The sequence below is a fragment of the Clostridium hominis genome, from assembly GCF_014287825.1.
Lineage (GTDB): Bacteria > Bacillota > Clostridia > Clostridiales > Clostridiaceae > Clostridium > Clostridium hominis.
Map to the genome: position 1 here is coordinate 173,014 of NZ_JACOOO010000016.1, position 230,686 is coordinate 403,699.

Genomic DNA, 230,686 nt, shown 5'->3' on the forward strand with positions numbered 1-230,686 from the left:
TACTATGCCTGGTGCACCTGTTGACGGAAACCTTGGAGCTACTCAAACTACTCCATAAACTTATAACTCTAAAAGATAATAAAAAAAATGACTTCGACATAACAAATGCCGAAGTCATTTTTTTATTCTTCCCCATCATAAACATCTAGGAATGAATACTTTTCTCCATCTTTTTCCCATCCTAAGATAGAATTCATATTTACATTAGCCGCTGCCTTAAATATAGATTTATCTACATCATTAAAGTTTTCTTTTAATTTAGCAATAAGATCCTTTATTTCATGTCTCTTATTCCCTACCTTTTTAGCTGCAACCATACATGCACAGTTTAATGGCCAAAGCCCTGTATATCTTATAAATCTCTTTATATATTCTTCCTCTACATAGTAAAGAGGTCTTATAAGTTCCATATCTGGGAAATTATCTGCCTTTAACTTAGGAAGCATTGTTTTAAAGTTTCCTGCATAAAGTACATTTAACATAGTAGTTTCAATTACATCATTGTAGTGATGCCCTAAAGCTAATTTATTACATCCTAATTCTCTAGCTTTTGCATATAATGAACCTCTTCTCATTCTTGCACAAAGATAACATGGATATTCCTTAGCTTTTTCATCTATTATGTCAAATATCTTAGTTTCATAAATATGAACAGGAATATTTAAATGCTTACAGTTCTCTTCTAAAAGTTCTCTAATTTGTGGATGGTATCCTGGGTCCATAGCTATAAATTCTAATTCAAAATCAACCTGTCTATGCTTATGAAGCTCCTGAAATAACTTTGCCATAAGTAATGAGTCCTTACCCCCTGATATAGCAACAGCTATTTTATCTCCCTCTTCTACAAGATTGTAATCTTTTATAGCCTTTATGAACTTAGACCAAATTCCTTTTCTATATCTCTTAATAAGACTTCTCTCTATTTCTTCAAGAGTTTTTCTTTCTTCTTCTGGTATTATTCTTTCGCAACCAGTACCAGCAATACCGCTCATATAATCACCTCATAAGTATATTTTTTATATTAAAATAACGTAACTTCTATTAAACATAACAATTTTACTCTAAATTAAGTATAAAATCAAATTTTAAGATTACCATTATTTTAGTGATTAATTTCCATTTTATAATCTCACTACTTACCTAATGATATTATTATGAGCAATAATACTATTTAGGTATTATTATTTCAAATATAGTGGCATATTCTTTATCATTGCTTACCTTTAGCCTTATGTTTCCTTTATGCATTTCAACTATCTTTTTAACAATAGCAAGACCTAATCCTGAACCTTCTTTATTTGTCCTAGATTCATCCCCTACAGTAAATGCATCAAAAATATTTTTAGCAATCTCCTCTGAGATCCCTACACCATTATCAGCTAGTATGATTTTATAATTATACTTTTCTCTAATTAATTTAAAATATATTGTTGTTCCTTTTGGATTATGTTTGATCGCATTTCCTAAAAGATTATCTAATACTCTCAGGAATTGAACCTTATCTATATTACATAACAATACTTCATCTGGAATATCAACATCTAAATCAAATCCTGTATCTAGTATATCTTCATATTTAATTGCAAGGTATGATCTAAAATATTCGCTTAAATCTACCTCGTTAAGTATAAGTTGAAAATCTGGATGTTCTACTTTACTATATTCATAAAACATATTAATAAGCTCATTTAATCTAGTTGACTTGGTATAAATTATTTTTAAATATTTATTTAAATCCTCTTCTGATATAACTCCATCCACTAAAGCCTTAGAATACCCTTGTATAGTAGTTATTGGAGTCTTTAAGTCATGGGATATATCTGAAAGTATTCTTTGTTTATCATTAGTCAATCTATCTTTTTCTACTTCGCTATCTTCTAGCTTATTAACCATAATATTAAAAGCATCACATATTTGAACAAATTCTTTAGGCCCACTATAATCAATAATAGATCTGCTTTTACCTTCTGCAAGAGAATACATTGCCCCTTCTAACTTTTCCAATGGTCTTTTTACTTTTTTTCTTAATGCCATTACAAATATTATTGTACATATTATATATACTATCCCAACTGTAACTATTGAGCTTACTGACCAAAAATCTAATCTTTCTTGAAATCTCTCTTCATTTATCCTTTCTTCTTTTATAATCATTGTTCTTTTTTCATTTAACTTATTAGTAAAACTAAACTTCAAAACCTCATATTTCTCTGGATAAGTTCCTAATAAATACCCCAACTCTTCTTTTGTATAAGAGGAATATGAAGTATCTTCTACATCTCCAGCCCTATAAATAACATTTAAATCTTTATCAATAACCTCAACTAAGCTAACATCATATTCCATATCATTAGAATACTCATTATTAAATAAATTTTTATTCTTTAGAAGTAGTATTAATTCTTCTCCATTATTTCTAAATTTATAAGCATACGTGTATACACCACTACCATCATATTCCCTTATATAATTCAGTTCTCTTTCAGAATATCTATTAATTACAGAGCCGTCACCAAGATGATATATTACATTATTATTTTCGTCTAAAATATCTATTTGTCCATTTACTCCTGCAATCTTTTTTAGCTTTAATTCATCATATTTCTCTTCTGATAATAACTCTTGTTCTTTTTCTGTTAACCCTACTGGAATATTTAATTGTTTTGTAAATAATAACATTCCTAAATAAGTAATTAGCATTACTGTAAGAACAATAGCTACAGTAAATGCAATATAATTACTTATTAGCAAAGAAAAAATACTTCCTCTTTTCTTCTTCTTATACCTTTTCAAACTTATAACCTAACCCCCTTACATTCTTTATATAAATAGGATTTTTGGGGTCATCCTCTAGCTTTTCTCTTATTTTATACATATGAACCATTATAGTATTATCGTCATTTTCAAAATATTCACCATTTACATTTTCATATATTTGAATTTTAGTAAAGACTCTTCCTGGCGATTTCATAAGTAATGCTAAAATTTTAAATTCAGTAGGTGTTAATTTAATTTCTTGGCTATCTTTATATACCATAAATGTATCTGAATTTATGGTTACGTTTCCTACCCTAACTATTTCATCTTCTTTTATTACCTCTTCATTCTTATAGTCATAAGTACGTCTAATTAAAGATCTTACCCTAGCCACAACTTCTAAAGGATTAAAAGGTTTAGTCAAATAATCATCAGCCCCTAAGTCTAATCCTAAAATCTTATCGCTATCTAAATTTCTAGCTGAAAGTATTAAAATTGGTAAAGTTCCTATTTCCCTAATTTTTTTAGTAAGCTCATACCCATTTAACTTAGGCATCATTATATCTAGTATTGTAACAGAAATATCATTACTTTGAATCAACTTTAAAGCTTCTTCACCATTAGTTGCAGAAATAACCTCATAATTTTCTTTTTCTAAATATAGCTTTAATAATCCAATTATATCTTCATCATCTTCAGCAATTAATATCTTATTTCTCATAACTTCCCTCCAATTTTGATTTCAAAGTATTTAATGCTTATCCTATAAATATAATATCACTTTGCATACTACTTTTATATAGCTTAACTATTCATATCTTAACGCATCTATAGGATTCATCTTTGCAGCTTTACTTGCTGGATAATATCCAAAAAATACTCCTATTGCCATAGAGAACGTAACTGCATAGAATATAGCTTGTACATTAGGCTTGACTGCCTTTCCTAAAATAGTGGTTATTATTGTACCTAATCCCATACCTGTTAATATTCCTATAATTCCACCTATAAGACAGATTATTACTGCTTCTATTATAAATTGTAGTAATATCACTTTTCCCCTTGCACCTAATGCTTTTCTAATACCTATCTCCTTAGTTCTTTCCGTAATAGAAACCATCATTATGTTCATAACTCCTATACCACCTACAAGAAGCGAAATTGCTGCTACTCCACTTATGGCAAGTTTTACACTATCTAGCATCTTATTAACTGATTTCATCATTGATTCCATACTATAAGCCATAGCTGTTACCTTTGAATTACGATTATAGAAGCTTCCAAAAAACTGATTTGTATTTAAAAGTAAACTATCTATATCAGCTTCTGTAGATGGTAATATTGTTGCATTCATATATCCTTCTGGCTTTTTTAATATCTTTTTAGCTGTTGATATTGTTATAAATAAATTAGTTAATTCTTCTCCATTACTATTAAATGATACTTCACCATCATTTTTTACATATTCATATACTCCACTTATATATATACGTATTATATTATTTTCTAAAGTAATTTCAAAACTTTGTCCTAAAACTTCTTCATATGTAAATTTACCACCAAAGTATTTATCTACAAATTTATCACTTACCACTGCGACATATCTAGTATTCACTATATCATCATCATTAATAAATCTACCTTGTAAAATATTAATTTTTTCTACATTAAAATAATCTTTATTAATTCCCTTTATTGAAACTTCAGCTTTATTTTTTCCGTTAGTAAGCTTATTACTTCCTACATCCTCTACAAGAGATATTGCTGAAATATCCTTTTTAAACATTTCTTTATAATTATCTATCATATCATTTGTTATATAATCTTTTTCTTGAATTTCATAATATTCATATACAACTTCTTCATCTTCAGTTCCAAAATCCTTTTGCTCTAACCCAAGATGTATATTTCTAGCTCCAACTCCAGACATTTCGCTAGTTATGGAACTAGCTAAAGAATCTCCAACTGTCACAATTGCAATTACAGATCCTATACCTATAATTATTCCTAACATAGTAAGCACTGAACGCATCTTGTTTGCAAATAAACTATTAATAGCCAGTTTTATATTTTCAATTATCCCCATTATAAGCTCTCCCTTCTCTGTCACCTATTACATGTCCATCTTTAATAGTAACAACCCTTGGGCATTCTTCTGCTAATTCTTTGCTGTGTGTTATTAGAACTATAGTCTTACCTTGTTTTCTATTTAATTCATGAAAAATATCCATCACAGTTCTACTTGTCTCACTATCTAAAGCTCCTGTAGGTTCATCTGCCAATATAATTGCAGGATTATTAGCTAAACTCCTAGCAATAGCAACTCTTTGCTTTTGTCCTCCTGATAATTCATTAGGTTGATGATTGCCTCTTTCCTTCATCCCAACCATATCTAATAACTTACCTGCTCTTTCTGTTCTTTTCTTAGGTGGCATTCCAGCATAAAACATTGGTAATTCAACATTCTTGATTGCACTAGTACGTCCTATAAGATTGAAGTTTTGAAATACAAATCCTATCTTCTCATTTCGTATTTTACTCATCTCTTCATCTGGACACTTTTTAAGATCTACACCTTCTAAAAAATACTCACCTTCCGTAGCTTTATCAAGTGCTCCTATAATATTCATAAGTGTAGATTTACCTGAACCTGATTCCCCTACTATAGCTACAAATTCTCCTGGATAAACCTTTAAATCTATTCCATGTAAAATTTCTAGCTCATTAGGTTGTCCAATATAATATTTCTTAACTATTTTACTCATATCTATTAGAGGCTCTATATTATTTACATTCTTCATATTATTTAAAAACCTCCATTTATCACAGGTTCCATATTATTGATATCCATCTCTTCTAAGTTTATGTTAGCTTTTACTTCTACACCCTCCTTAAGCTGATCTCCACTTACTTCAATATAATAATCATTTTTCATTCCAGTAGTAACTTTAACTTCTTTAAATTCCCCTGTTTCATTTTTAATAGAAATTTTACTTTCTTCTCCTTCACCACTTACAGCATCTAGAGGAACAACAAAAACATTTTCTTTACTTGATATAATTATCTCCGCTTTTGCTTTTGCTCCTATAAATAATCCCTTAGAATTACTTACTGCTATATCAGCTGAAAAACCACTATTGTTCTCTGCTTGGCTTGCTGTTGGAGAAATTCTTACTAACTCACCTTCTATTTTATCTGCCAATGAGTCACTAGATATTTTAGCCTTCATTCCTACAGTAACTTTTGTAATATCATATTCTGGTATGTTAACTGTTATTATTAGCTTGTCCATAGATTGAATTGTAGCTATTACTCCTTCCGTCATACTTCCTACTGTAGCTTTTAACTCAGTAATCTTCCCATCGGATTCAGCCTTTAATACTGTTTTAGTTAGCTTCTCCTCTAACGCTTTTAATTCATCGTTTTTATCTAACTTTTGTATTTGAGTATCTATTTCTTTAATATTTTCATTTAATGTTGCAATTTCTGAATCATCACTATTTATAGTTTTAGCTCTGGTTGATACAGCTGAGTCATATTCATTTTGAGCATTTTGTTTACTAGTAAGTTTTCCATTATACTTTTCAAATGCACTATTATAACTTTCTGTAATTCTATCATAATCATATAAACCCTTAGCCTGTTCTAATTCAGCTTCTTTTAAAGTTAGATCCTCTTGAGACTTTTTATATTCTTCATACTCCTTTGAATCTGTTTTTCCGCCTGCATTTATCCATATATTATATAAATTGTCCCTAGTTGAAACAGACTTATCATAAGCTTCTTTCTTTTCTCTTATTGCACCAAGCATAGTGTTGTATTTAGATTCCTCACTTTGAAAGCTTTCTTTATAAGTTTCTAATTCATTGTTTGCTGAATCTAAGTTTTGCTTCGCTATTCCTACTAGTTTATCTTGCTCTGCTAAACTTATAGCTTTGTTGGATTTAGCCGTATTTAAACTATTAACAGCTTTATCATAACTGGACTTTAATCTTTGCCTTTCAGATGATATTTCTTGTTTCTTATTTTCTATTTCCTTTTTTATAGATGTATCATCTAATACTGCAATAATATCACCTTTTTTCACCAAATCCCCAACCTTAACATTAACAGTTTTTATTTTTTCTGCTAAGGCACTAGTTACACTAGTTACTTCAGCACTTTCAATTTTTCCATTTACAGCAATAGAATCATAAATGCTACTTTTCTCTAAGCTAACTGTACGAACATAATCTCCTATACTATTTAATTCACTAGTAGAATTCCCATTTAACTTAATAAGAATTATTCCACCACCAATAGCTATAATAAGTCCTATTGCGATAATCCCTTTTTTATATTTTTTAACAAGACTTTTCACTTTATTTTTATTCATATTTAATCATCAACCCTTCTTTCTAAAGATAAACATATTTTATTAGAGTTGAATTAACTATTAATTTATTTAATCTTAAGTTTACCTTAATATTCAAATCTTCATTCTTTGAAATAAAATAAAAAGGTAGCTCTATACTTAGCTACCTTCTCTTAATATTCTTTTATATTTATTTTTAATCTTTATAAGTAAATATGAAAATATAGTGGATGATATAGCTATAAATATAAATCTAATCCACTCACTAGTTATAAAGTTATATTCTTCTAAAAAAGAAATAATAAATAAAGAAATCCCATTGAACATAAACTGTATAAGAAAAACTGTAACACTCATATTTCTTAACATTGGATAAATTGTATTATCTTTAAGCTGTATTTCTTTTACTAAATTAAACAAAAAAAATGTAGTAGGAATTATGGATATATACATATTATAATCTAACATCAAATTATTATTTTTCATAAAATATATTTCTATTATCATACAAAACAAGCTAATTATTAAGCAAACTAAACTTATAGATTTTTTTATTACTACTCTTTTTATATTAATAAAATATCCTAAGCTTATAAAAAATAAACCAAAAAACAAACCATTTCTTGTAGTTTCTAATAACGACAAATACAAATCATATATTCTCTTAATTAAAGGTGTATTTACTAAAACGTTATAATATCCATCTCCTAACACCCCTAATATATATAAGCTAAAACCTATAACAATTATTTTATCAATAGAAAATTTTTTAAGTAGAGCTTCTATTATTATCACTGCAATTATAACAGATAATAAGTACCATAAATGAATAAATGAACCTATTAAAAAGAATTTTTTTATATAAATCAATATGTCTAGCATAATATTTTCACTATTTAATTTCCACATATATATTTCATAAGGAAAATATAGCACTGACCAGAGAATGTATATCCTAATAATTTTAAATAAATAGTTCTGAATTTTTATAGTGTCACCACTTTTATTAGCTAAAAAATATCCAGATGTTATGAAAAAGAAAGGAACTGCAACCCTACCTATACCTTGTGATAAAATGAAATTAATATTGTTATATCCATAATCACTTATAAAGTGGACCCCTAGTACAAGAATTGCTCAAATAAATCTAGTTAAATCTATACAATTATTATTCCTAATAGCTTTAGCCTCCATCTAACTTAATATCTATATTTTATCCTATCAAGGCCTTCTATATGTTGAAAATACTTGTTTTCTTCTCCATTATATAAAAATCTTACTCCATCAATCCATTCTCCATCATAATCTGGTTGTAACATAGTGGTTTGAAGTGTATAACAAGTCCATCCTCCACCTGCTGACCCCTGAAAAAAATTATTTGCCCAACTTGGCTCTGAGTATTCACTCCAATCTGGTTTATTTAAATTTTCTTCATTCTCCTTCAAATTAAATGTAGCTACCTTTTTCCCGTCTATCTCCTCAATTCCAATAAGTTCTATAGGTAAATTTTTAAATTGACTATCCGATAAATTACTAGCGATTATATTTAATCTCTTCTCTACCGTATCTACATCTTTATAAAACCCAAACTCTTCAACAATTATTTCTTTATCAGTATTAATATCTTTAGAGTAAATTTTAAACTTTCCTACAGTCTCTGAATCTATCTTATTCTTATCTAATGATGATATCCCTGCGATCCCTAAAAACAAAACAATAATTACTATAGTAATACCTATAAATTCTTGCATACTCTTTTTCATTCACATTCCCCCTTAATAAATTTATTTATATTAATTTTACCATATATTGCTTTAATGGTAGTATTTATTTCGAAATATATCTCAATATAATCATATAAATTTGTAACAAAACTTTCTCTTATTAATATAATAATTGTGGATAAATATATTAGGAGTATGTAATGAAAGAAGATAGAGAATATTATGAATCTAAAGATAAAAACAAAGATACTGACAGTGTAAATTTTGAATTTACGCTCCTACCATACGAAGAGCTTAATAGACAAGGTCCTCCTTTTTTCCCTAATCCGAACATACCATTTTTCCCGGGAAATACTCCGCCACCACCACCTGGTGCTCCTGGAAACTTTGGTGGCCCCCAAGGTGGTCCTCCAAATTATATACCTAGTAAAGAGGATAAAGGTGTTCAAAAGCTTTCCGGTTCAGAAAAAGGTAAAGATGGTAAAAGTCCATCTACCAAGGCTGTAAGTCCTGGATCTATAAGTTTTTGTCTTTATAAGTTCACATACATTTGGGAAACTAGTGGTAGAAGCTATTGGTCTTATTTATTAAATCTTGATAGCCGCTCTGTATCAGGTTTTAGATGGATGGGTAGAACATGGGCTTATTTTGGTGTAGATTTAAGAAGAATTGATTCTTTTGTTTGTTATAGAGCTAATGATAATTGTGATTGCGAAAATCCTGCTTTTACTAGAAGTGCTGAAGTTGAGTATGAATCAACTAAGCAAGAATTTTCTTTATCCGATGTAAGGGAAATTTATAGTAAAACCCTAGCTTATATAGATATTCCTGAAACTAAAAATGATTATTTAGTTGAAACTATTGGAGTAGTCGAAGGTAATAATGTTCAAAGTAAAATTCCTTGTAAAAAAACAAGAGTAACTTCCTATAGAATAGTTCTTGAAGTTTCTTACCCTGCTGATTTTGATGAATCAATAAAAGAAAGTATAAATGATATAGTAGACGAATGTTCCGAAGCAGCTATAGATACATTAAATATGATGAGAGATAAAGATAAATATCTAAATCCATTGGAACTATTCAATAAAGCTATCAAACTAATACCTACTGCTTTAAAATCCTTCTCCTCTAAATTTTCAGTATGTATAAAGAAAATTCCAGGATACTCAGAAATATCTAACTACATTACTTATACTATAAGAAGAGAAAAAAACTCTGATAGATGGAGGACCCTTTAACAATTAGAAATTTATAATTCAAAATGCATAATTTATTAAAAAGTTATCAACCTAACCTTTTAATAAAAAGAAACCGCCATAAAAGCGGTTTCTTCCTTGATTCATAATTATTAATTTTGAATTATTCATTGAATTAAGCGTTTAGTCTATTTTCATGTACTTCTTTTGCTGTTGCTATGTTATTTGCATGGTCACCTATTCTTTCTAGGTTAGATAAAAGGTCAAATAACATTACACCAGCATCTGCCATACATCTCTTACTATTTAGTCTCTTAATATTGTTACTTCTAAACTTTCTCTCTAGAGCGTCTATTCTATCTTCAACTTTATCAATTATTGAATTATGCTCTGTAGATTCATTCTCATAACTACTTATTGCAATTTCTAATGAATCTAATGTTGCATTATAAATCTCTTCTAACTCACTTAAAGCATCTTCAGTTATTTCTATATTCTTCTTTCTTCTAGATGTTGCAAGCTCAACAATATTTTCACAGTGATCACCTATTCTCTCTATATCATTTATAGAGTGAAAAGCTTCACTTACTAATTTAGCATTTTCTTCTGGAAGATTATGTTGAGATAATTCAACTAGATATTCAGTAATTTCTTTTTCTAGTACATTAATTAAATTCTCATTTTCATAAACCTTGTTTATATCTTCCTCATCACCTTCAAAGAAAGCTTTCATAGATAACTTAAAATTATCTCTCGCTATATTTGCCATTCTTACAGTTTCTTTGACAACTTGTCCACTAGCAACCACTGGAGTTTCTAATAGCTTTTTGTCTAAATAAATAGCACCTTCTTTTTTTTCATCCTCTTTGTCTGGTAATATGCGATTAATGAACTTAACAACATATCCAGCAATAGGTAACATTATAATTGTTATAGATAAATTAAATATAGTATGTGCATTAGCTACTTGTCTACCAACGTTGTCTGGTGTCATATAACCAACTAATTTTACAACTTGTGCTGCAAAAGGTAGGAATATTATAGTTCCTAAAATTTTAAATGTTAAGTGTAATAAGGCAGCCTTTTTAGCTGTTCTATTAGCTGTTATTGCAGCTAGCATAGATGTTACACAAGTTCCTATATTACAACCTAATACAACTGGGAAAGCTAATTTCATATCAATAGTTCCAGCAGCTGCTAACGCAACTAATATACCTGTTGTAGCAGATGAACTTTGTAATATAGCTGTCATTACTACCCCAACAAGTACTCCTAATAACGGATTACTTCCCATTATAACTATGAACTCTTCAAATATAGGTAACTTAGATACAGGTTTCATAGCTCCTGACATCATTCCCATACCCATAAATAATATACCAAATCCTAATAATATGTACGCTAAATCTTTAGTTTTCTTCTTTTTAGCTGCAAGCATTATAACAGCTCCGATACCAATAAATATCGGTGCAATTGCGTCTAATTTGAAACTTACCATTTGAGCTGTAATAGTTGTCCCAACATTTGCTCCTAATATTACTCCTGTAGCTTGCATTAATGACATTAATCCTGCATTAACAAAGCTTACAACCATAACTGTAGTAGCACTTGAACTTTGAATTATAGCTGTAACAATAGTTCCTACAAAAACACCCATTATTCTATTACTTGTTATTTTTTCTAGGATGCTTTTTAGCTTGTCACCAGCCATGTTTTCAAGCCCATCTCCCATTAGCTTCATTCCATATAAGAATAAACCTAAACCACCAAAAATTCCTGTAAAAATTTCAAAATTACTCATATTTAATTATTATTCCTCTCGATAATTAATAATTTTTTACTCTTACATAATACCATTATATATACTAATTAAACAATATTTTTTATGTAAACTTTCTATTTTACATCTTATTTTGCATCTCTATCTATCATATAGTGTTAAAAGTATATTAAATAAATTTAACAATAAAAAAAAGTGCGCACTAAGTGCGCAAGTGAAAAGTCTACTTAGTCGAGATGAAAAGGCTGCTAAGGCAGCGGGGAAAAGTTAACTAAAGTTAAGGGGAAAAGGCTACTATCGTAGCAGTAAAAAGTGCAATACTCAGATACTCTTCACTATTGCCAAAGGCAATATTTTCCCTGTTACGAAGTGAACTTTTCCCCTCAGCGTCAGCTGACTTTTCCCCTTTGACGAAGTCAAACTTTTCACCAAAGTTCTCCGAACTTTATTTATTTCTCTCTGCTATTTTTTTGTATTGCAAAGAACAGTACTAAGCAAGAAACTACTCCAAACAATATAAATGATTGTATAAAAGGTCCAAAGTTATATGATCCACCATTCCAAAAGTTAATAAAATCTTGACTTATATAAGTTGTTGGCAATAAATAAGCTATATATTTCAAAGCTTGTGGAAAGTCATTAGGAGTTGCTCCAAATAATCCACTTAAAATCATTATTCCAAAGTAAAGAATCATAGTTAATGCATTTGTTGGTGCAAACTTTTTAAATATTAATGATATTCCATGAGCAAATATAAACAAGAATATAGTTAATAAATATATTGAAACTATTAATATAATCGCTGAAGTGAAATTAGGTTTTTGTAAGTCTAATATTAAATAATTTACACCTACATACAATATAATAGACAAAGTTATAAATATTAAATTTGCAATTAGTTTTGATGCTACCAATGTACTTTCTTTATATCCAAATAACTTAAGTCTCATAGGAATCTTATATTCTACCTCTTGTGAAAATACTGCTGAATACCCTATAAATACACTAGCTAACGGTATAATTGTACTTGCTCCTATAAAAAAAGCTGTAAAGGCTGTACTTTTAAGATTATCTGGAACACTTTTCATAAATATAGGAGACAATCCCGCCGTCATCATTATCGGAAAAAACACCCCAAAAATTATAGTAAATATATTTCCTGTTATATTTCTAAGTTCATATTTTATTAGTGATATATTAAATAGCTTTACATTCATTTCGAACTCCCCCTTCTAATCCCCTCTTAAAACTTGCCTTCGCATTTATAGACATTATTTCTATATCATTATTACTTCTCTTAAAATTAACATCATTAATTACTAATAGCTTCATTATATCCATTTCTTCATCGTCATCATCGCATGAAATTGCTATTAAATGTTCTGGTGCTTCTATCTTCTTAAATTCCTTTATTATCGCCATATTACTTTCTGTATTAGCTATTATTATAATTGAATTTCCACAATACTTTCTAAATAGATCATCTTTATAACCAAAATCAACAACATTACCTTTTTCTAATATAAGAATTTTTTCTGCTATATTATCAAGTTCTTCATAATAATGAGATACTATACATATAGTAGTGTCTTTCTCTTCATACCACTGAGTAATTTTACTCATAAGCTGCTGCCTAGTTTCAAAATCCAATCCAGAGGTAACTTCATCGAAAAATACTAAAGGAGAATCTTGCATTAAAACCATTATTATAGTAAATCTTTGCTTTTGTCCTCCTGAAAGATTTGAGAACTTCTTATTTAAACACCTCTCAAAATTAAAGAACTCTATTAACTCCTGTAATTTTCTATTCTTTTTTATTTTAGTGTTTAATATAGCTTCCATTACATATTTTATCTTCATAGTTTCAACATAATTATTTTCTTGCATATGAGCAGCTATCTGCTCCGGTTTTATTTCTATATGAATTTTTCCTTGATAGTTGATTAAACCTAAGATTGCTTTTACTAAAGTACTTTTTCCTGCTCCATTAGATCCAATTATTCCAATTCTATCTCCCTTTTTAAAAGTAATAGATGATTTTATATTAAGCGCAACCTGCTCCCCATACTTTACAGTCAAATTATTTATCGTTATCATCATTAATCCCCTTTCAAATTTACTTTTCATATCCTATAAGTAAATTATAGTAAATTGTTATGAATATCTGATGAAGATTTAATGCATAAGATATATATATTTAATGAAATAAAGTGCGAGCTAACGCTCGCAAATGAAAAATCGACTTCGTCGAGATGAAAAGGCTACTATCGTAGCGGGGAAAAATTAACTTAAGCTAAAGTGAAAGGTACTAGCGTAGATACTTTTCACTATTGCCGAAGGCAATGTTTTCACCGTCACTTCAGTGACCTTTTCCCCTTTGACGGAGTCAAACCTTTCACCAAAGTGCTTAGCACTTTATTTAAATGGCTCTACATGAATTATTGTTTCAACAACTCTATTATCTTTTTTCTTAATAGCTTTATCTATATCATGAACAAGCGAATGTACTTCAGTTACTTTCAAGTTTGGATTAACCTTTATATGCATATCTACAAATATATAATCTTTTCCACCCCTAGATCTTATTTTATGCACATCTTTAACATTATTAAATGTCTTCATAACTACATCTTTAATATTTTTTTCATCTAAGATTCTGCTATCTATAAGTACATTATAAGCATCTTTAAATATCTCGTAGGCAGCATATAAAATAAATCCCGCAACGACAATTGATACAAAAACATCTATAGTTGAAGGTAGGCCTAGCTTTATACATACTAATGTAGTTAATACCCCGATAGACACAAAGATATCGCTTTTAGTGTGAATTGAATCTGCTATTAGAAATGAGCTGTTATATTTTTTACCTTGTTTATTTTCGTAATATGCTACAAAAATATTAATAAACAAAGTAGATAATAGTATCATAATACTTTCCAAACTAACTATAATCTCTGTCTGATTAAAAAACTTCTGTATAGATTGCACTACTATATTATAAGTAAGAAATACTAACATACCTCCAATTATTAAGCTAGCCATTGTTTCTATTTTTTTATGCCCATATGGATGTTCCTCATCTATAGGTTTTGAAGCTAAAGTTATACTTATTAACCCAATAATATTTGATGCACCATCAGAAAAAGAATGAAACCCATCTGCTGATAAGCTTAAGCTCTTAGTTAAGTAACCTATAATTATCTTTGCTGCTGATACTGCAAAATTTGCTATTAATATTATTATTAATACTCTTTTTATCATATGATACTTATTTTCTTTTTCTTCCGCCATTGTGATATCCCCTTTTTTAATACTTCTTTAATATTATATTGATATATTGGAACAAAGTTCTCCTTTTTACTGTGATAATAATTATCATTAAGTCTAACTATAAAAAATAAAAAAAGAAACTACATATGTAGCTTCTTTCACTCCTAATTTAAGTATAATTTTGCCTCTACAGCATTTTTTATATTATTTATCTCAATCTTTAAACCTAATAACTTACAATAAAAAGTAACTATATAAAGACCTAAACCACGCCCCCTATTTTCAGTGCTACTTGATACAAATGGTTCAAATATATGTGGCAATAAGCCATTAGATATTCTTCCTCCATAATTAATTATACTTAATGAATCTTGATCTAATATAACTTTTATGACTCCACCACATTTAGTGTAATTTACAGCATTACTAATTAAATTATCTATAACTTTATAAATAAGACTCCTATCAGTATTGATTGTTACATCCTGTAAATTTATATCTATACTTATTTCTTTTTCTTTAATATTTATGTCGTGATATTCTAATGCATTTTTAAGCAATTCACCTACGCTTACTTTATCTATATTTATCCCATTAGTATCTTCATTAAGATTTAAAATACTATCTACTATATCTTTAATTGATAGAAGCTGCTCTTTAACCTTTGGTAAATACTCCTTAGTATCTTTATATTTACCTATTTCATTTATCATGCTTTCCAAAAGCAATAATGATGCTGCAATTGGAGTTTTTAATTGGTGTGATGATGCTCTTAAAAACACTTCCTGCCTTACATTTTGCTCCTTCAGGAATTTATTCTTTTCTTCTAGCTCCTTAAAGTTTTTATTAAGTTCCTCATAAAGTTCATTTAATACTTCACCTAATTTAGCAATCTCATCTTTTCCATCTATCTCTATTGGTGATATTTCAAGATTAGAATTTCCCTTTATAAACATAGCATGATTAGCTAGCTTTTCAATAGGGTTTATTATTTTCCTTGAGAAAAATATAGTTGATATTAAAATTATTAATATAGCTGTAGCCGTTATCATAGGTAAGCTCTGAAATATAATTGGTTTTATTTCATTTAATTGTGGTGTCATAACAGGAAGTAAGGTTACAACTATATTTCCTTTATAATTGCTAAAGGCTATATAATTGGTATAATAATTAACATTATCAGTTACATCTTGTTGAAAAATTATAGTATTATCATCTACAACGTCTACATCATAAGATACTTCCTCAAAATCTAAATAGTTATCATTACTAGATGCTTTTATACTAATTGGTAAACCTTCTATCTTAACCAGTTCCTTTATATAATTAAAAACATCTTTAAAATATTCTTCCTCTGACTCATCTATATTCTCTAGTTCTTCATAATTATCTGCATAGTACCTTATCTTATCGATAGCTTCCTGTAAAATTGGATCGTCTATTGTTATCTCTATATTTCCAAATCCATTAAAAAGAAGTAACCTATTTTCATTATTAGGTATTTTCAAGGTAAATGTTGCTGTAGGATTTCTTGAAGAAATCTCTTTATAAGTGCCCTCTTCTAAAAACTTTTCTTGTACTTGCTTTATGGAATTATAATTAATTTCTTCCATGTATGCTACATAAAGTGATGGAAGCATAAGTACAAAATACCCAATCATAAGCACAACTATTATAGTAGTTATAATTGCACTATATAAAAAGGTCTTCTTTGATAGATTCATTAATTAGCCTCCTTATTAAACTGATATCCAACACCAGTCACAGTTTTTATATAATTTTTAGGAAGCTTTTTTCTTAAATTTTTAACATGAGCATCTATAATCCTGTCATTTCCAAAGTAACTATCATCAAAAATTTTTAATATAAGCTGCTCTCTTGTAAATGCTCTCTTACTTTCTTTAAACAATGTTTGTAATAACAAAAATTCACTTAATGTTAAATTAAGTGGTGAATTATCATAATAAGCTTCATAAGTATCATCATTTATATACAAACCATTTAAGTTTTCATCATTTGACTTGTCCACTTGCATTCTTCTTAAAACTGATTCTATTCTCTTTAATAATAAAAGTGGCGAAAATGGTTTTATTACATAATCATCAGCATAAAGATTAAAAGCTTTTAGCTGAGTTTGCTCATCTCCCAGTGCTGATAGCATTATGGTTCCCATCCTTATCTTAGATTTATTTATATACTCTAAAATATCTAATCCACTTCCCTTTGGTACCATAATATCTAATATAGCTATATCAAATTTATAATTTTTTATAAGATTCATAGCTTCTTCTGCATCTTTTGCACAAAAAACCTCGTAATTCTTCATCCTCATATATTCTGTAGTAACCTCTAGTATCGTTGGCTCATCTTCTAAAAATAATATTTTTATCATCTTTATCCCCTTTTGAATATATTTCCTATTCTATATTATATCTTATTACTTTTATCGTAAAAAGTTTTTCCTATTATCTCTCAACAAAAAATATTCAAAGCCAATCTAAGAAGCTCTTGATTTTTTAGAAAAAAAGTTAGAGTTCATTTTTTAATGAACTCTAATCTTTATTAATACGTAATTTTTCTCTCGAAACTTATAAATCTTGTTCCCTGAAAAGATAAAACACCTTTATCTCCTTCGGCCATTAAACCATATTGCTCTCCTGGCACCCTTAACTCAAGCCTTTCCCCGTTATCAAACTGAAAAGTCACATAATAAGTAGTACTTGATGATGTTGTATGTGTATCTCCATGGTGATGGTGAGATACATTTGTCCTCTTTGATATAATAGTTGAATCAACAGGTATAATTGGCTGTTTATTATTATGAGCCCACTCTTTTACATTTCTAATTATTATAAAAATAAACATTCCAAAGAATAATATAAAAAATACAGGAAATATAAAAGACATAAAATTAAACATCCCCATCTCAAAACCCATATTGCTCTCCCCTAACTTATTATTTTATTATACTAAAAAAAGTGCTATTATATTTTAGTATATCTTTATTATAACATCCAATAATAACCTCTTGGCAATATAATTAAGTATTTTTTAATAAGGAGAAATTTATATAATGAAACAATTATTAGATTTATTTTTTACCTTCGCTAGGATTGGTGGCCTTACCTTTGGCGGAGGGTACGCTATGCTCCCAATACTACAACGTGAAGTAGTTGAAAAAAGAAAATGGGTAACTAATGAAGAAATAATGGACTACTACGCAATTGGTCAATGTACTCCTGGAATAATTGCTGTAAATACAGCTACCTTTATCGGCCAAAAATGCGCTGGCAATATTGGAGGCATTGTAGCAACACTTGGGGTTGTATTTCCTTCATTAATAATAATAACTTTAATTGCAGCATTTCTTCAAAACTTTGCAGATCTAGCTATAGTAAAAAATGCCTTTGCTGGTATCCGTATCTGTGTAAGTGTTCTAATTATTAATGCAGTTATAAAGCTTTGGAAAAGCTCTGTTATAGATATAGCTACAACAATAATTTTCTTTGTTATATTTATTGCAGCTATCTTTACAGATTTATCCCCTATAGTCTTTGTTCTTTTTGCCGGAATAGCTGGTGTAATACTTAAATGGAGGAAAAAATAAATGATTTATTTAATGCTTTTTTATGAATTCTTTAAAACAGGCCTTTTCGCTGTTGGCGGTGGTATGGCAACTCTTCCATTTTTAGATGCTATGGCTTTAAAAACAGGATGGTTTACACAAGCTCAGCTTATAGATATGATAGCTATCTCTGAGTCAACTCCAGGACCAATAGGTGTAAATATGGCAACATATGTTGGCTTTACTACTGCTGGGCCTCTAGGATCTATAATAGCTACTTTAGGACTTATAGCTCCATCTATAATAGTAATTCTTATTATAGCTAAATTCTTATCAAAATTTAAAGATAGTCCTATAGTTAAATCAGTATTCTATTCATTAAGACCAACTTCTACCGCTTTAATAGCAACTGCTGGTGTTCCTGTAATAATGCTATCATTAACAAATTCAGATAAGTTTAAATCTAGTGGTTCAATATTAGATTTCTTTAACTTTGGTGCAATAGTTTTAGCAATAATATTATTTGTACTTACCAATAAAGTAAAAGCTACAAAAAAACTACACCCTGTAGTATTTATTGCAGCTTCAGCTATACTTGGAATTATCTTTTCAATGGCAAAATAAGTAAAGTGCTAAGCACTTTGGTGAAAAGTTTGGCTTCGCCAAAGGGGAAAAGTCAGCTGAAGCTGAGTGGAAAATATCCCTAAGGTGATAGGGAAAATATTGCCCTTGGCAATAGTACATTATATCTATTTTAATACTTTTCCCTTTAACTTTGGTTAATCTTTCCCTGCTACGCTAGTAGCATTTTCCCTTCGACGAAGCCGACTTTTCACCTGCGAGCCTTAGCTCGCACTTTTATTCTAATTTACATAAACATATTTACATTCTTCTAAATTAAAGCAATTTCTAAATTCAAATTTACATGTACGATTAAATTCTTCTTCATTCCAGAAGTTATTCCATATAATATTGCTCGTATCTATGAGCTCGCTCACTCTTAGGTAATCTATTTCATTATTATTTTCATTAATGCAATGTTTAAGGCATTTTAATATTTCAGAATCTTCATTAGTTACTTCTAAACTTTCCGGATCTACGTTAAATTTTAAATCTCTTACTGTAAAAGCATTATCGCCACATATACCTTCCGCTATGCTCTTATCCTTATCTATTAATAGTGATTTAATTTTTATTTTCATTTTGACCCCTCCAACTCCTAATGTATACCTTTACAATAATATATATTCGATATTTAGCCCTATATTACCTTTTAATTTAATATCTATTAAATCTATTGATACATATTTCTTATTTTAAAACAAATAAAAATATTTTTTTATTATTTAGCATATTATCGTAATTTATGTATATACTATAATATAAATACTTAAACAACTATATAACATCGCGGGGTGGAGCAGTTGGCAGCTCGTCGGGCTCATAACCCGAAGGTCGGAGGTTCAAGTCCTTCTCCCGCAACCATAAACCTTACATTATTATGTGAGGTTTATTTTGTTTACTTTTATATAATATATTTATAGAATTATATTATAATAAATTATTTTAGGAGATTTCTATTATGCATAAAGTAAATTATCATACTCACACATATAGGTGCGGACATGCCGTTGGAACTGAATTAGATTACTTAAAGTCTGCCTTAGAAAGTAAATTAACTATATTAGGATTTAGTGACCATGCTCCATATCCTGACGGTAGACTAAATTCCTCTAAAGATACTAGAATGGATTATTCAGAGCTTCAAGACTATATCGATACTGTTAGATACTTGCAAATAAAATACAAAGATAAAATAAAAATTTTAATAGGTTTAGAAATAGAATATGATGAATCAGTATCTAGCTATTATAATTACCTCTTAAATTATTTAAGCATTGATTACTTAATCTTAGGTCAACATGCATTCTTATCAAAAGGTGAATTAGTACATACTTTTTCATTAAGTTCTACCGATGCTTACATAGATTATGCATTATCAATTTCTAAAGCTTTAGAAACTGACTTTTTCAAATTCTTAGCTCATCCTGATCTTATATTTGTAAATAATCTTCCTTGGGATGAAAACTGTGATAAAGCTTGTGAAATAATAATAGAAAGTGCACTAAAGAATGATACTATACTTGAGCTTAATGCAAATGGCTTTAGAAAAGGAATAACATCATTTCCTGATGTATATAGATATCCTTATCCTCATGATAAGTTTTGGGAAAGAGTAGCTAAAACTAATTTGAAGGTTATAATAAATTCCGATTGTCATGAACCTAAATTCATGTGGGATTCATCTATGGATCAAGCATATGAATACGCTAAGAAATTAGGACTTAATATTATATACGAAATATAGTTAAGTTGTTCGCTTCGCTCACAAAGAGAAATGTTGCCTATGGCAAGAGAAATGTATGACTTCGTCATAGAGAAATGTTCAGCAGGCTGAAGAGAAATATGTGGTTAAAGCTACAGAAAAAAATATGCCTACAGCATAGATATTATATCTGCCATAAGCATATTTCTCTGACGAAGTCATATTTGTCTTTGCCCCTAAGGCAAGTATTTCTCCACCGCAGGCACATTTCTCTTTGCCCTAGGGCAAATATTTCTCCTACAAGCTTTGCTTGTACTAATTTATTCTTTCTTCAGTTTCTGCATCGAAGAAGTGTAATGCATCTAAATCAAATCCGAATGTATGCTTTTCTCCAACTTCATATGCATAGTAACCTGGAACTGTTATAACTATATCTTTTCCGCTCTTTAATTTAACGAATAATGTTTTTTCTTTTCCTAATACTTCAATTACATCTACTGTTCCTTCAAAGCATTCCTCTGCTTCTCCACTTACAAATCTTTCAGAACGAATTCCTAAGTAAACATCTTTACCAACATGATTTGCTAATGCTTTTAAATCTTTCTCTGATGGTGTAACAGAAATCATTCCATCTTCTGAAACAAACTTCTTTCCTTCCATCTTACCTTTTATCGTATTGATAGTTGGTGACCCTATAAACTTAGCTACGAACATGTTTTGTGGTCTTTCATAAAATTCATATGGCTTACCAACTTGTTGAATCTTACCATCGTTCATAAGAACAATTTTAGTTGCCATTGTCATAGCTTCGACTTGATCATGAGTAACATATATACTTGTAGTTCCAAGTGCCTTATGAATTCTTACAAGCTCAATTCTCATATGCTCTCTAAGTTTTGCATCTAAGTTAGAAAGAGGTTCGTCCATTAAGAATACGCTTGGTTTTCTTACTATAGCTCTTCCTAAGGCAACTCTTTGTCTTTGCCCTCCTGATATATCTGAAGGCTTAGAGTATAAGTAATTTTCTATTTGTAATAGCTTAGCTGCTTCCATTACACGTTCATTAATTACGTTCTTTCTTTCTTTTCTCATTGATAAAGAGAATGCCATATTATCATAAACTGTCATGTGTGGATATAATGCATAGCTTTGGAAAACCATCGCTATGTCTCTATCCTTTGAAGCTAATTTATTAACTCTCTTTTCTCCAAATAAAAGGTCCCCTTCTGTAATTGAGTTAAGTCCTGCAATCATTCTTAACAATGTAGTTTTACCACATCCTGATGGTCCTAATATTACACAGAAATCTTTATCTTCTATTTCTAAATTTATATTTCTTAGAGTAAAATCTTCTCTACTTTCATATTTCTTACCTATATTATTTAATGTTACCTTCATATCTACTCGCTCCTATCCTATCCTTTTGTAGCACCATTTGAAAGACCTGATACTAATTGTTTTTGTAATGCAATAAACAATATTACTATTGGTACAGCCGCTAAAAGAGCTCCTGCTGCAAAGGCTGGTTGGTTAATTGTACGTTCATCATTTACTAAAGTATATAACCCTACTGCTAATGTGTAATCAGCAGGTGTAGTTAATAAAACTTTTGATAATAGAACATCCATGAATGGTCCTATAAATGACCATAATGCTATAATTGCTAGCATTGGTCTTGCTATAGGCATTATTATAAGTCTATATATTTTCATACTAGAACATCCATCAATTTTTGCAGCATCATCTAATTCTGTTGAGATGGAATCTAAATATCCTTTTAATATAATTGTATTTCCTGCAATACCTGTACCTGCATAGATAAGTATAAGCATCATCTGTCTAGTAAAAGCTGGAACCATATCAGATGCAATTGAGTACATAGTAAAGTATGCTGTTATACCAACGAATTGTGGTATTGTTTGTATAAGCATTATTGTCATAAGAGATACTTTCTTACCTTTAAATCTATATCTTGAATAAGCATATCCTGTAAATGATACAATTAATACTACTAATATAGCAGTCACAACACTTATAAATATTGTATTACCCATCCATTTTAAATACATTGTATTTTCAAATAAATGTTGGAAATGTTTTAATGAAAAACTAAATCCTGAATTAAGATTTAACCTTTTTCCTTGTTCACCATTAAATGAAGATATTATAATTTGTAATATTGGCCATATTACAGCTAATGCCCAACCTATTAAGAATACGTAAGATATTCCTAGGACAATTTTCCCTCCTAAAGTAAGAGGTTGTTTATCTGAAAGATAAAGATTACTTTTCTTTTTCTTCTTTAATGAACTTTTCTGTTTAACATTGTTTGTTTCTAACATACCGTTACCCCCTTACTCCTTTTTAAATACTTCTGTATTTCTATATCCAATATAAGCTATTATTATAAGAGCTATAGAAACTATCATAGTTATGGCAGCACCTAAAGCTTGATATTGATTTTCTAAAGTAAGCTTATAGATGTATGAAATTAGAAGGTCTGTTGAACCTGCTAGATTCCCATATACTGATGGGTTAAATGGCCCCCCATTGTTAAATAACCATATGATTGAGAAATTATTAAAATTAAAGGTATATTGCCCAACTAAAAGTGGAGCTGTTTGGAATAATACTAATGGTATAGTGATCTTTGATAATTTCTTAAAGCTTGTAGCTCCATCTATATCAGCAGCCTCATAAAGTTCTTTATTTATAGATTGAAGAACTCCTGTTGATAATAAGAATACATAAGCACTTCCAAGCCATGCTTGTATACAAATAAGTACTGATCTAGCTACAAATGTGTTATTTTTTATTGATAATCCTTCTCCAAAAATGCCTTGTAGAGCCTGTGTTAATGCTCCATTTGGAGATGATAATATACTAAAGAATGTTATTGTTATAAATGCTGGTACAGCCCAAGGTAGTAAATATATTGTTCTAAATAATGTTTTACCTTTTATTCTATCATTGTTAAGAACTATAGCTAAAACAAATCCTAAGGCTATTGCTAATGTTGTAGCAACTAAAGTCCAGATTATTGTCCATCCAAGAATCTTCCAGAATACTGATCCAGCTAATCCTTGTCCTAAAGCAATCATCTTATAGTTACTTAGACCTTCCCATCCAAATTTAGCTTGATGCTTTGGATCCATTCCTGTAAATGATAAAAGTATTGTTGTTGCAACTGGTATAAACACCATAAATATTGTCACCACTAATGCTGGTGCTGATACCATATACGGGAATCCATCTTCAAGTAAACTTTGCTTAGTTTCTATCCAAGTCCTTGTTCTTATTCCCTTTATCTCTTCTTTTTCAACTTTATTAACATCTTTAAAAGATAATAATAGTAATACTAGAGCTAATACGATTAAAGTTATTGCAAGTATACCTTCAATCATAAATATTATTGATCTGTCAAGCTTTCCTGCACCTTCTGCTAAGCTAATAAGACCTGCAATCCCTTCTCCCTTATAGTTACCATAGCCTAATGCATATGGAATAGCCATTGCGTATATATAAATGCTACCTAAGAACATTATTATCGATTTTATATACTGCTTATTAAGTAATTGCCCTAATCCTGGGAATAAAATAGTCACATATGATTTCCATAGAGTCTTCTTTTCTACTTCTATTGGATAAACTCTTCTAAGATCAGAAACATTTACATTTACAGTATTAATTTTTTGTTTAAGTGTTTTATTAAGTTCATACTTTTTATTTTTTATAACTTCTTCATTATAAGTTTTTTCACACTCAAAAGATTTTACTAAAACTAATTCTCTATATTTTCTTTTAAGTTCCTTTATAGTATTTTCTCTTGCTTGTTTTGATATTAAACCTTCTTTTTGTTTTACTTTTACATCTTTAATTCTTTGTTGTAAGTTTCTCTTTTCTTCAATTTTAAAGTTCTTAAACTCCTCTTGGAATTTAGAGTTTTTTTCTGAGTTTATATTATTTTTCTTTGATTTAGCTTCTACTAATTCTTTATAAGTTTCTTTAGCAAAGTCTAATATAGGAGGTATTTGAGCTATCTCCATTTTATTTTGCTCAAATAACAATTCTGCATCGTATGTTAAATCTACATACTTTTCATAAAAACTAACTAATTGTTTAGCTTTAAATAATCTTACCTCTAAATTTTGAACTCTTTTTGGTAGCTCAGTGTCTACCTTTCCTCTATATTCAGCAACTTTCTTATTAACTTCTTCTAAGAAAGATTTTTCTCTACTTTTATATTCATTCAATTTCTTTATATATGGATGATCAGCTTTTCCTTTTACTAATTGGTCTAATTTCTTTTTTAATTCTGCTTTCTCATTTCCTTGTGCACCTTCTATTTCATATTGAAGAGATGCAACTTCATACAAGTATAAGTTCTTTCTATCATATTCACGGTCTAAATGATCATATAAATACATATCAAATTTTTTCAAGCCTTTTCCCTCCTTTAATGATTTCTCAATTACCTCTAATTTTAGAGTCCTCTTACGTTATAAATACATTTGCCTAAATAAATCATCATTAAAATTAAAGCAATATAACCTATGCTACTTACTATAAAAAATATTGAATACAAAGATTCACCTATAATTGAGAATCCAAAGGATCCTATTAATAATACGGTCCATATTACTACATATAACTTATTTACTCTTAATTTTGTTAGTGTAATGTAACTATGTATAGCTAATCCTACTGGAGTTATTATCTTTACAAAAAATGAAGACATACACATAGTCAAATATGTTTGATATAACTCTTCACTAGTTTCTCCTATCATAGCTGTATTTAAATTTGGATTTGATAACCACATCTCAAAAAATACTGTGTCTTTTACTTTAAATATTGCTTCTAATGAGGTTGAAAATATAATTACTGCACATATCCCCACTAATGTATAAAATACACCCCTCGTCATCTCTATTTGATCTCTCATGTGGCCTCCTTTTTACAAGAAAAGGGGACTATGTCCCCTAATTTTCTAGTTATGATTTATTATTATAAAATTTAGTGTCTTAAGTTCAGCTAGCTAAATCTAAGATTTAGAACTTCACTTAGAAGCTTGACATCATTGCTTCGAATGAAGCTTTAACTTCGTTATATGCTGCTTCAGCATCTTTTGGTTGAGTTGATGACCATGATAATAATGCATTTTGCCAAGAATCCCATACGCTACCCCATTCAGTGAATAGAGGTCTGTTTTCAGCTTGTTCATATCCAGCATAAGTTGCATCTATAACTTTCTTTTCTAACTCATCAATTCCTTCGTAAGCTGAAGGTTCAACATTTTCTAATATCTTACCAGTATATTTAAATAATTCTTGAGCATTTGCAGGGTTAACTATTTCTTCTATAAACGCTTGAGCTACTGCCATCTTATCAGCATCTTCTTCAACTCTTGCATTTACACCAAGTCCCCATCCACCTTTCCAGTGAGTTAATGGTTTTCCGTTAACAGTTACATTTGTTAGTGGAATAATTTCTAAGTTTGAAGCATCTCCAACTAAATCTTTAACACCTGTAGTTGCCCAAGGTCCATCGATTTTTACAACGTCAGTTCCACCAGTTTTAAATTGTTCTTCAATATATCCACCAGCTGCTTCTTTATCCCAAAGGTCAGTTTTGTTTGTATCATGTAATTTCCAATAATCATATAAAGCTGTGAATAATTTTTGTTGATCTTCAGTTAATTCAGACCATTCTTTAGTAGCATCTGAATATAACTCACCAGCATCGTTATGTCCTAATAATTCTAAATTAGCTGAGTTAGCAAAAGCTACTCCAAACCAACAGTCATGTACAGTTGTTAATATTTGATCTGCTTTTACAGAAGTTATTTCTATCGGTTTAGAGAAATCAATTCCAGCTGCTTCTGCATTAGCAACATTAACATATCCTATTAATGTTTCTATGTTATAAGGGAAAGCTAAATATTCGCCATCGACATTGAAGTTTCCACCTAATCCACCTTTGAAGTCTTTAAATCCGCCTACATTTGCTGCCATAGTTTCAGCATCAATTGAAGCTAAAGCATTATTATTAGCTAGTCCATATAATCTATCTGCTGGTAAAGCAAATACATCAGCAACGTCTGGATTTGTTGGGTCTGATGCATCTAATACATCTAAGTGATCAAAAGATCCTGTTGTTATAAATTTAATATCAGCATTTGGATATTTTCCTACAACTGTTTCTTTAACTTGTTCATAATAAGGTACCCATCCTTCTTCTACTTGAACAGTTAATTCAACTTTGGCATCGTTACCAGTAGTTTCGTTAGTTCCACCTTCTGATGTTTCTCCACCTTTATTACTTGAACCACATGCTACTAAATTAAGAGTAGTTGCTGCTACAAGTAAAGTAACTAATAATTTCTTCATAATTAATTCTCCTCCACTTTTAATTACTAATTTATTTAAAGTTGTAAAACTTAAATACTTATTTAACATAACTAAATCGTTTCCAGAAATTCCAGCAAACAATTTGTCCATTTTTTCTTTTTATTTAATACCGTTAAAATTCACCTTAAAAATTTTACGGTACCGTTTCCATTTTTGTCGAAAAAATAAGTTGTAACCACAATGTAAACTTTATCATTAATCTTGGCTACACTTTTATTATATCAGTGTGGCAATTTTAGTCAATAGCTTGTACAAATAATAATAGTGTAAAATCTCAATTGTTTTTTAACTTTTAAGTAAACTTTTTCAATGTTAAATTTCACACATTTATTGAAAATACATATATTTTTTACATTTCTAATCTATCCCTTTACTTTATTTTTTTTCCATAATAATTTATAATTATTATATTACCACATAAACAAAGGAGTTTTTGGATGGACTTTTACAAATATAAAGATAATAAAAAAATTATCGGTTCCATAATTAAGTTTAATAGAATAAATCAAAATATGAGTCAAAAGGCCTTATCTAAAGGAATTTGTGTTGCTTCATACTTAAGTCGTATAGAAAGCGGTGACTTAATTCCAAGTGAAGAAGTTATATCTATTATATTTACTAGGCTTGGCTTAAGCTTTAATGATTCTGAAGAATTCTTAGAAAAAGGCATCGCTAGTTTAAAACTCTTTTTTGATAAACTTCATTTTAATGAGTTTGATTTAACAAATAAGCTTTTCAATGAATTAGAATCCCAAGAAAACGATTATATCACTTCCCCCCTTGTAATTGACTACTTTTTAGCCAAACTTGCAAGATATTGTTCTACCCCAAATAGAGAAAAATTTGAGAGTTCTAAAAGCTTACTTCATTCATCCTTTGAACTATTATCTCCACAACAAAAGTTTTTATATAATTTTTATGTAGGTGTGGATGAATTAAATCTTTCTCAAGATAAATCTATAGGTAAAAATCTTATTGAGCAAGCACTAAATTACAAAGATAATGGACACTGTTATTTCTGGTTATCTTATGCTTATCGAATAGAGAATAATCCCATAAAATCTTATGATTGTATAAAAAAAGCTTTAGATTTATATGTATCAGAAGGTAATATTATAAGCATTATGTCCTGCTATGAAAAAATTGCAGAAGTCCATTTTATGCTAGATAACTATAGTGATGCTATTGAATATTTAAAAATCTCTTTAAGCATTGCTGAAAAACTTAATAATAAATACTTCATTGAACATCTAAACTCTATAATTTCATGGGCATATTATAGATTAAAAGATTGTTCAACTTCATTAACTTATCTTAAAAATAATACAGGCCTTGTTGACCACAGAATGCTAGTGCCTGATAGTATAACTGAATCTTTAATATACTTTTCATTAAATAATAAAGCTTTACTGAAAAACTCTATTCAGAAGCTAAAAAATGCTCAATCATTAGAGCATATAAACGAAGATTTAGCTAATAGGATATATAAGTTATTTAATCTATATATCGAGGATGACGATTACTTAAAAAATCCTAATTGGGAAAACTTATTGATTTATATAATTGATAATATGCATAAATTAGTAGAATTAAAAAAAGTCTTTATTACTTTGCTTAAAGAATACTATATATATAACAGAAAATATAAAGATGCTTTATTTTTATAATTTAGAAAGCAAGTAATGTAAGAGTTCTTATATTACTTGCTTTTATTTACATAATTATCATACCATTTCAGCATTGCTATCATATAATATATTATCTTAATAAAAAAGGAGCAATCTAGGTATGGATATTTGTAATTATAAAGAGCTTACAACAAAAGAAATTAGTACAATTTTAAACGAAGAAAAAATGTGCTATTTAGCTACAACTGATACAACAAATATTGAATCTGTGCCTATGTGGTATGTTTTTGACTATTCCGATGAAGATTTACTATTTTACTTCATAAGCAATACTATTAGCCAAAAAATGGATAATATATATTATACGCGTATTGCAGGAATTACATTATCACAACACTATTACTATAGAAGACTAGAAATTTATAAAACTATAATAGCAAACGGAAGTGCAACTATTATTAATAATATTAAAGAAAAACTATCTGTAATCGAAAGTTTTAAAAATAAATATGGTTCCCTAACAAATATTTCATGTGATGATATCTCTAATATAGAGGTTATAAAAGTTACTATTTCTAAAATAACTGGTAGAAAATATTCTTAATATTAATATAAAAATATTATTTAAAACAAAAAAACAGAGCCTATATTGATATAGGCTCCATCTAAAAGTACATTTATGTTAAATTGGTATCTAGAACGCTTAATTAATTTAAAATATTATCTATAAAACTCTTGAGTTGCATAGACCTTATTTCCGATTTGATATACTCCTACTCCAATGCTTGTAAAATCTGTAGATAGTATATTTTTTCTATGACCTGATGAATTCATCCAGTTAGTCATAAATTGGTTTGCTAATACTGTTGGATCAGTACCGTAACCCCCTAGGTATGCTATATTTTCACCCCATGAGTTATATGATACTCCATCAGCCTTCATTTTAGCTGTTATATAATTACCACTTAAATCTGTATGACTGAAGTAATTGTTATCTCCCATGTCTTGTGATTTAATTCTTGCATATTTCTCCATTGTAGTATTATAACTTAATGGTGCTACCCCAGCTTTTACTCTCTCTTCATTAACCTTATTGAAGATAGCTTGTTCAACTTGTGCCATAAACTTATCAGATGCATTTATATTATTATCTGTTACTGTGTCACCTTCTGTTGGTGGCGTTACAACTGTACTGTCATCTGATGCTGGTGGTGTTACTGTTGTATCATCTCCTGTAGTTGGTGGAGTTACTTCTGTATTTTCTCCTCCCGTCGGTGGTGTTACAACTGTATTATCATCTGATACTGGTGGTTTTACTACATTATCCTCTCCAGTTGATGGTTTTTCACCTTGATTTGGATTACAAGGTTTATTAAAATGCTTAGTCCAATGGTGTCTATATCCACCATTATTCACATTATAGTATCTTGTACCAGCACTTGCTGATACTGTTCCTAACATTGTAGTCCCTGCTATTACTAGCGCAATTATTTTAGATTTCATTTCCATTCCTCCTATAATTTGAGCTGTCATTTTATACAACTCATTTTTAGTGCTAATGTACTTTTACGTCTTTACCAACTTGTCCCGTTTATAGTAACACATAAATTCATAAATTATTATAGTAGACTATTAGTAATTCAGATTAAATTAACCTTGTAAATAAATCATTATCATATATGGCTAAATTATCAAAAAAGTTATCTTATAATTCTTTATCAACCATTGTACTATATCATAGTATATAGAACTCTAAGCTATCTCTTATACTCTTATGCCTTAATATAACATAATACATCTTTGACTTTAATTATTTACTACGTTATACTTAGGTCACAAGTTGAGCAAGTAAATGTGCACAACATAATATCGCGGGGTGGAGCAGTTGGCAGCTCGTTGGGCTCATAACCCAAAGGTCGTAGGTTCAAGTCCTGCCCCCGCAACCAAAAAACAACCCTTATTCTTACTATAAGGGTTGTTTTCTTTTAAGTTAATTGGCAAAAATGCTCTTAAGAATTTTAAAAGCACAAGATTAACTTGCACTTTTAAATACTTTATCATATATAATGTTTATAACTTCTTCACCGTCTAAATCTTTCCTATTGATATATAAACTAATAAATGTATTATCTGATACTAAAATAAATTTATCTTCATTTATACTTTTATACACTTTAATATTGTCAGGTATATTACTTTCCATAATTATAACTTCTTCATTATCATATCTATTTATCTTTTCAAATTCTTTATTAAGCACATAATCAATTATAAAATTATATCTGCTTCTGTATAAATAATATGAAATATACGAATTTTCATCATCTTCAATATAATGCTCACAATATACTAAAACACTCTCTTTCTTCTCCCCATATGATTCTGCGCTTATCATATCAAAATCTTTTAAAGCTAAGCTATAGCTTCCATAATCATTGTTATCTCCAAGTATTCCATTTATACCTATAGTGATTGTCATTCTTGAATATATTATAAGATTAATTATTACTATAAGAATAACTATTGAAATATTAATTAATTTTCTTGTCTCATCTTTATTAGTTATCTTTTTTATAACCTTAAATAATATTATTCCTGCTAATATACTTAACGTAAGTACAATTAAAAATTCAAGTAAATGCTTTCCTAAAAGTCCTGATAAAATAATAATACACAACATTGCCACTAATAAAATGAACATTATCTTATTTAAAACAAGCTTTATACCTGTTATTGCTTTAAAATCATATGATATTGGTTCATTCCTTTTTAATCTTAATCGCCCTGTAATTGACCATATTATAAAATGGATAAATTGTACAGAATCTTGAATAAACCACAAGCTTAAAAGTAATAGTAATAAAAGCTTGGAATTATCCGCTAAAAACTCAGGAAATACATTCCCAAAAGAAGTAAGATATTGAGAGTATAAAAGCATCGATACACATAAAATATTTAAAATGCTATATTTTAATGAAGCCTTAAATATAGATTTATATTTTTCCTCTTCATCAGTTTGAATCGGTATATTGTAAACTTCATTCTCCTTACAGTAAATTTGAATTTTTTCCATCTGGCAAATAAACTTCCAACCTGCAGCTTCACAATACTCCCTGCACTCTACTGCTGATTTGCTGTCACCTCCTAGAATCATTGGAATTTTATCCATAACATCAACTGAATATTTTAACGCCTTAGGTTCTATCTTAATAAATTTTAGAAAAAAACCTACCATACCTTCAAGCATCCAACCTTTTAAAGCCATTTTCTCTAAATACTTTTCCAATACTTTATATTCATATGGTACAAATTTAAACAGAACCCACTTTTTACTTCCTATTCTCATTAACCATCCCTCCTAAAAATCTTTTCCCATCTCTAAGGAGTATCATTATTCTCTCATATTCTTCCTTTAAAATATTTAAGCCTTTTTCAGTAATGATATAACTTCTTCTTCTACCATCTACCCCAGTTTCCACTATCATTTTTTCCTTTTCAAATTTCCCAAGCAAAGCATATAAAGTCCCCGGTCCTACCTTTACTCTTCCATTTGATATTTCATCTACAGCCGACATAATATCTACTCCGCATCTCTCATCTATCAACGCCATTAAAATATAATACATCGGCTCTGTTAAATTCTGAAACTGCTCTCTTGCCAATTAGCATCACCTCTAATATCGTATATCGATATTTTTTACAGTCTAATATCGACTATCGTTATTTATATCTATAGTTTAATATCGACTATCGTTATTGTCAATATTTTACTGTTATTTTTTTGAAAATAAAATGCGAAATAATTTAGTAATAATATTACTAAAAACTATTTCGCATTTTAAATACTTCTTTTAAATTTTTCAGCTAAACCTGTCCTTCAATTAGTCTTGTTTTTTAACTTTCTTGTTATGCTTACACCCACAATTATTAGATTTCTTTTCTTTTTGTTGTTGGCTTGCACATGAACAATCATGTTTTTCACTCATACTATTTTTCCTCCTAAAACTTGATGCCTTCTTGGTACATTACTATTATCTACAAAGAAAAAATATTAATCCCATGAAAATAAATCCTCTTTTATCATTTTATTGTGATAATTTAATTAAACCAACTTAAACACTAAGTTTCTTCTCATATTTATATTAAAATACAATATGTAATAATTGTTTCAATAAAATACAAGGTATCATTTTTCCTTTTTAACACAAAACAATAATAGATATTTTATATAAATACTATGTTTTAGGAGGTTTGTATGAAAAAACATAAGAGTGAAAAGATAGAAGAAGTAGTCCAACAACATGATAGAAAACTTAATTTACATGAAATAAAAGCTCAAACTGGTGCTGGTAATGGTTATAAACACCCTGATGATACTAACGAAGCTTTACCTATAAATGATACTTTTGTTAATACTAATAAGTTCCATAAAATTCATCAAGTAGTAAATAGTATTGAAGGTAAAGTAAACTTACATAAAATAAAAGCTCAAACTGGTGCTGGTGATGGCTTTATAGATCAAAAAGACTTAAAGGATAATGTAAATACACCACCTTGCGATTGTAGTGACCCTCAATGTCATTGTGGTGATACTCATAAGAGTCATAAAATTCATGCAGTTTTTCATGCAAGTGATAGAAGGTTAAACCTTCATGAAATCAAGCAAAAAACTGGTGCAGGAAGCGGTTATAAGCATTAATTATATTTTAAGGAGTGATTTATATGACTAAGCATAAAAGCGAAAAAATTCATGAAGTAGTTCTTAAACATGATAGAAAATTAAACCTTCACGAAATCAAAGAAAAAACTGGCGCAGGTAATGGTCATAAAAAATAATTTGTTAAATTGAACAAGGGAGACAAAAATTGTCTCCCCTTTTTACCTACTTTAAACACTTTTAGACTACACATCACTTTCAAAGTTTCATCATAATTTCATCCCAGAACATCTCTGTGCCCTTGGCATCTTTATCATAAAAACTAACTTATTTACTTTTGCCAAAAATAGGGTCTATATATCTTCTTTAACTTTTTAACTACTTCATTAGAGTCATTTTTATTTATAGAATTATTTAAAACTTCATCATCATTTTCAAAGACTATAGTGCTCTTTACATCTGTTAAGCCTTGAACATATTTAATCATGTTTTCTTTAATAGCCTTTTTGTTATAAATCTTAATATAAGTATATCCTGGATAATTGTCAGAATCGTACTTTAAAACCTTAAAGTCTTTTGTATATCCTAACTCTTCTAATTCTTCATATAAAGATTCTATTTTTTCCTTCTCATCAATTAGCATTAAATATACTGCTCCATATCTTTCTGGTAACTCTTCTTTTATATAATTTCTATAAGGTGATTTTCTTAAATTATTATATATATCACTTTCAACAGTATTTTTAAAATCATCATAGTAAATCATTACTGAATCTTCTACAACAGAATTTATAAAGCAATGCATATCTCTACTATGAATTAAATCCACTAATTTTTTAGTTTCATCATGAGTCATCTCATAAACTTTTAAATACTTATTTTCTTTCATATCAAATAATATAGCTCCATCCATAGCTATAACAGGTAAGTTCAATCTTATGTCCTGTAAAGATGTAATTAACGCTCCTGGTGTTTTCATAGTTGCTATCGTAAACTTAATACCATCATCAAGCATTTTATTTAATTCAATCTTACTATAAGAAGTTAATGTTTCTTTCATATTTAATAATACCTTGTCTAATTCAGCTACAAAAAGCAAGTCATTTCTTTTTTTTCTAGGAAGTTCAAAGGTATTTATCATAAGAGCTAGACCGATACCTATCATTGTATCCATCATTCTATTAAATACGAATAAATATGGATTTTTATCTTTAAGATGATTAACTACAATACTTAAAAATACTACGCAAGAAAAATAAGATGCATTTTTCTTATTAAATATCACTGTTGTATATATAATAGGAATTATTAATAGAGATATCGTTATATATCTGAAGAACTCGTTATCGAAAGGCATAAAATATAACTCAACCAATATCATAATTAGTCCATATACAGCTCCTATAAATGTACCTATTGTTCTTTGAAGTGCATTAGCCTTTGCATTACTACTATATGGTTGCATACACCATAATACTGATAAGGCAGTATAGAAAGGTTTTCCTTGTTTGCCCCTTAAAAAGTAAATAATAAATCCTAGCAATACACCTATCGAAGATTTTATAATTCTCATCCCTATGGGTGGAAGTGTTAGATATTTTTTCTTCATTTAAATATCCCCCACATCATTATTGGTCTTAACTTTAGCTTAAAATATGTTATTAAAAACTAATTTTTAAAAACCTGTAATTATTATACGTATAAAGTAAAAAAATGACCATCCCCTTTTTAAATAAAAAAGTACAGATATTTCTATCTGTACTTTTAAATCTAGTTATTACCTACCTCATTCAATACATTTACCTCATTTTTATATCCACGTATTAATGGATTTTTATAAAATGAATATGATAATTGTACTAACATAAAGCACCAAATAATCGGTTCACACACTATAACACCAATATATTTTAAACTTGGTATAAATAATGCTACAAATATACATTTACCCAAAAACTCAATTATACTTGATGCTAATGGAATAACCTTCTTTCCTAATCCTTGAAGGGAGTTCCTTAAATTTAAAAGCATACCTAGTACTGCATAAAATGGTGCATTAATTATTAAATATAAAGCTCCATTATCGATAACAGTTGGCTCACTTGATCCTGATAATATTTTTACTAAAGTAGATGCACTAAATAGTAAAACTACAGTTATTATTACTCCCCAGCAAATAGACATTATATTTGCTATTTTTACGCCTTTACGTATCCTTTCATATTTTTCTGCCCCCTTATTTTGAGAGACAAATGTAGATAAAGCTAAGCTCATAGTTGCTACAGGCATAGTACAAAAACTATTAAGTTTTCTAGCTGCTGTATGTCCAGCTATAGTTAAATATCCTAATCCATTTATAGCAGTTTGTAGAATAACTGTTCCTGTTGATACAATACATAACATTAATCCCATTGATAACCCTTGGCCAGCTAATTCTTTATATAATTCTTTCTCAACCTTAAAGCATTCTTTATCTGGAATAAGTATTGGACATTTCTTAATTATATAAATAACACATAGAATTGCTGATATACCTTGAGCGATAACTGTCGCTACTGCAGCTCCAGCAATCCCCATATTAAATTGAGTAATAAATATTAAATCTAAAACTACATTTATTACTGATGAAATAATTAAAAATATTAGAGGCATCACGCTATTACCTATAGCTCTTAATAAACCAGCAAATAAATTATAAGCAAACATTACCCCTACAAATAAAGTAATAACTGAAATATACGAATATGATTCTTTAATAATGTTGGCCGGTGTATTTAATAGCTCTAATAATGGATATAAAAATAGTGCTGATATAATCATAATAACTACTGTTACAATTGCTCCGATAACTAATGAACCTGTAACTGACTTTTTAAGTAACTTTTCATCTTTAGAGCCATAAGCTCTAGCAACTACTATACTTAATCCATTTCCAATTCCTAAAGCAAACCCTATAAGCAACTCATAAACAGCTCCACAAGCGCCTATAGCTGCTAATGATTTATCTCCTAACACATTACCTATTATCATTGTATCCATTGTGTTATACATCTGTTGGAATACGTTTGAAATAAATATTGGAATTGCAAATAATATTAAAGCTTTTAATATATTTTTGTCTTTAATCAAATCAACTTTAAATTTAAACATTAACCTCTCATCCCCCTCGTCATATATTCTCAAGCACTAATGATTTAAATTTTTCCATCCTTATCCATATTACTACTTTGCCTATACTCTAAGTCAATAGATTTTTAATTTTTGAAAATAATATATATTTAATTTATATTTCTCAAACAAAAAAGAACCTATTAAGGTTCTTTTTTATCGTTATACTTCCAAGTTGTAATATGGTTAACTAAATTTACTAACCTAAAAAACAAATCTTTTTAATCTATTATTTATACCTTCCAATATATTAGGAAGTATATTTAATATAGAAGGTAAAAATAAAGCAACTATAAATCCTATAGCACATAAAATAAATATCTTATATTGAATAGCATGTCCAATATAAACTTGATATCCATGAATAGATGCTCCAGCTATTGAAGCTATCATTATAACCTTAGATGCAATCCAAGACATTAAGCTTAATATCTTGCATAAAAATAAAATTATGGATAAAACAATTATTACTGGAAATACTACTATTTTAAATGGCAATTTAATTATTGTACCTATAGAAGAGCTTTCCTTTTTCTTCTTAATCACTACCTTCTTATTAGATTCATTTTTACTTTTTTCTTTTGATCTATCTTTATCCTTATTTTCAGATGCCTTCTTACTATTTTTTTTATTCTTTGATGATGACTTTTTAGAATATGATTTTCTTTTTTCTTTAGTAATTATAAAATTTCCTTCCTCTTCATCAATCTCATCTCTTCTAAAAACATAATTACGCTCTTCTACTTTATCAAAATCATTCTTTTGATAATTCTTTAAAGCTGTATCATTAATATTCATAATCATAGTTTGTTGATTCTGAGTATTTTCTCTTTCTAATTTTATTTCTTCATAAGCTTTATCAAATACTTCTATAAATTTCTTTGCTCTTCTTTCATCTTTGATTTCTTCTCTAAATTGTTTCACCTTATTCTCATAAGCTTCTTTGATTTCTTCCATAGTTGCATTTTCATCAACGTCTAAAACCTTATAACATTCCATATTTTCATCTCCATACTATAATTTGAAATATATTTCCCCAAATATAAACAACTTATATCTTTTCTCTTGTTTAGACATTATTATAACAACTTTTATAAATCATGTTAAAGGTAATTATATCCTTCTTAAATGAACTTTGTTTCTAAAGTTCTACAAAAATATAGCTATAAATTTATGTATTTATTATTATGTTTTCTTGTATTTACTCATCTCACAATGTAAAAATAGCCTAAACAAAATCGTTTAGGCTATCCTCGTATTATTCTACTATCTTCTTATGACATTAATTTTATTTAAGAACCTTCTCCCTTGCCCTAGCAATATTATTAGCATGATCTCCTATTCTTTCTAAGTTAGATAATAGGTCAAAGAAAATTATACCAGAATCTGCCGTGCATTGCTTAGCATTTAATCTCTTAATATTATTAACTCTAAAGTTTCTTTCTAAAGAGTCAATTTCATCCTCAATAAATTCTATATCATTTAAATCAATTAAATTATTATTAGAATAATTTCTTATTGATAAATTTACTGATTCTAATGTTTTATTATATATTTCTTTTATTTCATTTAATGCCTCGTTAGATAACTCAAGTTTATTTTCTATTCTACCACTTGCAAGTTCTACTATATTTGTTGCATGGTCTCCTATTCTTTCTATATCATTAATTGTGTGATAAGTTTCACTTATCACCCTTGAATCTTCTTCTGGTAAGTTATGTTGAGAAAGTTCAATTAAATAATCTGTGATTTCTTTTTCTACATTATTAATTATCTCTTCATTATTATAAACTTTATCAATATATTCTTGACTGCCTTCTAAAAATGCCGTCATAGAAAGAACAAAATTATCTCTTGCAAACTCTGCCATTCTAACTGTCTCTTTTGCAACTTGTCCACTAGCTATCATAGGTGTATCTAAAAATTGTTTATCAAGATAAATTGCACCTTTTTTCTCTACTGCTAAGCCCCCTGGAAGAATAAAATTAACTAACTTTACCAAGTACCCTGCCAGTGGGAACATTACTATTGTTACAACAACATTAAATATTGTATGTGCATTAGCTACTTGCCTAGCTACGTTGCCAGGACTAATAGCTTCAACTAAATTCGTAACCTTGTATATAAAAGGTAAAAATATAATTGCACCGAATATATTGAAAAATAAATGCATAAGGGCTGCCTTTTTAGCAATTCTATTTGCTCCCACTGAAGCTAATAGTGCTGTAACGCATGTTCCAATATTACATCCAAGAATTACTGGAAAAGCTAATCTCATATCAATTGCTCCTGTAGCTGCTAAAGCTACTAGTATACCTGTTGTAGCTGATGAACTTTGTACTATTGCAGTCATTATTAACCCTGTAAGTAAGCCTAGTATTGCATTGTTTCCAACAACTACAATAAACTCACTAAAAGCAGGCATTTCAGCCACTGGCTTCATTGCTGCCGACATAGTCCCCATACCTAAAAACAATATTCCAAACCCAAGCGCTATACATGCAATATCTTTAACTCTCTTCTTCTTTGCAGCAATAATTAAAATTGCCCCTATTCCTATAAATATTGGAGCAATGCTATCTAGGTCAAGAGAAACCATTTGTGCTGTTATTGTCGTTCCAATATTTGCTCCCATTATAACCCCAACAGCTTGTACCAAAGACATCAATCCAGCATTAACAAAACTAACTACCATTACAGTTGTAGCACTGGAACTTTGAATTATAGATGTAACAATTGCCCCAACTAAAACACCAACAAACCTATTAGAAGTAACCTTTTCTAAAATCCCTTTAAGCTTTTCTCCTGCTGCATTTTCTAGTCCATCACTCATTAACTTCATTCCGTATAAGAACAGACCTAAGCCTCCAAAAATTCCAGTAAAAATTTCAAAACTACTCATATGTCAACTCCACTTTCTTAACTTTTTGTTTTTTTATTTCTATATTTTACCTTGTTATTATTTGCATTAAATATATGATATATCCACATATTTTTTTTGTAAATACTTAACTTATATTAAAAATTGTTAAATATTTTTAACAATTAAATAATTTATTATATTTAAGCATATTTACTCATAAACATAAGTATAAATATATAAAGTAAATGTTAATTGTAAAGGAGATTTTTCAAATGAGTATATATATCTTAGGAGATTTTATAAAAGCATGTAAAGTATTAGGGGTAGAGCCAACATGGGAAAGACTACATAGTTGGAAAAAAGAAATGTACAGATTCAATGATTATCCTGTATATAAATAATAGCTAGCAAAATTGCTAGCTATACCTTTAATAAATATTATTTTTTACTTATAAATCACCACTATGTTCTTATTAATTTACTGTCTATTATAGTAATCTATACCTTCACTTGGCCTAAAATATGTTCTTATATATCCATCCCCTGATACAAACACTATTTCATTACTGTTCTTATCATAATAGATATCGTCTCTATCTTCTCCTTCTTGCTTATGCAATGATGATGACGAACTAATTACCTTATTTGCTCCTGCTAAATACTCTTCTTTAGTACTATATCCAAACTCATTTCCATGCTTAACAAAATGATCCTCTAAAAACTTTTCATTTCTAAATTGAAGAGAAGATACACTCTGCTCCTTGGTATAATTAGTATCTTGCCATAAACTTGATATATCAACATTAAATACTTTACCTATAAATAAAGCTAAAATTACTAATAATCCAGCTATAACACTTGTAAATATATTTTTCTTATTTTTATTATGTTTACTTCTATCTTCACTTTTTCCTATATTACTATTAATCTCTTTAGTTGAACTATTATTATTTTTCTTTCTACAATCACTACATCTTTTCGGCAATTCTAAATCCTTACTTTTATAAAACTGAATTTCTGAATCAGTAATCGTAAATTTTTTGCCACATTGTTTACAAGTCCTATTTATCACATTATCCCTCTCTTATCCTTATATTTTTTATAATTATATCAAAAAGAAGATATATTTAATAGTAACCTATTTATATTTTTCATTTCAAAAACATGAAATTATCAGAAAATTTAAAAGAATATAGAAAATTCACATATCTTTTATTACTAAATGTGGTATAATATATCACATATAATCAATATAAATTATTAGCAAATAATTATTTAATTTTAGGGGAGGAACCAAACTATGAGTAGATGTAAAATTAATGATTCAAACTGTAAGGAAGTATGCCTATCATGTGAAAATTATGATAAGGATACTTCTATCGAAATAAGGTTATATGATCATAAAACAGATAAGTTTATGTATAAGATTATCACAGAAACAGAACTTGAAATGATTGATAAAACCCTTGGTAATAGCTGGAGACTAAAGAAACAATAAAAATATAGCAATATCTTTAATTTAATACCCTATATACTATAAATACTCCTATTTTATTTGGTTAAAATTGTATATATAATTAATATGTACTGCAAATTTAATTAAATTTATGAGATGTTATCGGGGGGTATAAAATGTATTATTTAGGTATTGATGGGGGAGGAACAAAGACACGTTATCTTCTTGTTAATAACAAATTAGAAAAAGTATATGATGCTGAAAGCTCAACTATTCATATTCATCAAGTTGGTATTGATGGTTTAAAAAATGAAATAACTACTAATATAACTACGGCCTGTAAAAAAGCTAATATAAATGTAAAAGATATCGCTTTTATATTTGCAGGGGTTCCAGGTTATGGCGAAAGCCAAGAAGATAAGATAAAAATAGATGAAACTATTAAAGAAATAATAGAAGTTCCATATATGATAGATAACGATGCAGTCAACGGGTGGGCTGCAGGTACGGCTTGCAAACCTGGAATAAATATAGTTGCAGGAACAGGAAGTATAGCCTATGGTAGAAATAAATATGGAAAGTTAGCTAGATGTGGTGGCTGGGGCCCTGGAATCGGTGATGAAGCCAGTGCTTATTGGATAGGTATTAAAACAATAAATGAATATACAAAACAAAAAGATGGAAGAAATGAAAAAACTGTTTTAGTAGATATTTTAGAAAGAGAATATAATATTGACTATGATTTTGAAATTGTAGATATAGTATTTAATAAATTAAAGCAGGATAGAACTAAGCTTGCAGCCCTATCTAAGGTATGCTTTTTAGCAGCAGAAGCAGGATGCCCAGCTTCAAAGAAAATATTTGAAGAAGCTGCTGAAAATCTATTTAAACACATAAAATCATTATCAAAATCACTAGAATTTACTGATGAATTTATAGTTTCATATACTGGTGGAGTATTTAAGGCAGGAAAACATATATTAGCTCCATTATCAAGGATGATTGAAGAAGCAGGGCTTAAATGCAAGCTACAAGAACCGGAACTTGAACCATGGCATGGTGCTGCACTTTTAGCTTATAAACTAGCAGGAAATGAAATTCCATTAAACTATAAGAAAATTTTAGAATCATAAAAAAGAGCCGCTAATTTAGCGGCTTTTTTATTATATATGAAATTAAAGTGCTATATCATTTTTATAAAACCTAGTTTCATAATACGGATCTGCTGTTATATGTAAAATTGTTTTATTGACTCTGTTCTCCCTTTTAGTTGTCCTTATAATTTTAATTAATCCAACATTTATTAAAGCCTTATTTATTTCTCTTAGCTTAGCAAGATTATCAGAATTATATTGTAATCCAATTTCCTGTAATATCTTCTTTTGATCTAAGGTACATTTCCCATAATGTTTACTATATTTATAATAAACTATATATATCTTTATTAAATGCTTATGCTTAAGTTGTAATAGCTTTTTTAAGAAGTCACCACTAAATAATAAATATTTATCATACCAATCCTTTAATATATAAATATTTCTCTCATCTAAATTTGCAAATTGTATTATCTCATTACTTTCAAATTCATCTAATATCTTTTTAAATGTACTTCTTGACATATTTATTTTTTTCGCCAAAGTTGAAACAATAAGATCATCTTCATATATGTATCTGTAATTATCCTCCCCATGAGAGTTCCATCGACTTATACTGTCCAATAAAATATACACATCCATATTAAACTTCTTATTTCTTAATATCCCATCACCAACTGGTATTAATCTTGAATTTTCTCTCACCTTCTCTTCCCTCATACCTCACCCCTATTATTATCTTAATTTTATTTTTTATTTTCTATATAATATTATAAAACTATTATTAAGCAGTATCCAATTAGCTACTACTTAACGTAATATATTATATATATTATTATAGTTTATTATTATTTTGTTATCTTGTTTTTTTACACTCAAATAACTAGTTTTTCATCACTGAAATAGCTGTTATTTTATCAACTAGTAATTAAAGTGATACTAGTATCATTTTCATGCTTATTTAAATTGCTAATATTATTAATTACCAGATTTATATTTAGGACAAATATACTTATAACACTGTAATACATATCCACAATTCCAACGAAACTTCATATATATTCTCCCTTAGTACCTTTTAAAATAAAATTAGAGAGCTTTTATTTTAAATAATAAAAGCTTCAAAAAAATAATAGAGTTAGCATTTTGCTAACTCTATTGCTTTCAAGTAACTATAAAACCTTTGTGGTTTCCCTAATATTACATATTCCATAATATAATTAGTTATTTTTTATAATTATTTAATAGTCTTATATAATGATTAGCTTCTCTTAATACATGGTCAGCAAGAAGTGGTAATATTATAGATTTTATTTTACAATCAAGTATTCCTCCTGCACCTGCTTCCTTAAACTCCTTTAACTTAGTTGTCTCTATTAATGTATCATTGGTAATACTAGACATTGTCATATCAGTCATATCACTTGCTTTTTTAATCAACTCACTATAATCATCCGCAAAATTCTCTGAAGTATCTATTAATTCATTTTCGCTAGGATCAAGTAATCCTCGAATAAATAATGTATGCTCCATCATAATTTGATCCCAAAATAATTCACTCTTTTTAATCTCTGAATTATTAGGATCCTCAATATCCTCACCATTCTCAAGTAGTTTTATATATGAACAATATAATTTAGCCTCACGAATTATATGTTCAATTAATAAGGGATAATTCACCGTAAATAATTCACAGCATAACATCCCATCTAAAATTCTCCTCTTTAAGTCTATAAGTCCATCTATTAATTTTATTCCTCTATTATTAAGCTGTTTCACGCACTTAACTGTTTTATTATCAGTATCATTCTTATCTTTACACTTCAGCTCTTGTTCCATTAAGGTTAGCTTAGAATTTATATTTATTCCTGTATAATACTGTGTCTTTTTTTCCGCATTTAAAGTGTATTTAGTAAATACTTCTCCTGAATTTAATACAGCTTCTATATTTCTCCCTTCACTTATCTTAATTGTATCTAGTAATAACTTCTCGAACTGTATTTTGTACTCATCAGCTTCTTTAGAAAGTTTACTATTCTTAGGTGTAAATCCTGCCTCTAAGAAAATAGAATGTTCCTTCATTATTCGTGCAAAAAACAAATGTAATTCTAAGGATAATGTAATATATCTTTGCCTACTTAACATATTTTTCTCCAATAAAAAATTTTACTATATTATACTCCAAATTGTTGATTTTTGTTCATAATAATGCGACTAAAAAACATCAATATATTCCATAAATTTTCACACTAAAAAAAGAGCCAATTAATTGACTCTTTTTTAGTACTACTATACAACTTTTGTAGTCCACTCCTCACAGTTCCATATATCTGTTACTACATCTCTATAGAATTCTGGTTCGTGGCATACTAGTAATATACTTCCTTTGTATTCTCTTAAAGCTTTCTTTAATTCTTCCTTAGCTTCTACATCTAAATGATTAGTAGGCTCGTCAAGGATTAGTATATTTGTTTCTTCATTTATAAGCTTACAAAGTCTAACCTTAGCTTGCTCTCCTCCACTTAACACACATACTTTACTTTCGATATGCTTAGTAGTTAATCCACACTTAGCAAGTGCTGATCTTATTTCGTATTGAGTTTTTGAAGGGAATTGTTCCCATACCTCTTCAATACATGTATTATAATTAGCTTCTTTAATTTCTTGTTCAAAGTAACCTATTTGTTGGTAATCTCCTAAATGAACATCACCGCTTAATGCTGGTATTTTACCCATTAAGCTCTTAAGTAATGTTGTCTTACCAAGACCATTAGCTCCAACAAGGGCAATCTTTTGTCCTCTCTCCATATAAAGATTTAATGGTTTAGTTAATGGCTCATTATATCCAATAACTAAATCTTTAGTTTCAAAGATAACCTTTCCTGAAGTTCTTCCTTGCTTAAAGTTAAACTCTGGCTTTGGTTTTTCTGCTGCAAGTTCAATCATTTCCATCTTATCAAGCTTCTTTTGTCTAGCCTTAGCCATACCACTTGTTGCAACTCTTGCTTTATTTCTAGCAACGAAATCCTTAAGTTGAGCAACTTCTGCTTGTTGTCTTTCATATGCAGCTTCTAATTGAGCCTTATTTGCTTCATAGATTCTTTGGAATTCATAGTAATCTCCAACGTATCTAGTAAGCTTTCTGTTTTCCACATGATAAATTAAGTTAATTACTGAATTTAAGAATGGGATATCATGTGATATAAGAATAAATGCATTTTCATAGTTTTGTAAGAATCTCTTTAACCATTCAATATGAGCTTCATCTAAATAGTTAGTAGGCTCATCTAGAAGTAATATATCTGGAGTTTCAAGTAATAACTTTCCTAATAATACTTTAGTTCTTTGTCCTCCACTTAGTTCAGTTACATCTCTATCTAAACCAACATCTAAAAGACCTAACCCCTTAGCAACTTCTTCAGCTTTAGCATCTATTACATAAAATCCATTATTATCTAACATATCTTGAATAACAGCTGTTCTTTCAAGAGCTTTATTCATTTCGTCTTCTTCCATTTCTCCCATTCTTCCATAAAGCTCGTTCATTTCAGCTTCCATATCAAATAGGTATTGGAATGCACTTCTTAATACATCTCTTATTGTAAGTCCCTTTTCAAGTTCAGCATGTTGGTCCATATAACCAACTCTAACTCTATTACTCCAGATAACTTGACCTTCATCTGGCATTAACTTACTTGTTATTATATTCATAAATGTAGATTTACCTTCTCCGTTAGCACCTATAAGTCCTACGTGCTCACCTTTAAGTAATCTAAATGATACATCTTCAAAAATAGCTCTATCACCAAATCCATGGCTTATATTTTTAACTGTTAAAACGCTCATCTTTCATCCCCCAGTATATTCAGCTTATTCATCTTTAATTAAAATAAGATGTGATATTAAAATCACACCTTATTTATTATACCTTAATTTTTTTTAAAATAAATAGAAAGTTGTTGTAAGTTTTAGTAGTCATATTCCTTTATATTTTCGCAAATGGAAATTTTTAAACTTCTTTCATCTACAACCTTTTTATATGAACATAAAAATTCATTTAGCTCAACATCAGTTAAGTCAATTTTACCTTCACTTCTTATAATTACATCTACATCTTCAAGCCAAATATTTATATTATTTTTTTCATTTTTAATATAATATTCACTAGCAGCTCTAACTTTTATTCTTGATTTATACTTCTCTTGGAAGCTCATCATTCTTCTGCCTTTTTCATAATCATTAGGTACAATATTATTTAATCCTAAAGCTTTCATTTGCTCTTCTAATGCAGCAGAGTCAAAACCATATCTCTCCATAAGCTTTGATTGGATCTTCATGAATTTATCTTGAGATATACTGTTTTTCTCCATGTAAGCAGAAATTTCTCTGTTAAAATCAGCCATATTTATTTTACCTTCAGCCATCTTATAGTATAGGTCATAAATATAAGCTTCAAATTTATCAATATCTTTATCGTTAACTTTATTCTTTAATTCATTAAAATCAATTACCCTATCCATAATAACCTCCTAAGTAAACCAATTTTAATACATATTATATACTAAAATATTGATTTCTACTATATATATAATACTTTATTCATATTTAATTCTTAACTTCCATCCAAACATCTTGATATAGTTTTAATTCATCTTGGTTTAAGTATTTATACCCTTCACACTTGTCTAATATTTCTTTAGGCATATATGCATTTGGATTATTTTTAACTTCATCTGCTTGCTCTTCAATAGCTTGCTTTTGTGGAGATGTGTATCCAATTTCATCAGCAGTTCTAAACGCTACATCTTTATCACACATAAAGTTTATAAACTTTTCTGCGCCTTCAACATTCTTAGCATCTTTTGGTATAGCCCAAGAATCTAACCAATAGTCTGCACCTTCAACTGGAATAACATATTTAAACTTACCATCTTCAGCTTCTAAGTTTAATCCCTCACCAGACCATATCATAGCTATTTTCTTTTCACCGCTTCTCATTAAGTCTAGAACTTCATCTGCTCCATAAATAGGATTTACTTCTTTCTTTTGCTTAATTAATAACTCCTTAGCTTCTTCTAACTCTGATGGTACTGTTGAGTTTAATGAATATCCTAAAGTTTTTAATGCAACTCCTATAGTATCTCTAATATTATCAAACATAAATACTTCATCTTTATATTTAGGATCAAATAGAGCTTTCCAGCTAGTTATATCTTCATCAATTGTTTCAGTGTTATATATTAAGCCTATTGTTCCATTCATATATGGTACTGTGTAACCATTATTAGGATCATATGGTTTACCCATATCCCCTTCATTCATGTTTACTATGTTTGGAATATTATCCTTATTAATTGTTTGAAGCATCTCTTCTTTTATCATTTTTTCAGCCATATCGTCTGAAACTAATATTACGTCATAGTTTACTTTCCCACTAGAAACTTCTTGATACATATATTGCATATCATCAAAGGTAGTTTCATTAACCTTTATTCCAGTTTGTTTTTCAAACTCTTCAAATACGCCTTCTGCTGCATTTGCTCCATAGTTTAAAACATTTATTTCTTGCTTAGTTCCTGATGAACTACATCCAGCAAATAGTCCTACTGAAAGTATTGCAGTAGCACAAATCGATAATAATTTGACTTTTCTTTTTTTCATTTTTCTTTCCTTCCATTGTATCTTATTTTTTAAAACTTACTAATATAATATTATACAACTTTATAATTTACTATATTTTTTTCAAAAATAAAAAAGCCTATACGGCTTTTTTACCATTCTTCGTTATTTTTATCATGTTCTATAGTATTTAATGTAGCTTCGCCTCTAGCTATCTTCTTAGCTTTATTGTATAGCATTATCATTGGAACAATCATAACTGGTATTATAAAACATCCTACGATAAACCAAGCTGGACTTATTCCATACTTCTTGCTAATAACTAAATAACATTGTATAGATACAATTATAGACCATATACTTATTCCAAAAGATATTAGATTAATTATTATACCAGTATCATAGAAATTACGAATAACTGTACTTGCCATTGATGCAATAAAAATAAATAAAAGGTTCATATTTTTTTCAGCTAACCTTAACATTATATAGCTATTACCTATGGGAATCCAAGCAAGCCAATTATTTGGTATTCCCTCAACTTCAGCAGCTTTATAATATGCTAATCCTGTACATATGTACACTATTACTCCAAATAATAAGAAACCTAATAAGAATAAAAATACTACTCCTAAAAATACCCCTAAGGCATCTAAAGCACTATAAATTTCTAATATATCCATATACCAACCACCCTTAATTATTAATTAAACTCATCCTACAATATGAAGAATGAGTTTATAATTATAATCTTATAAATGTGCTATTGCTTCTATTTCAATTAACGCATCCTTTGGTAACTTTCCAACCTCTACACAGCTTCTTGCAGGAGGGTTTGCACTAAAGAATGTTGCATACACTTCATTTACTGCTGCAAAATCATTTATGTCCTTTAAGAATATAGTTGTCTTGATTATATTTTCTAAAGATGTTCCAGCTTCTTCTAAAATAGCCTTAACATTATTCATTGATCTTTCAGTAGCTTTCTTAATATCTGTTTCCATTTCCCCTGTTGCAGGATTAACTGGTATTTGACCTGATGTATAAACTAACTCACCAATTTTAACTCCTTGTGAATAAGGACCTATAGCTGATGGTGCTTTTGTTGTTGAAATAATTTCTCTTTTCATTAATTTTACCTCCATGATTTTATAATCAAAATATTCTCATATTTATTGTACCATATTTTCAAATAATATTACCAAATTATTCACTCTTTTATTTTCTTATCTTTATAATAATTGTATAATATTGTATTACTTATTTAAAAAAGGGGGCTATATATGAGTAAAAATGTTAATATCGATTGGAAAAACCTTGGCTTCAGCTATATAAAAACTGATTATCGTTATATTTCTTATTGGAAAGATGGTAATTGGGATGATGGTAGTTTAACAGACGATAATAAATTAAATATAAGCGTGGCTTCAACTGCATTGCATTATGGACAACAATGCTTTGAAGGTTTAAAAGCTTATAGAACTAAGTCTGGTAAAATTCAACTATTTAGAGCAAATGAAAATGCTAAAAGGTTAAATAGTAGCTTAAGAAGACTTCTTATGCCTGAAATACCTGTAGATAAGTTTATTGATGCTTGTAAAGATGTTGTAAAAGCTAACGAGCACTTTGTACCACCATACGGTTCAGGAGGTACATTATACATTAGACCACTTGTAATAGGAATTGGAGATAATATCGGAGTTAAACCTGCATCAGAATATATATTTACTGTATTCTGTATGCCTGTTGGTGCATATTTTAAAGATGGTATGACACCTTGTAACTTTACAATAACTGATTACGATAGAGCTGCTCCCTTAGGAACAGGTGCATATAAGGTTGGGGGGAATTATGCTGCATCACTTGTTCCACATAAACTTGCTGCTGAGAGAGGATTTACTGATTGTATATATCTCGATCCATCAACCCATAAATATATAGAAGAAGTTGGCGCTGCAAACTTCTTTGGAATAACTAAAAACAATGAATTTATTACACCAAAATCAGCTTCTATACTACCAAGTATAACTAAATATTCTTTAATGTATATAGCTGAAAAATACTTAGGCATGACTGTATATGAAAAACAAGTTCCTGTAGACAACTTAGATCAATTCGTAGAAGCGGGTGCTTGCGGAACTGCCGCCGTAATAACACCTATTGGAGGTATTGAATATAATGGCAATCTTCACGTATTCTATAGCGAAACAGAAGTCGGACCTGTAACAAAAGAGCTTTATAGAATACTTTGTGGAATACAATTTGGAGATATTGAAGCTCCCGATGGATGGATTTTTGAAGTTAATATCTGATTAAATAAAAAATATTACTGGAAATCATAATCTCCAGTAATATTTTTTATAAGCTATAATTCTATTCAATTATAAATAGTCCTATCAGTATTATTTTTGCTAAAATATTTATTGATATATTTATATACTTTATATTAAACTATAGCTTTGCTTATAAATCCCTTCGAAGCATTTAATTTATTTTCCGCCTCTTCTTTATTGCAATCAAGCATTATCATCACTATAGCTAACTTGCAATTTCTACCTGACTCTTCAAAAACTTTTTCTGCTAAGTCATAGCTACATTCAGTAGCTTCCATTATTATTCTCTTAGAACGTTCTATTAGCTTAAGGTTAGTTGCTTTTAAATCTACCATAAGATTTTTATAAGTCTTTCCAATTCCGACCATAGATGCTGTAGATAACATATTTAATACTAATTTTTGAGCAGTACCTGCTTTTAATCTTGTTGACCCTGTTATAACTTCCGGTCCAACTTCAACTTCAATTGCTATCTTTGCTATCTTTCCTACTTCACTATTCTTATTACAAGCTAAACATACAGTAAGCGCACCAATTTCATTTGCCTTCTCTAATGCTCCTATTGTATGAGGAGTTCTTCCGCTTGCAGCTATCCCTACAACTACATCATTTTCAGTTACTCCTGCAGATTCTATATCAATTGCTCCTTGCTCTCTTGAGTCCTCTGCTCCTTCTTTTGCCTTTACAAAAGCTGAATCTCCTCCTGCAATTATTCCTACTATTTCATTTGTTGTTCCAAAGGTAGGTGGACATTCTACTGCATCAAGCACACCTAATCTCCCACTTGTACCTGATCCAACATAGAAAAGACGTCCATTATTATTCAAAGCTTCTATAATTCCAACAACAGCTTTCTCTATATGTTCAATCTCATTTTCTATACTTTCAGCTACTGTTCTATCTTCTTCATTCATAACCTTTAAAAACTCTAATGTATTTAAATTGTCTAAATTCATAGTTTTAGGATTTCTTTTCTCTGTAACTAAATGGCTAATCTTAACCTGATTCATAAATATTCTCCCCTATTTTATAGTTATAATAAACTTTTATAGTCTAACAAATCTTATCCTAGTATCTTTATCTATATATTTTAATAAATCTATATAGTCTGGATGAATAAATCCAATTACATTTACCCTAGAGTCTTCTTCTAAATCTTCCTTTAATAATTGTACTTCACCACAATATCTTCCTATAAGCTCATTATCCATAGTAATTGAGCCTTTTCTCCTAAATATATTATTATATGGTCGTATTCCTTCCACTCTAGGAGTTGTTAACCTTACAACTGATTCAGGTACATCAGCACGAGACCTATATTCACTCTCATAAAAATACTCATACCCTTTTTCAAAGTATGCCTTAATTGACATAATATTATTTTCCATATACTCCTCTATAAATTCTAGAGTCTCAATCTTTGCTTTACTATCGCCTATTAATACATCACTAACATTGCATATATTTATTAATTCAACAGCTGCCACATATGGATTCATTCCTCTATGTTTTTCAACAGTAGGTAGTCCCTCATATAATGGAAATCTTCTTAAATCATCACCTGGGACAAATGCTTGAACTTTAAGTCCATATTTGATAAATTCTTCATTTTTCTCTTTAAATTTATCAATGCCTAAAGCTGTATTATTTTTAGGATAAAAATTATGAGTTAGTAGTATGTTTTCGAAAGATATACCTACTCTTTTAGCTTCCTCCAAGTACTTACCATCAATCACACTAGCATTTAACATAATATCAAAATCACTCAATAACATTTTTACAGTTTCGAAATCATCGAAACCATAATCTAATCGTAGTGCAGTGAATCCTAATTTTTTTAAAGAGTTATAATCTCCCTCTTTTATCCTAAGCATTTCAAAAGTATTTGGTGAAATGTCAGGAACAATTGATAAACCTAACTTAGTACATGCTTCTATAAACTTTGGCATCTTTTTATCTACTTCAGAATAATCCTCTTCTGGAATATGTAATGAAGTAAATACATACTTTGCTCCAATCTTCGCAGCCTTCTCTAAATAGTTATAATCTAAATCTTGTAAATATACTGAAATTCCTAACAATTTTATTCCCCTTTTTATAAAATTTTCTTATATATTTTCTATTAAAGAAGCATACATATATGCCTTAGTAAACTTTCTACTTCCACACTCTAAACTTCTTACTTTTCCCATTGTTTTGTAGTAATCATTATATGGAACATTATTAATTTTTCCATTAAATATCTCATATGATTTTAATGCATTAAACCATATATTAAGCTCCTCTTCACTTAGCTCATAGTATGCTTGTGGAATAAATCCTACTAAATCCTCACAGTTTTCACCATATAATAATTTTATATTCATTCCATTTTGTCTACATATTTTAACAGCTTCCGTAACTGTGTAATATGTATAATAGTGTCTTGGATGTAATGTACCACTATAGTGAGTTATAATTAAATCCACTTTTTCTTCTGTAAAATACTTAACTAATATTTTTATAAATTCACTTTCGGTAGGTAGCTCTCTTGATAAATATCCAAGTGCATTACAATCTGCGCTCATTCCCTTTGCTGCATTCTCATTTTGAGAAACTAATTTTTTTAAATATAAATCATTTTCTTCTTTAGTTGCATTTGGATCTTCTAATCTACCTTGAGTAACATGAACAAAAGTACATTTAGCTCCTAAATTAGCATATTTAATAACTAATGGCCCTCCTAATAATTCTGCATCTAAAGAATGTGCCCCTATACTCATAACTCTTTTTATATTGTTCATTTATATAATTCCTCCTAATAATCTATTTAAAAATCTTTTTATTAATGCTTGTCCTAGAAATAAAAATTAAACTATTTCTAGGACATATATACTCAAAAGAACTATTTAAAACACTTTTTAATCTTTTATTTTATTAATCAAACTTTTTATTATATAAATAGTAATTTCTATATACTTTTACCCCGTGCTTTTCATAAAATCTCATACCAGCACCATGAGTCCATAGGAAGTATAGATAATACAATTTATTACTCTTCATATCATCCATCATCAAGTTAAATAAAACTCCCCCAATCCCTGAACTTCTTAAGCTATCACTTACACCAAATGGGCCGAATCTACAATCATTTCCATCCATTTTTCTCATACAAAAGCCAACTACATCATCATTTTTATCTACACAAATCCATATAAGCTTCTCTGCCTCATTATTTTGCATAGCCATTAATGCATTTCTCTTCCATCCGCCTCCAAACGTTACTCCTAAAAACTCCAATAACTTCATTGAGTATTTATAATTAAACTTCTTAAATACATATCCTTCTGCTTCTAATTGAGTTTTTCTTATACTTACTCTTTCTGGAAAGCTATAGTTCCAAAGATCTCTTTGCATGCTTACAGCCTCACCAGTTTTGTTATAGCTAAGATTTTCAAAGAAAGCTATACTTTTAGGATAGCTTTCATAATCTAATCCTGGGAAAAAGTAGCTTGGGCTATAAGAAGCAAGAGTTATAGTCTTTGCACCTTTTTCTACTAATCTTTTTTCAACTTCTTTTACTAACTCACTACCCACATTTTTTCTTCTATAATCTTCTTTTACGAATAGTAAATTTATCCATCCTCTTTCAGGCTCAAGCCCTCTATCTAAATATGGTACTTGTCTCTTAGTTGCTAATATAAATCCTATAACTTCATCTTCTTCTAAGGCTATAAGTGCTAAATCACAATTAAAATTATCATCAAATAACACCTGTTTCCTAAATTGATCTATTGATACAGTATCTGCAGTAAGACATTCATTCCATAATTCTACTACTTTACTTTCATAATCTTGTATATAACTAATTATTTGCATATTCACAAACACCTTCCTTAAGTTCATTCTCTAATTCTTGTTTTTCTAATACTTTAAAGAATGGATAGAATATTAATCCTAATATTACATAGTTACCCAAACTAAACAATAGAGCAAACCAACTTCCTCCAGTTCCTAAAAATGCTCCAATAGGTGCTGGAACTGTCCATGTAACCTGTGTAATTATTGCTGGTATCATCGGAATTACTGCTGTAAAGATATATGTCCACACCCATAAGAAAGCAAATCCAAATACCCACGGAATAAATAATATTGGATTTAAAACAATTGGTAATCCAAACATTACTGGTTCAGCTATATTAAATATTGTTGCAGGTAATGATAATCTACCTAATGTTCTATATCTCTTAGTCTTAGATAATGCAGCTAAAAGAGCTATTGGGAATACTGATATACGAACAAAGTATCCACACCACTCTGTAGTAAATAAGTTTGGTATAACTTGAGCTCCTGCTTTAAATGCTTCCATATTTTCAGTTATCATATTTGTCCAAATAGGGGACATAACACTTCCAACAACATTAGATCCATGTATTCCTGTAAACCATAAAACCCTATCAAGCATAAATGCAAAGAATTGAGGGATAGGTCCCTTACCTGCATTTACCAAAGGTTCAAATAACATATTTATTAATACTGGCATATTTAATCCTAAAACATGTGATATTATCCAAGAAGTTAACATTACAAATATTGATGGAATTAAAGCCGTAAATGCATCTAATACCATTGGTGGTACTCCATTTGGAAGTTTTATTGTAAAGTTCTTATTTATAAGAAATCTATATAACTCTACAGCAAAAATTGATATAAATATTGAAGTAAACATACCTGTACTTCCAAAGTTAGTAGCCTCTATTACTAATCTTCCATCTTCAGCATTAAACATTGGGAAGAACATCATAAAACTAATAAAAGATATTAATGCAGTAGCAATTGGATTAATCTTTGCTCCTCTTTCCTTATAGTAATCACCTAAGAAATACCCTGCTACTATAGAAATACATACAGCCAAAAGCCCCAACGATGAGTTGACCCCAGCCCATAACTTTCCAGAGATAGGAGCAACTATATTACTCCAGCCTGGAATAGGTAATGCTGCAATTAGAATCAGAAGTGAACTAAAAAGTAAAATTGGCATAGTAGTCATGAATGTACGTTGAACTACTTGTAAATACCTCATTTCTGATAATCTTATCAATGGTGGTGCCATTTTCTCTTCAATAAATCTCGTTATTTTCTCCATTTTTAACACTCTCCTATAAATTCCATTTTATAAAATAATTTTTGAAATCGATTACTTGATTGCTATTAGTTTTTGCAAATTTATATTTTTTTTGCGATCTCCTTAATAATTTTTTCTCCATCAATCATCCCATAAGCAACCATATCTATTACTTCAACTGGTATATCTCCAGCCAACTTTTTTATTTCTGATAATTTGTATCTTACTTGTGGTCCAAGTAATACTAAATCAGCTCCAACAATACTATCCTTCGCACTGTTAATTGAATATGCATGTATATCATATTCTAACTCTTGTTTCTTAGCTGCATCTAACATTCTAGTTACTAATAAACTTGTTGACATTCCCGCTGCACATAATAATACAATCTTCTTCAAAATTATCTCTCCCTTTTGAATTTTTATTTCATTTATTTTTGTCGACATCATAATCTTAACACGTTTTCCCAATAAAATAAATACCTTTTCCCAAAATTTTTGGGAAATTTTTTTGAAATTTTATTTTACTTTTATGCTATAATTATTTATAGTTAATCATTTTTGGGAGGAGAATATATGAGTCCAATAGAAACAATACTTTTACACGAAAAAGAATTTACTAAATCAGAACATAAAATAAAAGAAAGTATTATAAATAATCCAGATATAATAGCATGTTTTCCTTTAGTTACTGCAGCCTATAAAATGAATGTATCCAAGTCTGCTTTACTTAGATTTTGTCAAAAATGTGGCTATGATGGTTTTTCTGAATTTAAATATGAAGTATCTAGATACTTACATTCTGGTAATATGTATAATGATAATGAAGTGAATTCTTCTGAAGAAATTATTCAACTATTCATTAATCAGCTAACAATCCTAAAGGAAAATAATTTAGATACAAAGTTAGAATCTATATGTAGTGAAATATTAAATGCTAGGAAAGTAAAGATATATGGTATCCATGAAACTGGTTTAGCAGCAAAGCATCTTCAATATAGACTTACTACTTTAGGTGTAGACTCTGAAAGTGTTACAGACAATAGTTTAATCGTTGAAAAAGCACAATTTTCAAATTCTGAAGACTTAAACATATACTTCTCACTTTCTGCAACTACATCACTTATTACAGAATCTATAGATAATGCTTTAATCAAAAATAGTAAAGTTGTATTAATAACCCAAAATAGTAAATCTAAATTTTCTAAAATTATCGATAACATAATTGTTTTACCAACTTTTACTCTATCTAAAAACAATCTTTTTATTGATAGTCAATCATTAAACTTTATATTAATAGAACTTATAGTAAATAAATTATCTAAACTTTTATAATTTAATATTCTTATTTTCTTAGCTCTGTTAGATACTTCTATTATTATGTTATATTGCCTGAAATAAACACTATGTATGACGTAACTTAAATCTTACAGATCTATAAATTTAAATTACACTATGTTTTAATTTCATACCTAATACTTATTTCATAAAAACATTCTAAATATTAATTTATTTTTTATAAAAATAAACCATAGCATATCTAAAATAATATGCTATGGTTCAATATTGATTATTAATCTACTGATTTTAATGATTCTACCATTTGTACTTTTTTAAGTTTAAAGTACATTGCCCAGTTTACTAATAATGAGAATCCAACCGTTAGTAATCCTGCGTATACATAGCTCATTGTGTTAATACTTCTACCGAACATTACATAATCCATTTCTACAGTTATCATAATGAATTGATGGAATACTACTCCTAGTAATAATCCTGCAAACATCCCTATTACTGTTAATAACACATTTTCTCTAAATATATAAGCAGCAACTTCTTTATCATAGAAACCTAGAACCTTTATTGTTGCTATCTCTCTTATACGTTCAGAAATATTAACATTAGTAAGGTTATAAAGTACTATAAATGATAATGCACCAGCAGCTAATATCATTACTAATACAACAAAGTCTAAGGATTCTATTGTATTATTAAAGTTATCTCTTATACCTGTATTACTTACTACTCCAGATACACCCTCCCTATTTACTAAACCATTTGAAACTGAATCAGCCACTGTATTATCTGCATTATTAAGTATTATATATGCTTCATCTGGTGTAGCCTTTCTATCAAATACTTTTTCATAGTAATTAGGTGTCATATAAATATAATGTTGTATATAGTTTTCTACTATAGCAGAAACCTTGGCAGTTCCTGTTACATCATTACTATTGGTTATAGTTACTTCATCTCCAACCTTTACCCCAAGAACTTTTGCAACCTTTTCTGTAATAGCTATTCCATCATCATTTAAGCTTACTGTTTCTTTACTAATTCTATTTTGAAGATGTGTAAATTCATCAAATCTATCTACATCTGATGGTACTATAATATCTAAATCCTTACTTTCATCATTTGCTTCAACCTTGCTCATCTCACCTTTAACAAATAAGAAATCTTTAATATCACTTTGATCTTTCATATAAGTTTCTAAATCTGCTTTTTGAACACTACTTATATCTTTTTCTAAATTTACTGATATATCATACTTATTTATTGTTCCAAACTGCTTTGATACTACTGTTTTTATAGAATCCTTTATTCCAAATCCAGCAAGTAATAATGCTGTACTTCCAGCAATACCTATTACAGTCATTAGGAATCTCTTTTTGTATCTAAAGATATTTCTTATTGTTACCTTACCTGTAAAGTTAAATCTATTCCATATGAAAGGTATTCTTTCTAGTAATATTCTCTTACCTTCTTTTGGCGCTTTTGGTCTCATAAGAACTGAAGGTGTCTCTATAAGCTCTATCCTACATGCTGAATAAGTAGCTAACGTAGTTAATCCAATTGAAGCTATTGCTGTCACAATTGCTAACGGTATGTTAATAAATAAAGTAATTGGAGGCATTATATACATAATGTTATAAGCATCATAAATTACTTTTGGGAAGAATGTAAATCCTATAGCCATACCTATAACAGAACCTATTAAGCTTGCTAATAATGCATATACTATAAATTTCTTTGCTATATTTCCATTACTATACCCTAGTGCCTTCATAGTCCCTATATTTATTCTTTGCTCGTCTACCATTCTAGTCATTGTTGTTAAACATACTAATGCAGCTACTACAAAGAAGAATACCGGGAACACATTTGATAATTTATCTATACTGCTTGCACTATTTTCATAATCAACATATGAGTAATGAGAATTTCTATCTAATACATAAAAACTTGGCTTTTCTATTTTATTTACTTGATTTTCTGCATCTTTAATCTTCTCTCCTGCTTTTAGAAGCTCTTCATCAGCAAGAGTTTTATTTTTTTCATATTCAGCTTCACCTTCAGCTAATTGTACTTTTCCACTTTCAACTTTAGCCTTAGCATTTGCCAACTGAGTAGCTCCTTCACTTTTAGCAGCCTGAAGTGTGGCTCTTGTAGATTCTATTGTAGCTCTTGCTCCATCTAATTGAGCCTTTGCATCTGTTAGTGCTTTCTCTTGATTATAAAACTCTGTCTTTTTACTTTCTAATTCAGACTTACCTGCATTTATTTGCTCTAAGCTACTTGTAATTATAGGTTCTATAGTTGCAAGTTCTGCTTGTAATACAACCTTTTCCTCTTCTGTTATATTAGTGTCACTTAGCTTTCCTTCTATTTCAACTTTTCTCTGAACTAATGGTGCTATTTTATTTTCTGCTTCTACTAAAGCTGCTTCAGCTTGCTTGAACCCCTCTTCTGCTGCTGGTTTAGCATCATTAAATGCCTTTACCCCAGCTTCATATTCCGCTGTTCTATTAGCTAATTCAGCCTCTCCACTTGCAAGTTGTGCTTCACCATTAGCTATCATTGTATTTAATTCTGCTTCTTTATTAACTATTTCAGCTTCTGCATTTTCTAACTGAACCTTTGTATCTTCAATTTGAGCTTTAGCATCACTTAATTGTTTTTCTACCTCTGCCTTCTTTTCCTCATATTCTTTTTTACCTTTGTTTAATTCTTCAATAGCGATATCCTTTATTTCGTTATATCTTCTATCAATAATAACTTGTGAATCATCTTCTATAGCTTCTTTAACCTTATCTACTACATCAAAATATTCATCTTTATATGAGTTAAGATTTTTTGCATCTTTTACTGTAACGTATATATCTGTATAAGCATCCATAGTAAAATCTGATTCTGGAATGTACATAAATGTACTAACAGTTCCACTACCAATAGTAGTACTTCCAATTTGATCAGATAAATAATATGGCGTTTCTATAAGTCCAACAACCTTGAACTCCTTATTTTTTAAAGAATTAGTTATATCTTCATCTTTTCCTGATCTTAAAGTTATGGTATCTCCTATATTTACTTGAGTACCTTCAAACTTTCCTTTAGCAACAACGCACTCGCCAGAGTTTTCTGGTAAGCGTCCTTCAACTACATTTAATCTATTAATATAATCTTCATTACTATCAGTTAAGTTAGAATTTGGTACACTTTGAACTCTAATAACAAATTCATCATTTCCTACCTTAGTTAAAGCATCCACTGTATATTCAGGATATGCTCCTAATACACCATCTATTGCCTTTATATCTTTTACATCTTCATCTGTTAAACCTAGTGTTGAGATTACTCTTAAATCCATTAAGTTGTAATCATCATAATATTTATCAGCAGATCCTTTCATATCTTCTGGAGCCATCTTAACTCCTGTAAAAAGCATTACCCCTAATGCAATAATAGATACAATAGAAATAAATCTACCTTTGGTCTTCTTTATATCTCTAAATATATCTTTCCATAATGCATTTTTCATATTTACCACTCAATCCTTTCCACTGGAACCGGATTTTCATTTATACTCATTTTTTGAACTTTACCGCTCTTAACTTCAATAATTTTATCACCCATTGGAGTTAATGCTAAGTTATGAGTAATTATAATAACTGTCATTCCTTCTTCTCTACAAGTATCTTGTAATAACTTTAATATTGCTTTACCAGTATTGTAATCTAAAGCTCCTGTTGGCTCATCACAAAGTAATAGCTTAGGATTTTTAGCTAATGCTCTAGCAATAGCAACCCTTTGTTGTTCGCCACCAGACAGTTGAGATGGGAAGTTATTCTTTCTCTCACTTAATCCAACTGCATCTAGAACTTTATCTATATCAAGGGGGTTCTTACAAATTTGAATTGCAAGTTCAACATTTTCTCTTACAGTTAAGTTCTGAACTAGATTATAAAATTGAAATACAAAGCCTATATCGTCTCTTCTATAAGTTACTAATTCTTTTTGAGAATATTTACTTACCTCATTTTTATCTACAATTACCTTACCTGATGATACAGTATCCATTCCACCTAAAATATTTAATATAGTGCTTTTACCAGCTCCACTAGCACCAGCAACTACAACAAATTCACCTTTATCAACAGAAAAGTTTACTCCACTTAGCGCTTCAATTTCAACCTCACCCATTTTATATACCTTTTTTACATCTTTAAACTCAATGTAATTATTCATAAGTTTTCCCTCCACATATCAACTCTATCCTTCGACATACTTAAGTATACAATACTTATTTTTCTTCTACAACGAAGTTAGATAATATTAATATCATATTCATAATTTATAAATATTTGGGGGATACTTCTAATTATATATAAATACTATCCATTCCTCCAAAGTTATATAAAAAAAGATAATCCTAAGCCGAAATTCAACCTAGGATTATCCTTTTTATATAACTATTTATTTTCTTCTATTATTATTTCAATTTTACCTTTACATCTTCCACCACGGCATCCACCAGCACCTGCGCCAGTAGCTTCTTTAACTTCTTCAAAAGAAGTAGCTCCATTCTTTACCGCTTCAACGATTTGTTCTTCTGTTATTCCTCTACATAGACATACTTTTGACATTTATAATACCTCCAAGTCTTATTCTTCTATTGTTATAGCTTGTACAGGACATCCTTCACAAGCTTCTCTAACTGAATCTTCTAATCCTGATTCTACTTCACCTTCTATAGCTACTGCAACTCCAGTATCTAGTGAAAACACATCTCCACATACTCCTTCACATAAACCACAGCTTATGCAAGTATTTTCATCTACAAATGCTTTCATTTTTAAGTCCTCCTATTTAACTTTATCTTATACATCAATTATCTATTAATAATCATTATTTGTCAATATTAATTCATACTATTTTAGTCAACTTTACTTATAAAATTTAAATTTCAATTTACTTCTTAATGGAATAATTCTACATAAAAAGAATTTTTATGTGAATACTAGTATTGATATATTAAATAAAAATTTTAGGAGGCTGATAATCTTATGTTTAAACATGAAAAAAAATTATTACATGAAGTAAAAATCGAAAAGCCAAACCCTCAATACGCTGTTCTTATGCAAGAACAACTTGGTGGAGGTAATGGTGAGCTTAAAGCTGCTATGCAATATATATCTCAAAGCTTTAGAATTAAAGACCCTGCAATTAAAGATTTATTTTTAGACATAGGCGCAGAAGAATTAAGTCATATGGAAATGGTTGCTCAAACTATTAATCTTCTAAATGGCCATGATGTGGATTATAAGAGAGTTGACGTTGGTGAAATTCAAACTCATGTAATGTTTGGCTTAACTCCAGGACTAGTTAATTCATCTGGAGCTCCTTGGACTGCAAACTATGTTACTGTAACTGGTGATTTAGTAGCAGATCTACTTTCTAATATAGCTTCTGAACAAAGAGCTAAAACAGTCTATGAATACTTATATAGACAAATTTATGATAAACATGTACGCGAAACTATAGATTTCCTTCTAAATAGAGAAGAAGCCCATAATGCTTTGTTTAGAGAAGCGTTAAATAAAGTTAAGGATACTGGATCTAATCGTGACTTTGGTGTTACTGAAGACTCTAGATTATATTTTGATCTTTCATCTCCTGGAAGACATTTTGATAATCCTAATCCTACTCCACCAAGCTTCGATAATACAATAAGATAATATATAAAAGAAAATGACTGTTGCTTTTATTACATACAGTCATTTTCTTTTATATATTAATTTTACTTTTCTTTTTTCTTCATACTTATAAGGTAATATGGTATTCCTACAAATAATATTCCACCAACAAAGTTTCCAAGTGAAACCCACCCTATGTTATGTATATATCCCATAATACTAACATTAGCTCCATGAGGCAACATTAACCCCATAGCTAAGAAACTCATATTAGCAACACTATGTTCAAATCCTGCTGTTATGAATGTAAATAAACACCAAAATATCATTAAGATTTTAGCAGTTTCCTCTTTTAACTTATAACACATCCAAGTTGCAAGGCATACTAAAACATTACATAATAATCCTCTTAAAAATAATTGCATTCCTGGAGTTGCCATCTTAGTTGCAACATTATTTACTATAAACTCTCCAATATATTCGCTCTTACCTGAAGCAAGTCCAGTTTGAACATATAAGAAAGCTCCTATAACCCCACCTAAGATATTTCCAATCCAAACAGCAATCCATATTCTAACTGCATCTAACCAAGTTACCTTCTTTTTTAATGCTCCTACAGTCATAATCATTGCATTACTTGTAAAAAGATCTCCACCGGCCATAAATACAAGACTTAAGGCAACACCAAATGAAGCTCCCATTAATATTTTATAAGTTTCGTTTCCTGCATGATGCATTATCCCACCTATAGAATAGATCAGCATAATTCCTAAACTTACCAAAAAGCTTCCCATCATTGCTGCTACTAGGTACTTTAACTTACTGTCTTTGTATAGCCCTATTTTCACCTCTGCCGAGTGAGCTAAACTATCAATTTCCTTTGAATACATATCTGCACCTCTTATTAATTATTGTCTGTGCTTACTCCTACAATCCCCTATGTTGTTTCGCACCTATTTAATAATATAACTTTTAAGTTACTTTTTCAAATTTCGACAATTTATATTATTTTTCTTTTGAGAATATATTCTTAAAAGAAACCGTTTAACCTATTATATATTCACATTTATTTGAATATATATTATTAATCGTGGATAACTTTTTCTAAAATTTTTCTTTGACATTAATTTCGTATCTGAATATAATGATTAACAATAACCTTCGTATATGCTTAATAATACGGTTTAAGCGTCTCTACTATATCACCGTAAATGATATAACTATGAAGTCTACGGATCCACGAAGGTTAAGAATAATTTACGAGGTGGATTTAATGAATAAGGATTTATTTGTAAAAGCGATCGAGGCTTCAGCTAAAAGAAGACCTTGTGATTTAGTTATTAAAAATGTTAATGTTGTTGATGTATTTCAATGCTCTACTTTCATTTCTGATGTTGGAATATCTAATGGATATATAGTTGGATTAGGGGAATACTCTGGTACTACTGAAATTGATGGTACAGGTAAATATATATGTCCAAGCCTTATAGATAGCCATGCTCATATCGAATCATCACTACTTACTCCAAAGGAATATTATAAATGTGCATTACGCCACGGTATTACATCTATGGTTGTAGACCCTCATGAAATAGCTAATGTATTTGGTAAAAAAGGTATAGATTTTATGATTGACTCAAGTAAGGACATACCTTTTGATTTTTACTTTATGCTTTCTTCCTGTGTACCTGCTACATCTTTTGAAAGCTCTGGTGCTATATTAAATAGCTCAGATTTAAAACCATATTATGCAAATAAAAATGTACTTGGATTAGCAGAGGTTATGAACTATCCTGCAGTTGTAAATTGTGAAGAAGATATGATTCAAAAACTTTGGGATGCTAAAGAGAATAATGGTGTAATAGATGGTCACTGTGCTGGTTTTAATAATGATATGGTTAATATCTATGCTACTGCTAATATTAGAACTGACCATGAAAGTGTTACTTATGATGAACTAATTGAAAAAGTTAGACGTGGTATGTATGTACTTATAAGGGAAGGTACTGTCGCTAAAAACTTAAAAGACTTAGTTCACGGAGCTTCAATTTTTAATAGTAGACGTCTTTGTCTTTGCACAGATGATAAACATATAGATGATTTGGTTATGAATGGAAGCATTGATAATTCAATAAAGCTTTGCGTAAATAATGGTTTAAAATCTGAAATAGCGATTCAAATGGCTACTTTAAATCCTTCAGAATGTTATAACTTAAAAAATAAAGGCGCTATAGCTCCTGGTTATATTGCTGACTTTTTAATATTAGATAGCTTAGAAGACTTTTCAATAGAATCTGTTTATAAAAAAGGAACTCTTGTAGTTAAAAATAATGAATTATTTAATATGCCTGATGAAATTGTTGAAGAAGTAAATCTTCCAACAGCAATGAATATTAAAGAATTAACCCCTGAAGATTTTAAAATAGATATAAGCAATAAGGATTATATAAATGTAATAGAATTAATTCCTAATAAATTAGAAAGCAATCATTTAAAGATTAAAATAGATGACTTAAAGATGAAAGATGAATTTACTTCTATAATAGGCTCCGATGACCTTTTAAAAGTTTCTGTAATAGAAAGACATAACAACACAGGAAACATTGGTCTTGGAATTTTAAGAGGACTTAAATTAAACTCAGGAGCCATTGCAACAACAATAACACATGATTCTCATAATTTAATTGTTGCTGGAACTAATGATTCAGATATGATTTTTGCAGTGGAAGAATTAAAGAAATTAGGTGGAGGAATAATTGTAGTTCAAAACAGACAAGTATTATCATCTATAAAACTTGAGATTGGTGGTGTAATTACAGGTAGAAAAGCTGAAGAAGTTATTCAAGATTTAGCTAAGCTACATGATGCCATAGATATAATCTCTCCTGAGATAGACTTTAATCCATTTTTAACTTTATCATTCCTAGCACTTCCAGTAATTCCTTCATTAAAAATTACTGATAAAGGTATATTTGATGTAGAGAAATTCGAATTTATACCAGTAGCAGAATAAATAAAGTGCAAAGCACTTTGGTGAAAAGTTTGACTTCGTCAAAGGGGAAAAGTCAGCTAAAGCTGAAGGGAAAAGGTCATTTCATGACAGGGAAAATATTACCACTGGCAATAGTGAAAAGCATCTGACTCTCGCAATTTTTACCGCTACGATAGTAGCCTTTTCCCCTTAACTCTAGTTAACTTTTCCCCGCTGCCTTAGCAGCCTTTTCATCTCGACGAAGTCGACTTTTCACTTGCGCACTTGGTGCGCACTTTTTTCTATTCTGCTAAAATTTCTTCTAGTATTTCAGCTGCATCTTCTACGCATCCTCTGCAAGAACGTAACACGTTTCCTGTTGTAATACCTTTTAAGTCTTTGCATATTACAGATTGATTCTTTTCCTTAAATCTTCTCTCAATCTCTTGTAAAAGTTCTTCATCTTCATTAGTCCATTCAGCTGGATTATCAGGATTTATGTTACCTTTTAAGTAATTTACCACAACATAAGCTCCCATAACAGCTCCACATACCTTATATGCTCCTCCGCTATATTTTCTAACTATGCCTTTCATAGTTTCATCATCAATATCTACTAAGTCACAAAAGGCACATGCTACTGCTTGTGAGCAAGTGTATCTATTGCTGTGTAATTCTATTGCTTTATTTTTTCTCTCACCCATATTAAGACTCCTTACCTTTTATTTTGTCACTTATAATTATATACAGTAGTTTTGATATTGTCACTTTTCCTTGAATAATGTTTTACTTTGATACTATAACGTAAATCTTTATAGTAATTATTACAAAAACTTAATTTAATAATATAAAGTTTTAATATGCTATAATAAATCATAAATAATCTGATATAAAGAAAGGAAACAAAAGATGGAAAAATATATTTCTAATATACATACACCTAAAATAAGTATTGCACCTATGGTTGATAAATCTCATAGGCATTTTAGATATTTTTGTAGAATAATGAATAAAGAAGCGTTGCTCTACACTGAAATGGTTACAGCTCAAGCAATATTAAATGGTGATTTAGATAAAATACTTTATTTTAGAGAAGAAGAAGGTCCAGTAGCTTTACAAATAGCAGCCTCTAATGCTGAAGATGCTTATAAAGCTCTAAAACTTGCAGAAGAATTTAATTATACTGAAATAAATTTAAATTGTGGTTGTCCTTCTGATAGAGTTTCAGGAAACTTAATGGGAGCGGCCTTAATGTCTGATAAAAACTTAGTATATGAAATTCTTTCTGCTATGAAGGAAGCAACAAATAAGCCGATAACTATTAAACATAGAATTGGTATTGATGGTACAGGGGTAATACAACCTAATCAAGGTAATATAATAATGGATGGCTATGAAGATCTATTAGACTTTTTAGATACAGTTTCTAAAGCAAAACCAGATAGATATACTGTCCATGCTCGTTCTGCTATATTAAAAGGCTTAAGTCCAAAGGACAATAGAGAGATTCCTCCTATAGATTATGACATGGTATATAGACTAAAAAAAGACTTTGATTACTTAAACATTGAAATTAATGGTGGTTTTAAAACCTTAGATTCAATTAAAGATGCTCTTACCAAAGTTGATGGAGTTATGATTGGTAGAGCTTCTTACGAAGATTGCTATCTTTTAGCTAATTTAAATAAGCTTAATGATGAAAATATAAAACCTCTTTCTAGAGGTGATATTATTAAATCTTATATTCCTTATGTAGAAGAAGAACTAGAAAAAGGAAGTAATATTCACTCTCTAGCTGCTCCAATTCAAAGCTTGTTCCAAGGTCAACCTGGTAGCAGAAAATTTAAGCAGTTAATCTCTTCATCAAATGTAAAAAGAGAAACTTTAGTGCCTATTTTAAATAATCTACTTGAAGTTATGCCACAAGATATACTTTGGAAATAGTGTTCATCTGACTAATTCACTAGCTTATAGTGTAATATAAATACGTTTTAAATAATAATGATATAGGATATAATCAAGATATATAATAAATTACTCAAAAAAAATATATTAAATGCTAAAACTAAAACGAGCTAACTAGGATTTTTTTCTAGTTAGCCCTTATATATTAACTTTATTACCTTTAATACTAAAATCACTTTACTATCTGCACTTCACCTTTATTAAATACCCCAAAATCTTTGTGATGAAGTAAAGTATATATTATTACTAGTCCATGGTAAAAAATAATACCTATTGGCGCTTTCCAAGTATCTATAACTATAAGTTGAATTATACATACAAAAAAGAAATATCCTGATTCAACAACCATACCCCAAAATCCCCATTTTAGTTGCCTTAGATATCCATATGATACTATAATACTTCCAATTCCTATTATAATTTTAGCTAATAATTCCGGCAAAAATGGTACTCCAAACCTTGTATTAAACTGAGGATTCTGTTGAACATTTAATGTAACCAATATAACTAAAGCGCTAATCATTTGGTAAATACCTATAAATAATATGCCTAATCGCTCTTTTTTTACCATAACATACCTCCGTATCATAACTTATTATTATGTCTATGCTATCATGATTAGCTATATTACTATACTAATTCATAAATCTTACATTCTATTTCAACTTAATTTTATAAAACAATTTCTATTTTATTCCTGTGTGTATGTTCTACATAATTATGGTGTAATTCAAAAGTACAATTTACATAGTTGAATGTGGACTACTGGTATCATTTTATCTCTTTTAGAAGGGAGGTGATACTGATAAGTAACGAAGATTTAATGTTACTATTTACAGCAGGTATATTCTTAATAGCATTATTAACATTTAAGGATGCATCTTTTCCTAACGTCAAAGATGTAAGCTCAACTAACAAAATTAAAATTTTGAGTTTCACTCATGTTACTTATAGAAAAAATCTCAAAAAAATAGTAGCCCCGTACGCAATTTGGAAGCTACTATTTTTAGTTACTAAAAATATAGTGATACCAGTTGCCTAAGCAACTAGAATTGTATATAGTAGAGTGTTCGAGCACTCTACTTTTTTATTATCTGCATTTCTTATTTATATTATATCAAATTTTTATAAAAATAAACACAAATTTTCGAAAAGCTAAGCTCCCTTACAATTTGGAATTTAATTTTAATTGTATCATTTTATAATTTCTTTTAATTTCATATTAATCCTAATCTAATCTTTTATTTAAAAGCTCTTCCGATATATCTTTACCTACAAATGGTAATAATTTATCTAATTTATTATTCTAAATCTTTAATCTTGTTAGTCAAACGGTAAATCATTGTATTTTAGAATAGGTTAGTCCTTTAGGTGACTTATCACTATAACTACCTGAACCATCATAATTTTGTGATTTCCATTGATTCAATACGTTGCGACTTACAATTGTATTTGGTAGTAAATTTAATTCATCTATATCATTAATAAATAAATTTTCTCTGAACTCTTTAATATCATTTACTTTATCTAATGATATTAAAGTTGTGAATGGATATTTATCATCTTTAATACCATCATAACAGCTATATTCTCGTTTTAATTCACTAATATCAGTATTATAAAAATACTCATTATTTAAAACATAATAAACTACATTAGGTTTTATATTATATTGTTCATTTATAGCATCATCGATTATCTTTTCTACTAGTTTTTTTGAATTATCATTCATTTTATAATATACTTTCTTAATTGATGAATTTTCATTGTGTAATTCTCTTAGTATATTTAAACAAATAATATTATCTTCTAGATAAATACTTATATTTGCAAAATAGGTATTGTAATTATTTTTATTTAATAGTTTTTCATCTTGGATAATAATTGCCATATCTACATCTCTTTTTTCGCTGAAGTCATTAAACTTGATCTTTTCAAGTTTTTTTAGATTTTTTATAAGTTCGATTCTATCACTGTAATCACTAGGACTTGTAGCAATATTAGTTATTATTTCATCTTCTAAATATACAGTTAAATCAAATCTTGTAAACATATTTGAATTCACATCATAATTAAGAAATTTATTTATCTCTATGAATCTATTACAATATAAAGTAACAATAATTAGAATGAAAATAAAAATTAAAAAAACTGTTATTTTCTTTATACTTTTCATATTATCCCCCTATTAGCAAACTATATAATACAATCGTTCCTTACTTTATATCTTATATTATATATAAATAAGCATATCATTTATATATATTTTTCCGCACTCTGTTTTAATCTCTTAAAATAACATAAAAGAAGTGCAAACCACCCCTGATTTGCACTCTAACTTTTAAGTATTAATTTAAAATTTATCTTTTTCAACTAAACATTAGCTATATCAAATACTTCTAAGTTTCTCTTATCTATTTCATTAACCTTAACATCAGCTATAGCTCTTAATGTATCTAATGCTGTTATTACTCCGGTATTTCTTTCTATAGCAGCTCTTCTAATTAAGAATCCATCTCTCTTAGAATCATTACCCTTAGTTGGAGTATTTACAACTAAATCTACTTCTTTATTCTTAACTACATCTAAAATGTTTGGTGAAGCTTCATTAAGTTTTCTAACTATTTCACAGTCAATTCCTGCTTCTTTTAATAATTGGCAAGTTCCTTCTGTGGCAACAAACTTATATCCTGCTTTAGCTAAGTCTTTTGCTATTGGTAGGAATTCTGCTTTATCGTGCTTATTGATTGTAGCTAATATCTTTCCTTTTTCAATTGAAGGATACATACTTCCACCAACAAAGCCTTTGTATAAAGCTTCTTTAACATCTCTACCTACACCTAAAACTTCTCCTGTAGATTTCATTTCAGGCCCTAAAGATACTTCAACCTTTGGTAACTTTTGAGTTGAGAACACTGGAACCTTAACTGAAACTAATTCTGGTTCTGGATATACGTCTACCCCGTATCCTAGGTCAACAAGCTTTTGTCCAAGCATAACTTTAGTTGCTAAATCAACTATTGGAACTCCACTTACCTTACTTATATATGGAACTGTTCTTGAAGCTCTTGGGTTAACTTCTATTACATAAAGGTTTCCTTCAAACTCAATGAACTGAATGTTTATCATTCCTTTTATTCCTATAGCTAAAGCTAACTTCTTAGTGTAATCTAACACTTGAGCCTTTATTTTATCACAGATGTTTTGGCTTGGGTACATAGTTACTGAGTCTCCTGAGTGAACTCCAGCTCTTTCTAAGTGTTCCATTATACCTGGGATAAGAATGTTTTCTCCATCAGATATAGCATCAACTTCGATTTCTCTACCCATTAAATATTTATCTATAAGTATTGGATTTTTCTTATCCTTCATAAATGCATTCTTTAAGTAGTATGTTAACTCTTCTTCATCATGAGTTATTTCCATACCTTGTCCTCCAAGAACGTATGATGGTCTTACTAGTACAGGGAATCTTAATCTTCTAGCTTCTTCTATACCTTCTTCTAAAGTCCAAACACCTTTACCCTTAGGTCTAGCTATATCAAATTTTTCTAATAACTCTTCAAACTTTTCTCTGTCTTCAGCCATATCTATTTGATCTGCTGTAGTTCCTAAAGTTTTTATTCCTTTTTCTTTTAAGAAGTTTGCAAGCTTGATTGCAGTTTGCCCACCAAATTGAAGAATTACTCCATATGGATTTTCTTTTTCTATTATGTTTAATACATCTTCTTCAGTTAATGGTTCAAAGTAAAGCTTATCTGAAATATTGAAGTCTGTACTTACTGTTTCTGGATTGTTATTAACTATTATAGTTTCAATTCCCATCTTCTTTAATGCCATTACACAGTGAACTGAAGCATAGTCAAACTCTATACCTTGCCCTATTCTGATCGGACCTGAACCTATAACTATAACCTTCTTCTTATCAGAAACTTCTACTTCATCATATTGCTCATAAGTTGAGTAGTAGTATGGTGATAGTGCTTCGAATTCTCCTCCACAAGTATCAACCATCTTGTAAGCAGGTTTTATATTCCATATGTTTCTTAATCTGTAGATATCGTCTGGTTTAACTCTTAACATATCTGCTATAGCCTTATCAGAGAATCCCTTCTTTTTAAGATTTAATAACCATTCTTTATCTAAATCATCTATCTTGCTTAATTTTAATCTTGTTTCTTCATGAACTATCCACTTGAATTTTTCTAAGAAGAATATATCAATTCCAGTTATCTTTGCGATACTTTCAATTCTGTAATCTCTTCTTATCATTTCTGTAAGTGCAAACAATCTTTCATCATCTGGCTTCATCACAGCTTCTTTTAATTCTTGTATGCTCATTTCTTTAAACTTTGGATGGTCTAAAGAGTATTTACCTATTTCTAAACTTCTTATCCCTTTTAATAATGCAGCTTCTAAATTAGCACCTATAGCCATTATTTCTCCAGTTGCCATCATCTTTGTTCCTAAAGCTCTGTCTGCTGTGAAGAACTTATCGAAAGGCCATTTTGGTATCTTAACTACTACGTAGTCTAATGTTGGCTCAAAGCATGCATATGTCTTTTGAGTTACCGCATTTTTAATTTCATCTAATCCATATCCTAAAGCTATCTTAGCTGCAAGCTTAGCTATTGGGTATCCTGTAGCTTTTGATGCAAGAGCTGAGGATCTTGAAACTCTTGGGTTGATTTCTATAACTGCATATTCAAATGAGTTTGGATTTAAAGCAAATTGTACGTTACATCCACCTTCGATTCCTACAGCATTTATTATGTTTATAGCTGAAGTTCTAAGCATTTGGTATTCTTTATCTGATAATGTTTGAGATGGGGCTACAACTATACTATCTCCAGTATGAATACCAACTGGGTCAATGTTTTCCATGTTACATACAGTTATACAGTTTCCGTAAGAGTCCCTCATTACTTCGTACTCTATCTCTTTCCAACCTTTAACTGATTTTTCTAATAAAACTTGTCCAATTGTGCTTAATTGTAATCCTGACGCAAGAATAGTTCTTAACTCTTCTTCATTCTCAGCTATTCCACCACCAGTTCCTCCTAGTGTATATGCAGGTCTTACTATAACTGGATATCCTATCTTATTAGCAAAAGATATTCCTGATTCCATGTCAGTTATTATTTCAGATATGATAACAGGTTCGTTTATTCTGTTCATCATATCTCTAAATAATTCTCTATCTTCCCCTTCTTTAATAGATGCTATTGAAGTACCTATAACTTTGACATTGTATTTATCTAAAATTCCAGCATCAGCTAAGTCTACTGCAAGGTTAAGTCCTGTTTGACCTCCCATACCTGTTAAAAGACTATCTGGTCTTTCTTTGGCTATTACCTTTTCAACAAACTCTACTGTTAATGGCTCTATGTAAATTTTATCTGCTACTTCTTTATCTGTCATTATAGTAGCTGGATTAGAGTTAACTAATACAACTTCTACACCTTCTTCTTTTAAAGCTTGACATGCTTGAGTTCCTGAATAATCAAACTCTGCTGCTTGTCCTATAATGATTGGTCCTGACCCTATAACTAAAACTTTTTTAATATCTTTATTTAATGGCATTCTCTAATTCCTCCTATAGTGCATATTCCATAAATCTATCAAATATATATTCGCTATCCTTTGGACCTGCTGCAGCCTCCGGATGGAATTGAACTGAGTATATCGGTAAAGTAGTATGTTTCATTCCCTCTATTGTTCCATCGTTTATATTTATATGAGTTGCAACTACCCCTTCTGGTAATTCATGAACTACATATCCGTGGTTTTGAGAAGTTATATGTACCTTATTTCTTTCTAAGTCTTTTACTGGATGGTTACATCCTCTGTGTCCAAACTTTAACTTAGTAGTTTTCCCACCTAGTGTTAACCCTAATAATTGATGTCCTAAACATATTCCAACTATCGGCTTAACTCCAACTATCTTCTTAATATTTTCTATTACGCTTCCTAAATCTTCTGGATCTCCAGGTCCATTTGATAAGAATACTAAGTCAGGGTTAACTGCTAATATTTCTTCTGCCCTTGTGTTCATTGGGAATACTGTAATTTTGCAACCTCTTTTTTTGAAATTTCTTATAATGTTTGTTTTTATTCCAAAGTCCATTATTGCAACGTGCTTACCAGTTCCTTCTATTGTATAAGTTTTTTCTGTTGAAACTATACTAACAGCTTCTTTATTTGAGAAAGCCTTAATCTTGCCTTCCACATCTTGTAATGTTTCTGCTTCTAAAGATATTATTCCTCTCATAGTTCCATTATTTCTTAATACCTTAGTTAAAGCTCTTGTATCTATTCCTTCTAACCCAATTATCTTGTTTTGCTTTAAGTAATCTTCTAATCCGATTTCACATCTGAAGTTATTCGGGAAGTTACACTTCTCTCTTACTATAAATCCTTTTACATTTGGAGTCTCAGATTCATTATCTTCTAAGTTGATTCCATAGTTCCCTATTAGTGGATATGTCATAGTTACTATTTGTCCGTAATAAGATGGATCTGTTAATACCTCTTGGTATCCTGTCATCCCAGTAGTGAATACTACTTCTCCTACACTATCTTTTAAGTGTCCAAATGCATTTCCTTCGAATATCATCCCATTTTCAAGTATAAGTCTTGCTTTCATATTTATGTTTCCTCCCATAAGCGAACCTCTAAATTTTAATTTAGCTAGGTGACGTTAAGTAAGATTCTAAGTCTCTAATTTTAGAAATCTAACCTATATATGTTTTACACCTACCAACATATGTTAGTAGGTGCTTCCTTACCCCTTATCCTAATTTAGTCAGATGTTTCTTTACTTTATTCACGTAAATAATACGCTTTAAGTAATCCTACTAAATTAACTTCAATAGGTGTACCCTATTTCTCTATCTAATATTTATATAATTCCTATTATTTCATTTATATCTTTTATACCTTGTTCCTTACAGAACTGTTCCATTTGCTCTATAATCTCTTTACCTGCATTAGGATTAAAGAAATTAACTGTTCCTATTTGAACTGCACTTGCTCCGGCCATCATAAACTCTATAGCATCAATTCCTGAAACTATACCACCTAGCCCTATTACTGGTACGCTTACAGCCTTTGCTACTTCATGAACCATTCTAAGTGCTACTGGTTTAACTGCTGGTCCTGAAACCCCTGCATAAACATTATCGAATACTGGCTTTCTCTTATATGGATCTATTGCTAATCCTTTAAGTGTATTTATTAATGAAATTGAATCCGCTCCAGCTCTCTCACATTCTAATGCCATCTCTACTATATTTTCAGCATTAGGTGATAGCTTAACCATTAAAGGCTTATCTGCTATTTTCTTTATCTTCGATACAACATCATAAGCTACTTCTGATTTAATTCCAAAAGCCATCCCCCCTGACTTAACATTAGGGCAAGATATGTTAAGTTCTATCATATCTATATCTGTTCCTCTTAGCTTTTCAACTGCCGTTTCGTAATCTTCGATACAACCTCCACCAACATTAGCTATAACGTTAGTGTTTAACTTTCTCATCTTTGGAAGTTCTTCTGATATAAATCTTTCTATACCTGGGTTTTGAAGTCCAACTGAATTCATCATTCCTGATGGTGTTTCAAAAACTCTTATTCCATTATTACCATCCTTAGGATTTAGTGTTAATCCCTTTGATGATATTCCTCCAAGCATTCCAACATCGTAAAACTCATTGTATTCACTTCCGAAGCCAAATGTTCCAGATGCTGCTATTACAGGATTTTTAAAATCTACTCCATTTATATTAACCTTTAACATATCACGTACTCCTTAGTTACTATAGTTCAACATAGTTTCCATCAAAAACTGGACCGTCTTTACATGTTCTTTTATTTCCATCTTTAGTTTTGCATGTACATACTAAACATGCTCCAACTCCACAAGCCATGTGTTTTTCCATTGATACATATACTTGAACACCTTTTTCCTTACATATATCAACTACCTTTTTCATCATAACTTCTGGTCCACAACACAGTACTGTATCATACTTATCAACTTCTAATAAATCTGTCACAAACCCTTTATGTCCATACTTCCCAGTATTAGTTGAGACATATCCTTCATTAGTATACTTACATAATTCATCTGTTAAGAATATTTCATCTCTAAAGCCTGCATAAAAATCAATTTTTATCCCCTTATTATTTTCTCTTAATCTTTTAGCAAGCTCTACCATAGGAGCTGTTCCAATACCTCCAGAAACTAAAGCAACATTACCATACTTCTTCTTTACATCAAATCCATTTCCAAGAGGGCCTGTTAATTCTATATATTCCCCTTCTCTAAGATTTGCAAATTCTTTTGTACCTTTACCTACAGTAGCATATAAAAATGTTACTTTTCCTTCTTCTTTTTCACATACACTTATAGGTCTTGGTAGTAGTGTAGTCCCTTGATTTTTTAACATATAAAATTGACCTGCATTCACTTCATTGTGGTCTTCCACTACCATCTTATATATTCCATCTACTACTTTTACATTTGATAATATCTTTGCTTTGGTATACTTCATGATATCGCCTCTCCTTATATAGCTTTTACAGCATCTCTTATAGCGTCTCTCATCTTTATTGCTTCCTCACGAGCACATGCTGCATATTCAGTTTCTCTATTTTCCTTTTTATAAGCTAATAATATTCCTCTTGATGAATTTACAACTCCACCATTTCCGTTATTTAGATATAGTGCTACATCTTCAGCTTTTCCACCTTGTGCTCCATAACCTGGGATTAAGAAGAACATATCATTGTATCTGCTTCTTATTTCCTTACCTTCTTCAACATGAGTACATCCAATTACTCCACCGATTTGTGTATATCCATATTTACCTTTAACACTTTGACCCATTTCTGTTAACTTATCACCTACAGCGTTGTATAACTTCTTAGCTCCTACTATATCAAGGTTTTCAAAATCTTCTGCACCAGAGTTTGAAGTTCTAACTAGTACGAAAACTCCTTTTTTACCTTCCTTCATATATGGTAGGTATGGCTCAATACTATCCATTCCCATGTATGGACTTAATGTTATAAAATCTGCTTCAAAATCACCAGTAAAGTGTGCCTTTGCATATTGAGAAGCTGTTGCTGCTATATCTCCTCTTTTTATATCTGCTATTATGATTGCATCCTTTTCTCTTAAATATTGAAGTGTATTCTTATAAGCTATTAATCCTTCAATTCCTAAAGCTTCATAGTAAGCTATTTGTACCTTGAAACATGCTACAACATCTAAAGTTGCATCTATTATTTCTTTGTTAAATTCGAATAATGCTTCACTAACAGTTCTACCTTCTAGTACGTGACTTGGTATATAATCAAGCGCTGTATCTAATCCTAAGCAAACTACTCCTCTTTCTTCTACTCTTTCATATAATTTATCTATTATTAATTTATCCATTTAAAATTCTCCTTACTTAAGCTTTATAAACTACATTTCCACCTTTTATTGTCATCTTAACTTCGCCATAATATTCTCTTCCGTGGAAAGGTGTGTTCTTACCTCTTGATACGAATTTTTCTCTATCTACAGTAACCCTTTGATTTAAATCTACAAGTACCATATCTCCATCTTTTCCAACGCTTATTAATCCTTTATTCATTCCTAAAATTCTAGCTGAGTTTCTAGACATTAATTCGCTTAGCTTATTTAATGATATATTATTTTCTTTAACTAGCGTTGTATAGCATATTGAAAAGGCAGTTTCTAATCCTACCATTCCTGGCGCTCCATTTTTCTTATCTTCCTCAGTATGTGGTGCGTGATCTGTTCCTATACAATCTACAACACCCTTTCTTATAGCTCTTATTAAAGTTTTTACATCTTCCTTTTCTCTTATAGGAGGATTTACTCTATAATTGCTTATACTGCTATCTAATGCTAAGTGATGAGGTGTTACTTCACAAGTTACCTTTACCCCTTCTTCTTTAGCTCTCTCTATAGCATTTATTGATTCAACTGTACTTACATGAGCCATGTGAAGGTGAGCTTTAGTTACCTTTGCTAGGTATAAATCTCTTATTGTCATTAAATCTTCTGCCATTCTCATATCTATCTTCGAGAATGTCTTGTCTTCAGCATGTGACATAACTACCCAGTTATTTTTTCTAGCAACTTCCATAGCCTTCATCATTATGCTTGAATCCATAACTCCTACACCATCATCTGATATAGCTTTTACTTCTTTATCATCTTTAAATATATTTAAATGTTCTATATTGCTACCTTTAAAGTTTTCAGTTATTGAAACACATTGGTGTATATCTGTTAACCCAACTTCTTTTGCTCTATTTCTTACCGCATTTAGCACTTCGTAGTTTGAGCATACTGGCCAAGTATTCGCCATTAAGCAAACTCCTGTATATCCGCCTTTTACTGCTGCTTTAGAACCACTGTCTATATCTTCTTTTTGAGTAAAGCCCGGCTCTCTAAAGTGTGCATGAGTATCTATGAAGCTTGGCATTAAAGTTAGATTATTTCCATCTATTATCTCAACGTTACTTTTATTTAAGTCTTGTCCAATTTCTTTTATTCTTCCGTTCTCTACATATACATCTCCATGGAAGTTTTGAAAAGCATCTACTACATTAACGTTTTTTATCAATAAGTTGCTCATTTTTATACCTCACTTAGATTAATTATCGTATCACAATACTGACATTTGTAAGATCCATTATCTTCGTTAACTAAATCAAAAACATGCTCTAAGTATTTTTCGTCATTTGTTATACATCTTGGATTGTCACAATTAATTATTCCCTTTACCTGCTTTGGTAATGAAGGTTTTATTTTTCTTACTCTAACTTCATTTTTAATTTCATTTATAGTTATACCTGGTGATAATAACGCTAAAACTGTAAAATCTATCTCTGTAGCATTTTCTATTTTTATTATGTCTTTTCTACCATTTTTCATACTATTAGCGTTTATTATTAATGCAACTTCACTTTCACCATCTTCTAATTTAAGGTATTTAAATATCTTAACTCCTACACCTGCTCTAATATGATCTAATACAAATCCATTTTTGATGCTTGTAATCTCTAACATTACGCTACCCCCAATAACTTAGCCATTAAAGCCATTCTTACATACATACCAAACTCTGCTTGCTTAAAGTATGCCGCTCTTTCATCCTTATCAACTTCAACATCTATTTCATTTACTCTTGGAAGTGGATGCATTATTATCATATCTTCTTTAGCTAATTTCATCTTTTCGGTATCTAAAATGTAGCTATCTTTTAGTCTCATATATTCATCTTCATTGAAGAATCTTTCCTTTTGAATTCTTGTCATATAAAGAATGTCTAACTCTTCTATTACATCCTCTATCTTTTCTACTTCTCTGAATTCTATATTATTTTTATTTAAAACCTCTTCTCTTATATATTGAGGTACTCCTAATTCTTTTGGTGATATTAATAAGAATTTGATATTTTCATATCTTGACATAGCTGTTATTAGAGATTGAACCGTTCTACCATATCTTAAATCTCCACAAATCCCGATAACATGATTGTCTAATCTACCTTTTAAGCTCTTTATAGTTAAAAGATCTGTTAGGGTTTGAGTTGGGTGTTGGTGTCCTCCGTCTCCTGCGTTTATAACAGGTACTGATGAATACATACTTGCAACTTTAGCTGCTCCTTCTTTAGGATGTCTCATAGCTATAATATCTGAGTATATGGATACCATCTTTATAGTATCTGCTAAAGTTTCACCTTTTGCAGCTGAGCTTGAATTCGGTTCTGAGAAACCTAATATCTTCCCACCTAATCTCATCATGGCAGCTTCAAAGCTAAATCTTGTTCTGGTACTTGGTTCATAAAATAGAGTAGCTAGTATTTTACCTTCACATACGTGTGAATACTCTTGTGGATTTGATATAATTTGATGTGCTAATTCAAAGATTTCATCTAATTCTTCTATTGTGAAGTCCATTGGATTAATTAAATGTTTATTTTTCATATAATTCGCTCTCCTTCTCAACCTCTCTGGGCTAAATTTAAAGAAATAATAAAAAAATGCCTTCCTTTATGTAAAGGAAGACATAATAATCCCGTTGTCTAATAAAAATTACACTTCCTTTTAAATCTCTCTGGATTTCATTAAAGGTTCTTTATTTTAATCTAAGATACCATTATTTTTTAATGATGTCAATATTTTTAGAGAGTTTTGGTTGTAATTTTTTTATATACCGTATTTTTCGTAGTATTTTTCTATTGCAACTTTAATTTTATCATCTATGTATACTGTTCCGTTTAATTCTCTGTTATATAAGTACTCTACAACTTCTTTCATTGTAACTATTGAGTAAGTTTGAATTCCAAACACCTCTTTAATTTCTTCTTGAGCTGACTTTTCACCTTTACCTTTTTCCATTCTATCAACAGAAATTATTAATCCCTGAATTTGTGGATTTCCTTGTGCCTTAAGTATTGGTGCAGTTTCATATATTGAAGTTCCAGCAGTCATTACGTCTTCAACTATTACAACTTTGTTATCTGAGTTAATTTTAGCTCCTAGTAATATACCACCTTCACCGTGATCTTTTACTTCTTTTCTGTTTGAGCAATATTGAACATTTGCTCCGTAAAGCTTATTCATTGACATAGCCGTAGCTACAGTTAGTGGAATTCCCTTATATGCAGGTCCAAATAAAATATCTACATCATTATTAAAATGTTTCTTTATAGCTTCAGCATAAAAATCCCCAAGCTTACTTAATTGCTCTCCTGTAGTATAGTTTCCTGTATTTATAAAGAAAGGAGTTTGTCTTCCACTCTTAGTAGTGAACTCTCCAAATCTTAATACGTTACTTTCAATCATAAATTCAATAAACTGTTCTTTGTACTTATCCATCTTCATAACATTCCTCTCTACAAAAATATTCATTGTTATTGTATCACGATTACTCTATTAATTAAACATCTTATATTTTAAGAAACAGTAATTTCTACTTTAAGCTTCATTTTTTTCTATAAAATATAGTTCATCAAAAGTAATAATCTTCTACATAACTGTAAAAGTCCATAAGTTATCAGCTTCTTTCATAAATACATCTACATCCCATGTTTGTTCACTTCTTATTTTGCTATCAGAATCATTTATTATAATCCTATTATTTTTATCAACTCCAGTTAATACTACAAAATGTCCACTGGTAGTAAATGTCCCTGGCCCCATACTTGCTATTATAGGTTGTCCACTTTTTAAAGTATCTATTATAAAATCCTCGCTTAATGGCAATTCCTCAGACCTTAACCCGAAATTTTCAGCTCCATCGCTCATAAGAGTCCAAGCTGATCCTACTCCATCTACAACATATCCATTTTCTTCACTAAATTCTGCTATAACCTTTGGGTTTATGTTTGTATTACCTGTAAGACCTACTACTACCATTGCTAAAGATGTAGGTCCACATCCACTAATAGCCATATATTCTGAACCATACTTTTCATATCCCCATCTTTCATCCCATTGTATGAAATGTGGAATCTTCCCTTTTTTATACTCTTTTTTTATAGATATTTTCTCATTTTTTGTTTCATAATAATTAGGATAATTTGCAACAAACTCTATTGCTTCATCTTTTTTCTCAGCGAATTCTAAAAGTTCTCTTGGGTATTCTTCTATATTATTTAAAATCGTAATAACATCTGGATACTCATTTACTTTTTCTAATAAACTTTTTATTAATTGATCACTTGAATTTCTTACTTCTTCAGGTATTTTACTTAAATAATCTGTCTCTTCTATTTTTTGATATTCTTCTTTTTTTGAATTTGAGCCAAATATCATTTCATTAGCTCCATATCCTATTAATCCTATCGCTAAAAGACCTATTAGAAATTTTAAAACTTTTTTATTTCTTTTTCTTTTCTTTAATTTTCTATTTTTTATTTTTCTATTTTTTATTTCTTTTGCACTTCTATTTGATGTCATAATATATCTCCTTATCACTTTCATCTGTTGATCAATATTAAACTCTTATTATTTTTTTGTTTATATAAAAATGACTTGTTTAACTATCTCTTTATATAATAAATTTATACAAATATTTTTTCTAAATCTTATATTAAATGTTTCAAACTTGTAAATTCTTTTAGAATTTAAATATTCACACTCCAGCATATTATAACACTTGCTCTTTTTTTTTTAAATATTCCTTGTATAATAAGAAGAAGATATTAAATTAAGTTATAGCAATATTAAATTGTATATTCTACTGGGGATTTATATGAATAATAAAGTTAGCGGTTATATAGATGCTTATACTAATAGTTTAAGTGAAGGTATTTATATAAAGAAATATATAAATACCTTCACCAGTATGCATAACATTTATTTAGTATATTTTAATATAAGGAGAAATAAATGACAAATTTAATAGAAACTCTAAAAGCTAATAGTTTATTAATAATTTTCATAATTATGTTCTTAGAATCATTAAACCTAACTGGTATTCCGGCTATAGTTATAATTCCAGCTATAGGTGTTTTTATAAAGAATAGTGGACATTCCTTTTTTGTAGTATTTGCTATTGCAAGTTTTGCATCTATCCTTGGAAGTATAGCTTATTACTTAGTATCTTCTAAGTTTGGTGATGTTATATATAACTTCTTTTTTAATAAGTTCCCAAGTACTCAAAAGTCCTTGACAAAAGCTAAAGAAATAGCTGAACAATATGGTGCTAAAATGTGTCTTATCGGAAGAATGATTCCTACTGTTAGGACATTTATATCTTTGATGTCTGGAATCTTTAAGGTTAAATTTAAAGATTATATTATATATTCTTCTATTGGAATATTAGTATGGAATCTTGTTTTAATATCTTTAGGCTACTTTGGATATATTTTATCTACTATGACACTTTAATAATTATAGAAAAAATCCAGCTGAATAAATTCTGCTGGATTTTAAAATTTGAACATATTTTAATTATTTCACTTTTTTTATAACATCCTCTTTAAACTTTTCTATCCCCAATCTCTCTATCATAAATCCAAGCTTTTCACCTAGCTCAGCATTCTCTTTATAATAATCAAAAATTGAATCTATAAGTTTTAAGGTTTGTGTTTCATCTAAATCTTTTGCTATTATATCAGCAATTCTTGGATTAAATCCTGCTGAACCTCCAGCTACCACCATTAATCCTGTTACATCAGCTATTACTCCTACATCTTTAGCATAAACACTTCCACAGGAATTTCTACAGCCTGCAACACCAATTTTGGTTCTACAAGGCATATCTTGTTTACTATACTTTTTCGTTAATTTCATCCCGATTCCAATAGTATTATACTTGCTTCTTTTACAAAAACCAGCTGGACATATTTCTACGTTTTTTACTGAATTGGCTTTTAATACAGCTGGTTCCATACCTAACTCATCCCAAATATGAGGCAAGTATTCTTCTTTTAGATTTGTAATTAAAATTCTTTGTCCTGATGTTATTTTTAATACACCATTATATTTTTTTGAAACCTTAGCTATCTTCTCTAAAGTTTCTGCACTTACAAATCCACCTGGTATATCAGGAGTTATTGCATAGGTTCTTTTACCATCTCTAATTTTTTGAAGGTTTCCATAATGCATAAAGCTTTAATTCCTCCTAAGATAAAACAAATTTTTCTATAGCTGTTGCTACTCCATCTTCATTGTTTGAATCAGTTATATAATTGGCAGCTTCTTTAACTTCCTCAAATGCATTTCCCATTGCTATTCCCATTCCTGCATATTCAATCATATGCAAGTCATTTCCTGCATCTCCCATAGTTATTATCTCTTCCCTTTTAACTCCTAAATGCTTAGCTAAAAGCTCAACTCCAACACCTTTATTAACTTCTTTATTTAAGAATTCTAAGAAATAAGGAGTACTTCTAACAACTGTATATTTTTCGTAAACTTCCTTTGGTAGATTGTCTACAGCATTTTGAAGTATTTCAGGTTCATCTATCATCATTACTTTTATGTAACTTTCGTCCTTTTCTATATCATCAAAATTAATTTCTTGTATAGTAATATTGTTTATAGTAGCTTCAACTTCAGTATATTTACTATTTTTAGGAGTAACTAGTCCATTTTCTTCAGAGAAAGCATGAATATTAACACCTAACTTCTTGCTTAAATCATAAAGGTAGTGAACATCTTCTCCTATTAACCCCATTTTACATACTACTTCTCTACTCTTTGTCTTTAATACTAATCCACCATTGTAGCTTAATACATAATCTTTATCTGTGTACATATCTAATTCTTCTAAATATCTCGTAACACCATCTATAGGTCTTCCTGTTGCAAGAACAACTGTTACACCTTTATCCCTAGCAGCTTGTATCGCCTTTTTAGTTCTTTCTGTTACTATTTTTTCTTCATTTAATAAAGTTCCATCCATATCTAATGCTATTAATTTATACATATATAATTCACCGATCCTTGCTTCAAAATATCGGTACTATTATAACACGAAAGGAGGACTTCGTCCTAGTGACTTTTCCCTTTTGCATCAGCAAAACCTTTCTTCTTTTCCATTAGGTAAACTACTTCTCGTATCCTACATAAGATGAAACTACTTCTTCAAATCCATCTCTCTTTAGTACATCTACTACTACCCCAATAATTTCATAGCTTGAAGTATTGCCATACTCTGACCTTAAATTTTCTATAGATTTAATTATATCTTTTACTAATACATTAATATCTGATTCATTTAAAAGAGCTTTTGTTCCACTTGTTGCATTTAAAATACTGACTTTAATTTTATTAGCTTCTAACTCTTGTAATCTACCATCTTTTTTAATAACTTGCATAATAATGCCTCCTTAATTTAGTACCATATTAATATTATATTTTTTATTTTTTTATATATTTACATAACTTAATTATCTCTACTTTTATAAGTAATAACTAACTCCAACTTATTATTTACATATTTTATATCTTTTATTTATATATTAAGAGCTATGCACTTATTATGCATAGCTCTTAATTTTTAATATTACAATTGATTGAATTTTTTTATTCCTACAGTATTTAAAATACAATAAGATATTATTAAAAGAATTATTAATATAGCCAATATTATTGATAAAAACATGTTTATATTAGTAATATTAAACAAAAGAAATGCTCCTATTGGCAAACCTATAGCTGCAAATGTAAATAACATCTCTATAAGCACAGCTGCGCTTTGTTTTACTACTACTGTTGGTGATGCCCAATCTAACTTTGGTAAATATAAGTTTATAACTAATCCTACTATTGAAGTTAATAAAGAAAATACTATCGTAAATGCTAAATTCCATAGTAAAGCTACGAAGCTAAACTTTAATCCTATAAAAAATATTATATTAGCTACTATTCCTAATGGTATAGTAATAAGTAGATTTAAAAATATTTTACCTTTAAAAATATCCATCTCCCTTGTAGGCAATGACTTTACTATCCACAAATTCTTACCTTCTAAAGATATTGATGAAGTAGTTGTACATGAAATTCCTATCCCAAAAACTAATACTAATAATGCATTAAGCGGCATAAGCTCGGCTACATATGGCATATCCATATACATAGTTAATGTTTGTCCATCAACAAATAAAGTTGCAACTGAGGCTGCTACTATTATAATCATTCCTACTCCTGTATTTAAAACATATATAGGAGTTGAAAAATATCTTTTAATTTCTTTTTGTAATAATGCTTTTGTCACACTACTAGATTTAAGTGATTTCATTTTATAGTTTGCATTTTTATAATTTTCTCCTAATCTAGCATTAATCTTTCCAAATAATTTACTAAATACAAGGACGAATACTATAAAAGGAATTATTGATATAATAATAAACTTTCCTAATTCTATTAAATTTGTATCTCTTAGTGCATTTGTAAAAAATGTTACTGGTAGATAAATTTTACCTATCCCCTCCATAATAGATGCACTATTCATCATAAATGATTCGATAATAGAATTCATATTAAATGAACCTATAAGAATTAATAATGTTACAGCTGTTGCTCCTACTATAGTAACTAAATTTTTATGCTTAAATTTAGTTGCAAAGTAACTTATAAATACTGCTAAAATAGATGCTACTATAACTGGAATTAAAGGCATAAATATAACTGATATTATTAGTATTAAAAAGAATCCTACTGATAATCGAGGAACTCTAGTATAATATATCACCCCTGTTGGTATAAGTACAAAAGCTGTAAATATCCAATTGAATAGTAATAAGTTTATTATTTTACTAGTTAATATTACACTATTCTTTATTGGTAATGACATAAGCATATCATAATCTCTTGAAGTAAATAATGTCCCTTGAGCCTTATATATAGATGTAAAAAATACCATCATAACACTCATTAAACCAGCCATCATTAATAATAAATCTAAATATCCTATACTCTCTAATGCATCTGCCATGAGATATGCATACATAGTTACTGTAACTGCTATGGCTACTGCTCCAATAAGAAGCACTAAGGATGACATCATCATTTTTCTTTTCTCTTTTGTACCTGAAACATTTTTGGAAAATCCGTTTAATCCCCAATCATTAATAAATGTTGCTTTTAATACAACCCATAATTTATTCATTGTCTATCAACCCCATAAATATATCTTCTAAAGAACTATTTCCCCTTACTTCATCTGTATTTCCTTCTGCTACAATTTTTCCATCCTTTATTATTGCTACTCTATTACATAGTTTTTCAGCTACTTCTAATACATGTGTAGAGAAGAATATAGCACTACCTTCCGAACATATCTCTTTCATAATCTCTTTTAAAGTATGAGCTGCCTTTGGATCTAATCCAACAAAAGGCTCATCTAGCACTAATAGTTTAGGTTTGTGGATTAATGCAGAAATTACAGCTAATTTTTGCTTCATTCCATGAGAATATGACCCTATTAAATTTCCTAAATACCTAGTTAGTTCAAGCTTGTCTGAATATTTTTTTATAAGTTCTTCTCTTTGTGATTTACTAACTCCATAAATATCTGCTATAAAACTTAAATATTGAATTCCTGTTAGCGCTTCATATAAATCAGGATTATCTGGAATATATGCCATCATCTTTTTGCATTCTATAGGATTATCTTTAATTGATAGCCCATTAATTATTATCTCGCCTTCATTAAAATCCAAAATACCTACGACAGATTTTATTGTAGTAGTTTTTCCTGCTCCATTATGTCCAATAAATCCAAATATATCACCTGAATTTATATTTAAAGATATATTATCTACGGCTTTCTTACCTTGCTTATAAGCCTTTGAGAAATTTCTTATTTCTAACATATTATTACCCCCGATATAGTTGTTATAGTTATAATATAACAGACAATCATAAAAATCAATATAATTATTTCGACAACCATCAACAAAGTGGGACTATTTAAATAAACTATATTATAGAACAATTTTGGGAGTTTAATTTATGTGGCTTATTAATAAAGCTAAAGGACTATATAGACTAAGTCGTCTAAATAGTCGTCTATTAGTTAGTTCATTTAGAACGAAATCTTCTTATTTAGATTCTGCAACAAACTTTGTAAATAGCAATGGATTTATTAGTAGCTCTCCATACTTTATTTGGGTAGATACTAAGAATTTCAAAACTAATATATTTAGAGGTTCAAAAAATAATTGGACTCTTATTAATAGCTATCTATGTACTATAGGAAAACCAACAAATCCAACTATAAAAGGAACTTACTTTGTTGGTGTAAAAGGTTATTCCTTTGGAGAATCACGTGGATTTAGATGTCTTTATTACACCCAAATTAAAGGAGATTATCTCTTTCATTCCATCCCCTACTATCTAGATGGAACAATAAAAGATGATAGACTTGGTATGATGCTAACAGATGGTTGCGTTCGTTTATCAACACCTCATGCAAAATGGATTTATAATACTATTCCTGGTGGAACAACCATATTCATCAGCTAGCTTTATATAATTATAATATTAATATCTGGAGATGTTTTATGCTAATAAATACTATAAAAAATATATATCGTGTTACAAAATTAAACAGTACAGTTTTATCTGATTTTCTATTAGTTAATTCACTTTCTACTTATGGTGAATCCTTTGTTAATAATAGTGAACTCTCTAGTATAACTCCTTATCTAATTTGGGTAGATACTAAAAGTTTTAAGGTTAATATTTTTACTGGTAAAAAGTCTAATTGGAAGCTAATTAAAAGCTACTCATGTTCTATAGGTAAACCCTCTACCCCTACACCAAAAGGTACTTTTTATATAGGTGTTAAAGGGTATGCATTTGGATATGCTCACGGATATATATGTTATTATTACTCTCAATTTAAAGATAATTACTTATTCCATTCAATTCTATATAACTTAAACGGAACTATTAAAGATGGACGTTTAGGCATGCAGATTTCAGATGGTTGTATACGCCTAGCTAAAGTTAATGCCAAATGGATACATGATAATGTTCCTGTGAAAACAACTGTATTTATAAATTGAACAAAAAGGTGAATTCACCTAAATGAATTCACCTCTTAAATATAATATAAACTATTTCATTAATTCTAATGCTCTATCAAGAACAGCAGCACCGTTCATAGTTCCGTATAATCTCATATCGATTACTTCTACTGGAACTCTTCCTTTTACTAAAGCATCAACTTGTGGTTTTTGGAATCTTACTTGTGGCCCAAGTAAAACTATATCAACTGTATCAACAACGCTTGAACATTCTGAAACTGGTAAAGCGTTTATGTTTATTTCTATTCCTTTTGCTTTTGCAGCATCCTTCATTTTGTTAACTAAAAGACTTGTAGACATACCTGCTGCGCATACTAATAAAATATTTTTCATGATAATTCCTCCTAAAACTTAAACATTATAATTTTTATTATATAAATTTTTATTGATAGCATATTTACTACTTTAATAACTATATTAAATCTTTTAAAAATCGATTACATAATCATTATACCATTACTATATCATATTTAAATAAAAATTTCATTATTTTCTTAAAACTTAATTCGGAAAATTTTCCACAAAATAAAATTTCCAATTTCCGTTTTATTTTATATTTAAAAATATAATTTTTTTATGTTTTTATTATAATTATTAATAAAAAACATGAATCAATTAAGGATTCATGTTTTCATTCATTTAATCAAAATAAATCTTACTATTTTATCTTTTCAGCTTCTGGATATTCTACTCCCTTTGTATCTACTTTTATTTCTTCGATAACTATAGGAGTTACTGGAGTTGATTTTTCTCCTGTAGACTTATTCTTTTCTACTTCTGAATTATTTATAGCTTCAACAACATCTAATCCACTTATAACTTTCCCAAATGCAGCGTATTGTCCATCTAAACTTGGAGAATCTCCAGCCATTATAAAGAATTGACTTCCTGCTGAATCTGGATTTTGAGCTCTAGCCATTGATAATACACCTGTAGTATGCTTTAAATCATTAGCTTTATAACCATTTCCTGAGAACTCACCTTTTATACTATATCCTGGATCTCCTGTTCCATCTCCCTTAGGATCACCACCTTGATTCATAAAACCTTTTACTACTCTATGAAAAGTTAATCCATCATAAAAACCTGAATCAGCTAATTCAATAAAGTTATTTACAGTATTAGGCGCTTTATCTGGATAAAGCTCTGCTTCTATAGTTCCAAAATCCTTAACCTTTATAGTAGCTATTGGTAAATTTTCTGGTCTCTCTACTTGAGTTGTAGAATTATCAGCTGAATTACTATCTCCTGTTTCAATATTGCTACTTCCACACCCAACCATAGCTACAGACATAACTACAGCTAAGGCAGATACCACTATCTTTTTAATTTTTTTCATCATAAGTCCTCCTTAAGTTTGTATCAAAAATATATTATCCTTATATATACGGCATATTTTTTATAGGAAACACACTACTCATATACATTCGTATGTGTAAGTTCGATTGACTAAATTAAAATTTAGAATCTCACTTAGGAAACACACTACTCATATACATTCGTAGGTGTAAGTTCGATTGACTAAATTAAAATTTAGAATCTCACTTAGGAAACACGCTACTCATATACGTTCGTAGGTGTAAGTTCGATTAACTAAATTGAAATTTAGAATCTCACTTATATTCTAACAGTGTAAACAATTTTAATAAATAATTAAAATGTAAATTTTATATAAAAATAATTAAACGAGACTAAATGAGTTTTGCCCTTGTATGTACTACCTAGGTAACTTCATTTATAGCCTCGTTTTATTATTTACACTTCTTTAATCCAATGGTTCTCCATCAAAACTCTTATAAGCAGGAGGATTTTTATCATTACCTACATTATCTTGATCTTGATGCAGCTTTTGTCTTCTAGTTCCTTTTTGCATAGGATTCATTGAATTAGAGTTTTTATCCCAACGATCTTTTTTCATACTTCACACTCCCTTCAATTTATATCTTTTGTCTTATCCACTATAATAATTCATCTTTTTCATAACTTTGACCATTAAGAAATTATACGTTATCATTGATTGGAAGTTCAAATTTAAATTTGGTAACTTTAAATTACTCTTTCACAATTATGAGAAGGAGTTTTCTTTTAATTTAGGAGTGATAAAATGACGGATACCAAAACTTTACGAAAAAGCTTTTTTAGAAACCTTATTCCATCAGTAACTGCTATGTGGGTATATTCAATTTATACGATAATAGATGGAATATTTGTTGGAAAAGGAGTTGGATCTACTGCATTAGCATCAGTAAATATAGCTATGCCATTTGTAAATTTAATTTTTGCATCATCTATATTTTTTGCTACAGGAACTTCTACCTTAATCTCAATTAGACTGGGGCAGAATAAAAAAGATGAGGCAAACAATATTTTTTCCTTTAATGTAGCTATAATGATTATATTTTCAATAGTATTATTGATACTTAGTTTACTATTTATAGATAAAATATCACTTTTCCTTGGAGCTACTGAAAGTACTTTCGAAATGGTAAAAGAATATTTAAGTATAATAGTAATCTTCAATGGATTCTTTATAGTTTCATATTGTTTAGAAGTGTTAACTAAAGCTGATGGTTTTCCTAATCTTGCAATAATAGGTGTATCTATCTCAGCTGTAGCTAATATAATCTTAGATTACTTATTTGTAATGAAATTTGGTTGGGGAGTAAGAGGTGCTGCTATAGCAACTGGTATATCACAAGTTGCATCATGTTTATTCTTTACTCTACACTTTTTAAAACCAATATCAACTTTAAAATTTATTAAATTTAGACCTTCTTTTAACATCTTTAGAAGAATTATTGGTATAGGCTTTCCTGATGGAATAACTGAACTAACTTCTGGAATAGTTATTCTTATATTTAATCAAAGTATTTTGAAATTTATAGGTGAAAATGGACTAGTTACCTACAGCGTAATATGCTATGTGTCTACTTTAGTACTTATGACTATGATAGGAATTACTCAAGGTGCTCAACCTTTATGCAGTTTTTACTATGGTTCTGATGATGTTAAATCACTAAAATACCTGTTTAATATTACATTAAAAACAATAGCTATAGTATCAATAGGAATATTTATAATATGTATTATCTTTGCTCCAGCTATAATAAATGTATTTATAACCTCTAATGATATAAACCTAATAAATCAATCTATAATTATATTTAGAATATATTCATTATCATTTTTATTAGTCGGATTTAACATATTATCATCTGGTTTCTGTTCATCTATAGAATCTCCAATGCTTGCCACATTAATCTCTATTTCAAGAGGATTGATTATAATAGTCATTACATTAATTATTACAATAATTCTTTATGGTGGTAAAGGAATCTGGATAGCAACAATCTTATCCGAAGCTATTTGTTTATTAATATCATTATGGTCTATTAAAATTAGCTTTAAAAATTTAATTAGATAAAAAATTATAGGACTACCTAAATATAGGTAGTCCTTATCTATTAATCGTATCTTAGGGGGAACCTAAGTTACATTAATCAACTTATTAATCTTATTGTTATTTTTTATTTACACAACTTTGTGCTGCTATACGTCCAAATATAGCTGTATCTGGAACCGCAACAGAACCTAATCTATTACCACCATGGATACCTCCAGTTACCTCACCAGCTGCATATAATCCAGCGATAGCATTTCCATCTTTATTTAATACACGTGCAGATTCATCTATTTGTAATCCACCCATTGTATGGTGAACAGAAACTACACTTGAGAACATAAAGTATGGACCTTCTCCAATCTTATTAAAGTTTTCTGTACGTCCAAAATCTTCATCCTTACCAGCTTCAACCATTCCATTATAATGATCTATAGTTTCTTTTACTGAATCAGCAGGAACTCCAAAGTATTCACAAACCTCTTCTAATGTACCAATTTTTAAAACTCCTTGTTTTTGAGCTTGTTCTATTTCTGCTGCATACTTTTCATAAAGTTGTTGTTCCTTAACAACTCCAGCATCAATTATTTCATAAACCTTAGAATCTGTTTGCTTTAATGTAGCATCTGATATAACATCTCTTGTACCCTTTTCATTTACAAAACGCTTACCTTCTTTGTTAACTAAAAGAGCTGTTGAGTTAAGTCTAGCATAGTCAATGTAATAATAATTTCCTGTAGCAGGATTATTAACTGGATATAATTGAATATGTTCCATATCAATTACATTCGCTCCTACACCTTGTCCCATTTCTATACCATCGCCTGTTATAGCTGGTGAATTTGTACTTGGAATACTTTCATCAAGTGTTGGCCAATTTTTATTGTACTTTTGTCTCATCTCAACATTTTTTCCAAATCCACCTGTAGCTAATATTACCCCGTTATTTGCATTAAAAGTATACTTAGCTCCATTTTTATGTGTAGCATTAACACCTACCACTTTACCACTTTCATCTGTAATTAATTCTTCTGCTTCAGTTTGTAAGTAGAACTCTACTCCAAGACCTCTAGCCTTTTCTTCTAGTGTATCCATATATTGTGGTCCATCACCTTTTGGCCATAAAGTTCTTGCAACCTTATGTCCACCATACCAGCTTTGTTCGTCTTTAAATTCAACCTTACATTCATCTCTTAACCACTCAGCTGTAGGAAGTGCATTTTCCGCAATAATTCTTACTAAGTCTGGATTACCTATATTATATCCGCCTTCTAGTATATCTTTGTAATATTGGTCTACAGAGTCATCAGTAATACCTTCTTTCTTTTGTACCCAGTTTCCAGGAGCAGCAAATTCTCCACCTGACATTCTTGTATTACCACCTGTAATGTCCATTTTTTCTATAACAACAACATTATCTGCACCTTGCAATTTAGCTTCTATAGCAGCTGTTATACCAGCTCCTCCAGCTCCCACAATTACAACATCAGAAGTTACTGTTTGATCTTCACCTTTTTCCATTTCAACCTTTGTATTATATTTTGAAATATCTCCACCAGCTACCTCTATTGCATTTGTTACTGCTGATATTATAGCTTTACTTGATGCTGTAGCTCCTGAAAGTGTATCAACACCAACTGAATTATTTTCTGCTATACTTTTAGATAACGCATCTAAAGCCTTACTTCCAATTCCAACTGTTTCAACATTATCTAGAACTTTAACTTCAGTTATCTTTTCTCCAGAAATAGTTACTTCAACCTTTAAAGGTCCTTGATACCCTGTAGATTCTCCTGTATAAACTCCATCCTTTAATGCTACAGTTTCTTTCTTAGATACAAAATCTTTCATTGCATCATTAACTGCTGCAATTATAGCCTTGGAAGTCATAGTTGCTCCTGATACGACTTCAACATCAGCACTATTCTTTGATACAATTTCTTCTGGCAAGCTTTCAATAGCTTTTGTACCTATTCCTTCTGTTTCTGAATGAGATTTTATTTCTACTCTTTTTATACTATCTTCTGATAACTCAACTTCAAGTTCTAACTTTCCACCAAATCCATCTGCTACTCCTGTATAAGTTCCTGGTGTATATTTCCCATTAGAAGTTGAATCAGTCTTTCCACAACCAACAAATATCATAGATGCTGCTAAAACTAATAATATTAATTTCTTCTTCATTACTTTGTCCCCCTCAATCGTTTGATAATATTATAACAATCCTATTTTTATCTTTGAATGGACAAATGTTTAATAATTTTGTACTTTTGTTACTATTTTAAATAAATATATGTATTTCTCTTATATGTTGATTTTTGTCAAAATATTGTATAATATTCTTATTACCATCAATATAAGGAGTTTTTATTGTGAAAATATTAATCAGTTTAAATATAAAAAGAAAAATACTATTTTTCTTTACTATAGCTACATTAATAATCTCTGGTTCACTATGTGCCTATATAAATTTTGTAGTCAAGCCTAACGACATTGAAAACACTAAATTTACAATTGCACAGACAGTTGAATCTAAATCCACAGAGGTTGGTTTATGGATAAATAAAAAAGCTGTTGAGTATAGAATTATTTCTGCCATACCAGCATTTACTTCAATGGATATAAGAGAAATAACTCCTTTAATAGATAGATTCACTTCTTTATATGTACGCAACGGCGAAACTATGGAAACATTTTCTTACATAGGAAAGAATGGATTCTGCTGGATAAACAGTGAAGCTACTGAAAACTTGATGGATTATAACGATTATAAAACTGCCTATGATTCTGATAGAGAATTCATTATCGGAAAACCAGTAGTGAATAAAAATAATAGAGAAGTAATGCTATTCTACTACCCTGTTTTAGGTTACGAAAATCAAAAAGAGGCATTAATTTGTTCTGCTGTTCCCACTGTTGGATTAAAACAAATAATAGATTCTTCTCAAATATATAACGGAAAAACCTGGGTTATGAATAGTAATCATAACCTATTAACTACTAATGAAGAATATTTCTATAATAATTATTTATCAAAAAGAGATATTGAAAATATAAAGCTAGAAAGCTTATCGTCCTCAGGAGAGATTGAGCTTATAAATACTAATGGTGAAGTATGTACTTTATTTTACTCGCCTGTTAATCAATATGACGACTGGGTTGTATGTACTTTAGTCAATAATGCTGAATTATCAGCTGCCGCTGATAATATGTTGGCAGGAATAATATTATTGTTAATTTTCCTTCTGATTATAACTTTATTTATCGGAGTATTTTTAACTCGTTCTGTTATGGAACCTATAGATAATCTTCGTAAATGTATGAAGGAAGTTGAACACGGAAACTTAAGTTCATACTATGATACAACTCTAGCTAAAGATGAAATATATGAACTTGGCTTAACCTACAACAAAATGTTAGATCATATTTCTAAGTTAATTGAACAGATATATAAAGAGCAAAGTGAAAAAAGATCTGCTGAATTAACAGCTTTACAAGCACAGATAAAGCCTCACTTTTTATATAATACCCTTGATAATATTAAATGGATGGCTAAAGATCAAGGTGCTGAGGATGTCGCTAAAATAATCACATCTTTATCAACATTTTTTAGGACTTCTTTAAGTAATGGTCAAGAATTCATTACACTTAAGGAAGAAATTAAACATACAAAATCTTATTTAGATATACAAGCTATAAAGTATAGAGAGAAAGTTAGATATAATATTTATCTTGATGAGAATATAAAAAATATCCTTATAGCTAAAATAATACTTCAACCTTTAGTAGAAAACTCCATTAATCATGGAATTAGGCCTAAAGATAGCATTGGTACTATCTCTATTTCTTGTAGCTTATATTCCAATAACCTAAATAAGTATATAAAAATCACTGTAGAAGATAATGGTGTTGGTATGAGCGAATCAGAGTTAGCAAACCTAAGAAATAATTTAGAAGAGCTTAATAATAGTAAGAGCTTTGGTATGATTAATACATTAAGAAGGTTAAGATCTTTTTATGGTGAAGATGTAATTTTCGAAGTTGAAAGCAAAGAAAATGTCGGTACTAAAATTAATATTTTACTGCCTTATATGGAGGATAAAAATGTATAGAGCTATTGTTGCAGATGATGAAGATATCATAGTAAATGGTATGAGCAAATATATACAATCATTAAATTTAGATATTAAGGTTGTTGCCACTTCTAATGATGGCAGAGATACCTTAGAAAAATTCAATAAATATTGTCCTGATATATTATTAATAGATATTAATATGCCCCACTTAACAGGATTAGATTGTATAAAAGAAATTAGAAAATTCAACAGTACAACTGTAATAATAATTATTTCAGGATATGATAAGTTCGAATATGCTAAACAAGCTATTCAAAATAATGTTGATTTTTATTTACTAAAACCTATCGATGATGATGAATTTTTAGATGTATTAAAGGATGCAATAAATATATTTAATGATAGACTTGAAAAACAAAATATATTATCTAAATATACTTTAAACAATAATGACATAGATGGAAATGTAATAGATTATATAAACTCTCATTATACTCAATCTGATTTATCTACCGACTTATTAGAGTCAAAATTTAATATGAATAGAATTTCATTATACAAATTAATAAAAAAGGCAACAAATATGAGCTTTATTGAGTATGTTACAACTTTGAGGATAAATCATGCAATTAGATTACTTGATTCTAATCAAAAGCTATCTATCGGTGAGATAGCACTTGAAGTCGGATATTCTGACCAATATTATTTTAGTAGAGTATTTAAAAAATCAACTGGATACTCTCCAAAAGATTATAAAAATAAATCTAAAGAAGGAGTGTCTTAATTGAAATCAAAACATATTTTACTCTGTCTAATAACTATTATTGTTATCTGCCTTTTCTCATTTTACAATCACTTCAAGTTGGACAACTACAATTCTAGTGGTCAAAATATAAGTGGTACCTTCTCCGGAAGCTATAAAGGTGAGAATGGTAATATACTTTTAGATGTAGTAATAAAAGAAAATGTAATAACTCATATAGAACTATTATCCCATACTGAAAATCCTGGATTTAATAAGGCTATAGTTCAGCTAACAGATGATATAATAACCTCAAATTCTTTAGATGTAGATATTGTATCTGGTGCAACACTGACCAGTACAAGCTTCATAAAAGCTGTTGAAGATGCATTAAAAAACAGTGGAATAAATCCATCTGATTTGAAAGATGTATCAACTATTACTACCTCAAAAGACGATTACCTTACTAATAATTGCGATATCCTAATTATAGGTGGTGGTGGTGCTGGACTTAGCGCTGCAATAGAGGCTAGTTCTACATCTGAATGTAAAGTTATTCTTCTTGAAAAAATGTCCTTTGCTGGAGGTAATACCCGTATGTCTGGCGGCGAGTACGCTGCTCCTGGAAACTGGGTACAACTAAATGAAGGCATTCTAGATGATAGTATAGATACATTTTTTAATGATATATATTATGGTGGAAAAGAAAAAGGTAATCCTGAATTAATAAAAGTTTTGGCAGAAAATGCTTTAACTAATGCATTTTGGTTAAGAGATTTTGTCGGTGTAAAATATAAAGATACCCAATCTTGGTATGGTGGTCATTCTTATTCAAGAACATTGTGGCCTGAAGGTGATGGTCCCAAGTATGTAGATACACTTATTTCAAAAGCTGTTGATTTAGGAGTAGAATTTCATTATAATACAAAAGCTAATCAACTTCTTAAAGACGGAACTGGTAGAGTTATAGGAGTTCGTGCTGTTCGTAATGGTAAAATTATTGATTATGTAGCACAAAAAGGAGTTATTCTTACAACTGGGGGCTTTGGATCTAACATCGAAATGCGTGAAGAATATAATACAGTTTGGCCTACACTAGATGAAAGTATTCCAACAACAAATTCACCAGCTATTGTAGGTGACGGTATTAAAATGGCAGAGGAATTAGGTGCAAATATAGTAAATATGGAGTCAATTCAACTTTATCCAATAAATAACCCTGCTACAGGGAATTATTATTTCCTAGATTATGCAAGACTTAATAGTAATGCTATTTTGGTAAATAAACATGGAAATAGATTTGTTAATGAAAAAGAAACTAGAGATAATTTATCTGCCTCTATATTAAAGCAACCTGATTCACGTGCTTTTGAAATAATTGATAGTACTGTTATAAAAAAAATGAATTTAAAAGAAACTTATTCATCTGAAATCTCTAAAGGTTTAGCGCAAAAAGTACTAACTATTGGTACATTAGAAGAGTGTGCAGATTTTTTTGATATTCCATATGATAGCTTAATAGAAACAGCAAAAAAGTATAATTCTTATTCAACTACTGGAATAGATGAAGACTTTGGTCGTACATCTTCTTTAGAGCCTGTAGATATTAACGGAGAATTCATAATGTTTGCTGGTGTTGTTTCCGTTCATCATACTATGGGTGGCGTAGATATAGATAAAAATGCCAGAGTACTTGATATCAACAAAATACCTATCCCTGGTTTATATGCCGCTGGTGAAGTGACAGGTAGCATTCATGGTGGTAACAGACTTGGTTCACTGTCTATGCCTGATACAGTAACATTTGGTCGTATTGCTGCTAGAAGCGCTGTAAACATGCATTAGTATATTACATATGTTAAATAAGAAGGTGCTACATTTAGTAGTACCTTCCTTATTTACACCATTTTACTAAAGTTCAAACTCTTCAATTTCTATAGAGTATTCTCCACAATGTTTACATACATTGATTGTAACTAAATAACTATTATCAACTTTACCAAATCTATATAACTTATCAAATGTTGACCCTTCATATTCTGGTTCTATGTTACTTACAAAGTACTTTCCATCCTTTGTGAATATATAAAAATTATATCCTAAGAAATCAAAAAACTTCTTCTTCTCTTCAACTCCAGTTTGACACTTTTCACAAGCTAAATTAAAGTAAGCTTTAGAAAAATCAACCTTATCACTATTATTTAAAATCTCTATAATTTTTTCCTCATCTACATCATTAATAGGATTTTCATCATCATTGAAAAAGCACTCCAAGTTCTCTTCGTTTAATATATATTCTTTTCCATCAAATTTAAATTTATATTCCATATTATATCCCTTGCTTTCTTATCTAATTTACACCATTTTATCACAAATACATTATAAAGTTAAATATTAGTATTATTTTATTTAATTAATGATTTATTATTTTTATATTTACTTTTTCTTAAAATTATTCATTTTTTATTAACATTACTGGCAATTTGGTGTAAAATATATATATAAAATGGGGAGGGAATTAATTTGAGCAATAAAGATATTTACATAATTTTTTCAAAAACCGGAACTCTATTTTCTAATGTTATTTCATTCTTTACACAAAAAGAATTTGCACATACATCAATATCTCTAGATCCAACATTTCAAACTATGTATTCATTCGGACGTATAAACCCTGCATATGTACTACCAGCAGGTTTTGTAGAAGAAAATCTTTACTCAGGAGTTTACTCAATGTTTCCTGAGAGCAAATGTTTAATATATAAAATTTCAGTTACAACTGAACAATACAGCTCATTAAAAAAATATATAGATAATTTTTTAATCGATAAATCTAAATATAAATATAGTGTTCTAGGAACTGCTACCCTTTTATTTAATAAACCAACAAAAAGGGAAAACTATTATTTCTGTTCACAATTTGTTGCTGAGGCATTAATAGAAGCTGGTATTTACAAAACGGACAAGCTCCCAGAACTTATTAGACCTATGGATCTACTTGAACTAGAGAATAAATCGCTTTTATACTCTGGAAAAATCAATGAATATCCACTATATAATCTTTACTCCACAGATGAATCATATAGTATTTTTGATTTACCACACTCTTTAGCTTCCGCTGCGTATGGTAAAATCAGAAATAGATTTATATAAAAGCTATTAATATTAACAACTTTAAAAGGGATATTCACCTTTGGTGAATAGAAATATGCCTACGGTATTAAAAGATATATACCGTAGGCATATACTTATTTTTCAGTAAATATAAGTTTCTCATCGTACCTGTCTTCGTACTAGTATCGAACATTTTTTTATATTCTTCATACTATATTACTAAAAATACTTTGGGAGTATCTTTATGGAATATAGTGTAGATCTACCTTATCCACCAATAAAAGTAAAAGGTGAAAATTTTAAATTTGCTGATTTAATCCTGCTTAATTACGCTGGTTCAGTATCTGAACTCTCAGCTGTAACACAATATGTTTATCATGAAATAGCACTTAAATATAAATTTGAAGAAGTATCAGAAACTCTAGAAGGAATTGCAGAGATTGAGATGCATCATTTACAAATGCTTGGTGAATTAATAGTAAAACTAGGAAAAGATCCTGGTTATTGGATATGTAAACATAAAAAAATTAGTCTTTGGACTCCAGAATTTCTATCATACAACACTAATCTAAAAAAAGCCTTAATTGTTGATATTACAGATGAAAAAGAAGCTATAGCTCAATATAAAAGAACTAAAAAACAGATAGATGACCCTTATATTATTGATATTATAGATAGAATTATCCTTGATGAAGAATATCATATAAAACTTTTAACTGAGCTATACGATAAGTATGTAAAATAAAAATAAACTATTTAAAATCAATTAACCTTTACTATTTAATAATATATTATTACTTATTGATATGATAATAAAGAAAAAATGACTAGCTCCTAAAAGCTAGTCATTTTTTATGTTATCTCTTTCCTGCATCAAATGTTTCACCAGCTGCCTTTGGTGCTTGTGATGATTTAGAGAATATTATTAATGCTATTAAAGTAACCACATATGGGAATACCTTTAATGCTACTTGTGGAATACTACTTAACTCTGGTATAGCTTGAGATACATTAGCAAGTGTAGTTGCAAATCCGAAGAATAATGTAGCTCCTAAAATACCTAGTGGTTTCCATTGTCCAAATATTAATGCTGCTATTGCTAAGAATCCAAGTCCAGCAACACTACCATTAAACTCATTAGAGTATGTTACAAGGATAATTGCTCCTCCTAAAGCAGAAAAAGCACCTGAAATCATAACTCCTATATATCTCATCTTATATACATTAACACCTGCTGCTGCAGCTGCTTGAGGATGTTCACCACAAGCTCTTAATCTTAATCCAAAGCTTGTCTTGTATAATAAGAATGTAAATATAGCTAATATTAATAATACTACCCATGTAGTTATATATGTTCTTGTAAATAATAATGGTCCTATTATAGGAATTTGAGAAAGTACTGGTATATCCTTTGGAATAAATCCTAAAGTAACTCTTATATTACCACTTCCAGTAAAGTTTCTTGCTAAGAAAACTGTTAATGCACCAGCTATCATATTAATAGCTGTACCACTTATAACTTGATTTGCATTTAAGTTAATACTTGCAAAGGCATGTAATAGCGAGAATAACATCCCAACTATAGCTGCCACTAATAATCCAATCCATAAAGCTCCTGGAACATTAGCTGCTTGAAGCTTAGAAATAGTAAGAGCTCCTGCAAACGATCCTACAACCATAAGCCCTTCAATACCGATATTTACAATACCACTTCTTTCACAATAAAGAGCACCTAGAGCTGCTATTAATAGTGGAATTGTATAAGCTATAGCATATGGAAATATTTGCTCAATTATTCCCCACATTATTTCTCCACCGCCTTTTCTGCTGAATTATTCTTAGTCTCTACTCTATCTTTTTTAACCTTTTTAAATTTCTTAATAACTTTATCCATAATTACACTTGTAGCTGCAAAGTATATTATTGTAGCTATAATTGTGTCTGCTAGTTCTGGTGGTATCTTTACCGCTGCATTCATAAATCCTTTTCCTACATATAGCACTCCAAAGAATAATGCCGCAAAAAGAACTCCTATAGGAGTATTCGCACCTAATAAAGAAACTGCTATACCATCGAAACCTTGTGATGGCATTACACCTATTTGCATTACTGTTGCATTACCCATATACTGAATTACACCAGCAAGTCCTGATAAAGCTCCAGCTATCATCATTGAAATAACAATATTTCTATTTACAGGCATACCTGCATATTCAGCGCCAAATCTATTAAATCCAACGGCCTTTAACTCATATCCTAAAACAGTTTTATTTAATATAAACCAAACTATGAATACTGCTACTAGAGCTAATATAATACCTAAATTAATATAAGAACCTCCGAAAAGATCACTTAACCAATCTACTCTTAATGTAGCTGTTTCAGGTAACATCCTAGATTCAGTCTCTAGATACTCACCTTTAAAATACTTCGGAACTGTATAATATACTGTCCAGTAGGCAATCCAGTTCATCATTATTGATGATACAACTTCATGAACATTAAATAGAGCCTTTAATAACCCAGGAACTATAGCCCATAAAGCTCCCCCTAATACACCTGCTAAAATCATTAGTGGTACTATAACTATAGTCGGCAAACTAAAAGTTAACCCTACAGCTATTGCACAAAAGCCACCAAATAACATTTGACCTGGAGCACCTATATTAAATAGACCAGTTCTAAATGCAAAGGCAACTGAAAGCCCTGTAAGTATTAATGGCGTTGCTGTCGCTATTGTATTACCAATTCTCTCAATATTCATTAATCCGCCTTTGAATAAGAATTGATACCCCTTTATCGGCTCAAATCCCATAGCTAACATTAAAAGAGCACCAGCTAAAAGACCTAAAATTATCGCTAATATAGACTTTAATCCTTGATTTTTTTCCATTACTTGTCACCTCTCTTTATACCAGCCATCATTAAACCAACTTCATTTTCATCTGTTTCTGAAGCATTTACTATACCAATTAATTCACCATTATTTATAACAGCAATTCTATCTGATACATTTAAAACTTCATCTAATTCTAAAGATACAAGTAACACAGCTTTACCAGCATCTCTTTGTTCTACTAATCTCTTGTGGATATATTCTATTGAACCAACATCTAGTCCCCTAGTAGGTTGTACAGCAATTAATAAATCTGGATTAGATTCAATTTCACGTCCAATTATACCTTTTTGTTGGTTACCTCCTGAAAGTCCTCTAGCTATAGATTGTCCACCTTCACCTGATCTTACGTCAAAGGTTTCTATAATACGGTTCGCATATTCTCTTATCTTAGCTCTATTAATTAATCCATTCTTTGAAAAAGGTTTATTTTTATAAGCTTTTAAAACCATATTATCTTCCATAGTGTAATCTAAGATTAATCCTCTTTTATGTCTATCTTCAGGAATATGTGCTATCCCATTATCTATTCTTGCACGGATAGAGCTCTTGGTTATATCAGCCTCTTTGTAAGTTATAGTCCCTGATTCTACATGTCTCATTCCAGTCAATGCTTCAACTAATTCAGTTTGTCCATTTCCTTCAACACCTGCTATACCTACAATTTCTCCTTTTCTTAACTCTAAAGAAAAATCTTTTAAGCCTAATACTTTTTTATGATTCTTAACTGATAAGTTATTTATTTTAAGAACTACTTCCCCTGGAGTAGCTTCCTTCTTATCAACCTTAAATGATACTTCTCTACCAACCATCATTTTAGCCATTTCAGCTTCATCTGTATCTTTTACATCAACAGTTCCTATGTATTTACCTCTTCTTATAACCGTACAACGATCAGCAGCTTCTTTAATCTCTTTTAACTTATGTGTAATTAATATAACTGATTTATTTTCCTTAACAAGATTCTTCATTATATCTATTAATTCAGTTATTTCTTGAGGAGTTAATACTGCTGTAGGTTCATCAAATATTAAAACTTCTGCATCTCTATAAAGCATCTTTAATATCTCAACACGTTGTTGCATCCCAACAGATATATCTTCTATCTTCGCATATGGATCAACATTTAATCCATATTGTTTAGAAAGTTCTTCAATCTTTTTCGCTGCACTTTTTATGTCTACTGTCATGTGTTTCTTAGGCTCATATCCTAAAATAATATTTTCTGTAACAGTAAAGTTCTCAACTAATTTAAAGTGTTGATGAACCATCCCAATACCTAATTCATTAGCTACATTTGGATTAGAAATTTTAACTTCTTTCCCCTTTACCTTTATCATTCCTTTTTCTGGTTGATACATACCAAAAAGCATTCCCATTAAAGTAGACTTACCAGCACCATTTTCCCCTAAAAGAGCGTGAATTTCACCCTTTTTTAATTGTAGTGTGATATTATCGTTAGCCACTATCCCCGGAAACTCTTTTCGAATATTAAGCATCTCTACTACATATTCCATCGGATCTCCTCCTAAATTTTTTACTTATTGAAAGCTCTGTCTCAACTTTAATTATACAATATTCATTGCCATTATTAAACAATTACATGCTGTATTTATAAGTAAATAACGAACTTTTTCTGAAGCCAAAAATAATGTTCAAAAATAATCTTTTTCTCACCTTAACTTCAGTTTTACCACCTTATAGTGTTACACAAATTATATTAAAATTATATACTATATATTTCGTGCTTTCAACAATTTTCGTCATCTATCCTCTTTAGAATCACTGTAAATTTCAACCAAATAACAGCATCATTATTATGTTCTTCATATAACCTTTTAATTATTAAATCACAGAAAAAAGGTTGCTGAATATTTCATACAACCTTCTTTAATATAATTATATTATTTTAATAAGTCTCCCTTTTCAGCTGAAACTTTAATGCTACCTTCTTTAATTTGATTGAATACTTCTGCAACTTTATCAGTAGTCTCCTTGCTTAAGTTAGGATTCTCAGCTGGAATACCAACTCCATCATTACTAGCATCAAAAGTTAAAGTTTGTCCACCTGGGAAATTACCTTCTGTTTCAGCTTTAATCATATCATAGGCTGCTACATCTATTCTCTTAATAGCTGAAGTTAATATTACTGATTTATCTCCCTCATATATACCATCAGCATATTGGTCTACGTCAACTCCCATAACCCAAGCTTCTTTACCTGAAAGCGCTCTAGTTTTAGCTTCATTTATAACACCTACACCTACTCCACCTGCTGCGCAGAATATAGCTTTAACACCTCTATCATACATTTGAGCTGCAAGTTGTTGTCCTGCTGCTGAATTATCAAAGCTTCCTTGGAAAACTATATTTTCTTCTTTAATACTCATTTTTGTTCCTAAGTTTTCATTAGCATATCTTATACCTTGTTGATATCCATAGTTAAATCTTTGAACAGGAGGAATCTCCATACCACCTATAAATCCTAGGTCTCCTTCTTTTAGCTCTAATGCCGCAGCAACACCTGCTAAAAATCCAGCTTGTTCATCTGCAAAATATATAGAAACAGTATTTTCTCCTACTATTGCATTATTATCTCCACTATGAGGACTTCCTTCTAATAATACAAATTTAGCATCTTGATATTTTTGTTGTGCTTGATATATAGCTGTTTCAAACTTAAATCCTGGTGTAACTATAAATTTGTATCCAGTATCATAAAGATTTTGTATTTCTTTTAAATAATCAGCCTCTGTAGTTCCTGCTGGCTTTAAGTAATTGGCATCAACACCAAAATCTGAAACAGTCTTCTGTATTCCTTCCCAAGTACCTTGATTAAATGATTTGTCATCAATAGTTCCTGAGTCAGTAACCATACCTACTCTTAAATCTGTTCCGCCTTCTACATTTGATTCACTACTTCCACATCCAACAACACTCATTCCAACTACTGCTGTTAATGCTATTGCAATAATCTTTTTTATCATCTGTGCATCCTCCTTTTAGCATACTCTTTTTACCTTTAGCGTACACTTTATTTAAGATTATATATTATTCGTTATTTCATTTCAACATTTTTCGACATTTTTATTCCATTTTCATGACTGTTTTTATTTATATTCATAGTAAAAAACTTTTATCATACACATTAATAGCATGTAACTTAACATTGCCGAATAATATATTTAAGTTGCTAGTTGTAAATACACAAAAAAATAGATGAGTTAACACTCACCTATTTTATAAAAACTATTTTATTAAATCGCCTTGTTCTCCTGAAACTGTAATTTCTCCAGATTTAACTTTTTCAAATACTTCTGCAACTTTATCAGTAGTTTCTTTGCTTAAATTTGGATTTTCTGCTGGTATACCAACACCATCATTCTTAGCATCGAAAGTTAATGTTTCTCCACCTGGGAATTTTCCATCTAATTCTGCTTTGATCATATCAAAAGCTGCTTGAGATATCTTCTTAGTAGCAGAAGTTAAAATAACAGATTTACCATTTGATAATAAACCATCATTATATTGGTCAACGTCAACACCAATTATCCAAGCTTCCTTACCAGCTTCTACTCTTGATTTAGCTTCAGTTATAGCTCCAACTCCAACTCCACCTGCAGCACAGAATATAGCTTTAACACCTCTATCAAACATAGTAGCAGCTAATTGTGTTCCACCTGCTGTATTGTTGAATGTTCCTTCATATTTTACGTTTTCTTCTTTTAATGACATCTTAGTTCCTAGATTTTCATTAGCATAAGCTACCCCTTGTTGGAATCCCCAGTTAAACTTTTGAACTGCTGGAATTTCCATTCCTCCGATAAATCCTAATTCACCTTCTTTTAACTCTAAAGCAGTTGCAACACCAGCCATAAACCCAGCTTCATGTTCTGCAAAGTATATAGCTACTGTATTATCAGCTACATTGTAGTTATTGTTTCCATCTTGTGGTGCTCCATCTAATATAACAAATTTAGCATCTGAATATTTTTCTTGAGCCTTATTGATAGCTGTTTCAAATTTGAAACCAGGAGTTACTATAAATTTATAATCTGTATCATAAAGATTTTGAATTTCCTTTAAGTAATCAGCTTCAGTTTCTCCTGATGGTTTTATATAGTTCTTATCAACACCAAGTTCTGCTTCAGCCTTTATTATACCTTCCCAAGTACCTTGGTTGAATGATTTATCATCAATTGTCCCTGAGTCTGTAACCATTCCTACCTTCATTCCATCTGCAGCTGGTGTTTGTGTATCTCCACCTTCAGATTTGCTTCCACATCCAACAAGACCAGTTAGCATAAGTGCAGAAAGTGCTAATGCGATTGCTCTTTTTTTCATTTTTAATTTCCCCCTCAAATAATATACTCATTAATTTATATTGTATACGAATTATATTTTCATTATATATCATATTATTCGTATTTTCAATACTATTTACAGATTTTTTAATAATTTTATATGTTTTTGTCGTAATATAGTACTACATAGAGAAATTACATTTTTATTCCTTATTCACATTCAATTTTATACCATTTTTTACTTTTATTCAATACAATACTAAATAGATACAATAATTTAATATTCTCTATTATTTTTATTCTTTCTATGTATTTTAACCTTCCATAAAGATAAACTCTATCATTATAAATATATTTAATATAAATATATTTAATACTAAATATCATTCATCCAAATTCTACATAAAAAAACCTAATAAAATTGGCAAAATAACAGCTGGTAAAAGATTCGCTACCTTTATTTTGGTAATTCCTAAGACATTAAGTCCTAACCCTATTATCAACAAACTTCCTACACCTGTCATATTATTTATTACTGCCTCACTTAGAACATTGCCTAACATTCCAGCTCCTAAAGTTATAGCTCCCTGATATATAAAAATAGTAGCAGCAGAAAAAATAACACCTACACCTAATGTTGAAGTTAATATTATAGATGTAACTCCATCTAAAATAGATTTTGCAAATAATGTATCATGATTTCCCCTTAATCCACTTTCCAGAGACCCTACTATAGCCATAGCTCCTACACAAAATAAAAGACTTGCAGTAACAAAACCTTCAGCTATAGATAAATTGTTTTTAGACCCTTTATTAACCTTTTTTTCTACTATCTCTCCTAACCTATTTAACAAACTATCTATATCTATCAATTCTCCTATTAATGCCCCAACAACAATGCATATTATCATTAATAGAGTATCTTCTCCTTTTAACGCTCCAGATATTCCAATATACAATACACATAAACCTAATCCACTCATTATGGTGCTACTAATATTCTGCTTTAATCTCCCTTTTACAATAAATCCAATTAAACATCCAATAATAACTACTATACTATTAACTATTGTTCCTATCATTTCTATCCCCACTTGTTATGTAAATTATTTTAAATCACTCTACCTTATTACTACTCTAACTATAAGTAGTATAATTACATTTTACCAGCAAATTACATATTTGTATCTAACAATTTATTTTATTAAATTAAATATTTAATTGTAGCCGTTTATTCAATGATATATATTAATAAACGTCTACTATCAACTATTAAAATGCTCACCTTATATCAATTTACTTATATAATATCCGATATAAAGTGAGCATTTTATCTTAAGAAGTATACCTTCTATAATATTAAGTTAACATTATATTCTTTAAGCCATGCATTAACTTGAATCAAGTAAGCTATTAATTGAGGTCCTGTCATCAATTGTCCATACCAAGGTGTCTTATAAGACTCGCCTTTGCTTTCAACTATACCCTGAACTATATTTCTATCAATTATCTCTAATATAGGAGATGTCTTATCATTTAAAATTTCATTCATCATATTGCAAACTATTGAAGTATATATAGGATTATGAGTTTTAGGATAAGGACTCTTCTTTCTAAAAAGAACTTCATCTGGCAGAATTCCTTTGAATGCCTTTCTCAATAACCCCTTTTCTCTTCCATCTAATAACTTAGTTTCTACTGGTAAATTAAATGCATAATCTACTATTCTATGATCAGCAAAAGGAACTCTTACTTCTAAACTATTATACATAGTTGTTCTATCCTTTCTATTTAGCAAATTCACCATAAACCACTTTAAATTTAGATAAAATATTTCTCTCATTCTATAAGTCTTATCGTCTTCTCCATCTATATGAGGGACTTCTTTTAGTGTTTTTAGATATTGATCATTTGTAAAACCTTCAATATCTAAACCCTTTAAACTTGAGTTTAAAATCTCTCTTCTCTTGCTTACACTTCTTGACCAAGGGAATGTATTTGCATTTATCATATCTTGATTTGTAAACCAAGGATACCCAGCAAATATTTCATCAGCACATTCACCTGATAAACCAACTACAAAATCTTTTCTTATCTCTCTCGTAAAAAGTAATAAAGATGAGTCTATATCAGCCATTCCAGGTAAATCTCTAGCTAAAGTTGAATCTATAAGTGATTCAGCTAAATCCTTTTGACTTAACACTACGGTTTTATGCTTACTTCCTATATATTCAGCCATTCTTTCTGCCCAATATTGGTCAGATGTAGGTTGAAATAATGATGTTTTAAAATATTTGTCATTATCTTCATAATCAATTGAATAAGTTGTTAATACCTTCCCTCTTTTTTTGAACTCATCAGCTGCTACTGCAGATATTATTGATGAATCTAATCCTCCTGAAAGGAATGTACATACAGGTACATCTCCAACTAATTGTCTTTTTATAGCATCTATCAATAATTCTCTCACATGTTCTATAGACTCATCTATAGTTTCATCTAACTCCCTAGCTGTAACCTTCCAATATTCCCATATACGCTCGCCATCTTTATTAACAACCATACAATTAGCTGGTGCTATTTCCTTCACGCCTTTATAAATTCCACTTCCAAGAGAACGTGCTGGTCCAACAGCAAAAACTTCAGTTAATCCTTCTTTATCAACTTCAGCTTTTACATAAGGATGCGCTAATATAGTTTTAAGCTCTGACCCAAAAATTATAGAATTTCCTCTTTTAGCATAAAATAATGGTTTTACTCCCATATGATCTCTTGCTAAAAATATTTGTTCTTTATTTTTATCATATATAGCAAATGCAAATATACCATTTAATTTGTTTATAACTTCAATCCCCCAGTAAATATAAGATGTTAATAAAACTTCAGTATCTGAATATGAATCAAAATTTAATCCTGCTTTTATTAATTCATCTCTTAGATCTTCAGTGTTATATAACTCTCCATTATAAACTATAGTATATTCATTTCCATCAACCATCTTTGTCATAGGTTGTCTTCCGCCCTCTGGATCAACTACAACTAATCGTCTGTGACCTAATAAAACATTAGTACTTATATATACTCCTTCATCATCTGGCCCTCTTTTCTCCAATGTTTTTACCATTCTATCTAATATACTTCTTTTATCTCTTAAATCGTTGTTAAAGTCTATCCATCCTGCAATACCACACATAATTTTCACCTCTCATTAAATTCATATAATAGAATATGACGAATATTTAATTAGAGTGTAAAAATCTATAAAAATATAGTTAGTACAATTTACAAATAAACTTAATAATTCAATCATATTATAGTTATGTAATAATGATAAAAGGAGCACTATATGATTGATAAAAATTCGCTATTTCCATTAATCCTATCAACAATAGCTGGGCTTTCAACTGTAATAGGAGCAGTTTTAGTATTCTTTACTAAAACTAAAAATAATAGATTTCTAACATTTTCTCTTGGATTTTCTGCTGGGGTTATGATAACCGTATCTTTTACTGATCTTTTTCCTGCAGCTCAAGATGCTATAACTAAATATCACGGAAAGATAAATGGAATACTTTGGTCCATTTTATTTATGCTTGTTGGAGCTTTAATGGCATTTTTAATCGATAGTTTCATACCAGAGGAAGAAAAAGATAAGTTTCCAAGTGATGATAAAAATTTTAGTCTTTTTAGAGTTGGTTTAGTATCTACTATAGCTTTAATGATACATAACTTTCCTGAAGGTATTGCTACATTCGTTTCTGGCTATCAAGATACAGCTTTAGGGATTTCCGTAACTTTAGCTATAGCACTTCACAATATTCCAGAAGGTATCGCCATAGCTATGCCAATATATTTTGCAACTAAAAGTAGGGCAAAAGCATTAAAATACTCATTCCTTTCTGGAATGGCTGAACCCCTAGGCGCATTTATTTCATTTTTATTTTTAAAACCATTTATTAATGACTTAGTCCTAGGAATTGTTTTTGCTGTAGTTTCTGGTATTATGATGTATATTTCATTTGCAGAACTTATTCCATCTTCGAGGGAATATGGACATATTAAACTTTCATTGGCATCAATATTTTTAGGTGTAGCCATAATGCCTATAACTCATTTATTGTTATAAATCAAACTTTTTACATGAAACTTATATAATTTTAATAATTATTAACATTTTTCTCTGTATTTTATTAATACATTTGGATTATTATATTAATATAGAAATTAAATTTTGTATAAGTGGAGGATTTGATTATGAGTATCTTATTAACAATTACTCTAGGTGGTGTTATCTACACATTAGTAGAAATGACTTATAATTGCCTTAATAATATAACAATTCCATAATAAAAAAGGTTGTGAAACACAACCTTTTTTTCAATGTTTAATTTTAAATTTATAATTACAAATTATTGTTGAAACTACTTTGTAGTTTCTTTAAATCTATTCCTCAATTCATAATTTATAATTTAACATTATAAATTAAATAAGGCTTCACTTATCATATCAATATATAACTTTTGTATATCTTCGTATTCTAATAAGCTCTTTAATATAACTTCTGTCTTTATGTTATTCTCGTTAAATAAGCTTTCCCATGAATTATCGCCTTTTATATCTTTGACTATATGATTTCCTGGTAAAACTAATAAAGGCATTATTATAACTTTGTGTATTTCTTTTTCTTTAAGTTCTTTAAGTACAACTTCTCTAGTCCTACTACCTTCTAATGTTCCAATTATAATTTTGTTATATCCTATCCTTGCAAGTGATTTTTCTATCTCTTGATAACAATCATCATTGCACACACTTCCGTCGGTGCCACAACATTCATTAATATTTATAGACGTATAGCAACAATTATCACTGCATCTATTACTACCATGTCCTACTAATACAACACATTTATCTTTATCTATATTATTTTTTATAGCATTAGCTATATTAGAAGCTGATTCACTAGTATTTTTACCTTTATTAATAAGTAATGTTGGGTTTAATTTAATATTGTTAAATCTCCCTCTATTTTCTTCTAAAATATTTCTTAATGAATCACAATCTTTACCATCAATCATATGGAGTGGCTGTAAAATCACTTCCTCATAGTCATTATTAAATAAATTATCTAAAGCTTCTTTAATATTTAAAATTTCTATATTATTTTTTTCTTTCATTCTCTTTATAAGTATATTTGATGTAAATACACATTGAACAAAAAGTTCTTGGTCTATTGAAACTTTTATACTTTTTATAAAAGCTTCAACTTGTTTATATGCTTCTAAGTTAGAACTTCCAAAACTAACTATTAATACTGCTCTTTTCATTATCCTTCAAACTTTCTAAATGCATCTAAGAACTTATTAACATGCTCTTCTGTATGCTCTGAAGACAAGAATACTGCTTCATATTGAGATTGAGGTAAGTTTATACCACTCTTAAGCATATGAAGGAAATATCTTTTAAATCTTTCTATATCACAAGTTTTTACATCATCATAAGTATTAACTTCTACTGAATCTGTGAAGAATACTGTCATCATTCCGCCAACTCTATTTACAACTATATTTATATTTTTTTCTTTTGCTATTTCTAAAAGACCATTTTCTAATTTTTCACCTATATTATTTATATGGTCATAAATTTCTGGCTTTGCTTTAAGTATATTTAAGGTTGCAAGTCCTGCTGCCATAACTACAGGGTTCCCGGACATAGTTCCTGCTTGGTATACACCACCTAAAGGAGCTAGCTTTTCCATTATTTCTTTTCTTCCACAGTAAGCACCACAAGGCAGTCCACCACCCATAATCTTAGCATATGTTACAAGATCAGGATTTACATTAAATAAACTTTGAGCTCCTTTAAAAGCAACTCTAAATCCACTCATAACCTCATCAAAGATAAGAAGAGAACCATATTCATCACATAAAACTCTAAGAGTTTCCATGAATTTATCATCTGCTTTTATAACTCCCATATTTCCAGCTACTGGCTCAATTATAACTGCAGCTATATCATCTTTATACGCTTCAAATAAAGACCTAACTTGTTCAATATCGTTATATACACCTATTAATGTATTTTTAACGCTTTCATTAGGAATTCCTAAACATCCAGCGATTCCTTCAGTTAATACCCCTGATCCAGCTTCAACTAGAAATCCATCAAAATGCCCATGATAACATCCGGCAAACTTAATTATCTTATTTTTACCAGTATATCCTCTTGCTAATTTTATAGCACTCATAGTAGCTTCTGTACCTGAGTTAACCATTCTTACCATTTCAATATTATCTAAGTTTTCACATAAAAACCTTCCCATTTGAAGTTCTAATTCAGTAGGTGCTCCAAAAGCTATTGAGCTTTGACTTATTTCTTGTATACTCTTAACTATATCATCATTACAATGTCCTAATATCATAGGTCCCCAAGCTAAAACAAAGTCTATATACTCATTACCATCTTCATCTTTTACTAAAACCCCTTTACCACTCTTCATTACCGGTGGTGTTATCCCCATATCCTTATAAGATCTTACTGGTGAGTTAACTCCACCTGGCATGTATTTTTTAGATTCTTCAAATATTTCTCTGTTACCCATATTAATTCTCCTCTAACTGACTCTATAAATCTCTTATTTAGTTAGTTTCCTCTAACCATTTAGATGCTTCTAATGCATAATAAGTTATAATTATATCTGCTCCTGCTCTTTTCATAGAAAGAAGCATTTCTAAAGCTGTAGCTTTTTCATTCATAAGCCCCGCCTTTGCAGCTGCCTTAATCATTGAATATTCTCCACTTACATTATAAACACATATCGGAACATCAACAACATCTTTAGCTTTTCTTACTATATCCAAATAAGAAAGTGCCGGCTTAACCATAATTATATCTGCCCCTTCTTCTATATCCATATTTATTTCTCTTAAAGCCTCTCTTCCATTTGCAGGATCCATTTGATATGATTTTCTATCACCAAATTGTGGTGCTGAATGAGCTGCTTCTCTAAATGGACCATAAAAAGCAGATGCATATTTAGCAGCATAACTCATAATGGCTACATGTGTAAATCCATTACTATCTAAAACATTTCTTATAAAGCCAATTCTTCCATCCATCATATCTGAAGGTGCAACCATATCAGCTCCTGCTTTAGCATGAGATAATGCTATTTGACCTAACTTTTCTAACGTAGCATCATTATCAATCCTATGACCATCTAATATTCCACAATGACCATGAATAGTATACTGACACATACAAACATCTGTTATTATATATAAATCTTTAGATATTTCTCTTACTTTTTTTATAGCTTTTTGAACTATTCCATCACTATCGAAAGCTGAACTTCCACATTCATCTTTTATATCAGGAATTCCAAATAAAATTATTCCTCTTATTCCACAGTTAACAACCTCAGTTATAACCTCTTCTAGCCTATCTATAGACCAATGGTAGTTTCCTTCCATTGATTTTATCTCTTCTTTAATATTTTCACCTTCAACTACGAATATAGGATATATAAAATCATTGGCTGTTAATATATTTTCACGAACCATAGCTCTAATAGCTGCTGTTTCTCTTATTCTTCTTCCTCTTTTAATCATAATACCCCCTTAAGATTCTTATACATATCAACAATTTCTTCTAAAAAACCATCTTCTGAATGCTTCTTACAAATAAGAGCTTCTATTCCTCTTTCAAGTAAAGCCTTATTAGTTTGAGGTCCTATAGCTATATTCATCTTTTCCTTTATCTTTTCTATTCCAATCATATCAATCATATTCTTAACTGTAGATGGACTAGTATAAAGGATAATATCAACTTCTTCTACAGCCCTAGGGTTCTTTATTTCACCACAAACTGTATCATATGTATGTACTCTATCTACTTCTAATCCTAAAGCTTCAATTTCATCTTTTAAATATGCTCTACTTGATGAAGAACATGGTAGAAGCACTTTCTCACCTTTTTTTAGTTCAGGTTCTAACACTTTAAATAATCCTTCACCAACAAACTCTCTTGCCATAATGAAAGGCTGAATACCTCTTGCCTGTAATGCTTTTTTAGTAGCTTTTCCTACAACAGAAAATTTAGCTTTAATCTTTCTAATATCATATTCTTCTTTTACAAGATAATCAAAAAATCTGTTTACTCCATTTACTGAAGTTAATATTATGTGATCATAACATTCCATTTTATCTATGTAATCTCTAAGATTATCCTCTGTACCTTTAATCTTTATTGAATTAATCTCTGTAACCTCAGCACCTAAATCTCTTAACTTTTCCTTTAAGCTCTGAGATTGTTCCCTAGTTCTAGTTACACAAATATTAGCTCCAAATAAAGGTTTGTTTCCATACCAATCTAATTTTTCGTTTAAAGATACAACTTCTCCAAAAACTATAATGCAAGGCGATTTCAATCCTACTGCTTTTACCTTTTCAGATATATCTCCAATATTTCCAACAACCTTCTTTTGCTTTGAAGATGTTCCTCTCATTACTACAGCGGCTTTTGTATTTATATCTTTTCCATTCTTTAAAAGATTCTCTATTATTAAATCTAAATTTTCAAGACCCATCATAAACACTAATGTTCCTGTCTCTTTTGCTAAAGCTTCATAATTTATATTAGAACTTCCAGCAGACATTCCTGTTACTATATGAAAGCTTTGAGCCATAGCTCTTTGTGTTATCGGTATCCCTGCATAATTCAAAACTGCTATAGGAGATGTTACCCCTGGAATTACTTCAAAGTCTATATTCTCACCAACTAAAGCTAATACTTCCTCTCCGCCTCTACCAAACACATAAGGATCTCCACCCTTTATTCTTCCTACAACATGGCCTTCTTTAGCAAGTTTTACAATCGATTCATTAATTTCTTCTTGAGTTTTGTAATGACTTCCTGGTTCTTTACCACAATAATAGATCTCACAATCTTGGTTTAAATAGTTTAAAATATTGTTAGAAACTAATCTATCATATAACACAGCTGTACATTTTTTTAATACTCTTACAGCTTTAAGTGTTAATAATTCTTCATCTGTTGGGCCAGTTCCTATTATATAAACCTTACTCATAACTATACTCCTAGTGACTTAATATTTTTTCTGCAAGTTTAATTCCAAGCTCTTTATTATCTTTGACGTTACCTTGTATTTCTTTTCTTACTATTTTTCCATTTACTTCATAAGCGCCTATCATGTATAATTTATCACCTATTACTTCTGAATAAGCTCCTATAAGACTATGACAATCTCCATTTAAAGCAGTCATAAAGCTTCTTTCAGCTTCAACTGTTACTCTTGAATCTTTACAATCTAATGCTTTAAATTCATCTCTATATTTAGATTCTTTTAGACACTCTATACCTAATGCACCTTGCCCTATAGCTGGTAAAAATGTCTTAGGATCAAAATAATCTGTTATTATTTCTTCCATATCTAATCTTTTTAATCCTGCTGCAGCAAGAATGATTCCATCCATTCCTTCTTTTTTCATCTTATCTAATCTTGTTTGAACATTTCCTCTAATTGGTACTATATTCAGGTCTGGTCTCATCATCTTTAAAAAAGATGCCCTTCTTATACTACTTGTTCCTACAGTAGCACCTTGTTTTAAATCATCAAAATGAGTACCGTCAGCAGAAATAAAACAATCTCTTATATCTTCTCTCTCAGGTATTGCTACTATTTCAAATTCACTACTTAAAGCATACGGTACATCTTTCATTGAATGAACTGCACAATCTGCTTCTAATCTAATTAGTGCATATTCTATTTCTTTAACAAAAAGTCCTTTGCCTCCAATTTTATTAAGAGATACATCTAACCTTCTATCACCTTCTGTTACTATTAATAGCTTTTTATAATCTAAATTTCTCTTTTCCTCTAAAAGCTTACCTACCTTATCTGCTTGAACTTGTGCTAGAATACTCTTCCTTGTTGCTATAACTATCTCCATTTATTTCACCTCTATATAAACATCGTAAATCATCTTCTCCTAAAAAAAGCTTAAATACAGTTTCATCTTTTCCTTTATCACAAAAGAACTTAAAATCATTGCAGTTTAAAAATTCTATTACTTCTTTTTTATAAACACCAAGCTTTTTAGCATTATTTCTAAGAATAGTTACACGACCTATAAAATCATCTATGCTTTTAAGCGATTTATAAGCAATATCTGCTACCATCAACGCTCCTTTTGGATTCCCTCCAGTAGTATTTATTCCAAAAGAAATATTTTTCAAGTTACGTTGGACAGGCATTACTCCAATCCCATCCTTGAAATCAGAGCAATTAATATATAACTTAAAGTTTTTATCACATTCATCCTTTATTTGTTCTAATAAATCACTATCATTTATTGCTATTACAATTAAATGTTTATCTTGAATAAATTCACTTTTATACTCTGCTTTAATTAATTTAAGATTTTTATCATTTATATCTAAAATATCTTTTGAAAATTCTCTTGCTAATACTTCTACGTAAACCTTTCTCTTCAAAAAACTTCTTATTTTTATAATGGCAGCCTTTCCTCCACCTATTATTCCAACTCTTAATTTATTTGAGAAAAATGATAAATATATTCTTTCTATTTCATCTCCATAAATATTCTCTTCAAAATTTTTAAACATTCTTCCTCACTACCCTTTAAAGCCTCATCTTTCAAAACTTCTATCGCTCTATTAATGTATACATCTGTAGCACTTTTTATAAGAGTATTAGCTAATTTAATATCTTCTTCACTCTTGCATTTATGTGAAAAACTATTAACTCTATCTAATATAACTTTATCTCTTTCTTCTTTTATCTCTTTTATATAAGGTGATATTTTACGTTGTTTCTTCCATTCATTAAACTTATCAATGCTTTTATCAATAATATATTTATTTGAAATCATTATTTCTTTTCTTATCTCTTTATTTTTATCATCAATTGAACTTACATCATCAATATCATATAAATATACATTTTCTATTTCTTTTATCGACTCTTCAACATCACGAGGAACAGATAAGTCAAATATAAACAAAGGATTTTTTCTTTCTTTAATATGTATCTTTTCTATCATTAAATGCGGTGCTGAAGTACACGTTATTATACAATCTACATTGTCTATATTTTTTCTAGCTTCCTCATATTTCATAGCTAAAACCCTACTATCATAAATATCATTAATTTTACTTATATCCCTTACACCAATAATTAATGATTCAAAATCATTAGATAAAATATATCTTGAAACTAATTTTCCTACTTCACCATATCCAATTATCATAAATCTTTTTGAATTACTTTTTATAGCTTCATTTACCGCTATAGATGCTGAGGATACAGGTATTTCATATAACTTACTCTCAGTTCTGAATTCTTTTCCACAACTTATTGTCATTTCAAATAATTTTTTCAATGTATTTTTTACAGTTTTTAATTCTAAAGCTTTTGCATAAGAATTTTTAATCTGACCTAATATTTGATCCTCACCAAAAATCCTTGAATGAAATCCACATGCTACATCCATAAGATGTCTTATCGTTTTTTCTTCATTTAAAACAATACAATTATCCGCTAACTTATATTCCCAATTTAACGCTCCAAAAATCTTTTTTAATGTCTCTTCATCAGACTCATCATAAGAGCTATTAAAATAAATTTCTGTTCTATTGCATGTATTTAATATTACTACTTCATCAAATATATTATGTAGAGCATTCAGCCCTTCATCTACTTTTTTAGGATTAAGTGCGAACTTTTCTCTTACATCTAATGAAATATTTTTTCTTATAGCTAATAATCTTATCATTTTATCGCTCCTAATATTTATTATCCTAATTACATTATACTACTTTTTAACTTAGTCTCCAAATCTCTGATTTAGATAGATGAAATTAACTGAAAGTCCAAATCTCTGATTTTGTAACTTGAAGTTACTCTAGCAAAGTGCACCAATGAACGTATGTGAATTAGTATTTCCATTTAACTTAACATCTATTTTTTAAGGCCGCTATAAATTAATATAGCGACCTTAATTTTAATCTTAAACTTTTAACTTAATAATAGCTTATCGTCAGTAGACATTTATTATACTATATAATTTAATATCTTACTCCGCTCCAATATACATTATTCTTTAAAATAGCCTTATCTGAAAGCTCTACTCCTTCTAATGCATATTTCTTAAATTCCATGAATCCAGTTCTATCGATAATATATCCGATATGCTCTTTTCCACCTGGAGCATCTTTAGCAATATGCTCTGTAACATATTTATAAGTATTATTTATAACTTTAACTATACTATCTTCATCTACCCAAACTATAAAATCTTCAGCTAATCTTGGGTTCTTCTTTCCTGTTCTACCCATTATAACTAGTCTATAGTACTTTTCCTTACTTCTAGTCCATGCACCAGTTGGACAGTTAATTACACATTCTCCACAACCTATACATTTACTATGATCTCTTACCGGTCTATAGTTTTCACCATGTAATGCTCCTGTAGATTTTTTTGTACAAGCCTTAACGCAAGCTCCACAAGATACACATCTATTTTTATCAAATTGAGGCTCAGTCATACCAAGTATTCCAAAGTCATGCATTCTAGCCTTAATACAGTCATTATGACAACCAGTTAAAGCTATTTTGAAATGTAAATCATTTGGGAATATCTCTTTTTCTATTCTCTTTGCAAATTTAGTTGTATTGTAATTTGCAAACGGACAAACATTATTTCCTATACATGCAGAAACATTTCTAGTTCCTGCTGCATTATATCCATCTCCTGGATTTTCTTGATTTATATCTAGACCTTCAATTATAGGTTGAAGTAATTTATTAACTGCATCCATATCTTTAAAGCTTATTCCTGGTATTTCAAATCCCTGTCTAGTAGTTATATGAACTGTTCCGTTTCCATATTTATCTGCTATTTCTTGAATAAGTCCTAAATATTCAGCTTTTAAAAATCCACCTGGAACTCTAACTCTTGAAGCTGTAACTCCTCTAGTTTTAGTTATTCTAAAAGCATTCTTTTTAAGCTTTTTAGTATTTATATCCATAACTTCTGCCTCCTAATTAATCTAATAAAAGTTTACCTTTAGTGTAGTTGAATACTGGTCCATCTAAGCAGATATACGTATCATCTATCTTGCAGTGTCCACACTTACCTACTCCGCAACACATTTTTCTCTCTTGTGAAATCCAAATGTTTTCTTCCTTAACACCAAGTTTTAAGAACTCTAAAACTGTAAACTTCATCATCATTGGAGGTCCAACTACAACTACTTCTACATTTTCTAAGTCTTTTAGCTTAAGCTCTGCCACATACTTTGTAACAAGCCCTGTATTTCCTGTATACCCTTCTTCAGCCTTATCAACTGTTATTATCACATTTAAGTTTTTCTTCCATTCTTCGATATCAGCCTTGAATAATACATCTTCAGGTGATTTAAATCCTGAAATTAAAGTAAACCCATTAGCATCTTGAGGATTTCTTGAGAAGTACTCCACAATTCCTCTTACTGGTGAAAGTCCAGTTCCTCCAGCAACAACAACTACTTCTTTACCTTTATAATTATCTATATCGAAGCCATTTCCGTATGGTCCTCTCATAAATAACTTGTCACCTTTGTAGTTCTTGAAGATTTCATCTGTAACCTTTCCAACTCTTCTTATTGTTAAGTCAACATACCCTTCTCCTATTCCACTTACAGATATAGGTGCTTCCCCGTACTTAGGTAATGAAACCTCGAAAAACTGCCCTGGCTTTACATCTCCTGTGAATGCCATTCTAAAAGTATATTCTATTGAAGTATGTTCAATAACATCTAATATTTCTGATATAAATGGTCTATATATATTGTTTGTCATTTATTTCACCTCATCCATAGCTTTTTCTAACTTATTTATGCAGTTTGAGAATGATATGTATTCTGGACATATATCATCACATCTTCCACAACCTACGCACATGTGGTATCCCCACTTTTTCTTGTAATCATAAACCTTGTGAAGAGCTTTAAATCTCATTCTTTGTCCTTTATCATTTCTAAAGCTATGTCCTCCAGCCATATCAGTATATCCATCTACTTGACATGAAGCCCAAACTCTTCTTCTTTCGCCTGATTTTTCATTTTCTTTGTAGAAAATATCTTGCATTGTGAAGCATGTACATGTTGGACAAACAAAGTTACATCTTCCACAAGCTATACATCTTTCTGAGTATTCATCCCACATCTTAGATTTCATTACATCTTGGCTTAAGTTTTCTGGGATATTAACTTTTACCTCATTTTCAATTACAAAATCTGGAGTTACTTCTAATGAAGTATTTTCAAACTTACTTACCACTTTATTTAATCCAGTATCCTTAACATCTAAAACTACTTCTTTTCCATTAACCTTTAAATACATATCATATTCTTCAGTTTTGTTCGTTCCCATGTTTACGCAGAAACAATTCTCAAAGCTATTTTCACATCCAATTAATATAAACTTGGCTTTTTCCCTTATCTTCTTATAGAATGGGTCTTCAAATCCATTTCTTAAATATATATCATCTATTCTTCTTAAAGAGTTAATATCACAGCTTCTTAAAACTATTAATGGGGCTTTTTCTTCCATATCTGCTTCTTTCATTTCATTTTCTGTAAAGAAAAATAATGTTTGAGATATTGGAAGTAATACTTCTTTATATGAAAATTGTGATTTCTTATTAAATTCTATTTCTTCAACTGTTGATATTTCTCCGTATCTAACCATGTCAGTATCAGAGAATCTACCTTTTCCTTCAAGTACCTTAGGAGCGTATATTTTATACTCTTTTGATAGCTCTTTTAATGCGCTATTAAAATTTTCTATGCTTAACTTATATCCCATTTGAACACCTCTTAATCAACTTTATTTTATTAAGTTAAAAGACTTTATTATCAAACTATTAACGTCATCTTTGTTATTAAAGTAACAATAATCTATGGTTTTATTATAGTTTCTTAACAAAAAAAAGACTGTGATTAATATCACAGTCCCTTAAAAAATTTAGAAAGTCTATCTTTATCCCTAATTATTATCTTTTTATTATCATGCGTAATCAATTCTTCTTTAGTTAAAAATTTTAAAGCTCTAGAAATAGTTTCTCTTGGAGCTCCAAACATATCCGCAAGATAAGTAACACTTATATTAAGATTAATTAATGTTCCATCTTCAACCTCTTCACCATAGTCCTTAGCTAACTTCCACAACTTTGCCGCCACTCTTTTTTCAACTTTTATAGGTGTTGAGTTCTTCATTTGTCTATATAGTCTTCTTACTTTTATTGCTTGAGATTTTATAAATATTTTCGTTAATTCAAAATCATTTTTCATTATCTCAAGAAATTTATTTTTATCTATAGATAAGATTTCAGCTGTTTCAAATACTTCACAATTTACCGATGATGGAAGATCATCTATAGCATAATCATTTATTATTTTACTTGGTCCTAGTATAAAAACTATCTTCTTTTGAGCTGATTCATTCATTTTATATAATGAAACTTTACCTGAATATACTATATATATTCTACTTACAACCTCTTTATCTCTAAAAACATGCTTACCTTTTTTATACTCTTTTAGTTCGCAATATTCACTTAATTGACCAAGCGTTTCCTCTGATAAACCCTTAAAAATATCCATTCTTCCAAGATCTTTTGTAGTAATTTTAGCCATAATCTCACCTAATAACTTTATTTTATATATTTAAAGCTCTATAAATAGCTTTCGCCACTCCATCATTATCATTTGTATCAGTTACAAACTCAGCTAATTCTTTTATCTCTGGTATAGCATTTCCCATAGCACATGCAGTTTTGAACTCTGTAAACATAGAATAATCATTAAAGCTATCCCCTATAGGCATAACTTCATCTCTTTCTAGTCCCATCTTCTCTGCTACCTTTGCAAGTATTAAGCCTTTTTGTGCTCTTATATCGCTAACCTCTATATCATTATCAAAGGTTGATACTACTGATAATCCTGGTACCTTCTTTAATCTCTCTTTAACCTTTTTAATTAATTCCACATCTTTATTAAAAGTTATAATTTTGTATATATCTATTTTATCATCCATCAGTTCACTTATACCATTAAAAATAGTAATTTTTCTTCTACCAATAAATTCATTTAAAAATCCTTGTACTTCATCATCAGTACTTTCAGGGTTTAAAGATCTTACTCTGTCCTCTATTGAAGCTTTAACTTTTTCATAATCTGATGTTAAAGTTCCTACATTAGTGAAAAGTTCTATACATAAATCTTCTTCTCCCATTACTTCCATAATAACTTTAACTTTTTCTTTATCAATAGCTATATTCTCTAGTATATTTCCATCTTTATCCCTATATTCAGCACCATTCATTAAAATATACTCACAATCAAGATTAAATTCATCTGCAATTGGTTTAACACCATCATAACTTCTACCTGTAATTATAGCAAATTTAACACCTAACTCTTGAGCTTTCCTTATAGCCTCAATATTTCCTTCTGATATAGTGTGATTAGTGTTTAATAATGTTCCATCCATATCTGATGCAATAAGTTTAATCATAACTCTCTCCCTCTATCTATGTACAATATATTATATTATTCTTACGACTGTAGAACTTTCACAAATCATTATATCAATTATTATATATCTTTATTTTCAAAATTTAAAATAAAAGAGATAGAAGATCTATTGATTAAACACTTCTATCTCTTTATTAATCTATTTTATATAATTAAGCTGCTTTTTCTTCACTGCTCTTCTTATAACTATCTTTAAATAATATGAAGAAGCGTAATAATATATATCCAATTAACATTGTCGTTACATAAGTTTGCACTCCGGCTAATTGATTAACTATATTTCCAGCGGTTTCATATCCTTGAGCTATTAAATATCCTGACATCTTAGTTGAAGCAACTATCCCGATAGCCATTGGGAATGTTAATCCTGCAAATCCTGGATGGAAATCAAATGAAAAGAACTTTGGTAGTCTCCATAATATAAATAGGAATGCTGCAATTACTAAAACGTATAAGTAATATACTATTATCGCATTTGGTTCTTTAATAAAGTTAAAGTAGCTTACTAAGCAAAGGCTTGATGGTGCAAGTAAAATTGCTTGAGTATGGAATACTGGATCTTTAATTTCATGTTTTGTTAATCTATAAATCATAAATGGCATTATTATTGTTAATACTGCTATACCATAAAATACAACTATTTTACCTATAAGAGGTTCATTCATAACTCCACCAACAACAGTAGAAACCATTATTCCATTATATGTTACAAACCAACTTGGAACGAAAGTCTGCATATTTACACCTTTTACAACATTCCTATAGGTAAAAATTAAAATGTGAATAGCATGTAAAATTAAACCTGTAAACCATAATGTCTTACCCAAAATAGGGCTAGCATTATAGAAATAACTACCTAAAATCATAGTTATCATTGTAAACCCAGCATAAAGAGAAGCTGGTACAGTATTTGAGTATTCTTTTTTAACTGTATCAAAGTGGAAAATAATTTTTGTTAGATATACTAATAAAATAACTATCGCTGTCCAAGATGTTATATGCTTTATCCAAGTATATCCCATGCCTGCATAAACATTAGCTAATGTTAGTGCTCCTACCATAGTAGGTAAAATTGCGACTGGTAAGTTCTCAAGTTTTTGTAAAAAAGACTTATTATTCATGATTCCCTCCTAAAATAAATATACATAAAATAAGTTCTTAGTGATGTTCATTCCTTGTTAAGTTTTTAACTTTTTATTCTACAAATCATTCCGATGAATAAATTATATATAATACCACGAAATATTACTGTGATAAATATCACAATCTTTCAAAAACTTTAATACTTTTTTATCAATAATAAATATAAAAGCCCCACAAACTATAAGTTAATGGGGCCATTATATATAATTTATATAACATAATATAGTGGAAAGCTTACTTAAAATGATATTTTTATAACCATTTTTTATTAATATATAAACTCAAAGTTTTCTTTCATATTAAAGAAATCCGCATAATCTATATCAAAAATACTTTTAGTCACTCTTGAAATATCAATATTCTCTTTTATTAATTGAGTTAAAACTCCTGCATAAGATAAGTCACCTTGAATTATAGCACCATATATCCTACCATCCTTATGAATTATCTTTTTGTAGTTATCTCCATCAATTTTAACGTCAACTTTATAAGTTTCATCCTTTGGTTCCGTATCTCCAAGAGACATAGTAGGAACTCCAACAAGGTTCATAGTATTCTTACTACCAAAGAAATCAGTCATTATCATTTCATTTCCTAACATATTATTAGCAGCTATTATTCCTTCTTTAACAGCTGTTGGCCAGATTGGATTTCTTCCTGTTATATCCCCAGCACCATATACATTCTCTATGTTAGTTTTACCTTTTTCATCAATAATTAATCCAAATTTATCAAACTCAATATTACTTCCTTCTAAGAATGAAGTATTAGATCTTACTCCTGTTGCAACTATCACTAATTCACATGGAACTTCTTCTGTTCCATTACCTGTATTTATAACTAAAGCCTTAGGATTTTTATTTTCATCTAATATCAACTTTTCAGCTCTAACTCCTAGCTTTAAATTAACTCCATTTTCGGAGAACTTCTTTTGATATACATCTGAAGTATATTTATCTAATTGTAATGGTAATATCTTATTCCCCATTTCAACTAAAGATACATTTAATCCTTTTCCTAATAACCCACTTACAGCATCTATTCCAACAAGACCAGCACCTAAAACTACTACATTCTTAACTTTCTTAGCTACTTCCTTAATTAAAACTGCATCTTCTAAGTTTCTAAGTCCAACTACATTATTACCTTCTCTTAATCCTTCAACAGGAGGTATAAATGCACTTGCACCTGTACATAACATAACCTTATCATATGTTAAAGTTTCTCCGTTAGATAATTCTAAACTTTGAGCTTTATCATCTATAGATTTAACTTCAACACCTTTAATCCAAGTTATATTATTATCTTCAAAGAATTTTTTATCTGTGAAGTTTAATGATTCTATATCTCTATGATTAGAGATGTAGTGATGAAGTATACATCTTGAATACACGTTTTCATCTTTAGATACTAATATTATTTCAGCATCTTTATCTAATTCTCTTAAAGTCTTAACTCCGCTGATTCCTGCTGCAGAGGCTCCTATAACTACATATTTCATTACTTAACCTCCTCTAAAGTGATTGCTGACATAGGACATTTAGCTACACATTGTGGACTTCCTTTTTCCTTACAACCATCACACTTCATTATTTCTTTACGAGTTCTTGAATCAGCCTTTAACACTCCATAAGGACAAGCCATTACACACATATAGCAGCTTGCACACTTATTTTTATCGTACATTACTTTTCCTGTTTCTCTATCTTTACTCATGGCACCTGTCATACAAGTATAAACACATTCTGGTCTATCACAGTGTCTACAGAATATTGGAGCATATTTACCGTTACTATCTATTGTAATTCTACTTCTTGTATCTTCTGAATTATGAGCTACTATGCATGCAGTCGTACATGTTAAGCATCCTACGCACTTATTTCTATCTATCTTAATTCTTTTCATCATTTTCACCTCTTACTTCTTTATGATGTTAACTGCCACTGTTTTAAATGATGGCTCCTTTGAATATGGATCATATACCGAAGGAGTAAGTGAATTTGTTTCTATATAGTGAATTGGTGCATACAAATGTTCTTTTTTAACATGATCAGATATCTTTACATTAAATTCACTAGTAACTCCATTTTGTGAAGCAATTTTAACTCTTTCATTTTCTTCTATATTTAACTCTTTAGCTAACTCTGGGTGCATAAATACATATGACTCTTTAGAGTAAATTCTTTCTGATTCCATTATTTCTCTTGATCTAACTCCAGTATGCCATTGCCCTACTGTTCCTCTTCCTGAATTAAAGATATACGGAAATTCTTCACTAGTTTTAGTTGGATTTTCAGCTATATCTTCAAAATGGAATTTAGCTTTCTTAGATGGAGTATAATAATTACCATCTTCAAATAATCTTCTTTCATCAGCTTCTAAAACTTCTCCAGCTCTGAATGGCCATTGAACTCCTCTTGAACCTTCCATATTTGGTCCTTCTAACATTTCATAAGTTACACCTGTTATATCACATGGCATTCCTTTTGAACATTTCTTTAATAGTTCGAAAGCTTGTCTCGGAGTTTCCCATCCTTTTAATAAATCTCCCATTCCAATAGTTTCACCAATCTTATAAAGAATTTCATAATCAGTTAATTCTCCTTCTTCCTTAGGAAGAACAGGATTAACCTTTGATAATCTTCTTTCAGTATTTATTATTACTCCTTCCTTCTTAAGCGCTGGAGTTGATGGTAAGAATAAATCACATAGCTTAGCACTATCTGTATCTTCATATATATCCTGAACTACAAAGAAATCTAAGTTGTTTACTGCTTTTTCAAACTCTTGGTTATTTGCCCATGAGTGTCTTGGATTTGTACAAAGTACCCATAAACCTTTTATTTCTCCAGATATAACTTTTTCTATTATAACGTTATATGGAATTGTTGGCTTAGTTGCAAGTACACTTTCATCTACCCCTAATGCTTCTGAAACAGCTTTTCTACGTGCTGGATTATCAAAATCTCCTCCACCATGTAGACCTGCCGTATTACTAAAGGCTCTAGATCCCATAGCGTTACATTGACCTGTTAAAGAGTTAGCTCCCGTTCCTGGTCTACCTATATTTCCAGTCATCAATGCAAGATTTATAATAGCTTGAGCTGTTCTAACAGCTTGATATCCTTGGTTTACTCCCATTGTCCACCAGAAAGAAACTCTTTTTCCATTATGTATTATTTCAGCTAATTCTAAAACCCTTTCAGATGATATTCCAGTTTCAGATTCAACATTATCTAAAGTGAATTTAGCTGCATGATTCTTGAAATCTTCATATCCTTCTGTATGTTTTTCTATATAATCGTTGTCTACCCAACCTTTTTCTATTAAGACATTAGCTAATGTATACATTAAAACCAAATCCGCTTTTGGCTTAATATCTACCCATATATCAGCATTCATTGCTGTTTCTGATTTTCTAGGATCAATAACTATTATCTTAGCATCTTTATTTTCTTTTACCCTTCCCCAGAATACCGGATGTGCTATAACTGGATTTGCTCCAATAAAGAATATAGTATCTGAAATTTCAGCATCATGTAATGTATATGGAGGCGCGTCAAATCCAAAGCTTTGCTTATGTGCAACAACTGATGTAGCCATACATAATCTAGTATTACCATCTCCAGGCATACCCATATAATTTCTAGCCACATGTCCAAGTAAAGCCATATCCTCAGTTGTCATTTGACCTGTACTTATGAAAGCAACACTTTCTTTGCCATATTTCTCTTGTATCTCTGTCATCTTCTTAGTGAAAGTCTTTATTCCTTCTTCCCAAGAAACTTCTTTCATTTCACCATTCTCATCTCTTAAAAGTGGTGTTTTTCTTGCTTTTATTTTAGTTTGTTGTTTATCTAAATTTAATCCTTTTATACAACAAAATCCTTGGTTTACAGGATAATCTACTGTTGGCGATACCTTTTGTATCTTTCCACCCTCTACATGAAAATCAATATTACATGCTAAAGCACATAAGTTACAAGTTGACTGAATCTTTTTCATAAGTCGCCTCATCTCCACTTCTTTACTTTTATTTATTTCAAATTGCAATTGTTATTTATTTCACTAAGTTTAATTTATCACATTTCTGTTTTTAAAACTGTGATAAAAGTCACATTTTTAACAAAGTTTTTGATTTAAAATTCTATTTTCTTTATAAAAAAATAGAAAAAGTACTAGCTTTATTTAAACTAATACTTTTTCTATTATATTTTTATTTAAATATCTTATTGCATATTTACTTTAATTACTGCACCTAAAATATTTGCATCATTATTATATTTACATCTACCTATCTTTGTTGTAAGGATATCTAATCCTAAGAAATTCTTTGAGGCTAATTTAAATCTTTCAGATATTAAGTCTATAAACCAATCCTCTTCAGAGATTCCTCCACCTAAGCAAATCATTTCTGGATTGTAGAATGTTGCTATAGATAATAATTGATTAGCCATATTTCTTATCCATTCTTCCATGGCTATTTTAGCTACTTCATCTCCAGTTAAATATTTTGCTGTTATTTCATGACCATATTGTAACTTCTCATCTTCATTTACTTTAATATTATAGATTTGAATTAATGCTGTCATAGAACAATAGTCGCCTTGTCTTAAAACCTTATTCTCATGAAAATCTATAAATGGCATGTGATGGAACTCTCCTGCAAACCCATCAACCCCATATATAACATCATCTTCATTACAAAGACATCCGCCAGTACCTGTTCCTATAATTAAAAATGCTGATGATTTAGTTCCTTTAGCATTCCCAGCTTTAAGCTCACAAAGTCCTGCTGATTTAGCATCATTTATAGTTGCAACTATCTTACCAGTTCTCTTTGATATCTCTTCATTAACGTTTGTCCCAAACATTATCACAACATTTGGTGCCGCATAAGACTTTATTTCTGATTCTTCATTAACTAACCCTGGAGCACTTACCCCTATTCTATCAACTTCATCTAAATACTTAGCATTTGAACATATATAATCATAAAATTCATCTTTTGTATCAAACTTAACTGTCGGAGTTTTCCACTTTTCTATTATATTAAATGCTGGATCTACTAATGCGTATTTTATAAAAGTTCCACCTATATCTATTCCTAAAGTTAATCTATTCATATTCCCCATCCTTTTACAAATTAAGTTATAATTATTTTATTTTATACTTAAATTATATCAGTAAAGGTATACATAAGTTTTCATTTTTTGAAAATATATTAAGCAAAAAAAGAATTAAGAAATCAAAATTTATATCAATAAATTTCCTCTTCCTAATTCTTATTCATTAATTCCTAACCTCTATGCAAGAGTAACATTTTTAATCCACTTATCTACAAGTAATCTCTTTGTACACCATAATGCTTTAATTACCTCATCTATTTTTAAACAGAAAAATACTATACCTGCTGGTAAATTCAATACTACACCTGCTATAAATCCAAGAGGAATTGCTAATAGCCAAAGGAAAAGTACATCAGCCTTCATTAAGAACTTGGTATCCCCTCCTGCTCTTAATACACCTTTAGTTAATGTTGATCCAACGGCTGAGAATACTACAATAATTGATGTTGTATTCATTAGTTGATAAGCAATGTCCTTTGTACTTCCAGCTACATCATAAAATCCTATCATCACATTCTTTAAACTAAATATAAGAAGTCCCGAAAAGCATCCTATTAATACAGCTAACGCTAAAAATGTCTTTCCATAATCTTGTGCCTTATCATACTCTTTAGCTCCAACGGTATTTCCTATAATTACACCACTTGCATTTGCAACTCCCATTAAAAATACTGTACAGAATTGTTGTAATACTGTATTTATAGAGTTGGCAGCTACCATTTCCGATCCCATTCTTCCCATGATTACTGACAACATATTTAATCCTATTACTAATATAAAATCACTTATAAGCACCGGAGTCCCATGCTTAGCATAATCAGTAAAAATAGATTTATCATGTTTAAATAAATCTTTAATCTTAAATTGTATTCTCTTATCAATAAATACTAGATAAATTGCAACTATTAAAAATTCAATTATTCTAGAAATTAAGGTTCCTACTGCAGCACCTGCTGCACCTAGTCTTGGAGCACCTAAATTACCGAAAATGAACATCCAATTTAAAAATATATTTGCAAAAAATGAAATAGATGTTGAACATAAAGCTAACTTAACTATTCCTACTGTTCTTAAAATACCTATTGCTATAGTAGAAAAACCTTGTACTAAAAATGCAAAAGATAATATCCTTAAATACTTAACCCCTTCAGCAATTACTGATGGATCTGTAGTATATATTCTCATTATTTGAGCTGGGAAAAACTGTCCTAATATAAAGAAAGTAAAACTAAATACTGCACTTATCTTAAACATCATAGATAATGTCTTACTTATAGATTCTTTATCACCTTTTCCCCAAAACTGTCCTGTTAAAACTCCTGCTCCTCCAGCTAATCCAAAATGTATTACAAGAAATATAAAACTAAATTGGTTTGCTAATGCAGAAGCTGATAATGCTACTTCTCCTAACGATCCAAGCATCATTGTATCTGCCATATTTATTCCTATTGTTATTAGGTTTTGTAACGTTATTGGAATAGCTATCGCTAACATTCTTTTGTAAAAATCATTTTCTCTTTTAAACACCGTCAATTCCATGTTCTCATCTCCTTCCTCATACGATTATATCATCGAACACGTTCTTATGTTTTCTTATTTTGAAACTTTTACTAAAAGCATAAAAAATACAAGCTGACATATTATTGTAGCTTGCATTTTAATGTTATAAAATTCTTAATTCATTTACCCTAATCTCAATAGTATGTAATTTTTATGAATTAGAATAGATATATTAAAATAATAAAAGCTAATATATCTATTCAAAACTTAAATTTGCAGTCTCGTTATTTAATTAATTCTAAAGCCCTTTCAAGTACTGCTTTTCCATTCATTGTTCCATAAAGCCTCATATCAATTACCTCTACTGGAACTCTTCCGCCTACTAATGCATCAACCTGTGGCTTTTGGAATCTAACTTGTGGCCCAAGTAAAACTATATCAACTATATCAACAACACTTGAACATTCAGAAACTGGCAAAGCATTAATGTTAATTTCAACACCTTTAGCTTTTGCTGCGTCCTTCATCTTATTAACTAAAAGACTTGTAGACATACCTGCTGCACATACTAATAATATATTTTTCATAATTTTCTCCTCCATTAACACCTTTATTCTTAATTTTTATAGTTCTTCTCCATTACTACTAATGACATCTTTATACCAATAGAAACTCTTCTTTTTCTTTCTTTCTAAAGTTCCTTTACCTTCATTATCTTTATCAACATAAATAAACCCATAACGTTTTTTCATCTCTCCAGTTGATGCTGATACTAAATCTATACATCCCCATGGAGTATATCCTATTAAATTAACTCCATCAGCTACCGCTTCTTTCATCTCCTTAATATGTTCTCTTAAATATTCGATTCTATAGTAATCATTTATTTCACCATTTCCATCTACAGTATCAACAGCTCCTAATCCATTTTCAACTATAAATAATGGTTTTTGATATCTATCATATAAATTATTACAAGTTATTCTTAACCCCTTAGGATCTATCTGCCATCCCCACTCAGAAACCTGTAAGTGTGGATTTCTTACACTTTTAAATACATTTCCAGCAGTCATTCCTTTTAACACTTCTGGATCTGCTGAAGCACATCTACTTGAATAGTAACTAAATCCAATATAATCAACTGTATATGTCTTTAATATTTCTCCGTCTCCTGCTTCCATATGAATTTCAATATTATTATCTCTTAAAAACCTCTTTGCATATCCTGGATATTCACCTCTAGATTGAACATCTATAAAGAAGAAGTTTTCTCTTTCTTTTTCAATCGCTCTTTGAATATCATTTGGATTACAAGAGTATGGATATGTTACACCAGCTGCTAGCATACATCCAACCATAGATCCAGGAATAATTTCATGTGCTGCTTTTGTAGCTAAAGCACTTGCAACTAACTCATTATGCGCTGCTTGATATTTTACTTGAAGTTCATTTTCACCTTCTTCAAATAATATCCCAGCTCCCATAAACGGAAGGTGTAAAAGCATATTTATTTCATTAAAAGTCATCCAATACTTAACTTTCTCTTTATATCTTTCAAATAGTGTTCTTGTATATTTTTCATAGAATCCTATTAACGCACGATTCTTCCATCCACCGTATTTCTTTATTAAAGTTATCGGCATATCAAAGTGACAAATTGTTACTACTGGTTCTATATTATTTTTTAACATTTCGTCAAACATTTCTTCATAGAACTTTAACCCTTCTTCATTTGGCGATTCATCATCTCCATTTGGGAATATTCTTGACCAAGCTATTGAAATTCTTAAACACTTAAATCCCATTTCAGCAAATAAAGCTATATCTTCTCTAAACTTATGATAAAAATCTATTGCTTCATGAGATGGATAATATTCATCTGCAAGAATATTTAAGCTTTCAAGCTTACCTTCCATTGCCTTAAATCTGTTTTTTCCTTTTGGAATTAAATCAACATTAGCTAATCCTCTTCCACCTTCATTGTAAGCTCCTTCACATTGGTTAGCTGCTAAAGCTCCCCCCCATAAGAATTCTTCTGGGAATTTATAAGAATTATTATTCATTTAATACACCTCTAAACTTTAGTAAATATTTTTCTACATTTTATAAGTATTTGTTAGAATTAACTCCTAACAAATACTTTGTTTACTACTTCTTACTTTATATTAAGCTATCTTTTCTGCTTCTAATTCTGCTTCGTATCCTTGTTTGTCTATAACTTTGAAGAATGGAATATATATTGCTGCTGATAATGCTATCGCTAATACTTGGAATATTGCTACTCTCCATCCTTCTGTACCACCTGCTAATAATCCTGACATTATAACTGGAGTACCTAGTGGAACCATTGTTGTTAATCTTGGTAATATATTTATTGTAGTTAAGAAGTATGCAACTCCTGAGATAACTATTGGTGTAACTATCCATGGAATAGCCATGTATGGATTAAGTACCATTGGAACTCCAAATACTAATGGTTCATTTATACCACAAACATTTGCTGCAACCGCTAATTTACCTAAAGTTTTATATTGTTTACTTTTTGATTTTAATAACATGTATATACAAAGTCCTAATGTTGCACCTGAACCACCAACTAATGGGTAACAAGAGAAGAATGCTCTATTAATTATGTTTGGTAATTCATATAATGATACACCAGCATTCATTGCTTCAATATTAGCTGTAGTTAATGAAGTCCATAATGGGAAGAATAATGGTATTATAACTGCATTGATACCATGTACACCAAAGAACCATAATAATTGAGCTATTACTATTGCGAATAAGAATGAGAATATATTATTTCCTAAAAATGCTTCCATTGGTGCTTGTACTAATGAGTAAATGAATGTGTGTATTCCTGAAACACCGTTCATTGGAATTAAAGTTACTAATCTATCTAATAACATAAATACTGTTATGATTACGAATCCTGGTACTAATCCTGCGAATGATTTTGTTACTGTTGGAGGAACTCCATCTGGCATCTTTATGCTTAATCCTTTATCTAAACACTTAGCATATATAACTGTTGATAATAAAGCTACTATAATTGCAACGAATAAACCTTTTGCTCCTAAGAATTCAAATTGTAATACATTTGAAGCTGGAACACTTACTCCTTCTGCTAATGTAATTCCATTCCCAGTTAAGAAGTTATTAATTATGCTTGAAGTATTTGCAATTGGTGTGATCGCTAAGAATGAGAATAATGCGATCATCCCAGCTGTTCCAGGATCTTTTTGATAACCCTTAGCTAAGTTAAATGCTATGAAAAATACTGCATATAATGATAACATGTCATTTGTAACTAAGTTTGGTATAGCTAATAATGATTTTAGCCCTGTATTGGTTAAAAATTCTTGGTAAGGCTGAATTGATAATGAATTAAATAGTGAGAATATAGATCCTACTATGATTACCGGCATTAATGCCATGAATCCATCACTTACCGCCTTTAAAAACTTATTATTTGCTATTTGTCCAACCTTAGGTAAGACAACTTCTTGAATTTTGTCTGTAAATTTCATTACTTTTCTCTCCCTTTTTATTAATTTATTTTAATTAATTATTTATTAAATGATTTACAACTACATTGATAAGGCATCTTTTAGTACCTTCATTCCATTCAGCATTCCATAATCAACACTATTTATAACACTGATTTTTAGATTTCTATCCTTATACTTTTCACTCATATCATCAAGAATATATCCAAGCTGAGGTCCAATTAGTACTACATCTGTCTTATATTGAAACTCTTGGAATCTAGACTCTGCTATAGCTCTAATTTCAACTTCTACTCCTAACATATCTGCAGCTTTATTCATCTCAATTACAAGCATGCTACTTGAGTAGCCATTTCCACAAATCAAAGTAATCCTTTTCACTTGACAGTCACCTCGCTATTAATAATTCTAATGTAATTTATCTAGTTTAATTTTGCATGAATATCCACTATTTCTGTTGCCAAATCTTTTATTGTCATAGCATTCATTAAATGATCCTGCGCATGTATCATTAATAGTGATAATTCGATTGCACTTCCATTTGCCTCATCCTTTATCAACGATGTTTGAACCTTATGTGCTTCACTTAAACACTCTACAGCATCATGTAATGCGCATTTTGCTTCTTCAATTTGTCCATTTTTAGCTAGCTTAATAGCTTTCATTGAATTGCTTCTAGCATTTCCACTATTAACAATTATACCCAGTATAACTTCTTGATTTTTCATAACTACATTTCCTTTTCCCACTAAGCTATTAATTTGTTTTTACACTAATATATAAAGCAACTATCATGCCAAAATAAATAAAACATTTTAATTTTTTATTTATTTCAATCTTTAAGTTTCTTAAATCAATTGATTTATCTTATCTTAGACTCTATGAACCTCTTTTTTATTTTTTTAAACTTTTTCTATATTTTTATTTTTTATCCGTTTTTAATGTGTTTTACTTCATTTTTTTCATGTGTTTCATCAATGTGTTTTGTTTCAATAAAATATTTTTTATATTAAACTACTATTTTAGTTTTCTTAAAATTTAAAATGCTGTTAAGCAAAAAGCCTAACAGCATTTAATTAATAATTATTAAGTAAAAACTTAGTTACATAACATACTTCATTTTCATCAACTTCAATATTTAACCCTAAATAATACTTATCTTTTAACTTGTTTAACTCTATCTTCACGATATCAAACACTTTTTTATGCTCTTCGATAAACTCATTTTTCAAATAGAATTCTTCTGCTTTCAGTCCATCCTTAAGCCTGTCTATCATGCAAGCTATATGAAGTGTAACTCCAATTAAAACATTAGTATTTATTTTAATATTTAATCTTTCCTGAACAGTTTCATTAAATACTTTAATATTTCTTAAAATGCTTTCTCCTTTAACATTTTTCAAATGACTCTTAAGTGTTTCTTCCATCTTAATATAAGTAGTTTCTATATCGATTTCCTTTTGTATTAAACTCATACCTTCACCAACAAATATATCTTGAAGAGAAAGCTGCATTACATCGAAGTCAATATCAAAGGTACTTATAATTGAAATTATCTTATATTCCTTAGTTAACCTTCTAATTCTTTTCTCTATATTCTCTTTTCCTATTAAATTCATTGGAATTATTTCAACTACATTGTCATCATAATTTAAATTATTCTCCAATAAATTAATTATTGTTTTAGCGCCTCCATCACCAGTGCTACAAATAGATAATATAGCTAATTTTTTAATCTTATCTTTCACAATAACTTCTTCATTATATTCATAATCAGTAATATAAAGTTCATTTACCTTAAGCATCTCTTGCAGTATTTCATCAAGTTCATATCCTAACATAGCTTTTCTAGTTGCTTCTAATACATGTAATGTGCTCACTAAAGGCACAACCCTAACATATATATTAAATTCTGCTTCTAGCTCTTTAGCAAATGTTGTTAGAGATCCCATATCAACTAAAAGTAAAATATCGGATTTTATATTATTATTTACTATATAGTTTTTTACTCTATCTAATACCTTCTGAGGACTTTCTTCTATTGGTGCATTTATTCCTATAGCATAATCACTTCCTAAAAGTTTATTAGTTGCATTAACCATTGATGTAGCTGTACTCTCCCCATGAGCTATTACCATAACCTTAACTTCCTTAGGTTCCTTTTTATAAAACTCATTATCATAAGTTAAAAATATAGCTAAAAAACCTGCTTCATCTATCGGCATAGTTATATCTAAGGCTCTTTCAATAATCTTAAGAATATCTAACGCAATATTAAATTCATTGTTATTTTCTACCCTAATTTTATTCAGTTGAGGATTTGTAATTTTCTTATTAGATTTAATTCTTTCTATTGAATTATTAATATGTACTGCCATTCCGTAACATACTTTCTCACTTAGCTTTCTATTTAACCTATCCTCACTGAAATTAATCACTTCTAATATTACTCTTCTTATATCAGATTTTATAAATCCTTCAAGCTGCGATATATCGAATGTACTATTAAAATTCTTTTGAAGCTTTTGCATATACTTTTCAAAATAATTATCTATATCTATATTCATAGCTTCTTTTACTTTGTTATCATCAACACCTTTTTCTTTTAACTGATGATACTTAGCCTCTATAAGCTCATAAATATTTGTTTCATCCTTGTCCCCTTCAAAAATTACCTCATCATTTTCATTGCTAAAAATACAATATTTCTTATTAATGTCTATAAGCTTATTCCAAAGCTGTCTATGTTCTATCTCTTTATATAGTCCTTTTCTTATATATACAGGTAAATCCAAACTATTAACTTTTATTTCATCTTTTACGCCTGAAACATATTCTGCATATGCTTTAGCACATATAAGCTGTATATCTACCTTCAGCTGGCCAATGTTAGCTTCACAATCATAGCTAATTAATGCTTTTATAGAATTCATCGAAACCTTTATCTCTTTATCAAGCCTTGCTGATTCATCCTTCATAAATGTATTTATTAATGTAAATCTTTCTTCAATAGTTCTTTCTGCTAAAGATGGAATATTTACATACATAGGAATTCTTCTTGTAAATGTCTTTAATAAAACCTCATCTGGTTTCTCTGTAGTCGCACAAATTATTAATACCTTTGAATATCTTTCAATGTCAGTTTCCCCAAGCCTTCTATAAATACTCTTGTCCATAAATGTGAATAACATTTCCTGTCCTTCAGATGGAAGCCTGTGAACTTCATCCAAAAATAATATACCACCATCTGCCTTTTCAATTAAACCTGCCTTATCTGTATCTGCACCTGTGTACGCTCCTCTTTTGCAACCAAACAATTGTCCTAATAAAAGCTGCGGATTATTAGCATAATCTGCACAGTTAAATATAATTAAAGGTGAGTTTTTACTAAACCTCTTCATTTCTATAGCATATTTATGTATTAATGAAACAAACATCGACTTACCTACCCCTGTTTCACCTAAAATAAGCATATTCATTCCATTTGGTGGATATAAAATAGACGCCTTAGCCTGTTCTACTGCTGAATAAAGACTTTTATTAATACTAGCAAATTCATCTAAGGTATTAAGTTTTACTTCTTTTTTCTTACTCTTGTTTTCTTTTACTTCTTCAACCTTTACAGGAGTGTATAGAACTGGCTTTCCAGATTTTTTTATGACTCTTCCCTCCTCACATAAGCGATTTAAGTCATTACTAACATTAGCTCTGCTTAATTCCAATTCGGTTGCAATATCCATAGTTGTAACACCATTACCATTATATAATTCAACTAATTTTTTAAAAACTTCATCTATTCTCCCCAAAATTCTTCCCCCAATATCTTATTTAATTAAAATATTATGTTGATTTTTCTCACACTATATGTTAACATTTACAACAACTTTACTTTTGTATTATTTTAATATTTTTATAATTATTTTATTGTAGGAGTTTTAATATGCTTGATATAATTTCATTAGATAAAATTAAATATTTATGTAATATAACTTCTGAAACATTAAAATGTCAAACATGCTTCATAGCCTCAAGCGAAAATGCTAATCACTACTCATTAAATAATTATCTATATCCATCTAACAATTCTAACTATAACAATTTATTAAATAATTTTGTTTGTAATTACTTTACACTTAATATACCCGCAATAATAACTACTAGTTTCAAATTTAAAGTTGTAATCATCAATTTTTATATAAAACATTATGTAGGTTCCCTATTTATTGGGCCTTTTGAAACAGATACTAATTTAATTACAGCTTCTTCTAATAATCTTACCTCTTACCCAATTATTGAAGAATTTCTTTTACTTAACTGGATTTGTCTTCTACACTATTCAATTTATAATACTTCAATTTATTCTAGCAATATTTTAAAAATTGATAGTAAATATAAAGATTTAAATCTCAATATAAAAACTACATATAAAAAATTATTATCTGAAAATAGACAAAATATGTTCTCCTATCATTCTACAGATCATATTGATTCTATTTATAAAGCTGTAAAATCTGGCGATATTGATAATATTGTTATTAACCTACAAAAAACACTTGATGGAGAATTTGGTGTACTTGCTAAAGATAATCAAATTAGAAGTAAAAAAAATCTTCTTATTATACGAGTTTCTAATTGTTCTAAAGCTGCTATAGATGGTGGTGTATCCTCCGAAACCGCTTTTACTCTTAGCGATTCTTTTATACAAAATATAGAGAAAATAGATGATTATTCTTTATTATGTGATATTGGTAAGAAAATTCCTATTGCTTTTGCTGCAAAAGTTAGAGAAACTCTTAAATATAAATACTCAAAAAATATTTATAAATGTATTGATATTATCAACAAGAATTTATATGAAAATATATCATTATCAAAAATAAGTATGCTTATCAATCTATCACCACAATATATTTCTTCATTATTTAAAAAGGAAGTTGGCGTAACTTTAAGTGAATACATATTAAAATGTAAAATTGATGAAGCTAAATATCTTTTAACACATACTAATTATTCTATATTAGAAATTTCAACTTTATTGTGTTTTCATGATCAAAGTTATTTTACTAAAACTTTTAAGCGATTCACTGGTATAACACCTAAAAAATATGCTTCTAAAAGTTCTATATAAAAAAATGCCTCAGCTTATTTGCTGAAGCATTTTTATTTTATATTTTTATTAATAGTGCTAAAGTTCCAGCAACTATCAAACTTAACCCAATTAAGGATTTTTTTGAAAGTTTCTCTTTTAGAAATATATATGCAAATCCTACAGTTACTAATATACTTAATTTATCTATAGGTACAACTACACTAGCTAGTCCATCTTGTAAAGCCTTGTAATAACATAACCAGGAGCCACCTGTAGCAATACCTGATAAGACTATAAATGCTAAACTTCTACGATCTATGTTTTTAATTTCATGTTGCTTTTTTGTTATAAATACAATTATCCACGACATAATTAAAACAACTATTGTTCTAATGGCAGTTCCCAAATTTGATTCTACATTTTCAATTCCTATTTTAGCTAAAATAGAAGTTAATGATGCGAATACCGCTGAAAGTGATGCATATAATAACCAGGCTTTATTTTTTAATCCTTTCACATCTTCATCTAAATTTTCTAGTTTTTCTTCTTTTTTTTGAATCATTAAATAAGTACCTATTGCTATCCCGATCATTCCGATTATCATATTTATTGTAATTTTCTCACCTAATACTATAAATGCTAATATCATAGTTAAAATCGTACTAGATTTGTCTATTGGAACAACTTTATTTACATCTCCTATTTGTAACGCCTTAAAATAACAAAGCCAAGATGCTCCTGTAGCCATTCCTGAAAGTATTAAAAACACATAACTTTTAGTACTTATTTCATTTAATGTCCATTGTGATCCTACTAGAAAAACCATCATCCATGAAAAAATCAAAACCACTACTGTCCTTATAGCCGTTGCAACATGAGAATCTACATCCTTTATACCAACTTTAGCTAGTATAGATGTAGCCCCTGCAAATATTGCTGAGGCAAATGCGTATATAACCCACATAAAACTTCTCCTTTAAAACTAATCTTTATATTATATTTCTACTTTCTTAATAAGATACTTATCATCAATTAATATTAATTATTATAAATGTATATAGTAACTTTTTCTATATTTCTATTATAAACTTTTATTTTTCTATTAAATACAATTTAATTATTTTCACATATAACTTTGTAAATTTTTTTAATTATTTCATTTTTTATTTAGTTGCAATTGCAACTATTTTAGCATTATAATATATAAGGCAAAACAAATAGAAAGGATTTATCTATGAATAATAAGAATAACGAATACTTTGGAAGATATATTTCAATTCTTTATCGTCAATCTAGTGTATTTTATTCAAAAGAATTTCATAAATTCGGTATTGGTGCTGGTCAATACATGTTTATGATTCATCTATACAAAAATGATGGTATAAGTCAGGAAAAGCTTTCCGAACTTATAAATATAGATAAGGGCACTACTGCCAAAGCAATAAAAAAACTTGAAGAGCTTGGTTATGTAGAAAGAAATAAAGATATCTCTGATAAAAGAGTAAATAAAATCTACTTAACAGAAAAAGCCTTAGAAATTAAAGATGAATTTCTTGCAAGCTTAACGAAATGGGAAGATATACTTACTTCAAATTTAAGCGATGAAGAAATTCTTTATGGATTGAAAATATTAAATAAGCTAACTAAAAATGTTTCAAAAAACTAGGAGGTAATACATGAGTAATCAAAAATATTTAGCTGAAGAATCTATTGGAAAACTACTTTTAAAATATTCTATTCCTGCAATTATAGGAATGTTAGTAAATGCCTTATATAATATCGTCGATAGAATGTTTATAGGTCGTATACCTGAGGTTGGTTCTTTAGCCTTAACTGGAGTTGGTATTACAATGCCAATCATGTCTATACTTTTAGCATTTGGTATGCTTATAGGTATAGGTTCAACTGCCAATATCTCATTAAATCTTGGTCGTGGTAAGAGAGATGTTGCTGAAAAGTTAATTGGTAATTCAGTTACATTAAGTCTAATCGTCGGTATTGCTATAACTGCTATAGGCCTTATATTTTTAAACCCTATATTAAACATATTTGGTGCTAGCGCAAATACTTTATTTTATGCTAAGGAGTATATAACAGTAATATTAATTGGATCTACTTTTAATATTCTTTCTTTTGCATTAAGTAGTACAGTTAGAGCCGATGGTAATCCCCAAATGGCATCATTCACAATGATCGTTGGATGTATTACTAATGTTATTTTAGACTATGTTTTTGTATTTGTATTTAATATGGGAATCAAGGGGGCTGCCTTAGCTACTGTTATTTCACAAGCACTTACATTCTTCATTATTTTATTCTATTATACAAAAGGTAAATCTAACTTAAAGTTAAAAACACAAAACTTAAAGCTTGAAAAGAGTTTAATAATGATGACTTTTGCTATAGGAATTGCTCCTTTTGCTACTCAAATAGCAAATAGCTTAGTACAAGTTGTAGCAAATAATGCTTTAAAAACTTATGGAAATGACTTAGCTATTGGTGCGATGACAATTATCAGCTCATTAAATATGGTATTTATGATGCCTATATTTGGTATAAACCAAGGTTGCCAGCCAATAATAGGTTTTAATTACGGTGCTAGAAAATTTGAAAGAGCCAAAAAGACATTTATATATGCCACTATAGCAGCCACAGTAATATGCACTATTGGTGGAATATTAATTCAATTATTCCCTCAAGTTGCAATAAGCATATTTAATAACGAGGCTGAACTTACTGAACTAGCTGTTAAAGGCTTAAGAATTTATTTACTTATGATGCCTATAGTAGGAATTAACATAGTAGCAACAAGTTACTATCAATCAGTTGGAAAAGCTAAAATGTCTATGTTCGTAAGTTTATTAAGACAAGTTATTCTTCTAATTCCATTCACATTAATATTGCCTACATTTATGGGCTTAGATGGAGTATGGGCTGCTGGTGCTTGCGCCGACTTACTATCTGTAGTTATTACAATAATATTAATTGCTAAGGAATTTAAATCATTAAATAAACTTGCTATTAAAGAGAATATGGAAGCTCCTTTAGATGTGGTTACTAACTAAATAAATTGTTCGCTAGACTCACAAAGAGAAATGTATGTCTACGACATAGATAAATATTAGCTTACGCCAGGATAAAAAAATACCTACGGCATGAATAATCATCTGCCGTAGGCATTTTTCTCTTCAGCTAAGGTTAATATTTCTCTGTCAGAATGACATATTTCTCTATACTGAAAGTGTATATTTCTCTGACGAAATCACATTTTTCTTAGCGTTAGCTAACATTTCTCTTGTGAGCTCCGCGAACAATATATTTCAAGTTTTAATTAATTTTCTTTTTTAGAAATAAAATAGATAATAGTAAATCCAAGTATTAGTGCTAATATTGAATATATAATATTAGTATTAACTACTTCACTAGGATATATAGCTATTATTGATCCCATAACAAAACCTAATATCATCATATAAGTTTTTCCTGGATACTTCTTTATTAACTTTTCAATAATCTTTGTAGTTAATACAACTCCTATTAATACCCCTATTCCAACAGGAATTAGAAATTTAATATTGAATGTATTAATTGCATCTAAGGTTACATCATACAATCCTAAAATTAATAATATAAAAGAACCACTTATCCCTGGTAATATAAGTGCTACTGCAATTATTATACCAGCTAAAACTAATAACCCTATATTAAATATTCCTGTGCCTTCTATAGCTATGCTAGCTACCTCATTACCACCTGATAAAAATAATGCTAAAATAAAGCCAATAATTAAAAATATGTAATTAAAATTACTTTTCCCTATAGATATTGCTTTTCTATATAAAGTTGGTATTCCTCCAAGGATTACTCCAATAAAGAAAAATGCCATTAGAGTTGGAAACCTATCTAAAGCTTTATCAATTATCCTACTAAAAGCTAGTACTCCTACAATTCCACCTAAAGCTAGTTCAAATATTAACTTACTATGTTTTCTCCAGTCCTCAAAAAATGAACCTACTGCATGAATTAAATCATCATATACATTTAATATTATAGCCATGGTTCCCCCACTTACCCCTGGTACCATAGTTGCAACGCTTATCGCTATACCTTTTAGAAAATTAACAAACAATCTCATATCTTTACACCTACTTAACACTATTTACTTCAAATTCTTGAAATCTATACTTTTGTCCAGTTGGATTAACTTTCCCCTCTGGAACTTCTTCTATAAACATATCATAAGGTCTTACAAACAAACCACATTCTCCATATAATGCTCTATATAAGACCATAGTTTCTTGTGTTTCTGAATGCTTTACAAAGTCTTCAACTAAATACAAATCACCTTTAAAATGTCTAAATATCTTCCCTCTAGAATTAGTTATATCCCTCATCACTTTCTCCTTTATATGTACTAAATCTTATTTGAATATATTTTATCTTAATCCATAAATATATTCAAATAAGATTTTATAACAAATTATAATTTTATATTCAACCCTGTATTAGTAAATAGGAAATGACAAGCTTAAATCAACATTATCGTTAACTTAATACTTGTCACTTATCCTTATTAATAAACATTAATATTTACTTAAATTTTAATTCGTAACTGTTTCTTTTATTCTTATTTCTGGTATTATTTCATTTTCTTCATACTTAAAGTACTTTTCATGAACATCCATAAAGTAATTCCCACAAAGATATAAAGGATATAATACCCATAACATTGTTATATTAACATCAAAGCTAAATTTAGACCATATAGTAAGAACTGCTATAAATGTACATAATACACTTACACTTACTATATAAATCAATTCTTTTATATCTTTTACTTTATTAACCTTTAAGTTAATAACAAATAATATTACTGTTAAAATCGAATATAACCCACTCATCATCATATTTTCTATGTTATAAATATCTATGCCATACTTCTTCATATAAAGCACATATTGTAACTTATCTACATTTTCTTTCCACATCTTACTCCAAAAATCAAAATCTGACCACTTATTCGGAATCATATCTAGTGGAATAGAAAAATTTAATTTTGTAATCTTAAATAATATTGCTACAGTAATTATTGCCATGGAAATATATATTATTTTTAATACTGGTCTTCGTTTTGCTTTAAAGAAATAAGTTATAACTTTAATTAATATTAACACTAAAGCTATTATAGGCAATACCATTGAAAATACTTTAGCAAAACTATGATATATTCCTCCACTAACTGCCATTTCTTGAATTCCAAACGTTGTTTTAAATTCTTCTATTTTATTTAGTGTCATATCTGTTCCATCAATAGTTAAGCCATCTAAAACCTCATTATCATCCTCTAATAATTGAACAATAATATTAGATTTTGTACCATCATGAATTCCCCTTACTATTAATTTTCTTTCCCCATAAGTTATCTCTTTACCAATAGAATGTGTACTTCCAAACAATTTATATGATGTTTCTGTGTCTATAAGACAACCGTCTTTATCATCTTGAAATAATAATGCTCCATCAAATAATAAAGATGAATTTCCCCTTATAGCTAATACCTTAAGATCATTTGCATTTCTATTTAAATCAACATTTATAGCTGATTGTAATGATTTTTCCGTCCAACCAACTACTGATATATCACTTTTATTTTCTTCAATATTCTTAATTGTATCTGCTCTAATATTACCATTCTCAAAATAGAAATTTATAGTATTATTCTCTTTTTCTATATTATTTGTATAGCCTAAGGTAATTCCCCAGCACATAACTAAAGCAAAAATAAGGATTACCTTAATTATATGCTTTACTTGCCTTATCATTCAGTCTCCAAGCGAACTCTATCGCCATCTTCAACTGTTTTATTACTACTTATTATAACTTGTTCACTTCTTGAGAATGAACCTTCTTTTAAAGCCGCAAATTCATTATCTTTCTTTTCTATTTGAACTTCATATTTTCTTGCTACTTTTTCTGATCCTAACACTGTTTCTTTTTCACCAACAGCTAAAACATAGTAACTATTATTCTCGCCTTGCCTTAACGCTGCTAAAGGAACACAAGTAGAATACTTCTTAGCCTGACTTGAAATAATAATTTCTCCTGTATCATCAATTTCACCTGTACCTGCAGGTAAAACTACTGTTACATTTAAGAAATCTGCACTTTCTTCGCTTTTTGAAATGGCTTCTATAGTTAAATTCTCTACATATCCACCACTACTTAACTTTAACGCTACAGTTTGTCCTTGTTTTACCGTAGTTCTCTTACTAGATTCAATTTGTCCAACAAACTTATATCCACTTTCTTTGTCTGCTATTGAAACTACAGCGTCAGATGTAACTCCTCCATTTTCAGCAAATACACTTGTAACAATTCCTTCTTTAGGTGATGTTACCTTACCATTTGCATCTAGTAGAGGTTGTAATTTCCCTAACTCTTCGTAATACTCATCTAGCTTTAATGAATCTTTAACATCTTGTAGAGTACGATCTAAATCTACTGTGTCATTAGCCTCTGCTACAGCTGATGCATGCATTGATTTTTTACTTTCATAATCGCCTTTTAAACTTTCTTCCATAGCTTTATCTTTTTCTTCTTCTGGTAAAGCTTGATAATCTTCTAAAGCTTTCTTAGCTTTATTCATTTCTTCTAATGCATTTGATACATTACTATTTTTAGAAGCTATAGCCCTATTGTAATCTTCTTTAGCTCTAGCTAAAGTCTTTTCCTCACTTGAAATATTCTCATTTATTTCATCTATCTTTTTTTGTAAAGCTTCGGTATTTAGTTCTACTAATACATCTCCTGTTTTTATTAGTGTCCCAATACTTACATTTACGTATTCGATTTTCAGACCTTCTATTATAGAAATCTTTTCTTCTCTATTTTTAACTACTCTTCCTGATGCTTTAACTTCATCAACCATAGTTTTTACTTTTGGTTTTTCTGTTTTAATAACAGGAATCGTTAAAGAATCTGCAAATCTCGATAACATAGTGCATCCTATCATAATCAATAAGAATGCACCTAAATATTTAACTGCTTTCTTCTGCAGCGTATCTTTTCCTTTTTTAACATACTCGAAGTTAATAATTTTCTTTACTTTTTGTTTCATACTCATAACTCATCATTCCTTTACTGCTGATGCTGCAATACCTTGCTCTAAATAACTTTGGCCTGCAAAGAATACTATTATTGCTGCTATTAATGTAACAGCTGATGCCGTAAATGCTATATCTGCATTTTCTAAGGTTATATTAGGTAGATAAATTGATAACGGCCATAAACTCTTATCTTTTAAGAAAGTTAATGGTTGCTCTATTAGATTCCAAAGCTCTAAGAACTGTAAAATCACCGCAGACATTATACCTGGCATACCTAATGGAATACCTATTTTAAAAAATATCTTTAATTCACTTGCCCCATCTATTCTTGCCGATTCTATAATAGCTTCTGGTATATTGCAGAAAAACCTATACATTATAAAAATCGAGAATGTTGAAAAGATAGCTGGCAATATGATACTCCAATGAGTATCTAACATTTTAAAAGAATCTAATACTAAATAGCTCGATAGCATAGTTACTTGGAAAGGCATTAGCATTACCACTATGTATAAGGTAAATAATATTTTCTTAAATCTAAAGTTATATCTTGCAAACCCCCAAGCTGCCGCTATTCCCACTACAAGTTGTCCAGCAATTGATAAGAATACTATCTTAACTGAATTCCAGAACATCACAAAAAACTGTGGTGTATCTAATAATAGCTCAACGTAAGATCTTATAGTTGGATATTTAGGTAGTAGCCCCCAACTAACAAAATCCTTTCCTTTTCCTAATACTGGTGCAAGGTGTCCTGTTAGCTCGGCCTTTCCCATAAAAGATCCTGCTATTAAAAAGATAACTGGAAAGCACATAAATAAAGATAGTATAACTAATATAAGAAATATAATCTTTTTCTTCATTTTAGTAATCTCCTCTCTAATCTTGATTTTCCCATGCCCTCTGTAGAAGCATAATTAATCCAAATATTATTACTGCCATTACTACAGACGCAGCAGCCATCTTTCCAAATGACATCTCTCTAAACCAGTTATTAAATAAATGTTGTAATAAATACATACTCTTATCCGGATAATCTCCAGCTACTAAGTAAGCTTCTCTAAATACCTTAAAAGAATTAAGTAAAGATAAAACAGCTACTGTATATAATGTAGGTTTTAAGCAAGGTAATGTTATCTTAGTAAAACATTTTAAATCCCCCGCTCCATCAACCTTTGCTGATTCGTAAATTTCCTTTGATATTGCATTTAGTCCTGCTAACCATAATATTATTGTATATCCAAGATTCTTCCATATATAACTGAATACTAATACCCAAAAAGCATATCCTGTGCTCATCCAATCTTGACCTGCCATATTAAAATTATTTAATACTCCGCTCAATACCCCTTGTTCATGAAATACTATATTCCATATAAGTACCACTGAAGCTATTGGAACAGCCATAGGTATTAAAAAAGCAGTTCTTAAAATTTGAGATGCCTGTACAAATTTATTTAAGAATACTGCTATAGCAAGTGATATTGCTAGTAATAAAGGTATACATACTAACACAAACTTTATTGTATTTTGTGACGCTAACTTAAAAGCAGCATTTGAAAATATATCATAATAATTTTCAAGTCCAGAAAACTCTCTTGAAATTGCACTTTGAAAAGATCTAATAAATACATCTAAGAAGGGAAGCAGCGTAAACACTGCTACCCCTATTAGACTTGGTAAAATAAAATATAATGGTGCTTTATTTATCTTCTTCTTTCTTTTTACCTTTTCCATATTACTCCGCCAAATATAAATCTAAATTATCTACTATTGTATTAATAGCATCATCTAAACTACTATTTCCTAAAGCATATGCTTCAAACTGTTTAGCTACTTCAGTTAGTAATACTCTATTAACTGTTCCAGCTACAGTTAAACTTTCTATTTCACCTATTAATCTATTAACATCTTCTTCATTTGGCAGGTATTGTTTAACTTCATGCATAGTTCCATCTTCGTCTTGCCATCCCATTGTTCCACCAAAGTAATGTTGTGTTTGTTCATCAAATTCTGGTTGCCACTCTTTGTCTATTTCAAATTGCTTTTTGAAACTTTCCTTATTGACAGTTATTCCTTGTCCATAATATCTTTGTTGAGATTTTTCAGTAAATAATTCCTTTATAAACGCTTTTGCCTCTTCCTTATTCTTACCTTTAGCATTCACCCCTAGAGCATCTATAGGCATAAATACTTTTTCATCTCCTCTTGTTAGCATCTTGTAATCTAAATCTTTATTATTTAATAATGCAGTAACTAATGACTGATATCCCCATGATGAATCTAATCCACCATACATTAATGAACTTGCATCATCTCCATCCATTAACAATGAATCTGCATAAATAGAAGGCATTAAGTAATTATTTATTTCATAAACACTCCACATTCCTTCATTTTGATCTTCAAATTCTTCACCATCTGGATTTTCTTCGAACTCATCATTAGGCTCAACAACTTCTGTTTCTGTGCTCACACCACCTTGGAATTTATCATTCCATACCGCTTCCATCTTTTTATTATATCTTTGCATATTTTCATCTATAGCTGTATATAACTCTTTAGTCTTTTCAAAGAAATTATTTAATGCGTCAACATTTATAGTTTTATCACTATTTAACCAATCATTTCCGTATAGGTAATATAATGAATAAACTAAAGTTTTTGGTGAATAATAATCATTAAATATTCTCTTATCCGGATTTTCTTTTCCCATTTTCTTTGCTAATTCTACAAATGAATCAAAATCTGATACTGAATCTAATACATCTTTGTTTCCAAGTAACATTGGGAATTTAACCTTAGTAGGGAATTGATATATCTTTCCATCAACAGTATACGCATCCGCTATATTCTTAAATATTAAATCTTGACTTGTATATTCTGATATAACATCACTTATATCTTCTAAAAGTCCTTTTTCTATATAAGACTCTACTGGTAGACCATCTAGTAAAATAACATCTGGACCATTTCCTGCAGCTATCTCAGTATTTAATGTTTTAAGTGCATCTGCCTCAGTAACGCCTTCTTCTCCCCAGCTCATACCAATTTCATATTTGACATAAGTATCTGGATTTGCTTTTGCATAAGAAGAAACTGCTTGTCTAACTTGATCATTTTCTAATAATGAATATATTCTTAATTGTTTATCTGGTACTGAAGGAACATTAGCATCATAACTATAATTAATAATAGCCATTTCGTTATTGTTCCAATCATTAAATATTGCTAAAAACTCATTGTTTTCCTTTTCAACAAATCCCATTATATTCATTTCTGAATCACCAAAAGAACTTAGTGCTCCATCAATAAGTTGTTTAGTAGCTTGTGATTCCATATCATATTCGTATAATCCTAAAGTAGTATAGTAATATAACTTGCTATCGCTACCTGAGTTAAGGAAGTTAGGATAATATTGCACGTTATTACCTAATATTTCTTTTTCTAACTTTTCTAAATTACCTTTTTCTTCACCAGTATTAATATCAAACTCAGTTATTGTTTCAAATCCATATACAATAAGTGATTCTCCTACTAATGAAAAACTATTAAAATAATCATCTATACTATACTCATTCTTTACCTCGAATGTTTGTCCATCTAATTGAACTATAGCATTTCCTTCCCAAGTTGAATAGAATATATCTCCATTATTAGCCAATACAAATTGAGAATAACCTGGATTCATTCCTTCTTCAGATGAAGTAGTTGTAAATTCAATATCTTCAACAGTTCCATCTTGGTTTACAACTGCATACTTATATTCTATGTTTTCAAACATATCCTCTTTATTCGATGTATCTTCTTCACCTTCAGCTGGTGGTGTCCAAGGTTCCATAAAATAATAATTAATAAGTATTCTACCATCCTTCAACATATTGGATGAATTAGTTACTGTTTCCTTACCATCTTGTTTAGGTAATTCTATTTTTGTCTCACTCCAAGTTTGTCCACCATCTTCAGATATAAGAGACGTTAAACCACCTTCGTAGTTCTGAGCTACCATTCCAATTTTATTTTCTTCTAGCTTAATTACATTTTGAATGTAGACCTCTTTAGGCCCTTCATATCTCTCTTCAATATACCTTCCCATAGTAGACTTCTTAGTACCTCCACCAGAACAACCGACAGCAGATACCATCAAAGCAAGAGACATTGCTATTGAAAAGATTCTTTTTAGCTTCTTACTCATAAATTCCTCCATACTTATTATATTTAATATTATATTTTTACTTTTTATCTTATAATACCATTTTTTGTTATTGTATACTACTTATATTACCTTAAAATTTCATTACAATTTAGTTACAATTTGTTTTCATTTAATTTTATATGCAATATTTTTCCTATCGTCGAATTTATAAGGCCATAGTCATAAATTTCAATTTAAAGCTTTACTTATTAGACTATTTTACTTAATAAAATGTTCACAGAAATATTAATTTTTGAAATTTTATTAAGTAACTATTTTGGTACAAAAAAAAAAGCCAGCTTTCGCTGACCTTTTAAACTATCCACTTCTTATTTCCAGTAAATGAAATATTTAACCATTTATTATATTTAATATGCTTCATAGCATCATTTATTTCTTCTCTTACACTATCCATTTGGTCTAAAGTCTTTAGTTTACTGTTTTGATTATAGACAAAATCTATTTCAATCCTAAGTTCTCTACCTATCTTAGAAACTCTAGCTATTGAATCTTCAAATCTATACTCTTCTTCAATCTCTTTTACTAATACATATATATCTTCATTTATTTCATCATCGGCTTTAACAGCAATAATCTCTTTGAAACTTTCCATAAATGTCTTTATAGGTAATCTTAAAAATACTATTGATACTATTAAAGTCATCGCTGGATCTATATATGGATTTAAGAATTTAAATTTACTTGCAGATAAAACTATCGCAATTAAAAATCCTACTAATACAGCTGCACTTAATATTGTATCCATTAACCATTGGTTAAATTCCGCCTTAAGCAATTCTGAAGACAAACTTTTGGCTTTACTTTTAATATAAAAAGAAATAATTCCACACCCTAAAACAGATATAACTGAATATATTATAGCTAGTCCAAATTCTACAGAATTCCCTCCACTTATTATAGTCTTTACTGCTCCAACTAATGTAAATAAACACATTATTAGTATTACTAGAGATTTAATTGATATAACTAAAGGCTCTAAAATATGTTTTCCAAAAGGAAACTTTTCTACGTCCTTTTGAGACATAAAATTACTTATAAATAAGGATAACATTGATAATAATAAACTGATAAATGAATATAATCCATCGAAAATAATCATCTCAGAATCTATCGCTCATCCCCATGCAATACCAAATAGTGCAAAGAATAATGCACCTAAAACTGATAATTTTAATACTTTGTTTTCTACTTTCATTATCTTCACCACTCCTTTAAATATTTTTGCTTAATACCATAATACTAAATTAAATTCTACTTGGTAATGATTAAGATGCTCAAAAAATACTACTAATATATTTAATTTTAAATTATTAAAAATTTACTTATAGCATAAATGTACCTTGAAAAATATTGTTATTTTTTTAACAACAAACTGAATATTCAGAATATTTTCCATATTAGAAATATATTTATAATTTAATTACCTATTGAAACGTTCCGCATTTGATGGTAAAATCATTAATGAATTTACTATTAATTAAGAATTATTATTGATATCGTTTTAACAAACTAAATTAATATATTAGAAAATCGGAGGTATAAGCAATGAGACAAGAATGGACAGGCTTTAATAAAGGCCAATGGCAAAAGAGTGTTGATGTAAGAAACTTTATCCAAACTAATTACACTGCTTACGAAGGAGATGACAGTTTCTTAGCTGGTGCTACTGAAGCAACTAAAAAGCTTTGGGATGAAGTTAGTGAACTTTTCAAAAAAGAAAGAGAAAATGGCGGAATATTAGACTTAGATACTGAAACAGTATCAGGAATAAACGAATATAAAGCTGGTTACATAGATCAAGCTTTTGAAAAAATAGTTGGTGTTCAAACTGACGCTCCATTAAAAAGAGCTGTTATGCCTTATGGTGGAATAAGAATGGCAGAAGGTGCTGCTCACTCATACGGATATGAAGTAAGCCCAAAAATCTCTGAAATATTCAGCAAATATAGAAAAACTCATAACCAAGGTGTTTTCGATGCTTATACTACTGAAATGAGATTAGCTAGAAAATCAGGTGTTATTACAGGTCTTCCAGATGCTTACGGTAGAGGAAGAATCATAGGTGACTATAGAAGAGTTGCTCTATACGGGGTGGACAGATTAATCCAAGATAAAGAACAACAAAAATTAAGCTTAGAAGTTAAGACTATAGATGAAGATGTAATAAGATTAAGAGAAGAATTATCTGACCAAATAGTTGCTTTAAAAGAATTAAAAGGATTAGCTGCAACTTACGGATTTGATATATCAGGACCAGCTACTAACGCTAGAGAAGCTATCCAATGGTTATACTTTGGATTCTTAGGTGCTATAAAAGACCAAAACGGTGCTGCTATGTCACTTGGTAGAACTTCTACATTCTTAGATATATATATAGAAAGAGATTTAAGAAACGGTGTTATCACTGAAGAAGAAGCTCAAGAATTAATGGACCACTTCGTAATGAAGTTAAGATTAGTTAAGTTCTTAAGAACTCCAGAATATAATGATTTATTCTCAGGAGATCCAACATGGGTTACTGAATCAATCGGTGGTATGGGATTAGACGGAAGAACTTTAGTTACTAAGAACTCATTCAGAGTACTTAACACACTTTACACTTTAGGGCCATCACCAGAACCAAACTTAACAGTTTTATGGTCAACTAGATTACCTCAAGGATTTAAAAACTTCTGTTCTAAGGTTTCTATTGATACATCATCAGTTCAATACGAAAATGATGATTTAATGGCTCCATACTGGGGAGATGACTATGCTATCGCTTGTTGTGTATCTGCAATGAGAGTTGGTAAGCAAATGCAATTCTTCGGTGCTAGAGTTAACTTAGCTAAGACTTTACTTTACGCTATAAACGGTGGTAAGGATGAAAAATCTGGGGTTCAAGTTGGACCAAAGACTATTCCACTAGACAGCGAATACTTAGATTACAATGAAGTAATGGATAGATTTGAAACAATGACAGACTGGTTAGCTAACCTTTATGTTAATACTTTAAATGTTATTCACTACATGCATGATAAATATTCATACGAAAAATTACAAATGGCTTTACATGATAGAGATGTATTCAGAACAATGGCTTGTGGTATAGCTGGACTTTCAGTTTGCGCTGACTCACTATCTGCTATTAAATACGCTAAAGTTAAGCCTATAAGAAACGAAGCTGGAATAGCTGTAGACTTCGAAGTTGAAGGTGACTTCCCTAAATACGGAAATGATGATGATAGAGTTGACGAAATTGCTGCATGGTTAGTTGAATCTATGATGAACAAGATTAGACAAAACAAAACTTACAGAAATGCTACTCATACTCAATCAGTATTAACTATTACATCAAACGTTGTTTACGGTAAGAAGACTGGTACAACTCCATGTGGAAGAAAAGCTGGAGAACCATTTGCACCAGGAGCTAACCCAATGCACGGAAGAGATAACAGTGGATCACTTGCATCATTAAACTCTGTTGCTAAGATTCCATATGAACATTCTCAAGATGGTGTTTCTAATACATTCTCAATCATTCCTGATGCTTTAGGAAAGACTGCTGAAGGTAGAATTACTAACTTAGGTGCTATGATGGATGGATACTTCTCTCAAGGAGCTCAACACTTAAACGTAAATGTATTTGATAGAGAAACTCTATTAGATGCTATGGAGCACCCAGAAGAATACCCACAATTAACAATCAGAGTATCTGGATATGCTGTTAACTTCATCAAATTAACTAGAGAACAACAATTAGATGTTATAAACAGAACATTCCATAAATCAATGTAATATAAAAAGCCTACTCAAATTTGGGTAGGCTTTCTTTTTATTTTAGAAGCTTTACCATTGTTCGTAAAAATCAAATTTTTTATTAAAGAAAATAACACCTACTCCACCTATTCCTAAATGTGCTCCTAAAACGCACCCTATTTTAGTAATGACACACTTAGCATCTTCTCCAAATCTTTCTTTTATAGCTTTAACAACCTCTTTAGCTATATCTTCATCATCAGCATGACCAATTCCTATTATTTGATCTGTAAAACCATTCATTCTTTCTTCAACTAAATCTAAGAGCATATTTATGGATTTCTTTTTACCTCTAACCTTCTTTATAACCTCTAAATAACCATTGTTAACTTGTAGCATAGGTTTTAAATCTAGCATAGTTCCTAAGGTAGCTTGAACTTTATTTATTCTTCCACCTTTCATAAGCCAATTTAAATCTTCTAATATAAAAAGATGTTCTATACTTCCTACCATTTCATAAGTGTCTTCAATAATTTTTTCAAAACCTACTCCACTTTCTATAAGTTTTAATACCTGCATAGCTATAACACCTATCCCTATAGCCCCTGCTTTAGTATCAACAACCTCTATATTTCTTTCCGGATATTTTTCTTTAAATTCTTCTGCTATTTTTTTAGCTAAATTACAAGTACCTGATAATACTGATGAAAAGGCTAAATATATAAAATCATTACCCTCTTCGCAATTTTTATCAAATATTTCATATATATTCCCTGGTGAAACTTGAGATGTTCTAGGCAATACTCCTTTTCTCATTTCAGCATAAACTTCATCAATTGTTATATTCTCTCTATCTAAATATTCCTTATCATTAATTAATACCCTAAGTGGTAATACTTCAACATCATACTTTTCAAAGATTTCTTCCGGCAAGTCACAAATACTATCAACTATTAACTTAATCATCTTTTCTCCTTAAATTAACTATCTAATTATGATTTTTTCCAACATAATAAGTAATATACATCCATTTCTCCTTAAGTTAAATAAGTATTTCACAAATTAACACAATGTTTAAAATTTGTCCAAAAAAAGTTTACTCAAATAAAAAGAAACTGCCCTAAAGCAGTTTCCTCATTAACCCTTAACCCTTAACTCTTAATTTTAAACTCTTAACTCTCTAAAAGCTTCTACCTCCACCACCATGAGAATTTCCACTACTTGATGTATGCGTAGTACTAGCTCCTCCTGATGAATTATTATTATTTTTAGGAATTTTTCTACTAGTCGTATGTGAAGTTATAAATCTATCACTTCTTTTTGTAAACTTTATAGAACTTCTATCTATATAACTTTCTTCTGCTACTGCCATAGGTTTTCTATAATTAAATATAACAATACCACAAACTACAGAACTAACTACTAATGCAATTAAAATAGACATACCTATTCTTCCAGCAATATCTTCACTTTCTTCTACTCTATTTCCATTTTCATCTACTGTGTATTGATTTGAAGGTACTCCACTTTCTAAAAACCTTTTCGTACTACTTAAAAATACTTCTGAACTTTTAAAGTAATCTCCATCACTTAAATGAGAATACACATCATCTAAAATGCTTTCTATTCTATTATCATTAAAATAATTTATTCCCTTTCCAGATGTAGAAAGATATACTTCTCTATCTTCCATGTTTATAAGCATTAAAATTCCACTATTATCATTCCCTAAACCATAGCCTTCATAATCAAAAAAATCATCTGCATAATCTCTAGAGCTCTTGCCTTCTACATCATCAGTTGTTACTATAACTATATCCATTTCATATTCATTAGATATCTCACTAATACTATTCTCTAAAGAGATAATTTCCTCACTTGAAAATAGTGCTGCTTTATCTACAACCCGCTTTAATTCAGCATTAACCTTTCCAGTTAACGGTATACAAATTATCATTATCATCAACACCATTGATATTCTGCTGACTATCTTTTTCATATTAATGCACCTCCAATAAAAGCTACAATTAGCGTTATAAGAAATACACTAATAAATAACATGGCAACTCTCCCCTTTGATACAGGTAAAGCTCCATACACCTCTCCAGTTTGTCCATTTATAGCAAAAATGTAATTCTTATTATTAAATTGGTATGTTAACATCCATACTGGTAATAATGCATATTTAAAACTTGAATCTTCATACTCATTATTAAAGCTTCTTTCACTTACTATGCTATATCCATTAATTGAATTTCTTAAAACACTATTAACAGATCCATTAACAGTTTTCTTAAGCTCCGGTAAGACATCTTCCTTATTCTTATCATATTTATCAGCTAAAAATCCTGGTAAATATGCCATAGAGAAATCTTTAATTTCATTATAATTAAATGGTTCTATAGCTCTCATAGCATTATCATCAGCTTTTGTTGAGGCATTTTGAGGTACATTATTAAACTTTAATTTTGCTTCTCTATAAACTTCATAAATGTCTGTCTTAGTATATTCATAATCCCCTTGTCTCCAAGTTCTTATCTTTTTCGCTGTGGCATACATACTTCCGTTTACATCACAATCAAAAAGCCAATATGGTATATATATTCCTGTTATTTTTTCTAATTGCTTTGCAGAAGTAAACTCCTTTGGTATAAACCATTTCTTTTTTGACCAACTTAGTAATATTTCTTCTGCTTTTCTTCTATCTATCTTAAATGGAATAACCTTTGATGGTTTAAAATCTCCTGATAATTTATCTGTTAATATTACAGGGCCATGACAATAACAACAAAATGTTGCTGAAGTAGATTTATCAGCTATAACCTGAGCCCCACATCTAGGACATGAATACACCTTTGTGTTTTTATTTATTTCATCCCTTAAGTCATCAGATATACGTTCTTCTTTATATTCATCTCTATTATTGCTTTCTTTTTTTAAGTAATTCTCTAACTCTTCTATAGAAAAAGTACTAAGACAATAATCACACTTTCCCATTTGTGAAGCAGCATCAAAAGTTACATGCGCACCACAGTTAGGACATTTATAAACAGCAGCTCCCATTTATTCACCTCACTAATTAATTATAAATAAATAATAACATCATTTACAGTTTAAGTAAATCAATCTTAATCTTATTAACCCCTATACTTATCTATTATCATTATGAAAAATAAATATGATTTATAATAAAAATCCTAAGAAAATAACATATTATTTTCTTAGGATATCTGCAACTACTATATTCGGTCTATTAAAAAGTCTTAATGGAAATCCACTGTTCCCTAGCCCTCTACTAACAACTAACTTATTTTCTTTTCCATACACCCCTGAATAGTACTTGGGAAATATTCCCTGTCCCGGAGCAAATAATCCACCTATACAAGGTAATATAAATTGCCCTCCATGTGCATGCCCTGAAAACATAATATCAAACTTATATTTACTATAAGAAATATCCTCATTAGCTTCATAATTTTCAGGATAGTGCGAAAGTAAAAGCTTAACTCCGTTCATCTTTTCTAGTCTATTTAATAAATAAATTGATTTATCACTTTCATATTTACTCTTAACCTTTTCATAAAATAACTCTCCATCATCTACTCTTTTTTCTACTAATCCTAGAATATTCACAATGGTAGATTTTATTTTTATTGTCTTTATCTCATTATCTAAAACTGAAATATTATTAACTTTTAATTTATGTATTATTTCATTAAGCTTCTTACATCTCATCTCATTATTTCCTGGAATATAAAATACAGGAATACTACTATTTACTGTTGCTAAGAAATAAACTATATTATCAATTCTCTTCATATTAGAATCTATTAAATCTCCTGTGGCAACAACAATATCAGGTTTTTCATTTAATATTACCTCTAATAATTTACTATTATATTTCCCAAACTCCTTACTATGTAAATCAGAAAGCTGTAAAACTCTAATATTATCATTAGTTTCTAACCCTAAATTAAACCTCGTTATTTGTAATTTGTTATTTTGATAATAACAAAAGCTATATGCAGATAAAGCCATAATTCCAAATGTCAAAAAACTCATAAAATCTTCTCCAATTAATAATTTTAAATATAATTATATCACTTTCTATAATTATATTTTATTAAATATTAATGAAACTTTCTTAATAAACTATGTAAAACAATAAATAATTTGTTCTCTACGCTCACAAGGAGAAATGTATGACCAGGTCATAGATAAATATTCAGCAAGCTGAAGATAAATATGTGGCTAAAGCCACAGAAAGGCATATGCCTACGGTGTCAATCTTATATCTGCCTCAGGCATATTTCTCTTCACCAAAAGTGAATATTGCTCTATCAGAATGACATATTTCTCTTAGAGTTAGCTAACATTTCCCTTGCAGGCTTTAGCGAACAATATTTTTCTATGGTCTTAACCCACTTCCTCCTTGAAGTGTTATTGTTTCTCCAGTCATATACTTCGCATCATCTGATGCTAGGAATACACAAACGCGTCCAATATCTGTTTCTGGATCTGCAAAACGCCCCATTGGTATTCCTTGTATAGTTTTTTCATAAAGATCAGGATAATTCTCCTTCCAAGCTTTTAACCCTTCAGTCATAGCTAATGGGCATACCACATTAACATTTACCCCATATGGCCCCCACTCTGCTGCTGCAACTCTAGACATACCTCTTATACCCTCTTTAGCTGCTGCATAAGAAGATTGACCTAACTTACCAAATAACCCTGCTCCTGACGCAAAGTTAATTACTGAACCTTTAGTTTTTTGTAAGTGTGGAAAAGCTTCCCTCATATAAAAGAAAGTTGCATATAAACCAGACATAATTGCTAAATCAAAATCTTCTTTACTATGATCTGCAAGCATTACACCTGATTTTGAAACTTGAGCATTATTAATAACTGTATCTATTTTCCCAAAGTTCTCTATGGTTTTATCTATAACATTTTTTACTGCATTTTCATCTCCACCATCTGCTACAACAGGTACCACTTTCACCTTATATTCATCTTCCAACTTCTTTTTCGCATTTATAAGCTTAGATTCTGTTCTTCCTGTTAAAACCAAATTAGCTCCCTCTTTAGCAAATGCTACCGCTATCCCAAATCCTATTCCTTGCCCTCCCCCTGTAATAATAACTACTTTACCATCTAACCTCTTCATATTTTCTCCTCCTTATAATTTTCTTCAAAATATCATTACTACTGATTTACTTACCATAAAAAATATTATTTCCTAATACTATTCTTATTACTTGCTAAAAGAAAATATTATTATTTTCTTTTGGTATACAAAATACTTGACAGTATTTTATTTTTAAATTAGAATTATATTAATTTGATAATCAAAGTAACTTGGAGGTTTTTATGAACTTTAATATAATTACAGACTCTACGTCTGATATAACACAAGTAGATGCAAGAGAAAAAAATATACAAGTAGTTCCACTTCGTATACTTTTTGAAGATGGAGAATATCACGATGGAGTTAATATAACTGCAGAAGAATTCTATACTAAATTAGAAACTGCTAAGGTTTTGCCACAAACAAGTCAACCTTCTCCTGAAGATTTTGTTAAGATATTTGAAAGTGCTAAGAGTAAAGACGAGCCTGTTCTTGTAATAACATTATCAAGCTCATTAAGTGGTACTTATCAAAGTGCAACTATAGCTAAAGATATTTGTGAATATGAAAAAGTTTATTTAGTAGATAGCCAAACTGTAACTTTAGGATTAAAAGTTTTAGTTGATTATGCTGTTTCTCTTAGAAATAGTGGTAAATCAATAGAAGAAGTTTTTGAAATCCTTGAAAAAGAAAAACATAACATTCGTATTTTTGCTGCAGTAGATACCTTAGAATACTTAAAGAAAGGCGGAAGACTTTCAAGTACAGCAGCTCTAGCTGGTACATTATTAAATCTTAAACCTATTGTAAAAGTAGAGGGTGGTTCTGTATCTATGGCTGCTAAAGCTAGAGGGACAAACAACTCTTATTCTAAAATAAAAGCATTAGTAGAAGAAGCTGGTGGAATTGATGAATCTAAGCCATATACACTTGGATATACTGGTGCAAAAACTGCTTTAAATCAGTTTATAGGTTTTATAGAAAAGACCTATAAACTTAAAGATTGTCCAATAAGTGCTATAGGCAGTACTGTTGGTGTTCATGCCGGTCCTGGAGCTTGCGGACTAGCATTCTTTATAAAAACAAAAAATTAGTTTTACATCCTCATGTAAATATTAAAAGATGATAGTTGTATTATATTAACTATCATCTTTTTTATAAAATTTACTTTTACTGATTAGAACTCGATTTTTATGTCAAAGATTATAAATGACCATAAACCACTCTAATGTAATATAAATTGCATTACTCAATTGTGTGCCTCATAGGAAATCTTATAGAGATTCCTAGACTAGAAATAAAGAAGATGGATATTTATTATTTAATATCCATCTTCTTTATTTTATATTTTTATGCTGTTCTTCAACATATCCTCTATTAGTTTATCTATATTCTTATTATATACGAAGCCAATCATTCCAGTTTTATTTGCAGCTATAATATTTGCTGGTGAATCATCTATAAAATAACACTCTTCAGGTTTCAATTTAAAATGATGGTAGAATGTTAAAAATATTTCTTTTTCTGGCTTTAATAATTTCCAATCTGCAGAAATAAATTCACCGTCAAAATATCTTAATGCAGGTATGTTAACTTTAAATTGATGATACTTAACACTAGTATTGGATAATAGGTATACCTTATATCCTGCTTTCTTTACCCTCTTAACTAATTCTTCAACTTCTGGATATGGCGGAATATCCTTATGCCAGTTATTAATGAGTTTTTCTACGTCTTCATGAATTCTTTTGGGAATCCTATTACATATAGATTTAATTGCCTCTTCACTTGTCATAACCCCTCTATCCATACTTAGCCATTCTTTTGATCCAAATACCTCTTTAAGTAGTAGATCTCCATCGCCCTTATCCTCTACATATAAGTCAATATATTTCCTGGTATCATAACAAATAAGAACATTTCCCATATCAAATACAATATTTTTTATCACTTAAAATATCCCCCTTGCTAAGTCTATACTACAGACACTTTTCCTTTACTAATCTTTAAGAAAATTAATAGTGAAATTATCGTACTAAATGTTAATATAGATGCTAGTGCTGCTGCAGTACCGTAACTATTTCTAACAACTTCAGTATAAATAGCTACTGAAATAGTGCTTGTCTTTCCTCCATAAAGCATTACGCTTGAAGATAATTCATTTATACATGTAATCCAACTTAAAATTGCACCTGACAATACCCCTGGTGCCATTAACCTAGCAGTTACTGTAAAGAATGTCTTCATAGGCGATACCCCTAGGTTAATTGATGCTTCCTCAACACTCTCATCCATCTGATGCAAAAATGCACTTCCCGAACGGACAGTATATGGTAATTTACGTACAACAAAAGCAATAATCATAATAGCTGCCGTTCCAGTTAATATCAGTGGTTCTTTATTGAAAGCTACAATTAAACTTATACCTAAAACAGCTCCCGGAATTACATATGGGAACATAATTAATAAATCCATCAAATTTGATGTAACACCTTTTTTACGTACAATAATATATGATATAAGCATTCCTATTAAAATAATTATTACTATAGCTATGCTTGAAAAGACAAATGTATTTCTAATATTAGTTCCTAATCTATTAAGTATAGTGATATAACTATTCAAACTAAATCCACCTATAAATCCAGTAAAATCAGTCTTTATAAAACTGCTTATTACCACTACAATTTGAGGTAATATCCCTATAAATGTAACAACAATTACAGGTAGCGTTATCCAAAATCTTTTCCATCCATGTACTTTTATTTCTTCTGGTGGTCTCATCGATGTCATTACATAATTTTTTCTAGAGACATAATATTTTTGTACAAGTAAGACTGCAGTAGAGCATAATACAACTATTACAGATAAAGCACTTGCTAGATATGCATTCCCCCCCATCTCACTCATATACTCGTTATAAACTAATACCGGTAATACGGTATATCCTTCTCCTATTAACATTGGAGTACCAAAGTCAGCAAGACTAGTCATAAATACCATGATAGCTCCAGCTGCTATAGATGGCATAATTACAGGTAGTGTGATCTTCATTAGTCTTTGAAGTTTACTACTTCCAAGATTCTCTGCTGCTTCTTCAAGGCTTGAATCTATACTTCCCATAGCCCCAGAAGTATAAAGATATATATATGGCATAAGCTTAAAGGTAAATACAGTTATAATTCCAATTTTTCCATATATACTTGGTAAAGTTATTCCAAACCAATCGCTAAATAAACTAGTAATTACCCCAGCTCGTCCAAACAAAACTATCCAACTATAGGCTCCAATGAAAGGTGGACTCATTAAACTCATTATAATTAATATGTGTATATACTTCTTCCCCCAAACATTATACCTAGACATTAAATAAGCAATAGGTACTCCAAGTAATAATGTTGTTATTGTTGTAGTTATTGAAATAAATAAACTACGCCCTAAAGTTGAATAATAATATTTCTTAGTAAAAAACTTAACATAGTTTGCTAATGTAAATCCTGGTTCTTTAGCCGAAAAAAAGCTTCTTGATAGAAGGGTAAAAAATGGATATATAAGAAAAGCTGCCATAAAAAGTATTACTATCACTTTTATCCAAAACCAGAAATCTAATTTCACTTTCTTTTTTAACTTTAACATGAAATCAACTCCCCAGCTTCATCAGTATATATACTAATTGCATCTTTATTAAAATTAATCAATACCTTTTCTCCATCTTGATGTACATAATTAGTATCCTTTGTATATTCATTCAATTGAATCGTTTGCCCGTTATCAAGTTCTATTTCATATTCTATAAAATCACCTAAAAAAGTAGAAATAATTATTTTACCTGATATTCCTTCACTATCTGAAAAACTTAACTGTTCTGGTCTAGCTGATAATAAAGCTTTTCCTGAATATGATTTTCTTAATTTTAGTTTTATTGTAAACTCCTTGTTTATTTCTGCTTTTGCCTGTTGCGGGTCATCTCCACTTATATTACATTTTATAAAATTTGATATTCCTATAAATCCTGCAACAAATGTGTTCTCAGGACTTTTATATATTTGCTCTGGTGTTCCTACCTGCATTATATCTCCAGCTTTCATTACTGCAATTCTATCTGAAATAGCTAATGCCTCTTCTTGATCATGAGTTACATAAATAGTTGTTATCCCAAGTCTTCTTTGTAACTTCTTAATTACTGTTCTCATTTGAACCCTTAACTTAGCATCAAGATTTGATAATGGTTCATCCATTAACAATACTCCTGGCTCTATTACAAATGCTCTTGCTAATGCCACCCTTTGTTGTTGCCCTCCTGAAAGTTCATTAGGACGTCTATCTTTTAACTGCCTTATCTGCACTAATTCTAAAGCTTCCTCTACCCTCTTCTTTATTTCACCTTTTGGAACTTTTTTAGCCTTTAATCCATAAGCTACATTTTCTGCTACAGTTAAGTGAGGAAATATTGCGTAGTTTTGAAATACCATCCCAATATCTCTCTTATGAGCTTCCATATTATTAATTACCTTATCATCAAATAATATTTCCCCTCCATTAACAGAGTTAAAACCTGCAATCATACGTAAAAGTGTAGTTTTTCCACATCCAGATGGTCCTAATAGTGTATAAAATTCTCCTGCCTTTATCTCAAGGTTAACACCTTTTAATGCTGTAAAATCCCCATATCTCTTAACAGCATCTTTTATAATTACTCCATGGCTCATTCTCTTTGCCTCCCCTTATAAAAATAGGGTCATTTCAAAGAAATGACCCACATAAGCTACCTTAATACTTATATCTAATCAACCATAATATCATTAAACTTTTCAATTATAGTCTCCTTCTCCTTAGCAGCCCAGTCAAAGTCATAATCAACTAATTTTAATTCACTAAGTTTAGCCATTCCTTCTCCAACCTCAACATCACTACGAACAGGTCTACGTCCCCAATTTTTACTTTGTTCTTCTTGACATTCTTTAGATGTTACGAAATCTATAAATAACTTAGCATTATCTTCATTTGGACAATTTTTAACTAAAGCTACTCCATCTGGAACTGCTGAAGTACCATCACTTGGATATACAAAACCAACACTATCATTATCAGCGTATTTAACAGCTGATTTTTCTATTGTAAGTCCTATATAAAACTCTCCATCAGCAACCATCTTATGACATTTACCAGAAGAGTCAACTATTCTTCCATCTAAATTATCGTATAAATCTTCTACAAAAGCCCATCCCTCTTCTTTTCCACCTTCAGCAAGTAACATAGTACAAAGTTGCGTATATGCTGAACCTGATTTTGATGGTAAACAATAAGCTATTTTACCTTTCCACTCCGGTTTAGTTAAATCAGCCCATGAAGTAGGTGGTTCTAATCCATCTTTAGCTAATAAATCTTTATTATAAAATATAACCATAGGAAGTGGACTTTCTCCTATCCAATATCCATCTGGATCTTTATATGCATCATCTATATATTTATCATTTGCACATACATAAGGTTCAAAGTAATCTTTAAATGCTGCTAAAGAGTCAGCCCCTCCACCCCAAAGTACATCTGCTATTGGATTAGCAGATTCAGCTGCAATACGGTTACAAAGTTCTCCTGTACCGGCTGCAACAACTTCAACTTGCACATTTGGATACTTCTCCATAAATAGATTTACCCCAGCATTAAGCGGTTCAGCATCATGAGGTGAATAAACAACTACAGTTCCTGAAGGTCCCTCTGCTGTTTCTTCTTTATTTTCTATTACAGGTTCTTCAACTTTACTTTCTGTCTTATCATTACCTTTATCATCTTTAGCTGTATCTGAGCTTCCACAGGAAACCAGGCCAAATACCATAGCCGAAGCTAGAAGAATAGACAGTATTTTTTTCATATTTCTTTACCCCTTTAATATAATTTCTCTATGTAACAATTAAATTGCTATATATTATAAATATATTGTTTTATTATCATCTATATTACAGCTATAAACTTTTATTTAATAAATACTTTTGAATAAATTAAAGAAGCTGAGTTTTTATTCTCAGCTTCTTTAATCTATCTCACTACTTTATAACTACTCTGCTATTCTAAGTCTTTCTACTATACTTTCCTTACTTATGAACTTATATCCTATTAATGGAACTATTAACATTAATATAGATATTAAACTAATAGCTATTATTAACGATAGTAGATATATCCCTAAATTAAACCCTCCATATATCGGCATAACCATAGGCGCTGTAAAGCTAGCTATAAAACCTAGAGGAATTATTATTAAACTTGTTAAAAGTATATAATACCCCCCTTCAAACAACAGCATTTTTCTTATCTGATTCATTGTCATACCAATAGATTCAAGCATTGCAAATTCTACCCTTCTTGAAAGTAATGAACTAAGCATTGTATTTGTAACATTTATAATTCCTATTAAGCCTAATATTAAGGCTACTACTCCTCCTACAATTAATAATATAGTTTTCATTTCTTTCATACCATCTATATAATAATTTTTAGAAGTTAACATTAACATAATGTTGCCTGATTCATTTATAATTTTACTTATTTCATTATCAGCCACCACTAAATCAACATTATCTTTTAAGTCAATATCAACACTTTTTATATAATTTTCATATTGAGGGAATAACTCTTTAAATGCGTTCTCTTCTATATTAAATGTATCCATATTGCTAGCAGACCATCCCCCTTGCCTATCTGCTACTACTGCCATAACCTTAAACTCTTTTTTTACTTCCTTAAGATTTCCATTTTCATCTGGAATCATCATTGTAAATGGAAGTATATCTCCAGCCTTTATTACATATGGTTCTCCTACAAAAACATTATAAATCAAATATTCCCCTGACTTAAACTTTTCAGTATCAATCTCACCATCAATCACTTCAAATTTTTCAAGCTCTTTATCTAATCTATCACTTTTTAGAGCTGTTACATTAGCTCTAATTTTATTATCGGCAGGTGCAAACATACTATATCTTATGTTTTGCTTTCCTGATTTTTCTCCTACATCAAATTCTTCTTTGATCTTACCTTCTAAATTCATCTCAATTCCAAAATCAAACATCTCTCCCATAGTACCTGGAGCTATTGCGCTATAATTTCTTCTTACTTCTTTAACAAAATCTAAAGCTTCAATTTTAGATATTAAATCTTCTGTTATTGGATCATATTCTACCTCTCCCCAGAAATGTCCTATTACATTTCCAACAGTAATATCAGCAACCATTTGATTTTCAGCATGCTTCTCAGGATTAATACCCATAGTTGCACTTATTGTAAATATGACCATAATTGCACTTAATGATATTGAAAAAATAGATAATATTACCCTCTTTTTGCTCTTTACTATATTGCTCCAAGCCATCTTATTAAGCTTAGCTCCATTAGTACCTTTTTTATCCTTCTTCTTTGATTTTTCTACATCTGATGATACAAATCTAACTGCTTCAATAGGTGAAACCTTTCCTGCTATTTTCCCTGGTTTATTACAACTTATTAAAACTGTTATAAGCGAAAATAATATTGATAATATAAATATTGCTGGGTTTTTGGATACTACAACTATATTCCCAAAAATAGTGAATGATAATGCTATAGGTAATATTAATACTGCAACACCATATCCTAAAATTAATCCAATTGGTATTCCTATAATTGATAACTTTAAAGCTTGTTTTATTATTATTTTCTTAAGTTGCTTTGAAGTGGTTCCAATTGTCTTTAATAATCCATAAAACTTTATATCCTTTGTAACTGATATATAAAAGATATTATATATAATTAAATATCCTGTAGCTATTACTAAAACTATCGCTAACAATATAGCCATTGTTTGTTGTATAACTGAACTATTCATAGATACCTTTTCACCAGTATCATACTTTGGATGTGATTTAGCTTTGCTTGCTCCAACTCTATCAGCTATTTTTTGTAGTTCTCCTTGAACTGCATCATAGCTTGATGTTGATTTTATATTTTTTAAGTTAACATATGCTGTCTTTGTTCCATCTATCTTAGTTATTTCCTTATTATACTTATCTACAAATTTATTAGATACTAAGGCTCTAGTTCTTCCCATTCCTCTTGTAACTAGTGATTCATAATATCCACAAAGATTAAAATCAATACTTTTAACCTCTTTATTTATTACTATATCTAAAGTAACCTTTTCTCCAACCTTTTTATCTATTTCTAATAAATCTAATACCCATGTTGGCAGTAATATATCTTCAGCTTCCTTTGGAAAAGTTCCCTCTATAGGCACTATTGCCATCATCTCATATGTAGCTTTATCATCAGTTGCTTCTAATACTACTTGTTCTTTTGCTAAAATATTATTTTTTATAACATCTTCACTAGCTAATTGAACAACTCCCATTTTCTTAATATTCTCTATGCTTTTTAATTTAATTTCATCATTTATATTAATATATCCATCAGCATCTACTCCATAGGTACTTACATTCATATAAGCTTTATTAGTATTATAAAATGTAATTCCACCTGCTATAGTTGTAGTTATAAGTAATGTAGTTAATGCTATAGCTAAAATAGCAAATATATTTCTTAATTTATTTACTTTTAAGCTTCTATTACTTATCATCTTTATTATTTCTGCATTATTATTTTGAAGCATTAACTCCTACCCCCTTTTAGCTACTATCTTTCCATCTTCAATTCTTATTATTCTATCAGCCATCTGAGCTATTTGCTCATTATGAGTTATCATAACTATGGTTTGGTTAAATTTCTTACTAGTTACTTTTAATAAACCTAAAACTTCTTGTTCCGTTTTAGAATCAAGATTTCCTGTAGGCTCATCAGCTAATATTATTGAAGGTTTAGTAGCTAAGGACCTAGCTATTGCAACTCTTTGCTGTTGCCCCCCTGATAGCTTATTAGGTAATCTATTTATCTTATCAGTTAAGCCTAATGTTTCTATAATATTGTCTACATATTTTGTATCAACTTTATTTCCATCAAGCTCTATTGGTAAAACTATATTTTCATAAACATTTAATATAGGTACTAAATTATAGCTTTGAAAAACAAAACCTATATTTCTACGTCTGAAAATTGTGAGTTTGTCATTATCCATTGAAAATATATCTTTATTATCTACGATTACCTTTCCTTGTGATGGTCTATCTAACCCACCAAGCATATGAAGTAATGTACTTTTGCCTGATCCTGAAGTTCCTACTATTGCAACAAACTCACCTTTATTTATTTCAAGATTAACATTATCTAATGCTTTTACTAAATTTTCATCTTTCCCATAATACTTTTTTAAACCTTCTGTAATTAATATACTCATTTTTTTAACCTCTCTTCATTAAGTCATTATATATTTCAAAGATTCTTTTAAATATTTACTTTATCTTTCTTACAATATAATGATATCATGAGCACTTCTAACAAAACCTCACAGCTTTGAGATATTCTTATTATTAAATATAACAATTCTGTTATATTCGTATGAAGACAAAATGTTATATTAAATTAAAATATCAATATATATAACATAACAAAGGTAAATAAAAAAATACGTAAGAATAAATCCTACGTATTTTCTATTTCTGTTTAACTATTTATTTTATATTAAACACACTTCTTATCTATTACTTATTATCTATTACCTAATTACTTACTAACTGAGCTTGGCTTTCTACTTCTATTTCCACTATTAGCTTTAGTATTACCAGCTTTAGCAGTGCTTGGTTTTCCATTATTCCCTTTTCCACTATTGCTTTTACCGTTGTTAGGCTTACCACTTCTATTACTATTTCCTTGAGATTTACCTCTTACATTTCCGTTTTTATTTCCATACTGTCTTCTTTTTGAGTTCTTCTTATCATCACCAGTTAACTTTTCAATTTGATTTAATGTTTTTTGTGATATAACAGGTTCTATTATTTCAAACTTTTCTTCTGCAAGTACTGGTATTGATTTTCCTATAACTTTTTCAATCCTTCTAAACATTTCCAGTTCTTCTGAATCGCATAAAGTAATTGCAACTCCTTCTCTTCCGGCTCTTCCTGTACGCCCTATTCTATGTACATAAGTTTCTGGTACATCTGGCAAATCGTAATTTATAACATGTGATAATTCATCTACATCTATACCTCTAGCTGCTATATCTGTAGCAACTAAAACTCTTAAACTACCTTCTTTAAAATTATTTAAAGCTAATTGTCTTTGATTTTGAGATTTATTACCATGAATAGCTGCAGCTTCAATACCTACGTTATTAAGGTCTTTTGCTATTTTATTTGCTCCATGTTTAGTTCTTGAAAATACTATAACTGATTTTATAGATTCATCCTTTAGTAAATGTACTAATAATGATTTTTTATTTTTCTTTGCGACCATGTAAGCCCCTTGAGAAATAATATCTACTGTTGATGAAACTGGTTGAACTTCTACCTTAACTGGATTTTTTAATATAGAATTTACAAGCTTCATAACTTCTTTAGGCATCGTAGCTGAGAATAATAGATTTTGTCTTTCCTTAGGTAATTTTGATATTATTCTCTTTACATCATGAATCATCCCCATATCTAACATACGGTCTGCTTCATCAAGTACAAAATACTTAACATTTTTTAAATCAACATGTCTTTGATTTGATAAATCTATAAGTCTTCCTGGTGTTGCTATTAAAACATCTACTCCAGATTTTATTTTTCTAACTTGTGAGCTTTGATTTACCCCACCAAATATAACTGTACTTTTAATATCTAAATACTTTGAATATGTAGTAACATTTTCACCTATTTGTATAGCCAGTTCTCTTGTTGGCGCTACTATTAAAGCCTTTAATTTTCTCTCATTATCAACTTTTTTCTCTGCAATTATTCTTTGTAATATTGGTATAGCAAATGCTGCTGTTTTACCTGTTCCTGTTTGTGCACAACCTAATATATCTCTTCCATCTAATATAGATGGTATTGACTTTTCTTGTATTGCTGTTGGTTTTTCATAGCCAGATTCTTCTATTGAATTTAATATTGGCTTAATTATATTTAAATCTTTAAATAACATTCTTTCTCCTCTTTAATAAAAATTATTTTCCACATAAAAATAAACGCTATATAAATGCAATTCACTAACATAAGCATTTATATAGCGTTCATTACTATTCATTATATCTCATTTTTATAATAATTTCATTACTTATTTATTGGAATATTAAAAACTACATTAATATTAGTTGTAATAATAAAGTGTGCTAACCGATATTTACTATAATTAAATAAATAGATTATATGTTATAATCTATAGGAACATAAGATGACTTTAGAGGTGACAATATGAACGATATCGAAAAAATTGTTAAAGACGTTACTTTAACATATGAACAAAAAGTATTATCTTTAGCTAGATATGCTGAAAATAGTGTAAAAGTATTAAATATTTCTGATGAAACTCAAAAACTAAGAGATGCAGGTATAATCTGTGATTTATTCGAAGGTAATGTGCCTTATAGACCTAGATATATACTTCCTGATTATGAAAAGTTCATAAAAGAAGGATGTAAATTTTTAGAATTAGCTTCTCCAACAAATATATGGGAAGCTACTACAAATTTATTAATAATGTATAAACATGTTCCTTCAATCACTTCAATGCCAGTTTACATTGGTAATATAGACTACCTATTAGAGCCATTTATAGTAGATGAAGCTGAAGCTAAGCTTGCAATTAGATTATTCTTAACTCAATTAGATAGAACTATAACAGACTCTTTCTGCCATGGTAACTTAGGTCCAAAACCAACTAGGGCGGCTAAAATAATATTAGAAGTTGAAAGAGAGTTAGAAAATGCTATTCCTAACTTAACTTTAAAATATAGTGAAGAAACTCCAACCGATTTAGCTATTGAAGCTATTAAAACAGCATTAGTTACAGCTAAACCAAGCTTTGCAAATCATAAAATGTTTACCGAAGATTTAGGTAACTACGGAATTGCTAGCTGCTACAATGGTCTACATGTTGGCGGTGGAGCTCATACCTTAGTTAGAATGAGATTATCTACTTTAGCTTCTACTGCTACTGATATTGATGATTTCTTCAATGATAAATTACCTAATGCTATGCAATGTATGGCTGAATATATAAATGAAAGAATTAGATACATAGTTGAAGAAAGTACTTTCTTTGAAACTAACTTCTTAGTAAAAGAAGGATTTATAAGCAAAGATAGATTTACTTCTATGTTTGGTCTTGTAGGACTTGCTGAAGCTGTTAATATCCTACTTAAAGCTGAAAATTTAGAAGACAAATTTGGTCACTGCAAAAAAGCTGATGATCTTGGCGTTAGAATAATGGACTTTATGGAAAACTTCATAAATAACTTTGAAAGTAAACACTGTAAAGTTACTAACAAAAGACTTTTACTTCATGCTCAAGTAGGTATTGGTGATGATATAAATATAAGCCCAGGTTCAAGAATTCCAATAGGCGAAGAACCTGAATTATGGAAGCACTTAAAACAAACTGCTAGATTTCATAAATACTTCCCATCAGGTGTTGGTGATATATTCCCATTTGAAATGAATGCAATGAACAACCCTGAATTTATATTAAATATAATTCAAGGTGCATTTAGAGAAGGTATGAGATATTTCTCACTTTACTCTTCAGATGCTGATGTAATAAGAATAACTGGATACTTAGTTAAGAAAAGTGAAATTGAAAAGCTAAATAGAGGTGAAGCTACACTTCAAGATACAGTTGTTTTAGGACAAGGACAAGTTCAAAACGGTAAAGTACTTGAGAGAATGATACGATAATGACTGGATTCGTTAATAATATAATTCCTTTTAGCTCTGTTGATGGGCCAGGAAATAGAACTGCTATTTTTCTACAGGGCTGTAATTTCAACTGTATCTACTGTCATAATCCTGAAACAATAAATATATGTGGTAACTGTGGTACATGTATCACAGCTTGCCCTAATGGAGCTATTGCTCAAAATAACAGTAAAGTTTTTTGGGATAAAACAAAATGCTGTAATTGTGATGCTTGTATAAAAGCATGTAATAATAACAGTAGTCCTAAAGTTTCTAAAATGTCTACTGATGATATAATTAATGAAGTAACTAACTATAAACCTTTTATCCAAGGAATAACTGTATCAGGTGGAGAATGTACTCTTCAAGAAGACTTTTTGATAAGTTTATTTACTAAAGCTAAATCATTAGGATTAACTTGTTTTGTTGATAGTAATGGTTCTAAGGACTTTAAAGAAATGGCTAATCTTTTAGAACTTTGTGATGGTGTTATGCTTGATGTTAAATCATTCGATAATAGTATACATAACAAATATATAGATTTTGATAATAAACATGTATTATCAAATTTGGACTACTTAGCTTCTATAGGTAAACTTTATGAGGTAAGAACTGTCATCGTTCCTGAAATATTTAATAATGAAGAAACAGTAAAAAGAGTTTCTGAAATTATAAACAAATATGATCCAAATATAAGATATAAACTTATAAAGTTCAGAAATCTTGGAGTAAGGCACTCTTTAAAGTCTCACCCAAGTCCTTCTGATAAATATATGGATGAACTTAAAAATATTTCAGAAAAAAATGGTTGTAAAAATATTATTATAGTCTAGGAAAATACAAAGTATATATTATTTATTACTCCATAACCTATTTAAGAATTACTTTTTAAAGGAGACTTATTTTATGGAAAATCGTTTATTTAAATTAAGCCAAGTTGCTCAAGGTGATGATAAAGAAGCTAAGAAAACAGTAGTTTATACTTCCGATTCTACTACCGCTGCTGTTTGGGTTGTAAAGCCTAATCAATTTATCCCTACACATAAGCATACTACATCAGACGACTTATGGATTTGTATTCAAGGAACTGGAGTAGTTTACCCTGAAAAAGATAAAGAGGTTCCTTTCACTAAAGGAGATATGCTTTTATCTACTAAAGATGCACAACATGGTCTAAAAAATACAGGTAATGAAGATATTATACTAGTTAGTGTAATTGCTCCATTCCCATCTGACTTTGTAGGCTTAGAATAAAATTAAAATAAAACAACGCTTAATTTTACTTAAGCGTTGTTTTTTTACTTTATCTTTGTAAAAATACTGAAAAAGTTGTTCCTTTTCCTTTTTTAGATTTTACTTTAATATATCCCCCTTGTTTTATTATGATCTCATTAGTTAAATATAATCCTATTCCTATCCCCTCAACTTCTGATACCTCTCTACTCCTATAAAACCTTTTAAATATATTATTTATATCTTCTTCAGAAATTCCTATACCTGTATCCATAATATCTATCTTAGTAAATAACTCCCATTCCTCAACAGAAATACTAATTCTACCGCCATTATCAGTATATTTTACTGCATTTTCAATAATATTAAGCAAAGCTTCACTAGTCCACTTTTTATCATGATTTGCCTTTATAAATGTTGGACATTCTATTTCTAAGTCAATCTCTTTCTCTTCAGCCTTTAAGTACACTCCACTTAAAGCATTAGCTATAGTATCACTTAAAGTGCTATTAACTTTATTTAGCGATATTATATTACTTTCTAACCTCGACATTTTAATCAAAGCTTGCACCAGCCACTCTAGCTTAGATACTTGAAACTTCATATTATTTAAAAACATACTTTGCTGATTTCTATTTAGGTCTCTTTGAATTAATGTATCATTATACATAGTAATGTTAGCTATTGGCGTCTTAATTTGATGTGAAATATCTCCTATAAGAGATTTTATATTCTCTTTTTCTATTAAAGCCTCTTCTCTATTATTATCTAATATTTCAACGAGCTTTTTTAACTTATGTTGTAACTTTGAAAATATAGTTTCCTCATCTTCCACAAACTCTATATTTTCCTCTTTATAAATAACTTTATCTATAATATCACACATATTGTTGGAAAAACTTAAAATATTTTTTCTAACAACATATATGAACCCTAGAATAATTAAAGCTATTATTAAAATAAATATTCCAATTATAAAGAATAAACTATTTGCTTCATTGTAAATACTCGGATTAGTAGTAATGATATAATTTATATTCAACTTAATAATTATTAAAAATATAATACTTATTATTGAAACTAAAATAGTAAAAATACTATATATATTATTTAAAAACATCCTCTTTAATCTTATCAATACTTCTCACCTGTCCAAGCATATCCAATTCCATACACAGTTTTAATATATCTAGGCTTTGATGGATTATCTTCAATTTTATTTCTAAGTCTATTAATATTTACTGTTAGAGCATGCTCTTCAACATATTCTTCATTTTCCCATAACTCTTCTAGTAAAACTTGTCTCGTTAAAATTTCACCCTTAGATAAAATTAGTTTTTTTAACAATTTATATTCTGTAGGAGCCAAAACTATACTTTCTCCATTTTTCTGTACTGTGATTTTGTCTAAATCTATTTTAAACTCCCCCTCTTTAATAATATTTGAAGATATGCTATTTTTACCACACCTTCTAAGTACTGTTAGAACTCTTTCTCTTAAAACATTAATACTAAACGGCTTAGTAATATAGTCATCTGCCCCTATCCTTAACCCTGTTATTATGTCAAGTTCTGTATCACATGCAGTTAAAAATACAATTGGAGTTGTATACTTTTGTCTTATATTCTTACAAAAATCAAATCCACTACCATCTGGTAAATTACAATCTAATATTATAATATCTATGTTTTCTTTATCTAATTTTTCTCTAGCTTCCTCTAAAGTAAAAGCTGAAGTAATGTTAAACCCATCCATCTGAAAATTAAATGCTATTCCTTGATTCAACATAACATCATCTTCTATTATTAATAAATTGCTCATAAAATAATACCTTTCTAATACATAAACTAATCAACCTAATTATACCATCTTAAAATTACTTAATATAATTATTTATAATAAAAATAACTTCATAAAATTAAAGGAATATTTAGTTAAACTAAATACTCCTTTATTATATTACTATTTAATATTGTATATTAAATCCTTCAACTCAGTAATTTCCTTTGCTAAAAAAGTAGCTTCCTTTAATTCTTCATAACTACCAAATCCATATAAACAACCTATAGATTGTAAATTATGTACTTTGGCAATTTCAATATCTACAAATCTATCTCCAATAACTATAAAATCACCATGGTACTTCTCTTTTATAAAATTAAATATTTCATATTTAGGCTTAAATTCAAATTGTTCTGTACAATAAAAATCATTAAAATATTTATCTAATTTAAACAATTTATTATGCTCATTCATATATTTAATTTTACAATTACTTAAGAAAATCAAATTGTATCCTCTTTCTTGTAACTCTTTAAGTAATTCTATAGTACCATCATATAATTCTGCATTACCTTGGCTTAAATATTCAATCATTGAATTTCCTATAATAGAACTACATTTTTTCTTTACTTCTTCTTGTAAATTAGGCATAAAGTTATTCCACATATCTTTTGCACTATATCCTAACCATTTACTTATTTCTTTATCCTCCCAAACCTTCTCTTCTGCATACCCTTCTTTAATTAAATATTCATATGCTTTTCTAAAAGCTGGTCCATAAATTTTTATACTATTATGCAGTGTTCCATCATAATCAAATATAATATTAATTTTCTTATTCATAGTCTTAGAAATTCTTTAAAAGATTTGCCATTTCAATTGCTGTTACTGCTGCATCATACCCTTTGTTACCAGCTTTAGTTCCAGCTCTTTCAATAGCTTGTTCAATAGAATCTGTTGTTAATACTCCAAATATTACTGGCTTTTCAGTTTGTAATGAAACTGAAGCTATTCCCTTTGATGCTTCAGAACACACATAGTCAAAGTGAGGTGTAGATCCCTTAATTACTGCTCCTAAACATATTACTGCATCATACTTTTCATTTTGAGCCATCTTTTTAGCTACTAGTGGAATTTCAAATGCTCCTGGTACCCAAGCTACTTCAATATCATTTTCTTCAACTCCATGTCTCTTTAATCCATCTAAAGCTCCACCTAATAATTTTGAAACTATAAATTCATTAAATCTTCCTACTACTATTCCTACCTTAAGCCCTTTTGATACTAAATTCCCTTCTATTGTTCTCATTTTTATTTCCTCCTAATATTTCATATCTTTTATTTATTTAAATTTTAATAATTTAACATGTGATTTAATTTTTCTTTTTTAGTTTTTAAGTAAAATTCATTTTTCTCATTATGATTCATTTGTATAGGTACTCTATCTACTATCTCAATTCCAAACTCACCTAAACCATCTATTTTTCTTGGATTATTAGTCATAAGTCTTAATTTTTTTACTCCTAAATCTTTTAAAATAGCAGCTGCAACATCATAACTTCTCATATCTGCTGGAAATCCTAACATCACATTAGCTTGTACAGTATCATATCCTTCATCTTGAAGTGCATATGCTTTCATCTTATTTATAAGTCCAATCCCTCTTCCTTCTTGTCTCATATATAACAGTATTCCAGAACCTTCTTCTGCAATTCTCTTCATAGCTGCATCATATTGTTCACCACAATCACATCTTTTAGAACCTAGTGCATCACCAGTTAAGCACTCTGAATGTACCCTAGCTAAAATTGGAGATTCTTCATTTATATCACCTTTAACTAAAGCAACATGATGTTCCCCATTTAACTTATTTATAAACCCAAACATCTTAAAATCACCATATCTTGTAGGCATTTTTATCTCCACTACTCTTTCAACTAAAACTTCCTTCTTTTCTTTATTTTTTCTGTATTTAACTAAATCAGCTATAGTTACAATTTTTAAGTTGTGTTCTTTAGCAAAGTTCATTAGTTCTGGAGTTCTTGCCATAGTTCCATCTTCATTCATAATTTCACATATAACTCCTGCTGACTTTAAACCAGCAAGCTTAGGTAAATCTATAGCAGCTTCAGTATGTCCTATTCTCTCTAGTACTCCCCCCTCTTTAGCTATTAGAGGAAATACATGCCCAGGTCTTCTAAAATTCTCTGGTTTATCATCTTCTAAAACCTTTTGTATTGTTAATGCTCTTTCAAAAGCAGAAATTCCTGTAGTTGTATCAATATGGTCAATAGAAACTGTAAATGCTGTTTCATGATTATCCGTATTATTTGATACCATTGGTCCAATATTTAACTCTTTAGCTCTCTTCTCTTCAATTGGCATACATATAAGACCTCTACCATACTTAGCCATAAAGTTTATAGCTTCCCCTGTAACCTTTTCTGCCGCCATTAAAAGATCTCCCTCATTTTCTCTATCAGGATCATCAATTACTACTACAATCTTTCCTTCTCTTATATCTTCTATAGCCTCTTCAATACTATTAAATTTAAACATACTCTTTCTCCTCCACTATAAAAATCCATTTTCTCTTAAAAAACTTTCACTTATAGATGTTTTTTTACTTTCTTCTTTTTTAGGTAATCTCAATAATTTTTCAACATATTTTCCTATTACATCACACTCAAGATTTACAGTATCCCCACACTTCTTCTTTAAAAGTATTGTTTCTTCTCCAGTATGAGGAATTATTGAAACCTTAAATATTTCGTTATCCACATATGCAACAGTCAAACTTATTCCATCTATTGCTATAGAGCCTTTATAAACTATATACCTTAAAAGTTCAGGTTCAGCTTTTACACTTACCCAAGTAGCATTATCCTCTTTAACTAAAGAAATAACCTCACCAACTCCATCTATATGTCCACTTACTATATGTCCTCCAAGTCTAGTTGCTAAACTTAAAGCCCTTTCTAAATTAACTTTACTTCCAATCGAAAGGTTACCTAAAGTACTCTTACGTAATGTCTCAGCCATAACGTCTGCTTCAAATGTATCTCTATTTATATTGATAACTGTAAGACACACTCCGTTTGTACATATACTGTCACCTACTCTAGTTTCTTCTAATACCTTATTAGCTTTAACTACAAGTACTGAGGATTTTTCTCCTCTTTTTATCCCTTTAATTTCTCCTATTTCCTCTACTATACCTGTAAACATCTAGTTTTCACCTCTTTTAATATACCCTTGTATTAATATATCCTCTCCAACATTTTCTGTAGTCATATTTTCTAATAATATCGCTTTATTTAACTCTTCTACTCCATTACCTTCTACTGGAGTTTTGGACATTTCACCTCCAATAATTTTAGGTGAAATGTAAGCTTGTACCTTATCTATAATTCCTTCTTCTAAAGCTGAAAAGCTTAAAGTCCCTCCACCTTCTAAAAGAACACTATCTATATTTAATTCTCCTAATTTAATCATCAATTCATTCAAATCTACTCTGTCATACTTCGCTTTAACTTTTACTACTTCTATTCCCTTTTCTTCTAACTCCTTAGCTTTATTATTATCGCGCTTGTCAGTTGTAGCTATAATTGTTCTTGCTAAATTATCATTAACTACTCTTGAAGTCATAGGTATTCTTAGCTTACTATCTACTATTACTCTTATTGGATTTCTTCCATAGTTCAACCTACAAGTAAGCTCTGGGTTATCTTTTATAACAGTATTAACTCCAATCATAATTGCTGATAGTTCATTTCTTAACTTATGAACATTTTTTCTTGATTCATCACAAGTAATCCATTTAGATTCTCCAGTCTTTGTAGCAATCTTTCCATCTAATGTCATAGCAGTTTTCAACACTACAAAAGGCCTTTTAGTAACTATATATTTCATAAAAACTTCTGCAAGATTTTTACACTCTTCTTCAAGTATCCCAACTACAACATCTATACCTGAATCTCTTAGCTTTCTTACCCCTCTTCCTGCTACTAATGGATTTGGGTCTAAAGTTCCTATTACAACCTTAGAAATTTTACTTTCAATTATTTTATCTACACAGGGTGGTGTCTTTCCATAATGAGAACAAGGTTCTAATGTCACATATATAGTTGCACCTTCTGCACTTTCTCTTAAACTATTAAAAGCATTAACTTCTGCATGAGCTTTTCCATACTCTTCATGATATCCTTGTCCAATTACTCTTCCCTCTTTAACAATAACTGCCCCAACTAGTGGATTTGGATTAACTTTACCTTTGCCATTCTTTGCTAAGTCTATAGCTAACCGCATAAATTCTTTATCCATCTTGATCATCTCTCAATCATAAAAACTTAAACTTAATAAATCTTATAATTAAAAATTAAAAGCCCTGAGATTAAATCTCAGGGCCATATAATGGAAGTATCTATAAAAATTAATATCTTAACTTTAATAAAAGTCAATATATTAATTAATATACCTAATAAAAATCTTAACTACATATGTAAAATACATATTTATTTATGAATTAACTTTAAATAGTTAATCCAATCATTTATATAAGTGTAAACAAAAAGCTCTGAAATATATAATATTTCAGAGCAAAATAAATCACTTACTAAATATAGTTAAGATTATACTATACTTTTCGCTTATCTTCTTTCATCCAGACTGTACTGTCGGCTTCGGAATCTCACCGAATCATGCCATAAGGCTCGCGGGCTTTACCGCCGGTAGGGAATCTCACCCTGCCCTGAAGATTTATTAAATTTTATATTTGTATTTTATTACCTTAAATTATTTTTGTCAACTTATTTTTACATAATAAATTTATTTTAATTTTTATTTAATAAATATACTTTATTTAATTTTGTTTTTACATTTTATTCTTCATATTTTAACATATTCCCTATTAAATTTGAGAAAATCCTATTAGCTACTTTTTCCTCAGAAACTATCTATCTCTTTCAATTATTTTTTTCATTGTTTCTTTATTCATTGCACCTGGAACGTACGTTGTGATATACCCCTCTTTATCTATTATAAGTGTAGATGGTAAAGAATTCATACCATACCCATACATAAGTGATCCTTTTTCATCAAATACAACAGGGAAATTATAACCATTATCATCTAAAAATTTAGTTATATCTTCCTTAGAACCTTCTCTTCCTAAGTTTGGTGATGCTATTCCTAAAATTACAACATCATCTTGATTCTTATTGTATTCCTCATATAACTCATCTATATAAGGCATTTCTTCTCTACAAGGAGGACACCACGTTGCCCAGAAGTTCAAGAATATAGTTTTACCTTTATAATCACTTAAGGTATGTTCATTACCGTAATTGTCATATAAAGTAAAATCAATAGGCTCTATTTTTTCCTCCTCCTGCTCCTCTTGCTGTTGATTTGCTTCTACATTAGAACTATTATTATTTTCTTCAACTGTATTTTCATTTTTAACATTTATCTGCTTATTAACATTTACCACACCTGTTATTAACATAATTAATCCTGCTAATATAATAAATGCTCCACTTATTTTCTTAATTACATTCATATATTTTTTGATATTATTTAGATGTTTACCTAATTTACTATAAAATATAGCTACTATAAGGAATGGAACTACAAATCCTAACGTATATACAGCTATTAATAAATTAGATACTAAAATACTATCTGATGTTGAAGCCATTACAAGTACTGATGCAAGTATAGGTCCTATACATGGAGTCCATCCAAAACTAAATGCAAGTCCTAAAATAAATGCAGAAAAAGGAGACATGGTCTTATACTTAACATTTAATCTCTTTTCTCTACTTAGTAATTCAGACTTAATAATTCCTAAGTAAAATAGGCCCATTATTAAAATAATAATTCCACCTATTATCATAATTATATTTTTATTAGTCGCTATAAATGAACTTAAAGCGCTTATTGATGATCCTAATATAAAGAATGTAGTTGATATTCCTAATACAAAAAATATTGTATTTCTTATTAAAATACTACTCTTAAAGTTATCCTTATTCATATCATTAATAGTACTGTTTGCTAACATACTTAAATATACAGGTAATATTGGCAATATACATGGTGAGAATATAGATAATATTCCCTCTATAAAGACTATGAATATATTTATATTTCCCACTAATTCTTTCCTCCTTCTTTTTCACAAGAAAGATTCATATCGCTCCAATTGATCATATTTTTAATTAAAGGTAATAATAATAATCCTGATTCGCTTAAATAATAAGTTGACTCAACAATATTATTTACTGTTCTTTTATCATTTTCCATTATATTATTATTAATCAACATCTCTAACTGATCATTTAATACTTTTTTACTACAGCCTTTAACTAATCTCTGTAGTTCACCGAATCTAAATTTTTTATCTTGCATAGCCCATATCATATGAGCAACCCATTTCTTCCCTAATATAGTTGCTAATGCTTCAACGGGACAATCATATACAACATCATCTACATTATAATGCATAAATTCGCCTCCTAACTTGCTCTATTTCTATTTTAAATTATTCTCTAATAAATTCCTTTATTATAATATTATCTATTATTTTCAATAATGTTAATTAACTGAGCTTTAGGTAAAAATCCTACTTTTGTAATAACCTCTTGTCCATCCTTAAATACCTTTATAGTTGGTATATTAGTTACTCTATACTCTGTTGAAATATTAGGATTTTGATCAACATCAATCTTTACTATTTTTACATTTTCTACTTCACTTTGAACTTCCTCTAAAACAGGTGCTAACATTTTACAAGGCCCACACCATGTTGCAAAGAAATCTACAACTACTACGCCTTCTTCTTTAAGAACTTCCTTTTCAAACTCTCTTTCATTTATATGCTTTACCATTTTTTCTACCTCCAAAATACTTATTTAATTTAACCTCATTATATCAACGAAATTTTCTCAAAACAATTAGGCACTTTTTTGTAACTATATTATTATAAAACAGAATGGAATCTTGAAACTTTCAAGATTCCTTATGTTTTTTTGAATTAGGTGGTTTCTTTAGTGGGGATTAATATCTTGATAGTAATCTTAATTAATATATCAAAATACATATTAATTAATTTATTAACTATAATAATATCCTATATCCTTATTTAACTTTTTTCTGTGATATGATTACATAAAAATATTATCTTTTATAAATTTAATCTTATCAAATTCTACATAAAAGCTTCCGTCACCAATTCCTATATCATTATTTTTTCTATATTCCCCATGGTAATCTGTGCCACCACTTGATAGTAAATTATACTTTGAAGTTATATAATCTAAAAACTCTTCATCCTCTTCTGTAAATGTAGGATAATATCTTTCAACTCCGCTTAATCCTAATGATTTTAAGTATTCTATATGATTTTCTATTTCATTTTTATTGTATTTTCCTAAACCTGTAGTTTTATTATTATAGTGTGCTAAAAAAGCTAGTCCCCCCGAATTAACTATAGTAGAAATAGCTTCATCTATAGGTATTAACTCATTCTTTTCGTATGGAATTGGATCTAAGTATGTGTTCCATATATATTTGCTATTATTAGAAATATTGTTATCAATAATATACTTATGAATATCATGTCTAGATATAAAACTATCTAATTTTTTCTCCCTTAAGACATCTATGTCTATGTCTAAATTATATTTTTCTTTTAAAATATTAAGTACATTTTCCATAGTAGCCTCTCTTGCTTTTCTCATTTTTTCATAGGCTTTTAAAAATACTTTATCATAAATATTCATCCCGTATCCTAAAATATGAATCATATTTCCATCTTTATATAACGCACTAATTTCAATTCCATTAATTATTTTAATACCAAACTTATTAGCTTCTTCTATAGCCTCACTTATTCCTCCTATACTATCATGATCTGTTAAAGCTAATACCTTAACATTATTATTATATGCATTCTTCACTACGTCTCTTGGGCTATACGAACCATCTGTAATAAGTGAGTGTGTATGTAAATCAATAATATCTCTCATTATTTTCTCTCCCTTATAATTAATTGCCTATTGTAAAATAATCTATATACCTATATTTTATACCAAACACAAAGTATATAAAATTTTTTCTTTACAATAACAAATATTTGTAACACCTTTATATATAGTTCATATAATATATTATGACAAATCGATAATTGTTATATCAGCAATTTACAACAGCATTACTATATTTTATAATTTAGCTAACGTAAGAGTTTCTCATTTCCCTATCATAATGTAAGTAACTTTATTATAGCTAAAATTAAAAATTATTATCCTTATTTTAGTCACTAACAAAATAACTAACCTAAAATTTTAGGGTTTGTGCATAATACACAAACCCTTTTCTAATTAAATCTATTTTTATTATATTATTAGAAATCTTTTTATAATTCACTTCATCACTTTATACAATAACGCATTTTATTAACGAAAAAGTACTTTATTTAATATTTTAATATTTTTTTTATACTTTTTTTAAAAATATTAAAGGATTTTAAGCATAAACATATAATATATATAAATAAGAATTTTTATTTCATATTTTGAATCTTATTAAATATAATATGGAATATTTTCTTATACCACATAATATCTATTAGACAAGGATTAATAGATTTATTTACTTATAATTATTAATTTAATAGATAAGGTGGTTGGGGGCTATTAAAGTTTATTAAAAATAAAAATTGGGGAGGATGATTAATATGAAAAAAATATTAGTTGGTATGTTAATTTTAACAATGGCAGGTTTAATGGGATGTAAAAAAATGAGCGTTGATGAAATTAACGAAAAGCTTTCAGACGGTAAAGAAACTACTACTGAGGATGTAAAAGAGGTAGAAGAGCCTTATACTGTAAAAATAACTAACGGAGAGTATACAAGTGAAAAAGCATATAAACTTGATGGAACTGTTACAGCAAATACTAAAAATAGTGGTTTCACAAGTATAGAGGTTGAGTTGTTAAATGATGCTAATGAGGTTGTAGATGTTGCTAGAATAAATGTTGGAGCTCTTACTATTGGTGAAACAAAAGAATTCTCTGGTTCTGGAGCAGGTGAAGGGATAACTTCATACGGCGAAATAAAAGTTACAGGATATTAAAATTAAAATAGGTAGTATAAGCTTTAACTTAATACTACCTATTTTTTCTTTTAAATTTTAATAACTTTTTAATATGTTTCCATACCTTTCAATTGATTTTGCTATACCACTTTTGAATATATATTAAATATACTCTGATATAGAATTAATATCTTTATAGCTAAAATAGATAATCTGCAATAATCTTTATAAAATCGTTTTTCTTTAAATATATAGTATCGTTAACTAAAAATGGATCATCTGTAATTATACTATCTACATTTAAATCAATCATCTTACTCATAGTATCTTGATCATTTACAGTCCACACAAATATTTGTTTTCCTTTATTATGAATATCATTTATTAAACTTTTAGTAACAAAGGTTGATTCTATACCATAAATATCAACATAATCCCACGTATAAAAATCTCCATACGCTAGAGCTGTTAGGTAGCAAGTTAAAAAACTTGAGTCTAGCTCCTTTACTTTCTTTAATACATCTTTATTCATCGATGCTATTACGCATTGATTTTCAACTCTATTTTCTTTTATAACCTTTATAACCTTTTCTATTATATCCGGGCTTTCATTTCCATTAAGCTTTATTTCTATTAATAGCTTACATCTACCTCGTACATATTTTATAGCTTCATCAAGAGTTGGTATCTTTTCTCCATAATAATCTAAGTTTAAATAATTACCCGCATCATATTTTTTCACTTCATCATAATCAACTTCCCAAACATTTTTATCTACACCGGTAGTCCTTTTAAAATTTGAATCATGAATGAGTATTAATTCTCCATCTTTTGTTTCTTGAACATCTGTCTCTATATATTCAGCTTGAGCAAGTATAGCTTCTTTAAATGAGGATAATGTATTTTCAGGTGCTGCTATACTTCCTCCCCTATGCGCAGTTGCCGTTGTATTATAAAAGAACTCTATATTAAACAAAGTATTGCTATGTATTGAAAAGGCCATAGCTTCAATAGGTACAAGTATTAAAATCACTATAATAGTTGTAACTTTTTTTATAATTGATAGCTTAACCCTTTTCTGCCTATTTTTATAAAAGGTAATATCCTTATAGTTATAATAAATAGCAGATATAAATCCTAAATTAAGTATAAAACTAGAAACTGATGCAATAAAAATTGAAAAGTCCTTAAATAGTATCGCTCTGCTAATAAATATTTCGCTTAAATCATTTCCTACTCTATAATACTTCGTCCATAAAGCCGTTAAAATTATTATTAAATAATATATTCCATAACCTATAATACTAAATACTATAAATGTTCCTATTGAATATAAAAATATCTTAATAGCCTTTCCTTTTGTAATCCTATTACTCTCATTTTTTGCTTCTTTAAAGCTACTTCTATTTAAGGCTATTTCATGTATACTAAAAATCCATCTAATAACTAGCATATATAAAATAATCATCAATGCCATATATAATAAATTTAATATATTATTAGATTGTATATAATCTAATATATAATCCGGTAGCTTTAACTCTCCTATAAACCCAGAGGTTAATGTTAAGTTTGTTAGTGGAATTATCAATAGTATAAATATCATTAATAAGTAATTTTTAATATTTAATATTTTAAGTGATTTCTGTAATCCTAATCTAATAAGCTTAAATATTCCTATTTTTTCATATCTTATAGATTTATCAAAACAAATAATAGTAGCTGTAAATTCAAAAAATACATAAAACCCCAAGGTAAGTAATAACATAATTAATAAAACTATAGATATAGGATTAGATAATATTTTAAATATATTATCTGTACTCAAATAAATTATTCCTGAATTGTGCATTGCACTTTCTAGTATGTACTTTATAATTGGAACTACTAAAATTAATGCAATTCCTTTATGAAATAATTCAAATAATATTAATGTTCCTAAGTTATATCTAAGTAATAATATAAAATTTCCTAATATTCCTTTTTTCATAGCTATCCTCTCAAATATTCTTAAAATTATTATGTTAAATCTTAAAAATATACTTTTATCTTTATTTTTATACTTCCCATTTTATTATTGTGTATATATTCTAACTAAAATTTAAAAAATTTAAAATCATAAATATTTAAATAACTTCTTACAATATTATTACATTTCTTAATATTTGTTAACACCTCTGTATTAATTATCCATAAGTATTTATAATATATTTATAAATAAAATATTTAAGAGGTACTTGTATGATAGAAATAAAACCTTTAGACGATGTTATGAATCATTTTTCGTGGATATTTTTTGCATATATTTCATTATTCTCAGTTGTATGTATCAATTTTTTCAAAGCACTTTATATTAATAAGAAAGTAAAAGATGTAACTAATAATATAAGAAAAGCTCAAGTATTTGATTTAGTAGTAGATATAATTTGTGGTATAGCCATGGCTGCAAGCTTAATGTTCTTTGGTGTGTTAGCTGATAATGATGCATTAAATTATAACATTTGGCTTAACAGAATTTTAATTATCTCTTTTGCTAGCCTCATAATATTTATATTAAATATTATTGTAGTCTTAAAAAATAAAAAAGTCTAAATAACAATGGCAAATTTGAATTATGAACTATCATAACAAATTTGCCATTTATTTTTATTAAGTATGAGATAATACTGGGAACATCATATTATAAAGTTCTAAAGGATTCTCTTTACCTTTCATTATAAATAATGTTGTATCATCTTCCTTTAACATTTTCTCATCATATAAAATTGTATTTAATGGTGTAAATCCTAATACTACTTTCTTTGTACTTTTAGTTACAATTTTATTAACAATACTTTCTAAGTCAATCTCTTTAGTTCCAAAAACCTCTAGTATATATATTATTTCTTTACTCATCTCTGCAATTACTATAGCATCATAATCTTTTATATAATAAATATTATCTTTCATAAAAGAGTTGCAATAAAACATAATTAAATTTTTATTATTTAAAACTGCAAACTTTGAAAATATTTTTGTATTTTCAATTATTCTATTAAATAATTCTTTATCACTTTTACACTTCATATCTATTGTTCTAACATCACTTTTATTAGATATATTTAAACAACTTCTTGAGTGCTCATATTCATATGTTTTTACAAAATTAAATTTAGGGTAAAATTTAATAGCACTATCATTAGCAAAAAGATATATTAAATCACATCTATCTTTCCACTCATCAATTACTCGTCCCATTAAATATCTACCTAATCCATTATTTCTATATCTACTATCAGTCATAACAGTGCCAATCTGTATATATAATTTCTTTTCACCTTTAAAATTAAACTCCATAATACTTACTGATACATTAGCTACAACTTCATTATCATAAATTAATGAGTACGGTATATATCCATCTCCCCAATAGCCTTTTTGATACCATATTTCAAAATCAATATCAAAAATATTATTTGCTAATCTATTAAAGCTTTTTCTTAAATTATCATCATCTCTATATTTGCTTTTATACAAATATTTTTTACCCTCTATTTGTACATACTCACTCATATACCCACCCTTTTATACTTGTAATTATCACCTTTTTATATTGTATGATATAACAACCTTAATCATAATAAAAATCAGCAAAATATTATTAAATTACTGACTTCTATTACATGGCTAATTGCTACTTACCAACAAATAAATCATAATTTATTGTAATATTATCGCCTGTCTTCATATTCTTTATCCTAATTTCATTATTTTCAACCTCTTCTTCTCCAATTAAAATTACATTTTCAACACCAATTTTATTAGCATAATTCATCTTTTTCTTTAAAGCATCATCTTCAAAATAAATACTTGCTCTATAGCCTTTTGATTGCAGGTATTGTAATACTGCTCCACAATATTGAAAAGTATCTCCTATTGGTATTATTAAATAATCTTGATTATCTTCCATATTATATTTATCTACAAAGCCAATTTCCCTTAATACAAAAAATAGTCTAGTTAATCCTATAGATATACCTACCCCAGGCAAAATGTTTTCTGTGTAATTCTCTGCAAGATTATCATACCTTCCCCCTGAACAAATAGATCCATAGCCTTCATTTCCTACTAATATAGTTTCAAATACAGTTCCTGTATAATAATCTAGTCCTCTAATTATTTTTAGATTTATTTCAAAGCTTTTCTTATCTACACCTAATACTTCTAGCATTGATTTAACAGTTTTAAGCTCTTTAATTCCTGCATTGTAATATTCATCCTCTATATTAATCTCTAAAAGTTTTTCTAGCTTCTCTTCATTTGATCCATTAAACATTAATATTTGATTTAAATATTCACTTTTTTCATTTCCTATTAGATTATTGAGCTCACTAATAAATTCTTCTTTCCCTATCTTATCTACCTTATCTATTAATATCATTACATCTACTTGATTTTCTATTTTTAGTTCATTTAATATTCCCTTTAATATTTTTCTGTTACTTATTTGAAATTTGTAATTAGTCAATCCTATTTCTCTAAATGCCTTATCTGCTAAACTTATAACCCAAGCATCATTATTAATACTTAATTTTCCTTTTCCTATTACATCAACATCACATTGATAAAACTCTCTATATCTTCCCTTCTGATTTCTTTCTCCTCTATATACCTTACCTATTTGATATCTCTTAAACGGAAAATTTAAATCATTGTAATATTGAGCTACATATCTAGCAAAAGGAACAGTCAAATCAAATCTTAAAGCCAAATTATTTTTCCCCTTTTGGAAACTATAAACTTGTTTTTCTGTTTCCCCACCAGATTTAGCAAGAAGTACATCTGCTTTTTCAATTATTGGTGTATCTATAGCTAGACATCCATTCATTTCATAAGTCTTTGATATTTTGCTTACTATATCATTAAATATCTCTTGCTCCTTCGGTAATAGCTCCATAAATCCTGGCAATATGCTTGGTTTAATTATATTCTTTTTCATAATATTCACTCCTAAAATAATTTATTTTTATATAACAAAAAGCCATGTAGGCATATATCCTACATGGCTTACACTAAATTATGTTCACACTTAATTTATCATCGCCAGAGATACAAGCCCAACAGCAATAGACTTGTATCCGTTTCTTAAACAGATCAAGTCTCTAGCAATGATGATGTATTAAATTTGTCTTATTAATACTAAATGTGTTCATAATCTTCCTCCAAAATTTTCTTTTTTATATTATATATTATACTTTCATATAATTCAACAAAATTGCATAATTTATTTTCTTAAAATCTTATTTCTATTTTTAGCCCAGAGCCTAATTTTCCTGTAGCTACAATTTCAGCCCCATGAGACTTAATTATATCATGAGCTATAGCCATCCCTAAACCTGAACCTTCTATCTTCTTGCTTGTATTTGTCCCTCTGTAGTATCTCTTAAAAATATTATTTAGTTCATCTTCAGATACACCTTTGCCATTATCCTCGATAGATATATTAACACCACCAGTATCTAGCTTCTGAATATTTATACTTACCTTCACGTCTTTGCTATTATGAACAAATGCATTAATTATAAGGTTTATAAATACTCTTTTTATTAGTCCTTCATCTAGCTCTAATAATATCTCTTCATTAGAATAATTAAATGTTATATTGCTATCACTATATTTTTCATCATTTATAATATCGATTATTACATGTCTTACTAGAGAAACTATATTTGTTTTTTTCTTATTTAATACTAATGTATTATTTTTTAACCTAGTTGATAAATTTAAATCCTCAACTAAAGTTTTTATATATTCGCTTTTTCTTATTATAGTTGTGCAGCATTTATCTCTTATTTTATCATCTATTTCATATTCAGTATCTGCCATTATTTCAGCATTTCCTATTATTGATGTAAGAGGAGTTTTTATATCATGAGAAATATTAGAAATCCATTCTTCTCTCATTTCCTCAAGCTTTTCTCTTTCTCTTTCATTTATCTCTAATCTACCTGCTAGATTATTTAAACTTTTTTCAACTTTAAAATAAATTCCTTGTTTTGTTTTACCTATATTATAATTACCATTAGATAAATTTAATATCTTATTAATAATTCTATTTATAGGTCTGGTTAATCTTACAGTAGATAAAAAACTTATTATTATAATTAACGCTAAATTTATAATAATCAATAAAGGAAACTTATGAGCTTCTTCAATTAATTTAACATCATAGGAGTAAGTTATTCTCTTCACTTTATTTGGATCTAAAAATAATAGATAAGTATATGTCTTATTATTTATAGTTTTTTCACTTAAAAATAAGGTCTCCTCTTTATGGCTATACATATCTATTAATGATACATTTGAGTAATAACTTGGTGCAGTTGCTGGTTTTTTATACTGAAATACCTCTTTATTATCCTCATCTAGTATTTGTAATCCTATATTATCTGAATTTAAAAGATCCATTCCTTCTTTATTAACTTCCACTTTATTATCTTCAGTCAAATATATATAATTTCTAAAGGTAGTTACTAGTTGTTCTGGCTCGTAATTATATAATGCTCCTACTCCATATATATTTTCTCTCATAAATACAATATTTATGGCAAATATAATTAAACATGCTAATATAAAGGTTACAAAGTAATGAATCATAAGTTTTCCTCTCATACATTACTCTCCCTTCATTACAAATTTATATCCTAGGCCAATTACTGTAGTTATATATTTAGGTTTAGAAGGATTATCTTCTATCTTTTTTCTAAGTCTTCTTATATGTACTGTAATTGTATTGTCATATCCAAAGAAATCTTCACCCCATACTTCATTACAAATCATCTCTTTACTTATAATTCTATTGGGATTGTTTATTAAGTACATTAGTAACTTTAACTCTTTAGCTGTAAAGTCTAAAATTTCCCCACCTTTATATACTTCTCCTGTTTCCTCATTTATTTCTACATCCCCAAATTTTATTATCTTATTTTCATTAATACTTTTATTAGTAACTATATTATCAAAAGTTTTTAATCTAGCTTTTAATCTAAAAGCTACTTCTTTTGCACTAAAAGGCTTAGTTATATAATCATCTGCACCTATAGCAAAACCTAATAATCTATCTACTTCTTCTGTTTTGGCTGATATAAATAGAATTGGTAATTTACTATATTTTCTTAACTCATTAAAAACATCATATCCACTTATATCAGGCAGCATAATATCTAGTAATACTATATCTGGATTTACCTTTTTAAATAAATCTATTCCGTCTTTTCCATTGTTAGCTATAAAAATATTACTAAACCCTTCACGTTTTAATACAGTGTCTAAGATATCTGTAATATCCTCTTCATCATCTATTATTAAAACTTTAAATTTATCAAAAATACTATTCATATCTCACACTCCTTTTATTTTCTAGATTATATCATATTAACCTCTAATTTCTCTTATTATTAATTTATTTAAGATGGATTTAAGATAGAGTTTATACTAATTAAATCTGTCTATAATAAACTAATATCAGACACCGGTACAAAAAAATATTAAGGAGAATAAAATTATGCAAGCAATTATGGAACCAATTTTTCATGTGGTTTATTTAACTACTGTTATTTCTTTAGGAATAATAATGATACGAAAATCAAAAGATAATCAATACTTTAAAATGTTTGGCTTTATGTCATTAATCTTAGGATTAGGTGATTCATTCCACCTTATACCTAGAATTTATGCATTACTAACTACAGGCTTAGAAAATAATGCAGCTGCACTAGGCTTTGGTAAATTAGTTACATCAATAACCATGACTATCTTCTATTTAATACTTTATAAGATTTGGAAGATGAGATTTGACATTAAAAACTCAAAATTATTAGATATAACAATGTATTTATTATCAGCTATAAGAATAATACTTTGCTTATTCCCTCAAAACGATTGGTTTGTAAATAATCCACCTTTAAGCTGGGGTATATATAGAAACATTCCTTTTGCAATTATGGGAATTATAATGATTTATCTTTTATATAGCTATGGAGCTAAAAATAATGATAAGGATTATAAAAATCTAGGTATAGCTGTATTTTTATCATTTGCCTTCTACGCACCAGTTGTACTTTGGGCTTCTGAAAACTTCTTTGTAGGAATGCTTATGATACCAAAAACATTAGCATATGTATGGGTTGTTTTAATAGGCTATAAAGAATTTAAAAAAGCTATAAAATAATTATCTTTAAAATAAATTAGCGCTATGAAATATAAAATTTCATAGCGCTAATTTTATTTGATATTTATAATGTTATTCCTTAATAAATTAAATATAAAAAACCTCTACTCCAGCAAAGCTTATATCTCCTATTATAGTTAATGTATTGGTTATTACTACTTCTCTCTTATTCTTCTCTTCAAGAGCTCCAAAAGAAACATCAGTATTATTTATAACCTGCCATCCCCTTGGTACATATATCTGCATCCCTGCAAAAGAAACATCAACTTTAATAATTGCATTATCCTTTGCCATAGTAGCATTATCAAAATATATTTTCATATTTCCAAAAGAACATTCTAAATCAGCATATTCAAATTTATCTGTATTTACATACTTTATGCTACTTCCAAATGACGTTGATAATTTTATATGACCTTCATCTTCTATATTTATGGTCTCTGGTATATCTCCATCCCACTTATAATTCATTTTATACTTCTTAGGTCTTTTACTAAAAATTAATGAAAGCCCTATACTTAAAAGTAAAGCTACAATAAGTACAGTCCATGGAGTAATCGCTGTAATTCCTAGCTTATCATCGTAAATTATTGCAATAAACGCTAATGGAAATAAAATCCCCGGAAAATTAAGTCTAATAAGACTTTTAATTATTATACCTACTAAAAGAAGTGTAAATAACAAGCTAAAAATATTGGTATCTGAAAAATATCCAAGCTTACTTATAAGCAAAACTATAGCACCAATTACAAGAAATAATCCCCAAAAAACTCTTTCTTTTCTCATCCTATCTCCTCTTTTCTGATAACTTTAACTGTAATATTTTATAATAATGTCGTGATACGAATACCTTTTTATGTGTGTGCTGAAATTCAACTATACTTGATGATGTTATATTTCTAGTTATTGAATAAATGTGGTTAGTGTTAAGAATTGTTGATTTAGATATTCTTAAAAAATTCATTGGCAAAATATCCTCTAATTCATAAAGCTTGTATTTAACGCTATATACATCTTTAACTGTATGTGCGCTTATTCCACTTTCCTCTGTCTCAAAAAACAGTATATTTTCTAAAGAAATATAATACTCTGTATTTCCTTTATAAAATATCATTTGCTTATTTTGAGATGCTATCTCTAAAAGTAGCTTTTGAATCTTTTTAATTTCTTCCTCTAATTCATTACATCTAATAATAACTTCATTTTCCTTTATATTTTCATCAACTTCTATCCGTATTTTCATCTTCTCACTCTCCACATTATTAATTATATCCATCTTAAAATTTCCTGTAAACTTGAATAATGTAAGTGGTAATATATTAGAGGTAAGAGGTAATTTCTTTAACGTTAGCAGTATTATAATATAAATTATGCCTTCATTAAACTTTGAATTTCATCACTTATACTTTCTATAATATGTATTACTGGTACTTGAGTAGCTGAATTGTGAAAATATTTATCACGATTATTAGGCACATAATATCCTATACTATAATCGGCTAGTTTAGCAGCTGTAGAAATCTCCTTATTACTAATAACTACAACTTTTAGCCCTCTATTCTTTAAGTTCAATATAACTTTATTAACTTCTTCCGTTTCACCTGATACAGTCAGAATAATTGCCAATGTTTTTGAGTCATAAATATTTTCTACACGCCAGCTCATATCATCAACAAATGCAGTTCTAAACCCTTTACGATTAAATAATAAAGCTGCATATTTTGCTATTGCAGAGGATAAACCTAACCCGAAAAACAATACCTCACTACTGTCTACTATTGCATTTGCAACTGTCTTTATTTGTGCTATAGAACTTTCCGTAGTTGACCTTTGAAAATAGTCTAAAAGATAATTTAACTTTTCACTCTTTACCTTTTGACTATTTTCCTCAGTATATCTTAAATGTAACTTATATTCACTAAAACCATCAAACCCCAATTTTTTACATACCCTAGTAACCATTGATTGAGATACATGTAGTTCATCAGCTACATCTTTAAGCTTTAAATCCTTAACCCTATTCTTATCTTTATTTAAATATACGTAAATAAGATACTCTAACTCATTAAGCGACTTTACTTTTTCTAAAAGATTCATCTTTATTTCCATCCCCTATGTATTTTGTTTATATTTATATAAAACATGTTCATATTTTACATACCTATTTTACCAAATATATCTTAAATACATAATACACTATTTAATTTATAGTATGTTTTCATATAATAAACTTCATAAACTAAATAGCTATATGAAGAATAGTAAATAAACTAAACTTCATATAGCTATCTATGTTATTTATATACTTTTTTATAATTAGCTAATGCTCCGATTAAGTTGGAATCATTAAAGAATTTACAATTTACTATCTGTACTCTTGGAATAGGAATAGGCATTTTTGAGTAAACCTTATCTAATGACTTATTTATATATTCCATAAGGATTGGTTGTCTACTTATACCCCCACCAATAGCAATTTTTTCTGGATCTACAGTAGCTTGTATATTCCATAACCCCATTGCTAATATATCACAATATTCACTTAAAGCTTTTAAAGCAGCCTCATCTCCATTATTACAGAACTCAAAAACCTTAATTCCATCTAGCTCCTTAGCTTCTAAGCCTTTCTCTTTTGCAACCATAGAAATTAAAGTAAAAGAGCTATTTTCAACTGCCCATTTACTATTAAACCCTTCATAATCTCTCCAATTAGTTGAAAAATAGCTAAACTCTCCTGCAAATCCATTACTTCCAGTAAGAACATTATCTCCAATAGTAACTCCGCCACCAATACCAGTACCTATTATACACACTGCACCAACACTAGTCCCTTTTAAACTTCCATAAGTTACTTCACATAAAGCTGCACATTTAGCATCATTTTCTATTGTAAATCTATCCGTAGTTACAGATTTTAATTCACTTAATATGTCTACTCCAAAATTATATTCTAATGCTCCTGGAATTTGCATCTTATTAGTCTTTCTATTTATTAATCCAGGTAAAGACATTGCTATTCCGTCAATATTATCTTTATATTTTTCATATATACTTTTTATGACTTTTTTAAAATTTTCCAATGAATCCTTAGGAGTTTTTTCACTGCCCTTTTCTATCATTTCCAAAGAATCATTCATTAAAGAATATTTTATAGCACTTCCTCCAACATCAAACACTAAATAATTCATAACTTCTCCCTCTCTTATTCACATTTCCATTACTATATTTATGTTTCTTCTTCTTAAGTTAGACAAAATATCCATCTAACTTATCAAAAATTATTTTTTTATTAATCTAAAAATAATATAAATCAGGTGCTTCAATTAACACCTGATTTATATATTATATATTTAAATTTTATACCAAGCTTAATTCAATTGAATTTTCTGCAACAACTCTAGTACTAGTTATAATATCATGCAAAGCTCTTCTTGATTTAAATATTACAACTAAAAGTGCTGATAATGCTGTTATCGCTATACCTATAGTATTATAAATACTTACAATATTTGCTCCTGTAACTTCATTAAGCACTTGATGTAACATATTACTTGAAGTATAAAGACTTCCTTCTAATAAAAGAATAATAACAAATTGTCTAATAAATATTTGTTTTTTCGAAGCTTCACTATAATCATTACTTACTATTCTTAGCTTCATTATTTTCTTTCCTAGTGTTTGTCCATTATTTATAAACATAGGTACATATACATAATAAAGTGCAGCTACCATGAATGACGCAAGTCCAATTATTATATTTAAAGGATATTCAAATATATTTATATTTTGCTCTATGGTCCCTATATTACTACTATTCATAGCCGTATAAGTTAAAATAATTGGCAATGAAGTTAGCATTCCACCAATATACCAATCCATCATATATGATATAAATCTTCTTAGAAATCCTATATTATTTGGCTTATCAAATTTTAATTTTAATATTAATTCTTTCATGGTAACTCCTTTAATAACTCTTCTATATAATTACTATAGCTCTTCACCATTTGAAGCTATAACATTTTTATACCAGTTAAATGATTCTTTTTTTGATCTTTTTAAAGTTCCTTCACCATTATTATTCTTATCTACATGAATGAAACCATAACGTTTTTCCATTTCACCAGTACCATAGGAAACAACATCTATACATCCCCAAACAGTATATCCAATAACTTCAACACCATCTTCATCCACTGCTTTCTTTAATTGCTCAATGTGTTTTCTTAAGTATTCTACACGGTAATCATCATGATATTTACCATCTTCACTTAATTTATCGTAAGCACCAAATCCATTTTCAACTATAAATAGAGGTACTTGATATCTCTCATAAAGAACATTTAAAGAATATCTTAATCCTACTGGATCAATTGGCCATCCCCAATCACTAGATTTGATATATGGGTTTTGTACACAACCTTGAACTCCTGCTCTAATTTCACTTTCACCTGCTTTAGTTACCGATGACATGTAATATGATAATCCGATGTAATCTACACATCCATTTCTTAATATTTCTTCATCATCTGATTCCATAACTATGTTTAAATTATTCTTTTTCCAGAACTTCTTAACATATGATGGATAGTAACCTCTTACCATAACATCTGTAAACATATATCTTTGATGCATTTGCTCTACTGATTGCATCATATCATCTGGATTGCATGAGTAAGGATATACAGGTACACAAGCAAGCATACACCCAATCTTAAAGTTAGGATTTATTTTTTTACCTTCTGCAACTGCTAAAGCACTTGCTATAAACTCATGATGAACAACTTGATACATAAGCTCTTCACGATTATCATCTTCCTTAAATCTAACTCCAGAACAAGTATATATACCAAATTCATTTTCAACTGCAGTTTGATTATTTATTTCATTGAATGTCATCCAATATTCAACTTTATCTTTATATCTCTCAAAGCATACTTTTGCAAATCTAACAAAGAAATCAACACATTTACGATTTCTAAACCCACCATATTGCTTTACAAGATTATATGGCATCTCAAAGTGAGATAATGTAATAACTGGTTTTATTCCATTTTTTAATAATTCATCAAATAAATCATCATAGAATTTTAACCCTTCTTCATTTGGTTCTACTTCATCTCCATTAGGGAATATCCTCGCCCATGAAATTGAAGTTCTAAAACACTTGAATCCCATTTCTGCAAATAGTGCGACGTCCTCTTTATAATGATGATAAAAATCAATTGCTTCATGGTTAGGATATATTTCTCCTTCTACGACTCCATCTGTAATTCTTCTATGAATACCATTGCCACCAACTGTCATTACATCAGCTATTGATAATCCCTTACCTCCAGCCTGGTAACCTCCCTCTAGTTGGTGTGCTGCAACAGCCCCACCCCATAAAAAATTTTTATCCATTAAATAACTTCCTCCATTTCTAAGTTGCCATCTTTTTGTGCAGCTTTTGCACTAACCATAACAAATGGTAAGTAAATTAGTGTACTTACGGCTAAACACAAAATACCTATTACTAATGACATAAAGTTATTAGCTCCTGAACCTAAGAATGGAATCAAGAACCCAGGTGTTGTCCACGCAACGCTATATGCTACCGGTGGTATAATCTCAAATACTACGACACAAAGATATCCAATGATATTACAAACTACCGGTGCTAATATAAATGGAACTACATATATTGGATTCATAACTATCGGTAATCCAAATATAATTGGTTCATTTATATTAAATAACCCTGGCGCTAAAGCCATCTTACTAATTTCATATTCACCTTTATTTTTACGACCAACAAGGAAAATAGCTATAATTAATCCCAATGTTGCCCCTGAACCTCCAATATTACCAAATGCATCATTTATTGATCCCCAGTTTACTGGATAAGGAGCACCCCACGCAGTACCAGCAGTTACTGTATATTCTAAGTTAACAAGACCTTGCTCTGCAAAGATAATTGATCTCAATGCATTTAAAGTGTTTGGTCCATGGATACCTAATACCCATAATAATTGTTGAACTACTGCGAATGTTAAAATTGTTCCCATCGAGCTTCCTAATGAAGATAATGGTGCTTGAATTACATTATAAACAAGTGCTTGTATACCATCTGGTGTGATCTTTAAGAATATAAAGTTACATAAACCAGCTAAACCTAATACGATTATGATTGGTATTAATAAGTTAAATGATTTTGATACAGCTGGTGGTACCATTTCCGGCATTGAAATACGTAACTTTTCATTTTTACTAAATCTAGATATAAGTTCACCAACACCTAAACCTACTAATAAAGCAACGAATAATCCTTGTGCTCCGAAGTAAGTAGTACTTAAGCCTGAACCACCGTTTACAAATTCTTGTGCAGTTGGGTACATTATAAAGTAACATGCTAAAGATGTAATACCTGATAATACTTTGTCTCCACCCATATTTCCAGCTAATTCGTAAGCTGTAAGGAAAGCTATAATAATTGCAAGGATACTATTAGTACCGTTTATAATAGGATTAAATATTGCTTGATAATCTGCTAAGTTAGGAATTAACTTATCTAAGTGAAGTATGCTTGCAACGAATCCATCTGGTGATAATAAAACATAGTTGATTAAAACTACTAATGAACCTGCCATAGTAAGTGGGAATGATAATGTAAATGCATCACGTACAGCAGCAACGTGTCTTTGTCCATTAAGCTTTGTTGCTAATGGAACGAAATATTTTTCCATAAATGCTTGGAATTTTTCCATCATATTTTATTTCAACCCTTTCTTTTATAAAGATTTTAAAATATATTTGGCCAACCAAAATTAATTAGTTATTAATTATAATTTGAATCGATTTCAAAAATAATTATATCAATTGTAAATAAAATGTGAATAACTTTATGAGTTCTATAAAAGGCAATCATTTTATATTTTTTGTTAAATATAAAAAACATAGCGTTTTTTATATAGCTATGTTTTAATTACTTAATATTCTACTTAAATTTTCAATTATTCCTATAGCAGGCATTTGGGTAGTTATATCTATAAGCTCATTATGAACCGACTCAATATAATACGGAATTGTAACATCCGACATTCTAGCAAGAGTACAATTCTCACTTGTAGCTATTACAATAATCTTGCATCCTAGCTTTTTAAACTCATCGACTTCTCTAATAGTTTCTGGTGTTTCTCCTGATACTGATAAAACTATTACAGTAGGCTTTGCACCTAAGTAACCAACTCTTAGATATGGATCATTTATAGCTAATGAAAATTTCCCAATACTTGAAAATAATCTTGCTCCATATTGAGCTATAATACCTGAATTCCCTATTCCTATAAATATAACATTATCACTATTTCTTAAGATATTAATAGCACATTCAAATTTATCTTTATAAAATGTGGAATCAAATTTATCTAAACATTTTATAACTTCTTTAAAATCATACTTATCCCCTTTGATTTTTTCTTTCTTCTCCTTTATCTTATATTCATATTTAAAACTACTATAATTGGGGTATCCCATCTTTTTGATAAAATTTAATATAGTTGTAGTTGATACTGATACTTCATCAGCTACTTCTCTTATAGTCATATAAGGTAATTTATCACTATTTTTATTTATATAATCATATATTCTCATTTCCTTTTCACTAAAATATTTAATTTCCTCAGGCTCCATCATTTTTAACTCCTATCTTCGCACATAATTATATCTTTTCACTCTATACATTATGTATATATTTTACCTAATATTTAAATTATTCTAAATAGAATTTTTACTCAAACTTCACTATCAAAACTTATACTAATTATTAAGCTATATAACCTAATGGAAAATACTAAGAATTTAAGAGAAATCACGAGTATATCAGACTGTTTTAATCAGAATTAATCTTTTTTCATCAATTATCATATTTGATAATTATTATCTAATGATATATATTATCAATTAAATAATACTATAATATTTGAGGTGATAAAAATGAAATTTATGATGGATATAAGAGAAAAAACTTCATTGCTACATAGTGCAGCAGAAAGCACAGGATATATAAAAAAATTAGTTGATGGAACTGCTTCTGTCGAAGGATATGCTGAATATATCTTAAACCTAGAAAGAATGTATAGAGCTATTGAGATGGCTTTAGATAAAAATGAAAATAATGAAATAGTCAAGCCTTTTGTTACTAGGGAATTATATCGTTCTGAACTTATGAGAAAAGACTTAAAATTCCTTTTAGGGGATAAAGTAGATTCAATTAAACTTCTTGCTTCTACCGAAGCTTGTGTAGCTAAAATTGAAGAATTATCAGAAAAAAATCCTGAGCTTGTTGTAGCTTATGCTTATACAAGATTTTTAGCTGACTTATTCGGTGGTAGAACTTTCCTATCTCTATTAAGTACAAGCTATAAGATATCTGGTGAAGGATTAAACTACTATAACTTCCCTGAGATTACTGATTTAAGAGGATATGTTATGAAATATCATAACATGCTAGCTGGTATCAATCTTCCAGAAGAAAAGAAAATTGACTTTATAAACGAAGTTAACAACGCTTATATATATAATCTAGCAATATCAAATGAATTAGAAGCTAAGTTAAAATAACAAAAACAACTCACTATCTATTCTAGTGAGTTGTTTTTCCTTACATTCTCTCTACAAGAACTTGTATCTGACAATTGTATAATTCAGTCTCAAAAATATTATTAAATAATTCAATTTCTATCCATTCTTCAGGCTTCAACTTATTTTCATTAATAAATCCAAGCATTTTCTTCCCACATTCACTAGCATTTTCACTATTATATATTAAAGTTAAATATTTACCTTTTGGCAATATCATTATATTACTGCTGCTAATTAAATTCTCCTCTTCAATAGTATTAAATACATACATAGATTCAAGAGTGCTATCTTTATTTAATCTGTATATTATTCCCCTCTCCATAGTTTGCTTTATATTTTGTTCCTTAATTATTTTATCTAAATTGGAGTAATAAAGTAATTCCTTTAATCCTCCTACTTCTTTGCATGGCACTGTAACTATCTTACGCTCTTCAAAAATCTTAATATTGATTTCATTATTTTGTACTAACCCTCTAGAAACTCTTATTCCTTTTGTTAGTGCATCTATATTGCTTATTATATTTTTCATCTTGTTTATATTTTCTTCTGCCTCATATCTCTTCTCATCAAGAAAATCTAACAATTTATCCATATCACATTCACCAAAAATTTCTTGTAATTCAACTATACTTGTTCCTAACGCCCTAAATCCTTTTATTATATCAATATAAATAAATTGATCTATGGAATAGTATCTATATCCAGTATTTTCATCAATAAATTTGGGTATAAGAATTCCTATCTTATGATAATATCTTAGAGTTTTCACTGTAATCTCTTTAATTTTTGAGACTTCTCCTATAGAATATAATCCCTCTTCCATAAATTCCTCCATTACTTTTAAAATTATTATTGACTCTCCCCTTAATGGATACTTTATTTTCATTATATAGTATTTGGCCAAATTACTATAATTAATTTTTTGTAAAAGGGAGAATTGTTAATATGGATAAAATTATTTATAGAGATTTAATGCAAAAGGATTACGACACTATTAAAAAGCTTATTGCTGAAGCTTTTGGATTTGGTGAATTTATAAAAGATGAAGTATTATTAGATACTGTAACTGGATTTTACTTACAGGAATGTGTAGCTGATAGCTCATTTAGCAAAGTTGCAGAAAAAAATAATAAAGTGATAGGTTTAATTTTAGGTAAAGCTAAAGATGATAAAATATCATTAAAAAATATTCATAATACTACTAAAATTGATGAAACTGAAATCGGAAAAATTCTAGCAGACGAAAAAAATAGAAAGGTAATAAAAGAATTTGCTAAAATTCAAGAAGTATATAAAGAAATTATAAAAGGTAGAGAAGATAACTTTGAAGGTTGTATACAATTATTTATAGTCTCTAAAGAAGCTAGGGGATTTGGTATAGGAAAAACATTATTGAACTATTTATCTGAATATATGAAATCAATGAATGTTAGTTCATTATACCTATATACTGATACAAGATGTAATTATGGATTTTACGATAGTCAAAACTTTAAACGCTTAGCTGAAAAAGAATTAGCCTTTGATTCAATTAATGAATCAATTAATGTATTCTTGTACGGATATAAATTTTAGATAGATATCTGTTAGATATCCTATTGATTTTAAACAAATAATTATCAATAAGGATATCTAACAAAATTTAAATATATTATTTTAAAACTATACTTTATTTAATAATTCCACTACTTATAAGAAAATTTCTTGCTACACTCTCAGGTGATTCTTGCAATTCATCAACTCTATAATTTAGCTCACTCATAACATCATTAGTAAGGATTGACCCTACTTCTTCTAAAACATCTTCTATTTCTGGAAACTTATTTAAAGTATCTGATTTAATAATTGGTGTTGGGTAATATGGAGGGAAAAAATCTTTATCATCTATCAAAGTTTTTAAGTTAAACTTTCTTAATAATCCATCAGTAGCAAACGCATCAATTATATCAACATCACCATTTACTAATGCAGTATACCTAGGCGAACTATCCAAAGTCAAACTCTCACCAACTTTAAAATTATATTCCTTTTGTAATCCTACTAACCCATCTTCTCTATTTGAAAACTCAAATGTAGTTGCTGATTTCATATTATTAGCAACCTTTGCTAAATCACTTATAGTTTCAAGATTATATTTTTTTGATATATCTTCTGAAACAGCTAAAACATAAGTATTGTTAAAGTTCATTTGTTTCAAAACTTCTATATCATACAACTCTTTGAACTCAGATTTTACTGTATTATAAACCTCTTGCATATCACTAATTGGAGGATGTTTCAAGGTATCAGTATACGCTGTTCCAGTATACTCAACATACATATCTATATCTCCTGATTGCAATGCTCCAAAACAAACCTGAGTTCCACCTAAGTCGAATTTTCTATTTACAGTTATATCTGTTCTATCTTCAATTACATCCGCAACCATATTACTTAAAATAGCTTGTTCCGTATAATCTTTAGAACCAACAGTAATTGTACGTTCTCCTACGCCAGCATTACCAACAGAAGTTGTTACAAAAATAATTAATATTAGTACGCTTGTACTAATTAATATTGCCTTTTGTCCCATACGCTTTTTCTTTTTATCATTGATACTTCCTTTTTTCATACTAATAGGCATAACTAAGTTTTCAACTATCCCTATTAAGAAATCAACAAATAACGCTAATAAGCAAGCAGGTATTGCACCAGCTAATATTTGATTATTATTCAAGGTACGAATCCCTGAAAATACAAGATATCCTAACCCACCAGCACCTATAAATGCTGCCATTGTCATAAGTCCAACTGCAGTTACTGATGCAATACGAACTCCTGCCATAATTACTGGTAAGGCTAAAGGAATTTGTACCTTTATCAATACTTGAAATGGTGTTAATCCAATCCCCTTTGCAGCTTCCAGAGTTTCTGGTGTTATATTTTCTATTCCCGTATAAGTATTCTTTATTATAGGAAGAAGTGAATAAAGAACAACTGCAACTATTGCAGGTGCTGTACCTATACCTAAGAAAGGTATCATAAAGCCAAGTAGTGCCATGCTAGGTATAGCTTGAATAACATTAGCTATAGATAATATTGGTTTGCTTACCTTTGATGCATAAGATATAAGTATTCCAAGAGGAACTCCTATTAATATTGCCATTCCAACAGAAATTGACGTCAATCTTATATGCTCTATTAATAATCCTAATATTTGCGATTGGTTTTCTAGTATATATTGAATCAAACTCATATTATATTACCTGCTCCTCTTCAAAATCAAAATATTGCTGACTTAGTGTTGTAACTAAGCTACTTTTTGTGATTAATCCTAATAAACAATTATTATCACCAACAACAGGAACTGTAGATATGTGTTCTTCTGTAACTATTTTCAACGCATCTAAAATACTTTCATTCATCACAAGGGTTGGGAAATCAACATTCATGAGGCTTTCTACAGGTTGTGTCTTATCTTCAACACTTCTTAAACGACTTGCTTTTACAATACCTAATAACTTACGTTCACTAGGATCAATGATTAGAAGACTATCTACCTTTTTCTGACGCATCTTATCAAGACACTTAAAAACAGATAATTCTTTATATGCAGTAACAGGTTTATCTATCATAATATCTGAAATCTTTATATATTCCGGTGATGACCATATCCTATTTTTACCTACAAAGTTAGAAACAAAATCATTAACCGGATTCTTTAGTATATTTTCCGGAGTATCATATTGTAACATTTCTCCATCTTTCATTATGCAAATCATATCTGAAATCTTAATGGCTTCATCCATATCATGTGTAACAAATACAATAGTCTTTTTTAATTTAGACTGTAATTCAACAAGCTCATCCTGCAAATCTGACCTTGTCATAGGATCTAACGCTGAAAATGGCTCGTCCATAAGAATAATATCTGGATCATTAGCAAAAGCTCTTGCAACACCGACCCGTTGCTGTTGTCCTCCACTTAATTCAGTCGGATAACGATCTAAAAATTCTTCACTTTTTAATCCTACCATCTGCATTAACTTTTTAGTGTTCTCAAGAATTTTATCATTATCTATTTTTTGCATCTTAGGAATAAGTTCAATATTCTCCCTTATAGTCATGTGAGGAAATAACCCCGTTTGTTGTATTACATAACCAATATTTCTACGTAGCATAACCTCATCAATTGATTTTATATTCTTTCCATCAATATAAATTGCCCCACTACTAGGTTTAATTAATCTATTAATCATCTTTAATAGGGTAGTCTTTCCGCACCCACTCTCACCAATAATTGTAATTAGCTTTCCTTTTTCAATATTTAGGTTAATACCTTTCAATATCTTTTTGTTCTTATATCCTTTGGAAATATTCTTAAATTCAATCATAAATTCTCCTCCTCTTAACCAAAGTAACAACTTTATTATACACCAAAGTTGTTACTTAGTCAAATATTGGAAAAGGTGCTCAAATTTATTCTTGAGCACCTTCAGTTTATTCCTCAGTTAATGGATATAAAAAATCTTTAACTTGCTTTGAATTATCATCTTGAGATAAAAAATATAAAATATCATTTTCTAATAATATGGCATATGGTCCTGGAGATTTTATCATCATGTCATTTCTTTGTATAGCTAATACAGTTGCTCCAGTATTTTGCCAAAATTGAATTTCAGAAATAGTCTTATTTAAATATATACATTTTGAAGTAATTCTTACTTCAAAAGGCATAAACGGATTCATTGATCTAAAATGCTCTGACGCAATAATCAAATCAGATAAGTGCCTATTTAATGTATCCATTTCCTTCTGTTGTCTATCTATACTATCCAATATATTTTCTTTTATAGTATCAATAGTTTTACGTTTGCTATGCTGCTTAATAAAGTTAACTGCATTTTTATGTGATTTTATGGTTACTCCACTTCCCTTTTCTGATGAAACTATATTTAAATCACACAAAACAGAAATTGCGCGTCTTGCGGTTTCTGGTGAAACTCCATATTGTCCTGCTATATTAGAACGTGCATATATCTTTTCTCCAATTCTATATTCTTCACTAGCAATCCTAGTAGCAATTTCAATTGCAATTTGCTGATATCTTGGGGTAGAAATTTTATTCTTCATTTTCTCTTCCATTCTTATTTTCCCTTTTTTATAATTTTATCTATCTAATAAACTAGTATAAAATATATATTCCTACAAAACAATATATCTTTAACCTTTTATTACCTTATTAAAATAGAATAAATAATTTTTAGATTTATAATTATTTGTTACTATAAGCATTACTCTTTACTTATGAAGTAAGTGAATGCTATATTATCATATTTATACATAATCTCTAGTTAAGTAAAATATATATTAATTATGTATACTTCTATACGACTTGAAAAAAACTAAGGTTGAAATTTAATTATTAAAGGAGTATATATTAATGAAAAAAATTTTAAGAAACATATTCTTTTCACTGTTTTTATTATCCTTAATCTTATCACCAACTAAGGTTCAAGCCTTAGCGGATAGGGAATCCAAAGATATGCCTTATAACAAAGCTACATGTGATTTAAGAATGGCAGAAAGGAGACTTTGGATAGACCATGTTTTATGGACTAGAAGTTTTATTGTAAGCGATCTAGCTTCACTTGAAGATAAAGGTGATGTACTAGAAAGACTTCTTAGAAACCAAGATGATATCGGCAATTCAATTAAACCTTACTACGGCGAAGACGCAGGAAATAAACTTGCCAAACTATTGAGAGAGCATATAGAACTTGCTGGTCAAGTTGTTGATTCTGCTAAGAGCGGAAATAAAGCTGATTTAGAGAAATATAACAAATTATGGTATAATAATGCTGACCAAATAGCTGATTTTTTAAGTTCTGCTAATCCTAACTATTCAAATGAAACTTTAAAAGATATGCTACATAAACATTTAGATTTTGTTACAGCTCAAGCCGTAGCTAGATTAAATAAAGATTGGAAAGCAGATATTAATGCGTTTGATAAAGGTGAAGACCATATGATTATGTTTGCGGATATAATCGTTGATGGCATAATTAAACAATTTCCGCAAAAATTCAAGTAATTAAATATTAAAGCATTTATAATTAACTCTTTAATTCCAATACTTATAAATCAAATAAACTTAAAAGCTATACTTAAATTAATAAGTATAGCTTTTATATTAATTACTTTCTCATAATCTTATTAATTAACTGTTCATTTAAATTCTTAATAACTTCTACAGCTAAAGATACTGCTGCTTCTATATCATCTTTTGCACAGTAATTATAATGACTATGTACATATCTTGATGGAATTCCTAACACTAAACAAGGAACTGCCTTATTTCCTAAGCTTATCTTTGCTGCATCAGTAGAACCTCCACGTCTTACTGCATTTTGATATCTTATAGAATTATTATCAGCAAGTTCTTCTGCAAATCTTATAAATAAAGGATTGCCTATATATCCTTGGTCTAAATTTCTAATTTGAGCACCGTTCTTTAAAGTCCCTTGAGATATATTTTTTGAGTAATATAAATCATCTGCTGGTGAACCTTCAAAAACAATGGCCAAGTCTGGATTAACAACATTAGTTGTTATTTGAGCTCCACGAATTCCAACCTCTTCTTGAGCTGCAAATGCACCAACTACATTCACCTCTAAATCTGTTACTTTTGCTAAAGCTCTTAAAGTTTCAATAATGCAGAAACAGCCTACTCTGTTATCAAAAGCCTTTCCAAAACATATACCTGTTTTCTCATTAAAATCAAACTCTACATTTGGTGCAACTGGGTCTCCAACCTTAATTTTAAATATATCTATAACTTCTTCCCTACTGCTTACTCCGACATCAATAAAAATATCCTCAATCTCAAGAGAACTACTAGCTTTTTCTGCTGCACTCATAAAATGCGAGGGCTTAGATGTTGTAATTCCTCTTATTAATTCACCATCTCTATTTTTTATATAAACAGTATGTGCAGGAATAGTAGTATTATGCCATCCTCCAAGCTTTACTATACTTAATAATCCATTATCATTTATTGCTTGTACCATAAATCCAACTTCATCAGTATGAGCATCTAACATTACTGTTATCTTTTTATTCCCATTACTTTTTAATCTTGCAAAAACATTATTCATAGCATCGTTTTCTACTATCATATCCTTACAATGCTTCTTTATAACTTCTACTACATCATCTTCAAAACCTGATGGTCCAAATGCATCAGATAATTCTTTTAGCACTTCTAAATTAACCATAAAGTATCCTCCCAAACTTAACTTTTTCCCCTTAAGAATTTACTTTTCATCATTTCTTTAATTATATATTGCATATTTACATCAGTCTATAAATTTATTCAACTTAAGCTTCATGTAAAACTAATTTTAAATTTCCTCTATACTACAAACACCTTCTGATTTACCTAGTAATTCTATAATATCTATATACTCAGTTTTTTCAAGCAATTTTAATGTAAATATTCCACCTACTATAGGCTCATTTAACTCATTAGATTTTATTAACTCTAAATCTATTACTTTCATATTATGATATTTTACATACTCTAAAAAAACACTTAAGTTACTTATACTAGCAAATTCTATATATACTATAACTTCCTTTGCCAAAGATGTAATCCTATCATCAACACCATGTAATAATGCCATAGCTACAAAAATCATAATACATCCTATTATTGCTCCTGAATAAAATCCAACACCTATAGTAAGGCCAATACATGCAGATGCCCACAATCCTGCTGCTGTAGTTAGACCTGTGACTCTATTTCTACCAGTAACTATAATTGTGCCTGCACCTAGAAAACCTATTCCACTTATTACTTGCGCTCCCATTCTTGAGGGGTCTCCAGTCGAATACATTTCAGATATATATTGATTAGTAATCATAACCATAGCAGATGCAACACAAACTAGCATATATGTTCTAAAGCCTGCAGGCCTATTTTTTTTACCTCTTTCAACACCTAAAATCCCCCCACAAATTAAGGCCAATAATAGTCTAAAAAATGTAGATATCATATTTAGTTCATATAGCTTTTCCATAATCTTCTCCTCTCATATAAAATAAAAATTCCAAACTGATATAATATCATCAATTTGGAATTTTACCTTAGTATTATTATTTATTAAAATATTTATCTCTATATTCCTTTAAAAGACTAGGCCAATCTGTTTGAATTATATCAATTTTCTTTTCAAATAATTTTCCCCATCCATTTTCAGGTCCTTCGATAACAGAAATATTATCATCTAATTTGCCATATAGTACAATTTCTTTATCTAATGTTATTGCATTAACCCAAAGAAATAACCCTTTACTCTTTAAGCGATCTAGTACATCATCATTAAACAAATCACATTCTGTATCTTTTGCAATAATTTCTAACCCTACAAGATTTATATTCTCGTAGCTTAATACCTCTTCTATTTCTTCTAAAGAGTATACTATCGGCATATACATATATTTTTTTTCGTTCTTTTCTAAGAACTCTAAGATTTCTTTTTTAACAGGTGATTTAAACAATGCTTGCCCAATTGCATAATCATATTTATTTAAAGCCTCAAATACCTCGGGGAATATATCCCATGCTCTATCTATATTGTAAAGTTCACCTTTATTAAACTCTTTAACAACATCTTCAAAACGTTCTACTTTAAATTCACTTGGCGCCCCAATACTATTATAATAAAATAAACTATCTATTTTTTCTGAAGACATAGTTTTTATGTTATCTTCTTCTTTTAGATTTCTACGCTCAGTTCCATCATGGAATGTATATAAAATACCATCAGTAGATTTAATTACATCCATCTCAAACATATCTCCACCAAGTCTTAATGAATTATGATATGCAGGAATTGTATTTTCTATTATATTCCCACCTGGACTTCCTCTATGAACAGCTATTAAAACTTTTTTCTCATTAATTTTTTTATTTAATAAAGAATTTATATCTCTATATTTTTCTTTTCCAACCATAAAACAATTATTATTACAGCTCATCGTCTTCTCCTATAATCCCTTAATTTTGTCATTCTTTCTTCCATATACTAAATACAATATTATTGATGATATTATCATTATTATTACTGAGTAAACAAATGTCATCGTAACATTGTCAGCAACAGTTTGCGCATCAGTTAATCCCTTTATAAATACTCCTAATGGTTGAAATAATGGATGATATAGGAATACTGATAAATCGTAATCATTTAATAATGAATTAAAATTTAAAGCAAATACTGCTAAAACTGATGGAATAATTATTGGTAATATAACCCTAAAGAATGTATACATACTACTTGCTCCTAGATTTTTAGATGCATCTTCTAATGTATCATCTATACTAAAGAAAGCAGCTTTTGTCATTCTTAATGTAAATGGAATTTTAACTATTATATACGCTATTAACATAATTATTAAAGTTCCCGTTAACACCTTATTTCCTATAAACCATCTTGGCCTATCAAAAGTTGTAATAAGGCCTATAGCTATTAATGTACTTGGTAATAACCAAGGAATTAATAATGAATATTCTAATGCTGATGACCACTTATTTTTAACTTTATGAATTATCCTACAAGCAGCGACAGTAATAACTACAACTCCAATAGATGCAATTAATGCGTATACTATACTTACTAAGAAAGGCTTAATTGCACTTGCATTAGTAAATAAACTTTGATAATTCTTTAAAGTAAAACTATCTAACGATATAACTCCTGTTGCTATACTCTTTGCATCTGTAAATGAAAATATTATTATTAAAACTACCGGTACCACGTATATTAAAAACAGAGCATATGCATATATATGAGCTAATATATTAGCAAATTTATTATTAATTTTTTGTCTGACAATAGTTGTCTTAACCTTAGATACAGACATATAGTTTCCTTTTTTCTCAATTCTAGTCATAACTGCAAGTAATATCATCGTAGCTATTCCTAAAAAGATAGATAATAGCGAAGCTAAATCTCTAGAGCCAATACTCTTCGAGAAAGTAAGTATCATCGGTGTAATAGTTTGGAAACTCTCTCCACCTACTATTAACGGAGCAGATGTAGCCCCTAATCCAGTAATAAATATTAATATACTAACTGCAAAAATTGATGGTAATAATACTGGTAAAACAACTTTTCTTAATATTGTAAAAGTTGATGCTCCCATATTTTTAGCTGCTTCAACTGTTTGAAAGTCAACCTTCCTAATTGCATTAGATAAGAATATTAAATGATTAGATGTACAGGCAAATGTCATAACAAATATTACAGCCCAATATCCAACAAACCAATTAGTATTCATATTAGGAAACATTGAAGCTAATATATTAGTTATATATCCATTGCTTCCATATATAAATTTATATCCTGAAACTAATATAACTCCACCATATATTAATGTAGTCATATATCCTAAACGTAATAACTTTGAACCTTTAATATCAAAGTACTCAGTTATTAATACTAATGAGACCCCTACAATATTAACTGTAATTGTCAATGAAATAGCTAAAATAAAACTGTTTTTCAAACTATTCATAGCTCTTTCTGATTTTAATAATTTTTCCACTGCCTCAAAGGAAAAACTTCCATCAGCAAAAAATGTGGTATAGAGTACATTCAGATTTGGTAATATTAAAAATGAAATAATAAACCAAGCAAATGCACCATACATCAAGTATCTTATAAGCTTTTCTGACGTAAGATTCTTTTTAAACTTTTCCATTTTCTTCACCTCAATATTGCATTATGTCTGCTGGGTTTAAACAAACTTTTACAGTATCTCCAACATTATAAGCAGCTTGTCCAAATTCTTTTTCTATACTCTTAATCACACTATTACCTGCTTTTAAGTAATACTTAATGTATAACCCATAATATTCAAAAGACAATACTTCAGCTGAAATAATTGCATATTTATCACTAACCTTATCTTCAACTATATTAACTCTTTCTAGCCTTATGTAACTTTCTTTATCAGGGTCTAAATGTGCTCCTGTTTCTTTTATAACTTCTTTTACAGTTTCCTTATCTAGATGATTTATATCCCCTATGAAATTACATACAAATTCAGTTTTGGATTCATTATATATTTCTCTTGGAGTCCCTACTTGCTCAATAACCCCTTTATTGAATACTGCTATTCTATCTGATAATGTTAATGCCTCTTCTTGATCATGAGTAACATAAATAGTTGTTATTCCAAATTTCTTTTGTAACTCTTTTAGTTCATTTCTAAGCTGAACTCTAAGTTTAGCATCTAAATTTGATAAAGGCTCATCTAAACATAGAATTCCTGGTTGCAATACGAGAGCTCTAGCTATAGCAACTCTTTGTTGTTGTCCACCTGATAATTCTGATACTTTCTTCATTAACTGTTCATCATTTAAATCAACCTTTTTAGCAATACTTCTTACTCTTTCATCTATTTCCTTTTTAGATAACTTCTTAACCTTTAATCCAAAAGCTATGTTTTCATATACATTTAATGTAGGGAATAAAGCATAGCTTTGGAATACTATCCCTATATTTCTTTTTTCAATAGGAGTGTTTGTTATATCTACATCATTTACACTTACAGTCCCATTTGAAGGCTGAATAAATCCAACTATAGTTCTTAATGTTGTAGTTTTTCCACATCCCGATGGTCCTAAAAATGTAAAGAATTCTCCTTCTTTCACTTCTAAATTAATATTTGATAGTGCTTTAAAATCTCCAAATTTAACTTCAATATTTTTTAAGTTTATCACAAGTTTCCCCCCATTTTATAAGGACTAATAAATTTAAATATATCTATTAGTCCTTAATATTATTCTATTTTAAATATTCAAGCTCTATTTTTTCCATCCATTCATCTATGTTTTCAGTAACAAATGTCCAATCTATATCTTGAACTTTGTAGTTTTCACTTAAGAATTTATTAGCATCGCTAGCTTTGTCCATTGCATTTTCATTAGCAGGCATTGTTGAGAACTCTTCAGCCCATTGACCTTGTATATCAGCAGTTCCAAACCAATTTATAAATTCTTTCGCAGTTTCAACTTTCTTACTTCCCTTAACTATTCCAATTTGTTCTACTACGTAAGGTACTCCAACACTTGGGTTAACCATTCCAGCTTTAACACCATATTGCTCTTCTCTTGAAACAATACCGCTTGACCACATTTGTCCCATTGGAGTTTTTCCTGATGCTAAGTTAGCATAGAAGTCTTCACCTTCTACTGCTCTTGAACCATTTGCAAAGTATGCTTTAATTTGATTCCATCCTTCTTCTGAAATTCCCAGTTCACCATTTGGATCTACATAACGAGTTAATATTCCTGAAAGAACTACCCTTGTTGTTCCTGCTGAAAGCTTTGTAGGAACTTCGTATTTACCATAGTATTCTTCCTTAGTCCATAAATCTATCCAATCTTTTGGAGCCGTTTCTTCGTTGTATAAATCTGAGTTATATATTAATAAAATTGCTTGTTTAACAAGTGAGTGATAGTAACCATCTTTGTCATTTAATCCTTCTGTTATTTCTCCAGCCCAAGTTGGTACAAATTGCTCTAATAAATCATGTTGCTTAAATTTTTCAAATGTCATAGTGTTTAAACCAAATACAATATCTGCTATTGGATTATTTTTTTCAGCTATTAAACGATTTTCTAATTCTCCGCCACCTGCATCTACATATTCAATATTGAATCCTGCTTCTGCTGCTTTTTCCTTTAACCATTCTCCTCTTCCATCTGAAACAGAATTAGAATATATTATTAGCTTGTCCGATTTGCTTGAGTTTGTTTCTACATCACCATCTCCTGATTTTCCGCATCCTGTAAATAACATTCCACCTGCAATAGTAGCTGATAATACTACTGCTAGTCTTCTTAAAATAGATTTTTTTCTCATTTTTGGTCCCCTCCATCATTTACTGATTACATAAATATAATAATCAAATACATTCAGTAATCCTCTCTTGTTATTAATTTTTTACCCATTCAAATATAAATAATAAGCCTATAGATAAATTATCTAAGCTTATTGTTTACGTATACATTATAACATTAAATTGGTACGTGTCAAATGCTTTTTTATTAATTTTATACGTTTTTTATATTTTTTGGTAGTATTTAACCTTAATTTAATCTATTCTTAACCTTAATTTACACTTTTATCCTATTGGTACGTTTCATTTTTAAACTCTATTTTTATGTTTATTGATATTTTTATAGTCTTTTAAGCTAAAATACTATAAAATTAATATATTGATTGTAGGATTTATAATATAATTTGGAGGTACAAATAGTGGTAACAATAAAGGACATAGCGATAGAAGCTGGTGTATCCCATGGGACAGTTTCTAACGTTCTAAACAAAACAGGTAAAGTCAGTTTAGATAAGATTAAATTAGTTGAAGAGGCCGCTAAGAAGCTTGGTTATGTAAGAAATACTCAAGCTCAACAATTGCGACAAGGCTTTAAAAAACTAATAGCAGTCATCATTCCATCTTTAGAATCATCACATTATTCAGAATTTTTCTCTACTCTTAGAAATATTCTTATTGCATATGACTACGAAGTAGATTTATATACAACAAATGATACTCCAGTATTAGAGAAAAATATTTTAGATAAGATTAACTTTTCAAGACTTGATGCTATAGTAACCGTTTCAAGTTTAGGTGATGAAATATCTATTTATAAGCATAATTGTCCAGTAATTTTTATAGATAGAGAACCTTCTAATAAAATAAAAAATTCTTCTTATATATCATTCGACTTTAAATTAGCTGGAAAAGATATCGGTAAATATATAAAAATAAAGAACTTTAAATCTATAGCTTATTTTTCAGGAACAAAAAAATATACTCCTGAAAGATATATATATGATGGCTTAGTCCAATCATTAAAATGTAATGAAAACTATATTCAACACTTTACTTCAGATGATAGATTATCTAAGACTAAAGCCTTTGATATAGTTAGCGGAGATAATAATTTTGATGTAATAATAACATCTAATTTAGATAGAGCTGAATCAGTATTATCAGCATGTAGATTTAGTGAAACTGATAAAACTCCTCACATTATAACCATAGATAATACAAAGATCTTTCCAAATAATCATTTTACGTCTTATGAACTAGATTATAAATCTATGGGGAAAATAGTTGCAGATAATTTAATCGAATATCTTATAAATAAAAAACCTCTACCCAAAAATAAAACTTTAAATAATGATGGTTTCAGATTTAACTTTCCATATTTAAAAGAAAGTAAGTCTAGTAAGAAGTTAAACATGTTAACTGTATTCTCTCCATCATCTGAAGCTTTACAAAAATTGCTTCCAAATTTTAAGAAGGCTACTGGTATTGAAGTTAAACTTAACGTATTATCATTTGGAGATTTATATGATCATATCACGATGGTTGGAGATAATAATTTTTATGATTTGATAAGAATGGATGTTGCATGGATGTCTAAATTAGCATCTTCAATTTATATTCCATTTAAAGATACCGGAAAAGATTTTTCTTCTATCTTTTCAAATATTGTTGATGATACTAAAGCAGATTACTCATACGTGGGAGATACTCAATATGCATTACCTTTTGACCCTAGTACATTAATATTCTTATATAGAAAAGACTTATTTGAAGATGCAATAATAAAAAGAAGTTATTATGAAATGTTCCATGAAAACTTAACTATACCTACAGATTTTGGACAATATAATAAAATCGCTTCTTTCTTTACGAAGTCATTAAATAATGAATCTCCAACTCAATATGGTTCAACATTAACCTTCGGATCATCAGCAGTTGCAGCATGTGACTTTTTACCTAGATTATTAAATAAAACTAATACCCTTTTCGATAAAAATGGACGAATAGTTATAAATACTAAAGAAATTTTAGATGCCTTAAAAAACTATATTGAAACATACAGATACAGCAACAAGCAAGGTAACAATTGGTGGGGAGATTCTATTAAAGAATTTTCAAACGGCTCAACTGCCATGGCTATATCATTTAGCAACCACGCATCTGATGTAATTAATAATAAACATTCAAATATAGTAGGAAACGTAGGTTGTGCATCAATTCCAGGAAATAACCCAATATTAGGTGGTGGTGTTATTGGAATAGCTAAAAATAGCAGTAAAATAGATGAATGTTATGAATTCTTTAGGTGGTTCTATAGCGATGAAATTTCTAATGCTTTTACTTTGCTAGGCGGTCTATCACCTAATAAATCTATATATAATAATTACGATTTATTAGATATTTTTCCTTGGTTATCACAGTCAAAGTCTAACTTCCACTACGGAACTAGAAATATTATTAATGTATATCACCCCAAATTTGATCAAAAGAAATTTGAAAATATACTTGGTAATGCTGTAAGAAGTGCTGTTATCGGTACACATACACCTGAAGAAGCTTTAGAATACGCTCAAAAGCTTTATGATATTGAGTTTATTCCAATTAATATATAATAAAGCAGAGTATCCTTTGTGATACTCTGCTTTATTATATCAGCCTCTTAATAAAATTTACTTCAAAGAAACTAATTCTAAATTGAATCCAACTTAAGTAATACCATAATTTTACAGGATAACTATATTCCAAAGATAGGTTGCTGAAGATCTCTATTATAAATTTCAATAGCTGCTATTAATCCATAAAAACTTCCTATAGTTTTGAATATATTAGCAAGATTTATATCTACATTAGGTTTAAGGGAATGTTCATACCCCCCCCTCATTTTCCGCTCATATAAATGATCATATCTGATAAATCCTATTTGATTATAAATTAATCTAGCAATTAATAAAAGTAATGCGGCTTTTATTGCTGGTATATCTGGGTTAGCTATCTGATCAGCTGTATTATCATACCTACTGTATACTAATTCAATACTTTCTAAAGTGGCTCTATAAGAAAAAATGTCACTTATGATGCATATTACATCAGCACGATGCTGTATATTTAACAAACGTAACTCTTCTTTATCATTTTCATTCATCCTAATATATATATCTTCATAATTACTATTTTTCATTAATTATCCCCTTTGTAATATGCTATTTACTTTATAGTATATTTACAAATAATAAATAGTGAATATTTCACGTTATCATTCTATTATTTTTAGAAAACTTCAGTACCAAATTTACCATTTCTAAAATCTTCATATGCTTCATATATCTCTTCTACTGTATTCATTACAAATGGCCCATGTGATACAACTGGTTCATTTATTGGTTCTCCACTTAAAACAATAAATAACGTATCTTCACTAACTGATTCAACTAAAATCTCTCCGTCCACATTATTAAATAAGATAAAATCCTTTTCTTCACATAATTCATTTTCATTTATTTTAATTTTTCCTTTTAAAACAAGTATCCCTGTATTAAAGTTACTTGGTTCAGTTATAGTAATTGTTGCATTAGCCTTCAAGTTTACATTATAAATATTCATTTTAGTAAAGGTACTAGCCGGTCCTTTTATTCCTTTAAAGTCACCAGCAATAATGCTAACCTCACCTTTACCATCATCAAGCTTTAACATTCCCATATTCTCTCTTAATAAAGCTTGATACTTAGGCTCTGTCATCTTCTTATCTTTAGGAAGGTTAACCCAAAGTTGAATCATATGCAAAGTACCACCATTTTTGCTGAATTCAGTTTCATGATATTCTTTATGCAGTATACCTGATGCAGCAGTCATCCATTGAACATCTCCAGGACCTATAATTCCGTGATTTCCGTTATTATCATGATGCTCAACTTTCCCTTCATAAGCAATTGTTACTGTTTCAAATCCACGATGCGGATGAGCTCCAACGCCTAATCTAGTCGATGATGGATTATAGTAGTGAGGTGCATGATAATCTAATAGTAAAAATGGCGATAAACGCTCCATATCGTTTATTGCTGCTGGTAAGTATTGTGATACCTTAAATCCATCCCCAACCATATGAGATTCTGGTCCCTTAAATATACGTTCTATACTTCTAAAATTTTTCATTAATATTCTTCCCTTCTTCTATACTTATAAATTTTCTTATTAATATTATTTCAATCATTGTTAATTTCATATTATACTTTATTTAATTAATTTTATCACTAATTAGTGATATATATCTAAAAAAATTTATTTTTCTTTATTTTTGAATTTTTTTAATATATTTTTTAAAGTAATCTTTTCTTCATCAGTTAGAACTTCAAAAATACTCTTAATATTGTTGATATGATTAGGTAATATACTTTCTATAATATCTTTTCCTTTTTCAGTTAAGGATATTATACATGATCTCTTATCCTCAGGATCTGGATTCTTTTTTATTAAACCTTCCTTCTCTAAATTTTTTATCACTACTGTTATATTGCCTGATGTAGTTAATATTTTTTCAATTAATTCACAAATTCGCAAGTCTCCCTTATTATATAAAGCTTCTAAAACTCCAAATTGAGCTGGTGTTAATCCAGACTCTTTAACAGTCTCAAGCTCCTTCTTATGAATTGCATGTTCTGCTCTTGTAAAAACAACTAGAGTTGATAAAGTTAATTGATTTTCTTTGATTAATTCCTTTATATCTTCCATGCCTTTAATATATCACTAACTAGTGATAATATCAAATTAATTCCCTTTACTTTTTTATTTTTTACAAGATAAAAGAGCAAGAACTCAATATATTCAATTTATTTAAATATATCCTATCATTGCTCTTCTTTTCTCACTAATCTACTAGGTCTTTAGTAGCAGGCCCTCCTATTAATCGTCCTTCATAATCAAATCTTGATCCATGACATGGACAATCCCATGTTAATTCATCTGCATTCCAATGAAGCTGACATCCTAAATGAGAACATTTTGTTGATACAATAAATTCTTTTCCCTCATTATTTTTGTAAACTCCAACCTTTTCTCCATTATATTCAACAATTCCACCATGCCCATTTTTAATATGTTCTATAGTACTGCTTGGAATAGATATTTTTTGTGCAATAAAGTTCTTAGCTGTTTCACTTATATCTTTGGCAACATTGTTTATTGATGCTGATAAATCAAATCTTCTTGGAGAAAATATTTCTGAAAAATCATTTTCTTTTCCTAAAATCATATCTGATATTATCATTGCTGACACCATAGAACTAGTCATTCCCCATTTATTAAATCCTGTTGTAACATATATATTAGGGGTTTCGTCAGAATATTTGCCTATATAAGGTATTCCATCTATAGTCATACAGTCTTGAGCTGACCAAATATATCTTTCCTTTGAGTTTGGATATAAGTCTTTTGCAACTCTTCTTAATGCATCATAGCTTCCTCCAATCTCATTTTCTCCTGTTCTTTGCTTTATAGCACCTAATAATAGTAAATCCTTATACATCCTAAATGAATATCCATCTTTATCAACATCTATATACATACCATCAATATCATCTACATTTTCTAAAGCAATGACATAAGATCTTTCCTGATGCATCTTTAAAAAATAATATCCCGGTGTATTCATTATTGGATAATGTGTCGCTACAACTATATTATTAGCTGTGATCTCACCTCTATTTGTAATTACTAAATTCTCTTTAATTTCTAATGCTCTAGTATTCTCATAGATAATTAAATCCTTTGAAATATCTTTTAAAAACTTAAGCGGATTAAATTGTGCCTGATTATTAAATTTAATAGCTCCCTTAATCTCAAAAGGAAGATTAGCTTTCTCTACAAACTCTGCATTGATACCAACTTTCCTTGCAGCTTCTATCTCTTTCTTAATACTTTCTATTTCATTTAGGGAGTAGACATATGATGGCTTCTCCTCAAACTCACACTCTATTTTTCTTTCTTTAATAATTTCCTTATATTTTTTTATAGCAAGTTCATTTGCCTTTGCATATTGTTTAGCTTTTTCTTCGCCAAATTCTGATATTAATTTATCGTAAATTAAGTCATGTTGAGATGTTATCTTTGCAGTAGTGTTTTTAGTATTTCCCCCTGCTACTTCAGCTGCATCAATTAAAACTACATCTCTACCATTTTGCTTTAACATATATGCTGTTAATATTCCTGCTATTCCCGCACCAATAATTAAAACATCAGTTTTTATATCTTTTTTTAAAACTTCTCGTCTTCCAAATTCACAGCTTTTAGCCCATACTGATTCCATAAAATCACCTCATTTTAATATTCTATTTCCAAAAGTATCTACACAAACTATGTTCCTCATATTTTCACAAATTTATGCAATCTTTAATAAAATCCTCGAATACATAAACTTATATCTAAATCAGTTTCTATAAATACAAACAAAAAAATAAAGTAGAATCTCTACCTTATTTTTATATTAATAATTTATCTATTAGTTTTTAGAATTTCTATGGCTCTTTTTGCCCATAACGAATCTTTAAATATAGCTCTTCCTACCCCTATAAGGTCAGCTTTACCTGAAGCTAGTAAATTTTCTGCAGCATTAATATCAGTTACTCCACCAGTTAATATTACTGGTATTGATACAACCTTCTTTAGTTCTTCTGTAACCTCATAGAAATATCCTTGTTCATTAAGGCCAGGAATAATATAGCCAAGCATTCCACCTGAAATATCTAATATATCTATTCCTGCCTTTTCGAATTCTGAAGCTGCTATTTTACAATCTTCTATTGAATTCCCACCTTCAGAATAATCACAAGCTCCAAGTCTAAGTAGAACTGGGAAGTCTTCACCTACTGCTTCCTTTACAGCTTTTATAACTTCTAAATGAATTTTAATTCTACCTAATATATTTCCACCATATTCATCATTTCTCTTATTGGTAAGAGGAGAATAAAATTGGTTTAAAAGATATCCATGAGCTGAATGTATCTCTACTCCATCAAATCCCGCTTCCTTTACACGTTTTGCTGCTAATTTAAAACTTTTAATTATTTCTTTAATTTCTTCTTTACTAAGCTCCCTTGGAATTTCTTTTCCTCGTGGATTTATTATAGATGAAGGTCCAACAATATCAAATCCAGTCTTTTCTTTAGTAGTTAAACTACCTGCATGATTTATCTGCATAACAGCCTTTGATCCATTATTGTGAATAGTGTCCGCTAACTTTCTTAACCCTTCTATATTATTCTCATCTGCTATAGATAATTGTCCTTTGTTTGCTCTACCTTCTGATGTAATAAAGCTATGCTCTATAATAATTAATGATATATATCCTCCTTTAGATTTTTCATCGTAATACTCTAATATACCTTCATTAACCTTTCCATCAACATCTGATTTAGCAGTAGCCATAGGTGGAAAAACCAACCTATTACTTAACTTCAACTTACAATCATTTAATTCCTTAAGCAAATATGTCATACTTACTCCCCCTCTTATTAATAATACTTTGAATTTATCAAATGAATATTATTCTTGACTTATATCTAAATAGTAATCTATTCCCAATTACCATATGTTTATTTTATAAATAAATATCCTAAAAATAAAGTATGCACTTTAAAGTAAGATACTTTCTAAAAGGAAAGTATCCTAACTAAGTATAAATATGTACTTTAATGTATAAACTACCTCTATGTGAAATTTTTATTATTAAAATGAAAGGTAGGTAATTTAAATGACTGATTTTAAAACTAGCAGAACAAAAGAAAATTTAATGAGAGCATTTGCTGGAGAAAGCCAAGCAAGAAATAGGTATACTTTTGCTGCTGATGTTGCAAAAAAAGAAGGATACCCAATTTTACATGATTTATTTATATATACAGCTAATCAAGAAAAAGCTCATGCTTGGGAATTTATGAAAAAGCTTAAAGAGTTTTCTGGAGAAGAAATCGAAATAACAGCTACATATCCAGCTGAAGTTGAAACTAGTACTTTAACATTATTGAGAGCTGCTGAAAAACATGAAGCTGCTGAACATGATGAAATCTATAAATCCTTTGCTGAAATAGCTAAAGAAGAAGGTTTCATGGATATCTATACTTTATTTAATAACATTGCTTCAATTGAAAAAACACATTCAGAAAGATTTACTAGGTATGCTGAAAAACTAGCAAATGGTTCATTATTTAAGGATACAAAGAAAGATCAATGGATGTGTACAAATTGCGGATTTATTTATGAAGGTGAAAGCGCTCCTGCTCAATGTCCAGTTTGCTCACATCCACAAGGATATTTTATTAAATTTGACGAAAGCCCATTTGAAGGTAAGTAAAAAAAAGCTCCAAGAAGTCATCAATTTCTTCTTGGAGCTTTTTATTATAAAATTAATTTTTAAGCTGTCTATTTAAGAGAAATATATTCTCTATTTCTTTTCCATTATCATCGTAATATTTCACTTCAACACCTGTTATATAGCCTATTGTATCTCTATCAAGTACGCTTCCTTGTACCTTTAATAATTCTCTTTCATCCATTGGCAAATCTACAACCTTTGTTTCATTATCCCTATTCCATACTATATGTACTTTCATGGTTATCAATCTCCTTAAATCCAAACAAAAATATTATCATCATTTTTCAATACAATATTAGTATGCTTAAATAAGTTTATATATAAAACTATTACTATTAATATTTTATCTAACTGGTGTATTTCTAGAAGTTATGCTAATTCCCTAACATTCCATTTAATAAAGAATATAAGCATAACATTAACTATAGCTGTAATTGCTAATATTAACCCTATTGGTATGCCCATATCTATTACTTGTCCAAATAGTAATTGTCCAGGTGCAACACTTACTGTTGCTACCGCTGTTGAAAATGCTGATACACGCCCAAGCATATCTGCCGGTACTTCTTTTTGTATGAATGTTAATGTAAGAACATTTGATAATGATAAAGATAACATAATAGCCATACCACTAATCGCAAATAGTCCTGCTAAAGCATAATTATTTATTTTAATAAATCCTAATATTGCCATCAATGTAACACCAGCTATCATTGGGAAATATGTATAATGAGCTTTTTTCATAGAGAACATCTTTGGTTTTACACTTATCCAAAGTCCTCCTAATATCATACCTAATACACATATACCTTCTACTATTCCATAAACCTGCGATGGAAGTCCTAACATAATATTTATAAAATACGGTGCAACTATCGATAAAATTGGTACTAAGAATATATTACAAAGCGCATAAGAAGCTATAATTCCTAATACTATTTTCTTTTCTGTCTTTAAATAAATAAAACTGTTTTTCATATCAACAAAAGACTGTCTAATAAAACTAATAGATAATACTTTATCTTCTTTTGTACATGCTATTTCTTTGTTATATACTTTTTTATTATCAATATTAACCTCGTGTTCATCAGCTACTTTCACTACATCAGGAATATCTAAGAACATCTCCATTATTGCTGATAATAAGAAACTTACTGCATTTATTATTACAATTAGCTTTATGCCAACTAATCCATAAAGTATTCCTGCAAGTATAGGCCCTACAAAGTTTACAACTGATCCTACTTGATTTATTATTCCATTTGCTGAAGTTAATTTTTCTTCTTCAACAATTTGTGGAATTGAAGACGTTACTGCTGGTCCATATAGTGTATAGCATATTGATAATAAGAACATAACAGCTCCTACTATAAGCTCACTATCCCTTCCTCTAAGCAGTATAAAAGCATAGCCTCCAATAAGTGCTGAGCAGAATAAATCTAAATAGACCATTATCTTCTTTCTATTCACATTATCTGAAAGCCTTCCTGCTATAGGTGCAAATAATATATACGGTATAGTTGATATCGCTAATATATTTGCAAAGGCAGCTGTACTACCTGTAAATTCTAATAAATATAAGGACATACTAAATCTTTGAATCGCATTCCCAAAAAGAGAAATAATCTGCCCTATTACTATTATTATAAAGTTTTTATTTTTCATTAGTCCCCCTGAAAAGTTCGTATTCAATACATACTGGATATTCACCATTTTCACTTACTTCAAGAGTAGCATCTATCCCATATATTTCTTTTAAATTTTCTTTTGTAATAACCTCTATAGGCTTCCCTTCACAGATAACCTTTCCCTTTTTAAGGCCAATAATATTATCTGCAAACCTACAAGCATTGTTAAGTTCATGAAGAACTATAACTACTGTAATATTTTTTTCTTTATTAAGTTTTTGAAGCACTTCTAATACTTCTAACTGATAAGACATATCTAAATAAGTTGTAGGTTCGTCAAGCATTATAATTTCTGTCTCTTGAGCAAGAGTCATAGCAATCCAAGCCCTTTGTCTTTGCCCACCTGATAAATTTTCAACTTCTCTATCAGCAAATTCACTAAGACCAGTTTCTTTTATTGCCCAGTCAATAATCTCCTTATCATGACTATTAAGTCCACCTATCATTTTTTGATGAGGAAATCTACCAAAAGCAACAAGCTCTCTTACTGTAAGTCCATTTGGACAAACTGGTCCTTGTGGTAGGAATGCAACTTCTTTTGCTATATCCTTTTCCTTTACTTTTTTTATATTCTTATCATTTATGAAGATATCACCGGTCTTAGGCTTATTAATTCTAGCTATAGTTTTAAGTAGCGTAGACTTTCCACAACCATTTGCTCCAATTATTATGCTTATCTTACCCTTAGGTATACTTAAACTCATATTTTCGATTATAGTATTATTTTCATATGATACTGATAAGTTTTTTACACTAATAGCTTCCATAATTATTTCTCCTTCATCATTAAATAAATAAAATATGGTACTCCAAATATAGATACTGTTATTCCAACAGGAATCTCAATTGGAGAGAATAAATTTCTTGAAACTGCATCTGCAAGGAGAATTATTATAACGCTGATTATAGCTGATATTGAAATAAAGTTTTTATGGTAAGGTCCAACTAATTTTTTGGCTATATGAGGCGATATAAGTCCTAAGAACCCAATATTCCCTGCAAAAGCCGTTGCTGTTCCTGCTAAAATAACTGCATAGCTTAAAAACTTCTTTCTTTCCTTCTCTAAATTTAACCCTAAAGATAATGCAACTTCATCTGAAAGATTTAAGACATCTAATTTTTTATAATTTAGTAAAACTAATATAAACATAAATAACACAATAGGAATTATTACTTTTGCATAGCTCCATCCTGAACCCCAAAGGCTTCCTGACGTCCAAACTAATATTTTATTATAATCTCCAACTCCACCTCTAAAAGTAAAGAAGGTTATAAATGCATTAAGTCCTGCATTTAATCCAATTCCTATTAATAAAAGTCTCTTAGGTTTTATCCCATTTCTACTAGATAACATATATATTATAAATGCAGAAACTGCTGCTCCTATTATAGCCATAACTGGTAGTACAAATATTGAAAACTGCCCAAGTTCGCTATAATAATTAGCAGTTTGGAATGTAACAAATAATACTGCAGCCACTGCTGCTCCAGCATTTATACCTATTATTCCTGTATCTGCTAAGTCATTCTTAGTTATAGTCTGAAGAATTGCTCCTGCTGTTGATAACGCAATTGCTACAAAGATCCCAACTAACATTCTAGGTAACCTAATACTTAATACAGCTGTATTTTGAAGCTTAGTTCCATTACCTAAAAGAGTGTTTATAACTTCTATAGGAGATATTTTATATGTACCCCAACATAAAGTAACGCCAAAGGAGATAACTAATAAAGCTATCAATATTATTAAAACTATTTTTAACTTATTCTTTTTCATTATCCCCTCTCCTTTCTAGCTATTGCTATAAAGAATGGTATTCCTATTAATGCTGTGAATACTCCAATAGGAGTTTCATAAGGATTAAATAACATTCTAGCAGCAATATCTGCATAAGTTAAAAGTACTGCACCAAGTAAAAATGAACATGGTATATTTCTTCTATAATCTTCACCTAATATTTTTCTAACTATTTGTGGAACTATAAGTCCAACAAAAGCTATATTTTTACCAACTGCTACTGCTGCCGCACACATTGGTATAATAACCATAAGTGTAGTAAATCTAATCTTTTCTGGACTTTGTCCAAGGCCAATAGCGACATCATCTCCAAGGTTTAATATATTTATCTTTTGAGATAACATCATTGCAATAATAAGTCCAATACTTCCTACAAAAAATACAAGTTTAAAGTCCGCCCAACTTGCATTTCTAAAACCTCCAGATACCCAGAATCCTATCATTTGAGATTGGTTTGATAAAAGTCCAATTACTGTAGTTAAAGAAATAAAAAATGTACTCATGGCCGTACCTGCTAAAAGTATCTTAGCAATTGAATTATTATTTGCCTTTTTTGATATAAATCCTAAAACTATAATTCCTGTTATAAATGCTCCTATAAAAGAAGCTATCATTACATTTGTGGTTGTTATTGCAATTCCTGTTGCATAAAAAATAGCTATTACTAAAGTTGCTCCTTGACTGACACCTAAAATTGATGGTTCAGCTATTGGGTTTCTTGTAACTCCTTGAATCATTGCACCTGTTACCCCTAAAATCCCTCCTGTAAATAATACAGCAAGAGCTCTTGGAATACGTACATCTCTAACAAGCATTTTTTCTAAAGTTTCACTATAATTAAAAATACTGTCAAAAATATCTCTAAAAGTAATATGGACGGATCCTAGCCTTACAGCTAGAACCAGTCCACCTACTAAAAGTAACAAACTGCAAATCACAAAGATTATTGTGCGCTTCTTACTTTGTTCCATTTAACATTTCACCTATTTCATCTACTAATAATTGTCTTCCGATTGAGCTATATCCTTGGTTAAAGTATGGAGATGAGTCTAAAACTACAACATTCCCTTCTTTAACTGCAGGTAAGCTATTCCATATACTATTCGCTTCAAGTTGTGCTAAATCTTCAGGAGTTGCTATTAAGAATATATAATCTGATTTAATAGCTGCTAATCCTTCATAAGTTACAACTGGTAAACTAATATCTGTTTGTTCAGGCATTCCTTCTGGCTTTGCAAGTCCCATATCATTGTATAAAACATCACCAAATCCTGCACCATCAAATATAAAGAATTGACCACCACTTGCTAAGAATGAAAGATAAGTAGTATCATTACCATATTCAGCCTTTATCTTATCACCAGCTTCTTTAGCTTTTGCTTCATAATTTGCTATCCATTCGTTTGCAACATCTTCTTTATTAAATACCTTTGCAAAAGCCCTAACGTCATCTTTCCAATTTAATGCTTCTAATTGAATCATAACTGTTGGCGCAATTTCACTTAGTTGATCATACATTTTTTCTTGAACTGTTGATATAACTATTAAGTCTGGATTTAAGTTCATAACTGCTTCTACATCCATAGTGTCTTGCATGCTGTAACCTAAAATTTCTGCTCCCTTTAATGTCTCTTCTAAGTATGCTGGGAACTTAGTATAATCATAAGCATCACTATTTGCAGTTCCTATAACCTTATATCCTAAAAGTGATAAAATATCACTGTTACCACTTAAATCTACTATTCTTTGAGGATCTGCTGGTATTTCTACTTCTCCTCTTACATCTGTAATCTTTACCGTATTTTCTGATACATTATTAGCTCCATCCTCAGTCTTAGCTCCACATCCTATAAACATTAAAGCTGTAACACAAGAAACTACTAATGTCTTTAATAAGTTCTTTTTCATATTTATACCTCCATGTATACTCTATATCTAACTTTTATATTTCTCTTTCATCTGTTATGATTGTATATGAGACTCATTCTCAATTCAATATATGCACCCAATTTAATAATTTTATCATCTATAATGATAATTATTGGACATAATAAATAAAGCTCTTAAAAATATTATATCCAAATGTAAATAAATAATTTATTATGATATTTATAATAAAAGATATTATAATCACTATTTTTCCACTTATAATATTTAATAATATAAAATTTATAAAATGAGGTATACTCAATGATTTCTAAAACACCTAAAGAATTTCAAAATGCAGTTTTAACTAAAATGACCTTTTCACCTTATCATAATGAAAATTGTACTATATATAAGAATGAAAACAATCCGGAGCTTGGATACTTTATTAAATATAGTAGAGATGGCTATTATGATTTTGGAATTGGTGATTATACAATTCCTTCTGACTTTTCATTATCCTTTAATCATAAAGAAGAATTAATACGCTTTGGAACTGTATATTTGGGAAAAACAGAATTTGAAATTGATGATAGTCCTATTTCTTCCTTTGGCCCTTCCTCATTTTTTGTAGTTGAAAAAGGAATTAAAGGTAAACAATCTTGGAAGAAAGGCCAACATTTCCACGGAGCTGAAATAACAATTTATAAAAAATACTTTGATGAAATAATAAAACCTAACTTTCCAAATACTATAGGTTTTAATGAATTTATTACTAATTATACTTATCACTATCTACCATTAGAAATAGCTTCTATTATTCAAAACTTAAGAAGCTTAGGAGACGTTCAACGTTTAACTCCATTATACTTGGAAAGCAAGATTTTAGAATCTATATCATTAATTAATGATGAAATCAACTCATCACCTGAAAATGCTTTTACTAATCAATTAAATTATGGCGAAATTAAGATAGGAAAAGATAGATATATTACATTAACAGCATCAGATGCTAATGCTATACAAAAGGCACATTATATTTTGACAAAAGAGGCATGTAATCCTCCTACAATCAAAAGCTTAAGTAAGATGGTATTTTTAAATGAACAGAAATTAAAGGCTGGCTTTTCAGCTAAATATCATATGTCTATAAGCCAATATACTAATTCAATACGAATGACAATGGCTGAAAATTTACTTTCTACAACAGAGTTAACCGTTGATGAAATAGCTAAAACACTTGGCTATAATTATAGTGGAAATTTTGTAAAGATGTTTAAAAAAGTTCACGGAAAAACTCCATTAGCTTTTAGAAAAATGAAATTTTAAAATGCAAAAAAGGTTGTAGTAAAAACTACAACCTTTCAAAACAGAAACTATCTTCTGTTGTTTTGTTCTTTCTTTGCTCTTCTGCATGGTAAACATCTTGTTGGTTCGTTAGTGAATCCTTTTTCTTTGTAGAATTCTTGCTCTCCAACTGTGAATACGAATTCAGCTCCGCAATCTCTGCATGTTAATGTCTTATCTGTCATAATTGTTCCTCCTAAATTTAAAGATTCTAAATCGATATAATAATCTCTAATCTATGAGAAACTATCAATCCAAATGAAACTTCTTTAATTAGCATTACTGCTATTTATCTATAATAACACATATTTGTTTTTATTGCAATACTTTTTTGATTTTAATTTCAAGATAATTATACATCAGTTTTGTTATAATATTTTTATTAAGAATTTTTTGGAGGTTACTATGAAATTTTATGAAAAAACAATTAATGAAAAACATATATACACCGGAAACTATCTGGAAATATTAAATGTTTATGTTGAGTTACCGGATGGTAATAAATCTAATAGGGATATAATTAAACATCCTGGTGCTTGTGCTATAATTCCCTTCTTAGATAATGAAACAGTATTACTTGTAGAGCAATTCAGAAAACCCTTAGAAAAAACTATCTTAGAAATTCCTGCTGGGAAACTAGATAAAGATGAAGAACCATTAAAATGTGCTTATAGAGAATTAGAAGAAGAAACTGGTTATAAAGCTGAATCTATGACTTATCTTGGATCTATAGCTACAGCTCCAGGTTTCTGCGACGAAATTATACATTTATACAAAGCTGAAAATTTATCTTTAGGTGCAAAGTGTTGTGATGAAGATGAATTTACTCAAGTTAGATCTTTTTCTTTAGATGAAGTAAAATCAATGGTAAAATCTGGCGACATAATAGATACCAAAACTATAAGTGTTCTTGCATACTTATAATAAATAAGGTGCTAATAGATATTTTATTATATTTATCTATTAGCACTTCTAATTTATAAATTCTCTTTAATTTTTAATTAGTATAAGTTAAATAATCTTAAGAATTTTTGCCACATATTAAGATTTTCTTCTACTTTACTTTCTACTTCTTTAACATTAGTTTTTTCTACTCCTGTTGTCTTTATTACAAATTGCACTGACTCAACATTGGTATTTTTATCTGATACAAATGATATAACTTCTGAATCTGAACCTGTGAACTTTTCTAGCATAGAATCAATTTGAACATCTACTTCATCTTGTAATCCACTTGTTTCTTTAGAAAATTCTCCTGTTCCTTCTGCCATAGTTTTTGTTCCACCATAAAGTTCTGATGTTCCATTTACTAAATCAAGTGCTCCACTGCATATTTGACTATATCCTATAGTTATACTATTTACAGCATTTGTGTATTCATTAATTCCAGAATCTAATATGCTGTAATTTTCAGTAAGCATATTTATTCCGCTCTTTAAATCATTCATATTTACTAATAGATTTCCTAATGATGATATAAGGTTTT

214 protein-coding genes, 2 tRNA genes and 2 riboswitches (2 of these 218 running past the window's edge) are annotated in these 230,686 nt (G+C 29.3%); of the genes, 47 read left to right on the plus strand and 169 right to left on the minus strand.

The window, feature by feature from the left end; all coding sequences use genetic code 11:
- Window positions 1–58, plus strand: the 3' end of a protein-coding gene (locus H8S20_RS09020) for a carbohydrate-binding domain-containing protein (RefSeq protein ID WP_186859910.1). The gene continues 1,871 nt to the left of window position 1, outside the view; only the last 58 of its 1,929 coding nucleotides appear in the window; the start codon falls outside the window, past its left edge; the stop codon is at window positions 56–58.
- Between the two features lie 64 nt (window positions 59–122).
- Here H8S20_RS09020 and H8S20_RS09025 read toward each other — a convergent pair whose 3' ends face one another.
- The 8 genes from H8S20_RS09025 to H8S20_RS09060 all read right to left on the minus strand — a co-directional run bounded on the left by H8S20_RS09025 (window position 123) and on the right by H8S20_RS09060 (window position 8,874).
- Window positions 123–992: a tRNA 2-thiocytidine biosynthesis TtcA family protein gene (locus H8S20_RS09025; protein WP_032117584.1), complete on the minus strand. Its 870-nt coding sequence runs from the start codon at window positions 990–992 to the stop codon at window positions 123–125.
- Window positions 993–1,167: 175 nt separating this feature from the next.
- Window positions 1,168–2,793, minus strand: coding sequence for a HAMP domain-containing sensor histidine kinase (locus tag H8S20_RS09030; RefSeq protein WP_186859911.1), 1,626 nt, complete (start codon window positions 2,791–2,793; stop codon window positions 1,168–1,170).
- The gene (locus H8S20_RS09035) at window positions 2,780–3,478 is read right to left on the minus strand and encodes a response regulator transcription factor (protein ID WP_186859912.1); all 699 of its coding nucleotides are present in this window, start codon (window positions 3,476–3,478) and stop codon (window positions 2,780–2,782) included. Before H8S20_RS09035 ends, H8S20_RS09030 begins: the two co-directional genes overlap by 14 nt.
- A gap of 87 nt (window positions 3,479–3,565) precedes the next feature.
- Window positions 3,566–4,843 carry an ABC transporter permease gene (locus H8S20_RS09040; protein WP_186859913.1) on the minus strand — a complete coding sequence of 426 codons (1,278 nt, stop codon included), beginning with the start codon at window positions 4,841–4,843 and terminating at the stop codon, window positions 3,566–3,568.
- Window positions 4,830–5,558, minus strand: a complete 729-nt coding sequence (locus tag H8S20_RS09045; protein ID WP_186859914.1) for an ABC transporter ATP-binding protein — start codon at window positions 5,556–5,558, stop codon at window positions 4,830–4,832. The genes H8S20_RS09040 and H8S20_RS09045 overlap by 14 nt, the downstream gene beginning before the upstream one ends.
- Window positions 5,559–5,563: 5 nt before the next feature.
- The gene (locus H8S20_RS09050; RefSeq protein ID WP_186859915.1) at window positions 5,564–7,132 is read right to left on the minus strand and encodes an efflux RND transporter periplasmic adaptor subunit; all 1,569 of its coding nucleotides are present in this window, start codon (window positions 7,130–7,132) and stop codon (window positions 5,564–5,566) included.
- Between the two features lie 138 nt (window positions 7,133–7,270).
- Window positions 7,271–8,245, minus strand: a complete 975-nt coding sequence (locus tag H8S20_RS09055; RefSeq protein WP_186860055.1) for an acyltransferase family protein — start codon at window positions 8,243–8,245, stop codon at window positions 7,271–7,273.
- Window positions 8,246–8,310: 65 nt separating this feature from the next.
- Window positions 8,311–8,874, minus strand: coding sequence for a hypothetical protein (locus H8S20_RS09060; RefSeq protein WP_186859916.1), 564 nt, complete (start codon window positions 8,872–8,874; stop codon window positions 8,311–8,313).
- A gap of 161 nt (window positions 8,875–9,035) precedes the next feature.
- Between H8S20_RS09060 and H8S20_RS09065 the strand changes: the two genes are divergently transcribed.
- Window positions 9,036–10,073, plus strand: coding sequence for a hypothetical protein (locus tag H8S20_RS09065; protein WP_032117578.1), 1,038 nt, complete (start codon window positions 9,036–9,038; stop codon window positions 10,071–10,073).
- A gap of 133 nt (window positions 10,074–10,206) precedes the next feature.
- Here H8S20_RS09065 and H8S20_RS09070 read toward each other — a convergent pair whose 3' ends face one another.
- The 7 genes from H8S20_RS09070 to H8S20_RS09100 form a co-directional block, all read right to left on the minus strand.
- Window positions 10,207–11,832, minus strand: a complete 1,626-nt coding sequence (locus H8S20_RS09070; protein WP_186859917.1) for a Na/Pi cotransporter family protein — start codon at window positions 11,830–11,832, stop codon at window positions 10,207–10,209.
- 428 nt (window positions 11,833–12,260) lie between these two features.
- The gene (locus H8S20_RS09075; RefSeq protein ID WP_032117576.1) at window positions 12,261–13,028 is read right to left on the minus strand and encodes an ABC transporter permease; all 768 of its coding nucleotides are present in this window, start codon (window positions 13,026–13,028) and stop codon (window positions 12,261–12,263) included.
- On the minus strand, window positions 13,009–13,908 hold the full coding sequence (locus tag H8S20_RS09080; RefSeq protein ID WP_032117575.1) for an ATP-binding cassette domain-containing protein: 900 nt from the start codon (window positions 13,906–13,908) through the stop codon (window positions 13,009–13,011). The genes H8S20_RS09075 and H8S20_RS09080 overlap by 20 nt, the downstream gene beginning before the upstream one ends.
- 318 nt (window positions 13,909–14,226) lie before the next feature.
- The gene (locus H8S20_RS09085) at window positions 14,227–15,105 is read right to left on the minus strand and encodes a cation diffusion facilitator family transporter (protein WP_032117574.1); all 879 of its coding nucleotides are present in this window, start codon (window positions 15,103–15,105) and stop codon (window positions 14,227–14,229) included.
- Window positions 15,106–15,248: 143 nt separating this feature from the next.
- Window positions 15,249–16,808: a HAMP domain-containing sensor histidine kinase gene (locus H8S20_RS09090; RefSeq protein WP_186859918.1), complete on the minus strand. Its 1,560-nt coding sequence runs from the start codon at window positions 16,806–16,808 to the stop codon at window positions 15,249–15,251.
- Window positions 16,808–17,476: a response regulator transcription factor gene (locus H8S20_RS09095; RefSeq protein WP_032117572.1), complete on the minus strand. Its 669-nt coding sequence runs from the start codon at window positions 17,474–17,476 to the stop codon at window positions 16,808–16,810. The genes H8S20_RS09090 and H8S20_RS09095 overlap by 1 nt, the downstream gene beginning before the upstream one ends.
- Window positions 17,477–17,646: 170 nt before the next feature.
- A complete protein-coding gene (locus tag H8S20_RS09100) occupies window positions 17,647–18,021 on the minus strand; it encodes a DUF2500 domain-containing protein (RefSeq protein ID WP_243177593.1) in 375 nt (124 codons plus the stop codon).
- 136 nt (window positions 18,022–18,157) lie between these two features.
- Here H8S20_RS09100 and H8S20_RS09105 point away from each other — a divergent pair, with 136 nt between their 5' ends.
- A complete protein-coding gene (locus tag H8S20_RS09105) occupies window positions 18,158–18,691 on the plus strand; it encodes a chromate transporter (protein ID WP_032117570.1) in 534 nt (177 codons plus the stop codon).
- Complete coding sequence (locus H8S20_RS09110; RefSeq protein ID WP_186859919.1) at window positions 18,692–19,273, plus strand: chromate transporter; 582 nt, start codon at window positions 18,692–18,694, stop codon at window positions 19,271–19,273. It begins immediately after the preceding gene.
- Between the two features lie 239 nt (window positions 19,274–19,512).
- Here H8S20_RS09110 and H8S20_RS09115 read toward each other — a convergent pair whose 3' ends face one another.
- Window positions 19,513–19,851, minus strand: coding sequence for a hypothetical protein (locus H8S20_RS09115; RefSeq protein WP_186859920.1), 339 nt, complete (start codon window positions 19,849–19,851; stop codon window positions 19,513–19,515).
- Between the two features lie 207 nt (window positions 19,852–20,058).
- Between H8S20_RS09115 and H8S20_RS09120 the strand changes: the two genes are divergently transcribed.
- A tRNA-Met gene (locus tag H8S20_RS09120) sits at window positions 20,059–20,134 on the plus strand.
- A 97-nt stretch (window positions 20,135–20,231) separates the two neighbouring features.
- Window positions 20,232–21,017 (plus strand): histidinol-phosphatase, encoded by a 786-nt coding sequence (locus H8S20_RS09125; protein WP_186859921.1) that lies wholly within the window; start codon window positions 20,232–20,234, stop codon window positions 21,015–21,017.
- 273 nt (window positions 21,018–21,290) lie between these two features.
- Here the strand turns inward: H8S20_RS09125 and H8S20_RS09130 are convergent, their stop codons facing one another.
- The 5 genes from H8S20_RS09130 to H8S20_RS09150 form a co-directional block, all read right to left on the minus strand.
- Window positions 21,291–22,373 carry an ABC transporter ATP-binding protein gene (locus H8S20_RS09130; protein WP_032117566.1) on the minus strand — a complete coding sequence of 361 codons (1,083 nt, stop codon included), beginning with the start codon at window positions 22,371–22,373 and terminating at the stop codon, window positions 21,291–21,293.
- A gap of 17 nt (window positions 22,374–22,390) precedes the next feature.
- The gene (locus tag H8S20_RS09135) at window positions 22,391–23,317 is read right to left on the minus strand and encodes a sugar ABC transporter permease (protein ID WP_032117565.1); all 927 of its coding nucleotides are present in this window, start codon (window positions 23,315–23,317) and stop codon (window positions 22,391–22,393) included.
- Between the two features lie 12 nt (window positions 23,318–23,329).
- Window positions 23,330–25,417, minus strand: a complete 2,088-nt coding sequence (locus H8S20_RS09140; protein ID WP_207725288.1) for a carbohydrate ABC transporter permease — start codon at window positions 25,415–25,417, stop codon at window positions 23,330–23,332.
- Window positions 25,418–25,458: 41 nt separating this feature from the next.
- Complete coding sequence (locus tag H8S20_RS09145) at window positions 25,459–25,920, minus strand: hypothetical protein (RefSeq protein WP_032117564.1); 462 nt, start codon at window positions 25,918–25,920, stop codon at window positions 25,459–25,461.
- A 118-nt stretch (window positions 25,921–26,038) separates the two neighbouring features.
- Complete coding sequence (locus H8S20_RS09150) at window positions 26,039–27,475, minus strand: sugar ABC transporter substrate-binding protein (RefSeq protein WP_207725289.1); 1,437 nt, start codon at window positions 27,473–27,475, stop codon at window positions 26,039–26,041.
- Window positions 27,476–27,822: 347 nt separating this feature from the next.
- Between H8S20_RS09150 and H8S20_RS09155 the strand changes: the two genes are divergently transcribed.
- The gene (locus H8S20_RS09155) at window positions 27,823–29,052 is read left to right on the plus strand and encodes a helix-turn-helix transcriptional regulator (protein ID WP_032117563.1); all 1,230 of its coding nucleotides are present in this window, start codon (window positions 27,823–27,825) and stop codon (window positions 29,050–29,052) included.
- A 121-nt stretch (window positions 29,053–29,173) separates the two neighbouring features.
- Window positions 29,174–29,617: a pyridoxamine 5'-phosphate oxidase family protein gene (locus H8S20_RS09160; protein WP_032117562.1), complete on the plus strand. Its 444-nt coding sequence runs from the start codon at window positions 29,174–29,176 to the stop codon at window positions 29,615–29,617.
- Window positions 29,618–29,733: 116 nt separating this feature from the next.
- Here the strand turns inward: H8S20_RS09160 and H8S20_RS09165 are convergent, their stop codons facing one another.
- Entirely contained in the window at window positions 29,734–30,516 is a 783-nt protein-coding gene (locus tag H8S20_RS09165; RefSeq protein WP_243177597.1) for a CAP domain-containing protein, read from the minus strand.
- Window positions 30,517–30,883: 367 nt separating this feature from the next.
- Here H8S20_RS09165 and H8S20_RS09170 point away from each other — a divergent pair.
- Window positions 30,884–30,959, plus strand: a tRNA-Met gene (locus H8S20_RS09170).
- A gap of 86 nt (window positions 30,960–31,045) precedes the next feature.
- Here H8S20_RS09170 and H8S20_RS09175 read toward each other — a convergent pair.
- Both H8S20_RS09175 and H8S20_RS09180 read right to left on the minus strand, forming a co-directional pair.
- Window positions 31,046–32,359, minus strand: a complete 1,314-nt coding sequence (locus tag H8S20_RS09175; protein WP_186859923.1) for a DUF2812 domain-containing protein — start codon at window positions 32,357–32,359, stop codon at window positions 31,046–31,048.
- Window positions 32,343–32,675, minus strand: coding sequence for a PadR family transcriptional regulator (locus tag H8S20_RS09180; RefSeq protein ID WP_186859924.1), 333 nt, complete (start codon window positions 32,673–32,675; stop codon window positions 32,343–32,345). Before H8S20_RS09180 ends, H8S20_RS09175 begins: the two co-directional genes overlap by 17 nt.
- A 593-nt stretch (window positions 32,676–33,268) precedes the next feature.
- Here H8S20_RS09180 and H8S20_RS09185 point away from each other — a divergent pair.
- Window positions 33,269–33,712, plus strand: a complete 444-nt coding sequence (locus H8S20_RS09185; protein ID WP_032117560.1) for a hypothetical protein — start codon at window positions 33,269–33,271, stop codon at window positions 33,710–33,712.
- A 289-nt stretch (window positions 33,713–34,001) separates the two neighbouring features.
- Here the strand turns inward: H8S20_RS09185 and H8S20_RS09190 are convergent, their stop codons facing one another.
- From H8S20_RS09190 to H8S20_RS09205, 4 genes are all read right to left on the minus strand, one after another.
- Window positions 34,002–35,279, minus strand: coding sequence for an HAD hydrolase family protein (locus tag H8S20_RS09190; protein ID WP_186859925.1), 1,278 nt, complete (start codon window positions 35,277–35,279; stop codon window positions 34,002–34,004).
- Between the two features lie 161 nt (window positions 35,280–35,440).
- Window positions 35,441–36,820, minus strand: coding sequence for an MATE family efflux transporter (locus tag H8S20_RS09195; RefSeq protein ID WP_186859926.1), 1,380 nt, complete (start codon window positions 36,818–36,820; stop codon window positions 35,441–35,443).
- Between the two features lie 222 nt (window positions 36,821–37,042).
- Window positions 37,043–37,837 (minus strand): J domain-containing protein, encoded by a 795-nt coding sequence (locus tag H8S20_RS09200; RefSeq protein ID WP_032117558.1) that lies wholly within the window; start codon window positions 37,835–37,837, stop codon window positions 37,043–37,045.
- Window positions 37,838–38,126: 289 nt separating this feature from the next.
- Window positions 38,127–39,740: a Na/Pi cotransporter family protein gene (locus H8S20_RS09205; RefSeq protein WP_032117557.1), complete on the minus strand. Its 1,614-nt coding sequence runs from the start codon at window positions 39,738–39,740 to the stop codon at window positions 38,127–38,129.
- A gap of 233 nt (window positions 39,741–39,973) precedes the next feature.
- On the opposite strand from H8S20_RS09205, the gene H8S20_RS20675 reads away from it, so the two are divergent.
- Entirely contained in the window at window positions 39,974–40,102 is a 129-nt protein-coding gene (locus H8S20_RS20675; protein ID WP_279288171.1) for a hypothetical protein, read from the plus strand.
- 77 nt (window positions 40,103–40,179) lie between these two features.
- Here the strand turns inward: H8S20_RS20675 and H8S20_RS20865 are convergent, their stop codons facing one another.
- A complete protein-coding gene (locus tag H8S20_RS20865) occupies window positions 40,180–40,773 on the minus strand; it encodes a zinc-ribbon domain containing protein (protein WP_186859927.1) in 594 nt (197 codons plus the stop codon).
- Between the two features lie 228 nt (window positions 40,774–41,001).
- On the opposite strand from H8S20_RS20865, the gene H8S20_RS09215 reads away from it, so the two are divergent.
- Both H8S20_RS09215 and H8S20_RS09220 read left to right on the plus strand, forming a co-directional pair.
- Window positions 41,002–41,199: a hypothetical protein gene (locus H8S20_RS09215; RefSeq protein ID WP_186859928.1), complete on the plus strand. Its 198-nt coding sequence runs from the start codon at window positions 41,002–41,004 to the stop codon at window positions 41,197–41,199.
- 134 nt (window positions 41,200–41,333) lie between these two features.
- Window positions 41,334–42,290, plus strand: a complete 957-nt coding sequence (locus H8S20_RS09220; RefSeq protein ID WP_032117554.1) for an N-acetylglucosamine kinase — start codon at window positions 41,334–41,336, stop codon at window positions 42,288–42,290.
- A 42-nt stretch (window positions 42,291–42,332) separates the two neighbouring features.
- On the opposite strand, the gene H8S20_RS09225 is transcribed toward H8S20_RS09220, so the two are convergent.
- The 7 genes from H8S20_RS09225 to H8S20_RS09255 all read right to left on the minus strand — a co-directional run bounded on the left by H8S20_RS09225 (window position 42,333) and on the right by H8S20_RS09255 (window position 49,000).
- Entirely contained in the window at window positions 42,333–42,971 is a 639-nt protein-coding gene (locus tag H8S20_RS09225) for a hypothetical protein (RefSeq protein WP_032117553.1), read from the minus strand.
- Between the two features lie 504 nt (window positions 42,972–43,475).
- Window positions 43,476–44,396 (minus strand): DUF2935 domain-containing protein, encoded by a 921-nt coding sequence (locus H8S20_RS09230; RefSeq protein WP_032117552.1) that lies wholly within the window; start codon window positions 44,394–44,396, stop codon window positions 43,476–43,478.
- A gap of 144 nt (window positions 44,397–44,540) precedes the next feature.
- A complete protein-coding gene (locus H8S20_RS09235) occupies window positions 44,541–46,097 on the minus strand; it encodes an ABC-F family ATP-binding cassette domain-containing protein (protein WP_186859929.1) in 1,557 nt (518 codons plus the stop codon).
- A gap of 122 nt (window positions 46,098–46,219) precedes the next feature.
- Entirely contained in the window at window positions 46,220–46,774 is a 555-nt protein-coding gene (locus tag H8S20_RS09240) for a DUF3867 domain-containing protein (RefSeq protein WP_032117550.1), read from the minus strand.
- Window positions 46,775–46,856: 82 nt separating this feature from the next.
- Window positions 46,857–47,912, minus strand: coding sequence for an ABC transporter substrate-binding protein (locus H8S20_RS09245; protein WP_186859930.1), 1,056 nt, complete (start codon window positions 47,910–47,912; stop codon window positions 46,857–46,859).
- A gap of 110 nt (window positions 47,913–48,022) precedes the next feature.
- Window positions 48,023–48,553 carry a hypothetical protein gene (locus tag H8S20_RS09250; RefSeq protein WP_186859931.1) on the minus strand — a complete coding sequence of 177 codons (531 nt, stop codon included), beginning with the start codon at window positions 48,551–48,553 and terminating at the stop codon, window positions 48,023–48,025.
- A gap of 69 nt (window positions 48,554–48,622) precedes the next feature.
- Window positions 48,623–49,000, minus strand: coding sequence for a RidA family protein (locus H8S20_RS09255; RefSeq protein WP_032117547.1), 378 nt, complete (start codon window positions 48,998–49,000; stop codon window positions 48,623–48,625).
- Window positions 49,001–49,153: 153 nt separating this feature from the next.
- Here H8S20_RS09255 and H8S20_RS09260 point away from each other — a divergent pair, with 153 nt between their 5' ends.
- Window positions 49,154–50,182 (plus strand): branched-chain amino acid aminotransferase, encoded by a 1,029-nt coding sequence (locus H8S20_RS09260; protein WP_186859932.1) that lies wholly within the window; start codon window positions 49,154–49,156, stop codon window positions 50,180–50,182.
- Between the two features lie 134 nt (window positions 50,183–50,316).
- Here H8S20_RS09260 and murQ read toward each other — a convergent pair whose 3' ends face one another.
- The 6 genes from murQ to H8S20_RS09290 form a co-directional block, all read right to left on the minus strand.
- Window positions 50,317–51,213: an N-acetylmuramic acid 6-phosphate etherase gene (murQ, locus tag H8S20_RS09265; protein WP_186859933.1), complete on the minus strand. Its 897-nt coding sequence runs from the start codon at window positions 51,211–51,213 to the stop codon at window positions 50,317–50,319.
- 36 nt (window positions 51,214–51,249) lie between these two features.
- Entirely contained in the window at window positions 51,250–52,284 is a 1,035-nt protein-coding gene (locus H8S20_RS09270; protein ID WP_186859934.1) for a MupG family TIM beta-alpha barrel fold protein, read from the minus strand.
- 27 nt (window positions 52,285–52,311) lie between these two features.
- Window positions 52,312–52,986, minus strand: coding sequence for a PIG-L deacetylase family protein (locus H8S20_RS09275; protein WP_186859935.1), 675 nt, complete (start codon window positions 52,984–52,986; stop codon window positions 52,312–52,314).
- Between the two features lie 133 nt (window positions 52,987–53,119).
- A complete protein-coding gene (locus tag H8S20_RS09280) occupies window positions 53,120–54,061 on the minus strand; it encodes a GNAT family N-acetyltransferase (protein ID WP_186859936.1) in 942 nt (313 codons plus the stop codon).
- The gene (locus H8S20_RS09285; protein WP_186859937.1) at window positions 54,048–55,328 is read right to left on the minus strand and encodes a PTS sugar transporter subunit IIC; all 1,281 of its coding nucleotides are present in this window, start codon (window positions 55,326–55,328) and stop codon (window positions 54,048–54,050) included. Before H8S20_RS09285 ends, H8S20_RS09280 begins: the two co-directional genes overlap by 14 nt.
- An 80-nt stretch (window positions 55,329–55,408) precedes the next feature.
- Window positions 55,409–55,705, minus strand: a complete 297-nt coding sequence (locus tag H8S20_RS09290; protein ID WP_186859938.1) for a PTS sugar transporter subunit IIB — start codon at window positions 55,703–55,705, stop codon at window positions 55,409–55,411.
- A gap of 177 nt (window positions 55,706–55,882) precedes the next feature.
- Here H8S20_RS09290 and H8S20_RS09295 point away from each other — a divergent pair, with 177 nt between their 5' ends.
- Window positions 55,883–56,641 (plus strand): MurR/RpiR family transcriptional regulator, encoded by a 759-nt coding sequence (locus H8S20_RS09295; protein ID WP_186859939.1) that lies wholly within the window; start codon window positions 55,883–55,885, stop codon window positions 56,639–56,641.
- Window positions 56,642–56,879: 238 nt separating this feature from the next.
- Here the strand turns inward: H8S20_RS09295 and H8S20_RS09300 are convergent, their stop codons facing one another.
- The 4 genes from H8S20_RS09300 to H8S20_RS09315 all read right to left on the minus strand — a co-directional run bounded on the left by H8S20_RS09300 (window position 56,880) and on the right by H8S20_RS09315 (window position 61,440).
- On the minus strand, window positions 56,880–60,128 hold the full coding sequence (locus H8S20_RS09300; RefSeq protein ID WP_186859940.1) for an FtsX-like permease family protein: 3,249 nt from the start codon (window positions 60,126–60,128) through the stop codon (window positions 56,880–56,882).
- Window positions 60,129–60,130: 2 nt separating this feature from the next.
- Window positions 60,131–60,835 carry an ABC transporter ATP-binding protein gene (locus tag H8S20_RS09305; RefSeq protein WP_186859941.1) on the minus strand — a complete coding sequence of 235 codons (705 nt, stop codon included), beginning with the start codon at window positions 60,833–60,835 and terminating at the stop codon, window positions 60,131–60,133.
- 224 nt (window positions 60,836–61,059) lie between these two features.
- Complete coding sequence (locus H8S20_RS09310; protein ID WP_032117543.1) at window positions 61,060–61,233, minus strand: (2Fe-2S)-binding protein; 174 nt, start codon at window positions 61,231–61,233, stop codon at window positions 61,060–61,062.
- 18 nt (window positions 61,234–61,251) lie between these two features.
- On the minus strand, window positions 61,252–61,440 hold the full coding sequence (locus H8S20_RS09315; protein WP_032117542.1) for a ferredoxin: 189 nt from the start codon (window positions 61,438–61,440) through the stop codon (window positions 61,252–61,254).
- Between the two features lie 213 nt (window positions 61,441–61,653).
- Between H8S20_RS09315 and H8S20_RS09320 the strand changes: the two genes are divergently transcribed.
- On the plus strand, window positions 61,654–62,325 hold the full coding sequence (locus H8S20_RS09320; protein WP_186859942.1) for a manganese catalase family protein: 672 nt from the start codon (window positions 61,654–61,656) through the stop codon (window positions 62,323–62,325).
- A 62-nt stretch (window positions 62,326–62,387) separates the two neighbouring features.
- Here the strand turns inward: H8S20_RS09320 and H8S20_RS09325 are convergent, their stop codons facing one another.
- The gene (locus H8S20_RS09325; RefSeq protein WP_186859943.1) at window positions 62,388–63,173 is read right to left on the minus strand and encodes a formate/nitrite transporter family protein; all 786 of its coding nucleotides are present in this window, start codon (window positions 63,171–63,173) and stop codon (window positions 62,388–62,390) included.
- A gap of 251 nt (window positions 63,174–63,424) precedes the next feature.
- Window positions 63,425–63,526, plus strand: a riboswitch (purine riboswitch).
- Window positions 63,527–63,556: 30 nt separating this feature from the next.
- Between H8S20_RS09325 and ade the strand changes: the two genes are divergently transcribed.
- A complete protein-coding gene (gene ade / locus H8S20_RS09330) occupies window positions 63,557–65,296 on the plus strand; it encodes an adenine deaminase (RefSeq protein WP_186859944.1) in 1,740 nt (579 codons plus the stop codon).
- Window positions 65,297–65,556: 260 nt separating this feature from the next.
- Here ade and H8S20_RS09335 read toward each other — a convergent pair whose 3' ends face one another.
- A complete protein-coding gene (locus tag H8S20_RS09335) occupies window positions 65,557–65,958 on the minus strand; it encodes a C-GCAxxG-C-C family protein (protein ID WP_186859945.1) in 402 nt (133 codons plus the stop codon).
- 205 nt (window positions 65,959–66,163) lie between these two features.
- Here H8S20_RS09335 and dusA point away from each other — a divergent pair, with 205 nt between their 5' ends.
- Window positions 66,164–67,198 carry a tRNA dihydrouridine(20/20a) synthase DusA gene (gene dusA, locus H8S20_RS09340; RefSeq protein WP_186859946.1) on the plus strand — a complete coding sequence of 345 codons (1,035 nt, stop codon included), beginning with the start codon at window positions 66,164–66,166 and terminating at the stop codon, window positions 67,196–67,198.
- A 193-nt stretch (window positions 67,199–67,391) separates the two neighbouring features.
- Here dusA and H8S20_RS09345 read toward each other — a convergent pair whose 3' ends face one another.
- Entirely contained in the window at window positions 67,392–67,790 is a 399-nt protein-coding gene (locus H8S20_RS09345; RefSeq protein WP_186859947.1) for a hypothetical protein, read from the minus strand.
- Window positions 67,791–68,042: 252 nt separating this feature from the next.
- Between H8S20_RS09345 and H8S20_RS20325 the strand changes: the two genes are divergently transcribed.
- Window positions 68,043–68,261 (plus strand): hypothetical protein, encoded by a 219-nt coding sequence (locus H8S20_RS20325; protein WP_207725305.1) that lies wholly within the window; start codon window positions 68,043–68,045, stop codon window positions 68,259–68,261.
- 297 nt (window positions 68,262–68,558) lie between these two features.
- Here H8S20_RS20325 and H8S20_RS09355 read toward each other — a convergent pair whose 3' ends face one another.
- From H8S20_RS09355 to H8S20_RS09405, 11 genes are all read right to left on the minus strand, one after another.
- The gene (locus tag H8S20_RS09355; protein WP_032117535.1) at window positions 68,559–69,395 is read right to left on the minus strand and encodes a hypothetical protein; all 837 of its coding nucleotides are present in this window, start codon (window positions 69,393–69,395) and stop codon (window positions 68,559–68,561) included.
- A 197-nt stretch (window positions 69,396–69,592) separates the two neighbouring features.
- Complete coding sequence (carB, locus tag H8S20_RS09360; RefSeq protein ID WP_186859948.1) at window positions 69,593–72,802, minus strand: carbamoyl-phosphate synthase large subunit; 3,210 nt, start codon at window positions 72,800–72,802, stop codon at window positions 69,593–69,595.
- A 13-nt stretch (window positions 72,803–72,815) separates the two neighbouring features.
- Window positions 72,816–73,865, minus strand: coding sequence for a carbamoyl phosphate synthase small subunit (locus tag H8S20_RS09365; protein WP_186859949.1), 1,050 nt, complete (start codon window positions 73,863–73,865; stop codon window positions 72,816–72,818).
- Between the two features lie 255 nt (window positions 73,866–74,120).
- Window positions 74,121–75,017: a dihydroorotate dehydrogenase gene (locus tag H8S20_RS09370; RefSeq protein ID WP_186859950.1), complete on the minus strand. Its 897-nt coding sequence runs from the start codon at window positions 75,015–75,017 to the stop codon at window positions 74,121–74,123.
- Between the two features lie 19 nt (window positions 75,018–75,036).
- Window positions 75,037–75,774 (minus strand): dihydroorotate dehydrogenase electron transfer subunit, encoded by a 738-nt coding sequence (locus tag H8S20_RS09375; protein WP_032117532.1) that lies wholly within the window; start codon window positions 75,772–75,774, stop codon window positions 75,037–75,039.
- Window positions 75,775–75,788: 14 nt separating this feature from the next.
- Window positions 75,789–76,661: an orotidine-5'-phosphate decarboxylase gene (gene pyrF / locus H8S20_RS09380; RefSeq protein WP_032117531.1), complete on the minus strand. Its 873-nt coding sequence runs from the start codon at window positions 76,659–76,661 to the stop codon at window positions 75,789–75,791.
- Between the two features lie 16 nt (window positions 76,662–76,677).
- Entirely contained in the window at window positions 76,678–77,877 is a 1,200-nt protein-coding gene (locus H8S20_RS09385; protein ID WP_186859951.1) for a dihydroorotase, read from the minus strand.
- A gap of 2 nt (window positions 77,878–77,879) precedes the next feature.
- Window positions 77,880–78,311 (minus strand): aspartate carbamoyltransferase regulatory subunit, encoded by a 432-nt coding sequence (locus tag H8S20_RS09390; RefSeq protein WP_032117529.1) that lies wholly within the window; start codon window positions 78,309–78,311, stop codon window positions 77,880–77,882.
- The gene (gene pyrB / locus H8S20_RS09395; protein ID WP_186859952.1) at window positions 78,311–79,231 is read right to left on the minus strand and encodes an aspartate carbamoyltransferase; all 921 of its coding nucleotides are present in this window, start codon (window positions 79,229–79,231) and stop codon (window positions 78,311–78,313) included. The genes H8S20_RS09390 and pyrB overlap by 1 nt, the downstream gene beginning before the upstream one ends.
- A gap of 222 nt (window positions 79,232–79,453) precedes the next feature.
- Window positions 79,454–80,125 (minus strand): orotate phosphoribosyltransferase, encoded by a 672-nt coding sequence (gene pyrE / locus H8S20_RS09400; protein WP_032118488.1) that lies wholly within the window; start codon window positions 80,123–80,125, stop codon window positions 79,454–79,456.
- Between the two features lie 150 nt (window positions 80,126–80,275).
- The gene (locus tag H8S20_RS09405; RefSeq protein ID WP_243177598.1) at window positions 80,276–81,208 is read right to left on the minus strand and encodes a C39 family peptidase; all 933 of its coding nucleotides are present in this window, start codon (window positions 81,206–81,208) and stop codon (window positions 80,276–80,278) included.
- 432 nt (window positions 81,209–81,640) lie between these two features.
- On the opposite strand from H8S20_RS09405, the gene H8S20_RS09410 reads away from it, so the two are divergent.
- Window positions 81,641–82,141: a DedA family protein gene (locus H8S20_RS09410; RefSeq protein WP_186859953.1), complete on the plus strand. Its 501-nt coding sequence runs from the start codon at window positions 81,641–81,643 to the stop codon at window positions 82,139–82,141.
- 63 nt (window positions 82,142–82,204) lie between these two features.
- On the opposite strand, the gene H8S20_RS09415 is transcribed toward H8S20_RS09410, so the two are convergent.
- From H8S20_RS09415 to H8S20_RS09435, 5 genes are all read right to left on the minus strand, one after another.
- Window positions 82,205–82,861, minus strand: a complete 657-nt coding sequence (locus H8S20_RS09415; protein WP_186859954.1) for a ferredoxin-like domain-containing protein — start codon at window positions 82,859–82,861, stop codon at window positions 82,205–82,207.
- A 16-nt stretch (window positions 82,862–82,877) separates the two neighbouring features.
- Window positions 82,878–83,684, minus strand: a complete 807-nt coding sequence (gene yidA, locus H8S20_RS09420) for a sugar-phosphatase (RefSeq protein ID WP_032117526.1) — start codon at window positions 83,682–83,684, stop codon at window positions 82,878–82,880.
- Window positions 83,685–83,805: 121 nt separating this feature from the next.
- On the minus strand, window positions 83,806–84,075 hold the full coding sequence (locus H8S20_RS09425; protein WP_032117525.1) for an ATP cone domain-containing protein: 270 nt from the start codon (window positions 84,073–84,075) through the stop codon (window positions 83,806–83,808).
- A gap of 188 nt (window positions 84,076–84,263) precedes the next feature.
- Window positions 84,264–85,868 (minus strand): permease-like membrane multi-spanning protein, encoded by a 1,605-nt coding sequence (locus H8S20_RS09430; RefSeq protein WP_186859955.1) that lies wholly within the window; start codon window positions 85,866–85,868, stop codon window positions 84,264–84,266.
- The gene (locus H8S20_RS09435) at window positions 85,861–86,574 is read right to left on the minus strand and encodes an ABC transporter ATP-binding protein (protein WP_186859956.1); all 714 of its coding nucleotides are present in this window, start codon (window positions 86,572–86,574) and stop codon (window positions 85,861–85,863) included. The genes H8S20_RS09430 and H8S20_RS09435 overlap by 8 nt, the downstream gene beginning before the upstream one ends.
- A gap of 139 nt (window positions 86,575–86,713) precedes the next feature.
- On the opposite strand from H8S20_RS09435, the gene H8S20_RS09440 reads away from it, so the two are divergent.
- Both H8S20_RS09440 and H8S20_RS09445 read left to right on the plus strand, forming a co-directional pair.
- Window positions 86,714–87,226 carry a L,D-transpeptidase gene (locus H8S20_RS09440; RefSeq protein WP_032117522.1) on the plus strand — a complete coding sequence of 171 codons (513 nt, stop codon included), beginning with the start codon at window positions 86,714–86,716 and terminating at the stop codon, window positions 87,224–87,226.
- 38 nt (window positions 87,227–87,264) lie between these two features.
- Window positions 87,265–87,771 (plus strand): L,D-transpeptidase, encoded by a 507-nt coding sequence (locus tag H8S20_RS09445; protein ID WP_186859957.1) that lies wholly within the window; start codon window positions 87,265–87,267, stop codon window positions 87,769–87,771.
- 51 nt (window positions 87,772–87,822) lie between these two features.
- Here the strand turns inward: H8S20_RS09445 and H8S20_RS09450 are convergent, their stop codons facing one another.
- The 3 genes from H8S20_RS09450 to H8S20_RS09460 form a co-directional block, all read right to left on the minus strand.
- Complete coding sequence (locus H8S20_RS09450; protein ID WP_032117520.1) at window positions 87,823–88,125, minus strand: PTS sugar transporter subunit IIB; 303 nt, start codon at window positions 88,123–88,125, stop codon at window positions 87,823–87,825.
- Window positions 88,126–88,450: 325 nt separating this feature from the next.
- On the minus strand, window positions 88,451–89,131 hold the full coding sequence (locus H8S20_RS09455) for a peptidylprolyl isomerase (RefSeq protein ID WP_186859958.1): 681 nt from the start codon (window positions 89,129–89,131) through the stop codon (window positions 88,451–88,453).
- Between the two features lie 426 nt (window positions 89,132–89,557).
- Complete coding sequence (locus H8S20_RS09460) at window positions 89,558–89,710, minus strand: clostri-philic family protein (protein ID WP_186859959.1); 153 nt, start codon at window positions 89,708–89,710, stop codon at window positions 89,558–89,560.
- A 186-nt stretch (window positions 89,711–89,896) separates the two neighbouring features.
- On the opposite strand from H8S20_RS09460, the gene H8S20_RS09465 reads away from it, so the two are divergent.
- Window positions 89,897–91,216 (plus strand): MATE family efflux transporter, encoded by a 1,320-nt coding sequence (locus H8S20_RS09465; RefSeq protein ID WP_186859960.1) that lies wholly within the window; start codon window positions 89,897–89,899, stop codon window positions 91,214–91,216.
- Window positions 91,217–91,312: 96 nt separating this feature from the next.
- Here the strand turns inward: H8S20_RS09465 and H8S20_RS09470 are convergent, their stop codons facing one another.
- Entirely contained in the window at window positions 91,313–93,376 is a 2,064-nt protein-coding gene (locus H8S20_RS09470; RefSeq protein WP_186859961.1) for a flavocytochrome c, read from the minus strand.
- A gap of 188 nt (window positions 93,377–93,564) precedes the next feature.
- On the opposite strand from H8S20_RS09470, the gene H8S20_RS20800 reads away from it, so the two are divergent.
- The 3 genes from H8S20_RS20800 (at window position 93,565) to H8S20_RS09485 (ending at window position 97,855) form a co-directional block, all read left to right on the plus strand.
- Entirely contained in the window at window positions 93,565–95,304 is a 1,740-nt protein-coding gene (locus H8S20_RS20800; protein ID WP_141395433.1) for a sensor histidine kinase, read from the plus strand.
- On the plus strand, window positions 95,297–96,052 hold the full coding sequence (locus H8S20_RS09480) for a response regulator transcription factor (protein WP_032117516.1): 756 nt from the start codon (window positions 95,297–95,299) through the stop codon (window positions 96,050–96,052). Before H8S20_RS20800 ends, H8S20_RS09480 begins: the two co-directional genes overlap by 8 nt.
- 78 nt (window positions 96,053–96,130) lie before the next feature.
- On the plus strand, window positions 96,131–97,855 hold the full coding sequence (locus H8S20_RS09485; protein ID WP_042281510.1) for a flavocytochrome c: 1,725 nt from the start codon (window positions 96,131–96,133) through the stop codon (window positions 97,853–97,855).
- 66 nt (window positions 97,856–97,921) lie between these two features.
- On the opposite strand, the gene H8S20_RS09490 is transcribed toward H8S20_RS09485, so the two are convergent.
- Entirely contained in the window at window positions 97,922–98,338 is a 417-nt protein-coding gene (locus tag H8S20_RS09490; RefSeq protein WP_186859962.1) for a DUF3785 family protein, read from the minus strand.
- Between the two features lie 195 nt (window positions 98,339–98,533).
- On the opposite strand from H8S20_RS09490, the gene H8S20_RS09495 reads away from it, so the two are divergent.
- Complete coding sequence (locus H8S20_RS09495) at window positions 98,534–99,163, plus strand: C40 family peptidase (protein ID WP_051986770.1); 630 nt, start codon at window positions 98,534–98,536, stop codon at window positions 99,161–99,163.
- A 205-nt stretch (window positions 99,164–99,368) separates the two neighbouring features.
- The gene (locus H8S20_RS09500; RefSeq protein WP_186859963.1) at window positions 99,369–99,869 is read left to right on the plus strand and encodes a ferritin-like domain-containing protein; all 501 of its coding nucleotides are present in this window, start codon (window positions 99,369–99,371) and stop codon (window positions 99,867–99,869) included.
- Window positions 99,870–99,981: 112 nt separating this feature from the next.
- Here H8S20_RS09500 and H8S20_RS09505 read toward each other — a convergent pair whose 3' ends face one another.
- The 7 genes from H8S20_RS09505 to asnB form a co-directional block, all read right to left on the minus strand.
- The gene (locus H8S20_RS09505) at window positions 99,982–100,929 is read right to left on the minus strand and encodes an ABC transporter permease (protein ID WP_186859964.1); all 948 of its coding nucleotides are present in this window, start codon (window positions 100,927–100,929) and stop codon (window positions 99,982–99,984) included.
- The gene (locus H8S20_RS09510; protein WP_032117512.1) at window positions 100,929–102,017 is read right to left on the minus strand and encodes an ABC transporter permease; all 1,089 of its coding nucleotides are present in this window, start codon (window positions 102,015–102,017) and stop codon (window positions 100,929–100,931) included. The genes H8S20_RS09505 and H8S20_RS09510 overlap by 1 nt, the downstream gene beginning before the upstream one ends.
- Window positions 102,017–103,537 carry an ABC transporter ATP-binding protein gene (locus H8S20_RS09515; RefSeq protein ID WP_186859965.1) on the minus strand — a complete coding sequence of 507 codons (1,521 nt, stop codon included), beginning with the start codon at window positions 103,535–103,537 and terminating at the stop codon, window positions 102,017–102,019. Before H8S20_RS09515 ends, H8S20_RS09510 begins: the two co-directional genes overlap by 1 nt.
- A gap of 387 nt (window positions 103,538–103,924) precedes the next feature.
- Window positions 103,925–105,007, minus strand: coding sequence for a BMP family lipoprotein (locus H8S20_RS09520; RefSeq protein WP_186859966.1), 1,083 nt, complete (start codon window positions 105,005–105,007; stop codon window positions 103,925–103,927).
- 262 nt (window positions 105,008–105,269) lie between these two features.
- Entirely contained in the window at window positions 105,270–106,364 is a 1,095-nt protein-coding gene (locus tag H8S20_RS09525; protein WP_186859967.1) for a BMP family lipoprotein, read from the minus strand.
- A gap of 358 nt (window positions 106,365–106,722) precedes the next feature.
- Window positions 106,723–107,406, minus strand: coding sequence for a DUF554 domain-containing protein (locus H8S20_RS09530; RefSeq protein WP_032117508.1), 684 nt, complete (start codon window positions 107,404–107,406; stop codon window positions 106,723–106,725).
- A 269-nt stretch (window positions 107,407–107,675) separates the two neighbouring features.
- A complete protein-coding gene (gene asnB, locus H8S20_RS09535) occupies window positions 107,676–109,517 on the minus strand; it encodes an asparagine synthase (glutamine-hydrolyzing) (RefSeq protein ID WP_186859968.1) in 1,842 nt (613 codons plus the stop codon).
- Between the two features lie 153 nt (window positions 109,518–109,670).
- Between asnB and zupT the strand changes: the two genes are divergently transcribed.
- Entirely contained in the window at window positions 109,671–110,450 is a 780-nt protein-coding gene (gene zupT / locus H8S20_RS09540) for a zinc transporter ZupT (RefSeq protein ID WP_186859969.1), read from the plus strand.
- Window positions 110,451–110,799: 349 nt separating this feature from the next.
- Here zupT and H8S20_RS09545 read toward each other — a convergent pair whose 3' ends face one another.
- The 24 genes from H8S20_RS09545 to H8S20_RS09660 form a co-directional block, all read right to left on the minus strand.
- Window positions 110,800–111,648 (minus strand): sirohydrochlorin cobaltochelatase, encoded by an 849-nt coding sequence (locus H8S20_RS09545; protein WP_032117505.1) that lies wholly within the window; start codon window positions 111,646–111,648, stop codon window positions 110,800–110,802.
- Complete coding sequence (hemL, locus tag H8S20_RS09550; protein WP_032117504.1) at window positions 111,648–112,922, minus strand: glutamate-1-semialdehyde 2,1-aminomutase; 1,275 nt, start codon at window positions 112,920–112,922, stop codon at window positions 111,648–111,650. The genes H8S20_RS09545 and hemL overlap by 1 nt, the downstream gene beginning before the upstream one ends.
- A gap of 37 nt (window positions 112,923–112,959) precedes the next feature.
- The gene (hemB, locus tag H8S20_RS09555) at window positions 112,960–113,931 is read right to left on the minus strand and encodes a porphobilinogen synthase (protein WP_032117503.1); all 972 of its coding nucleotides are present in this window, start codon (window positions 113,929–113,931) and stop codon (window positions 112,960–112,962) included.
- Window positions 113,928–115,409: a uroporphyrinogen-III C-methyltransferase gene (gene cobA, locus H8S20_RS09560; RefSeq protein WP_032117502.1), complete on the minus strand. Its 1,482-nt coding sequence runs from the start codon at window positions 115,407–115,409 to the stop codon at window positions 113,928–113,930. The genes hemB and cobA overlap by 4 nt, the downstream gene beginning before the upstream one ends.
- 10 nt (window positions 115,410–115,419) lie before the next feature.
- Entirely contained in the window at window positions 115,420–116,292 is an 873-nt protein-coding gene (gene hemC / locus H8S20_RS09565; protein WP_032117501.1) for a hydroxymethylbilane synthase, read from the minus strand.
- Complete coding sequence (locus H8S20_RS09570) at window positions 116,237–116,968, minus strand: NAD(P)-dependent oxidoreductase (protein ID WP_081921677.1); 732 nt, start codon at window positions 116,966–116,968, stop codon at window positions 116,237–116,239. The genes hemC and H8S20_RS09570 overlap by 56 nt, the downstream gene beginning before the upstream one ends.
- The gene (gene hemA, locus H8S20_RS09575) at window positions 116,926–118,137 is read right to left on the minus strand and encodes a glutamyl-tRNA reductase (RefSeq protein ID WP_186859970.1); all 1,212 of its coding nucleotides are present in this window, start codon (window positions 118,135–118,137) and stop codon (window positions 116,926–116,928) included. The genes H8S20_RS09570 and hemA overlap by 43 nt, the downstream gene beginning before the upstream one ends.
- 292 nt (window positions 118,138–118,429) lie before the next feature.
- Window positions 118,430–119,392: a sulfite reductase subunit C gene (gene asrC / locus H8S20_RS09580; RefSeq protein ID WP_032117499.1), complete on the minus strand. Its 963-nt coding sequence runs from the start codon at window positions 119,390–119,392 to the stop codon at window positions 118,430–118,432.
- Between the two features lie 16 nt (window positions 119,393–119,408).
- Window positions 119,409–120,203: an anaerobic sulfite reductase subunit AsrB gene (gene asrB, locus H8S20_RS09585; protein WP_032117498.1), complete on the minus strand. Its 795-nt coding sequence runs from the start codon at window positions 120,201–120,203 to the stop codon at window positions 119,409–119,411.
- A complete protein-coding gene (gene asrA, locus H8S20_RS09590; RefSeq protein WP_186859971.1) occupies window positions 120,204–121,211 on the minus strand; it encodes an anaerobic sulfite reductase subunit AsrA in 1,008 nt (335 codons plus the stop codon).
- A gap of 140 nt (window positions 121,212–121,351) precedes the next feature.
- Complete coding sequence (locus H8S20_RS09595; protein ID WP_032117496.1) at window positions 121,352–122,041, minus strand: Crp/Fnr family transcriptional regulator; 690 nt, start codon at window positions 122,039–122,041, stop codon at window positions 121,352–121,354.
- Window positions 122,042–122,063: 22 nt separating this feature from the next.
- Window positions 122,064–122,921 carry a Cof-type HAD-IIB family hydrolase gene (locus H8S20_RS09600; RefSeq protein WP_032117495.1) on the minus strand — a complete coding sequence of 286 codons (858 nt, stop codon included), beginning with the start codon at window positions 122,919–122,921 and terminating at the stop codon, window positions 122,064–122,066.
- A 172-nt stretch (window positions 122,922–123,093) separates the two neighbouring features.
- Complete coding sequence (locus H8S20_RS09605) at window positions 123,094–124,062, minus strand: TDT family transporter (protein WP_186859972.1); 969 nt, start codon at window positions 124,060–124,062, stop codon at window positions 123,094–123,096.
- A 290-nt stretch (window positions 124,063–124,352) separates the two neighbouring features.
- Complete coding sequence (locus H8S20_RS09610; protein WP_186859973.1) at window positions 124,353–125,585, minus strand: NAD(P)/FAD-dependent oxidoreductase; 1,233 nt, start codon at window positions 125,583–125,585, stop codon at window positions 124,353–124,355.
- Window positions 125,585–125,989: a 4Fe-4S dicluster domain-containing protein gene (locus tag H8S20_RS09615; protein ID WP_032117492.1), complete on the minus strand. Its 405-nt coding sequence runs from the start codon at window positions 125,987–125,989 to the stop codon at window positions 125,585–125,587. The genes H8S20_RS09610 and H8S20_RS09615 overlap by 1 nt, the downstream gene beginning before the upstream one ends.
- A 12-nt stretch (window positions 125,990–126,001) precedes the next feature.
- A complete protein-coding gene (locus H8S20_RS09620) occupies window positions 126,002–128,089 on the minus strand; it encodes a molybdopterin oxidoreductase family protein (RefSeq protein WP_186859974.1) in 2,088 nt (695 codons plus the stop codon).
- 224 nt (window positions 128,090–128,313) lie between these two features.
- Window positions 128,314–129,210, minus strand: a complete 897-nt coding sequence (locus H8S20_RS09625) for an ROK family protein (RefSeq protein WP_186859975.1) — start codon at window positions 129,208–129,210, stop codon at window positions 128,314–128,316.
- Between the two features lie 180 nt (window positions 129,211–129,390).
- Window positions 129,391–130,752, minus strand: a complete 1,362-nt coding sequence (locus tag H8S20_RS09630) for an MATE family efflux transporter (protein WP_186859976.1) — start codon at window positions 130,750–130,752, stop codon at window positions 129,391–129,393.
- Window positions 130,753–130,997: 245 nt separating this feature from the next.
- Window positions 130,998–131,300: a PTS sugar transporter subunit IIB gene (locus H8S20_RS09635; RefSeq protein ID WP_186859977.1), complete on the minus strand. Its 303-nt coding sequence runs from the start codon at window positions 131,298–131,300 to the stop codon at window positions 130,998–131,000.
- A 36-nt stretch (window positions 131,301–131,336) separates the two neighbouring features.
- Window positions 131,337–132,776, minus strand: a complete 1,440-nt coding sequence (locus tag H8S20_RS09640) for a 6-phospho-beta-glucosidase (RefSeq protein ID WP_186859978.1) — start codon at window positions 132,774–132,776, stop codon at window positions 131,337–131,339.
- A 102-nt stretch (window positions 132,777–132,878) separates the two neighbouring features.
- Window positions 132,879–134,246, minus strand: a complete 1,368-nt coding sequence (locus H8S20_RS09645) for a PTS sugar transporter subunit IIC (protein WP_186859979.1) — start codon at window positions 134,244–134,246, stop codon at window positions 132,879–132,881.
- Between the two features lie 60 nt (window positions 134,247–134,306).
- Window positions 134,307–134,606: a PTS sugar transporter subunit IIB gene (locus H8S20_RS09650; RefSeq protein WP_186859980.1), complete on the minus strand. Its 300-nt coding sequence runs from the start codon at window positions 134,604–134,606 to the stop codon at window positions 134,307–134,309.
- A gap of 41 nt (window positions 134,607–134,647) precedes the next feature.
- Entirely contained in the window at window positions 134,648–134,953 is a 306-nt protein-coding gene (locus H8S20_RS09655) for a PTS lactose/cellobiose transporter subunit IIA (RefSeq protein WP_186859981.1), read from the minus strand.
- A 348-nt stretch (window positions 134,954–135,301) separates the two neighbouring features.
- Window positions 135,302–138,031 (minus strand): sigma-54-dependent transcriptional regulator, encoded by a 2,730-nt coding sequence (locus H8S20_RS09660; protein WP_186859982.1) that lies wholly within the window; start codon window positions 138,029–138,031, stop codon window positions 135,302–135,304.
- 134 nt (window positions 138,032–138,165) lie between these two features.
- On the opposite strand from H8S20_RS09660, the gene H8S20_RS09665 reads away from it, so the two are divergent.
- Window positions 138,166–139,353 (plus strand): helix-turn-helix domain-containing protein, encoded by a 1,188-nt coding sequence (locus tag H8S20_RS09665; protein WP_186859983.1) that lies wholly within the window; start codon window positions 138,166–138,168, stop codon window positions 139,351–139,353.
- A gap of 37 nt (window positions 139,354–139,390) precedes the next feature.
- On the opposite strand, the gene H8S20_RS09670 is transcribed toward H8S20_RS09665, so the two are convergent.
- Window positions 139,391–140,278, minus strand: a complete 888-nt coding sequence (locus H8S20_RS09670; protein WP_032117483.1) for an EamA family transporter — start codon at window positions 140,276–140,278, stop codon at window positions 139,391–139,393.
- Between the two features lie 270 nt (window positions 140,279–140,548).
- Here H8S20_RS09670 and H8S20_RS09675 point away from each other — a divergent pair, with 270 nt between their 5' ends.
- Both H8S20_RS09675 and H8S20_RS09680 read left to right on the plus strand, forming a co-directional pair.
- Window positions 140,549–140,980, plus strand: a complete 432-nt coding sequence (locus H8S20_RS09675) for a MarR family winged helix-turn-helix transcriptional regulator (RefSeq protein WP_032117482.1) — start codon at window positions 140,549–140,551, stop codon at window positions 140,978–140,980.
- Window positions 140,981–140,990: 10 nt separating this feature from the next.
- Window positions 140,991–142,379: an MATE family efflux transporter gene (locus tag H8S20_RS09680; RefSeq protein WP_032117481.1), complete on the plus strand. Its 1,389-nt coding sequence runs from the start codon at window positions 140,991–140,993 to the stop codon at window positions 142,377–142,379.
- A gap of 266 nt (window positions 142,380–142,645) precedes the next feature.
- Here the strand turns inward: H8S20_RS09680 and H8S20_RS09685 are convergent, their stop codons facing one another.
- The 8 genes from H8S20_RS09685 to H8S20_RS09720 form a co-directional block, all read right to left on the minus strand.
- The gene (locus H8S20_RS09685) at window positions 142,646–143,449 is read right to left on the minus strand and encodes a DUF368 domain-containing protein (protein WP_032117480.1); all 804 of its coding nucleotides are present in this window, start codon (window positions 143,447–143,449) and stop codon (window positions 142,646–142,648) included.
- A 10-nt stretch (window positions 143,450–143,459) separates the two neighbouring features.
- The gene (locus H8S20_RS09690) at window positions 143,460–143,708 is read right to left on the minus strand and encodes a DUF1653 domain-containing protein (RefSeq protein ID WP_207725291.1); all 249 of its coding nucleotides are present in this window, start codon (window positions 143,706–143,708) and stop codon (window positions 143,460–143,462) included.
- Window positions 143,709–143,915: 207 nt separating this feature from the next.
- Entirely contained in the window at window positions 143,916–145,136 is a 1,221-nt protein-coding gene (locus H8S20_RS09695) for an ABC transporter permease (protein ID WP_186859984.1), read from the minus strand.
- Window positions 145,133–146,431: an efflux RND transporter periplasmic adaptor subunit gene (locus H8S20_RS09700; RefSeq protein ID WP_032117477.1), complete on the minus strand. Its 1,299-nt coding sequence runs from the start codon at window positions 146,429–146,431 to the stop codon at window positions 145,133–145,135. Before H8S20_RS09700 ends, H8S20_RS09695 begins: the two co-directional genes overlap by 4 nt.
- 12 nt (window positions 146,432–146,443) lie before the next feature.
- Window positions 146,444–147,283, minus strand: coding sequence for a carbohydrate ABC transporter permease (locus tag H8S20_RS09705; protein ID WP_032117476.1), 840 nt, complete (start codon window positions 147,281–147,283; stop codon window positions 146,444–146,446).
- A gap of 16 nt (window positions 147,284–147,299) precedes the next feature.
- On the minus strand, window positions 147,300–148,157 hold the full coding sequence (locus tag H8S20_RS09710; protein WP_032117475.1) for a carbohydrate ABC transporter permease: 858 nt from the start codon (window positions 148,155–148,157) through the stop codon (window positions 147,300–147,302).
- A gap of 1 nt (window position 148,158) precedes the next feature.
- Window positions 148,159–150,615 (minus strand): ABC transporter substrate-binding protein, encoded by a 2,457-nt coding sequence (locus tag H8S20_RS09715; RefSeq protein ID WP_186859985.1) that lies wholly within the window; start codon window positions 150,613–150,615, stop codon window positions 148,159–148,161.
- A gap of 313 nt (window positions 150,616–150,928) precedes the next feature.
- Complete coding sequence (locus H8S20_RS09720) at window positions 150,929–151,735, minus strand: cation diffusion facilitator family transporter (RefSeq protein ID WP_032117473.1); 807 nt, start codon at window positions 151,733–151,735, stop codon at window positions 150,929–150,931.
- 446 nt (window positions 151,736–152,181) lie between these two features.
- Between H8S20_RS09720 and pflB the strand changes: the two genes are divergently transcribed.
- Window positions 152,182–154,413, plus strand: coding sequence for a formate C-acetyltransferase (pflB, locus tag H8S20_RS09725; protein WP_032117472.1), 2,232 nt, complete (start codon window positions 152,182–152,184; stop codon window positions 154,411–154,413).
- Between the two features lie 51 nt (window positions 154,414–154,464).
- Here the strand turns inward: pflB and H8S20_RS09730 are convergent, their stop codons facing one another.
- From H8S20_RS09730 to H8S20_RS09750, 5 genes are all read right to left on the minus strand, one after another.
- A complete protein-coding gene (locus H8S20_RS09730) occupies window positions 154,465–155,340 on the minus strand; it encodes a DegV family protein (protein WP_207725292.1) in 876 nt (291 codons plus the stop codon).
- A 214-nt stretch (window positions 155,341–155,554) separates the two neighbouring features.
- A complete protein-coding gene (locus tag H8S20_RS09735; protein ID WP_051986764.1) occupies window positions 155,555–156,373 on the minus strand; it encodes a TPM domain-containing protein in 819 nt (272 codons plus the stop codon).
- Window positions 156,370–157,437, minus strand: a complete 1,068-nt coding sequence (locus H8S20_RS09740) for a TFIIB-type zinc ribbon-containing protein (protein ID WP_032117471.1) — start codon at window positions 157,435–157,437, stop codon at window positions 156,370–156,372. The genes H8S20_RS09735 and H8S20_RS09740 overlap by 4 nt, the downstream gene beginning before the upstream one ends.
- 150 nt (window positions 157,438–157,587) lie before the next feature.
- Window positions 157,588–158,436, minus strand: coding sequence for a metallophosphoesterase (locus tag H8S20_RS09745; protein ID WP_042281247.1), 849 nt, complete (start codon window positions 158,434–158,436; stop codon window positions 157,588–157,590).
- 346 nt (window positions 158,437–158,782) lie between these two features.
- On the minus strand, window positions 158,783–159,544 hold the full coding sequence (locus H8S20_RS09750; RefSeq protein ID WP_032117470.1) for an SDR family NAD(P)-dependent oxidoreductase: 762 nt from the start codon (window positions 159,542–159,544) through the stop codon (window positions 158,783–158,785).
- A 203-nt stretch (window positions 159,545–159,747) separates the two neighbouring features.
- On the opposite strand from H8S20_RS09750, the gene H8S20_RS09755 reads away from it, so the two are divergent.
- Window positions 159,748–160,599 carry a DegV family protein gene (locus H8S20_RS09755; protein WP_032117469.1) on the plus strand — a complete coding sequence of 284 codons (852 nt, stop codon included), beginning with the start codon at window positions 159,748–159,750 and terminating at the stop codon, window positions 160,597–160,599.
- A gap of 248 nt (window positions 160,600–160,847) precedes the next feature.
- On the opposite strand, the gene H8S20_RS09760 is transcribed toward H8S20_RS09755, so the two are convergent.
- The 7 genes from H8S20_RS09760 to H8S20_RS09790 form a co-directional block, all read right to left on the minus strand.
- Window positions 160,848–161,456, minus strand: a complete 609-nt coding sequence (locus H8S20_RS09760; RefSeq protein ID WP_032117468.1) for an HAD family hydrolase — start codon at window positions 161,454–161,456, stop codon at window positions 160,848–160,850.
- Window positions 161,457–161,479: 23 nt separating this feature from the next.
- Window positions 161,480–163,141, minus strand: a complete 1,662-nt coding sequence (locus tag H8S20_RS09765; protein ID WP_032117467.1) for an ABC transporter permease — start codon at window positions 163,139–163,141, stop codon at window positions 161,480–161,482.
- Window positions 163,135–164,214 carry an ABC transporter ATP-binding protein gene (locus tag H8S20_RS09770; protein ID WP_032117466.1) on the minus strand — a complete coding sequence of 360 codons (1,080 nt, stop codon included), beginning with the start codon at window positions 164,212–164,214 and terminating at the stop codon, window positions 163,135–163,137. The genes H8S20_RS09765 and H8S20_RS09770 overlap by 7 nt, the downstream gene beginning before the upstream one ends.
- Before the next feature lie 74 nt (window positions 164,215–164,288).
- Window positions 164,289–165,377, minus strand: a complete 1,089-nt coding sequence (locus H8S20_RS09775; RefSeq protein ID WP_032117465.1) for an ABC transporter substrate-binding protein — start codon at window positions 165,375–165,377, stop codon at window positions 164,289–164,291.
- 183 nt (window positions 165,378–165,560) lie between these two features.
- The gene (locus H8S20_RS09780; protein WP_186859986.1) at window positions 165,561–168,146 is read right to left on the minus strand and encodes an ABC transporter permease; all 2,586 of its coding nucleotides are present in this window, start codon (window positions 168,144–168,146) and stop codon (window positions 165,561–165,563) included.
- A gap of 6 nt (window positions 168,147–168,152) precedes the next feature.
- The gene (locus H8S20_RS09785; protein ID WP_186859987.1) at window positions 168,153–168,827 is read right to left on the minus strand and encodes an ABC transporter ATP-binding protein; all 675 of its coding nucleotides are present in this window, start codon (window positions 168,825–168,827) and stop codon (window positions 168,153–168,155) included.
- Between the two features lie 326 nt (window positions 168,828–169,153).
- On the minus strand, window positions 169,154–170,554 hold the full coding sequence (locus H8S20_RS09790; protein WP_186859988.1) for a DEAD/DEAH box helicase: 1,401 nt from the start codon (window positions 170,552–170,554) through the stop codon (window positions 169,154–169,156).
- Window positions 170,555–170,823: 269 nt separating this feature from the next.
- Between H8S20_RS09790 and H8S20_RS09795 the strand changes: the two genes are divergently transcribed.
- The 3 genes from H8S20_RS09795 to H8S20_RS09805 all read left to right on the plus strand — a co-directional run bounded on the left by H8S20_RS09795 (window position 170,824) and on the right by H8S20_RS09805 (window position 173,559).
- A complete protein-coding gene (locus H8S20_RS09795; protein ID WP_186859989.1) occupies window positions 170,824–172,305 on the plus strand; it encodes a YjjI family glycine radical enzyme in 1,482 nt (493 codons plus the stop codon).
- Window positions 172,302–173,138 carry a YjjW family glycine radical enzyme activase gene (locus H8S20_RS09800; protein WP_186838461.1) on the plus strand — a complete coding sequence of 279 codons (837 nt, stop codon included), beginning with the start codon at window positions 172,302–172,304 and terminating at the stop codon, window positions 173,136–173,138. The genes H8S20_RS09795 and H8S20_RS09800 overlap by 4 nt, the downstream gene beginning before the upstream one ends.
- A gap of 73 nt (window positions 173,139–173,211) precedes the next feature.
- Window positions 173,212–173,559 (plus strand): cupin domain-containing protein, encoded by a 348-nt coding sequence (locus tag H8S20_RS09805; protein ID WP_186838446.1) that lies wholly within the window; start codon window positions 173,212–173,214, stop codon window positions 173,557–173,559.
- 49 nt (window positions 173,560–173,608) lie between these two features.
- Here the strand turns inward: H8S20_RS09805 and H8S20_RS09810 are convergent, their stop codons facing one another.
- From H8S20_RS09810 to H8S20_RS09860, 11 genes are all read right to left on the minus strand, one after another.
- Window positions 173,609–174,676 (minus strand): sensor histidine kinase, encoded by a 1,068-nt coding sequence (locus tag H8S20_RS09810; RefSeq protein ID WP_186859990.1) that lies wholly within the window; start codon window positions 174,674–174,676, stop codon window positions 173,609–173,611.
- Window positions 174,673–175,359, minus strand: coding sequence for a response regulator transcription factor (locus tag H8S20_RS09815; RefSeq protein ID WP_186838444.1), 687 nt, complete (start codon window positions 175,357–175,359; stop codon window positions 174,673–174,675). The genes H8S20_RS09810 and H8S20_RS09815 overlap by 4 nt, the downstream gene beginning before the upstream one ends.
- A 141-nt stretch (window positions 175,360–175,500) precedes the next feature.
- Entirely contained in the window at window positions 175,501–176,163 is a 663-nt protein-coding gene (locus tag H8S20_RS09820) for an HAD family hydrolase (RefSeq protein ID WP_186838443.1), read from the minus strand.
- Window positions 176,164–176,167: 4 nt separating this feature from the next.
- Window positions 176,168–176,629 carry a 6,7-dimethyl-8-ribityllumazine synthase gene (ribH, locus tag H8S20_RS09825; RefSeq protein ID WP_186838442.1) on the minus strand — a complete coding sequence of 154 codons (462 nt, stop codon included), beginning with the start codon at window positions 176,627–176,629 and terminating at the stop codon, window positions 176,168–176,170.
- 44 nt (window positions 176,630–176,673) lie between these two features.
- Window positions 176,674–177,879, minus strand: coding sequence for a bifunctional 3,4-dihydroxy-2-butanone-4-phosphate synthase/GTP cyclohydrolase II (locus H8S20_RS09830; protein WP_186859991.1), 1,206 nt, complete (start codon window positions 177,877–177,879; stop codon window positions 176,674–176,676).
- A gap of 15 nt (window positions 177,880–177,894) precedes the next feature.
- Complete coding sequence (locus H8S20_RS09835; RefSeq protein WP_186859992.1) at window positions 177,895–178,548, minus strand: riboflavin synthase; 654 nt, start codon at window positions 178,546–178,548, stop codon at window positions 177,895–177,897.
- Complete coding sequence (gene ribD / locus H8S20_RS09840; RefSeq protein WP_186859993.1) at window positions 178,549–179,643, minus strand: bifunctional diaminohydroxyphosphoribosylaminopyrimidine deaminase/5-amino-6-(5-phosphoribosylamino)uracil reductase RibD; 1,095 nt, start codon at window positions 179,641–179,643, stop codon at window positions 178,549–178,551.
- Between the two features lie 324 nt (window positions 179,644–179,967).
- Window positions 179,968–180,082: riboswitch (FMN riboswitch) on the minus strand.
- 189 nt (window positions 180,083–180,271) lie between these two features.
- Entirely contained in the window at window positions 180,272–181,477 is a 1,206-nt protein-coding gene (locus H8S20_RS09845; RefSeq protein ID WP_186859994.1) for a redoxin family protein, read from the minus strand.
- A complete protein-coding gene (locus tag H8S20_RS09850) occupies window positions 181,477–181,827 on the minus strand; it encodes a winged helix-turn-helix transcriptional regulator (protein WP_186859995.1) in 351 nt (116 codons plus the stop codon). The genes H8S20_RS09845 and H8S20_RS09850 overlap by 1 nt, the downstream gene beginning before the upstream one ends.
- Before the next feature lie 68 nt (window positions 181,828–181,895).
- Entirely contained in the window at window positions 181,896–182,210 is a 315-nt protein-coding gene (gene trxA / locus H8S20_RS09855; RefSeq protein WP_186859996.1) for a thioredoxin, read from the minus strand.
- Between the two features lie 276 nt (window positions 182,211–182,486).
- On the minus strand, window positions 182,487–183,350 hold the full coding sequence (locus tag H8S20_RS09860; RefSeq protein ID WP_186859997.1) for a PHP domain-containing protein: 864 nt from the start codon (window positions 183,348–183,350) through the stop codon (window positions 182,487–182,489).
- A 710-nt stretch (window positions 183,351–184,060) separates the two neighbouring features.
- On the opposite strand from H8S20_RS09860, the gene H8S20_RS09865 reads away from it, so the two are divergent.
- Window positions 184,061–184,459 carry a hypothetical protein gene (locus tag H8S20_RS09865; protein ID WP_186859998.1) on the plus strand — a complete coding sequence of 133 codons (399 nt, stop codon included), beginning with the start codon at window positions 184,061–184,063 and terminating at the stop codon, window positions 184,457–184,459.
- A gap of 160 nt (window positions 184,460–184,619) precedes the next feature.
- On the opposite strand, the gene H8S20_RS09870 is transcribed toward H8S20_RS09865, so the two are convergent.
- Window positions 184,620–186,410 (minus strand): glycerophosphodiester phosphodiesterase, encoded by a 1,791-nt coding sequence (locus tag H8S20_RS09870; RefSeq protein WP_186859999.1) that lies wholly within the window; start codon window positions 186,408–186,410, stop codon window positions 184,620–184,622.
- 251 nt (window positions 186,411–186,661) lie between these two features.
- Here H8S20_RS09870 and H8S20_RS09875 point away from each other — a divergent pair, with 251 nt between their 5' ends.
- On the plus strand, window positions 186,662–187,012 hold the full coding sequence (locus H8S20_RS09875) for a hypothetical protein (protein ID WP_186860000.1): 351 nt from the start codon (window positions 186,662–186,664) through the stop codon (window positions 187,010–187,012).
- A gap of 57 nt (window positions 187,013–187,069) precedes the next feature.
- Here the strand turns inward: H8S20_RS09875 and H8S20_RS09880 are convergent, their stop codons facing one another.
- From H8S20_RS09880 to H8S20_RS09895, 4 genes are all read right to left on the minus strand, one after another.
- Window positions 187,070–187,972, minus strand: coding sequence for a GNAT family N-acetyltransferase (locus H8S20_RS09880; protein WP_186860001.1), 903 nt, complete (start codon window positions 187,970–187,972; stop codon window positions 187,070–187,072).
- A gap of 121 nt (window positions 187,973–188,093) precedes the next feature.
- On the minus strand, window positions 188,094–189,398 hold the full coding sequence (gene hisS / locus H8S20_RS09885; RefSeq protein WP_186860002.1) for a histidine--tRNA ligase: 1,305 nt from the start codon (window positions 189,396–189,398) through the stop codon (window positions 188,094–188,096).
- 293 nt (window positions 189,399–189,691) lie between these two features.
- Window positions 189,692–191,071: a sensor histidine kinase gene (locus H8S20_RS09890; RefSeq protein ID WP_186860003.1), complete on the minus strand. Its 1,380-nt coding sequence runs from the start codon at window positions 191,069–191,071 to the stop codon at window positions 189,692–189,694.
- A 3-nt stretch (window positions 191,072–191,074) separates the two neighbouring features.
- A complete protein-coding gene (locus H8S20_RS09895) occupies window positions 191,075–191,797 on the minus strand; it encodes a response regulator transcription factor (RefSeq protein ID WP_186860004.1) in 723 nt (240 codons plus the stop codon).
- A 166-nt stretch (window positions 191,798–191,963) separates the two neighbouring features.
- On the opposite strand from H8S20_RS09895, the gene H8S20_RS09900 reads away from it, so the two are divergent.
- On the plus strand, window positions 191,964–192,629 hold the full coding sequence (locus tag H8S20_RS09900) for a hypothetical protein (protein ID WP_186860005.1): 666 nt from the start codon (window positions 191,964–191,966) through the stop codon (window positions 192,627–192,629).
- A gap of 87 nt (window positions 192,630–192,716) precedes the next feature.
- On the opposite strand, the gene H8S20_RS09905 is transcribed toward H8S20_RS09900, so the two are convergent.
- The 8 genes from H8S20_RS09905 to H8S20_RS09940 all read right to left on the minus strand — a co-directional run bounded on the left by H8S20_RS09905 (window position 192,717) and on the right by H8S20_RS09940 (window position 200,303).
- A complete protein-coding gene (locus H8S20_RS09905) occupies window positions 192,717–193,415 on the minus strand; it encodes a LiaF transmembrane domain-containing protein (protein WP_186860006.1) in 699 nt (232 codons plus the stop codon).
- A 1-nt stretch (window position 193,416) separates the two neighbouring features.
- Window positions 193,417–193,872 (minus strand): LytTR family DNA-binding domain-containing protein, encoded by a 456-nt coding sequence (locus tag H8S20_RS09910; protein ID WP_186860007.1) that lies wholly within the window; start codon window positions 193,870–193,872, stop codon window positions 193,417–193,419.
- Window positions 193,873–193,997: 125 nt separating this feature from the next.
- A complete protein-coding gene (locus tag H8S20_RS09915) occupies window positions 193,998–194,726 on the minus strand; it encodes a MurR/RpiR family transcriptional regulator (protein WP_186860008.1) in 729 nt (242 codons plus the stop codon).
- Between the two features lie 197 nt (window positions 194,727–194,923).
- Window positions 194,924–195,817 (minus strand): ROK family protein, encoded by an 894-nt coding sequence (locus tag H8S20_RS09920; RefSeq protein WP_186860009.1) that lies wholly within the window; start codon window positions 195,815–195,817, stop codon window positions 194,924–194,926.
- Window positions 195,818–195,986: 169 nt separating this feature from the next.
- Window positions 195,987–196,586 (minus strand): RDD family protein, encoded by a 600-nt coding sequence (locus H8S20_RS09925; RefSeq protein ID WP_042281234.1) that lies wholly within the window; start codon window positions 196,584–196,586, stop codon window positions 195,987–195,989.
- Window positions 196,587–196,619: 33 nt separating this feature from the next.
- Window positions 196,620–198,032, minus strand: a complete 1,413-nt coding sequence (locus H8S20_RS09930; RefSeq protein WP_186860010.1) for a 6-phospho-beta-glucosidase — start codon at window positions 198,030–198,032, stop codon at window positions 196,620–196,622.
- The gene (locus H8S20_RS09935; RefSeq protein ID WP_207725294.1) at window positions 198,032–199,378 is read right to left on the minus strand and encodes a PTS sugar transporter subunit IIC; all 1,347 of its coding nucleotides are present in this window, start codon (window positions 199,376–199,378) and stop codon (window positions 198,032–198,034) included. The genes H8S20_RS09930 and H8S20_RS09935 overlap by 1 nt, the downstream gene beginning before the upstream one ends.
- Window positions 199,379–199,589: 211 nt before the next feature.
- Window positions 199,590–200,303 carry a MurR/RpiR family transcriptional regulator gene (locus H8S20_RS09940; protein ID WP_186860011.1) on the minus strand — a complete coding sequence of 238 codons (714 nt, stop codon included), beginning with the start codon at window positions 200,301–200,303 and terminating at the stop codon, window positions 199,590–199,592.
- Between the two features lie 300 nt (window positions 200,304–200,603).
- Between H8S20_RS09940 and H8S20_RS09945 the strand changes: the two genes are divergently transcribed.
- Window positions 200,604–201,230 (plus strand): biliverdin-producing heme oxygenase, encoded by a 627-nt coding sequence (locus H8S20_RS09945; protein ID WP_186860012.1) that lies wholly within the window; start codon window positions 200,604–200,606, stop codon window positions 201,228–201,230.
- Between the two features lie 40 nt (window positions 201,231–201,270).
- Here the strand turns inward: H8S20_RS09945 and H8S20_RS09950 are convergent, their stop codons facing one another.
- The gene (locus H8S20_RS09950; protein WP_207725295.1) at window positions 201,271–202,074 is read right to left on the minus strand and encodes a MerR family transcriptional regulator; all 804 of its coding nucleotides are present in this window, start codon (window positions 202,072–202,074) and stop codon (window positions 201,271–201,273) included.
- A gap of 122 nt (window positions 202,075–202,196) precedes the next feature.
- Here H8S20_RS09950 and H8S20_RS09955 point away from each other — a divergent pair, with 122 nt between their 5' ends.
- Window positions 202,197–202,826: a GNAT family N-acetyltransferase gene (locus H8S20_RS09955; RefSeq protein ID WP_186860014.1), complete on the plus strand. Its 630-nt coding sequence runs from the start codon at window positions 202,197–202,199 to the stop codon at window positions 202,824–202,826.
- 94 nt (window positions 202,827–202,920) lie between these two features.
- Here the strand turns inward: H8S20_RS09955 and H8S20_RS09960 are convergent, their stop codons facing one another.
- The 3 genes from H8S20_RS09960 to H8S20_RS09970 form a co-directional block, all read right to left on the minus strand.
- Window positions 202,921–204,486, minus strand: coding sequence for an ABC transporter permease/substrate-binding protein (locus H8S20_RS09960; protein WP_186860015.1), 1,566 nt, complete (start codon window positions 204,484–204,486; stop codon window positions 202,921–202,923).
- A 1-nt stretch (window position 204,487) separates the two neighbouring features.
- A complete protein-coding gene (locus tag H8S20_RS09965) occupies window positions 204,488–205,624 on the minus strand; it encodes a betaine/proline/choline family ABC transporter ATP-binding protein (protein WP_186860016.1) in 1,137 nt (378 codons plus the stop codon).
- A 106-nt stretch (window positions 205,625–205,730) separates the two neighbouring features.
- The gene (locus H8S20_RS09970; RefSeq protein ID WP_366456006.1) at window positions 205,731–206,363 is read right to left on the minus strand and encodes a GntR family transcriptional regulator; all 633 of its coding nucleotides are present in this window, start codon (window positions 206,361–206,363) and stop codon (window positions 205,731–205,733) included.
- A gap of 310 nt (window positions 206,364–206,673) precedes the next feature.
- Between H8S20_RS09970 and H8S20_RS09975 the strand changes: the two genes are divergently transcribed.
- Window positions 206,674–207,324, plus strand: coding sequence for a glycosyltransferase (locus H8S20_RS09975; protein WP_186860017.1), 651 nt, complete (start codon window positions 206,674–206,676; stop codon window positions 207,322–207,324).
- Between the two features lie 103 nt (window positions 207,325–207,427).
- On the opposite strand, the gene H8S20_RS09980 is transcribed toward H8S20_RS09975, so the two are convergent.
- The 6 genes from H8S20_RS09980 to H8S20_RS10005 all read right to left on the minus strand — a co-directional run bounded on the left by H8S20_RS09980 (window position 207,428) and on the right by H8S20_RS10005 (window position 214,165).
- Window positions 207,428–208,507, minus strand: a complete 1,080-nt coding sequence (locus H8S20_RS09980) for a M42 family metallopeptidase (RefSeq protein WP_186860018.1) — start codon at window positions 208,505–208,507, stop codon at window positions 207,428–207,430.
- A gap of 126 nt (window positions 208,508–208,633) precedes the next feature.
- On the minus strand, window positions 208,634–209,287 hold the full coding sequence (locus tag H8S20_RS09985; RefSeq protein WP_436231596.1) for an MgtC/SapB family protein: 654 nt from the start codon (window positions 209,285–209,287) through the stop codon (window positions 208,634–208,636).
- Window positions 209,288–209,387: 100 nt separating this feature from the next.
- Window positions 209,388–210,272, minus strand: coding sequence for a glycerophosphodiester phosphodiesterase family protein (locus H8S20_RS09990; RefSeq protein WP_081921672.1), 885 nt, complete (start codon window positions 210,270–210,272; stop codon window positions 209,388–209,390).
- 9 nt (window positions 210,273–210,281) lie between these two features.
- Entirely contained in the window at window positions 210,282–211,997 is a 1,716-nt protein-coding gene (locus H8S20_RS09995) for an ABC transporter permease (RefSeq protein WP_032117430.1), read from the minus strand.
- A 10-nt stretch (window positions 211,998–212,007) separates the two neighbouring features.
- Window positions 212,008–213,021 carry an ABC transporter ATP-binding protein gene (locus H8S20_RS10000; RefSeq protein WP_032117429.1) on the minus strand — a complete coding sequence of 338 codons (1,014 nt, stop codon included), beginning with the start codon at window positions 213,019–213,021 and terminating at the stop codon, window positions 212,008–212,010.
- Window positions 213,022–213,085: 64 nt separating this feature from the next.
- Window positions 213,086–214,165, minus strand: a complete 1,080-nt coding sequence (locus H8S20_RS10005; protein WP_032117428.1) for an extracellular solute-binding protein — start codon at window positions 214,163–214,165, stop codon at window positions 213,086–213,088.
- Between the two features lie 396 nt (window positions 214,166–214,561).
- Between H8S20_RS10005 and H8S20_RS10010 the strand changes: the two genes are divergently transcribed.
- Entirely contained in the window at window positions 214,562–216,754 is a 2,193-nt protein-coding gene (locus H8S20_RS10010; protein ID WP_186860019.1) for an extracellular solute-binding protein, read from the plus strand.
- Between the two features lie 122 nt (window positions 216,755–216,876).
- On the opposite strand, the gene H8S20_RS10015 is transcribed toward H8S20_RS10010, so the two are convergent.
- The 5 genes from H8S20_RS10015 to H8S20_RS10035 form a co-directional block, all read right to left on the minus strand.
- Window positions 216,877–217,320, minus strand: coding sequence for a hypothetical protein (locus H8S20_RS10015; protein ID WP_186860020.1), 444 nt, complete (start codon window positions 217,318–217,320; stop codon window positions 216,877–216,879).
- A gap of 89 nt (window positions 217,321–217,409) precedes the next feature.
- A complete protein-coding gene (locus H8S20_RS10020) occupies window positions 217,410–218,291 on the minus strand; it encodes a pirin family protein (RefSeq protein WP_032117426.1) in 882 nt (293 codons plus the stop codon).
- A 126-nt stretch (window positions 218,292–218,417) separates the two neighbouring features.
- A complete protein-coding gene (locus H8S20_RS10025; RefSeq protein ID WP_032117425.1) occupies window positions 218,418–218,867 on the minus strand; it encodes a MarR family winged helix-turn-helix transcriptional regulator in 450 nt (149 codons plus the stop codon).
- A 136-nt stretch (window positions 218,868–219,003) separates the two neighbouring features.
- On the minus strand, window positions 219,004–220,440 hold the full coding sequence (locus H8S20_RS10030; RefSeq protein ID WP_032117424.1) for an FAD-dependent oxidoreductase: 1,437 nt from the start codon (window positions 220,438–220,440) through the stop codon (window positions 219,004–219,006).
- A 185-nt stretch (window positions 220,441–220,625) separates the two neighbouring features.
- Window positions 220,626–221,627: an NADH:flavin oxidoreductase gene (locus H8S20_RS10035; protein ID WP_186860021.1), complete on the minus strand. Its 1,002-nt coding sequence runs from the start codon at window positions 221,625–221,627 to the stop codon at window positions 220,626–220,628.
- Between the two features lie 256 nt (window positions 221,628–221,883).
- Here H8S20_RS10035 and rbr point away from each other — a divergent pair, with 256 nt between their 5' ends.
- Complete coding sequence (gene rbr, locus H8S20_RS10040) at window positions 221,884–222,480, plus strand: rubrerythrin (protein WP_186860022.1); 597 nt, start codon at window positions 221,884–221,886, stop codon at window positions 222,478–222,480.
- A 52-nt stretch (window positions 222,481–222,532) separates the two neighbouring features.
- Here rbr and H8S20_RS10045 read toward each other — a convergent pair whose 3' ends face one another.
- The 6 genes from H8S20_RS10045 to H8S20_RS10070 all read right to left on the minus strand — a co-directional run bounded on the left by H8S20_RS10045 (window position 222,533) and on the right by H8S20_RS10070 (window position 227,895).
- Window positions 222,533–222,739 (minus strand): hypothetical protein, encoded by a 207-nt coding sequence (locus H8S20_RS10045; RefSeq protein WP_186860023.1) that lies wholly within the window; start codon window positions 222,737–222,739, stop codon window positions 222,533–222,535.
- A 131-nt stretch (window positions 222,740–222,870) separates the two neighbouring features.
- Window positions 222,871–224,166, minus strand: a complete 1,296-nt coding sequence (locus H8S20_RS10050) for an MFS transporter (protein WP_186860024.1) — start codon at window positions 224,164–224,166, stop codon at window positions 222,871–222,873.
- Window positions 224,156–224,956 carry an ABC transporter ATP-binding protein gene (locus H8S20_RS10055; RefSeq protein WP_186860025.1) on the minus strand — a complete coding sequence of 267 codons (801 nt, stop codon included), beginning with the start codon at window positions 224,954–224,956 and terminating at the stop codon, window positions 224,156–224,158. Before H8S20_RS10055 ends, H8S20_RS10050 begins: the two co-directional genes overlap by 11 nt.
- 2 nt (window positions 224,957–224,958) lie before the next feature.
- Window positions 224,959–225,966, minus strand: a complete 1,008-nt coding sequence (locus tag H8S20_RS10060; RefSeq protein ID WP_032117413.1) for a FecCD family ABC transporter permease — start codon at window positions 225,964–225,966, stop codon at window positions 224,959–224,961.
- The gene (locus H8S20_RS10065; protein ID WP_186860026.1) at window positions 225,966–226,958 is read right to left on the minus strand and encodes a FecCD family ABC transporter permease; all 993 of its coding nucleotides are present in this window, start codon (window positions 226,956–226,958) and stop codon (window positions 225,966–225,968) included. The genes H8S20_RS10060 and H8S20_RS10065 overlap by 1 nt, the downstream gene beginning before the upstream one ends.
- Window positions 226,945–227,895, minus strand: a complete 951-nt coding sequence (locus tag H8S20_RS10070) for an iron-hydroxamate ABC transporter substrate-binding protein (RefSeq protein WP_032117411.1) — start codon at window positions 227,893–227,895, stop codon at window positions 226,945–226,947. The genes H8S20_RS10065 and H8S20_RS10070 overlap by 14 nt, the downstream gene beginning before the upstream one ends.
- A gap of 282 nt (window positions 227,896–228,177) precedes the next feature.
- Between H8S20_RS10070 and H8S20_RS10075 the strand changes: the two genes are divergently transcribed.
- The gene (locus H8S20_RS10075; RefSeq protein WP_186860027.1) at window positions 228,178–229,182 is read left to right on the plus strand and encodes a helix-turn-helix domain-containing protein; all 1,005 of its coding nucleotides are present in this window, start codon (window positions 228,178–228,180) and stop codon (window positions 229,180–229,182) included.
- A 47-nt stretch (window positions 229,183–229,229) separates the two neighbouring features.
- Here H8S20_RS10075 and H8S20_RS10080 read toward each other — a convergent pair whose 3' ends face one another.
- Window positions 229,230–229,385, minus strand: coding sequence for a zinc-ribbon domain-containing protein (locus H8S20_RS10080; RefSeq protein ID WP_032117409.1), 156 nt, complete (start codon window positions 229,383–229,385; stop codon window positions 229,230–229,232).
- Window positions 229,386–229,605: 220 nt separating this feature from the next.
- On the opposite strand from H8S20_RS10080, the gene H8S20_RS10085 reads away from it, so the two are divergent.
- Window positions 229,606–230,124, plus strand: coding sequence for an NUDIX domain-containing protein (locus H8S20_RS10085; protein ID WP_186860028.1), 519 nt, complete (start codon window positions 229,606–229,608; stop codon window positions 230,122–230,124).
- A gap of 77 nt (window positions 230,125–230,201) precedes the next feature.
- Here H8S20_RS10085 and H8S20_RS10090 read toward each other — a convergent pair whose 3' ends face one another.
- Window positions 230,202–230,686, minus strand: partial view of a YhgE/Pip domain-containing protein gene (locus H8S20_RS10090; RefSeq protein ID WP_186860029.1) — the 3' portion only. Its footprint extends 1,474 nt past the window's final position; the window shows 485 of its 1,959 coding nt (coding positions 1,475–1,959); the start codon falls outside the window, past its right edge; its stop codon occupies window positions 230,202–230,204.

Excerpts from the sequence above, each read along its gene's own strand:
- H8S20_RS09930 (WP_186860010.1), bottom strand. The coding sequence starts at position 198,032 with ATGGATAAAAATTTTTTATGGGGTGGGGCTGTTGCAGCACACCAACTA.
- H8S20_RS09765 (WP_032117467.1), bottom strand. The coding sequence starts at position 163,141 with ATGTTAAAGTTAAAAAAGAAAGTGAAATTAGATTTCTGGTTTTGGATA.
- H8S20_RS09970 (WP_366456006.1), bottom strand. The coding sequence starts at position 206,363 with ATGAAGAATAAAATTTCTACCCCAAGATATCAGCAAATTGCAATTGAA.
- H8S20_RS09090 (WP_186859918.1), bottom strand. The coding sequence starts at position 16,808 with ATGAATCTATCAAAGAAGACCTTTTTATATAGTGCAATTATAACTACT.
- H8S20_RS09600 (WP_032117495.1), bottom strand. The coding sequence starts at position 122,921 with ATGATTAAACTTATTGCATCAGATATGGATGGAACATTATTAAACACT.
- H8S20_RS09080 (WP_032117575.1), bottom strand. The coding sequence starts at position 13,908 with ATGATAACGATAAATAATTTGACTGTAAAGTATGGGGAGCAGGTTGCG.
- pyrF (WP_032117531.1), bottom strand. The coding sequence starts at position 76,661 with ATGGATAAATTAATAATAGATAAATTATATGAAAGAGTAGAAGAAAGA.
- H8S20_RS09160 (WP_032117562.1), top strand. The coding sequence starts at position 29,174 with ATGGATATTTGTAATTATAAAGAGCTTACAACAAAAGAAATTAGTACA.
- H8S20_RS09960 (WP_186860015.1), bottom strand. The coding sequence starts at position 204,486 with ATGAGTTTGATTCAATATATACTAGAAAACCAATCGCAAATATTAGGA.
- asrA (WP_186859971.1), bottom strand. The coding sequence starts at position 121,211 with ATGGGATATAAGTTAAGCATAGAAAATTTTAATAGCGCATTAAAAGAG.
- cobA (WP_032117502.1), bottom strand. The coding sequence starts at position 115,409 with ATGAGTAAGGTTTATATAATAGGAACTGGCCCAACAGATGAAGAATTA.
- H8S20_RS09860 (WP_186859997.1), bottom strand. The coding sequence starts at position 183,350 with ATGAGAGATATTATTGATTTACATACACACTCACTTATTACAGATGGT.
- H8S20_RS09985 (WP_436231596.1), bottom strand. The coding sequence starts at position 209,287 with ATGATATCTACATTTTTTAGACTATTATTGGCCTTAATTTGTGGGGGG.
- H8S20_RS09675 (WP_032117482.1), top strand. The coding sequence starts at position 140,549 with ATGAATAATAAGAATAACGAATACTTTGGAAGATATATTTCAATTCTT.
- H8S20_RS09510 (WP_032117512.1), bottom strand. The coding sequence starts at position 102,017 with ATGGAAAAAAATCAAGGATTAAAGTCTATATTAGCGATAATTTTAGGT.
- H8S20_RS09230 (WP_032117552.1), bottom strand. The coding sequence starts at position 44,396 with ATGTTAAGTAGGCAAAGATATATTACATTATCCTTAGAATTACATTTG.
- H8S20_RS20675 (WP_279288171.1), top strand. The coding sequence starts at position 39,974 with ATGAGTATATATATCTTAGGAGATTTTATAAAAGCATGTAAAGTATTA.
- H8S20_RS10050 (WP_186860024.1), bottom strand. The coding sequence starts at position 224,166 with ATGAAAAATAAAAACTTTATAATAATAGTAATAGGGCAGATTATTTCT.
- H8S20_RS09740 (WP_032117471.1), bottom strand. The coding sequence starts at position 157,437 with ATGGGAGCTGCTGTTTATAAATGTCCTAACTGTGGTGCGCATGTAACT.
- H8S20_RS10070 (WP_032117411.1), bottom strand. The coding sequence starts at position 227,895 with ATGAAAAAGAACTTATTAAAGACATTAGTAGTTTCTTGTGTTACAGCT.
- asnB (WP_186859968.1), bottom strand. The coding sequence starts at position 109,517 with ATGTGTGGTATTGCAGGATGGATAGACTTTAACAACGATTTAAGAGAT.
- H8S20_RS09900 (WP_186860005.1), top strand. The coding sequence starts at position 191,964 with ATGCAAGCAATTATGGAACCAATTTTTCATGTGGTTTATTTAACTACT.
- H8S20_RS09730 (WP_207725292.1), bottom strand. The coding sequence starts at position 155,340 with ATGATTAAGTTAATAGTTGATAGTATTTGTGACTTGCCGGAAGAAATC.
- H8S20_RS09280 (WP_186859936.1), bottom strand. The coding sequence starts at position 54,061 with ATGCAAATAATTAGTTATATACAAGATTATGAAAGTAAAGTAGTAGAA.
- H8S20_RS09990 (WP_081921672.1), bottom strand. The coding sequence starts at position 210,272 with ATGAGCTGTAATAATAATTGTTTTATGGTTGGAAAAGAAAAATATAGA.
- H8S20_RS09440 (WP_032117522.1), top strand. The coding sequence starts at position 86,714 with ATGTGGCTTATTAATAAAGCTAAAGGACTATATAGACTAAGTCGTCTA.
- H8S20_RS09630 (WP_186859976.1), bottom strand. The coding sequence starts at position 130,752 with ATGGAATTGACGGTGTTTAAAAGAGAAAATGATTTTTACAAAAGAATG.
- H8S20_RS10060 (WP_032117413.1), bottom strand. The coding sequence starts at position 225,966 with ATGAAAAAGAATAAGTTAAAAATAGTTTTAATAATATTGATAGCTTTA.
- H8S20_RS09410 (WP_186859953.1), top strand. The coding sequence starts at position 81,641 with ATGACAAATTTAATAGAAACTCTAAAAGCTAATAGTTTATTAATAATT.
- H8S20_RS10085 (WP_186860028.1), top strand. The coding sequence starts at position 229,606 with ATGAAATTTTATGAAAAAACAATTAATGAAAAACATATATACACCGGA.
- murQ (WP_186859933.1), bottom strand. The coding sequence starts at position 51,213 with ATGAATCAGGTTAAGATTAGCCATTTAGTTACAGAGAAAAGAAATCCT.
- H8S20_RS09425 (WP_032117525.1), bottom strand. The coding sequence starts at position 84,075 with ATGCAAGTTATTAAAAAAGATGGTAGATTACAAGAGTTAGAAGCTAAT.
- H8S20_RS09980 (WP_186860018.1), bottom strand. The coding sequence starts at position 208,507 with ATGGTTAATTTAGAAGTGCTAAAAGAATTATCTGATGCATTTGGACCA.
- H8S20_RS09165 (WP_243177597.1), bottom strand. The coding sequence starts at position 30,516 with ATGAAATCTAAAATAATTGCGCTAGTAATAGCAGGGACTACAATGTTA.
- H8S20_RS09335 (WP_186859945.1), bottom strand. The coding sequence starts at position 65,958 with ATGGGTGAGAGAAAAAATAAAGCAATAGAATTACACAGCAATAGATAC.
- H8S20_RS09735 (WP_051986764.1), bottom strand. The coding sequence starts at position 156,373 with ATGAAAAAGATAGTCAGCAGAATATCAATGGTGTTGATGATAATGATA.
- H8S20_RS09455 (WP_186859958.1), bottom strand. The coding sequence starts at position 89,131 with ATGAAAAAAATTAAAAAGATAGTGGTATCTGCCTTAGCTGTAGTTATG.
- asrB (WP_032117498.1), bottom strand. The coding sequence starts at position 120,203 with ATGACAAACAATATATATAGACCATTTATATCAGAAATATTAGATGTT.
- pyrB (WP_186859952.1), bottom strand. The coding sequence starts at position 79,231 with ATGAAAAATAAACATTTAATTAATCCAATGGACTTCACAATAGAAGAA.
- H8S20_RS09225 (WP_032117553.1), bottom strand. The coding sequence starts at position 42,971 with ATGAGGGAAGAGAAGGTGAGAGAAAATTCAAGATTAATACCAGTTGGT.
- H8S20_RS09275 (WP_186859935.1), bottom strand. The coding sequence starts at position 52,986 with ATGAACAATATAAAAAGAGTTATGAGTATAGGGGCACATTCTTTAGAT.
- H8S20_RS09345 (WP_186859947.1), bottom strand. The coding sequence starts at position 67,790 with ATGGTAAAAAAAGAGCGATTAGGCATATTATTTATAGGTATTTACCAA.
- H8S20_RS09415 (WP_186859954.1), bottom strand. The coding sequence starts at position 82,861 with ATGCATTATGGAAACCTTCAAAAAATTAGAGATGGTAAAAGAACCTAT.
- H8S20_RS09075 (WP_032117576.1), bottom strand. The coding sequence starts at position 13,028 with ATGAATGTAAAGCTATTTAATATATCACTAATAAAATATGAACTTAGA.
- H8S20_RS09820 (WP_186838443.1), bottom strand. The coding sequence starts at position 176,163 with ATGAATAAGAAAATTAATATTATATTTGATTATGATGGAACACTGCAT.
- H8S20_RS09895 (WP_186860004.1), bottom strand. The coding sequence starts at position 191,797 with ATGAATAGTATTTTTGATAAATTTAAAGTTTTAATAATAGATGATGAA.
- H8S20_RS09505 (WP_186859964.1), bottom strand. The coding sequence starts at position 100,929 with ATGTGGGGAATAATTGAGCAAATATTTCCATATGCTATAGCTTATACA.
- H8S20_RS09595 (WP_032117496.1), bottom strand. The coding sequence starts at position 122,041 with ATGGCTAAAATTACTACAAAAGATCTTGGAAGAATGGATATTTTTAAG.
- H8S20_RS09805 (WP_186838446.1), top strand. The coding sequence starts at position 173,212 with ATGGAAAATCGTTTATTTAAATTAAGCCAAGTTGCTCAAGGTGATGAT.
- H8S20_RS09955 (WP_186860014.1), top strand. The coding sequence starts at position 202,197 with ATGGATAAAATTATTTATAGAGATTTAATGCAAAAGGATTACGACACT.
- H8S20_RS09490 (WP_186859962.1), bottom strand. The coding sequence starts at position 98,338 with ATGGAATATAAATTTAAATTTGATGGAAAAGAATATATATTAAACGAA.
- H8S20_RS09375 (WP_032117532.1), bottom strand. The coding sequence starts at position 75,774 with ATGAAGTATACCAAAGCAAAGATATTATCAAATGTAAAAGTAGTAGAT.
- H8S20_RS09175 (WP_186859923.1), bottom strand. The coding sequence starts at position 32,359 with ATGAGAATAGGAAGTAAAAAGTGGGTTCTGTTTAAATTTGTACCATAT.
- H8S20_RS09670 (WP_032117483.1), bottom strand. The coding sequence starts at position 140,278 with ATGTGGGTTATATACGCATTTGCCTCAGCAATATTTGCAGGGGCTACA.
- H8S20_RS09385 (WP_186859951.1), bottom strand. The coding sequence starts at position 77,877 with ATGAGCAACTTATTGATAAAAAACGTTAATGTAGTAGATGCTTTTCAA.
- pyrE (WP_032118488.1), bottom strand. The coding sequence starts at position 80,125 with ATGGATAAGTACAAAGAACAGTTTATTGAATTTATGATTGAAAGTAAC.
- zupT (WP_186859969.1), top strand. The coding sequence starts at position 109,671 with ATGATTGATAAAAATTCGCTATTTCCATTAATCCTATCAACAATAGCT.
- H8S20_RS09935 (WP_207725294.1), bottom strand. The coding sequence starts at position 199,378 with ATGATGGAAAAATTCCAAGCATTTATGGAAAAATATTTCGTTCCATTA.
- H8S20_RS09625 (WP_186859975.1), bottom strand. The coding sequence starts at position 129,210 with ATGAATAGATTAACTTTAGGAATAGATATAGGTGGAACTTTTATAAAA.
- H8S20_RS09070 (WP_186859917.1), bottom strand. The coding sequence starts at position 11,832 with ATGAGTAATTTTGAAATTTTTACAGGAATTTTTGGTGGTTTAGGTTTA.
- H8S20_RS09830 (WP_186859991.1), bottom strand. The coding sequence starts at position 177,879 with ATGTTTAAATTTAATAGTATTGAAGAGGCTATAGAAGATATAAGAGAA.
- H8S20_RS09525 (WP_186859967.1), bottom strand. The coding sequence starts at position 106,364 with ATGAAAAAAAGAGCAATCGCATTAGCACTTTCTGCACTTATGCTAACT.
- H8S20_RS09245 (WP_186859930.1), bottom strand. The coding sequence starts at position 47,912 with ATGAAAAAAAGAAAAGTCAAATTATTATCGATTTGTGCTACTGCAATA.
- H8S20_RS09910 (WP_186860007.1), bottom strand. The coding sequence starts at position 193,872 with ATGAAAATACGGATAGAAGTTGATGAAAATATAAAGGAAAATGAAGTT.
- H8S20_RS09720 (WP_032117473.1), bottom strand. The coding sequence starts at position 151,735 with ATGATTATTTTCGATGGATTATATTCATTTATCAGTTTATTATTATCA.
- H8S20_RS09995 (WP_032117430.1), bottom strand. The coding sequence starts at position 211,997 with ATGGAAAAGTTTAAAAAGAATCTTACGTCAGAAAAGCTTATAAGATAC.
- H8S20_RS09200 (WP_032117558.1), bottom strand. The coding sequence starts at position 37,837 with ATGGAATGTTATAAGGTTTTAGACGTTGATGAAAATGCAACTATGGAA.
- H8S20_RS09445 (WP_186859957.1), top strand. The coding sequence starts at position 87,265 with ATGCTAATAAATACTATAAAAAATATATATCGTGTTACAAAATTAAAC.
- H8S20_RS09975 (WP_186860017.1), top strand. The coding sequence starts at position 206,674 with ATGAAAAAAATTTTAAGAAACATATTCTTTTCACTGTTTTTATTATCC.
- H8S20_RS09950 (WP_207725295.1), bottom strand. The coding sequence starts at position 202,074 with ATGGAAGAGGGATTATATTCTATAGGAGAAGTCTCAAAAATTAAAGAG.
- H8S20_RS09100 (WP_243177593.1), bottom strand. The coding sequence starts at position 18,021 with ATGGGTTTTGAGATGGGGATGTTTAATTTTATGTCTTTTATATTTCCT.
- rbr (WP_186860022.1), top strand. The coding sequence starts at position 221,884 with ATGACTGATTTTAAAACTAGCAGAACAAAAGAAAATTTAATGAGAGCA.
- H8S20_RS09880 (WP_186860001.1), bottom strand. The coding sequence starts at position 187,972 with ATGAGTGAGTATGTACAAATAGAGGGTAAAAAATATTTGTATAAAAGC.
- H8S20_RS09920 (WP_186860009.1), bottom strand. The coding sequence starts at position 195,817 with ATGAATTATTTAGTGTTTGATGTTGGAGGAAGTGCTATAAAATATTCT.
- H8S20_RS09965 (WP_186860016.1), bottom strand. The coding sequence starts at position 205,624 with ATGATTGAATTTAAGAATATTTCCAAAGGATATAAGAACAAAAAGATA.
- H8S20_RS09530 (WP_032117508.1), bottom strand. The coding sequence starts at position 107,406 with ATGATAGGAACAATAGTTAATAGTATAGTAGTTATTATTGGATGTTTA.
- H8S20_RS09945 (WP_186860012.1), top strand. The coding sequence starts at position 200,604 with ATGAAATTTATGATGGATATAAGAGAAAAAACTTCATTGCTACATAGT.
- asrC (WP_032117499.1), bottom strand. The coding sequence starts at position 119,392 with ATGGATATAAATACTAAAAAGCTTAAAAAGAATGCTTTTAGAATAACT.
- H8S20_RS09310 (WP_032117543.1), bottom strand. The coding sequence starts at position 61,233 with ATGTCAAAAGTATGTCTATGTAGAGGAATAACAGAAGAACAAATCGTT.
- pflB (WP_032117472.1), top strand. The coding sequence starts at position 152,182 with ATGAGACAAGAATGGACAGGCTTTAATAAAGGCCAATGGCAAAAGAGT.
- H8S20_RS09320 (WP_186859942.1), top strand. The coding sequence starts at position 61,654 with ATGTTTAAACATGAAAAAAAATTATTACATGAAGTAAAAATCGAAAAG.
- H8S20_RS09680 (WP_032117481.1), top strand. The coding sequence starts at position 140,991 with ATGAGTAATCAAAAATATTTAGCTGAAGAATCTATTGGAAAACTACTT.
- H8S20_RS09130 (WP_032117566.1), bottom strand. The coding sequence starts at position 22,373 with ATGAAGGTAACATTAAATAATATAGGTAAGAAATATGAAAGTAGAGAA.
- H8S20_RS10020 (WP_032117426.1), bottom strand. The coding sequence starts at position 218,291 with ATGAAAAATTTTAGAAGTATAGAACGTATATTTAAGGGACCAGAATCT.
- H8S20_RS10030 (WP_032117424.1), bottom strand. The coding sequence starts at position 220,440 with ATGGAATCAGTATGGGCTAAAAGCTGTGAATTTGGAAGACGAGAAGTT.
- H8S20_RS09215 (WP_186859928.1), top strand. The coding sequence starts at position 41,002 with ATGAGTAGATGTAAAATTAATGATTCAAACTGTAAGGAAGTATGCCTA.
- H8S20_RS09325 (WP_186859943.1), bottom strand. The coding sequence starts at position 63,173 with ATGTATTCAAAGGAAATTGATAGTTTAGCTCACTCGGCAGAGGTGAAA.
- H8S20_RS09465 (WP_186859960.1), top strand. The coding sequence starts at position 89,897 with ATGACGGATACCAAAACTTTACGAAAAAGCTTTTTTAGAAACCTTATT.
- H8S20_RS09355 (WP_032117535.1), bottom strand. The coding sequence starts at position 69,395 with ATGAAAAGTATAAAGAAAATAACAGTTTTTTTAATTTTTATTTTCATT.
- H8S20_RS09905 (WP_186860006.1), bottom strand. The coding sequence starts at position 193,415 with ATGAGAAAAGAAAGAGTTTTTTGGGGATTATTTCTTGTAATTGGTGCT.
- H8S20_RS09135 (WP_032117565.1), bottom strand. The coding sequence starts at position 23,317 with ATGTTAGAAACAAACAATGTTAAACAGAAAAGTTCATTAAAGAAGAAA.
- H8S20_RS09315 (WP_032117542.1), bottom strand. The coding sequence starts at position 61,440 with ATGAAAGCATTTGTAGATGAAAATACTTGCATAAGCTGTGGTTTATGT.
- H8S20_RS09405 (WP_243177598.1), bottom strand. The coding sequence starts at position 81,208 with ATGACATCAAATAGAAGTGCAAAAGAAATAAAAAATAGAAAAATAAAA.
- H8S20_RS09205 (WP_032117557.1), bottom strand. The coding sequence starts at position 39,740 with ATGAGTAGTTTTGAAATTTTTACTGGAATTTTTGGAGGCTTAGGTCTG.
- H8S20_RS09705 (WP_032117476.1), bottom strand. The coding sequence starts at position 147,283 with ATGAAGAAAAAGATTATATTTCTTATATTAGTTATACTATCTTTATTT.
- H8S20_RS09520 (WP_186859966.1), bottom strand. The coding sequence starts at position 105,007 with ATGATAAAAAAGATTATTGCAATAGCATTAACAGCAGTAGTTGGAATG.
- H8S20_RS09390 (WP_032117529.1), bottom strand. The coding sequence starts at position 78,311 with ATGTTAGAGATTACAAGCATCAAAAATGGATTTGTATTAGATCATATT.
- H8S20_RS09850 (WP_186859995.1), bottom strand. The coding sequence starts at position 181,827 with ATGCATTATAATGTAGATGATGTTGTATATGATTGTCCCGTTGAAGCA.
- H8S20_RS09815 (WP_186838444.1), bottom strand. The coding sequence starts at position 175,359 with ATGAGCAATTTATTAATAATAGAAGATGATGTTATGTTGAATCAAGGA.
- H8S20_RS09715 (WP_186859985.1), bottom strand. The coding sequence starts at position 150,615 with ATGAGTAAGAAGCTAAAAAGAATCTTTTCAATAGCAATGTCTCTTGCT.
- H8S20_RS09085 (WP_032117574.1), bottom strand. The coding sequence starts at position 15,105 with ATGGCGGAAGAAAAAGAAAATAAGTATCATATGATAAAAAGAGTATTA.
- H8S20_RS09875 (WP_186860000.1), top strand. The coding sequence starts at position 186,662 with ATGATAGAAATAAAACCTTTAGACGATGTTATGAATCATTTTTCGTGG.
- H8S20_RS20325 (WP_207725305.1), top strand. The coding sequence starts at position 68,043 with ATGTTACTATTTACAGCAGGTATATTCTTAATAGCATTATTAACATTT.
- H8S20_RS09065 (WP_032117578.1), top strand. The coding sequence starts at position 9,036 with ATGAAAGAAGATAGAGAATATTATGAATCTAAAGATAAAAACAAAGAT.
- hisS (WP_186860002.1), bottom strand. The coding sequence starts at position 189,398 with ATGAAAAAGAATATAATTAAACCAAGCATATTGCCAGGATTTATGGAG.
- H8S20_RS09435 (WP_186859956.1), bottom strand. The coding sequence starts at position 86,574 with ATGTTAGAAATAAGAAATTTCTCAAAGGCTTATAAGCAAGGTAAGAAA.
- H8S20_RS09775 (WP_032117465.1), bottom strand. The coding sequence starts at position 165,377 with ATGAAAAAAATACTGTCTATTCTTCTAGCTTCGGCTATGGTATTTGGC.
- H8S20_RS09150 (WP_207725289.1), bottom strand. The coding sequence starts at position 27,475 with ATGGACAAATTGTTTGCTGGAATTTCTGGAAACGATTTAGTTATGTTA.
- H8S20_RS09155 (WP_032117563.1), top strand. The coding sequence starts at position 27,823 with ATGGACTTTTACAAATATAAAGATAATAAAAAAATTATCGGTTCCATA.
- H8S20_RS09050 (WP_186859915.1), bottom strand. The coding sequence starts at position 7,132 with ATGAATAAAAATAAAGTGAAAAGTCTTGTTAAAAAATATAAAAAAGGG.
- H8S20_RS09060 (WP_186859916.1), bottom strand. The coding sequence starts at position 8,874 with ATGAAAAAGAGTATGCAAGAATTTATAGGTATTACTATAGTAATTATT.
- H8S20_RS09745 (WP_042281247.1), bottom strand. The coding sequence starts at position 158,436 with ATGAGTTTTTTGACATTTGGAATTATGGCTTTATCTGCATATAGCTTT.
- H8S20_RS10075 (WP_186860027.1), top strand. The coding sequence starts at position 228,178 with ATGATTTCTAAAACACCTAAAGAATTTCAAAATGCAGTTTTAACTAAA.
- H8S20_RS09185 (WP_032117560.1), top strand. The coding sequence starts at position 33,269 with ATGAAAAAACATAAGAGTGAAAAGATAGAAGAAGTAGTCCAACAACAT.
- H8S20_RS09790 (WP_186859988.1), bottom strand. The coding sequence starts at position 170,554 with ATGTTATTTAAAGATTTAAATATAATTAAGCCAATATTAAATTCAATA.
- H8S20_RS09780 (WP_186859986.1), bottom strand. The coding sequence starts at position 168,146 with ATGCTTCAAAATAATAATGCAGAAATAATAAAGATGATAAGTAATAGA.
- H8S20_RS09645 (WP_186859979.1), bottom strand. The coding sequence starts at position 134,246 with ATGAAATTTACAGACAAAATTCAAGAAGTTGTCTTACCTAAGGTTGGA.
- H8S20_RS09125 (WP_186859921.1), top strand. The coding sequence starts at position 20,232 with ATGCATAAAGTAAATTATCATACTCACACATATAGGTGCGGACATGCC.
- H8S20_RS09685 (WP_032117480.1), bottom strand. The coding sequence starts at position 143,449 with ATGAGATTGTTTGTTAATTTTCTAAAAGGTATAGCGATAAGCGTTGCA.
- H8S20_RS09025 (WP_032117584.1), bottom strand. The coding sequence starts at position 992 with ATGAGCGGTATTGCTGGTACTGGTTGCGAAAGAATAATACCAGAAGAA.
- H8S20_RS09695 (WP_186859984.1), bottom strand. The coding sequence starts at position 145,136 with ATGATAAGGCAAGTAAAGCATATAATTAAGGTAATCCTTATTTTTGCT.
- H8S20_RS09045 (WP_186859914.1), bottom strand. The coding sequence starts at position 5,558 with ATGAAGAATGTAAATAATATAGAGCCTCTAATAGATATGAGTAAAATA.
- H8S20_RS09640 (WP_186859978.1), bottom strand. The coding sequence starts at position 132,776 with ATGAATAATAATTCTTATAAATTCCCAGAAGAATTCTTATGGGGGGGA.
- H8S20_RS09655 (WP_186859981.1), bottom strand. The coding sequence starts at position 134,953 with ATGAAAAATCAAGAAGTTATACTGGGTATAATTGTTAATAGTGGAAAT.
- H8S20_RS09040 (WP_186859913.1), bottom strand. The coding sequence starts at position 4,843 with ATGGGGATAATTGAAAATATAAAACTGGCTATTAATAGTTTATTTGCA.
- H8S20_RS09285 (WP_186859937.1), bottom strand. The coding sequence starts at position 55,328 with ATGGAGAAAATAACGAGATTTATTGAAGAGAAAATGGCACCACCATTG.
- H8S20_RS09785 (WP_186859987.1), bottom strand. The coding sequence starts at position 168,827 with ATGAGTATATTAATTACAGAAGGTTTAAAAAAGTATTATGGGAAAGAT.
- H8S20_RS09750 (WP_032117470.1), bottom strand. The coding sequence starts at position 159,544 with ATGAAGAGGTTAGATGGTAAAGTAGTTATTATTACAGGGGGAGGGCAA.
- H8S20_RS09305 (WP_186859941.1), bottom strand. The coding sequence starts at position 60,835 with ATGAATAATTACATTGAGTTTAAAGATGTAAAAAAGGTATATAAAATG.
- H8S20_RS09105 (WP_032117570.1), top strand. The coding sequence starts at position 18,158 with ATGAAACAATTATTAGATTTATTTTTTACCTTCGCTAGGATTGGTGGC.
- H8S20_RS09195 (WP_186859926.1), bottom strand. The coding sequence starts at position 36,820 with ATGTTTAAATTTAAAGTTGATTTGATTAAAGACAAAAATATATTAAAA.
- H8S20_RS09035 (WP_186859912.1), bottom strand. The coding sequence starts at position 3,478 with ATGAGAAATAAGATATTAATTGCTGAAGATGATGAAGATATAATTGGA.
- H8S20_RS09430 (WP_186859955.1), bottom strand. The coding sequence starts at position 85,868 with ATGAATAAATTATGGGTTGTATTAAAAGCAACATTTATTAATGATTGG.
- H8S20_RS09925 (WP_042281234.1), bottom strand. The coding sequence starts at position 196,586 with ATGAAAGAATTAATATTAAAATTAAAATTTGATAAGCCAAATAATATA.
- H8S20_RS09545 (WP_032117505.1), bottom strand. The coding sequence starts at position 111,648 with ATGAAAAGAGCAGTATTAATAGTTAGTTTTGGAAGTTCTAACTTAGAA.
- H8S20_RS09235 (WP_186859929.1), bottom strand. The coding sequence starts at position 46,097 with ATGAGCGTTTTAACAGTTAAAAATATAAGCCATGGATTTGGTGATAGA.
- H8S20_RS09115 (WP_186859920.1), bottom strand. The coding sequence starts at position 19,851 with ATGAAAATAAAAATTAAATCACTATTAATAGATAAGGATAAGAGCATA.
- H8S20_RS09095 (WP_032117572.1), bottom strand. The coding sequence starts at position 17,476 with ATGATAAAAATATTATTTTTAGAAGATGAGCCAACGATACTAGAGGTT.
- H8S20_RS09190 (WP_186859925.1), bottom strand. The coding sequence starts at position 35,279 with ATGAAGAAAAAATATCTAACACTTCCACCCATAGGGATGAGAATTATA.
- H8S20_RS10005 (WP_032117428.1), bottom strand. The coding sequence starts at position 214,165 with ATGAGAAAAAAATCTATTTTAAGAAGACTAGCAGTAGTATTATCAGCT.
- H8S20_RS10065 (WP_186860026.1), bottom strand. The coding sequence starts at position 226,958 with ATGGAACAAAGTAAGAAGCGCACAATAATCTTTGTGATTTGCAGTTTG.
- H8S20_RS10025 (WP_032117425.1), bottom strand. The coding sequence starts at position 218,867 with ATGGAAGATATAAAGGAATTAATCAAAGAAAATCAATTAACTTTATCA.
- H8S20_RS09260 (WP_186859932.1), top strand. The coding sequence starts at position 49,154 with ATGAGTAAAAATGTTAATATCGATTGGAAAAACCTTGGCTTCAGCTAT.
- H8S20_RS09700 (WP_032117477.1), bottom strand. The coding sequence starts at position 146,431 with ATGAAACAAAAAGTAAAGAAAATTATTAACTTCGAGTATGTTAAAAAA.
- H8S20_RS09480 (WP_032117516.1), top strand. The coding sequence starts at position 95,297 with ATGTATAGAGCTATTGTTGCAGATGATGAAGATATCATAGTAAATGGT.
- H8S20_RS10055 (WP_186860025.1), bottom strand. The coding sequence starts at position 224,956 with ATGGAAGCTATTAGTGTAAAAAACTTATCAGTATCATATGAAAATAAT.
- H8S20_RS09710 (WP_032117475.1), bottom strand. The coding sequence starts at position 148,157 with ATGGAAAAGGTAAAAAGAAAGAAGAAGATAAATAAAGCACCATTATAT.
- ribH (WP_186838442.1), bottom strand. The coding sequence starts at position 176,629 with ATGAGAACAATAGAAGGGAATTTAGTATCAAAAGGGCTTAAGGTAGGA.
- H8S20_RS09450 (WP_032117520.1), bottom strand. The coding sequence starts at position 88,125 with ATGAAAAATATTTTATTAGTATGCGCAGCAGGTATGTCTACAAGTCTT.
- H8S20_RS09145 (WP_032117564.1), bottom strand. The coding sequence starts at position 25,920 with ATGAGAGATCAAATAGAGATGACGAGGGGTGTATTTTATACATTAGTG.
- H8S20_RS09300 (WP_186859940.1), bottom strand. The coding sequence starts at position 60,128 with ATGAAAAATGCATTATGGAAAGATATATTTAGAGATATAAAGAAGACC.
- H8S20_RS09110 (WP_186859919.1), top strand. The coding sequence starts at position 18,692 with ATGATTTATTTAATGCTTTTTTATGAATTCTTTAAAACAGGCCTTTTC.
- H8S20_RS09515 (WP_186859965.1), bottom strand. The coding sequence starts at position 103,537 with ATGGAATATGTAGTAGAGATGCTTAATATTCGAAAAGAGTTTCCGGGG.
- H8S20_RS09255 (WP_032117547.1), bottom strand. The coding sequence starts at position 49,000 with ATGAAAAGAGAAATTATTTCAACAACAAAAGCACCATCAGCTATAGGT.
- hemL (WP_032117504.1), bottom strand. The coding sequence starts at position 112,922 with ATGGGTAACAGAGAAATATTTGAAGAATCTAAAAAATACATGCCAGGT.
- H8S20_RS09870 (WP_186859999.1), bottom strand. The coding sequence starts at position 186,410 with ATGAAAAAAGGAATATTAGGAAATTTTATATTATTACTTAGATATAAC.
- H8S20_RS09250 (WP_186859931.1), bottom strand. The coding sequence starts at position 48,553 with ATGGATATATTAGAAATTTATAGTGCTTTAGATGCCTTAGGGGTATTT.
- trxA (WP_186859996.1), bottom strand. The coding sequence starts at position 182,210 with ATGGTAAAGCATATAAATGAAAGAGAGTTTGAAAAGGAAGTTCTTAAA.
- H8S20_RS09635 (WP_186859977.1), bottom strand. The coding sequence starts at position 131,300 with ATGAAAAATATATTATTAGTATGTGCAGCAGGTATGTCTACAAGTCTT.
- dusA (WP_186859946.1), top strand. The coding sequence starts at position 66,164 with ATGGAAAAATATATTTCTAATATACATACACCTAAAATAAGTATTGCA.
- carB (WP_186859948.1), bottom strand. The coding sequence starts at position 72,802 with ATGCCATTAAATAAAGATATTAAAAAAGTTTTAGTTATAGGGTCAGGA.
- H8S20_RS09610 (WP_186859973.1), bottom strand. The coding sequence starts at position 125,585 with ATGAAATATGTAGTTATAGGAGCCTCTGCAGCAGGAATCAGCGGAGTT.
- H8S20_RS09835 (WP_186859992.1), bottom strand. The coding sequence starts at position 178,548 with ATGTTTACAGGTATAGTAGAGGAAATAGGAGAAATTAAAGGGATAAAA.
- H8S20_RS09365 (WP_186859949.1), bottom strand. The coding sequence starts at position 73,865 with ATGAAAGCAAGACTTATACTTGAAAATGGGATGATATTCGAAGGAAAT.
- H8S20_RS09620 (WP_186859974.1), bottom strand. The coding sequence starts at position 128,089 with ATGAAAAAGATTCAGTCAACTTGTAACTTATGTGCTTTAGCATGTAAT.
- H8S20_RS09915 (WP_186860008.1), bottom strand. The coding sequence starts at position 194,726 with ATGAATCTTTTAGAAAAAGTAAAGTCGCTTAATGAGTTAGAGTATCTT.
- H8S20_RS09690 (WP_207725291.1), bottom strand. The coding sequence starts at position 143,708 with ATGAGGGATATAACTAATTCTAGAGGGAAGATATTTAGACATTTTAAA.
- H8S20_RS09570 (WP_081921677.1), bottom strand. The coding sequence starts at position 116,968 with ATGTTTAAAAATTTTGAAGAGAATATTTATGGAGATGAAATAGAAAGA.
- yidA (WP_032117526.1), bottom strand. The coding sequence starts at position 83,684 with ATGTATAAATTAATAGCATTAGATATGGATGGAACTTTATTAAATGAA.
- hemB (WP_032117503.1), bottom strand. The coding sequence starts at position 113,931 with ATGATTAAAAGAGGAAGAAGAATAAGAGAAACAGCAGCTATTAGAGCT.
- H8S20_RS09795 (WP_186859989.1), top strand. The coding sequence starts at position 170,824 with ATGAACGATATCGAAAAAATTGTTAAAGACGTTACTTTAACATATGAA.
- H8S20_RS09460 (WP_186859959.1), bottom strand. The coding sequence starts at position 89,710 with ATGAAAAAAGATCGTTGGGATAAAAACTCTAATTCAATGAATCCTATG.
- H8S20_RS09890 (WP_186860003.1), bottom strand. The coding sequence starts at position 191,071 with ATGAGAGGAAAACTTATGATTCATTACTTTGTAACCTTTATATTAGCA.
- ribD (WP_186859993.1), bottom strand. The coding sequence starts at position 179,643 with ATGGATAAAGAATTTATGCGGTTAGCTATAGACTTAGCAAAGAATGGC.
- H8S20_RS09470 (WP_186859961.1), bottom strand. The coding sequence starts at position 93,376 with ATGAAGAAGAAATTAATATTATTAGTTTTAGCAGCATCTATGATATTT.
- H8S20_RS10080 (WP_032117409.1), bottom strand. The coding sequence starts at position 229,385 with ATGACAGATAAGACATTAACATGCAGAGATTGCGGAGCTGAATTCGTA.
- H8S20_RS09755 (WP_032117469.1), top strand. The coding sequence starts at position 159,748 with ATGAACTTTAATATAATTACAGACTCTACGTCTGATATAACACAAGTA.
- H8S20_RS09865 (WP_186859998.1), top strand. The coding sequence starts at position 184,061 with ATGAAAAAAATATTAGTTGGTATGTTAATTTTAACAATGGCAGGTTTA.
- H8S20_RS10035 (WP_186860021.1), bottom strand. The coding sequence starts at position 221,627 with ATGACATATTTGCTTAAGGAATTAAATGATTGTAAGTTGAAGTTAAGT.
- H8S20_RS09220 (WP_032117554.1), top strand. The coding sequence starts at position 41,334 with ATGTATTATTTAGGTATTGATGGGGGAGGAACAAAGACACGTTATCTT.
- H8S20_RS10015 (WP_186860020.1), bottom strand. The coding sequence starts at position 217,320 with ATGAAAAATAGTAATTATGAAGATATATATATTAGGATGAATGAAAAT.
- H8S20_RS09370 (WP_186859950.1), bottom strand. The coding sequence starts at position 75,017 with ATGTTAAAGGTTAATATAAATGGAGTAGATTTTAAAAATCCTGTAATA.
- H8S20_RS09615 (WP_032117492.1), bottom strand. The coding sequence starts at position 125,989 with ATGAAAAGAATTAAGATAGATAGAAATAAGTGCGTAGGATGCTTAACA.
- ade (WP_186859944.1), top strand. The coding sequence starts at position 63,557 with ATGAATAAGGATTTATTTGTAAAAGCGATCGAGGCTTCAGCTAAAAGA.
- hemA (WP_186859970.1), bottom strand. The coding sequence starts at position 118,137 with ATGATAAGATTATTAGCTATAAGAAAAAATATTTCATTAGATGTAAGA.
- H8S20_RS09770 (WP_032117466.1), bottom strand. The coding sequence starts at position 164,214 with ATGAGCCATGGAGTAATTATAAAAGATGCTGTTAAGAGATATGGGGAT.
- H8S20_RS10045 (WP_186860023.1), bottom strand. The coding sequence starts at position 222,739 with ATGAAAGTACATATAGTATGGAATAGGGATAATGAAACAAAGGTTGTA.
- H8S20_RS09500 (WP_186859963.1), top strand. The coding sequence starts at position 99,369 with ATGGAATATAGTGTAGATCTACCTTATCCACCAATAAAAGTAAAAGGT.
- H8S20_RS09605 (WP_186859972.1), bottom strand. The coding sequence starts at position 124,062 with ATGAATAATAAGTCTTTTTTACAAAAACTTGAGAACTTACCAGTCGCA.
- H8S20_RS09665 (WP_186859983.1), top strand. The coding sequence starts at position 138,166 with ATGCTTGATATAATTTCATTAGATAAAATTAAATATTTATGTAATATA.
- H8S20_RS09940 (WP_186860011.1), bottom strand. The coding sequence starts at position 200,303 with ATGATGGAGCCTGAGGAAATTAAATATTTTAGTGAAAAGGAAATGAGA.
- H8S20_RS09295 (WP_186859939.1), top strand. The coding sequence starts at position 55,883 with ATGAGTCCAATAGAAACAATACTTTTACACGAAAAAGAATTTACTAAA.
- hemC (WP_032117501.1), bottom strand. The coding sequence starts at position 116,292 with ATGGAGATAGTTATAGCAACAAGGAAGAGTATTCTAGCACAAGTTCAA.